The following is a 187,443-nucleotide window of genomic DNA, read 5'->3' as shown; positions in this document are numbered from 1 at the left end:
AGTGGAGCGATAACAATGCGAATGCGACGCGTACTGATTTGAACGTCACGGGGCCGATCAACGTGACGGCGAACTTCGAGCGGGACGTCTACACCGTTCACTATGAGACTAATGGCGGATTACCTGTGCCGCCTGACCAAACCGTGGTCAAAAACAATTTCGCCTCTGGGCCGAACAGTCTACCGCTATTAACGGGTCATACCTTCGGTGGCTGGTACAGCGATCAGGCACTAACTACGCCGTTTATTTTCGCAGGCATGCCAATTACGCAAAATACCACGTTGTATGCCAAGTGGTTTCCTCAACCATTCATGTTGATCTACACGGCGGGAGCGAATGGGACAATCACGGGCGTGTCGCCGCAGACGGTTACTCATGGCAGCAACGGCACTTCGGTTACGGCGGTTGCGGACACGGGCTATCGGTTCGTGCAGTGGAGCGATAACAATGCGAATGCGACGCGTACTGATTTGAACGTCACGGGGCCGATCAACGTGACGGCGAACTTCGAGCGGGACGTCTACACCGTTCACTATGAGACTAATGGCGGATTACCTGTGCCGCCTGACCAAACCGTGGTCAAAAACAATTTCGCCTCTGGGCCGAACAGTCTACCGCTATTAACGGGTCATACCTTCGGTGGCTGGTACAGCGATCAGGCACTAACTACGCCGTTTATTTTCGCAGGCATGCCAATCACGCAAAATACCACGTTGTATGCCAAGTGGATTCCAATTCCGTACACGTTAACCTATACGGCGGGAACGAACGGAACAATCTCGGGTGCGTCCCCGCAAACGGTTAATTATTGCGGCAACGGCAGTCCGGTTACGGCGGTTGCGAATACGGGCTATGCATTCGTCAAGTGGAGTGATGACAATACGAATGCGACGCGTACCGATTCGAACGTCACGGGGCCGATCAACGTGTCCGCGATCTTCGCGGGCAACGTCTATGTCGTAAGCTTCGAAAGCAACGGAGGAGATGCGGTAAGCAACAAGAGTGTTCCGTATAACGGGTATGCGATTGCACCGCAGCCGCCGACTTTAAGCGGCTATGCTTTTGAAGACTGGTACACGGACACGGGGCTGAACAACCGATTTGATTTTGCGGCGATGCCGATCACCGGAAACATAAATCTCTATGCGAAATGGACGATGCTTCCGCCGGGCGCGCCGGCACTTCAATCGGCGATCCCTGGAGACGGGACAGTAACGATTCAATGGACAAGCATTGAGGGAGCCGACGACTATCAAGTATTCATGAGTTCGACATCCGGCCATTATGATCCGCAATCGGCTATCTCCGTGACGAATTCGGTTTACAGCTATCAGGCGGCAGGATTGACGAACGGAATACCCTACTATTTTATCGTCAAGGCGGTCAATGAGGTCGGGGCTATCGCTTCGAATGAAGCGAGCGCGACGCCGAGAACTTTCCCGGCGGCTCCAGCGAACGTAACGGCGACGGCTGGAAACAGCAGCGCGACAATCAGCTTTACAGCTCCGACGAATAACGGAGGAAGCCCAATTACCGAGTACAGAGTCACCGCTTCGCCGGGCAATATTACGGTGACGGGAACCTCTACGTCAATCACCGTGTCGGGCTTGACGAACGGCACGAAGTATACGTTTACCGTCGAGGCGAAGAATGCGGCGGGATACGGTCCATTATCTTTCGTGTCCAATGAAGTAACGCCAACAGCTCCTGCCAATAACGGTGGCGTTGGCGGTGGTGGCGGGGGAGCGCAGAATACGACGAATACTTCGGATGGTAAGCTTACGATCCCAGCAGGCAGCGGCGGAGAGACCAAGCTGGGCGATGAGATTACGGTAACCGTACCGGCTGGGGCAAGCGACAAGGAGCTCAAGCTGACAGTGGAGCAAGTAACGGATACCTCAAAACTGAATCCGAATGGCGAAGTATTGGCCGGTCCTGTGTTCGATCTTAAGGGGAACGTAGAGGATGGCTTCAAGAAACCGATTGAGATCACCCTGAAATACGATCCGGCACTCGTACCTGAGGGACAACACGCTTCAGTCCATTTCTTCGATGAAAAGACCAAAACGTGGGTAGAGATCGGTGGCAAGGCAAGTGGAAGCACGATCACCGCAGATGTGAGCAAGACCGGCAAATATGCCGTATTGGTCGTCGGCAAGGAGCCAACGGTTGTCGACCCGACAAATACCTTCTCCGACATTGCCGGGCACTGGGCGGAAGCTAACATTAAGCAAGCAGTCCAACAAGGCATTGTTCAAGGCTACACGGACGGCACGTTTAAGCCGAATGCGATTGTAACTCGCGCGGAGTTCGCGGTGATGTTGATAAATGCTCTGAAGCCAGTGGGTAACGGAGCTGAGCTAAGCTTCGCCGACAATGCGAAGATTGGGGCTTGGGCACAGAAAGCAGTGGCACAAGCTGTACAAGCTAGCATCATCAAGGGCTTCTCGGACGGAACGTTCCGTCCGGACGCTCCGCTGACCCGTGCTGAGATGGCGTCGATTGTAGCCAACGCTCTGATGCTGGTTGCCGAGAAGGGCATAGCAACAGAATTTTCCGACGACAAGAGCATTCCGAATTGGGCGAAGGGCGCGATCGCGGAGCTGATCAAGCTCGGAGTCATGCAAGGCAAGAACGGCAATAAATTTGATGCGAATGCTACCACGACGAGAGCGGAAGCAGTCACGGTTCTACTCAAGATGCTGGCGCAAGCCAGCAAATAATAAAGTTAGCCAGTCTAGAGGTTATTCCAATGGAGGCATTGCCGCCGGAGGGATACCCTCTTTTTTCTAGTAAACCTTACGCTTCTTACGTCTTCTTGCCGATGCTCGAGCTGGCTTTCGTCGAATACGCAATAGCCATTCATCTGCGCTTTCCCTCAGAAGTGTTTTAAGCCATCGGTAAAGTTCAAGGAGACTGCGCTCCGGCCCTGTCTCCATCTTCACAAGCACCAGCAGGCAAAAAACGATTAGTGCCATCCAAACTTGGTTCGTGACAGCCTGTTTACTAGTACCGTAAATGGATTTAATCCGAACATGCTGCTTCATCCACTTGAAGAACGTCTCAATCGCCCAGCGCTTGGGAACCAAATAGAGAATATTCCCGCATACGAAACATATACCTGAATAATTCCATGCCCACAACGTGCCCACATTTTGCCCACAAACTCTATCCACACATCATACTCACACGGATATATCGAACTAACTTTTGAAGAGAATCGGACAAATAACCCACATAAAGACTCAAAATACACATAAAAATGTATTTGTCTCATGGGCGGCATGATGTAATCAAGCCATTATCGAAGCAATTCGATGATGAGCGACCGCGATTTAACGGTAGACTCGATTGCCGATGGAACTGAAGCTCCATGCGGAAAACTGACCTGAAATCCCTGCCCAGCAAGGAATCTTAAGTTAGAAAGCGTCATTTGACCACATTTTGACCATATTGAATAATAAAAATGCTTCTCGCGAGTTCAAATCGAACTTGCTGAGAAGCATTTTTATTATGCAAACAAACTGGTTCATCACATTAGTTTGTTTGTACGGGTGCCATAGAATTCTAGCAGAACCTGTGCATTTTATATATGAATCAAAGAAGCGAAAATTTAAGCTTAGGAATATAGTAAAAAATAGCAATAAATGTCGAGATACTGTTATAATTTAACTTAGGTCTATAGAAGTCTAGTAGACCTAAACTTTATCAACCTTTCAAATTCGAGGAGAGAAACTTATGAGAAAACGTAGATTGTTTAGTTCTTTCCTTGCGGCAGTTCTGGTCATTTCGCTGCTTCCTTTTACATCACTGCCTGTGAGCGCGACTCCGTCTTCATCCAGCATTGAGCTAGTGACACCCCCTAATTTCCCCTTTGATAACGCAACTGAGGGATATGACACACAAGCTCCATTTTCCGTAACCGTGAACAGTACAGGGACAGAATCGGCAGACGCGCTGACTATTGGACTTAGCGGCAGTAGTCCGTCGGCCTTCTCTCTTTCTACAACCGCCATTTCAAGTATTGCGGCGGGCACTAGCTCTCAGTTTTCTGTAGCGCCAGTAACAGGGCTTTCAGTAGGTACATATGCAGCTACGGTAACGGTTTCGGGCAGTAATGTGACAGCCCAAAGCTTTACTGTAAGTTATACAGTGAACGCCGCAGTAACAACAGCCAGCGGATCACCGCCAATAGAACCTCAATATTCAATTAACAACGCCGTCTATCGGTGGACAGGTAGTAATGAAACGATTGAGTTATCTGGCAGTGATAGTTTAGAGATTCTGTCTGCGCCGTCACATGAGGTTCAAATCGCGATTCTCTCACCAGACAACTCGACGGTCACGGTTAAAGGCAATTCCAGCATAATTAGCAACAACACGTATGTGGTTGCGTACAACGATATCACGTTGAACTTAGATAATCTGAACATCGAAGCTCCGAATGGTCAGTCCGCAATTAAGCTGCTTAAGAATGATACGGATACTAATAAAGCTACAATCCATATTAGTGGTGAAGTTTCATTAAAGGGAGGTCCGAGTCAACACGGTATTCTTTCTGAGTACGGTCAGGATGTTACGATACAAGGTAATGGGGTATTAACCACAATGGGTGGAGATTCCATCGATAATATTACAGTTGCAGGCAAAGGAATCCGATTACTTGCTCAGTCTGTCAGTGCGAGCTTGACAATCAAAGGCGGAGTAAACGTCATTGCAACTGGCGGCAAAGCATTAAATCAATCTGGTGGCGATGCTATTGCTGTAGAGTATGGTAATATCTATATTGATGATGCAACGGTAACAGCAACGAGCGGATACAGTAATGGTACGAATTATAATGCAGGTGAAGGAATAGTGGCTTCCTTCATGGGTAATGACCACAGCAAGGGCGGAAATATTCATATTAATAAGGGTGTAGTTACGGCAAACGGAGGAAATGCGGAGCATTTGATGGGCGGAAATGCCATTTATGCATTTTCGAGTCTGACGATTAAAGATTCGACGATTACTGCTAACGGGGGAGACAGTAACAAACAGAACGGCGGAGTCGGTATCTTTACGTTAGAAGGTGATACAGCAATAACGAATTCAACCATCAATGCTAATGGTGGTAACAGTGTTGAAGCAATCGGTGGAGCAGCGATCTTTAACTATTATGAAGACACAGCAATAACGAACTCGAAAGTCGAGGTTAAGGGCGGTGTCAGTACTAAGGCGAATGGCGGCTTGGGAATTTACATTAGTACGAAGAATCTTATAGTATCCGGCGGCACCATGTCCGTACAAGGCGGACACGGCAAAGTAAACGGAGCGCATGCGGTTTACGCCGGATCGGGGACTATAACGGTTCAGAACGGCGCCAACTTGACTGTTAAGGGCGGTAATGGAGAAACAAATTTAGGTGGTGTTGGGGTGCGCGCGGCCGGAATTGTCGGCTCCACACTGAACGGCAATATCGTCACGATTGCAAAAAGTGCCGGAGATGTATATATCCGGGGAGGGCAGGGAGTCTCAGCGCAAAGAGCTTCTATTATGGGCAAGGATGTCTATATTGCAGTCGGCAATATTAGCTCGGTAGTCATGGAAGGCACGAAACCGAGATCAATTAAGAATATTCCCGCCGGGGATGATCTATTCATGCTTAATATATCTGTTACACCTGTCGTAGCTGTAACCATTCAGTCTGCTGTGGATGGAACTCATGGTGGAAACTACACCTACCATGCAGCTACCCAATCCGATGGAACAGCTGTCATGTGGCTGCCTGCAGGTTCATCCACTCTAACAGCCGCGGGGCATCACGATGAAGCCGTGACGATAAGCTCAGATATAGCACAGACCAATGTGGCTGTATTAAAAAAACAATTGCCGAAGGCGGGTAATGTTACAGCAAACCCTTCAGGTAGAGCAGTCGCATCTGGAACAACCGTAACCTTAAGCGGCGAAACGACCGGAGCCGACATTTATTATACGACGGACGGAAGTACACCGACGTCAGCGAGCACTCTGTATGTCGGGCCCATCACTGTGAACGAAGCTGTAACAATCAAAGCAATTGCGGTGAAAGCAGGATTCGATAACAGTGATGTAATGAGTGAGAGATATACGATTTTATCTAATGTTGCTAATTTGTCAGCACTCTCGGTAAGTAACGGCATTCTCAATCCTGCCTTTAATTCAGGTACAATCTCGTATACGGTAAACGTAGAAAACCAAGTAAGCAGCATTACCGTAAGTCCTACTGCTGCTGACGAGAATGCGACCATCACTGTAAACGGAAACACTGTAACAAGCGGACAGCAATTGGGGTCCATCGGATTGAGCGTGGGAAGTAACACGATTACAGTTGTGGTAACCGCATTAGATAACACGATCAAGACGTATACGATCACGGTGACCAGGGCTGCTAGAAGTAATGGTGGAGGCGGTTCACATACACCTTCCCAACCAAGTCAAGATGCTGTTATCGTCATGGTCAACGGTAAAGCACAGAATGCAGGCAAGCTAACCAATACGACTGAAGACGATAAATCAACCGAAATCGTAGAGGTGGATAACAAAGTCATTGAAAGCAAGATTGATGAAGTATTAAATGACAATGCAAATGCTGTAAGCAAAGTCATCCAAGTGATCATTGCGGATACCAAGTCCGAGGTGGTCAAGGTTGTACTGACCGGTGATATCATCAGGAAATTGGAAACGAACAATTTCAATATTTCTGTCAAGCGTGGCAATGTAGAGTATGTGATTCCGGCTGAAGAACTTACAATAAGCAAGGTTGCAGAAAGCTTGGGTGTCTCAGAAAACAATCTTGTAAATATCAGGATAGAAGTGAGGATCGCCCAGGTAGATAAATCTATGGCTGCCAAATATTCTGAGATTGCACAGTCCAATCGTGCAGAGCTCATATTACTGCCAGTTGAATTCGAGATTGTAGCCAAGGTCACAAAAAAAGATGGCACAACAGAAGAGGTAGTAATCAAAAGATTCAGCAACTACGTAGAAAGGATATTGGAGATTCCGGAAGGTGTTGACCCCAACAAGATTACAACAGGTATTGTGTTCAACTCGGATGGAACATACAGCCATGTGCCTACAGAGGTATTGCAGAAAGATAATAAGTGGCAAGCTAAGCTGAACTCCATGACCAATTCTAGCTACTCTGTCATATGGAATCCAATTATTGTGAAATCCGTAGAAAACCACTGGGCCAAAGACGCGGTTAATGATCTGGCCTCGAGACTCGTTATCTTTAATCCTGAGAAGTTTGAACCCAACAAAGCCATTACCAGGGCGGATTTCGCAGAATATATTGTCAGAGCATTGGGCTTGTACAGAGATGGTTCAACTCATCAAAATTCATTCAAGGATGTCAGCGTAACAGGGGACAGAGCGTTGGCCATCCTCATAGCCAACGAGTATGGTATTGTAACGGGATATTCGGATGGAACCTTCAGGCTCGATCAGCAGATTACAAGAGAAGAAGCTATGGTTATGTACTCTAGAGCGATGAAGATTACAAAATTGATCGGGACAGACCTAGCAATATACAACACCTACACCGACTATGGTAAGGTGAGCAGTTGGGCTGAGCCATCAGTGATAGAGGTGCTTGCTGCACATGTATTTAATGGGACAAGTGTAATGACAATTTCACCTAAGTCGAATCTGACTTATGCAGAAGCGGCAGTGGCGATTCAAAATTTACTGATCAAGTCAAACTTAATTAATTAATCATTTCGACTTTGATTTGTGAAGTAGTCACAGCTATTCATAATAAGTAAGGCAATGACCACTTCCTAAGGAACGATTAGGGAGTGGTTTTTTGTGTTTGCGTGCCAGCAAAGCACGCATCATCTAGCCGGTGAAAGATTTCCTAAGTGTTTGCAAGTGTTATCCCAAGAATATTTATGCGTTTGTAATGCAATCTTGCCTTTCTCTGTCAAAAGGACGCAGGTAATTCTACGATCCTTTGAATCTTTATATACTTCCAAATATCCTCCTTTCTTTAGCCGATCAACAATTCCCGTTATGGCTTTTTCTTTTAACACAATAGTCAATATGTTGATTAGATTAGAGAGACCTTTCATGAGTTCATTGAGCTCATGAAAGGTCTCTCATTATTTTTATTCCTTCAGAAGACTCTTGCTTTAACAGCAAGTCTTTTTAATCATGCATAGGTGGGTATACCTCAATCTACTTCTTTATCAAAAACAAGTTTTACTAAACGACGTACTTCATCTGTTGATGTGGTATCCATTAATTGGTTTCTTAGTTCGCTTGCGCCTTTAAATCCACGAACATAGATTTTGAAAAAGCGAAGAAGTGGTTTAAATGGACGTGGTTCGGTTTCTTTTGAATATTTATCGTGAAGATCCAACTGTAAAAGTAGTAAATTGAGAAAATCCTTCACGCTATGTTCTTTAGGTTCTTTTTCAAAAGCAAATGGATTGGTGAAAATGCCACGGCCGATCATGACACCATCAACGCCGTATTGTTCTACTAATTTTAAGCCTGTTGCGCGGTCAGGAATATCTCCATTAATGGTTAACAACGTATTTGGAGCAATTTCATCTCGTAATTTTTTTATTTCAGGGATGAGTTCCCAGTGTGCATCTACTTTACTCATCTCTTTTTTTGTACGAAGGTGAATGGAAAGATTCGCAATATCTTGTTTTAATAAATGTCCTAACCAATCGCGCCACTCGTCAATATCAAGGTAGCCCAATCTTGTTTTAACACTAACGGGTAGTCCACCTGCTTTTGCTGCTTGAATAATTTCTGCCGCAACTTCAGGATGTTGAATTAATCCAGCACCTTTTCCATTGGATGCGACGTTTTGTACTGGGCATCCCATGTTTAAATCGATACCACGAAAACCAAGTTTTTTCATATCCATACTCATCTGTTCAAAAAAAGCTGGTTTATTGCCCCAAATATGAGCGACAATCGGTTGCTCATCTTCTGTGAACGTTAACCGACCACGTACACTGTGTCTTCCTTCAGGGTGACAATAACTTTCTGTATTTGTGAATTCCGTGAAAAATACGTCGGGTTTTGCAGCTTCACTAATGACGTGACGAAATACAACATCTGTGACATCTTCCATTGGTGCTAATATAAAAAACGGCTTTGGTAAATCAAGCCAAAAATTATGTTCGTTACTCATTGTTTCTGCTCCTTTTGCAACATATAAAATGATTTTAGCTATAGCAAAGTCCTTTACCCATCACAAATAGTATCATTTCTTTACGTTTGATGCACAGAATTAATTGTGTGAGCGAAACGGGTCTCAGTTTAGTGTTGCCAATATAACCATGTTAAGATGATAGAAAAATATCTTTTTGTACATCTACAACTGAGAGGGGTATACATCATGGATTCGATATTGTTTATTGCTGGTTGGGCTATTGTTGGGATTTGTATTGGTGGGGTAATTGTAGTTTTTAAGGCTAAATATAAGAAGTAAGAGGGTTGGATCTCTTAAGGTCCATAATGAAAAAGCAAAAAGGAGCTGCTCAAAAGCGCAAACTTTTGAGCAGCTCCTTTCTTACATCGCATGAAACACAACATGCTCAAAAACTGTAAAATAGCCAAGGCAAACTACAGTTTTGGGCTTGGCCTTACTTATGGACATACGATCCCTTATATGTATGTTTCCCCTCTGTTTTCGAGAGCTACGGACATTCGTTCCGTTATTTACAATAAATCACAGCATTATGGGGCTCTCAACCCTATATAACGGCTTTCATGTCCGCTACACTCCCAAAACCCTATTAAAATCTCAAATAACGGATCTCATGTCCGTTTGACTTTTGGGACATCACCTTTTGTATGTTGAAGCTTGAAAAGGATTAGGATTGGCGATCCGTATGCAATAGCCAGCGATATAAAATCGCGGAGAGCTCTGCTCTTGTCATCCATTCCTGTGGGGCAATTTGTCCATTGCTGCGACCTTGAATGATTCCAGATGAGATTGCTTCTCCAACATCATCATGTGCCCAAGATGAAATTTGACTTGCATCCCTAAAGGAGGTCAGGGCAGAAAGCGCAGCATCTTCTTTAACACGGATACCTGTCAATTTGGCGATACGATTAAGAACGACAATGGCTTGCTCACGAGTGACTAAGCTGTCTCCTTGGAAGCTGCCATCAGCAAAACCTTGAGTCGGATATTTGAACGTTCTACGCATGTTGGAATAGATCACTCGAACCCCGGCATTGCAGGTGGAGATGGAAGTCGGCTCGCCAGAACGGGGGATGCCGGTAGCGTGGATCAATCTATCGAAATGCTCGTGGTGAGAAAGAAGGGTTTGGAGCAACCCGCAATAGATTCCCGTTTGACCCCTATATATTAAGCGAGAGGCTTCTCATGGAGTTCACATTGAACTTAAGGGGAGCGTTTCCAATCTGAGGCGGAGGTTAAAGGCTGCTCAAGTGTTCTAATCGAACCTTGAGCAGTTTTTTATATGCGTGTCGCAATATTATAGTCGCACTGGCATTTAAGCGCATTATAAACGAATAACCAGTTGTGTAATCTAGGGGGGACAAGCAGTTAGCGAAATTTGTAAGTCGTGTTGATAATTAGAAGGAGGTACTAATCATGCTGTTGACGGAATCTAAAATCAAAGCACGTCTAAAAGAATTATCTGAAACTCGTTATCGTGATTCCATAAGCATTGAGCAATTTCGCTGGATGGAAGATGAAGCAGGGGAAATTGGGGCTAAGCCGCCTATACAAGGGGAATGGGCGACAATCCAAACTGGTGACACATGGCTCGGCCGTGATCGGTATGCTTGGTTGTCCCATTCGATTGTTGTTCCTAACGAATGGAACGGACGAAAAATACTTGGGAGGTTTGATTTCGGTAAAACGGGGGGTGGAAACAATTCTGGGTTCGAATCCCTGTTATATTTGAATGGAAATGCCTATCAAGGGGTCGATTCTAACCATAAGGAAGTGTTTTTCTCGCAAGAGGTTGCCGGAAATGAGATCCATCTGGATATTCGCTTGTGGTCGGGGCTAGAAGGTGGAGGACCACCGAAGCCACAAAGGCATATGATTCAGCTAGCGGAAATTTGTTGGCTGGACGAACAGGTTGACGATTACTATTTTACGGCAAAGGCGGCATATGACACGATCGGAGTATTAGACGACAATCATCCGGATCGTGTGCAATTAATTAACGCATTGGAGCGCTCCTTACTTCTGCTAGATTGGTCGAAGCCGAGCTCGGATCTATTTTACACCTCTGTTTATGAAGCGCGTAAACAACTCATAGAGCAGCTTGAAGCGATAGAGAAGCATTCTAGAGTTACGGTTACCTGCATTGGGCATACGCATATCGATGTGGCTTGGCTGTGGCGCCTGAAACATACACGTGAGAAATGTGCGCGTTCGTTCTCAACAGTATTGCGTCTGATGGAGATGTTTCCGGATTATGTGTTTCTGCAAACACAGCCACAGCTCTATGAATATATTAAAAGCGATTATCCCGAAATTTATGCCAAAATTCGTGAGCGTGTGCGTGAAGGACGTTGGGAAGCAGCCGGAGGCATGTGGTTAGAAGCGGATTGTAATCTAACATCGGGTGAGTCACTCGTTCGCCAGTTGCTGTTCGGTACTCGATTGTTTAGAGATGAGTTCGGAGTGGAGTGCAATTATTTATGGTTGCCGGATGTATTCGGATATAGCTGGGCACTGCCGCAAATTCTGAAAAAATCAGGTATTGATACGTTCATGACGACCAAGATTAGCTGGAATCAGTTCAATCGGATGCCTCATGATACTTTCCAGTGGCGTGGAATAGATGGCTCGGAGGTGCTAACGCATTTCATTACGACGCCTGATGGGGATGATGGTTGGTATTACACCTATAATGGGGCAATTGAAGCCAGTAAGGTCAAGGGGATTTGGGATACGTATCGTGATAAAAAAATAAATGAGGAGCTATTGCTTTCGTATGGTTATGGGGATGGTGGTGGTGGAGTTAACCGCGAGATGCTGGAAATGCGTAGGCGGTTAAATGAGATGCCAGGATTGCCTCATGTACAGACGGGAACTGCGAATGACTATTTTCAGCGTCTACAGGAGTCTGTAGCCAATACCGATCAATATGTTCACACTTGGGATGGTGAGTTATACCTAGAGTTTCACCGGGGTACTTATACGAGTCAAGCTTACAACAAACGGATGAACCGTAAGCTGGAGCTTGCCTACCGAGAGACGGAATGGCTAAGCGCTTATGCCAGCTTGCTGAAGGGGAGCTGGTCTTCTTACCGTCAATCAGAGCTGAATGCCGGCTGGAAAATCATTCTTCGTAACCAGTTCCACGACATTATCCCAGGCTCCTCAATTCATGAGGTATATGAGGATAGCACGATTGAATATGCCGAAGCTGAAGCGATTGCTCTTGAGGCATGGCGTCATGCTGCAGACTCGATCGTCCAACCAGATTCAAGGCAGGTGACTGTGTTCAATTCAGCACCTTGGATGAGGCAGGATCTACTCTCAATCGTCCTCAATGACGAGAAATCCACAGGTGTATGGACAACGACCGACGGACAGGAACTGAAGGCACAGAAATCAGAGGATACTTGGTTAGTTGAGGTTCAAGCGCCGTCCTTGGGACATACAACGATTCAATTTTCGCCTAAGGCTGCTGAGGCACCTGCACCCGCTCCTTTTAGACTAACATCGTCTGGAATTGAAACTCCGCATTATCATATCGAGTGGAATGAAGTAGGCCAGCTTGTTAGCCTATGGGATGTTGATCATCAGAAGGAAGTGCTAGCGAAAGGCGAGAAAGGCAATGTGCTGCAGGTGTTTGAAGATAAGCCGCTTATGTACGATGCTTGGGATATTGATATCTACTACCAACAGAAGATGCGCGAGGTAAACGAGCTACTTTCCGTGGAGTTGGTCGATTGTGGGCTGCTGGCTGCCTCCGTTCGCTTCACATGGAAGTTTGGAAGCTCTACCCTTGTACAGCTGATGAGGGTATATGCGAATAACCGACGGATCGACTTCCAGACTGAAGTGGATTGGCATGAACAGCAACAGCTGTTGAAGGTGGCCTTTGCAGTGGATGTTCGTGCGACGGAGGCGACTTACGATATCCAGTTTGGTAACGTTAAACGTCCAACGCATTGGAATACAAGCTGGGATTGGGCGAGATTCGAAACGGTTGGTCATCAATGGGCTGATCTGTCTGAGCGTGGCTATGGCGTTAGCTTACTAAATGACTGTAAGTACGGATATGACATTAAAGATCATACGATGCGGCTGTCCTTGATCAAGTCAGCGATTGAACCAGACCCTGAGGCGGATCAAGGCATGCATCATTTTACTTATTCTTTACTGCCGCATCAAGGAGATTGGTATGCAGGTAGCACAGTTAAAGAAGCGTGGGCGCTTAATAATCCACTCGTATCTAGAGCAGGCTCAGCCGATACAGTAGCATCGTCGTTGTTTGAGTTATCTTCTAATAACGTCATGATTGACGCTGTGAAGAAGGCCGAAGATAGTGACAAGCTTCTCGTTCGTCTTCATGATTATTCTGGCAGCCGAGGAAAGGTTAGGTTGACCAGCGGTATGTCAATCGTCTCCTGGCAGGAATGCGATTTGATGGAGCGGCCAGTTGGGGAAGCGAAGACAAATCCTGTGATCGAGTTCACGATTATGCCGTACGAGATTAAAACCTTCCTTGTGGAGATTGTTTAACCTAACGAATAAGGCTCCTCCCGATACTTTATCGTATCAGGAGGAGCCTTATTCATGTTGTTCGAATTCAATTACTGTCTCTTGAAAATACCGAATGCTAGCAATACGCACGCCGCGATAAACACGTATGGGCCTGTAGAAGCAGCATTAATCGTCGTTCCTAGAAAGTCGGTTGTCTTAGACGAGATATACCATATACCGCAAATAACACCCAGACCCGCGCAAATGTAACCAACCATTTTATTAAGGGGTTTATCTTGCAGCAATTTGATGACCGGGTAAATGAACAGAATCAAGAAAATGATTCCACCCTGACCAAAGCCATTTTCTGAGAAAAATGCGAAAGAGACCCACTTGAAAAAGAGAGAAAGAATAGCTAAACATGTTGATAAAAAGATCGTTTTCCCGCCGATATCCCATTGCTTGAAGTCAATTTTCATCTGGTCCTCCTAATAGGCTGCTTAATTTATGTGTTTTTTCGACACAAACTTTGATAATTATACCAGCAAATAAGTGGAGTGGCATCTCTTTAGGTAAACTTTAGGTGGAGCACTCCTATTAAATTTTTTTCAGCAATTGTTAAGAGTCAAGTGGTAAAATACTGGGGAGCAAATGGGAGGTCGGGAACGAATGAAAAAATGGATCAAAGATAGATTCCTGATAGGTTTTTTCCTCCTGACGGTTATAGTAGGGTTTGCGATGTGGCTGCCTGGGAAGATAGAGCAAGCTGCGCCAAGGGTTAGCATGGGGGAGCTTGATTTGAGTAAATGGGATTCCAAAGAAGACGGCGTCCTTAAGTTAGACGGACAATGGGAGTTTTACCCGAATGTGCTGTTAACTCCGGAGAATCTCGCTGAACAGAAGGCTAAGAAAGGTTTCATCCAAGTGCCGGGGGAGTGGGATGGTTGGCAGGATGACGAAGGCGTTGCGATGAAGGGGATGGGCTTCGGAACCTATCGTCTTCTTATTAAGAATGCGCCAATGAACCAATCATTGGCGCTTACCAAAAATTATGTACGATTCGCGGACAAGCTGTACGTTAATGGGGTTTTAATGGGACAGTCCGGTCGGACGGCGGAATCCGAAGAGGATTATTTGCCGAGGAATGCGCCTTACACGGTATATTTTCATACAACGGGAAGCGAAGTTGAAATATTGCTGCAGGCAACAAATTTCGATTATAAGAGTGGGGGGATATCGAATTCTCTCTTTTTCGGTTTGGCGAAGGATATTGAGGTGAAGAAGAGCATTCAGGTTGGTCTGGAATTGATGGTAACGATCATTGTACTGATGTTCAGTGTGCTGAATATAAGTCTATACATATGGTTTCATAGGAATAGATTGTTAATTTTGCTGGCAGCATTTTTCTTCATCTATGCGATAAGTGTCCTTACAAATGGCGAAAGATTGTTTTTGCAGCTTCTCCCTAATCTCCCGTTTGAGGTCGCTTTCAAAATTAAGACGATATCCGTATTTATGCCACCCGCATTGCAATTTCTAATTTCAAGGAATCTATTAGGAAAATCATTGATACGCAAGTTACTTCTTATCAGCGCTGTATTGCTGTCTACATACTGCGTCGGAATTGCGATACTGCCTTTCCATATCTACTCTCAGGTGCAGGATTTTATTTATTTAGGTATAACGTTAATGTATATCGTGCAATTCATTCATCTCATGAAGTCCTATATGAATGGGCAGTACGGTAGATTAGACAAGCGGCAGTTCCAGATTTATTTTGCGGCGATATGGTCACAATTGTTAACGGGAATTGTTGTCGTTCTGAGTAATCAGATCGTCATTTCAATGATACTAACGAATCTAACCGTACTCTTATTCGTTGTGTTTATTTCCATGCTGCTCATTCACCAATACATTGGGGCCTATTCTTCCATGACCAAGCTAACTAGACAGCTCCAGATGGCGGATCAGATGAAAGATGAATTCCTGCTCATAACCTCTCACGAATTGAATACTCCGTTGCATGGCATCATTAATCTATCACAATCTCTTCTGAAGGAGCCTCTAAGAAGATCAACCGAGAATGATATGAAGAAGAAGCTGAATCTCATACGGAATACGGCTTACCGAATGTCCAATATGGTTAAGGACATCATTGATGTTGCTAGAATTAAGGATGGAAAGCTGGAAGTAGAAGTAAGAAGGGTAGATCTCGTCATCTGCGTGTTGATCGTGTTCGAGGTGTTCGGATTCCTCGCTAAGGGAAAGAATACACAGCTTGTACACGGGATCACTCCCGAGGCCAGATTCGTCCTTGCGGATGAGAATCGCCTCATGCAAGTGTTATATAATGTGATCAATCATAGCTTGATCCATATCCACGATGGAGTCGTTTCTATTAATAGCAGAAGTACGGAGACGGGCGTCATTATTCAAATCGGGAAAACTGCAAACCTGCAAGAAACGAATAATGGAGATAACACGAGAGATGAGGAAGAGGATAACGGGTTTGCAGTAGGGCTTTCGGTTGCCCATGAGCTAGTCGTGCTCATGGGAGGAGAATTCGTTCTAGATGCAGGCGAGGGCAACATGGAAATCTTCTTGCCAGCTGCTCTGGAGGATGGGTTCGAGGAAGTTGCTGCAGGCATGGAAGATGAGCTATTCCCGTTGGAGCAAGAAGCGGGGGTTGAGGTAGAGAAAGTGAAGAAAGTAACCTCCAAAATTCTCATCGCTTCAGCGGATCCAGTAAACGTGGAGCATTTGTATGGCATGCTCATCATGGAAGGCTTTGATGTGATATGCGCAGGGACAGATACGGAGTCTTATGCTGCAATTACTCGCTTAGATCGACCGGATCTTGTGCTACTGGACGTGATGCTTCCAGATACGAATGGCTATGAGCTATGCCGCCGCATTCGACAGCACTTTACACAAGTGGAATTGCCGGTGCTGTTTATTAGCGCGCGCAGCACACCTGCAGACATCGAATTCGGGATTGCGGCGGGTGGCAGTGATTTTATCACGAGGCCGCTAGACGCGGGAGAAATTCGTGTACGAATTAATACGCTCCTATCCATGAAACGATTGGTCAAAGCGGCAGCTGTTAATGAGATGGCTTTCCTTCGTTCGCAGATTAAGCCTCATTTCCTCTACAATGCTTTAGGTACGATTATGTCCCTTTGTTATACAGATGGAGTGCGTGCAGGGGAGTTGCTTGGGACGTTCAGTAGGTATTTACGCATTATTTTCCATTTAGACAATACAGAAGAAACAGTTAGATTAAGCAAAGAAATGGAACTCATACAAGCCTATGCAGATATTGAGAAGGAGCGGTTCGGGGAACGTATCCGTGTAGAGTTCGATGTTGACAAGGAGCTATACGGTATTCAGGTGATGCCGCTTACGATTGAGCCGCTTGTCGAGAATGCAATACGACACGGGGTATCAAAGAAGGTAAGTGGGGGTACAGTTCGATTAACCATCCAAAGGCAAGACGAATTCGTTCAAGTCATCGTGGAGGATGACGGGATCGGTATGACACCGGAACAGATTAAGTCAATATTGGGACCAGGAATGAATGAGCAGGGTGTTGGGTTTAGGAACATTATGCGCCGTGTTGCCCATTTGACCGGTAAGCAGCCCCTAGTGGAGAGCGAGCTGGGCAAGGGCACGAAGGTGACGATCTGGCTTCCTTTAATGTATTCGTAGATTTTATTCTCTATGCGGCTCGTCCATTTGCGTGGACGGGCTATTCGTCGTTGTTGCACGGCTATTTTTAGTATTTGTTAAGTGTTTGTTAAGAGCCTCCTGTTACACTGTTCGACAAGTCTTAATTAGATTTAAGGAGGAGAACAATTTCCAGATGCTAACAGGAATGAGAGTGTTGACGAGCATATCCAGGTGGACGGCGGCGACTCTTGTCGTCGCCTTGTTTGCGGCGCTGTCGCTGCCGCCCCGCGAAGCGTATGCCGAGGTCGGTCCGCTGCAGCTGAAGTCGCCGCAGGAGATCGAATTTCACACGTACAACGGCGTAACGGAGATGTACATCGCAGACACGGGCAATAACCGGGTCATTCGGACGGATATCGATGGAAGGGCGAATTTGATTGTTCCCGTCAACAATCCGACGGCGATTGCCGTCGATGAGGACGGCAACCTCTTCGTAGCCGAATCGGGCTTGACCGCGAGCCTTCACTCGTTCGACCGGAATGGGGAACCGCTTTCGCTGTTGAAGTATAACGGGGAGGCGATGGGTAATCCCATCGATTTGATCGGTCGGATGGTCACCGCCATCCCAAACTATCCGAAGCTTATGAACATCAAGAGTCTTATCGTTCATCGGGTATTTAACCCGAACAATCAAGAAGTTTATAAAGAAGCCAAGTTTCATTTCGAAAGCTACGGGATAACCGGTAATAATTTTCCGACGACCTACGGTATGGTGAATGCAAGAGGCACTTTGAAACTGGATCTGAGCGGATCGAGCCTTTCCGGCGGCTCCGGATCCGGATTCGGACATGGAGAGTCGGGATTTGCGATCCATTTAGACGGTAAAGTGTGGGAATCCGGAGGTTACTACGTCGACCTGGAGGACGTCTTTAACATGTTCCCGGGAAACGGCTACTCGACCGGGGAAATCGCGGTAGATTTCGCCGGAGAAATGTTTTACGTGGTCATGAATGAGACGAAAATTTACCGCGCCTCCTATAGTGGAGCTTCGTACTACAATCGTCCGACGCTTCAGCCCTGGCTTAACCTAACCGACGATTACGGTATCAGCGAGCCGCACGCCATCGTCGTCGGTCCGGATAATAAGCTGTACGTAACGGATGCGGCGCAGGATCGCATCATCGTCCTTAACCTTGACGACACCGGCACCTTTAACCGAGTGCTGGGCTTGACCTACAAGCCGCAGGATCCTCCTGCCGCGGGCTCGTTCGTTAAGCGCGGCAAGCAAGGGCAGGCGCTTGTGCTGAGCGGCTCGGATTTCCTGAACGGCTATTCCGATCCGAAAGGCAGCGCGATGAAGGAGATTCGCGTCGTTACGCTGCCGGATCACGGCACGCTCAGCCTCTCGGGAGTTCCCGTTCAAGACGGGCAATCGATTCCTCTAGCCTCGCTAAACGGCTTGGCATTCACGCCCGATGCGACTTGGGGCGGCACGACCTTCTTCGAATGGCAGGCGATGAATTCCGTCGGGGCGTATTCCGAGAAGGCCGGTAAGGTCGAGATCATGATCCGGCTGAAGGGAGACGCCAATGGGGACGGAGCCGTAACGCCTGCGGACGCGCTGCTCATCACCAAGTATCTGAAAGGGAAAGTCACGCTGACGGCAGACCAGCTCGAAGCGCTCGACATGGATGAAAACGGCGAAGTGACTGAAGCGGATGCTACCTTGATCATGAACATCTATATGGGTAATGCAATCTAAGAAACCTTGAGGTGAATACATTGAACTACTTTCATGCTAACCAATCTGGACTACGTGGCAAGTTCAGCGCTATCCTCGCTTTGTTGCTAGCGCTGGTACTACTGCTGCCGGCACTCCCGAAAGCGTCCGCTGCTCCGTCGGACACGCCCTCCGTGCGTGTCGGCACGGTGGCAGGATCGCCGGGGGCTTATGTCGATGTACCGGTTTTCTTCGACTCGAATAGCTCCGATCTGTATGTTTACCGGTCGGACACTACGATTAACTACGATCCGAACGTGCTGGAACCGGCGGCAGGAGAGGAAGCGGCCATTAGCCGGCCGGTCCAAGCGATCGATTCCGACGCGATTTTACTCGTAGACAAGACAACAACCGGAAGTCTGAAGCTCAAGCTGACGCTTACCGATTTTATTGAGGACTCCAGCGAGCTGTTCACGCTTCGGTTCAAGATCAAGGAAGGCGCACCGGCAGGCGATTCCACCCTTACGATCGTTCAGGGTCAGCTTTACGAGGACGTCGACCCGGTATCCGCCGATCTCGTGAGCGGGAAGGTGACCGTGTCTCCACCAGGAAATGCGGACATTGAAATCGGCTCGGCGTCCATTAAGGCGGGGGAGGAAGGCATCGTCTCCGTGCCGGTGAAGGCGTTGAAGCTTGATAAGGCGGTAGCCTCCTACGGCATACGGATCAAGTTCGATCCAACCGCGATAAGCTACAATGGAATCGTGGGACAAGGCTTGATGTCGAACTATAACAATACCGACGGCTGGTTGATTGTCTCTTGGCTGGATCTAACGGGCGGAGACAACCCGATTCCGGCTTCTCGGGATGCTCAGACCCTGTTCACGATCAAGTTCGCAGTTGAAGATGACGCGCCGATCGGCGATCACGCGCTGACTGTCGAGACGCCGAACGACGTGCGGGAGCTGACGTTTACGGACGTGCATGCCGTGGAGATGAACAAGACTGTTGCAAACGGCAAAGTTTCCGTTGTGATTCCGCCCGCAGCGCCGGCATCGGTCACCGCGATTTCGGGTGATGGCAAGGTCGGGCTGACCTGGCCGGCCGTGCCGATGGCGGAAACGTATAAGGTATACCTTTACCAGGGAGAAACAGCGCCGGACGACGCCGCCGATTGGGTAGAGATCGCCGACGGGGTCGGAACCAATGCGTATACCGCAGTGGGACTGACGAACGGTACGTCCTACGTATTTGCGGTTAAGTCGGTCAACCTTGCCGGCGCATCCGGTCTGAGCCCGGCTTCGGAGGCGGTCGCGCCTGTGCCGGCTCCTGGAGCGCCGACGAATTTCAACGCCACGCCAGGCAACGGAACTGCGGTTATCTCCTTCGCGAAGCCGGTCGGTACGATCGGTGTGCCGATTTTGAAGTACCGAGTCGAAGCGGTGCTGGACGGCGACATCGTTGCAGCGAAGGAAGTGCCGGAAAGCGGTGAGAGTGTGTACAGCGCGAGCTTTGATCACTTGGCTAACGGAAAAACGTATACGATTCGTATCTATGCGGTCAATGTTGTCGGAGATTCGGAGCCGCTGATCGGCACGGTTCGTCCGGTGGCGAAGCCGCTGGCTCCGACTATTCTGTCGGTTGTGCCAGGCAACGGGCAAGTACAAGTCACTCTGGGTGCGCCGGCTAATGTGAACGAGGCGCCAGTAGACCGTTATATTGTAACGTCTAATCCCGGAGACATCTCTGTCACGGTTGGCGGGGACCAACTGTCGGCCGTCATCACTGGGCTGACGAACGGTACGTCCTATACCTTCACGGTTGTTGCTCAGAATGCTACCGGGATGTCCGATCCGTCTGCAGCATCGCAAGCTGCGATACCGACGGCGCCGAGAACGGGAGGCGGCGGAGGCGTTTCGACGCCGACGGAGAAAATAACGGTCGAAGTCAGCGATGGCAGCGGCAAGGGCGGCGTGGTCGCCAGAACGACCATCGAAAGAACGACCCTTGCGGACGGCCGTAAGAAAGACGAAGTAATCCTGACGTTGGCGCAAGCGGAGCAGGCAGTCAAGCAATTAAAGGAAGCCGGCTCATCTACGGCCAAAATCGTTATTCCCGACGCTAAGGACGAGGTATCCGATTTGAATATCAAGCTGTCGGCAGAGGCTGCGAAACAGTTTGCTGCGCAAGGCGTTGATCTGCAGATCTGGACCGACAACGGCGGCATTCTCATACCAAGCCGCTCCTTGCAAGGCATACAGGAGGAAGTGTATTTCCATATCGTACCGATCAAGGCAGCCGTCGAACGCAAGCAGGTGGAAGAGCGCCTCAAAGGCGAGCCAACGCTTCTCCGACTAGCGACGGCGGACGGATTGCAATTGATTGGTCGGCCGATGACGATCGAGACGAACATGAGCAGCCGAGAGGTGACCCTGGAGCTGCCGGTAGGCGAGGATTTGCCGAGGGCGGAGCTGGAGAAGCTGGGCGTTTTCATCGAGCACAGCGACGGTACGAAGGAATGGGTGAAGGGCGAACTGGTTGGCTACAACGGAACGGACAAGCCGGGCATTCGGTTTACGATCACTAAGTTCAGTACCTTCTCCATCGTGAAGTTGAGCGTGGATAGCTCGTCTCATACCTCTTACATTCAAGGGTACAGTGACGGTACGTTCCGTCCGAACCAAGCGGTTCGGCGGGTGGAAATGGCGGCGCTGCTGTCCAGAGCGATGCCGGGCGCTGCTGTGAGAGCGGCAGATGTAGCTTACTCCGATCTGCCGTCCGCCGTATGGGCGAAGCAGGCGATCTCGCAAGCGACGGCGCGGGGCTATATGCAAGGCTCAGACGGCCGCTTCATGCCGGATAAATCGATAACCCGCGCGGAGATGGCAGCGATCGTTGATCGCTTGCTGAAGAACGGAACGGCAGCGGTGGATGCGAAGGCGTCGTTCAAGGATACAGCCGGCCACTGGGCCACTGGAGCAATCGGACGAGTAAGCGCAGCTGGCATCATGACCGGCTCTGGAAGCGGTCTGTTCCGTCCGAACGACTCGCTGACGCGCGCAGAAGCGGTCGTCATTCTGAACCGAGTGCTGGATCGCGGTCCGCTCAAGGGCGAGAAAGCCGCCTGGAAGGACGTTCAGGTAAGTCATTGGGCGTTCGGACACATTCAGGAGGCGTCCACGGATCACCGCTATACCCGGAACTTGGGTGGCGGAGAACAGTCTCTCGGCAATGAATAGAGCAATCGACTTAACCAGAAACGGGTAATCACGGCAAGACGGATTCGGAAATGCCGCCAATGTGGCTAAACCGAATCCGTTTTTTGTTCTCTGGCCTGACTAGCTTCGTTTCAGCGTTTGTTAAGAGGCATTGGCTAAGATGGGATTGAGCAATGTCGCATAGCGTTGAATAATCGCGATTAACGCGAACTAAGGGAGAACTAAGGGAGAACTAAGCAGAATGACTGTAAACAGGTGGAATTACGCGAAACAATTGTCTAAAAAAACGTGGATATGGGCCATGATTTTTGAATACGCAAACAGGTGGCCCAGGTACTGGCCTAGGAGAGTTCAATAGTCCGCAGGCCGTGGCGGTCGATACCGCCGGCAACGTTTATGTTGCGGATACGGACAACAATCGAATTCAAATGTTTGTCGCTTCGGTTGGAATGCATCGGGACGGAAACCTATACGTGGCCGATACGTTTAAACACCGCGTGCTTGGTCGCGAGCTACTGATGAACGCTTCTACCTTATGGACCGACGTTCCTGAGAAACACTGGGCGTACGGGGCGATCCAAGCGGCTACTTTAGATCATTCGGCCGATGAAGGTACTGATTAGACGGCTCAATCGTCTGTGTTCTCGACCCGGTCTAGGTCTCATTGTAAAACAAGTGAAGGAAGAAAGGCTCGTCCATCACCTGGGCGAGTCGTTTGTCGTTACTGTGAGATTTTTAAGTAATTGTTAAGTGTTAGTTTGTAAAATGAAGTTGAAGTATACTTAAATTAAGCTATAGGATTAAATAAATCTCCAATAAACATATTCCTATTAAGTAGGTGGAAAAAGTGATTCAAGCTTTCATTGTCGATGATGAAGAGCATGCGCTTAATATACTTGAGCTCTTTCTTGAACGTATTGGCGGGGTGGAGGTCATCGGTCGGTCCAATAACGGTTTCGATGCTTTACATCAATTACTTGCTCTCAAGCCAGACGTTCTATTCCTAGATATCGAGATGCCGGAGATGAACGGTATAGAGCTCGCGGAAATCATAAGAAACGACAATAGCGATGTACAGATTATTTTCGTTACCGCTTACGATCAATACGCTATTTCTGCTTTCGAACAGGCTGCGATAGATTATATTCTAAAGCCGCTTGAATTGGATAGGCTCTCCAAGACAATCACAAGATTACGGAAAGAAATCGGGAATTTGGGTATGTTTTCTAAGGAACAATCTAAGAAAGAAGATTCCCTAGTGGTGGCAAGGGATGCTGAACCCAAATTGAGTATTCGGTTATTAGGCCAATATTTGGTGGAAGTCGAAGGAGGACCACGACTGAAATGGCGTACCTCTAAGGAGAAAGAGCTCCTTGCTTATCTCGCGATACATGGGGATTCTCGTGTGCATCGCGATCATATCATTGAAGATTTGTGGCCTGATGATAACTACAATAAAGCTAAGGTTTATTTACATACGTGCATCAGTCTTATCAGGAAAAATATCAAACAGCTGGGTCTTAGCGGTATTCTTAGATATGAGAATGAAAGATATTTTCTCGATCCAGATCGAGTTGAGGTAGATGTTAAGGAGTATCAAAAATGGATGAAGAACTTGAAGGGTACGGACAATTTGACTCCCCATGACATCGAGAAGGCATTGACTTATCATCAAGGCATGCTGCTGACAGATGAAGACTATGTTTGGGCGGAGCAAGAAGCGGAGCTACTAGATAACTCGACTGCGCAATGGCAAATTGTGCTTGCGGAATCGTATTTGAAGATGCAGGAATACGATAAAGCGATAGAGATCGCTTTAAGGACGATCGATTATTCTCCCTACAACGAGGAATCCTATCGCTTATTAATGAGAGGCTACCAGAGGCTGGGGAGAAATGATCAGGTTCTACTTGTGTACAGGAGGCTTACACAGAAACTGGATGAATTGCAAATCAAGCCTTCAATGATAACGATCCAGCTTTACGAAGAGATTAGTGCTTAGGGAGTATATGGAGCGAATAACTCGCTTTAGGGTACAGAAAAGACGATGACCGTTGCTAATACAGAGCGGTCATCGTCTTTTTGGTATGGCGCATTGGATTATAGCTTGAAGAAACGTACGGACTCATCCAAGCTTCTTACGATACTTTGCAGCTGATCAGAGGCATGGGAGATGTTCTCTACGAGAGCTAGCTGCTCTTCTGTAGCCGCTGCGACATTCTGAGCTTTACCGGCAATGTCTCTTGCTGAGGAAGAGGACTGTTCCATACTAGCGGATACTTCTTCAGAGCTTGCCGACATTTGCTCTGTTACAGCGGAGGTATCGTGAATTTGTGAAGACACCTGCTTAATGGATTCCACGATGGAATCAAAGCCATTCGCGACATCTACCATAATTTCAGTTCCTTGCTCAAATTGTGCGACTGTCGTTCTCATAAACTCGGATGCTTGATCGATCTCATTCCGAGTGTCCCCGATTAGCTCGTTGATGCCCTGTGCCGATTCAAGGGAATTAGTCGCAAGCTTCCGAATTTCCTGAGCAACAACGGCGAACCCTTTACCATGCTCACCGGCTCTTGCAGCTTCAATGGAAGCATTAAGGGAGAGAATGCCTGTTTGATTAGCGAAGTTCGTAATGTTTTCCGTGATCTCGCCTATTTTCTCCGATTTATCATTAAGAATGGCTACACTACGATCCAATTTGCGTAGGGTTCCCATCATTTGCTCCATTTGAAGCTTCAGATTTTGTAGCATCTCAGCACCTTGGTCCGCCTGCTCATTGGTTTGTTGAGAGTGCTCGGAAATCGTATTTGTACTCTCGGCAATTTTCTGGACGCCAACAGACATTTCATCCATTGCTTTACTCGCTTCATCTGAAATATTGGCTTGTACCTCTACAAGAGAAGTAACCTCCTGAATATTTTCAGCGATATGGCTCGCGGCAGTTGAAGATTCTTGTGCACTATAGGATAGCTCTGATGAAGCGGCTGCGACTTGCTGGGAATTGTCGGCGATACTACCGATCAGCTCGCGCATTTTCCCAATCATACTATCGACAGAGAACAAAATTTGACCAAGCTCATCCTTATCGTATTTGGCCTGAGGCGTATATTTCAGGTCACCTACAGAAACCTGCTTCGTTTTACTCTGAACTAAAGCGACTGTTAGACTCACCTTACGGATTAGAAAAGCTCCAAAAGAGATGAGTATGATCCATTCTATAATCAATATGGTATAAGTCATCGTATTCGTTGAGTCTGTATTTTTATTCAGAAGCGTAACCTCGTCCGTAGCGTATACTTCTAGAATTTCACCGAATTCATTAATATTGCCGCGTGCTTCCTCGAATTCTAAGCGCAAAGCACTCTCCAGCTCAGGGGAAGATGAATCCTTGACCATTTGATCGGCTGCCTTTTGGGCCCATACATTAAAGAGCCGATCCACATCTTGGATGATAGTAGCAATAGATTTATGGCTCGTTTCATGCGTCAATCCCGTTAATTGCTTATCCGTCACAATGCTAAGAGCCTTATCTATCCGCTCGTTGCTCTGTTTAACATTATCATTGAAATCTGTGATGGCTGCTTCTTTATCCGTTGAAGAGACATTGTCCATCTGAGTGCGTTGATAGCTGCTGAAGGCCTGATACATATCACGGTCAGCATTAAGAATGAGTGAACTCGCTTGGTTACTAGTCTCATAAAGTACAGCATTTAATTTGTTAATGTTGGATGAGTTAAGCTGCAGCAGATATACCCCTGTTATCGCAAATAAGATAAGGGGAACAAGAAGTAATACGAGGAGTTTTGTTCGAATGGAAATGTTGTTTAGCATGTGCGTTTCCCCTTTGGGTGAATTATGAATAATTGTATTTATTATATATCTTTATATCGGTCCGAAGGAATGCAAAAGCAGAGATCATATCCAAATTTTGTGTGAATATTACAGGATTCATCTCTTGTTAATTGACATTCCTGAAAAGATCCAAATAAGAACAAATTGTGCCTTCTTACTCACTTACGTTATATGTAAAAAAACGGTCGAGCAAGAGGATTTATCCTCATACTCGACCGTGGGCAATCGATCATTATTGTCATTCCTAATCAAGCTGCCGGAACTCTTCCTTAATCTTATTCAATAGTTGAGCATCCGTCAGAACATCACAGGCTGTAAAGGCTAGCATGGTCGCACCAAACACCATTGCTTCATAGGCCGTATCCGTTTGAGCGGCATCCCGGAACTCCGTCGTATGAAGCTGATGAGGCTCATTAACGACCTTGATGTAAGGATGGATAACCGGACAGCGGAGCGAAACGTTGCCGAGATCCAGAGATCCGTTGTCGTGACCACCTTGAATGTCTTTCTCAGGGACTCCATTGGCGATTAGATTAGCCGTGAATACCTCGGACAAAGTTTTGTTTGTGCGTAACTCGTCATAGGAGTACTCATAATTGCTAACCGTAAGCTTACAACCCGTCGCGATACCGGCTGCTTCTGCGCAGGCGGTTACTTTGCGTGCAAGCTCATCTGTGTAAGAGCGGGTTGCAGATCTGACGTAGAATTGGGCTACAGCATAAGCAGGGATAATATTCGGAGCTTGCCCACCGTTCGAGATGATGCCATGGATTCGGGCATCTTCTTGGGTCTGCTGCCGTAAAGCATTAATCGAGTTAAACAAGAGAATGACTGCATCCAAGGCATTAATTCCTTGATCGGGATTGGCCGCGGCGTGTGCTGCTTTGCCATGGAATTCGAATTGCAAAGCATCCATGGCCATTGAAGCGCCTGATCGCTCATAAACGTGATAAGGATGAGCCATAATCGCAATGTCGCAATCATCGAATAAGTTTGCGTTGGTCATGTCAATTTTGGCACCCTTGGTTTCCTCGGCAGGAGTTCCATAGACACGGATCGTTCCACCTGTCTCGTCAGCGACCGCACGCAAGCCCGCTGCCGCGCCAAGCGCCATCGTACAAATAAGATGATGGCCACAGGCATGGCCCAGCTCTGGAAGAGCGTCATATTCTGCGAGTAGGCCAATGATCGGTCCTGGTTTTTCAGAACAATATTCCGCAATAAATGCAGTCTCTAAGCCTAAAACGCCTCTATCGACTTTATAGTCTAATGCTTCTAATTCCTTGGTCAGTAGAGCAGACGCCAGCTTCTCCTCATGTCCTAATTCTGGATGTGTTCCAATATAGGTAGCGATTTCTATTAAATGAGTCGAGTAATTGTGTATTGTTTCGCGAATGGTTGCTTTTAAATCATTCATGGAGAGAACTCCTTTACAAGTAGAATTTCATTAATCTTATCGTATCCGTTCAGGGGTGGACAATCAAGCAAGGGAAGGGTTTAAGAATGCTGTGTCGTAATTTCGTAGTTTAAATGGCATAAAAACTCATTATCATCGCTTATTAAGTTGTGTAATCTGTATCTGTTGTCGTATATTTTAAGTTGATGAGCCAAGGAGGCTTCTACATGATTCGGATAGGTAAAATCAGTTATTGGCATGTTCATGCAGATGAGTACACGGAACAAGCAGTAAGAAATCCCTCCACAGAACTGACTGCAATATGGGACGAGAATCCGATACGCGGAAAAACAAAAGCTGAGGAATACAAGGTACCTTATTACGAGTCGTTAGATGAGATGCTTGCTCGGGACGATATCGATGCGGTTATCGTCGACGCGCCAACCAATCTTCATCATGAGGTAATGATTAAAGCCGCACGTGCGGGTAAGCATATTTTCACAGAAAAAGTTGTTGCACCTACGAACAAAGAGGTTACGGAAATCATTGCGGCGATCAAGGAAGCAGGAGTGAAGTTTACGGTGTCGCTCCCACGTCTCTATGCGGGGTATACTCGTTCGATTGAGAAAGTGATCCGTGAAGGTTCACTTGGCAAGCTCACATTGGCTAGAGTTCGTCTATCCCACAACGGGGCGACTGCAGATTGGTTGCCACCCCACTTTTATTCCAAAGAACAATGTGGTGGGGGAGCTTTGATCGACCTTGGCTGTCATCCGATGTATCTTGTTCGGCTATTCCTTGGAATGCCGGAGAGCGTAAGTGCGAATTTCGGATATGTAACGCGCAAAGAGGTTGAAGACAATGCCGTAGCTGTTCTTCGTTACCCTGAAGGTGCTCTTGGGATCGTAGAAGCGGGCTTCGTGAACAGTCACTCTCCTTTCTCCATTGAACTACATGGCACAGAAGGTACTTTGTTATTTGGATTCCCGCATGAAGTTCCAGTTATGCGTACGAATAGTGGCAGCAAGAACTGGGTGGAGCTTGAAGTGGATGCACCTCTTCCAGTCGCATTTGATCAATGGGTGGGACATATTCAGAATGGTACGGAAGCTGTTGATAATGTCGCATTGGCGGCAGATCTAACCCGGTTAATGGAAGCGTCGACTCGTTCTGTTGCGGAAGGTCGTCCGATTCGGATCGACGAGCTGGCGTAAGCTTAATGGAGTCATTCAAGGAATAGGAGAAGAGGGGGAAGCGGGCGGTGAACGATAAGGACAAGCGTGATAGGGATTCGAGAAAGCAACAGGATCGGAAATCCGCCGGACATCTCAGTCCTTTTCCCTATGCCCGCATGACCAACAAGCCAGATGCTCTTGATCGCTTAGAATTGCAATTCCGATGGGGGCCTTATGGCATTCGAGTGCTCCGCTGTCATCTGGCTATATTTTCTCCCGGTAGTATTATTAGCTTTCACAAGCATTCCGAGTACGAGTTTCATTTTATTCCTAAGGGCAAAGGGAAAGTCATTCTTATCGATCAGACTTATGATCTCAATGAGGGTTTGTTCTATTTGACCGGCCCGGATTTAATGCATTATCAGGAGTCGGACCCAGACGAATCCATGTACGAGCTCTGCCTGCACTTGGACATCGTTCCATTGGATACACAATCCGAAGGGGAGAGTTGGGGGGATGATCTGGAAGCAAGTGAGGCTAAGGCGTGTATAGCAGCTCTTGATCGAATGCCAGCCATTCCTATTGTCGATCGGTTTCATGCGATGAAAGGATTTCTGGATGCTTACCGAATTTGGGAGGAGCAGCCATCGGGATTCTACACGCTGATGAAACAAGCGATCATCCAAATCCTGCTACGTACGACCCGTGTGTTCGATAACCTGGAGGGGAAGCCTGGAATACCGGAGCGGGACATGAATTTTCACCGCTATCAGCTTGCTACCCAATATATTCAGGATAACGAAAGCTTGCCGATTTCCTTGGAGCAGGTAGCCGAAACGATTCATATTAGTCCACGACAGCTGCAGCGTATTTTCCGTAGCGAAGGACAGACGACATTCAGAGATTACTTGGAGCATATTCGCTTGTCAGGCATTTGTTCGGAGCTAGTCCATACCGATAAGCCGATAGAAGAAATTGCCCTTAATCACGGTTACGCCAATCCAAATTACTTATATCCAGTGTTCAAAAATAAGTACGAGGTTACGCCTAGCGTCTATCGAAGGAAGCATACTGACGAAGCTCGCGGGGCGTTCAATAATCTAACGAGAGAAGGAAGCGGATCATCATGAGTAAAAATATAAGAGTGGGCATTATTGGAAGCGGCGGAATTGCAAGAGCACATGTATCAGCTTACCAAAGGCTGCCTTTCGTAGAAATCGTTGCCGTTGCTGACGTTATTCCTGGCAAGGCGGAACAATTCGTAGATGCAGAGCAGCTCGTCGGAGCTGCGGCTTACGATGGACATCAGAAGCTATTGGAGCAAGAGCTCGATGCAGTAAGTATTTGCACACCAAATGTCTCTCACCATGTGACAACTGTTGATGCGTTGCGGGCGGGAAAACAGGTTTTATTGGAAAAGCCAATGTCAGTTACGCTTCAGGAAGCACTTGAGATGACGCAGGTGGCGCGGGATACGGGCAACATGCTAACGCTTGGCTTTCAACCGCGTTATGACCCCAATATGAAGCTGCTGCAAGATATCGTTCAATCCGGAAGACTTGGCAAAGTGTATTATGCGGAAACTGGGGGCGGACGTCGCCGGGGTATGCCAGGCGGAACCTTCATTAGTAAGAAGCTGGCTGGAGCCGGAGCGATGGCGGATATCGGCTGTTACTCCTTGGATATGGCGCTTAACGCGATGGGTTACCCTCGTCCTTTGACTGTGTCTGCTTTTACATCAAACCACTTTGGGACTAATGCGCTCTATCATTCGGAAGCTAGCAAATTCGAGGTCGAAGATTTCGGAGTGGCCATGGTCCGATTTGAAAATGATCTAGTGTTACAATTCAAGATTTCATGGGCAATGCACATGGATACGCTTGGTGCGACGATGTTCTTAGGTACGGATGCGGGGCTTAAAGTAACTTCTGCAGGTAGCGGACCATGGTCGGGTGTTTGGGATGGCTCCATCGGATCGATGTCATTATTCCATGACGAGTACGGCGGTCACACGCAAACAGCGATTCCTCTCATTGAGCATAAGCTGAATTTGTTCGACGAGAAAGTAAGAGACTTCGCCGAAGCCGTGCGAGACGGACGGCCAGCTCCGATTCCGGGCGAGCAGATTCTGATTCAGCAAGCAATTATCGACGGTGTGCTCAGGTCAGCGGATGCTAAGCGTGAAGTGTCGATTGAATTGCCTTAACATAAATCCTTCTATTATCAAGGCTGTTCCATATGGACCCTAAGGGTCTTATGGGGCAGCTTTTCCTTTTAGGATTAAGACAAGATTCACTCTCCTGGGTGAAGGGAAGGTGTGGACTCCGTGTTGCGGCAGTTTACTTATTGTTTTTACATTGATAATATATGTTATATTATGTGTGAAATTGAAACGAGAGGTGCTTAGATTGCTTCCCATTCAACGTAAGTCCGCCATTATCGAATATCTGTCCAATGAAGGCGGATGTACAATCAAGCATCTTAGTCAAGCCTTGAACGTGTCTGAAATGACGGTTCGTCGGGATTTGAGGCAGTTAGAATCAACAGGCCATGTGATTCTATCACATGGCGGTGCGGTACTCGCTCAGAGTTATGTACAAGAACCCGCAGCGATTGAGAAAGAAACTCGGAACCAAGATGTTAAGGAACGGATAGCTGCATATGCGATTAAGCATTTTGTGAATGAGGGCGATGTGCTTATTCTTGAAGGTGGAACTACGGTTGCCCGAATGGCTCCTTATCTACTTTCATTTTCACAATTAACGGTACTTTCTAATGGACTGAATACGTTGAATTTGCTAAATACGGGGGCCGGACGGAATGTGGTGCTCTGCTGCGGTGGGATGCTAAGGGAACAGTCCAGCACTTTCGTTGGGCCGGTAGCCGAATCGTTCTTTGAACAATTTCATGCGAATACGGTTTTTCTGTCGGGCTTAGGGTTCACTCCGGAAACGGGCTTCACGGATCCTAATCTACTTGATACGCGAGTAAAACAAGCAATGATTCGTTCCGCTGGGCAAACCGTCATGCTGCTTGATTCCTCCAAGTTTGGCGCAAGGTCCTTCACGACGACTGCAATGGCAGCCGAAATATCCGCAGTAATCACGGACAGTGGAATTTCATTGGAAATGAAGGACCATTTCATGCAACAGGGTATACCCCTGCATATCGTATAGATAGTTGACTGTTACCTCTGCGTAGGAAGCACACGCAGAGGTTTTCTTTGTGTTTAGGTGTTATATTTAGTTATTATCTGTTACAATGTGTTATGTATTGATAATATAATTAGATCTCAGGAGGTTTTTCACAAATGATGACTAACGTTAAAAAGAGAAGCAGCTATAATCAGGCACCGACGGTACATATAAAGCAATGTGACGACCAAGCTTGGCAAGGTTATGAACAAATCGCACAAGTGCTCCAATCCCAGATCAGCAGCCTATCGGTAAAGAAATCAGTGCTAGTCATAGAATGTTACCCAACCGTTCGCCAGGATGAGATCATCAAAGCTCTTGAAACACGGCTTGAACCGGTAATGGTCATCCACTCGGAAGAAGCGGCGCTCCCAGGGGATCAAATAAAGCAGGAGATCCAAAGATATTTGACGGATGATCGGGTATTCGGCTATATGTCCCCATGTACGATCGATGAGTTCTATGGCAAGGATCAATTGCAAGAGTTGAAGGACAAAGTGAACGCGGTGCAGGAAGGTCTTGTCGTCATTATCGGATTCGGAGCTTCTTTGGTCACAGAAGGAGATGTGTTAGTCTATGCGGACATGGCTCGCTGGGAAATCCAACAGCGTTATCGCTCCAAGGAGTTCGGTAATTGGCGTATGGACAATCAGGAGGAAGAGACGCTTCGTAAATACAAAGGAGGCTTCTTCTTCGAATGGCGTATGGCAGATCGCTTGAAGCGTCAATTGTTTAATCGAATAGACTTCTACTTGGACACAAACTTGAAAGACGATCCTAAGATGGTCACTTGTGAAGCGCTAATGAATGGTTTGCAGCAGACAGCTTCGCAACCCTTTCGTTTAGTTCCGTATTTCGATCCAGGTGTGTGGGGAGGTACATGGCTAGAATCCCATATTGATCTACCCCCACAAGAGAAGCCTTATGCGTGGGGCTTCGACGGAGTACCTGAGGAGAACAGCCTTTATTTCCAATTTGGTCCTGTGCGCATTGAATTACCTTCAATCAATCTCGTGTTCTTCAAGTCTCGCGAGCTGCTGGGGGATAGAGTATTCGCCCGCTTCGGAGCCGAATTTCCGATTCGTTTCGATTTTCTCGATACGATTGGAGGAGGTAATCTAAGCCTGCAGGTTCATCCAACGACGGATTATATCAAACAAACATTTGGTATGACCTATACGCAGGATGAAAGCTATTATATTTTGGATTCGAAGCCAGGCGCACTCGTCTATCTTGGAGTAAAGGAAGAGGTAGATGCCCAGCAGATGTGGCAGGACTTGGAGCGGGCACAAGCGGGAGAAATCGCATTCCCAGCAGAGCAGTATGTCAATATCTACCCCGCTAACAAGCATGAGCATTTCCTCATTCCGGCTGGCACGATCCATTGCTCAGCGAAGGACTGCATGATCCTGGAGATTAGCGCGACACCTTATATATTCACTTTCAAGCTATGGGATTGGGGTCAGGTTGGACTTGATGGCCAACCACGTCCTGTTCATCTTGAGCATGGTTCGAAGGTAGTGCAGTGGGATCGAAGAACGAAATGGGTTGAAGATGAGCTTATCGATCGTGTGGAGCCTATCGCAGAAGGAACGGGATGGAAAGAGGAGCAGACGGGACTACACGAATTCCAGTTTATCGAAACCCGCCGTCATTGGTTCTCTGAGCCAGTCACGCATGATGGGAACGGAAGTGTTCATATGCTTAATCTTGTAGAGGGCGAAGAAGCTGTGGTGGAAAGCCCTGATGGAGAATTCGATCCGTTTGTTGTAAGGTATGCGGAAACCTTTATAGTCCCAGCATCCATTAAACGTTATACGATTCGTCCAAGCGGACCAAGCGTAGGTCAGACAATCGCCACCATTAAGGCATATGTGCGGGCTTGATCATGTAAGGGGGAGGGTTCATGGAGAATCAGTATCTACTCGCCTTTGATGTAGGCGGAACCTACATTAAAGCGGGAATTATCCATATAGATGGATTGGTATTAGAGCATACACTGACTCAATACGAGGCGTACTCGAATGGATCGGTAGATGAAATAACAGAACATTTCAAGGCTATGGCGAGAGATTTGGCTAGTGCCTTAATTGAAGTGTCGGGAGCGCGTATATACGGAATCGGATACGCTTTTCCGGGCCCTTTTGATTATGAGCGGGGGATTAGCTATATTCAAGGATTGAATAAGTTCGAAGCTATCTATGGCATGAATATCGGTGAGAAGCTCAGAACCGTGTTCCAGGAGGATTCTGTAATCGCGGCATCCCTTGCTCCGAATTGGAGGCTGGCATTCGAGAATGACGCATCCCTATTTGCCTTAGGAGAGGCTGTTTATGGTCAAGCCTCCACCTCTGATCGTGTTGTTTGTATGACGATCGGAACCGGTCTCGGCTCGGGATTCGTAGACAACCGTCGTTTGGTCAAGCAACGTCAGGACGTGCCCGAGAACGGCTGGCTGTATCATCTCCCTTACAGAGATGGCATCGCGGACAATTTTGTTTCCCGTCGAGGTGTGCTGAGTTTGGCTGCACAGCTCGGGTTTGACCTCTCCGATGGACAGGATGTCCGGGAGCTGGCGCAGTTAGCTCTATCAGGTGATGAGCTGGCCGTTCAATTGTTCGAGCAGTTCGGAGAACGTATGGCACAAGTCCTTGCAGAGACTATGCAGAGATTTCAGCCAGACGCTATCGTCATTGGCGGACAAATCGCCAAGAGTGGGGAATTGTTCGTGCCAGCTTTGATACGGGGACTTCATCCGTATGGCATAACCACAAATGTTAAGCGGAGTGAGAATACATTACTGAGTACATTTCGAGGTATTTATCACTTTATGAAGACGGACACCTAGATGAGTCTGTAGGAGAAAGAGCGCTGGGAAAAATAAAATGGTAGCTACAGATATCACAGTTGATCTCATCCGAAACATTACCTTAACAACAAAAGGCCAACCAGTAATCCCTGGTTGACTTAATAATCCGAAGGGGCTGTCCCATAAGGTCGAAAGACCTGAGGGGGAGCTCTTTTTCCAATGCCCTCATCTCCGTAGATAAGCGGAAAAACCGGTTAACTGTTAGGAATAGTGGAACGACAAAGTTACGACTTAGGTATTTTTAGATAGAAGAGTTGGGTTAGTCCTGTCATTGTTGGTTTTTCTGACTATGCGAGGGTAGTGGTTGGTTTTGTCCATGGCCATAGTAGGTTTTTTGTTTCTGCTTAGGATTCCCTAAAATAGGGGGAGTCGTATTCGCGAGGATTCGCAGTATCATTTTCACGCTTTCTAAACAAAAACTCTTCGCTAACTTATGCTCTAAGTGGACCACTCAGCTTCTGATCGACCTAAACAACGACGAACTACTAAATCTCCGAATTCTCCATCACTGGGAGGTATCACAATCAAAATCAAAGAGGCTGATCAAAGTTAAATCCTTTTTAGTCAGCCTCTTTGCATATCTCGATCTATTATCGGAACAAAGAAGGGCTCATTTCATAGGTGGTTCAGCCATTTTCCATCTCGTAATAAGGGAAGTTCCCTGTCCGATGCTAGTCACGACCTCTATTGAGCCGCCAAGCACCTCCACCAATGCTTTGGTTACAGCCATGCCAAGTCCAGATCCCTCTGCGAGACTCTCTGTGTCCGTTCCGCGATAGTATCTCTCGAACAATCTCGCCGCCGTTTCCTCATCCATCCCTTTACCATTATCCGCGAAGGTAAGAGTAATATGGGCGGGCTCCGGGACTTGAACGGAAATGGTTAGAAGCGTGCCATTCTCGTTATGCAGTAAGGCGTTAGCAACCAAGTTGTCTACAATGCGCTGGAACCAAGGCTTGTAAACGAGTATATATACGGGAGTATCTAAAGGAATTAAGCGTATGTTGCCCTCAGGGTACATCGGATGATTTGCTGCTTCCTCGATAGCTAGGGCTGCGTATTCGTTCAACTCCACGAGTTCAACTGAAGGAGCACCATGCCCATTCCTTAGCTTATATGTTAGCGTCAAATCGTTGATCAGCTCGTCCATATAAGAGGATTTGTCTATTATAATTTGAGCAAACGAACGCATTTCTTCTTTCGTCCACTCATACGAATCATTGTCTAATACGTGCGCATAGCCTTTGATGGAGGATAAGGGTGTTTTTAGATCGTGAGACACCCCAGCAATCCATTCCTCTCTCATTCGTTCAGTGTCTTCTCGAAGCTGTTCACTGTGATGAAGGGATTGGGAGAGAGAATTCATGGAATCAATGACGTCTTGATAGACACGATACTTACGTTTTCTCCTGCCTTTTCGATTCTGGCTTCGAGGAACACCACTCGAATCGACTGGCTCCTCATAACGTCCCTCACCTAGTAGCCGCAACCATTTTAAGACATGTACGATCGGGGAACCGAATTGCTGCCCGAACCAATAGGAAACAAGGATGAACACAAGCAGGGCTACAAGTAACAACAGGCCAATACTTTTCACTAATACTTGTTGCTCCGGTGTGATCAGCGGCACTTCCCCAGGCTCCATACCGGACAATGGTGAGCTTACGATCCATGTCATGCTCGTGTCCTGATCATACAAGGATACGAGCTTCGTGCCATACCGATCTGGATAGACGGTGCGAAGCGGTAACTCTTGAACAGAATAGCGATCAAGAGCTCCTGAAGGTTTGTTAAATGCCGCAAGCTCAGAGCCTTGAGCATCTAATAGTTGTACCCATGCCCCGATGCTCCTCAGATTGTCCTGAATATCCTGGGGGAGAACGATATCCGATCCTCTAGCGAATCCTTTTTCTTTTATCTGCTCAAGGAGAAGATCGTCCCTATTTTTCAGGCCATAGAGTAAGGTATGTACGACACCGTCCTTCTCCTGGATCCACAAATATAGCTGGTACGGAAACGGACTCTTCCCAGACCAATACGAGGTTAACTCCCCAGGACCATAAGAGAGAGGGACATCTGCAGGTGTATAAAATGCGTCAGTCACTTGGCCGTTGTCATCGATTCGCTGAAGCCAGCCCCCACTCTCCCGAATTTGCTCTAGAATATCGGCGTCAAACTGGAGCTTATCCTCTCTCGTTTGAATGTTCTGGATCAATTGATGTAAGCCAGCACTGTTGAATTCGCGTGAAGCCTCGACTCGAACCAATTGGTTCATCGTCCAGTTTAGTACGATTCCGGCAAGCACGAACAGGATGACGCCTACAGCAACTAGCCAAGAGATCAGGCGTAGAGTGAGCCGGCTTTTAATATTCATGAGAGAGCTCCCTCTTAACTAGCTTGTACCCTAACCCTCTTACATTGACCAAGTATTCTGGTTGTGCAGGATCCATCTCAATCCGCTCGCGAATGCGATGAATATGAACCATTATTGTATTATCATCGCTTAGGCTATTCTCTCTCCATACTCTCTCGTAAAGTTCGCTTTTCGTGAATACCCGATTCGGATTTTTGCATAAAAAAAGCAAGAGTTGAAAGACGAGCGAAGGGCAAGGAGTAGGGATGCCTTCCACACGAAGCTCTGCGGAAGCTTCATGGACTTGAAATCGGCCGAAATCAAATAAACCGTTGACCGGATTTGCCACCGTCTCAGTCGCTTTGCGCGAACGGCGAAGCTGGGATTTAATACGTGCGACGATTTCAAGTGGATTAAATGGCTTCGTTACATAATCGTCCCCTCCAACCGCAAACCCAGTCAGCTTATCGAAATCCGTTGTTCTCGCGCTCAAGAAGAGGATAGGAGCATCTGTCAGTCTGCGGATAAAAGGACAAGCTTCAACCCCACTCATACCTGGAAGAGTTACGTCTAGTAGGATCAGATCGTAGCTTCTTCTTTCGCAGGCGATGAGCGCATCTTCAGCTGTTTTTACCTTATCGATATGTAGGAATCCTTCTTTGCGAAGCACGGTCTCCAACAACTGGAGAATTGCTTGCTCATCGTCCACGAGAAGGATAGTTGTATTGATCACATTAAGTCGCTCCCCTGCACTTAGCATTACTCCTTATTTTACCACGCTCTAGCAGGTGTGGAACGATGACAACCTTAACGGAATCTTAATTATTGTTCTACTAAATTAAGATAGGCGTAAGCTTCCGTTTCGAATTCTATAAGATGGGTCCCTCATCATTGAGAGATAACAATAAGAGGGTGGAGTGGCATATGAGAATGATATTGATCTTATGGGTGACGAGCGCAGTTCTACTCACAGGTTGCGGGGGCAGCAATAACAAGATTGAGTTAGCTTCAGCGACAGGCATAGGGACAGCAAGTGAAGCCGCACCGGAGGCTGTACCAACACAATCCAAACTGGAGGAGTCCGAATCTATGAATGGGAATGCGGAACAGATCGGTCAGGCATTAAAAAACAGGGCCTACGATGATATCTATAACCAGACGAGCGATATTTTCCGAAAAGAAATATCCTTAGCTCAGTTCCGAGAGGGGATCCTCGGTTACAGTGAAGGGGTTACAGCCTGGAAGTCACATTCGCAGATAAAAATTAACGATGGACAATATAACACTTGGACCGATCAAGAAAGCAAGAAAGGGATTATCGCGATCATAGATACGGAAGGTGTAATTACGGGCTTGCAATTGATGCCATTAGAAAGCTTCCCGCAAACAGATCAGGTTCAGACTAAGCTTGCCTACGGGATTCCATTCAAAGGGGAGTGGTTTGTGTTCTGGGGGGGACAAGATGTTCTTTCAAACTATCACTACGAGGTCCCAAGTCAACGTTATGCTTATGATGTTTTTCAGGTGAAGGCTGGATTCACTTATGATGGCGACGCAACGAAGAACGAAAGCTATTATGCTTTTGGTCAAGAAATTGTTGCGCCGCAGAGTGGCACGGTTGTACAAGCGATAAACGATATTAAGGACAACGAACCTGTAGGTGTCATGAACGAAGATCATCCTGCAGGTAATGTAGTCGTTATTGATCATGGCAATGGGGAGTATAGCTTCTTAGCTCATCTTCAGATGGGGTCTGTCAAAGTTAAGGTTGGAGATCAGGTGTCCAAAGGGGATTCAATCGGATTATGCGGAAACTCTGGAAATTCCAGCGAAGCTCATTTGCATTATCAGGTATCCGATAATAAAGATTTGTTTGAGGGGGAATCGATTCGAGTGCAATGGGAGGGTGGCTTGAACCCAAGACAGGGTGAGGTTATAGCTGCCGATTAGACGCGTAATCAAGCTAAATACGCTATGAAACCTAAAGCAGCAGTCCGACTCGTAAAGAAGCGGACTGCTGCTTTATTTATGTGTTGGGAAGGTGCAGGTGAATAATTAGTTAAATTTTGTATGGAAATTTGTAACTTTTGTAAAATTCTAACGTCTGATATAAGGGAGTAGAGATTAGAAAATTCTCATTTTGTTTTAGAGGATCAGTTGGGGAGGGTATTAGCTTGCAATTGAGGACAAGCATTGACTTTCACGAGCAGCGTTTCCTTATGTTCGTACTGGATCAAATGGCTTATGACTATGAGCAGGATCACAAGGATGTGATCCGTATGACACTAGGGAAGTCGGAGCTTCCGCTCCATCCGCAGATCACTGCAGCAATGGAGGAAGCTCTTGTTGATTTCCAAAAAAGCTCGCAGGTTTTCCCAGCTGGTCTTCCAGAGCTTAGAGAAAAGCTTTCGCAGTATTATCGGCAGAAATATGATGTTAGCATTCCCTCGCGTCAATTTATTATCGGATCGGGGACAAGCTCCATTTTCCGAAATTTGTTTCAGCTGCTGTTAGGACGAGAGGACGAGGTGCTTCTTCCTTCTCCCTATTATTCTCTCTATCATTTTTCTGCTTTGTTAGCTGGGGCAAAGATCAAATACTACCAGATCAACCCGGATACGATGAGGGTGGATTTGCAGTCTTTTCGCGAAAATTTCACTCCGCATACTAAGGTTGTCGTGACGAATTCACCTGGCAACCCGCTAGGGAATATGATTTCCCGGGAGGAAATGCTCGAGATCGATACTCTCGTTAATGGACAAGCCGTCATTATTCATGACGAAATATATGCTAATATGAGTTTTGATTCCGATCCTGTCTCGGCGGTGCAGCTAGGGCAAACAAAATCTACCTTTATTACGACGAATGCCTTTTCCAAAGGGTATCGAATGTATGCGCGACGTGTGGGCTACTGTATTGTTCCGGAGGCATTAATAGAACCGTTAACGGTTATCCAGCATCATACAATGCTAACGCTTGATCCCGTTGTACAGTACGGAGCAATCGCAGCTCTGGATTTACAAAGTGAGATTGAGGATTTAGTTGATCTCTATAGAGATCGCCGTGATTATACGGTTAATAGGCTTGCGCAAGTGATGGACGTGAAGGTAAATCGGTCCAATGGCGGATTTTACATTACATTAGATTGCTCCGCTTATATGAACAAACATGGAATCTTAACAAGCCTAGAGTTGGCCACTCGAATAATGGAGTCCACTTATGTCGCGACAGTACCTGGTTCGGATTTTGGCCTGCCAAGCTCGCTGCGGTTGTCCTTCTCTTCTCTTAAATACAAGGAAGGAATTGAGCGTCTGGTAGACTTCTTTACAGATTAGATGTCATGGTGGTTAAGATCCACTAGGAGGAAGGAGGCCTTCCAATGGCCGGAAATCGAAAGAAGCCTGCGATCAAATTACTTAGAACAAGGTTACTGCTTGATGACGTACATAGCGTGCTTCGTGGGTGGTATTTTCGAATCTCATCGAGAAAGGTTCAATCTACAGCGGAATTTCTCGATGGACATGTGCTGTCGGAAATAAGCATCCAGATGAAGTGGCGTGAGGACCTTAAGGAAATCAACCATAGTCGATTCCACAATATGGGTCTCGGCTGTCAATTAGTTAACCATTCCGTGCTGAGACCAGGTGAAGTGTTCTCGCTTCGGCGATTTTTCGGTGGGACAACGGAGGAACAAGGCTTTCAGAAAGGTCCGATGTTCGTCCGTGGTCGTGTCGATTACATGGCAGGTGGAGGTTCTTGCTTAATTAGTACATTGCTGTTTAATGCGGCTATGAAGTCAAATTTGCGTATACTCGAAAAGCACAATCACAGCACAGACCTTTGGGGAGAGGAGAGGTTTATCGATCTTGGATTGGATGCAACCTACGTTTACGGGAGGAAGGATTTGAAGTTTAAAAACACGCATGAGGCCAACATCTATATTGTCGCTGAGCTACGTATGGATGATTTAACACTGACTTGTCGTTTTATTTCACCTAAACCGCTCTCTTGCGAGGTATCGGTAACGACTGAAGTTCTTGAGGAGCTTGAACCAGCAGTCAATTCTGACCCCGAGTCTCCCACTGAACAACGACCTTATCGTAAAGGCTGGGTAGTGATGACAAGGAGAATGACGAATAGGGAAGAGAACAGGATGGGCAAAATTACGTATAGGAAGAAAGAGCATTACAAGCCATTTTTCTTATCTTGATCGTGAATTCATTCGAATAAGGGACTATTCCACAGTAATTAAGGGGATGGTCTTTTTTGTATGTCATTCTTTACATAATTAGTTTTTTGGTATATAGTTGTTTAGACAACTAATATTCATGACGAAGTTGGAGGATTAAAATCATGACGACAAATGACAATCAGTTAGACCTTTCAATAGGCTTTATGATGGGCAACACTTATCGTAAATTATCTTCGTTATTTCAGAATGGGCTTAAAGAACATGAGATCACACCAGAGCAATGGTCAGTCCTCTACCAGATTGACAGGACGGATGGATTGATTCAGAAGGATATTGCGGAACGCTCAGGCAAGGATAAGCCAACGACAACCCGTATTCTTGATCATTTAGAAGCTAAAGGTCTCATCTATAAGCGAGTAGGTGAGAATGATCGGCGCTCCTTCTTGGTGTATATTTCGGACAAAGGAAAATCTCTAATTAAAGAGACGATTCCAATAGAGGCTCAAATGACCAAGGAAGTGAAGAAGTGTATTTCAGATGACGAGTATAAGCTGCTAATGGAGCTACTTCTAAGAATTAATAATCATGTTAATGAAATAATAAATAAAGAGTAAGAAGGGAATAAATCATGCTTCCACAACAAGAGCCACATACGAGATTATGGACGAAAGCCTTTATTGTTTTAACGGTTTGTTCATTATTTTTATTTCTTAATTTACAGATGCTTCTAGCGTCTTTTCCAGCTTACGTGAAGAGTGAGTTTCATGCGGGTGATTTGATGGTAAGCCTTGTAACTAGTGTGTTCGCATTAACCGCGATTGCGACAAGGTTTATGACCGCATTCCTGATGCGGAAAGTAAAACGGAATGTATTATTATATATTGGGATGGCCATTGCGGCAGCGATAACCGGTATGTATGTCTTTGCGGATTCCATTGGATCATTGTTGCTAATGCGAGTTGGATATGGCATAGGGTTCGGTATGGCTAGCACAATTATACCAACGATAGTCTCTCAAATTATTCCAGTCAAAAGAATGGGAGAAGGAATTGGTTATTTCGGTCTATCGACTAGTCTAGCTATGTCGATAGGTCCTTTAATCGGCTTGAATGTGATGGAGAGCTCGGGTTTCAGTATGCTAACGACAATCGGAATGATAACGATGCTTCTTGCTTTTCCACTACTGCTGTTGTCGCGGTCGATTCCAGCGGAACGAGCAAAACCATCCGTACAAATTTCAAGCCCATCTGAGAAAATTCCGTTTAACACAAAGCTAGTATTACCAGCCGTACTCAATGTTATTTTAGCTGTAACCTACGGGGGATTACTTAGCTTTATCGCCTTGTTCGGCGAATCGGTGCACCTGGAGCAGGTGGGATTGTTCTTCCTGTTTAACGCGATCACGATCATTATTATTAGGCCTATATCCGGCAGGCTGTTCGATAGAAAAGGACCAGCAGCCGTTCTTATTCCAGCAGGGGTTTGTGTCGTCGCAAGCTTAGCTATACTTTCATATACAACATCAATGCCGATGCTTATCCTTTCTGCGCTGCTGTACGGACTTGGCTTTGGTGCGATTCAGCCATCCCTTCAGGCATGGATGCTGCGATCTTCGACACAAGCTCAATATGGCATGGCTAACAGTATGTTTTATAATTCGACTGACTTAGGGGTAGCGACTGGGGCAATCCTACTTGGAGCAATCTCAGCTGCATCGGATTATGCGATTATGTATCGTTATTCGGCTGGATTTATGGTGATGTTCCTTGTAGTGTTTATCGTGGTTCAGTTGAATAAGGTAAGGCACAAGAAGACTGTTCTTAGTCAATAATGAAAATAAGACAAGAAGCCCATCAGGTGGCTTCTTGTCTTATTTTTTTTCGCTTCAGTTTCAGTACACGAAAGGTAACTTTTGCGGCTGAATGAGGCACATTTATGGCCTTCGCACCCGCGGAACTCAATTGCAGTGGTTCAAAGTTGCTTGTTGGGGACACCCGTAAGCATCTGTAGAGCCAGCGCATTATTTTTTCCGCCTCAGCACACGAAAGGAAACAGTGGTTCCTTGACCTAATGTGCTATCTATTTGAAGTCCTTTACCGTACATCTGCTTTAATCGCCTATCGGTATTGAGGAGACCGATTCCGGTTCTCTTTCCAGGTTGCATATCTAATATGTGCTTCAGCTTGACCTCATCCATGCCGACACCATCATCGCTTACGGATATTTCTGCGTAATCGTCATGATCGATTACCCGTATCACGATTTCTCCACCTCGAGATCGCTTCATGATACCGTGCTTAACTGCATTTTCAACCAAGGGTTGGATACTTAGCGGTGGAATGAATAACGGAATACTTTCGTCCAATTCCCACGTTACTTGCAATCGATCTTCGAAACGTTCTTTCTCGATATACACGTAAGAGTGGACAAGCTCAAGCTCGTGCTTAAGTGTAACTAGCTTATCCGCATTCTTGAAATCAAAGCTGGCGCGCAAGTAATTTCCGAATACTTCAAGTAGCTTACGTGTTCTAACTGTATCTATCTCACTCAGTGCAGCTACGGCAGTTAACGTATTGAACAGGAAGTGCGGTTGAATTTGTGCTTGAAGCCATGCACCCTCCATCCGCATCCGTTCGCGCACCGATTGCTTCAGATTTGTAAGGGCACGAACCCTGGTTCTGAGCTCCAAAGCGTCCATCGGTTTGCTTACATAATCGTTAGCACCAGACTGGAATCCAACCTCGATATCCTCTGCTCGGCTGCGTGCAGTGAGTAGTAAGATGGGAAGCTCCGAGATAGAGAAGCTCTCGCGAATGGCTTGCGTTAATTCATAACCGGACATATGAGGCATCATAACGTCACTAATAACCAAGTCCCATTCTCGTGTATTCAAGATGGATAACGCGTCTTTGGCACTCGTTACTGTGACAATGTCGTAATGCTCCTGATAGAGGATATTGACTAATATATTCAGATTGACGGGATCGTCGTCCACAGCCAATATACTAACCTTGTCCTCGATTATGGATTCGAGCGAAGCATCCAAAAGATCCGATTCGGAAGAAGCTGATGCTTCTATGTTTAAGGCAACCAAAGAGGATAATACTGTAAGCTCCGGTGTCACATTATCCTCTTTGGAGACAGATGCGAACGGCATCGTGAAGGTAGTAACTGAGCCTTGACCAGGAGTTGAGATCACTTGGATTTCTCCCCCATGCAATTCTATAAGCTGTTTACTAATGCTTAGTCCGAGACCGAGTCCTCCTCCGATTGCGGTCATACTAGAGTCACCCTGTTCGTAGCGTTGGAATACCCGCTTAAGCGTTTCTTCATCCATTCCGATACCCGTATCTATAATCATAATGTTCGCTACGCCATTTTTGACGGAGGCATTAATTGTGATTGTTCCTTCGTTTGTAAATTTCACGGCATTATGGAGGAGATTGAATATAATCTGGATAAGTCTATTCTCGTCGGCGATGACCGATGGGAAGTTGTCCGGAACATGATTGATTAATCGGATGGGCTTGCCTTCCGTCATGAACCGAAGCATATCGAATACTCCAGAAGCTAGCGTTTGGATTCGAGTTGGTGAAGTCTGAAGTACAATACCGCTTTCTTGGAGCTGGTTAAGCTCGAGAAGATCATTGATTAAGAAAGACATGCGCTTCCCAACGGAAACGAGCACTTCTAAGTTTTTAGTATTAATGTCACCTAAAGTATTTTTCCCTGTGTCTAGCACAGACTGGGCAATATTAATAATTCCGTGAAGCGGGTTACGTAATTCGTGTGAGGTATTCGCCAGGAAATCATCTTTAAGCTTATCCGCTTTTTGCAGTTTCTCTGCAAGCTTCTGAGTCTGAACAGATGATCGGAAATACTGTTTGAACCAATAGGCTGCAAGTGCTAGAAAAGCGATGATGAAATCTAACGGGTAAAAACTCAGTTCGGTCCAAATCGTATTCTTAATGAAGCCCCACAGGGCATTAGTCGTAATTGCAGTAACACCAAGCAGTAGAAATAACACATCTCTATCGCCTTTCATTGCTGAGCGCAACGTGAGTGTTGGAATGATAAGACTAGGGATGAGGATAATTAGAAAATAAAAGAAAAAGGCTTGCTGGTTAAAGGAATAAGGAGCGATTAGCATCATGATCGCAGCTATTACATAGAAGAACATAAGTCGCTGGAATGTTTTTATTTTCGAATATTCGGGCAATAGCTGCATGATATACTTGAACAAGAGCGCTCCTGAGCTTATCAAGGACAATTGCTGAAGCTTGTACATCCATGTGAAGTTAATCGGGAACCAGACGGACAATAATCGGTCATCATCTGTCAAGATTAGAAGAACGGTGCTCATAAGGAGTAGGGCGAACGTAATCATGACCTTCTGGCGCGTTCCAATCATATAGAGAATACAGGCATAGATTGCATGGATGACGAGTAAGAAACAAACCATGAGCTGAGTGTTATTGGAAAACCACTTGTTGGATTGAATGGCTGAACCATCCCCAAACTGGATAGATCGGACGATCCCTCCCATTTTTAAATTGGTGTAATTAGCTACGTGTATGACAATGTCGAGTTCATCCTCATCTGATGTGAAGGATACGGTAGTAGACGTACTTCTTGGCGTATATTGCTCGGCATGGTTGGCGGGTTGGCCAGTTTGAACAATTAAACGATCATTAACGAATAGCTCGTAGGAGTTCGTGATCCAGGTCATTCGAAGACCAAAGCTTTGCTCTATTTGCGGCGTAACTAGAACACGCAATCGGTAGGAGCCATAACCTAGTTGGGAGTTTGACTCCTCAGAAAGATAAGCCCCCCATTTACCGGGAACTTTAATATATTGGTTAGGAGTGTAATTTCCAGATGGATTGTCTTGTTTGATGAATTGGTTAGGATAGAACTCCCATTGCCCATTCAAATTAATCGTAGCATTGCCTTTCAAATCCCAATCTCGTAAATCTAGTACACCATTAACTGCAGAAGGATGCTCTGGAGGGGTTTGGATTGTTATCCATAGCAATCGAATTCCGGTAAGTGTGAGTAGGAAGAGCATAGTAATGAGTAGTGTTTTTCTCTTAGTCATCATAATTCAATAATTTCGACATTATCCGCAGTAGTCCTTCCTATTGGAGTTTATTTAATAGTAGATAGGATGGATTATATGGTACAATTTAACTAATTATTGTCGAATAAGCATGCGAGATTTAGAAATGAAAGAGGAGATTTCTATTAAAACTTGGCTGAGAGTAGCTATATTTCTAACGATTACAGCATTTCTTACTCGCTTTATTCCGTTCTCTGATTTTTTCCGAAATGTCGATACGCTAGTTCATGAGCTTTTCCATGCACTTGTTACTTTATTGCTTTCCGGTAACGTCATGTATATTCATCTGTATGCGGATCAGAGCGGTGTAACGTCTACCGCCTATTCGAATAACTGGATGTCCATTCCAATATCTCTTGCTGGATATATCGGGTCTGCTTTATTTACAGTCCTCTTGTTTTACCTTCACTCACGTAAACGTGAGAAAATGGGTTTAATCATCATAGCGATTATGGCGATATTGGGGCTCGCATTATTCGTCCGCAATGGATACGGGATGTGGTGGTGTGCGGGATTCGCAGCACTCTCCATCTTTATTTGCGTACTACGCCGCCCAGGTTTGCTTAAAGGCTATTATTTACTCATTGCATTCATTTGCTTGGTAGAGTCGGTCATTAGCTCCTTGTTCATTCTGACGAGCGCTATCCAGAACTCGGGATCTGCAGGTGATGCAGCGGACCTAAGTAGCGTGACTTACATACCAACTATATTCTGGGCGCTCTTATTTACGTTAGTCTCGTTATGGTGCTCCAAAATTTCGATCGCGCTCTTCTACAAACGTGGATTTGATTAATTTAATGTATAGCGAGTGGATTTGAATAGAGGGATTCAAGGGTTGCCTAATTAGGCAACCTTTTTTGGTTTCCACGCGAGGTGTGACAGCGAGTGAAGGTTGTTGACCACATAGCAACCCAGAAGATTGCAATAAATTCAAGGGAATGGCAAAACAATCTATTCCTGTATAGAGCTGCAATTGGTACATTTAAGTCGGGTAGCTACCAATTTAATGTTTAGAATACTGTGTTTAGTTGAAAGGGGGAGCAACGTGAATACATGTAAGCGATTCCCACTCACTCTACTTATTATTGTTTTACTCTTCTCCAATACAATGATCGTCTCTAGCGTAAGTGCCGCTGGTGGAGAGCAGAAGTCGGCAAATCTACTTCTTGGGGATTTTGATACCGGATTTGAAAGCGGATACAGTCCGTTTGTGGTTTCGAGCACCACAACTGGAGGGTCACAAGCGATCGTACAAATCAACGGAAATCCGGCACTTGAGCTAAGGGATGCCTCACTAGGTAGTAATGCCACAAGTCTGTTTACAGCCAAATTATCAAGTGGCGCATTATTCAATCGTATTAATGAAATATACAGCATGCCGATAGGGACGGCACCCATTGCATTCGTATATGAATTCAAGCTTGAGCGAAGGGCAGTAAGCAGCAAGCCTGTTGCTAAAGACGTTAACACCAGTATTCAGTTTGGCAACTATGACAACGTGCTGATTCCTCGGTTTCCGACGGTTAACACCCAAATTGCTGGCACAAGTGCATATCTGCATGATGAACCGGAAGGAAGCGAAATCCTTGAGGAGATCAATGATGAGGATTTGCCAGGGTACAGATTTGAGATCATTCCGAACGGCGGAGAAAGAAAGATTTCGAACATTGAGTTTCGGTTTAGTGTCCGCACGGATACGAACGGTACGGATGAGGCATATGCCATCGATGATCTAGCGGTATACGAAATCATACCGGAGGCTATCGTCGATACACAGGAGCCGACGGCGCCGACAAACTTGGCAGTACCCGTGCAAACGGATACGACTGCTAATTTATCTTGGTCCCCTTCTACCGACAATAGCGGGGTGACCGCCTATCGGATTTACCAGAATGGTTCGTATAAAGGAGCGGTTATCGGAAGTATTACGAGCTACAAAATAAAAGGATTAACGCCAAATACAGCCTATTCATTTGAAGTGAAGGCTCGTGATGGAGCGGGCAATGAATCGGCTGCAAGTAATGCGGTTTCCATAACCACGAACGCCTCTGTTGGTAATTTGCCTATGCCCTACGGAAATATGGATATCGGCTCGGTGGGAGTAGCGGGTAACGCTGCTTATGAGCAGAGCAATGGAGTGATAACCATTCGGGCTTCAGGCGCGGATATTTGGGGCAGAGATGATTCCTTCCATTACGTCTATCGACCATGGACGGGAGATGGAGAGATCATTGCCAGGGTTTCCAGCTTTGGGGCAACACATGCCGCTGCTAAGGCAGGCGTCATGATTCGCGAGAGCTTATCTTCCTCTTCCAAACAAGCGTTAATGGCCGTTTCACCAACAAGTGGTTTGTTATTCCAACGTCGGGTTGAGACGGGCGGAGATAGCACGAATACTTCCGGAGTCAATGTCACATCACCATATTGGGTGAAGCTTGTCAGGGAAGATCAGACCATCAGTGCGTATTCCTCGGCTGACGGAATTGTATGGAAGCTAGTCGGACAACAACAAATAGCGATGTCTCAGGACATCTATGTGGGACTGGCGGTGTCGAGTCATGTGAATGCTCAACTGGCTACAGCGACGTTCGACCAGGTTGTCGTCCAACGTATTCAACCGGAACAGGTTGTCATCAAAAAAGCGGAGCTAACCGACCCGACGGGCTTATATGTACTCGATTCGAATGTGCCGGCGGTTCCGACCGTCTCGGTAGCGCTGAAGAATAGGCGCTCGGTTGGAGCAGTTGGGCTGGTGAAAGCTAAGATCTTATCCAGAGAGCAGGATACGGTATGGGAAGAAAGTATTCCGTTTGAAATGAGCGCTTTTGAATTAAAGCAATTGACGATTCCAACGATGGCTCTCACAGAAGCGAATTACTATGTTCTCCATCTGGAAGTGCTGGAGGAGGGAGTGGCTCCTACGGGTCAAATAACGCAGCTCCCATTTGGAATCCTTCATCCCCCACATAAGGGTGTAAAGGAAGACTCGATGTTTGGACTCGGTCTAACCTCTACAGGCGATCAAGCCATTATGAAACAGATTGCTCAGAAGATCGGTGTGAAATGGAGACGAGGCATAATCGCTGTCGATCCCCCTATCGTGAATCCTTCACCAGGGGTGTACTGGGGAGCTACTGAAATTGCCAAGGCTCGACAGGAGGTACTCGATTGGCAATCTTATGGTGTTAGCTTACTAGGAATGATTAATTACAATATGTCGTGGAATGTGTCGCCTGGTCCGAATGGCGAGACGTTATCGCGTCATCAGAATCGCCCGCTGGACATGGCTGCACATGTAGAGATGGTATACAACTCCATCGCTCCGATGCAGGACCTCGTCAAAAACTGGGAGCTGTGGAATGAACCATGGGTTCATGGATGGACGTGGAAGACGGGCGACTCGCAGGATTATCGCGATATGACGAAGATGATTTGGGAACGTGTGAAGCCGGAATATCCGGATGTGAAGCTAATTGGCGGTGGCTCTACATCCTATCAAAGGGATGTCGTGTATGCCAAAGGCTCAACGAATGTAGGATATCTTGATGGCTCTACGAATCATGCCTATGGACTTCCGGATCCTTCGATGTTGGCATACGTCAAGCTTCAGAAGTATATGGATGACAATTGGTCCTTAGGAGCTGGTGAAGGTGAAATCTGGCAAACGGAGCTTGGGAACGCTGAAACGTTGCAACTTGCTTATTTACCGCAGAAGGAGCAGAAATACGGCGTAGCTCGAACGGTAGCTCCTATTTATTTGCTGAATAAGCTGGGAGCCGGAGATACTCCCATTCATACATTCTGGTTTGCTTTGTCTTATGACAAGGGATTCTCGGGTGATACACTCAATATTTACGATGGTAAAGCACCGAAACCAGCAGTTATTGCTTATTCGACAATGAGCCATTTCTTAGAGGACAGCGAATTAGTAGAGGAACTGTATCCACAATCCAAATCGGCTTGGGGCTTCCTGTTCGAACGGGATGATGGTAAAGCAACGGCAGCGCTTTATTCGGATAAGGAATACAAAGGCACGCTGACGTTAAACGATGCACAAAACATTAAAGTTTATGATTATCTCGGCAAGCTGGTTGGCGATGGTAGTAACGGAACAATTACGGTTGCGTTGAACCCTTGGGAGACGCATTATATCGTATCAGACCTTACGCCTCAGGCACTCAAGATGAAGCTTACGACAGCTTCCTTTGACTTTGAGAAGCCTCTGATTATTAGTCCACTAAGCTTTATCGAGCCTGTTCGTGCGAACGGCACGAACATTGATATTCAGGTTGAGAATGCAACCGCTACAGCTCTGAGCGGACAATTGAACATCGTGGCTCCAACCGGTTGGACTTTGCAAACGAATACGGTTCAAGTGGGACCCCTACAGCCTGGTGAGAAAGTTATTGTATCGTTCCCGGCGACTCAGACAGCTGTTAGTGAAATTAACCGCTACCTCATTGATTACAGCTTTGATGTGTATGACTCATCGAGCAATGTTGTACACACTCAGCAAGGTAAACAAACGATTCAGGTAGCTTACGCTCCAAAGAAGACCATAGCTGTGGACGGGGATGTGAACGATTGGAGTGATGTTCTACCCGTAACCATGATCAGCAATGGCAGTAAGGATTACCTTGAGGCGTTACTCGATCCTAGTAAAGCGGATGAAATCATCAACAACCCTCAGTCGTTCGAGAATGTGATCTACAAGGTAAAGACGGCTTGGGATGATGACTACTTCTATTTCCAAGCGGATGTACCGGACGAGAATCAGTCTTCGCCTATGAAGTTCACGGACAATCCGTATGGATTTGCTTTCAACTCGGATAGCGTGCAGCTTTCGTTCGATACGATCGAGAATAACCCAGACGATTTGCTGCTTGGAGATCTGCATTATAACAAAGCGTTAGGTTCCTACATGGATTATCTGTTTGTCGGTACGCTTGCTCAAGGCGGAGTTCCAGAATTACATCGTCAGACGGCACCAGGAACGAACATGCAAACCTATTATCCGACGAACGCGAATTTTACGTCAGTAATGGGCCCGATGGACATCGCGGAGATTGATGGAACAGAAGGTCGGATGAAGGTTGTACGAGATGATGTAGCTCGTAAAACGGTATACGAAATATCCGTGGCGTGGGAGGCCATTCCGGAGCTGAGAGCTGAGCTTGTTCAATTAGCTAACAAGCAGGTACACGAAGGCAACTTCGCTTTCGCCATTAACGACACAGGGACCAATGGGAAAGGCACTTCCTTTTGGACGAAGGAAGTCGGTCAAGTACAATCGGGCGCTTACGCATTTGCTCCTTTCTGGGGGACAGGGGCTAAAGATCGTGGCGGTAGCTTGGTTCCGCGATGGGGCTTTAAGAACGACTCCCCAGCGAACACAATGGACAGCACTTTGTTACAGCTTAATTCGGCCGATGGCGTATATAGTGACAACACAACTTTAACAGCTGTGTTGACTAACGCTGAAGGGAATCCGATTAGTGGTCAAACAGTTACCTACAGCGTAGTAGGTGGATCGGAGCTTGGCTCGGCGGTTACAGATGAGACAGGAATAGCTAGACTGGTCTATCAGGTACTGCTAGCAACGGATGCTGGGCTGGAATCCACTGCGATTCCGATTCAGGTGACGTTCGCCGGGAGTGGTTCGTATCCGTCTGCAGTAGATCAGAACGTGCTGACGGTAACGAAGGAAGCAGCATCGGTTATTTACTCAGGGACAACGTTTGCAACGCAGGGCATGAGCGTAAACCTGGCGGCTAATGTGATTCAGCAGCAGGATAGTGAGCTTGGAGAGCTGCAGGGACTTCCGATGAAGCTTGAATTATTTCGTTTGGATGCTGACGGTAGCCGAGCTTCTGTCTCGCAAGCTGTCTATCAGACGGATGCATCAGGAGCGGTGCAGACGATAACCAATTTGGAAGCTGGACTATACGAGCTTGAAGCCACATTGTTGCCCAACCCGCTGTACCAAATCCATGAGGCGCTGTCTACGATAGCGGTGGCTGGTGCGCCATCACAGATCAAGGTGAATGGCCAAGTCGAGCTTGCTGATCCGTCCTTATTTCGTGGTAACGGAAACGGTCATGGAAACGGCAACGGCAACGGACATGGTAATGGCAATGGCAACAACAAGTTGCAAATCAAAGCCGATCTGAGTACCAACGCCAATGGGACTGTACAAGGGGAACTACGGTTGAAGGCGAATCAAATGGGATTTGAATTGGAGCTACAAGCGTTCGACTGGGTTATCGTGAATGGCCAAAGCGCCTATCTTCAAGGCGCGGCGACTAGACAAGGCGAGACATATACGGTCCTCATTATGCTTCGCGATAATAGCCGGAGCCATGGGCAGCAACAAGGAGCGCTAGTAGACGTAACGGTCTGGAAGCAGACACAGGATCAGCAGGAAGTGTTCTTGCAGTCTGTCGGAGATACATTTAACGGAAGTATTCAATTGAGATCAGGCAGAACTCAGTAACCTAACGGTTTAACTAAGGGAGGATATCAAGTGATTAATCGAATGGGTTTCGCGAAGCGTTCTAGTTCTTTATTTATCGTCGTTCTATCGGCCATTATGCTGCTTACTATCGTACTTGCCGGCTGCTCCAAAAATAATGAAACAGCACCATCCTCATCTCCATCCACGGCGGCTTCTCCATCGGCGGAATCAGAACCGAGTCCATCTGCGGAACAGCCTGCTGAAGAGCCGAAGGTCGAGGAAGGCGCTGTATTAAAAATATGGGGGAACAAAGCTGCTCTGGAAAATGCAGCAATTGGATTCGAGAAAAAATTCGGCGTTAAGGTGGAGATCGAGGAAATCGCTCTTAAGGATGCGGAGCTGAAGCAATTCATGCTCTCCAAGGTTACCGCAAAGCAAACGGCGGACTTAACAACACTCGATCTCGATTATATTCCGTTCTATGACAAGGACATTATCCTTCCTCTTAACGATTTAATTGAGCGGGATGGTATAAAGCAATGGCCTTGGCTTAACAAAGACATCTTTGAACATTTGCCCTACCACGGCAATATCTATTATCTTCCTAGCGGCAGCGCTGTTTACGGTTTGTGGTATAACGTGAATCTAGCGAAACAGTTAGGTATTGAGGATATGTTGCCTAAGTCGTTCGATGATCCTCTATATGAAACATGGACATGGGACAAATATGTTGAAGTATTGAAGAAGGCTACTGTGGATACAGACGGAGATGGCAAAATCGACATTTACGGTACGGATGATAGCTGGGGCTGGGGCAGAACGGATTGGGCTGCGACTGTCGGCGTATATAACACGCTCATTGAGAACGGCAGAGTCATGGCAGATAACTTAAATTATGCTTCGCCTGAGGTTATTGAAGCGATTCAGTTTCTGAATGACTTAGCCCTTAAGTATCAAGTCGCTCCTCCATCCGAGATGGATACAAAGGCAGCGGGCATTAACATTGAGAATGAGAAGGTCGTCATTCGTCGGATGGGCTCATGGGCGTTCGGCTACTTCAAAGACAATGCGAATCCTGAACGGGAGAAGGCAGGGAAGAAGCCGATTGAATACTCCTTCACGATGTATCCTCATAAGGCAGGAATGAAGGATGCTTACAAGGCTCATGGCTTCTCGGCGCCTGGACCACGCATATTTGCCAATACGAAATATCCGAAGGCAGCATGGGAGTTCATCAAATATTATCACTCACCGGAATTTGAAGGCGAGAACTACAATATTTTCGCTGGAGGTAATCTTCCGAAATTCACGAATACGAACGGGTTTAACCTCTTGAAGGAGCAGATTGGTGAGCAATCGGCTACGATCATGGTGCAGCTAGGTGAGCATCTCATTAAGGAAGGCAAGCAGCCTGCTCAGATTGTTCCGACGGAGTATCAGAAGCAGTATCCAGCTGGACAGAAGCCAATCGATAAGCTGAATGCGCTCATACCGGACATTCGCAAAGGTAAAGTGAAGTTTGGCGATGTTATCGGACCTCTATACGAGCAGCAGATTAAGGATTCAACAGAGGCTTGGGCGAAATACGATGCGGAGCAGAAGTAAGTAAATAAAAGTTAATTATTTTATATCTGAGTTTGGGGGGACGGTTGACTCGTTCTACTAAATCCCCCCAAGCCGATATGAAGCTGAAGGAAGGCTCGCCTATGAAATGGAAAATGTCTCGAAAAGAAGCAGCGATCGGCTTCCTGTTCATTATGCCGTGGATACTAGGCTGCTCGATGTTCTTTATTCGCCCCTTCTTCATGTCTATCTATTATTCTTTGACTGAATATGACGTATTGAGTGCACCTAAATGGGTAGGCTTTCAAAACTATAAAAGCTTAATTTTTAATGATCCTGAGACGATCTCTTCGATTGTGGTCACGTTCAAGTTTGCTTTACTTAACGTTCCGGCGACACTGCTGACGGCATTATTCTTCTCCGTGCTGCTAAACCAGAAGCTGAAGGGGTTGTCGCTCTGGCGTACGATGTTTTATTTGCCAGCGGTCATACCGGGTGTAGCAAGTGCTGTGTTATGGCGCCTTGTGTTTTCCGAGGGTGGAATATTAAATCGATTTATTGGAATGTTCGGAGCCGAGCCGTTCCATTGGCTGGAAAACACGTCCACTGTATTGCCCTCCTTCGTCATAATGAACTGCTTTGCAGCGGGAACTGGCATTATTTTGTACCTTGGAGCGCTGCAGGGGATTCCGAGCATCTTGTACGAATCAGCTAAGATCGATGGAGCGGGTTCATGGGTCCGGTTTATTAAAATTACGATTCCGATGATCTCTCCTATCATTTTGTTTAACCTTGTGACGAGTGTTATTGCGAATTTACAAGCCTTCGAACAGGCGTATGTACTGACGAGTAATACGAATGATTTACCGACATGGGGTGGTCCTAACGGTGCAACCTTCTTTATCTTCCTGAAGCTGTATAAATCTGCTTTCGTCGACTATCAATTCGGCTATGCATCAGCGATATCATGGGTACTGTTCATTATCATTGCAATATTCGCTGCATTGGTACTCCGTTCTTCGCGAGCATGGGTCTATTACGAAAACATGAAAGGGCGTTGAAGCATGGCCCAACCCAATATCGGCATAACTGGAATGCTGTTTAAGAACAGGAAGGTGTCACCGAGACTAGCAGTAAACCGCATCGTTCTATATACGATCACGATCGTGTTCTCCTGCGTGTTCATGATTCCATTTCTCTGGATGATCAGCGCTTCCTTACAAAGTGATACATTCACTCTCGCAGGAAAATGGTTTCAACAGTTTCTATGGAAAAATTACTGGGATGCACTAACTCAAGAGGATTTCAAATTTTTGCCGGCGCTAAGCAATACCGTATATTACACCGTAGTCGGGACTGTATTTTTCCTCGTATCGTCAGTTCTAGTTGCGTACGGCTTCTCGTATTTCCGCTTTCCGCTCAGAGATAAGCTGTTCTTCTTCTTGCTAGCTACGATGATGATTCCCTCTACGGTCATGTTCATTCCCAACTACGTTATGTTCGCGAATTGGGGCTGGACCGGAACCTATTGGCCCCTGCTGATCCCTGCTCTAGGTGGAGGTCCAGCGACTGTATTTCTACTCCGCCAATTTATGCTGACCTTGAGTATAAGCCTATTCGAATCAGCTAAGATCGACGGAGCGGGGAGCTTTATGATTTTATGGAAAATCGTGCTGCCGAATATAAGAGCACCTCTTATCCTCATCCTCATTCAACAGGTGAACGGCCATTGGTCTGATTTTTTCGGTCCACTCATGTATGTGGGTAACGATCCATTTAGTCGAACGATATCCGTAGCCATAACTATTTTCTCACATGTATATTATGTGCAATGGTCCTATGTCATGAGTGCTGCGTTCGTGATGGCTATCGTACCGATTATTCTATATTTTGTAAGTCAGAAGTATTTGATGCAGGATTTTGTGCTGTCCTCTAGCGAAAAGTAGTAGAAACGATAACGTTGGGGGATGGAAGCATGAAGCTACTCATCGCAGATGACGAAGCACTCATTCGGGAAGGCATTCGCAATCATATCGATTGGTGCAAATACGGTATCGATGTTGTGGGAGTTGTGGAGAACGGACTTGCCGCACTTCGAATTCTGGAGAATGAACCTGTTGATATTCTTGTCACCGATATCCGTATGCCTAGAATGGATGGAATTGAACTGAGTAGAGCAGCGAGATTGCGATATCCCAACATCAGAATCATTATATTGTCCGGGTATGAAGAATTTGAATTTGCCCAGCAGGCGCTGGAGCTGTCCGTCATGAAATACTTGCTTAAGCCGTTTACCCGCCCAGAGCTAGAAGAGGCGGTTGTACAGGCGAAGGATGAAGTCGACTCGATGCGTCAGGTAGAGCGGCAGATGAATGTTACTTTGGATCGATTACAGCGAAGCTTACCATTGCTAAGAGACCGCTACTTAAACGACTGGGTGTCAGGAAGATTGCTCGGAGATGATATTCTCAGCAAGCTTCAGCTTGTTGATATTGAACCGGCAGAAGGGCAGCATGCGGTCATTATCACGGTGATCGATGAGGTAGAACGGACATTTCCTCAGATGAGCGTAAGTAACCAGACGGATATGTTATCGGTGCTGCTTCTGGAGGAAATGTCGCAGTGGATGAAAGAATCGGGTAACGGAGTCGCATTCCAAGGCAAGACGCGAGAGATCGTAGCTGTTATGTCTGGGGTAGTGGATGCAAACCAGCTATTTGCCTTCGCTGAACGAATTCGGGAGCAAGCACGACAAGCGTTTGAGCTGACCGTATCCGTGTGCCTTGGTGGATTAAAGGAGCAGCTTACTGAAGTTACGCAATCGTATCAAGAAGCGCTTGAAGCGATGGATTACCGCTTCTTAGTCGGTGAGGATAGTATAGTTCCTTATGATTGGATTCATTTGCATACGCAACAATCCTGGGTGGGAGTCCCGGATGAATATACGGATAAGATCATTTCGGCCATTCGAACAGGCCAAGAGGATCTCATTCGCAGCGAGCTTAATCGACTATTTGAATGGTTGAAAGGAATTCAAAGCATAGGACATTCCGACGTTAAGGTGTATATGACAGAATTCCTGGTTAGCGTCTTGACCGCTGCTGTCTCTTCCGGTACACGTCTGAAGGATATTTATGCTAAGGAATATAATCCTTACGCTTTTATTGTCTCGGCGAAGACGATGGATGATCTGAAACGTGAGCTGGAAGCTTTATTCTTAGATCTGTCGAGGTTCATTCTTGATAAGCGTGGTGACAGGAAGAAACGGGTCATCGAGCAGGCGGTGGATTACATTCGTTTGAATTATCATCAAGAGGATTTGTCTATAAATGTACTGAGCGAGCAGATGGATATGAATCCGACTTACTTCAGCAAGCTATTTAAGAAAGAGATCGGCAGCACGTTTACCGATTATGTGACCAAGACGCGTCTGGAACAAGCGAAGCGTGATCTACGCGAAACGGCTTTACGAGTAAATGAGATCGCTTACAGGGTCGGCTACCGGGATCCGTTCTACTTCAGCACCTTGTTCAAAAAGCATACCGGAGTTAATCCATCTGATTTCCGCGACTTTAGGTAGGCGCCGATGATAAGCAGAATAGTAGGAAGGTTGCCCGCCGCTCTGCGAGGATCCAGCTTATATTTTCGAATATTCGTCATTACGGCTACCGTCATGGTGCTAACCTTAATCGTCTCGCTGATCTACTCTCTGAAAATATTTTCCGATACGATGGAGAACAAGGCGAAGCAGGAATTAAACAATATTCTTGAGCAGACGAATAAATTAATTGATCAACGAATCGGGATGTACGTTAATACTTCTCAGCTCATCTTTAATGATCCAACGATTCTCTCCTTGCTGCCCCTTTCCGATCAATGGCAGGGGGATGAGACTTTTCTGGATAATGAAATTAAACCGGTTATTAACAAATACGCACTATCTGATCCAGGGATTCTGTCGGTCATCTTGGTTAACAGTCGGACGAAGCAATTTCTGCCCTCGGCGGATTTCGATTATTATAGCTCGGGCGTGACGGACTACATTGATGAGTATTACAAGTACGCGGAGGAGTTTTTCACACGGGGTATCGTATGGATTCCGACACATCCAATCGACTATGACAGCGTCAAGGATCCTAGCGGTAATGTCCTTAAGCTCGTAAGGGATTTGTATGACGTTAATGTTAATTATTCGTCGACTCTCGTTATTAATGTGAGAGAGCAAACCTTGTATGAGCTGTTTGATAATATCCATACTCCGGCGAATACAGAGTTCTATGTGCTCGACCAAACAGGTAACGTCATCACGGGAACGGATCGCAAAGCAGTAGGGCATCCTGCTGAGGAGGCTTTGTTGGCCGCGGCGAGCAAGGGGAAAGATGGTAGCTTTAACGCGGATTATAAAGGGAACTCCAGCTTGTTCGTATTCCACAGCCTGGACGATGTTGGCTGGACAACGATTGGCATTGTACCCGTGGATGAAATGCTGAAGGATAAGAACCGGATCGTCAAGGGTGTGAGGCTTGTCGTACTGGGGCTTTTATTCGTATCCGTATTAGCCGCTTGGTTGCTAGCATTCTCGATTACGAAACCGATTCGTAAACTTACGACTAAGATGCAGCAGGTCAAAGGCGGAAATCTAGAAGTTCAAATGGATATTCATAGTAAGGACGAGATCGGTCTCTTAAGCCTAACCTTTAACAAAATGATTAGTAGAATTAACGAATTAATGAGCCAGCTCAAGGAAAGCCATCAAAAGGAAAGAGAGTCGGAGATTAAGGCACTCCAAGCAAATATTAATCCTCACTTTCTATACAACACGTTGGAATCGGTTATTTGGCTGGCGGAAAGTCGAGATTACGACGGAGTGACGCACATTATTTCCAGATTAGGACGATATTATCGGCTAAGTTTGTCTCGTGGTATGGACATCGTGAGAGTTCGCGATGAGCTTGCTCATGCGGAAAATTATTTGTCTATCGTTAAGATGCGTTACGGGGAGAAGTTCCGATATGAGTTCGATGTAGATCCGGATATTTATGACGAGCCATGCTTGAAGCTGATTCTCCAGCCCCTAGTAGAAAACTCGCTGCACCATGGTATTTTTCCAAAGGATCATGATGGGATTGTGACTGTTATGGGCAAAAGGGTAGGAGATGGGATACAAATTATCGTGATCGACGATGGTATCGGTATTACCCGTGAGAGACTCGATGAAATTAATGATTATTTCCGGATGGGGCGATCGCTTGAACTGTCCGATTCTTATGGAATCAAAAATGTAAATGAACGAATTCGACTTAAATATGGCGGAGATTACGGGCTGTATTTCGAATCGGAGGAAGGGGTCGGAACGAAGGTGGTTATCAAGCTGCCGGCCCGTAAAAACGGAGGTGAACATCCCTGATTAAGGTAATCGAACAACCACTTAGGATTGAATGGCGAGAAACGCTTGGCTTCGACCATGAGCTGCAAATCGTTGAGATAGAGTTATCAGTTGCGGATCTGACGGCATTTGGATATCTGTTAGATGAGAATAGCGGGAACTCTTATGCGTACCAATCCGCTCATTCAGGAGATCGGATTTACTTAGAGCTTCAGGTGCAGCCTTATGAGGAGTTGAGTCTGATCCCAGCACCAGAAGGATATATTCCACTCTCAGATCAGCGGAATACGATTGAAAAGACAGATGATCGGGCATTGCTCTCCAATGGCAAGCTTTCACTAGAAGTTCCGTTGGGCAAGCATCCCATTAGCGCTAGCGCTCATGTTCCTGGACCCATCTATCGGATGCAGAGGTGTGGTGGCCTATGGAGAGGTTGCACATACTTGGATACTCGCAATGCCCCTACAGGATGCGAAGGAACAATCAGGGAGCATGGACCGCTTCGTACCGTCTATGAATATCGAGCAGAATGGGCTGATGGAGGATCGTATGAGGCTGTAATAACCTTGGATTCTGGGCAAGTATTCGCTCGTATCGAGGAGACATTCGATACGGAGCCTGGAGCCCAGCTTGTATGGGACTTTGCCGGCAGTGATCTGCCAGCCGAAGCTTGGGTTCTAAATTCTGCGGAGGGCTGCACTTCTGTGCCGCTACATAACCGTTTTGATCGAAGGCTAGCGAGATTAGCATCGTGGAATCAATATTCTCAACTGCACGACCTGTCGGACGGTTATGCATTAGGCTTCGAGCAAGGAGATGACACGATCGGGTTCGTTAGCATAAACGGAGGAGCTTGGCACGGCAATCGGCAAAATCATGCGGAGCTATGGATACGTAGATGGGAGCGGAACGATCCGCGAACACGTAAGGATACACCTTGGGATGTTAAGGCAGATTGGACGGACCATCCTGAACGGATTTTGGCTAGAGGGGACAGCATTAGCATTCCTCATGTGAACGTGGAAAGCTGGATCGTGAGCGGCCATCGACGGTCCGCTCTCGTTATTGCGGATAGAGCCTTCGTTCAAAGCGGTGGGCTTCGTCGATTACACACTCGACGGGGAGTCGTCACACTCGAGGAAATAACTCGGATGGAGCTTTCCGCATCTACAGCTTCGGAATTAGGAAAGAGAATGGAAGCTGCCCCTTTCAAATATCCGAATCACGTGCTGGAGTCTCATTTCTTAAACCGTTTCTCAGGAAGCTGCGGCGAGGATCGCATAACTCACATGCTTGACTACACCTTAGATATGACTCAAGGCTTCTGGAACGGGGCCGGTGCATCTCACGTGAATTGTGTGATTGGGAGAATGATAGCCCCTTGTATGTTTCTGCTAGAGCATACCGTAGAAGAAGGCTCGTGGTCGTCGGAGGATCGAGAAAGATGTAGCAGCAGATTACTCTTCCTGGCTTATTTGTTTGCTTCTGATCATTACTATCCAGGCTTGTCGACGATGCGTCCGATCGGGGATATGGATACGGTGGAGCCGACGATGACGGGAATGTCGAATCAAAATTTCTATACGGATATTATTAATGTGTTCGCAACGGCAGCGCAAATATTTCCTGAGCATCCTATGGCTTCTGCATGGAAAGAAAAATTCGTAGACATGTGGCAGCTACAGATGCAATTTCACATGTATCCCGATAGTGGGCTGTGGGAAGAAAGCCATACGTATTACAACCATGTTCTATATACATTGCTGCCGCTGCTACTTCGTAGACGAGATGACGGAGCTGAGGATGAGTTTGCTAATCCCACATTCCACAAGCTGCTGGGGTCTTCTATACGTCAATTTACTCCTCGGTATGCCGAAAATGATAACGCAAGGAATATGGTGGCCTTTGGAGATCATTTTCCTGAAACAACGTTATACCGAACCCAGTATGGGGAATATGCCATGGCCATTAAACCGCACGACTCAGAGCTGGCAGGAAGATTAGCTTGGGCATATCGGGAGATGAACGGAACACGGGAGCTGTGTGTATTGGAGCAAGCATTCCCGTGGATAGATGAATATGTTCAGGGACTGGGCTATATGTTCCGCTCCCAAGATGACAATGACCAGGAGTGCCTGCTTGCACTTCGCAGTGGAAGTGCATGGGGACATCATCATAACGATGAGGGAAGCATTCATTTCTATGCTAAGGGACACGCTCTGATCTTAGACTCGGCGTTCAGTAAAGTACAGAAGGATCCAGAGAAGAAGCTTGGGCATCGCGGACAAAGTCGGTGGACGTTACGCGATATTGAGCCAATGAATTATTTCTTTAGGTTTAACCGAGGATGGATCGCAGCTCATGATCAATCTGCTGTGTTTCCATACGCCACGGCGTATGATCCTATCCACATGTTCTTTATGCCGGCGAATAGGTTAGCTTACCCCATGAGGCGTCCACTAGAGCATGAACGGACGATCATCAGGCTGGCACCAACCTCGTTCATTGTCGTAGATAAGTGTGTTTCGGATATGCCACAAGTTGTTCGCTTTCACGTGGCAGGTGATCATGGGATCGGATCGGATGAATCCGTCGTTAATGCTGTAATCGGACAATGTAGGCTCTCAATCGTCCCCTTAACTTCGGAGAGGCTAATGGTGGAGACGGAAAGGGATGCGGATATGGCATCAGGACAATATTGTACGACTGAGTTTGCCTTTCATTGTGGGTTAAGGCCGATGAACGCATTTTACATTTCTGCGGACGAAATACAATCGTCAGCTCCTCGGGTTATGTTAGGAGATAAAGACGACGATAAAGTTTACGTGACTCATGGTGACCGGAGTTGGCAGCTTAAGTTTAATGAAGACGGTACATTGACGATTACTGATGACTGTAGGGGAGTCAGTCAAACGTTGTAGGTCATAGCTGCAAGTGTAATGAAAAAAACTGTTCCGCAGTTATCCATGAACAAGGATGACTTGCGAGAACAGTTTTTCATTTTGTTTAATTAAGGTTTCTCAGCCATATTATCCGATGGATGAACATCTAGAATGTCCATCAGGAACATGAAGATCGGAATCCCAATAATCAAACCCCATATCCCGAAGTAGTGCTGGGAGAACACGAGAATAACGAAGGTGTAGAACATAGGAAGCTCAGTTTTGGATGCCATAAGACGAGGATTCAGCAAATACGTCTCTACGGCATGGATCACAATAATCATGACGACCGTCCATATCACGAGTGTCCATCCGCCTGTTTGGTAACCGATGAGACTGATAGGGATAAAGCTCAGCATCACGCCCGCCACAGGGATTAGACTGAGAATGAGAACCATCACGCCTAATGCGAACAAGTAAGGGAATCCGAGAATCCACAGTCCAAGCATAGTCAATATGGTGTTGATTACTGCTATAATTAATTGCACTTCAATGACTTTACCGAAAGATGCTACGAACTTCTGACTGAAGTATTCCAATTCGTCGTAGATCCAACTAATCTTGCTTGTCTTGAATTTACGCGTAAACTGGAGTACCTTCGTTTTCTGGAGTAGGAAGAACAAGCTGAGAATAATGACGATTAATATGATCTCCAGCCATTTTCCTAGCTTAGTAATATAGAGCAGAGATTGATCCACATACGTTTTGTACTCTATTTTATTTAAGGCTTCGGATAGCTTGTTGACGACTTCGTCATCTTGATTGGAGTTAAGGAATCGTAAAATGTTGTTAACCATTTCTACGACCTGATTGATGATCTTGGGGACGTAATTTGAGATGCCAACAACCATTGCCGCGATTATGATGACGTAGATCAGAAGAGCGACTGCATTCGGATGTATAGGAAACAGCTTGCTAATCTTTCTCGTCAAATAACCTGTAAGACTACTCATGACATAGGTAACGAGGAATAACAGAAGAATCATATTTAACATATGTCTTAAGCTGAACAGCAATAACACAAACAAGAGTAGGACAACTATTCTTCTAACCATTGGTAAAGCCAAGAAATCACGTATCATCCCCATGAAAAACCCTCTTCTACATAGTTTGTGCCAATCTATTATAGTACGGAAAAGACTAAGAAAGGTTTCTTTGTTCATTATTTTGTATGAATAAGCTGGTAGGCTTTCATATTATAGTACAATTGTTCGGTAATAGAAAATGAACAACCCGCCCATAGCTCTAGGGTTACACCCAATTGATTATGCTGACTCGAATAGAGAGCTAAAATCGGATATACTTGGAATCGTCACATGGTTTAACGTTGTAAACATTGTTAAGATCAGTACACAACGTTGAGGCTTGTTAAATTAAGCGAAGCAGGTATGAATGAGATGACACAAACGGAACAATCCATTTATCGATTCAGCGAAGCCCCGATATGGGAGCTACAGAGATCTTATTATGAAGAGCAGGGAAGCGAAGCGTGGCAATCTGGAGTGGTTCCACAATACATAACGAGTAATCCGATGATTGCGGTCGCGTATGCGGAAATGATATTTGGCTTTCTTCAAGATAGAGCCAGATCAGGCAACCTCTCAGAACCGATTACTATCGTTGAGCTTGGATCAGGTTCGGGCCAATTAGCCTTTCATGTTCTTAAGGAATTGAGTGAGTTAATCCAATTTGCGGGAATCGAGCTCCCGTCTTATCGATATATATTGAGTGACTTGGCAGTCAAAAATATAGCCTTTTGGCAGCAACATCGTAGTTTAATTCCTTTTGTTGAACAGGGAGTACTAGACTTCGCGAAATTTGATGCAGTTCAGGATACCGAGCTGGTATTGACCCATTCGGGCGAAGTTATCCGAACAGGCGACCTGGAGCAGCCACTTATCGTTGTTGCGAATTACTTTTTTGATGGGATTCCGCAAGAGCTGCTCTATGTAGAAGATAATAAAATCTATGAGTGTAAAGTATCTCAACACTATCCGGATGGAGCAACCGGTCTAAGCACATCGGAGATGCTGGAGAAAGCGATTCTTGAGTATCATTATTACCGGGCTGAACAATACGAGCAGGCAACGTATCCCTACCATGACGTTATACAGCTGTATAGAGAGAAGCTTGAGGATTCTCATATCCTATTCCCGGATATCGGATTAGCTTGTTTAGAGCGGCTTAGCCAGCTGTCGAAGAGAGGTTTTCTTCTGCTCACGGCGGATAAAGGCGACCATCGCTTAGAAAGTTGGGAGTTTTCCGAGCCCCCGAAATTAATCGTTCATGGAAGCTTCTCCCTAACGGCGAACTATCATGCGATTCAAGCCTTTTTCGAACAGAAAGGCGCACAAGCTTTCTTTACAACGCATCATCATAATAACCTAAATGTAGGCTGTATTCTCATGCTTGAAAGTCCAATAAGCTATTCGAATACCCGACTGGCTTATCGACGATTTATCGAACGCTTTGGTCCAGACGACTTTTTCAGCATGAAGCAATGGTTTGATGGACAGCTGGAACAAATGGAGCTCCGTCAAATCCTGGCTTTGTGGCGTTTGGGTGGCTATGATGCGCAATGGCTCCAGCAAAGCGGTAAGCGTATTTGGGCGCTTCTTGCGACGGCTAACGAAGCTGAGATGGAGGATATTCGCAATGGCATACAATTCATGTGGAGAAGCTACTATCCTGTGGAGGAGAGGCCTAACTTTGCGTTAGACATTGGCTTATTGCTATTTCAAATGGAGTTTTACCAGGATGCATTGGTGTTCTTTGTAAGGTCACTCCAATATCACGAGACTGATTTCGATGTGATCTATCACCTAGCGGTTTGCTGCTACGAAGTTGGAGATGATGCTGCTTCACTGGAGTACTCGCTTCGAACTCTAGCTATGGAGCCTGAGCACGAAGGTGCGTTGGGGCTTCGAGATCTTCTGAATACAATGTGAGATGTGAATCGAATTTGAATCTGGAGACAGACAGGAAGCTTAGGCTCCCTGTCTGTCTGTTTGTTGTTGTTCATAGGTTATCGAGCTGCAACTAACCTTAGTTACATATCCATGAGCAGTTGCTTCTGAAATTCCTCGAACAAGGTCGCGTTCAGTGTACCTGACACAATTGAGCCTCGCTTTGCGAGAATACCAAGCTGAGGGCCGTTTTCAATATCTTCAACCTCTTTTGCCATTGTGCCATCAAGCAGAGGATGTGAGTCTATGCTAGGAACGAATGTAATCCCTAAGCCTGCCTGAACATAATTTTTAACCGCTGTTATGCTGCCAACTTCGATTTTATTTTTAAAGGAAACTCCGGCCTTACGATCCATCATGGATTCCAATCGTAATCGAAAGGGACAAGATTCAGGAGTTACCAACAGCCTTTCATTATGTAGATCACTAAACTGAATGTTGTTTTGATGCGCAAGCCTGTGTTTACTTGGGATTAACAGTGTAAAGCGTTCAAATTGCAGTGGATGAAATTCAATCTCCATGCTCGGATCTGGTCGCTCACAACGAGCATACAGATCAGGCTCAGGCTGATGACATAATGCGAAATCAATTTGATCGTTCAACACGAGCTGCATCAACTCTTGATTCGTTCCTACCGTAATCGTAATTTGCGCCTTAGGCTTTGTTTCCAGGAATGCAGCTACAATAGATGGAACGAGTCTACTAGCTGAAGGTTCTGCAGATCCAATATGAATAATACCCGTTTCTCCACGGACCATATCCTCTAATGTGCTGCTAAACTCCCAGTATTCTTTCAATAGTGCATCCGCTCGCTCATAGACAAGCTGACCTTCCCTGGTCAGCTTAATCGTCTTGCCTCGTTCTATAAGCTTGATTCCCAATTCAGATTCCAGTTTCTGAAGGTGCACGGTAACTGTGGGTTGGGAATATTTCAAAGCCACAGCGGCGCGATGGAAGCTACCTAATCGTACAATGGTTTGAAAGGTTTGAAGTAAGCGAATCTGCATCGTAATTCCTACCTTCTTTACTAATATTAATTACTTCGATTACATTTATGAATTGTACTTTTGGGCTTAAGTTTTGTATGATATCGTTCATAGCTATTTTAATTCTTACTAATTAGATCGGATTAATGCGGACGATATTGTTATACATACAGGAAAGGCACTGATTTGGAGGACGCAAACATGAATCCCGCTGGAATTGAAGTAAAAAATGTGAGCATGAGCTATCAATCGGAATCGTCGGAAGTATTAGCTGTTAAAGAGGTTAGCTTATCGATCGGCAAGGGGGAATTCGTTTCCCTCCTAGGACCATCGGGCTGTGGTAAAACGACTTTGCTCAGGATGATGGCCGATCTACTGACACCAACGAACGGTAGCATTGAAATCGCAGGGCAATCCACACGTCAAGCTCGACTATCGCAAAAGTATGGAATTGTGTTCCAGAATCCAACCCTTTACGACTGGAGAAAGGTTAAAGACAACATTACGCTTCCGCTGGAATTGAAAAAGGTACCTAAAGCCGAACGTGAGCGCAAAGCGCTTGAACTCTTGGAGCTTGTTGGTCTGGAAAAGTTCAAGGATAAGTATCCATGGCAGCTCAGCGGCGGCATGCAGCAGCGAATCGCCATTGCTAGAGCGCTTGCGATGGAACCAGAAATTTTACTTATGGATGAACCATTTTCCGCCTTGGATGAATTTTCAAGAGAGCGTCTTAACGAAGAGTTGCTAGCAATTTGGAAAAAGACCAACAGCACTGTCGTTTTTGTTACCCATAGTATTTCGGAATCCGTGTTTCTATCCGACCGGGTATTCGTACTGTCGCCGCATCCGGGTAGGCTTTCTGCTGTCGTAGATATCACGCTACCTCGTCCTCGTACGAAAGAGATGCGGAATAGCCCCGAGTTTTACAAGCTGATTACCCAGATCAGGGACAGCTTCGAAGGGAGCTAGCCAATGAAGCGCATTAAAGATCGCTTACTTCCTTCACTAGCATGGCTCTTCTCTTTGTTAGTCATATGGCAGCTCGTTTCTTGGTATTTGCTAGAGGTCAAAGAGACAACGCTTGCTCAATCCAAAGTGCCCTATATTCACGAGGTCGTTCATACGCTTTTCACCTATGGTTTAACGCTTCTCCAAGAGGGCTGGTCTACCTTCATTAATGCCGGTGCAGGTTTACTTCTTGGCACTGCTGTTGGAGCAATCCTGGCCATTTTGATGAGCTTATCGACGTGGGCGGAGAAAACAGTTTTTCCTTATGTAATCCTCTCTCAGATGATTCCAGTGCTTGGCCTTGCGCCAATCATATATGGAATCGTTCATGACGAGAACTGGTCTCGCGTCATTATCGCCGCTTATATTACTTTTTTTCCGGTTAGCTTGAATATGCTCAAAGGAATTCGGAGCGTTAGTCCCGGTTCACTAGAATTGATGCATTCCTATGCAGCAAATCGTTGGAGCATCTACTGGAAGCTGCTCCTACCGAATGGATTGCCCGGATTGTTTAATGGGTTGAAAATCGCGGCTCCACTTGCCGTAACGGCTGCCATCCTAGTGGAAATGATGGGTGCAAGGCATGGTATCGGTGTCATTATGCTGAGGAACCTTTACTATGGACCATCCAACACCTATATGTTTTGGTCTACAGTCGTCGCTTCCGCTCTACTAGGAATCGCCAACTATTTGCTAGTCCAATTAATCGAGCGAATCGTTACGCCATGGCAGCCTGCTTTTCGTACGAAAGGAGGCGATAACTAATGGCTACTATCCGCTATAAGTCAAAACAGTTGGCTATGAGAGCTTTGAAACAGTATATCATGCCGATCTTGGCAGGCGTATTGTTCATCTGGCTATGGCAGCAACAAATTTTTCACAAGCTGTTTAATATCCGGCTTCATCAGCTGCCGCTTCCTTCTAGAATATGGGATACGTTCAAGGATAATATTGAACTGCTGTTAAGCTATACCCGGTATACGATGACTGAAGCGCTGATCGGGATGCTCATCGGCTCCTTAATCGGCTTCGGAGTAGCGACTATTGCCACAGCATGGCCGAAATGGGGTTCCGGCGGGCTTCTGCTGATTGCCGCATTAAACGCTGTACCAATTATCGCCTTAGCACCAATTATGAATCTCTGGTTCAGTGACGGGCTTGGCTCCCGGATCGCTGTTGTAACAGTCACGACGATGGCTGCAATGGCCTTTAATGCTCATAAGGGACTAAATAGCGTTGACCCTAATGCATTGGATCTCATGCATTCTTATGGCTCTAGCTCCTTTCAAGTGTTCCGTTACTTACGGTTGACGAATAGCTTGCCCTACGTGTTTACCGCGCTGAAAATAAATGCGACAGCTAGTATGATCGGCGCTATCGTAAGCGAGTTTTTCTTCTCTTCCGGTGGTTTAGGCTACTTGCTCTCCAACTCTATTAAAGTTGCCAAGATGTCTATGGGCTGGGCGTGTATTCTAATGGCGGCAGTAGCCGGGGTCATCTTCTATATGGTGATTGAAAAAGCGGAAAAATGGTCCGTGAAATGGCACTCTTCCCAACGTAATATGTTATGAGATTAGCTATGGTAGACATCGCGATGAGATTAAGATGAGCTCACGCTATGCTAATCATATATCAAAGCAAGACCAACATTCCCCCATCCAAGAAGGAGCAATCGAAATGATTAAGAAACAACGACATTATCGCAAGTCAGCACTTATTTTAACTCTAATGTTAGTCCTCACAGCCATCTTGTCCGCATGCGGAGGCAATAAGGACAATAACGCGGCATCACCTTCAACTTCCGCGCAAGCCTCTGCGAGTGCGCAATCTTCCGGAGAAGCAGCTTCAAAAGAACCGTCCGGAGAGCTGACGAAGGTTAGACTTCAACTCAAATGGTTACCGCAAACTCAATTTGGTGGTTATTTCGTTGCATTGGACAAAGGTTACTATAAAGAAGAAGGTCTTGATGTAGAAATTTTGCCGGGCGGACCTGATATCATTCCTGAGCAACAAGTTGCGAATGGTGCAGCAGATATCGGTAATACATGGGTTGCTGGGCTTCTTTCCCACCAAGAAGAAGGCTTCCCGCTTATCCAAATTGCACAAATGTCCCAGAAGAGCGGCATGCTTCTCATTTCCAAAAAATCTGCCGGAATCAACACTCCAGCGGATCTGAAAGGCAAAAAGGTAGGCGCATGGATGGGGGGACTTGAATTCGAAATTCTTGCTTTGCTTGAAAAATATAACCTAGATTCCACGAAAGACGTGACTTTAACAAAACAAGGATTTACGATGGACCAATTTTTGAACAATCAGTTGGATGCTGCATCAGCACTGACGCACAATGAGTACCCGCTAGTGTTAGCTGCAGGTGTTAGCGAAAATGATGTGAATGTAATTGATATGAATACAGAGGGTGTTGCCATGCTGCAAGACAATCTGTTCGCTAACTCGGAGTGGCTGGCTGATAACCAAGAGACAGCGGTGAAATTCCTTCGTGCTTCCTTCAAAGGCTGGAAGGATGCGATTGCAAATCCAGAAGAAGCAACGGATATCGTCATGAAGAGTGTAGATCAAGGCAGCACGACGAGAGAGCATCAACTTACAATGATGAAAGCAATCGGTGCGCTTGTCCTTCCTGAAGGTACAGATAACTCTAAGATCGGGTACATCGATGCCGCTGCATTCAAGCAAACCGCGGATATCGCACTTAAGTTTGGTGTTCTAAAGCAAGAGGTAGATTTGTCGAAAGCTTATACGAATGAGGTTTGGGAGCTGGCTACGAAGTAATCTCAAGACCATTCGATCACAATCAAATCTTGAAACGGAGGAGCAACTATGGCTAGAAAAATACTCGTGAGCGCTTGTTTGTTAGGTCACAAGGTCCGCTATGACAATGGGGATGTTCCCTGCTTGGACTCACGTTTTCTGAAATGGTACGAGGAAGGCCGTATGGTGCACATTTGCCCAGAAGTTGTTGGCGGTCTGCCTACACCTCGTCCGGACGCCCAACGTCAAGGTGACCGTGTCGTAACGGGTGCTGGTTCAGATGTTACCGAAGCCTTTGAAAAAGGTGCGCAAGCTTCATTGAAGCTTGCACAAGGCCATGACGTTGCCTTGGCTATATTGAAGCAAGACAGCCCCTCCTGCGGCAGCTTGTTCATTTATGATGGCTCCTTTACAGATGCGAAAAAAGAAGGACAAGGGACGACTGCAGAGCTCCTTCGCAACAATGGCTTCCTCGTATTCGGAGAAGACCAGCTAGACGAAATCGAGCGAGAGCTCGCTCGAATTGACGGATAGTCAGAGGAAGTAAAACAAAAACCAATCGATTCCGAATTATCGGAATGGGATTGGTTTTTGTTGTTAAAGAATTACTGGCTACGCGTATGCATTTTTATCTGTACAATTTCCGAGCGCGATCCGATTCGGATGGGGGGTCCCCAAAAGCCGTAACCGGAGGAGACGATGGAGTGGAAGCTTTCTTTTTGAAGATGCCCCCAATCATTCTCAAACAAGCGCTGTGTGATGAGGTGGGCAGGTGCGATTTGACCCCGATGCGTGTGCCCAGACACCATCAGATCGATGCCAAGCTGCTGCGCAGTATCTAAGCCATAGGGCTGATGATCTAATAATACGATAGCATTGGAATGGTCAACGCCATCCATCAGCTCAGCTACTCCCACACGTTTCTTATCGCTATGGTCCTTACTACCGATGAGCGTAAGCCATCCGTTCAGTGTAACGGACTCATCATACAATACCTTCATGTTGCTTTGTTCAAGTAGAGCAATGAGCTCATCCATTTCACCTTCGAATTTGTCATGATTCCCTAATGAGGCGTATACGCCGTAGGGAGCTTCGATTTGCGCTAAAATCTCTCCAATCCCCTTATTTTGATAAGGAACAATATCATCGTCAATAATGTCGCCAGGAAACAAAACGATATCTGGCTTCAAGGCGTTAATTTCCTCTACCATCCGAATCGCATGCTTCTTACCGGATAAGTAGCCGAAATGCATATCGGATGCCATAACAATGTTGAACTCCCGGCTCTCAGGCCCGACTTTGTCCACGGAGATATCGTAGGTGCGAACAACAGGGCTATAAGCATTGAAGCTGCCGTAGCCAATAAGGAGGAGAAGCGTTACTAGGGTGAAGCTACCCGCCCATTTCTGCACACGATGACGTGGCAATGAAGTAAGCTTGGTCAGCCAAACCGTAAGATGAACGATCGGCAGAAGCATAATGAGCAAGCTGAACATCGTAAGCCAATAAGAGCCGATAATACTCAATATTGTAGAGCCGTTGAACACTCGGGCAAGGATGAAGGAGCTTGCAAGAAAAACCAGAGAAATGATGTAGATTAGGCGAAAACGACGCGAATGCAGCGGCTTCATCCAAGCCCATCCACTCCAACCGATATAAAAGACGACTAGCGCATATACAACGATGAATACGAGACCGATTACAATAAACATAGGGTCCTCCTTATGGATGCGGCGAATGAAGATCTTTCACTTATAGGTGTTCGAATGATAGTACCTAAATAAGCCTGTAAAAACAACCCCGAGCATTAAGAGTTTTCTAATATTCCATCTTATTTGCTTGTCTCTTGGTCAAGCTGGAACTCGTCTGCATAATTGGTCAAGTCCCCTCATAGACATGAACCATGGAATTATTAATGTGCAGAGGGGTGGATCACATGCGTCGTCGGATTTCATGGATCACCGCTATTGCCCTGTTCTCGGTTCTTGTACTGGCCGGTTGTGGGAGCAAAAATGCGGATTCGATCGTAAAGGACCTGGACAAAGTTGTGGGCAAGATGGAGAGTTATGAAGGCAGCGGTACGATGATCTTACATACAGGACAGCAGCCGCTAGAGTACAAGGTAGAGGTATGGTACCAAAAGCCACAGCTGTATCGAATTTCTTTAACCAACGCCAAACGAGACATTACACAAATCGTTCTACGCAACAGCGAAGGAGTATTCGTTCTTACCCCTCAGCTTAACAAGAGCTATCGCTTCCAGAGTGACTGGCCAGACAATCAAGGACAGGTTTACTTGTTCCAAACGCTGGCACAGAGCATTCTCTTAGACAACACAAGACAGTTCACAACGGATAAAGACAACTATGTATTTGATGTCATGGCGGGGAACTACCAGAATGGTTCGTTTGCTCGTCAGAAGATTTGGCTCGATCAGAAAACCTATGCTCCAAATCATGTGGAAGTTTCGGATGCGAATGGGATCAAGATGGTTGAGGTTAACTTCGACTCCTTCGAATTCGGTAAGAAATTCGATAAATCAGCATTCGACATGGATAAGAACATGGGAGTTCTCCCTAACGCCAAGCCTTCGGATTCAGTGGAAGGAAGTGCAAGCCCTGACGCGACAGCGACTGCTGCGCCAGATGCTAGCGCATCCCCTGACGCCAGCTCATCTCCGAGCGCCATCGCTTCGCCGGATAACGAAACGTCCGCGCTGCCTGACCAGGAGGGGACTGCTGGACAAGGGAAGGACACCCCTTCTAAGGAAGCTAGCCTCTCGATTATTGAGCCGGATGTGGATTCATTACCGGTCGGCGTTGAATTACTAGATCAGAGCGATCTGCAACTCGGCGACAACCAAGGGGTCATGCTCCGCTATACAGGTAGCTACGACTTTACAATCGTGGAGATGGTAGCTAAGGATAGAGCGGTTACGTTCGGTGAAGGAATTACGCTGGACTTAGGCTTTACTCTAGGACATTTGACAGAAGGTGCGACCAATACATTGACTTGGACCTACAACGGTATGGACTTCCGCTTAACGACTGAAGATCTGCCGCATGATGACATGATTACCATCGCTCAATCGATGCAGCAAACTTCGGGAAAATAAGGAAGGGTTAGAGGGGCCGATCGTTTCATGATCGGCCCTGTTTATCTCCCGGAAGGAAAAGTTTGTCTGCTTGAATATCGTTGACAGTACCGCCTCCGACCAGTAACATTACTTTATTGTTGTTTTTTAGCTGTAAGGTAGGTGAGTGGTTCGTGAACCATTATTACCGGCCAACCGTGGCCGAAATTTCCTTAGATGCCCTTACTCGTAACATAGGGGCATTCCGTGAGCACTTAACTGCTGGTACGAAGTTGCTGGCGTCCGTTAAGGCTAATGCTTATGGGCATGGAGCAGTAGAAGTTGCAAGAGGAGCAGTAGCGGCTGGAGCCGATTACTTGGGTGTTGCATTCCTGGATGAAGCGTTGCAATTACGTGCTTCGGGAATTGACGCTCCCATTCTGGTGCTAGGATACACGCCTCCAGAGGGCTTCGTCCTCGCAAGAGAGCATAGGATTACCGTGACATTATATCGAGATCAAATGCTTGACGAGGTGGCTAAGCTTCCCGTATCAGGCCCCAAACTAATCGCGCATATTAAAATCGATTCAGGAATGGGTAGACTTGGTTTGCTTCCTGGCAAGGAAACAGAGCAATTTATTGAGCGTGCATTCACACTTCCGCAGTTAGAAGTCGAAGGCATGTACACTCATTATGCTCGCGCGGATGAAGTGGATAAGTCGTATACAGCCCTTCAAGTTGAGCGTTTCGCTAGCGTTGTTGATTATGTGAGACGTTCGGGAATATCGATATCGATCATCCACTCTGGTAACAGCGCAGCTGGGATTGATTTGCCTGAGCATGTCGGGAATATGCTTCGTCTAGGCATTAGCATGTATGGACTATACCCAAGTGCTGAAGTGAATACCAAGCAAGTACAATTGGAACCGGTGCTAGCCTTGAAAACCTCCGTTGTGCATGTCAAAAGCTTGGCAGCAGGTGAAGGAATAAGCTATGGAACGCGTTATTTTACCGAAGGTGAAGAGTCCATCGGTACGTTACCGATCGGTTATGCGGACGGCTTTAGCCGGATGCTAAGCGGAAAAGCGGAAGTACTCGTGCGAGGACGCAGAGTTCCAGTATTGGGTACGATATGCATGGATCAATGTATGATTCGATTAAATGATGCAGAGGCCATCGGACAACCGAAGATTGAACCCGGGGAAGAAGTCGTATTACTTGGTCGGCAAGGAGATGAGATTCTCTCCGTCGAGGAAGTGGCTGCGAAGCTAGGTACCCTTAATTATGAATTGATTTGCATGTTAGCAGCACGTATTCCGAGAGTATATCGGAGTAATGGAGAGATTGTCGCAGTGGTCAATCCATTGCTAGGGTAATATTGGAATATCATTTTTTGCTTGATCTTAGAGGAATGTTATAGCTTAATCTAGAATGTTTACAGTAAAGATACTTTTTTACTTGTCATAATCGTATATTTATCAGTTGACTCATGCATACTGGAAAATAGGGTGCTTGTTGGAAAATCCTTGGGGGTGTCTGTCCGGTGGCCAATCTACACAATACGAAACGGATTATGATCAGTCTTCCGGATCATTTGCTGCGTGAAGTCGATTTTGTCGTCGCTAAGGAAAATACCAATCGTAGCGAGATCATTCGCCAAGCGATGAAGGTCTACTTGGTTGATCGCAAGAAACGGTTGATTCGCGACGCGATGCAGCGCGGATATTTGGAAATGGCTAAGATCAATCTGCATATGGCATCGGAAGCGTTCCATGCTGAAGAGGATGCAGAAAGTATACTCGGTCGCCTCGTAAGCGGGGTGTAAAATTTGATTGTGAAACGCGGGGATGTTTTCTATGCGGATTTGTCGCCCGTCGTAGGTTCGGAACAAGGAGGGGTACGCCCTGTCCTTATTATCCAGAACGATATTGGCAATCGCTTTAGTCCAACGGTTATTGTAGCGGCCATAACGGCGCAGATCCAGAAAGCGAAGCTGCCTACTCACGTCGAAATAGAAGCTAAGACCCATGGGATGGAACGTGATTCGGTCATCCTGCTTGAACAAATCCGTACGATCGATAAACAACGGTTAACGGATAAAATTACACATTTGGACGACGAAACGATGCGTAAAGTGGATGACGCTTTACAAATTAGCGTTGGCTTAATTGATTTCTAATAATGAAGAGACAGGGGCTGCTTACAGCTTCCTGTCGTTTTTGATTGTATACTATTCAATTGGAGCGTGAATGAACATGGTATCATTTAACCAGCAGATAGATAAATACGCAGAACTGATCGTGAAAGTCGGAGTGAACGTACAAGAGGGTCAAGAAGTATACATCACCGGTTCCATCGAGGTGGCTTCACTTGTTCGCCAGGTGGCAGCTAAAGCTTATGAAGCTGGAGCAAGCAATGTACATGTAGATTGGGTTGACGAGGCGTTATCAAGATTGAAATACGAGAAAGCGTCAGATGAACTATTTACAAGCTTCCCAGAATGGGAGACAGCAAAAAGAAATGCATTCTTAGCAAAAGGTGCAGCATTCATCTCCATCATTTCACCAAATCCGGATTTGTTGAAGGGCATTGATTCGACGCGTATTGGTAATTATCAGAAGGCATCGGGGAAAGGGCTAGCTGAATTTAGACGAGCGATTCAAGCGGATAAAGTAAGCTGGACGGTTGTTGCGGCATCAACTAAGGATTGGGCAGTTAAGGTATTCCCAGATAGCGTTTCCGAGCAGTATGCGGTTGATCTGTTGTGGCAGGCGATATTCAAGTCTGTGCGGTTGGATGCTGCAGATCCGGTGCAGGCGTGGGAAGAGCACAACAAGACGCTTCATCTGAAAAGCGATATCCTGAACGAGAAGCATTTCCACAAGCTTCAATATCGGGCTCCTGGAACAGAGCTTACGATCGAGCTGCCAGAGAAGCACTTGTGGGTTGCGGCTAGCAGCACGAATGAGAAAGGGATCCCTTTCATGGCTAATATGCCGACGGAAGAGGTGTTCACTGTACCTCTCAAAACAGGCGTTAACGGATATGTATCGAGCACGAAGCCACTTAGTCATGGAGGAAATATTATCGATGGCTTTAAGCTAACGTTCGAGAATGGACGAATTATCAAAGTTGAGGCTGAGCAGGGCCAAGAGATTTTGCAGCAGCTTGTTGATACGGACGAAGGCTCGCACTTCTTAGGAGAAGTTGCACTCGTGCCTCATGAATCACCGATCTCACAATCCAACGTGCTATTCCTCAATACATTATTCGACGAGAATGCTTCGAATCATTTGGCAATCGGTAGTGGTTATGCCTTTAACGTCGAAGGTGGCAAGCAAATGTCAGCGGAAGCACTCGTGGAAAATGGCGTTAACTCCAGCATTATGCATGTTGATTTCATGATTGGTTCAGCCGACATGGATATCGATGGTGTACTCGCTGATGGAACAGTCGTACCCGTATTCCGCAAAGGCGGCTGGGCGATTTAATGACGGGTAAGCAGGTGGTGGGGAGCAGGAGTAGAGCAATTGTAGACTAATCGCTCCTACTCGGCTTCCGAGAACCAGACCCGAGAGATAGACACTTTGGAAAAAGTGCCTTCTCTCGGTTTTTTTGCGTTTGTCCTTTAGATTTCGGGCTCCAAAAGGTCTGGCGAAGTGGCGCAGCTCTGCGAAACCTAACTGCAGCGCCCACATCTCAGACAACTTCTAATCACGTGAGGAGTAGTCTGTTTGTAACGAAATCATTGGGAAGCTTGCGTAAGCTCCTCAAGAAATTCATAATAATAGGATGCAATTAAGCAACGGGAGGCACTTATCGATGAGCGTTGGAAATGAGACGGCGGTACTAGCTAATAAGCAAGAGAGAATGATTAAGCAAATCGCTGGTGAGCTTGGGATCGGCTTAGGTCAAGTAAGGACTGTCGCTACTTTGCTGGATGACGGGAACACGATTCCTTTTATCGCGAGATATCGTAAAGAAATGACGGGTGAGTTGGATGAGGTGCAGCTTCGTGCCATAGACGATCGTCGCACTTACCTGAAGGGTCTTGAGGATCGCAAGGGTGAGGTTATCCGTTTGATCGAGGAGCAGGGCAAGCTGACTCCTGAGCTGCAGGCGGCTATTGAGAAGTCTACTAAGCTGCAGGAAGTGGAGGATCTCTATCGTCCATACCGCCAGAAGCGGAAAACTCGTGCTAGCGTCGCGAAGGAACGTGGTCTAGAGCCGTTAGCTATATGGCTGCTCTCTCAGCCTAGACAAGGCGATTTACTAGGGGAGGCAGCAAGGTACTTAAACTCCGATAAGGGTGTGAATACGCCTGAGGAAGCGATTCAAGGCGCATCCGATATTGTGGCGGAAGGACTCGCTGATGATGCGGATATTCGCCGCTGGGTTCGTAAATTCACATGGGATCAAGGTGTGCTGCAAAGTAAAGCCAAGGATGCGGAAGCCGAATCCGTCTATGAGATGTACTATAAATATTCAGAGCCGGTTAAGCGGCTGCCACCCCATCGCGTTCTGGCGATGAATCGTGGAGAACGTGAAGAAGTGCTCGGAGTTTCTATCGATATTCCAACAGATCGTATCGTTGAAGAGCTGAATAGAAGAACGTTGAAGGGGCCGTCGATCACTCGTGATACTTTGGCAGCGACTGCTGAGGATGCCTATAAACGTCTGATTGCCCCATCGATTGAACGTGAGCTGCGTGGTGAATTAACAGAACGAGCGGAAGAGCATGCGATCAGTATTTTTTCAGAAAATTTACGTAACCTACTGCTGCAACCTCCGGTCAAAGGACGAGTTGTGCTCGGCGTTGATCCGGCTTACCGGACAGGCTGTAAGCTAGCTGTCGTGGATGATACTGGCAAGCTGATGGAGGTAGCTGTTACTTATCCAACCCCTCCTCACAATAAGATTGCAGAGGCGGAAGTCATTTTCCGACGGATGATCAACCAATATGGCATTCAATTGATTGTTATTGGTAATGGAACAGGCTCAAGGGAGTCGGAGCAATTCGTCGTAAACATCATTCGTGACATGCCTGAGCATAAGCTGCAATACTTAATCGTCAATGAGGCGGGAGCGAGCGTGTATTCTGCTTCCAAGCTTGCTGCAGAAGAGTTCCCGGATTTAGATGTTTCTGAGCGTAGCGCGGTTTCCATCGCTCGTAGATTGCAGGATCCTCTGGCAGAGCTCGTGAAAATTGAACCGAAAGCAATTGGTGTTGGTCAATACCAGCATGATGTCACACAGAAAAAATTAGACGAAAGCTTAACCGGAGTCGTGGAATCGGCGGTTAACCATGTTGGCGTGGACGTTAATACGGCATCTCCTTCACTGCTCTCCTATGTCTCTGGCATTAATGCAACGATGGCGCGTAATATTGTGAAGCTCCGCGAGGAGAAAGGGAAGTTCGTCGAGCGCTCACAAATCCAGAAGGTACCGCGGCTTGGTGCTAAAACGTATGAGCAATGCGCAGGGTTTTTACGGATATCTGATGGGAAGAACCCGCTGGATCGCACTCCGATTCATCCCGAATCTTACGATGTGGTCGGCAAGCTCTTCAAGGATCTTGGATTGAAATTAACAGATATCGGCACGGAAACATTGAAGGATAAGCTGAAGGATATCGAGCTTGAGGAGATATCTGTTCGTCTGGGTGTTGGTGTGCCGACACTTCGGGATATCGTAGATAGCTTGCAACGTCCTGGACGAGATCCGCGTGATGAGCTGCCCCCTCCGATCTTTCATACAGATGTGTTGGATATCGAAGATTTGAAGCCTGGCATGGAACTGAAGGGAACCGTTCGTAATGTAGTCGATTTTGGTGCTTTCGTCGATATCGGGATCAAAAATGATGGTCTAGTGCACATTTCCCAAATCAGCAATAAATTCGTCAAACATCCTACCGAGGTCGTCGCAGTCGGCGATACGGTTACTGTTTGGGTACTTGGATCCGATTTGAAGAAGGGACGCGTCAGCTTAACGATGCGCCAGCCTTGACGTAGTGGTCGCTGTATGATCCTTTGGCTTGCGTATTCAAAGATTACCTCTTGCCCCGGAACTGACTTTTCGGTACAATTCAAGCAACTGGGGGTGATTGCATGAATCCGGAGAAGTGCGTCGGGTCTTATCATTTCAAATGGTTCGGGTTAGCGCTGCAAGCGCTCGTGATCTTGTCCAAAGATAACGTACGAACCTGTCCTAGCGCAGAGCTTGCAATGTTGCTGCAATCGGAAGCGACCTTGTTACGGCGAATTCTGTCCAGCCTAGCTAAGGGCGGCATCCTTGAGACGCGGGAAGGGCGGGACGGTGGGTACCGACTGATCCGCGACCCTTATTCAATAACTCTAGCTGAAGTATTCACAGTACTACAAGTTGCTGATCCGCTATGCTCCGCCATTCGGGAAACAGCGGGAAGCCATGCGTTCGGCATAGAGATGAATACGATATTTGCGGAAATAACAAGCGAGATGGATCGCGCCATGCTGCTTGTTCTTGAGAAAGATACGATCGGTCGAATCGCGGATCGCGCAGGTGGTTATGAGAAATCGGACGATTGCGCGGCCCAATAAAGGGTTATAGTGGACATTTCGTCACTATTGCCAAATGAAAGGACCTGAACCTCCGTTGCCAAGCGGAGGTTCAGGTCCTTTCATTTGTGCAAGTGCGCCAACATTCCATTTTGTCCCAAAATAAGATAAGAAAACGCTTGCAATGCTCAGAATGCTACCCAATACTAGAATGATGAGGGGGAGGAGCCTTGAATCGGTACGCTAGAACATTTAATGACATGAAGCTGCGCAACAAGATGGTGTGGTCCTACATGCTGTTTTTCATTCTGCCGTTTATGATCATCGGTTTCTTCGTTATGCAGGAATTCCGGCAGACTGCATTGGAACGTGCGACAGAGCAGTTAGAGAGCACGGTGGAGCGGGTTGAGAGCCGTGTTCACGAGCATATGGGCGTTCCTGCGCTTCTGGCTAATCAGCTCGTGCTCGACACCGATATGGAGAATGTCGCAACGACCCGTTACAAGAACGTGTTTCAAGTTGTCGATGCCTATCGGAACTACAAGAAATTCAAAACCTTCCTTGATTTCAATACGGAAGTAACCCGGTTCAAAGTATACGTGGACAATCCGACGCTTATCGATAACTGGGAGTTTACGCCGCTCCACGAAGAAACAAGCTCATCGTTCTGGTTCCGCTCGGCGATCGAACAAACTGGACGTTTAGGCTGGTATTATTTCAAAAACGTTTCCCGTTCCTCGGACAGTATGCTAAGCCTCGTTCGTAGCGTCTATTTTCCCGAAAGCAGAGCGATCGGCTTACTGCAAGTCGACGTGAACACAAGCGAATTAAGCGGGATCCTGAAACAGGAAGAGCCGGAAATCGTACTTGTTGACGAGATGGGCGTTGTCGTCTCCTCCAATCTTGAGGGAGTGATCGGCATGGGACTTGCCGAATCGGCATGGGGGGAGCAGGTCGCGAGTTTGGAGCCGGGCAAGTACGAGTTGCCCGTTGGCGGCGTTGTATCCAAAGTAATCGTGAAGCTTGTGCGGCTGGAGAACAGCTACAATGGACTTAAAATTGTGTCTGTTTTTCCTGTTGAGAGCATCATGAAGGAAGCGAATCGGATCACGTCGGTCGGCCTTCAAATTCTTGTTGTCGTCTTTTTGGTGGCGCTTGTCCTCATTTACTCGATTTGCACTGTTCTTACGAATCGACTGCTAAAGTTCAATAAGCAGATGAACAAAGTTGCGATGGGAAACTTCAGCACGGAGTTGGTCGTGGACGGGAACGACGAAATTGGGCAAATAAAGCGTCAATTCAACCAAATGGTCGGCAGCATCCGGGTGCTGATGGAGGAATTGCAAGCATCGTCAGAGCTTACCCGCAACATGGAACGGAAGCAGAATGAGATTAAGCTGAAGATGCTCGCCAGCCAGATCAATCCGCACTTTCTGTACAATGCACTCGAATCGATACGAATGAAGGCTCATCTGCAGGGGGAGAAGGAGATTTCTCAGACGGTGAAGATGCTAGGCAGGCTCATGAGGAAAAATCTGGAGTTGACAGGCAAAGATGTACATTTGCATGAGGAATTCGATATTATCCGTTGTTATCTGGAAATTCAAAAATTCCGTCACGAGGACCGGATCTCGTATGAGCTTCATCTAGATCCTTCCGCGGAGAATACGAAAATCCTGCCGCTGCTGATCCAGCCTCTAGTCGAGAACTCGGTCATACACGGGCTGGAGAAGACGATTGGCGGTGGCACAGTGACGGTTCGGGCTTGGAGGGAGGATGACATGCTGTACGTGACTGTCGAAGACGATGGAATTGGCATGCTGGAAGTGAAGCTACAGGAAGTACTTCGCTCGCTTTCGGATCAGAATCCGGATCGGATAGGGCTGCATAACATTCAGATGAGGCTGTTGATGACTTACGGCGAGGCATCCAGATTACAGATAGAGAGCGAGCCAGACAGGGGAACTCTAATGTCATTCAAAATTCCTGCGGAAGGAGGTTAAAGCTATGTATACCGTATTGATTGTGGATGACGAGCCGTTGATCCGGGAAGGGCTGCGAACGATCATCGATTGGGAGGAACAAGGCTTTCGAGTCGTGGATGTCGCTTCTGATGCGATGGAAGCGCTGCGTAAGGTTCCTCTTCTGAAGCCGCGGCTGATGATCGTAGACATTCGCATGCCCGGGATGGATGGACTCGAGCTGCTGCGGACAATTCAAGAACAGCACCGACCCTGTCCCCGTTTTCTGATTCTTAGTGGGTACGCGGATTTCGAATATGCGCGCACTGCTCTACAGTTGAAAGTAGACGGCTATATGCTTAAACCAATAGACGAGGATGAGCTTATTAAATATTTGAGTCTTCTTAAGGACGCGATCGAAGAGGACGACAGGAAAGTTGTCGAAGGTCCGGATCGGGAAAGCGCGATTATGCGTCTGATGTCCGGGGAAGATCATGTGCTGAATGGCAGGAACAATTGGAACTGGTCCTCCTACGAAGTAGCTCTCGTCAAGCTTCAGAGTCATGAAGAGTTCGATACGGATGTCATTGCCCAGGCCAAAAATCTGCTGTCCGATCGCTTCGAACGTGCCGGCAAGGGAGTCGTGTTCTTCGCGGATCCGTATGTCGGCTTGCTGCTGAAGGATACCGCAGCTTTCCGTACTGCGCACAGCACGGTCTATCGACTGATCTCCGAGGTGTGCGTAGAGTGCAGACTAGATTTTATCGTGGTGGCGGGGGGGGCAGTTCCAGACCAGGCTTCGTTGAAAGCCTCATACGAACGAGCCCGTTCACTAATGAAGCATCGATTTCTGTACGCGGGAGGTAAGCTTTACGTCGAAGAACCGGAACTGCCCGTCAGAGACACGGAAGCGGAAGACAGCTCCGAGGAGGACAAGCTAAGCATTGCCCTGGAAGCTGAGAATCCAGATGCTGCGGAGGCTGCTTTGCGCCGGATGGGCACCAATTGGGTGGCGGCGGGAGCTTCGGAGCAGGACATCAAATCAGGCTTCATCTCAAGAATGTCGGTCGCGTTAACCAAATTATCACAGACCCGGCCGGAGCAACGCGAGCATGTTCGAAAATATAATTCGGAGGTGGCCGCGTTATATAGCGAATATCGGTATGAGCATCTGCTGAGGCATCTGTTCTCCATTTGTACAGAAATTTGCGGCAAGCTTAGCGAGAATGGCGCTGGAGCGGATAACCAAGTCCGCAAAATGGTCGAACTGATCCATCGGAATAGCTCGGACAATCTGAAGCTGGAATCGCTTGCTGAAGCGCTAGGTTATAATAGCTCCTATTTGGGAAAGTTGTTCAAACAGGAAACTGGGGAGAACTTTAACACTTATCTGGACAAAGTCAGAATCGAGAAGGCTAAGGATTTGCTTCGGCAAGGTAGGAAAGTGTATCAAGTTGCGGAACGGGTCGGCTATACGAATGTGGATTATTTTCACGCAAAATTTCGCAAATACGTTGGAGTGTCCCCGATTTCCTTTCGGAAGAATATTGGGAACATCGATACAATGGAATGAGACCCGTTCGTGGCGATCCGTGCGGAGTATTATGCCGTGTCCGTCTGTTCATAGCGGAGACGGTCTTTTTATTTCGTATTAAATGACTAATTTTACTAGTGAAGGAAGGTTTGACCTCTAATTTCTATATGAATTTTGAACGAATTCCATGTGTAGAGTTATGAATACGTTTTCATTAAGATTAATGCATACAGCAAGGAGGGGTTTCATGAAAGCGATACCGGAAAGCAATGCCTCGATGGTGGTGAGATCGGAGTCAAAGCTGGGCAGGTTCGTTAGACGAGCAGTACAAAACCGCTACTTATACTTGATGTCGCTGCCCTTTGTCGCCTGGGCATTCATCTTTACTTACTATCCGTTATGGGGATGGCTAATGGCTTTCCAGAAGTACAATCCACGAGTCTCGGTGTGGGACCGGCAATGGGTCGGGTTCAAAAACTTCCAGTTGCTCTTCCAGGATGAGACGTTTTATCTGGTCATGCGCAATACGCTCGCAATGAGCTTCATGTCTCTGATCGCTGCCTTTACGATTCCGATCGTCTTTGCACTTCTGCTCAACGAAGTAAAGCATATGGTTTTCAAGAAAACAGTGCAGACGATTTCGTATTTGCCCCACTTCGTTTCGTGGGCGGTCGTTGCGGGTATTGTGTCGAAGATGCTGTCCACCGACAACGGTGCGATCAACGACTTGCTAATGTGGGTAGGCATACTGGACGAACCGGTTCAATGGCTGGCGAAAGGCCAGTACTTCTGGGGGATCGTTACGCTTTCAGATATTTGGAAGGAAACGGGTTGGAACGCGATCATATTTTTGGCGGCTATGGCCGGCATCGCGCCGGAGCTATATGAAGCGGCCAAGGTCGACGGCGCGAGCCGACTGCGACAAATGTGGCACATTACGCTACCTAGCATTCGTCCGACGATCATCATCCTAATGATCTTGTCGATCGGCAATCTGATCAACATCGGCTTCGAGAAACAGTTCCTGCTGGGCAACAATCTCGTTGTCGATCACTCGAAGGTGCTGGATCTATATGCACTTGAATACGGCATCAAGCTGAACCGGATTTCGTTCGCGACAGCGATCAACATGTTCAACTCGGTCGTTGCGATTATTCTGCTCTTCACGGCAAATGGACTATTCAAACGTTTTTCAAAAGAAAGCGTATTCTAGGAGGGGACCCACATGTCAGTTCGCAGCGTACGCAGAGGCGTCCCCTTTTCCCAAAGGGTCGTCGACGTTATTATCTACACCGTGCTTGTCGTCGCGGCGATATTCACTCTCTATCCTTTTCTCAACGTGCTCGCCATTTCACTTAACGAATCCACCGACAGTGTACGCGGTGGGATTACGATCTTCCCTCGTAAATTCACGTTGGAGAATTATGAAGCGATCTTTAGGTACGACACGCTATTCACAGGCTTCAAAAATTCAGTATTTCGTACATTGATTGGCTCCTTGCTCGGTTTAATCAGCGCATCGATGATTGCTTATACGCTAGCGAGGCGTGATTTCCAAGGGCGCAAATTCGTATCGACCTATTTGGCTGTAACGATGTACGTGACCGCCGGATTAATTCCGTTCTATATTTTGATCAAAGATTTGCACATGATGAACACCTTTGCGGTCTATGTTCTTCCCGGCATTGTCAGCGCGTTTAACGTGTTTGTCATCCGATCGTTCATGGATGGCATTCCGAACGAGATACAGGAATCTGCGAAGATCGATGGGGCCAACGATTTCACGATTTACTGGCGCATTATCCTGCCGATGACGAAGCCGGCTCTTGCAACGATAGGCTTGTTCTTAGCGGTTGGACAGTGGAATTCTTGGTTTGACACTTATTTGTACAATGGCTCGAGTGAGCATCTGACGACCTTGCAATACGAGCTTGTCAAAGTGCTCCAGAGTACAACGAATAACTCCGGAGACTACCGTTCGCCAAACATCAACCAGGTCGCATCGACCGTCTCCCCGGATTCGGTCAAGATGGCCATTACGATTTTCGTTTCGGTGCCAATACTTTTAGTCTATCCGTTCCTACAGCGTTACTTCGTCAAAGGCTTGACGCTCGGGTCGGTGAAAGGCTGATCGCTTCTTGCGACGCCTCTCCCCTATCCAGCCTAGAATCCGGTATGAACGGGCTTGCTGCCTGTTATACACATATTGCAATCGATTCGTACATTATTGAGGAGGGTACAACATGGCAACAAAGAGAAAATGGTCAAGCCTTGTGCTGAGCGCCGTGCTGCTTTCCAGTTTACTGGCCGCCTGCAGCAGCAATAGCAAAAATGGAGCTTCAAGTTCGAGCGCTGCTCCGAGCGAATCAAGTTCGGCATCCGCATCCCCATCCGAGGAGAAGCTTAAACCGCTTACGCTGAGCTACTACAGCGAAGACGTCAACCCGAACTGGGCCAACATGCAGGACGACATCGGCAAATTCCTTACGGAAAAAACGGGAATTACAATCGATGCTGAATTCGCTGTCGGTGATGCCGTGCAAAAATCGGCGCTGATCGCTTCCAGCGGAGATTTTCCGGATATCATCATGCCGAAAACGAGTATTAACAAATTCGTCGATGCGGGTGCTGTGCTCGACCTGACAGACCTGATCAACGAGCATGCGCCGAACATCAAGAAGGTGTTTGAAGGTCAAATGAACCGTCTGAAATACAGCGAAGCCGACCAGGCGATTTACGTTATTCCGTCCTATGATGGCATCAACCAACAAAATTTAGATACCAATGGTGGATTCCAGCTCCAACACCGTGTTGTCAAGGAACTTGGCTACCCTACGATCCGCACGGTCAAGGATTTTGAAAACGCGATCAAAGGATACCTCGAGAAACATCCGAAAGATGAGAACGGTAATCCGAACATTGGTCTCTCGCTTATCGCCGATGACTGGCGGATGTACATCGGCGTCACGAACCCTGCGTTTGCGGTAACAGGCGGCTCCGATGATGGAGAATACTATGTAGACATCAACACGAATGAAGTGACGTATCACTTCCGCCGTCCGGAAGAGAAAGAATATTTCCGCTGGCTGAATCACATGAACGCGGAAGGACTGCTCGACAAAGAATCTTTTGTTCAGAAGTATGACCAATACAAAGCGAAAATCGCGACAGGCCGCGTGCTTGGCTTGATCGACCAAAAATGGGACTTCGACGATGGTCAAAAAGCGCTGAAATCGGAAGGCAAGTTCGACCAAGCATATGGTCATTATCCGGTTACAATGTCGGAAGAGTATAAGCATACGGCGTTCTGGCCAACAGGCTTCACGGGTGGCTCCGGCATCGCGATCTCTGTCGACAATCCGGATCCAGTTCGTACGATCAAGTTCTTGGACTACCTTGCTTCCGATGAAGGCCAAGTGCTTGTGAACTGGGGAATCGAAGGCAAGCACTATAAAGTCGAGAATGGCAAACGCGTTATTCCTGCTGATGTCAACGATCGCAAAATCAACGATGCGATCAACTTCCAGAAAGAAGCGGGAATCGGAAGCTATAACTTGTTGAGCGCTAAGTATGGCGACGGCGTGGTGGATCCGTCGGGCAACTACTACACGACCAACTTCCCTGAGCAAATCATGGTAGGTTACAGCGACGTGGAGAAAGAAGTGCTCGCTGCGTACAACGGCAAGACCTGGAAAGATTTGTTCCCGAATGAGACTGAATTCAAGGTTAAACCGTGGGGCGCGCTCTGGAACATACCGGTACCGAGCGATAGCGAGCTTGTCGTTCTCGAAGAGAAGATCAAAAATATTACTTGGAAACGGGTTCCTGAAGCGATTCTCGCCAAGCCGGATCAATTCGATGCCATCTGGGACAAATTCTTGAAGGAAATCGAAGCGGCTAACGTTAAGAAAGCAGAAGGGCTGCGTCAGGAGCTGCTCAACCAACGTTTGGTATTGTGGGGCAACTAATCTTAAATGATTGTTGAACCGGATGAACGGACACTGTCTGTTCATCCGGTTTTTTCTTTGTTGGGGCTGTTGGATGTTGACATATTATTTTTACAGCACTATACTGTGCTATATATACAACAGTTAATGCGTGTTTATCGCTTTGATAAAGGGGCGGATGCGATGAATCGTTTTTTGCAAGGTTAACTGTGTGACTAATAACACAGATAAACCGAAGACAGTCGTTGCCGTTTCGCAAAAGCGAATTTTTTAACATCTTTAACTGTGTGAAATTTTGATCAGTTTTCATTTTTTTGATGAATAAGGAGGAAGTTCCCATGACAATAGCTCAAGTTCAAGCTGTGCAATCCCCAAGTTTCTCCGAGGTAGTTCAAGGCCGTCGATCGGTTAGAAGTTATGATCCAACATTCCAAATTTCCAAGGAAGATATGACCGAATTGCTGCAAGAAGCATTGCGCGCCCCCTCATCTTCTAATGTCCAGCCATGGAGATTCCTTGTTATTGATTCACAGGAACTAAAAGAAAAGCTCCTTCCCATTGCGAATAACCAAAAGCAAATAGTTGAAGCTTCTGCGGTAATCGCGGTGCTTGGCGATACAGAGGGCTATAAGCTTGTGGAAACGATTGTTAATCGTTCTTACGAAGCTGGATTCATGCCTGAATCGATGAAGGATACTTTTATGAACAATACGATAAAAATGTATTCTTCACTACCTCCTGAAGTTGCACACCGGATTATTTATACAGACGGTGGTCTTGTGTCCATGCAGCTCATGTTGGCAGCTAAAGCGAGAGGCTACGATACAGTACCTATGGGTGGCTATAACGCGGAGAAATTCGTGGAAGCTTTCGGTATCGGGGAACGCTATCTTCCGATTATGCTCATCGCAGTAGGTAAAGCTGCACAGGAAGGTCGTCAATCGGTTAGATTGACTGTAGATGAAGTAGCCAACTGGAACGAATTCACTCTGTAAGGAAATTCAAAAAGTCAGCTTTTGATCACGAGGCTTAGCAAACAAAAAGAGATCTTCAAGTCCTACCAAGAGGTGACTTGAAGATCTCTTTTTACTTGCTTTATTTAGCTCATTCAAGGGATAATCCCTAGCGCATCTTTGGCTTTTTCAGGTTTGGCGCGGTAATAAAACCAGCAATCGTTCAACAGACGAATTTGCCGGCGATCCTTTTTCTGAAATGCAGACATTAACTGATTACAAAGCCACTGCGGCATCGGAATCGTCCTCCTCCCATCACATGCTGTATAAATAGCATATGGGGTTAGGCGGATGACCGTGCAGGTCCGAGAGTGGATTGGTGAAGCAAAGATTGTGGAGCTTAGACCAATTCTTCTTCCTCTTCGTACCATTGCTCCAGTTGGGCCTGTAATGCACGTATTTCGGTTAGAAGCGAAATAATCGGATAAGAGCCTTCACGAATAGAGGCAAAAGTTTGCTCCAGCTCGTTGATGTAATCTAATCCACCGATTGGAGATTGATTCTCATCTAACAGATCCAAAGCGCGGAATTCAGCTATCGCTCTTGGAAGCTGTGGTACGTTATCCGCGGTTAATTTGGACAATTCTTTATGAAGGCGAAGATTCAAAGCGCTTAATTGATAAGCGTGAGAAGCGGGCATCTCGACAAATTGAAGCTCTCCTTGTTCCTTCTGTAACAGAACATAAGACATTTCGGGCATAGTAAGCGGTCTCCCCTCAACCATTTCTACTTGACAGTGTAGCCCAATCTCAGTCTACAATTCAAGTAGGACAAGCTGATCTTTAAGAGAAATATCAAGGTTAGGCTCGGGGAGGATAGGTTATGGAAGATCAGGAGCTGCAGCAATGGATTGAACGCGTATCATTGACCTTCTTTGGTCGCCCTTTCCTGCATCAAGCATCGTTTAATTCACGGCTGCGAACGACCGGCGGGCGTTATTTTATGAAAAGCCATAATATCGAGATCAGTCCGCATCAATTGGCTGTTAATGGCCCTGAAGAGACGGAAGCTATTATTAAGCATGAGCTATGCCACTATCATTTACATTTACAGCGCAAAGGATTCCAGCATCGCGATGCTGACTTTAAGCAGTTACTTGTCGCAGTGGGTGCCACTCGACATTGCAGGCCGCTACCAGGAGTGGCTAGGAGGCTGCCGGTTAAATATTTGCTCATATGCCAGTCTTGTGGGATGAAATACCCTCGCAAGCGTCGTACAGACCCTCGTAAGTATGCTTGCGGACGCTGTAAAGGCAAGCTCAAGCTGTTTCATGCTAAGCCTGAGAATGCCGGCGAGGGTATGGAATCTTCTCAAAGCTGATACGATTTATATCATGGGCTTAGCGGTTAAAGGTGCTGTGGGATGCGAGGGATCGGCTTTGTTTATTTTTCTTACGAAAATCGCAATTCCTAGGAATGCGACAGCCATCATGACAGCACCAACTGCTAAGCTAGGCACGACATGGACGGAGAAATCATGCGGTGAAGTGATGGCCGACCCAGACTGGAAAATCAAGCCGCTAATCGCGATGCCGAATACGCCTCCTAGCTCTCGCGTAGCGTTACCGATACCAATAGCCTCGCCTGCCGCATCTTCTGGCACGGAGGAAATGAGACCGTGAGAAAGGGGCGTGAAGCTTAATCCCATTCCAGTACCGGCAAGCATCATTGGGGCTAACAAATAGATGAACGGGAAGTCGAAGCCTTTGGCTTGGATGAGCAAAGCAAACCATGTGAGTGCGACAGCTTGAATGAAAAGACCGCTAAGCAACACATTTCGGTTCCCCAATCGACTAATGGCTAATCCAGCTAATGGGGCCGCAATCATAGTCATCGTCGTCCAAGCCATTTCTTTTACTCCTGCACCAAGCGGTGAATTCCCCTGTGCTTGCTGTAGAAACAACGTAAGTAGGAATATAGCCCCGAACACGCCAGCGTTCATCCAGAAGCCTGCAAAGACGTAAAAGGTATACGCCTTGCGGCGGAACAAGTCGAAGCGAACGAACGGATTTTTTCTTGTTTTTTCCCAGAAGTAGAATAGGAGAAGTAGTAAGCCACCAACTGCAAGTGAGGCTATGACAATCGTAGAGCCCCATCCCTCCGAATTTCCTCGCTCCAAGCCGAAGATAATCCCGAACAGTCCCGCAGTTAGTAACAGTACGCCGAGCGGATCCAGTGGTTTACGAATTCCGCGCGATTCTTCGAGCCATTTTAACCCCAGAACAAATGCAATGATCCCAACAGGTACATTCACGTAGAAAATCATCTGCCAAGGTGCGCCTTCCATGATTAGCCCTCCGACTAAAGGTCCGACGCTAAGGCCTAGACCTGATATTCCAGACCATAGTCCGATGGCTGCAGCTCTCTTCTCAGGAGGAAATGCGGAATTCACTAGTGTAAGGCTAAGAGGCACGATTGCGGCTCCCCCAACGCCTTGCAGGGCCCTGGAGAGGATTAATCCGATCGAGCTGTCGCTGAGACCTGAGAATAGAGACCCGATTGTGAAGATGACCACGCCAGCAAGGAAAACCTTCTTCCTTCCTATCGAGTCTCCAAGAACACTAAACGGAATCAAGAGCACGGCGAAGGCTAGAGTGTAGGAATTCATGAACCATTCTAAATCGGATAGCGTAGCGCCCAAATCTGTTTGAATGGAAGGGAGTGCAACTCCAAGCACTAAGTTATCAAGCATTGCCATGAACAAGGCGATACAGGTGACAAACAGCAAACGAACGCGAGCGGGGGTAAACATGGTTGATCTCTCCTTTTAAGTTGGACATGTTTTATTTATTGATAAATAAATGAAGCTCAGAGGAAAACCTCGATCAATCGAGGCCGCACCACGGTGACAATTTCGGCATTTCCAATACTTCCGAGAGCGTAATGATAAGTCCGCAGGAAATAAACATGCTAGCTTCATGGCTTGCATTAGGTACTCCGGCTTTCTCGAAGCGTTCCTTGATTCTGTCGTGGATCAGTGAAAATCGCTCCTTAGTGAACTCGCGTACCCCAGGCTCTGGTGTTGTAAAGCTCTGCATGAGCAACAATATCTCGTTCTTGTGGGTTGCCAGCAGATCGTTAAATGCTTCGCCCAGCTTCTCGCTTAATTGCTCTGGAGGTGCTTCAACGCGAGCAAAGGCATCCTGCATTCGTTGGAAGGCGTGATCCAAAACAGCGAGGTACAATTGTTCTTTAGTTTTAAAGAAATGAAACACATAAGGCTGAGTTACTCCAACGGCTTCTGCGACGAGCGCGGTCGTTGTTTTGTAATAGCCCTGAGAGGCGAACAAGATTGCTGCACTATTCATGATCTGTTGTTTACGACTTGCTACGATTTCCTCCTTGGGGCTCATGGGGGCATCGGCTCCTTTTTATCAGGATTTGTAAATTATTTATTGATTAATAAATAACATTTAAAGGAAAGGGCTGTCAATGGTTATTTACATATATTTCATGTTGTTGGAGATTGAAAAATGGCTCTGAAAAAAGAGTTAAAAAACATTTGGCGAAATGCTTGACTTAGTTTTCGAATCGTGATAAATTATTACTTGTCGCTTTTGAAATTGAAACTTTCCCTGATAGCTCAGTTGGTAGAGCACTCGACTGTTAATCGAGTTGTCACAGGTTCGAGTCCTGTTCGGGGAGCCATGGGGAGATACCCAAGTGGCTATAAGGGGCTCCTCTGCTAAGGGAGTAGACGTGTAATGCGTGCGAGGGTTCGAATCCCTCTCTCCCCGCCATGTAACTTCAATTACAACGACTATATAGAAGAGTCCGATCGGCCTTGTGCCTTCGGGCTCTTTTTGATTAATACAGAAAGCATAAATTTATGTTATTACATAGATGCCCTCAGCTATCCTACATCGCCGACCAAAGCGCCAACTGCTCCTGTAGGCCAAAAAAGTGCCTTCGTGGATCGAGCAGTTGAGTTGGGCTGGTGCGAAGGCCAAAAAAGTGCCTTCGTGGATCGAGCAGTTGAGTTGGGCTGGTGCGAAGGCCAAAAAAGTGCCTTGGCGGATCGAACAGTTGAGTTGGTCTGGTGCGAAGGCCAAAAAAGTGCCTTGGCGGATCGAGCAGTTGAGTTGGTCTGGTGCGAAGGCCAAAAAAGTGCCTTGGCAGATCGAGCAGTTGAGTTAGGCTGGTGCGAAGGCCAAAAAAGTGCCTTGGCGGATCGAACAGTTGAGTTGGTCTGGTGCGAAGGCCAAAAAAGTGCCTTCGTGGATCGAGCAGTTGAGTTGGTCTGGTGCGAAGGCCAAAAAAGTGCCTTCGTGGATCGAGCAGTTGAGTTGGGCTGGTGCGAAGGCCAAAAATGTCCTTGACGGAGAGAGGGAAGCTGAGTTGAGAGTCAGCCGTATAGGCTTGAACTCAAAAATAGGCTGTCACTCAGGTCCGTATGGACCATGAGTGACAGCCTATTTTTATTCGGCGATAAGATAATGAATTCCGGCTTTGTCCATCGCTTCTCGATGCTGTGGTTCCACTTCGCTATCCGTGATAATGGTATCGACTTGATTGAATGTAGCTAGGTAGGCGAAATCCTTCAAACCGAACTTGCTATGATCCGCGAGGAAAATGACTTGTTCGGACACTTCCATCATCTTTCTCTTAACAAGAACCTGAAGCTCACTGGATTCTGTAATTCCGGATTTGAAATGGAGCCCTTTGCAAGAGAGAAACGCTTTATTGACATTGTACATCCCCAATGTTCCTTCCGAGACAGGCCCGATAAACGACATGGAGTTTTTAGACAAGATGCCACCAGTAGAAATGACTTCTGTTTTTTCTTTTTTATTTAGCTCAATGATGACATTGACGGAATTCGTTAGAACGGTAATCGGTAAGTCCATAGGAATGATTTTCGCCAAATAAAAAGATGTACTGCTTGCATCAAGAATAATTCGATCATGAGGCTGGAGCATCGCTAGTGCTTCTTTGGCAATTTGCATCTTTTCCTTCTTGTACATGTTAATACGATGAGGATAAGGGGTAAGCTGTTCTTCGCTCCGAGATTGGTTGTTGTCAGTGTAAGTGACTATAGCAGGTGGTTCATGGTTGCTAAATGTTAAACTGGCGGCGCCGCCGTGTCTACGAATAATTTTACCATCGATTTCAAGCTTGGCTAAATCGCTTCTAATGGTCGCTTCGGTCACTTTGAACCGATTGCTCAATTCAGAGACACGAACTACGCCCTGTTCATCAATCGTCTTCTGAATGCTAAACAAACGTTCAAATGAATGTAGCATGGTAACCCTACTCTCGTTTTACTTAACAACGATATGAAGTTGTTAATGTTGTTATAAATATACATCATTTGTAAATCTGGATAAAGAAATAATCCTTAGTGGTCCAAAAACGAAAAAATGTAAATAGAGATAATGAAGAAAAGCGATCTTCCCACTAAATATACAACAATTCCACTGTTTTTTGAAGTTTTGTTTTTTTGCTTTATTTTCGATTGACTAACAATAAGATAAGGTTTATGATGAAAAAAGAAAATTGGAAGCGCTTAAAAAGATAAAAAACGAAAATAAACGAAAATCGAGTGAGGGTGAATCATGGAACTGCAAACATATAAAGAAACGATAATCGAAATCGGCAAACGCATGTACGACAAAGAGTGGATTGCTGCAAATGATGGGAATATCAGTGTGAGGATTGGTGAAGATCGTGTTCTTATGACTCCAACTCGCATGAGCAAAGGATCTTTAAGGCCTGAAATGCTCACGATCATTGATTTCAATGGAAACGTAATTGAAGGTGAGTATAAGCCAACCTCGGAATATCAGATGCATTTATCCATCTATAATGCGAGACCAGATGTTCATGCTGTTGTGCATGCGCATCCACCAATCTCTACTTCCTTTGCAGTTGCCGGTATTCCATTAGACAAATCTATATTGCCTGAAGCTATTTTGGAGCTTGGTAAGGTACCGATAGCGCCATATGGGACTCCAGGTACGCAGGAATTGTCGGATTCATTCGCCGGGATTATTGAAGATCACGATTGCTTTCTATTAAAGAATCATGGTGCTGTATCAGTGGGTGAGGATTTGATGACGGCTTATTATAAGATGGACTCGCTTGAGCTCCAGGCCAAAATTCTTTTTCACGCCATGATGCTAGGTAACGTCGATGAATTACCGCAGGACAAAGTCGATGTATTGGTCAATAGAAGAAGCGTGTATGGCATTAAAGGACGTCAGCCTACATTATAATTTTTGATAAATGAAAGAGGGATAGCACAATGGCAAAATATTCGGTTATTTTATCAAATGTAGGATCAGTTGCGGATCGCTACGTTCCGACAGGATACGGTCATCCTTTCTCGGTTGAACAGCTTTTTGAAAGGGCTTCCAGCATCCCGCAAGTATCCGGGATCGAGTTAATCGGCGGTGCTCACGTTGATAACAATGTGAAAGAGCTGAAGAAGCTACTAGATGAACATCAACTGCAATTGGCATCTATTATTCCGGATCACTTCGGTCAGATGAAATGGAAGTATGGTAGCTTCTCTTCACGTGATCCAGAAATTCGTCGCCAAGCTATCGCGCATGCGAAAGAAATGATGGATGTAGCGGCTGAGCTTGGAGGAGACCTGATTAGCTTGTGGCCAGGCCAGGACGGCTACGATTATTTGTTCCAAGGGGATTACACTCTGGAGCGTGATTGGATAGCAGAAGGGCTTAAAGAGGTATGTAATTACCGCAAAGACATCAAGGTAGGCTTGGAATATAAAATTAAAGAACCGAGAACGCACAGTTATATTAGTACAGCAGCTGTAACTCTCTTGCTTATTCAAGAGATTGGAGCCGATAACTGTGGAGCTACAATTGATTTCGGACATGCACTAAACGCTTATGAGAATCCAGCTGAGGTGGTAGCGCTTCTGAAGAGATATGGAGATAAACTATTCCATGTCCATATGAACGACAACTATCGTCATTGGGATGACGATATGATTGTTGGAAGCGTTCACACCATTGAAACCTTGGAGTTTTTCTACTGGCTGAAGCGTACGAACTACAACGGCTGGCTCTCGATCGATCAATATCCATATCGCGAGGATGGATTGGAAGCGGTTAGAGAAGGCGTTAATGCAATGGAAAGCTTCGTGCAATTAACTGATCGCTTGAACGTTGAAGAAGTAGAAGCATTACTTAAGAGTGGTAGTGCGGTTCAAGCAACAGCCTTCCTGCGCAAGCTTCTTCTATCTTAGGCAGCTACTATTAATACGCAATTGCAATTGTTGGCTCATCGTCGAAAGACTTTGACATAAAGAAAACAGAGACAACCTAGGAGGGTACAAGAATGAAAAAGGTATTAACAGGTTTGATCGCAGCAATTATGGTTTTTTCTTTGGCAGCATGCGGTGGCAATAACAAGAACAATAGCGCTGATCCATCGAAAGCTCCGGCATCATCAGCTGCTGCAGGCGATGCGCTACCTGGGAAATCCAAGAAGGCAGAGAAAGATTGGAAAATCGCTCTTGTTCCTAAAGACAGCACGAATGCATGGTTCGTTCGTATGGAAGAAGGCGTAAAAGCATATGCAAAAGATACTGGCATTAATGCATTCCAAAAAGGCCCTGCAAAAACGGATGCTGCTGCGCAAGCACAAGTTATCCAAGATCTTATCGCTCAAGGCGTTGATGCCCTTGCAGTTGTTCCTGTAGACCCGGCTGCTCTAGAGCCTGTTCTTGCAGAAGCAATGAAAAAAGGCATCGTAGTTGTTACTCATGAAGCTTCTACACAAGAGAACACGATGTATGATATCGAAGCATTCAATAACGCAGGCTTCGGCGCATTCATCATGGACAATCTTGCTGCAGCGATGGGTGAAGAAGGCGTTTATACAACAATGGTTGCTAGTGTAACGAATGCTTCCCATAACGAGTGGGCAGATGGTGCAATTGCTAGACAAAAAGAAAAATATCCGAAAATGACGTTGCTTGATGCAGAGCCACGCGTTGAATCCGAAGATAATCAAGAGCGTTCTTATGAAAGAGCGAAAGAACTTTTCAAGAAATACCCTGATTTGAAAGGGATCGTAGGAACTTCTTCTAAAGATGCTCCTGGTATCGCGAAAGCGATTGAAGAGCTAGGCCTTAAAGGTAAGAAATTCACAGCGGGTACAGCAATGCCGAACGAATCTAAGCTTTATCTTGAAAGCGGTTCATTAGCAGCTGGAACACTTTGGGATCCAAAGGATGCTGGTTATGCAATGCTGACGCTAGCAGCTAAAATTCTTCGTGGTGAAGAAATTAGCAATGGCGTGAATCTTGGTCTTAAAGGTTACGAGGACTTGCAGTTTGCTGAAGGTTCTAAGAAAGTATTGATCGGTTCTGGATGGGTTGTTATTAACAAAGAAAACGTAAACAGCTTTGGCTTCTAATTTGCAGTAGGTAAGGGGGATAAGGGAGACGCTGTCTCCCTTATCTATGTTCTAACCATGAGATCTGAATGAAAACGGTTCTTGACCGATCATATAGCGAAAGGAAAATCAACGATGTCGGAATATATCCTTAGAGTTGAGAACATCAAGAAGTCGTTTGGCGGAGTAAAGGCGCTTAAAGGCGTAAGCCTTGAAATCAAAAAAGGAGAAATCCATTGCCTTGCGGGTGAGAATGGCTGCGGGAAATCAACGCTGATCAAAATCATTTCCGGTTTCTACAAAGCAGACGAGGGCACCGTTGAATTTAACGGATCCCCGCTCGTGGACATTACTCCAGCGGAAGCGATACGCCAAGGCGTGCAGGTTATCTATCAGGATTTCTCCATCTTTCCTAACCTAACCGTAATGGAGAATCTTGCGCTGAATATGGAACTGATGAACAAACGTAAGCTCGTCAACTACAAGAGATTTAGGAAAATAGCCGAAGAGGCAGTATCCAAAATCAACTTCAAAGTGGACTTGGACGAGATTGTAGAAAATTTGTCTGTTGCTGATAAACAGCTTATCGCGATAAGCCGTGCTTTGTTGTACGATGCGAAGCTTATCATTATGGATGAGCCTACGACTGCATTGACGAAGAAGGAAGTTAAATCGCTGTTCGAAGTCATCAAAAACTTGCAAAAAGAAGGCATCGCCATTCTATTCGTATCGCACAAATTGGATGAGGTGTTTGAAATATCTGAGAGCTACACGATTATGCGTAGCGGGGAACGAGTCATTGCTGGGGATACAAGTGATCTAGATGATGCGAAATTTGCCTTCTATATGACGGGAAGAGAATTTAAGCATGAGTACTATACACCGAAAAAAATGAGTGATAAGCCTGTACTTGAGGTGAAAAATCTGTCACTGGAGAATGGGTTCAAGAATGTATCCTTTGATCTTAAAAAGGGTGAAATTCTTGGGATTACCGGACTACTGGGTTCAGGGCGAACGGAGCTCGTACTTTCACTATTTGGAATCTATGCGGCAGACTCAGGTGAAATCAAGATTGATGGCGAAGCCGTCCGAATCCATAAGGTGAAGGATGCGATTAAACAAGGAATTGGCTACGTTCCTGCCGATCGGCTGACGGAGGGACTCTTCCTTCCACAATCGATTAATTACAATATTGTTGTTTCTAAGCTGGATAAGGTAGTTTCTAAGCTTGGCTTCCTTAAAAAGAAGAAAATAGAGTCCGAGGTTGATAAGTGGATCAGCGATTTGTCGATTCGGACGAATAACGCGACGCGTCCTGTGCAAACGCTGTCAGGGGGTAACCAGCAGAAGGTTATTCTGGCGAGATGGCTAGCAACGGACCTTAAAGTTCTTATCCTTAACGGTCCAACAGTTGGGGTAGATATTGGGGCCAAATTCGATATTTATGCCAGAATACGTGAATTGGCGAATGAGGGCTTAGCGGTCATTATCATATCCGATGATTTACCTGAGGTGCTTACGAACTGTAATCGTGTGCTTGTTATGAGGAACGGAAGTATCGCACGTCAGTTGAATTCTAATGAAACGAATGAAAAACAGCTAGCAGAAATTGCGACTAATATTAACTAGGCTAGGAGTTGTATCGTGTGGGGAATCTGAGGAAAATAACGAAGAAAACAGAGTTCTATATCCTAGTAACGATTATATTGCTAGTAGCAATTATTGAATTACGAAGCGGTCAGTTTATGACGGGTAATAACTTGGTTGATATGGTGCGTTCGTTTATCATCCCGGCGATGTTTGCAATTGGTGCTCATATGGTTCTTGTATCAGGTGGAATTGATGTATCCGCTCCGGCTATTGCATCTCTCTCTATGTATGTCGTCACCAATGAATTCCTGAAGGCTGATTTCCAAGGAAGTGTGTGGGTCATCTACGCGGTAGGTGCAGGCATTGGATTGTTTCTTGGAGCGTTGAATGCGGTGTTGATTGCGAAGTTCAAATTCCCGACGCTTATTGTAACGTTGGGTACATCGAGTATCTTCACTGGCATCATGCTAGGCGTGTTCTCAGCGCATGAGGTCCCTGTCCCTAAGCCTATGTTGGATCATGGAAAAGAAAAGCTATTCTCCGCGACGAACTCCCAATTAGGGATTAGCTCGGATATGCCGGTTACGATCATCCTGTTGATTGTTCTTTTAATTGTAGCTTTTATTATTCTGAAATATACGATGCTTGGACGCGGGATATATGCGGTCGGCGGAGATGAAGTATCCGCAGAACGTTCTGGATTTAATGTGTTTGCTATTCACTTCTTCGTGTATTGCTTCGTTGGCTTGCTAGCTGGTATTACAGGTATTGCTCGCGCATCCATGATGCTTAATGCGAATCCGACTAACATGCTTGGGATGGAGATGATGGCCATTGCAGCCGTCGTACTCGGAGGAGCTCGGGTGACTGGTGGAACAGGTACCTTGACGGGTACGATGCTAGGGGTTGCTCTTATCACTATCATGTCAAATAGCTTGATTCTACTTGGAATCCCTACCTATTGGCAGAGGGTGTTTACAGGAGCAATCATCATTATTGGTACTGGCGCTTCCGCATATCGGTTGTTAAGGTCTAAAAAACGTTTGGCTAATTTACAAAAAGAAGCGTAAGGAAGTGAGTAAGCAATGTCCAATATGGCTAAATCAGCGAATTCGTATAAATTAAATGATTTTATTCGCAAGGATACTAATCTCTTTAGACTTGTTGCTATCTTGGCTTTCGTGTTTGTTCTCATGTCCATCCTAAAGCCAGATCTATTTTTGCAAAGCGGTAATTTCATCTCCATGGCTAAGCAGTTTCCTGAGTTTGGGATACTGGCCATTGCCATCAGCATAACGATGATTACGGGAGGAATTGATCTCTCGGTTGTAGCAACAGCTAACTTGTCGGCGATTGTCGCAGCCAAGTTTCTAATCGCAACGGTTCCGGCGGGCTCTGCCCAATTCTTCACCATTGAAATGATCATTGTAGCGATTGTTATTGCGATCATAACAGGTGTAATTGCTGGTGCAGTTAACGGCTTCTTGATTTCAAAGATAGGCATACCAGCCATACTGGCAACGCTTGGTACGTATCAACTATTTTCCGGGATCGCGATTGTTTTTACGAAGGGTCGTTCTATTAGTGGATTGCCTATGCTCTATTCCCAAACAGGGAACAAAGAGCTCTTCGGATATATTCCTGTACCTCTAGTTATCTTTATTGTTGTTGCTATTATCATTGGGATTTTCCTTGCCAAAACAAAATCAGGTATGCAGCTGTATTTGTTCGGTACGAATGAGAAAGCGTCTCTATTCTCCGGGCTTAACAATACTTGGATTACAATGCGTACGTATATGATTTCTGGTGGATTATCTGCTGTTGCAGGCTTGATTATGATGGCGCGTGCGAACTCCGTAAACCCAGATTACGGTTCTGATTATACGTTACAATGCGTCCTGATCGCGGTGCTCGGAGGCATTAATCCGAAGGGCGGCTTCGGGAACATCCAAGGTGTAACCGTTGCGATTATTATTTTACAAATCTTATCCTCAGGATTAAACATGTTCGAAAACATAAGCAATTTCTATCGGGATATTATTTGGGGCGGTGTGCTTGTCCTTGTATTGGTATTCAACTATTACATTAATAAAAGAGAGCAAAGGAAACTGGCGCAATAGTGGAGCTGGTTAAGGTGAATGTGATGAAAATCTTATTTGTTGGCGAATCGTGGGTCGTGCATATGATCCATACAAAGGGTTATGATAGCTTCACGTCTACGAAGTATGAGGAAGGCGCCACTTATTTACTTGAATGCTTGCGAAGCGGTGGCGTTGAGGTCGATTATATGCCCTCACATGAGGTGCAAATTCGTTTTCCTAAGAGGCTTGAGGATCTCAAAGTCTACGATGCGATTGTGTTAAGCGATATCGGAAGCAACACCTTCCTGCTTCAGAACGAAACATTTTACCAGATGAATATCGTCCCCAACCCACTTGAGTTGATCAAGCAGTTCGTAGCAGAAGGTGGCGGCTTCCTCATGATCGGAGGGTACTTATCCTTTACGGGAATCGATGCGAAGGCAAGGTATAAGATGACGCCAATCGGAGACATACTACCCGTTGAGCTTCTGGATTACGACGATCGGATTGAAGTTCCTCAAGGGGTTAGTCCGACAAGCGTGATCAATCAGCATCCGATCGTTGCAGGTTTGGGTACGGAATGGCCTAGATTTCTCGGGTACAATCGGTTTCAAGTCAAAGCGGGTGCAGAAGAAATTGTTAAAATTGATTCCGATCCTTTCCTCGTTGTTGGCAATTATAAGGAAGGGAAGACAGCCGCGTTCGCCAGTGATTGCTCTCCACATTGGGGGTCTCTTGAGTTTACGGGATGGGAAGGTTACCAGCAATTGTGGGTGAACTTGATCCGGCATATTTGTACGAAGTAATTGATTAGGTACAGATCTAACTCCTCGTTTGGAGGATGCTTCCTTTAGCAAGAAAAGTGATGGTTCAGCGGATTATTTCTGCATCATCACTTTTCAATATTTGGGCAATATACAAATGGTTACAGTGAAGAATACGGCTACTCAAAAAAACTGAAAAAACGTCTAAAAAATGCTTGCGCTCATTGTTCTATTCAGATATAATCATATTTGTCGTCTGAAACGGGAATCGTAAATCACGGTTATCGCAGACCGAGAATGGCCCCTTGGTCAAGCGGTTAAGACACCTCCCTTTCACGGAGGTAACAGGGGTTCGAATCCCCTAGGGGTCACCATTCGAGCCATTAGCTCAGTTGGTAGAGCACCTGACTTTTAATCAGGGTGTCGAAGGTTCGAGTCCTTCATGGCTCACCATTTTATTTACACCGTATGGCGTAAGCCAATCGGACGACGTTTTCTCAATGTGCGGTCGTGGTGGAACGGCAGACACGCTATCTTGAGGGGGTAGTGCCCATCGGGTGTGAGGGTTCAAATCCCTCCGACCGCACCATACCTCAAAATCACAAGAATCCCTACTTTGTAGGGATTCTTTTTTATTTTGTTTTAATTGACGTGGTAAGTAAAGTGTGTAATAAAGCTAACAATCCTCAATTAGTGAGTAAAAGTGAGTAAATCAAAAGAGTGAGGAGCTTCAGAACTCGATCGGCGCATTCGGACCAGGTACGCCGAAGAAGGGGACGCCTCACAAACAGGAAATTCATAAGGACATGTATTGGGTGTTCTATAACCTTTCAGACACAAAAGATCCAATGGCAGAAATTGAGGAAGAGATTATACTTAAATGGTGTGATGATGAACCCCAAAAAAGGTATGCGACAGCGGCCTCATTAATTATTCCCTATAGGGCCAATGGGGACATGAATACCTTTGAGTGGACGGCATTAGCCAAGCAATTTATTCTTCGTGCTCCAGATCCAAAAATGGTGGAAGCTCCGAGTTAGCGTTTCGCTCATATACAGCAATCTCATCGCATTATTTCCCCTCTAAGCCTGGGTTTCTGTTCTCTATTTCGCTTAGTAGCAATATTTCGTAAGCGGTTGCCCTGGTCCATACAGAAAAGCCTCCCAGGAGGGAGGCGAGTGATACTTGAAGGATAATCTATTCGAATTGGATGATCAGTAAATCCCAGAACTGGAGGATCGGCAATTGCACCAGTGCCGTACGGCCACGAACAGTAGTATCCATCCGATAATTCAGTTCCTTCGGCCGACCACCATCCACGTCAGGACTTGCCAATAGGATGGAGGAAATCTGCTGATCGACTGCAATTGTCACTAGTCGCCCCTCTACAGGCTCAGGAAGCTCCTTTCCCTCATTCCAATAGTCATCCTTCACCCCGGTCAGATTCACGAAATGAATCAGCTTACGTTGGGGATGCTCCTGAATGATCGTCCATACCTTGCCAGCTTCCCCATATGTGCTCGTTTCAAAGCTATGAAATTCATATTCGAGATTATCACCAGCAGTATGGGTCATGGATACATCTCTAAGCTTCCGATCTATTGTAATATGTCCATAACGTACACCGAAGTCGCAATAATCTCTTACAGTCCGTCTGAATGCAGTGCTGATTGTGGAATGATCAACATAATATCCTTGCGTTAATACCCCGCCATTCTCACCATGCAGCAAATGATAAGCCCCATGGGCAGTAACAACCGCGTTCAATAAGCGGAATGCATGCTGCGCCCCTTCAACACCTAGTGCGCCAGCTTCACGAAAGGGCTTAAGATAAGCCGCCAGAATAACATTTTTCCCTCCACTTAGATGCTTCGACCAACTGATGATTTCCCGTAAATGGGAATAACGCTCATAAGGCTTCCATACTTCCACGTAAATAGCATCCTGGCTCGCTCGAGCAACGGTATCAACGGGCCAGTTGCCCACATTGTTGAAAATCAGACAAACATCCTCTTTAACCTGTGATAGCTCTGATCTTGTTGCGTTGATCAGCAAGGGAAAATGCTCTTCGAGTCGCTCGAGCCGGGAAGCGCCATTTACGCTTGACCAACCGGTTTTCGGAAACCCATACGTATCCATATGAATGCCGTCGAAATCCAGCTTCTCAACGGCTTGTTTGTATTCGTTGATAATATGAAGACTCCAAGGACTATCCGGCGAAGTGTTCATGATGTTGAATATACCGATAAAATCAAATGGCTCATCTGCGCTCGTATACAGTCTCCAATCCGGATGCTGATCCGCGAAAGCTTTGCTGGCAGCATAAATCGCACCATAGGCAATCGCCTTCATGCCATACTCATGACAGTAGGCAATCTTCTCCTCCACAACCGTCCTGCTTACAGCTCGTCCCATGAGATCGATGTACTCCTCATCGTCACTGACCAGCTCATCATGTCGGTACATCCAATCATAGAACTGCACCATATTCAGATGCAGCTTAGCCATCCATTTCACGTCTTCATGATCGCCAGCTTCACTAGCATCGTAATCGCTCAGAAAGCCATACCGTGTCGCTTTCCGCCAATCAGATACGACATCGAAGGAAGAAGAGAGGCAATGAATAGATTGTTGATCTAAGAGGAGCTCGGCATCAACACCGTAACCTTTAAACGGTGTATTGAACGGTCCTACTGTTAACTGCAGTGTTTGTGAGCTCATCGAGCCGAGCTCGACGGTAAGCTCTTGCCTGTCTACTTCTGTAGCCAGCTCCCGGATCGTACAGCAAATCTGTATTCTTTGATCATATTCAGAATCATTCTGTAATTCAAAAGCAATCTTCACCATTTCGCCGCTGCGATATTGGGCTTTCAATGGATAGATGTCTTTGATTTGGCATGTCGTATCATTCAAGCCTATTCATCCTTTCAGTGCACCAGCCGTGATGCCTTTAATAAAGTATCTTTGGAAGAGCAGGAACGCAACGACCGCAGGGGCTAAGCCGATCAGAGCCGCAGCTGCCATGAGGTTCCATTGGGCGCCATAGGTTTGGAAGAACATCGACACGGCAAGCGGTACCGTTCTCATGTCTTGACCTTGCAGGAAGAATACCGCTTGCCCGTAATTGTTCCATATGCCAAGGCCCGCCAGAATAATGACGGCCGACGTAACCGGTCGGATGAAATGAAAGGTTACACGCCAGAATGCCGTGAAGTACGTACAACCGTCTATGACAGCAGATTCTTCTACCTCCTTCGGTAGAGCCCGGATAAAGCTCGAATACAGGAAAACCGAAAGAGGAAGTGAATTAGCTGCCGTCAATAGAATCATCGCCCAATGGGTATTCATTCCGTTGATGTCTTTCATCAACGTATAGAGGGGTACAGTAATAATGATAGCCGGAATCATCAGGCAGACTAGCAAAATATTGAAGATAGTGACATTGCCCTTATGTCGGAACCGGGCAATAGAATATCCAGCAGAGCTCGATACAAGAACGACAATAAGGATTGCACCCGCTGTAATAATTAACGAGTTGATCATTGCACGACCTAATTTGGATACTTTCCATGCTTCAGGGAAATTACCGAGATGAAAATCAGGAACAAGCAGTAATCCTCCGAATACGTTGCTAGATGGTGTGTTCATCGACAAATAGATAAGGACGTAGAACGGAATAATAGAGATGAGGACCATGAAGGTCGCAATGACGGCTTTTAGGACTACCGATATTCCTCGCATGGCGTTCTCCTTTTCATAGCTCATATTCGGACTTTCTCGTTAATCTGAGGAAGACGAACACGGGAATAATAATAATCAAAAATAGGATAAGCGCGACGGCAGTTGAATAACCGGTAAAGCTGCCATAGAGCATCCTTAAAATATAGATGCTGAGCGATTCCGTGCTGTATCCGGGACCACCATCGGTCAAAGCGACGATGATCTCGAACACGGATAGCGAGCCAATAATATTCGTAACGACATTGATTTTGATGGATGGATACAATAAGGGGAGCGTGATGTACCACAACGAGGAGCGCTTACCCGCTCCATCGATTGTGGCAGCTTCGTACAAATCAGGCGGAATGGATTGAAGACCAGCCAAGTATACGATCATCGTCATCCCTACATATTGCCAAACATTAACGAGTATGAGCACAACCAACGCAGATGAGCTTTCACCTAACCAATTCACATCAAGGTTGCCAAATCCAAGCTTTGTTAACACATGAGGTAGATAGCCGCGCCCAGGCTGCAGGATGAAGTACCAAATATATCCCATAATGAGCGGGCTAATAACGGCCGGCAAATAGACAATCGCACGGATGATCCCTCTGCCTGCCAGCTTGCGATCGAGAAAGAGCGCATATAGCAAGCCGAATAGGTTTAATAGAGGTGCACTTCCCAGAGCGAAATATACCGTAATCATCACATCGTTACGTGCCCGATCATCTTGGAAAAAATCGATAAAGTTTTGCAGACCAATGAAATTGGGCGTTGTAACGCCATTGGAATCCGTCAAGCTGATCCCGATTCCCTGTGTAAGTGGATAGAGGAAGAAGACACCAAACAGCAGAATTGCGGGAACAGCCATGAACAGGTGCAAATTCGCGCCAAGCTTATTGAATATGCGCATGGTTTCTCTCTCCTACATACTTCAGACTACTTATTCGTTGCATTCCAAGCTTTATCCCAGGCCGCTTTGTATTCCGTTGCAAACTCCGTTGAAGTATATTTGCCCGCCAACAGCTCCTGTACCATCCGACCTGAATCGTCGCCAGAGAAGCCAGACGGCGTATCCGTAAACGCGATGTTAACGCCAGACTGAAGTGCTGCTGCGGCCTGATCTTTCAATGGACCCCAATCTGCAGTTACATCCGTAAATGCGGGTGGAGATTTCAAAAATTCGCTGTACGATTTCAAGTTTTCCGGCTTGAATAGGAACGCTAGAAACTTCTTCGCTTCTTCCGGATGCTTAGATTCAGAAGTAATCGCATAGACGGAGTCTTCCGCCGAAAGTGCAACCGGTTTGGTACCTTCTACGATTGCAGGGAAAGGTGAGAAGCCGATATCGCCAGCAATAGCCGGATTCAGCTTGAGCAGGTCACCCAATACCCACATGCCTTGGCTAATGATCGCCGTTTGACCGTTCGCGAATGCTTCCTTCTGGTTGTCATACGTAGCCGTTAGCACATCTTTATTGATTAATTTTCCATTTTTTAGCTCTAGCAATCGTGCTGCGAAAGCTTCAATACCTTCACCAGGAACATCAAATTGCAGCTTATCCGCTTCATTGTTGATGAAAGCCTTACGTGCATCGGTAACTCCGTATTTCTGCTTGATCACACCATGGGCCATGAACTCGATGAGATGACCAAGTGTCCATGATTCCTTGCCTGCCAGAAACATAGGTGTAATATCAGGTTTCTTGTCCTTAATTACCTGCAGATTACTCTTGAATTCCTCCCAGGTATGCGCTTCCTTCAAACCTAGCTCGTCAAAAATTTTCTTGTTGTAAAAAATTCCTGCCATCGTTACATTCGTAGCTGCTCTGAACTGCTTCCCGGTTTTGATGTCTGTATTCAATTCCTTAATGGCCGGCAGCACTCGGGACCAGAAAGCTTCCCCGGACAAGTCTAAATATTTGCCTTGATCCACATAGTCTTGAGCATAGACGGTTGTAATGTCCGGCACATCACCCGAAGCGAACTTCACCTTAATGACATTGCTCGCATCCTTCTGATATTCTTGCTCGACCTTAATATTCGGATTTTCCGACTCGAATGCCTTGATCATCTCGTTAATTAGTTCTACTGTCTCTACCTTGCCTGTGAAAAATTTCAGAGTTACCTTTTCTTGCTTAGCACTTGCAGACGGTTCAGCCGCTGCACTAGGTGACGCACTCGGAGATGTATTCGATGTCGAAGAATTCGATGAGGATTCTGAATCGTTATTACTCCCGCAAGCCGCTAATACCCCGATCATTAATGATAAACATAGCAACAAGGACCATCTCTTAAGTACCATTTTGTTTCCTCCCCCAAAGGCGTAGTATTTGTTTACATCTTCACCATACAGGCTGAAGAACCTATTCCGAAACACCTGAAAATAACGATCAGAGTGCGGATTTATCGAATGTGATTTACAGTTACCCCAAACTAGCCTATATATTAAATAAGAACAAAGAGAGTACCTACAGTAAAAAGAGGGGGCCAACGACGATGTTCCGCATTCAACTGAAGGGATACCGTGAATGGAGCATCAAGCGTAAGCTCCTAACGATGACGGGACTATTGCTGCTCGGCTCTGTTTTTATGGAATCGTACCTCTCCTATACCCAATACACACGAGATTTCGAGAAGCAATCCTCTGATAAGGTACAGCAAATTATTGAACAGGTTTCTCTCAATATCGATACCTACTTAGATGATTTATATCGTTTAACTCTCTTTCCCTATCGGAATGACGCGGTCATGTCCGCTCTTGAGGAGCCTGCTCCAGCAACGGAATTGGCTCAATTGGAAAGAAGGAGGCTGATTGAGAACTTTCTCGACGAAATCATGATCTACCCACGGCAAGACATTCTGCGTGTATCTATCATGACAGATCAAATCTATTCTAGCGCACGTCTTCCTACCAGTCTTGTTCCGGATGACAACGTAGAGTCCTATGACTGGTATAAGCAAGCATTGTCCACTCAAGAATATATTTTCGTGCCGACTCACTTACAGCCTTCTAACAAGGGGAACGTCCCTGTATTTTCTATCGTTAAACAGTTTCGAAGTATTAGCAATACACAGAACATTCTTGGAGTGATTAAAGCGGATGCTAATTACAACGGGATCGTGGATATTATCGGTAAGGCTGAGATGGGTCAGGATGGAGGTCTGTTCATCCTCGATGACAATCACAACTTCATCTATTCTTCTAACGATGAATTCAAAGCGACTATCTTATCCAAGAGTGATACCACAAGCTTGATCCAAAAAGGCTATATGATGAATACGACAGCGATCCCTCAAGTAAAATGGACAATCATTGCTCTAAGCTCAGTGTCGGAGATGAACCAGAAAGCGATCAAAACACGGAATACTGCCTTCTTGTTTGCCATCGGCAGCGCTTTATTCGCCATTCTAGTCCTTATTCTGCTCATCCGTCATTTTCTCAAGCCGCTACTATCTATCGTGAAGCTCATGAAGGAAGTAGAGTTGGGTCGTCTCGATGTCACCTTCCAGAGCAATCGCAAAGACGAGATCGGCTATCTCGGGGCTGCCTTTAACCGCTTAGTTGGGAAGATTGGTGAGATGCTGAGCCAGAACACCGTTCTCGTGAAAGAGGTGTATGAATCAAAGCTATTGCAGCAGGAGGCTCAGATCAATACACTATTCAACCAAATTCGCCCTCATTTTATTTTTAACACACTGAATTTGATAAGCTTGTCCATGCAGTCGGGCAAACAGGACAAGGCCATCGAGCATATTAACCAATTAAGCAGTATTCTGAGGAGCATGACCCTATGGGACAAAGAGATGCCTCTGCATAAAGAAATCGAACTGCTTCATGCGTACCTCGGCATTCAGAGTAGTCGGTACGAAGGACGGTTGTCTTATAGAATCAATATAGATTGTTCTCTGAACGAGCTCTTAGTTCCTGCTCTGCTGCTGCAGCCTATTGTGGAGAATGCTGTACTGCATGGCTGTGAACGTAAGAAGGAAAAAACAACGATCACGATTATTTCTCGATTATCGCCTGGCTTGCTGGAAATTGAAGTTCATGATGATGGATTAGGGATGGACCACGAAACACTTCTGAAGCTTCAAAATAAAGTTGATCAGCTGGAGGAAACGGTTAACCCCAATCCTTCTCATACCGGTATTGGTCTTGTTAATGTAAACAAACGAATTAAAGTCAAATACGGCGAGCGATACGGAATTAGAATAGAAAGCCAGTGGCAGCAAGGAACGACAGCTACCTTGTCATTACCCTACCCTAGAATGGAGGTGGACAGCCCTGTATAAGCTACTGATTGTGGACGACGAGCCGTTGACTCGACAATATATGAGAACGAATTTAACGTTGCTGCATGACCAATGGGAGTGCGCTGGAGAAGCAGCAGATGGTCAAGAAGCACTGGATCTGCTGGATCGCGGACAATCGTTCGATCTGATCATGACAGATATTAAGATGCCCGTCATGAGTGGACTAGAGCTAGCGTGCGAGGTAGCAAAGCGGAAGTTAAATATGAGAATGGTCATCATTTCGGGCTACGACGAGTTTTCACTAGCCAAGGAAGCGATGAAATATGGCGTTCATGATTATTTATTGAAGCCTCTCGTGAAGGAGGAGCTGATCGCCATGCTCGACAACATGTGTAAACATGTTGAAGCAGACCGTGCTGCTCAATTAGCGTATAAAGCGATGGTCTCTCTCTCAGTGGAAACGAAGGAGCAAGTCGCTAAGAACTTCCTCCGTGCACTGGTCTCCGAGAACAATATTGAAATTAAAGAGCTATATCCGATTTTATTCCGTTTGAAGATTAGCTTGATCGAAGGTGAAGGCGTCATTATGCTTGTAGATTTAGATGATGCTCAGCTTCTTCAACGGAATATCTCTCCCAGCGATATCACGCTATTCCGCTATATCGTCCATCAGACGGCGATAGAGCTTGTCATCCCGATACTTGGGGCAATCGTTTTTTTTGATAGTGAGCAGCAGACAACGATACTGGTTACGGGTGATGATGCTGCAGATGTGCTGAGCCGCTGTCAGCATTTGTTCGCTCAGCTCTCGAAGATCATTCTGAACATGACAGGAATCGCGATTTGGGGCGCGGTTGGATCATATGAAATTGACGTTCTGCAATTGAACTCATCCTATCAAAGAGCCAGTCGGATCATTAAAGATCGTCTATTTGTCTGTGAGCCTACCTTATTTTTTGATCATTCATATGACTCTAGCTTCACATCTCTGATTTGCAAATTGGACCATACCATCGCAACCTTGCCCGCCACCTTCGCGGATTCACATCATCTTAATCTCACTGCTGTACTTAAGGCAATCGTCGAATTGATGTATACGGAGACACCTGACCAGAGAAAAGTCATCCAATTGGGCACTTATATACTGAAACGATTATTAGCGCTTATGGAAGCATTCGGACAGCAAACACTACACCAAGCACTGGAAATTCTGAGACAGAATACAGACTCCGCCACCTTTACTTCGGAAGAGGTTGTTCGTCTTTATCTCCTTATGCTTCAACCGTTCCTCCTATCCATCAATCCGCCATCAGCTGCCAATAGTGAACACGAGATCGTAACCAAGGCCAAAAACTATATATACGCCCATTTTGCTGAGCCGCTAAGTCTTGCTCTCATCGCAGATCAATCTGGAGTAACGCCAGGTTATTTAAGCAGTCTATTTCATCAGAATGTGAATGAATCTTACATTAAGTTCCTAACTCGGGTACGCATGGAGCACGCCGCGAAGCTTCTCCAAGCTAAGCCTCCCGAGAAAGTATATGATGTATCAGAAAAAGTCGGATACGTAAGCGTTAAGCACTTCTCTTATGTATTTAAGCAGCATTACGGCATACCACCAGGAGAATATCAGGAAAGAGCGCTTAATTGATCAATAACAGTAGGTTTGTCGGAATTGTTCGAAGCAATGGTTTGGAATACCAGCAACTGAATAATAGCTTGAGTTTTTTTCTTTGTGAAAGGTAAGCGGCAATAAAATCACCGTCCCGTTTAGAGGATAGGTATATCTTGGTTGAATCTAATTTGGCAACGAAGAGGTCTATCTCAAAGTTAGTATTTAAACGTGGTGCAAAGTGGTTTCATACGATAAAACACAAGCGGAGAAATTCGGAAACAGAAGGAAAATGTATCACCCGAAACCCCGCATTGAAGCAAGGTTTCGGACATTATAGGAAACATGAGGAGAGTCAGTCCCCCCTTGGGGGGGAGTGCTCAATGGGTGTGAGGGTTCAAATCCCTCCGACCGCACCATACCTCACAAACCTCGGAACCCTTACATATCAGACAACCATCAGCAAGGTGGAGACAGTACAAACGTTATCGAGAAAACGGACAGTTTGCGCAACAATTAACTCTCAGCGTCTACGGAGATCGGAATCTTGATGAAGCCTACTCCCATTGAATTCACACCGGTTTTGGGATTCGTATCGGAACCTATAGTAACCATAACGATGGAGGTTTCCGATGGTAAAATTGCTTTTCGATCAGAAACTAAATCAATCAATATCGTTCCAGTTCCTCCTCCTGAGGGGTTTCCTGGATAACCTAAACCAACGTCAACTCTATATCTCCATTCTTCAATACCATTAAAATTAGAAGCATTTGGACTTAGAAATGGTTTTTCATTCTCAGGGTAACTACTTATAATATTGGAGATATACCATTTCTTCGGGATGTAAATCGTCAGACCAGCGAAATCTTTTGGATCAATCTCATATGACGCAACAATTCGCATGCGCTCAGGCATTCCTTTGTCGCCCCATACAAAGATAGATCCTTTTACCGATGAGTTTTGATGTGCAGTAGTGGACTTAACGTTGAATTCCTTAGTGACCACAACACCATCATTGACTACTGTGTAATCAGAAGGCTTCTCGTGAAAATAGTAGCGTTGCACGATCAAGACAGTCACTGCAACTAAAACAGCAACCAAGATGTATTTAGCAAACGGCTTCAGATTAATTCCCCCCAGTAAAATGTTACATTTTTACCACTTCTATTATATCAGGAATAATGCTTTAATCTGGAGGTAAATATCGGCCGTCTATATAGATTGCAAGCGAAAGAAACTCTCAAGCGAGTATGCAAGAGGGTTCCTGATAAATCCAATCAGAATTGCTTCGTCACCGCTAATATAATGTTGATAAGCACACCTACATGCATAATATCGAAAATGATCACAACACGACGGATGAGCACACGGGTTGCGTTATCAACACTTGTACCTTTGTCATGAGCAGCCTTGACCTGCTTACCAATACGTCCCATTCGGGGTCCGATGATTAGGAAGAAGGTAAGCAGGATAAGTAAGAAGATGTATTGCTTAATCTCCACTCATGACCAAGATTATTATTACTGAAGTTAAGAAGAACGCTGCCGTACATAACATAAGCTTGATCATGGGTATCTCTAATTCCGTCCCCTTCGCCCTCTTAACACCACCGACAATGAAGAACCGCTCATACATTGCTCCGCCCAACCAACAACAAACAATCTCTTCGATGAACCCTTCAATAATATTGAGTAGGGGCTGGGGCTGTATGGGTTAATGAACAGGCGTGTTTATAATAACTGTTGACAATAAGTTGTAATGAATCTAACATAAAATCATACACGATATATTATAATGAATAGAATGCCGGCAGGAGATATTGTTGGTTATCTTTGTGAGGTTGAAAGGAGGTGCAGGAAATGAGGATCGATGCGCATCAGCATTATTGGAAGCTGTCCCGCGACGACTATGGATGGCTTACGCCAGAGCTGCCTATGCTTTATCGAGATTTTATGCCCAGTGATCTAACAGAACAGTTGCAGAAGCATGGAATTAATAAAACCATCGTTGTTCAAGCAACACCAACCCTTGAGGAGACAGAGTTTCTACTAAGTCTTTGTGACCAACATGATACTTTAGCAGGTGTAGTAGGATGGCTGGATTTTGAAGCGACTACTTTTAAAGATACATTCATCGCATTGCGTGAAAATCCTTATTTCATTGGTATGCGTTTGATGTTACAGGACATCGATGCGTCCGCGTATTTGCTTCGTCCTATAGTAATCGAAAATTTGAAGTTTTTAACGAAGCATGATTTCCCTGTTGACCTCCTCATCAAAGAAAGCCAGTTGCCTACGATCGTGAAACTGCTGGAACTAATCCCTGATTTGAAGGCAGTCATAGATCATATCGGCAAACCGCAAATTGCAAAGCAAGAGAAGGCACCGTGGGAGAAGCTGATATCTAAGGTTGCGGCATATCCGAATGTATACTGTAAGTTATCGGGTATGGCAACAGAAGCGGATTTTTCTATTTGGAACGAATCAGATTTTAGTTTTTATATTAACCATGTCATCGAATCCTTCGGTAAGAAAAGAGTAATGTTTGGTAGTGATTGGCCTGTTTGTTTATTAGCTGCTAGCTACTCACAGGTGATTGATATATTACTTATTAATCTGCCTGAAACAGTAACGGATAATGAAGTTGACGATATTTTTGGCTTTAATGCGAGTCGATTTTACAATTTGAAAATATCACATCATACATGATATATTCGTGGGGAGGAGTGTGAAGTTTTTATGAGTAGTAAAGTAATCCGCATTAATTTGACGGAAGAAATATATCGAATTGTGAAAGAAGATATTATATCGCATAAATTACCATCCGGAGAAAAAATTAATATTGATCAATTAGCACGCTCTTTAGAAGTAAGCAATATTCCCATTCGCGAAGCGCTTTCCAGATTACAATCCGAAGGATATTTGAAAATGGTTCCCTTTAAAGGGATGTTTGTGAATCTGATGAGTCTTCAAGAGTTGAACGAATTATTTGAAATTAGATTACATCTCGAATCTCTTGCTGTAGAAAAGGCTGCGCTGAAAATACCAGATGAAGAACTCTCGAATCTTAGTAAAAACCTGATTTCCCTTCATTCGGATCATTCATCAAGCGCTAGTGATGGACTGGAAACGATAGTAGAAATGAATGCTTCCATTCATGGCACCATCCTTCAGTATTGTGACAATATCAGCTTGAAAAACTTAGTTAAAGGCTACATTGAGCAGATTCAAAGATACTTAACGTTCATTAAACTGAACCTTGATGTAGATAACAGAGAAGTCGAATGGTCAGAGCATAATGCGATTTTACAGCAATTAATTCAAAGAGATGCTAAGGGTGCTTCTGCAGCCATGTCTATACACATTAGCAATTCCCAAAAAAGGACCAACATCCATTTCATGAATGCGGGAGGATAAGGTATGCAATTACAAGGAAAAGTGGCGATTGTTACGGGCGGGGGCTCTGGTATTGGCGAAGCTACAGCCAAACTCTTTGCGAGTCTTGGCGCCAATGTCGTTATTGCCGACTGGAACGAAGCTGAGGCAAACCGTGTTGCTAACGAAATTAATAGGATGCAACCGGCAAATGGTGGCGCTTACGCTGCGAAAGCAGATGTCTCCTCGGAGCAACAAGTTAAACATTTAGTGCAGCAGACGATCACTACCTATGGATTCATAGATATTTTATTCAATAATGCTGCTGTCGTCTTACCCAAAGAATTGGAAGATATAACAGAATTAGAATGGACGCGCACCATAGATATTAACTTGAAAAGTGTTTATTTGATGATTAAGTATTGCATACCTGAGATTAGAAAAAATCGTGGTAACATCGTGAATATGGCTTCGTTAAACGGTTTACTAGGTCAGCGGCAAAATCCTGTCTATTCGGCGACGAAAGGAGCGATTATAGCAATGACTAAGGCATTGGCGCTTGATTACGCGAAGGATGGCGTGCGCGTGAATTGCATCTGTCCCGCGGGTGTCATGACTCCGTTATTAGAAGATTGGATTGGGCAGCAACCAAACCCGACCGAAACGATTCAAGTTTTGGTAGATATGCATCCATTGGGAAGATGTGCGTCAACTGAAGAGATTGCAAGAGCAGTCGTGTATCTGGCGAGTGATTCGTCCGTTTTTATTACTGGAGTTGCACTTCCTGTTGATGGCGGCGCGTCGTTAGGCTACTGAAAACAGTCCATATTTTAAAGTTGATAGTAGCTAAGGTTGAACGTAACCTATGTCTATAATCATACACGATATATTATATTTTATATTCTAAAGGAGGAAATGAAATGAAAATAACAAAAGTTGAAAGTTTTATCCTGCACGTCCCTTTAAATCCACCGATTACGGATGCAATCAACTCTCCTACACACTGGGGATTACCTGGTGTGAGGATTTTTACAGATGAAGGTATTGTCGGCTATGGATATACGGGTACATGTGCGCATGGCGATAAGTTAATCACAGATACGATTGATGGGTATTATGCACCCATTCTTGTAGGCAAAGATCCGTTTATGGTGAAGGAAATATGGGATGAGCTGCGTTTTGGCAAAATGCATTGGATCGGTCGCGCAGGAATTACTCATATGGCGCTTGCAGCTGTTGATATCGCGTTGTGGGATATTATGTCGAAAGCATCGAATAAGCCGCTTTGGCAATATCTTGGTGGACACAAATCGAAAGGAATTAAAGCTTACAATACGAATGGCGGTTGGTTGAACTGGTCACAAGAAAGATTACTTAAGGACATTAGCTCCTATGTAGAGGAAGGCTTTACAGGTGTGAAAATGAAAGTCGGCAAGCCGAATACAAGAGAAGACTATGACCGCGTTAAAGCGGTAAGAGAAGTCATAGGTGAAGATATTATCCTAATGATAGATGTCAATCAGCAATGGAATATTAACACGGCCATGACTTGGGGGAAAAAGCTAGAGGAGTTCGATTTGTTCTGGTTGGAGGAGCCGTTGAACCCTGACGATATTATGGGGCACAAGAAATTGGCGGATGAATTAAACGTACCTATTGCGCTAGGGGAGCATGTATATAATAAGTATGCATTCCGCGATTATATTCACGCTGGAGCAGTAGAGTATGTGCAAGTAGACTGCACTCGCGTTGGAGGAATTACGGAATGGCTTCAAGTTGCAGGTCTTGCGGCCGCTTATGATTTGCCAGTTGTTCCGCATGTCGGAGATATGGGGCAAATTCACCAGCATCTTGTGGGTGCAACGCAAAATGCGATTATGCTAGAATACATTCCTTGGATTCGTGATATATTCGTTGAACCCGCAACGGTGAAAAATGGATTCTATGTCCTACCACAAATGCCGGGCGCTTCAACAGAGGTGATTCCGCAGTATTTTGATAAGTATCGTGTTCAATAATTGATCGGCTAGAACAGAAGATGGACAAACAGAATTGGTAGCAATTCCAATTAGGTTTGTCCACTTTTAAATTTGATTCAGTGAGGGATGACAATGAAAAGATACGGATGGACCATTAAGGTGAAACGGGATAAACTAGCCGAATACAAAGCATTACACGCGGCAGTATGGCCTGAAACCGTGAGGGTTATCTTTTTAGTTACTTGGAGTACACGGGACGAGACTTCGAGATAGATTTGGCTAAGATGGCAGCTGATCCTAATTGGCAGGGCTCCAACCTGAACGTGCTTGCCATCCTTGAAGCCCCTAGCATTCGTGAAGTTTGTGAAGCTTGATCTGTTGAACGTGGATTCCTTGTGGAGCGACAACATCTTTGATTTGTCCGCCTCCCGACCGAAAACCGTCAGTGTTCAAAAGAACAGTCTATCAAAAAATCTAACGCTCGTAGAGTTCAGGGAGCTGCTCACTGTACAAAGCTTGTATACCTACGCTTAACATGGATGTAAAGGAATGAGCAAATATTAGAGGTTGAAAGCATGTGTCAAATCAAAGATCAGCAAATGTTATACAATAAGTTAATCATATTTAATAAAGGAGAAGCTCATTTGTGTGAAAATTTAAGCATTAGGACTTTCATTGGAACACATAGTCAGGACTGGGAAGACGCGGCGATGTTTCAGCATGCAAACCTGGAGCTCACGATGATTTTGGAGGGAAGGGGACTCTTCCGATGGGGAAGTGAGGAGCACACGGTTGAGACTGGGCAGGTTGTGCTAATCCCTGCCAATATCCCGCATTCGTTTCATGCGGTAACTCCAATTCGGTTCGGCGTCCTCTTAATGGAGGGCTTGCCTCCAGAGCCACAGGCAATGTTTGATTGTCTTATACCGGAATCGCATCCCAAGGTCATTACGTTATCCCGTATGGACCAAGAGCAGTTCGAGCTCCTCTTTCATCAATGGATGAGAATGGCTTCATCGAATTTGAAGGACCCACAGAAAAGCTACTCGGCATGGATTCAAGTCATCCTATTATTTTTGTACGAGCATTTCCAGACGGGGCGCATGGCACTTTCCGTCACTCATGTGGCGGACTATATTCGCAAGCATTTACGGGAAAGCCTTCTAATCTCAGATTTGGCGGAGCGGGCGGCATTATCTGAAGAAGGATTTCGCAAACGGTTTTACGGTGTATATGGCATGACGCCCAAGCAATATCAGCAAAATTGCAGGTTGTCAGAGGCAAAGTGGCTGCTGAGCTCAACGAATAAAGATATTCAGACGATCGCGGAATCGATCGGATTTGTACAACAACACTCTTTTTCTTCATGGTTTAAAAAGCTAGAATGCTATTCTCCTAGCGAATGGAGAAAGCAGCAGCGTCTCTTCCACGATTAACAGATTAACGGAAAGTACGGTTTTGCGTAAATTTCAGAAGCTTTTCACTAAAGACTCAACGATGTTCTCTCGATATGATTAGTCTGTTAACAAACGCTAATCAATATAAGGGAGGAAATGAACAAGATGGGATATCAAATGGGACAAAGCATCTTGGAAATGGGAAGTAAATATTTGACGAAGTTGCGTGATTCGAACGATATTATAAATGACTTCGAATCGCTTGCAGCTCGCCTGCAAGAAGATGGCTATTTGTTGCTAAGAGGCTTTCATGACCGGGAGCTTGTGCTTAAGGCAAGAAATGAGTTTTTGACCCAGCTACAGAAAATGGGAAGGCTTGATCCGAATGAGTCGTCCGAACAGGGTGTCATTGGGAACGGGAATAAATCAGCGATGTGGAATAAAGGAGCAGAAGATTTGAGCACGGATTTCCCTCGTTTCTTGGAAGTGGTCAACAATCCCGCGGTTATGTCATTTTTTGATCAATTGCTTGATGGCCCAGCGATGACCTACGATTTCAAATGGCCGCGGGCGATTGCCAAAGGAGGCAATACGGGGGCTCATTATGATATTGTATACATGGGACGAGGAACGAAAAATGTGTATACGATGTGGACACCCTTCGATGACATTTCGTTGGAAAAGGGGACGTTAGCGATGTGCCTCGGATCACAGCATTTCGATAAGATGAAACAGACGTACGGCGAAATGGATGTAGACCGCGACAACGTTGCGACTGGGTGGTTTTCCGAGGATCCGATCGAGATTGTGGATACGTTCGGTGGGCAATGGGCTACAACTGAGTTCAATGCTGGGGATGTCATTATTTTCGGCATGTATATGATGCACGCTTCGCTAAATAATACGACCAATGAATACAGGATTAGCTCGGATACTCGTTATCAACTTGCTTCTGAGCCTGTCGACGAAAGATGGGTTGGTAAGAAGCCGAAAGGGCATTATGCATGGGGGAAAACGAAGGAGAAGTCGGTTGCGCAAGCGCGCAAAGAATGGGGCATATGACAACGATGAATAGAGGGGGTTCCTATATGTGGATTAAGTCGCTTTGGGGCATGGAAGGGTCATTGGAGGAACAGTTTGAACGCATTCATCTAGCTGGTTATCAAGGAATTGAAACTGGTTTGCCGGCCCATGAGGATACGAATCGTTTTAAAGAGCTTCTTTACAAGCATGAAATGATATATATACCTCTTATTGGTACATCTGGTAGCGATCATATATCTTCATTCCGTCATCAAGCGGAGCGGGCTGCACAATTCAAGCCATTGCTAATTAACTGTCACAGCGCTAAGGATTCAATGCCTTTCAAGGAGCAAGTTCTCTTTTTCGAGAATGCGGTCGAGTTCGAATCGGAGCTGGGAGTCGCGGTCGGTCACGAGACGCACCGCGGTCGAGCGCTGTTCAACCCGTGGGTTACATCCTCCATTCTACGGGAAGTTCCAGATTTGAAGCTGACTGCTGATCTCAGTCATTGGTGCTGCGTATGTGAGTCGCTATTAGAGGATCAATCCGAGCATTTGGCTCAAGTTTTTGAACGAACGATATATATACACGGACGTGTCGGTTATGCGCAGGGGCCGCAGGTCCCGCACCCTGGTGCGCCCGAATATGCTCTGGAACTCAGTAGCCACCTATCTTGGTGGAGGCAAATCTATCAGATTCATTCGGCACGCGGCCAACAATCCGTTCCTTTTTGTCCCGAATATGGACCACCGGGTTACATGCACACACTCCCTTTTACGAACATGCCGGTTTCCGATGCTTGGGACGTATGCCGATGGATGATTGAGTATATGAAGAAAGACATTCTGAGCTGAGTATTAAATAGAAGAGCGTTCATGCGGACATCCAATTCGTAGGCAAGGGAAGCTTAATGGAATGAGCAAGCCGATCGTTTATGTATCGGATTGTGCTTTCCAGACACAGCTTCCTTTTTTGGTTTGGCAAGGGGCGTTCGGGACATTTAATGCTTACTTTGATGTCGCCATATTCCCGACACAATGGGAGGTTATATTATGTGTGTAGCAGCTGCACATCATAACGAAGAAGCATAAACACTCTAGGAGGAATTTAATATGAAGAAAAAATTAACAATCGCTGCACTTGTACTCGCTGTATCTGCTGTCGGAGGATCTGCATATGCCGCCAGCGACATCGAAGGTGGTAAAACCATTAAGTCCATAAAATCCAGTATAGCTAATATCTCAGCAACCCTTTCTACGACGAATTCGTCAAAAGCAATCAGTAAAGAGGAAGCAGCAAAATTAGATGACAGCACGAACTTCGCTAAAATGGCTAAAGAAAAAGGCATTACGCTAGAGGAGTTGTTCACTCAGCTTGAAAAGGAAGGTAAGGTGACGAAAACGATTGCTTCAACTGAATCTGGACAAGCTACGAGTACTACCGAGTCAACGATAGCTAGCACAATAACGACAAGCACTCCATCCAGTGAAGCTGTCAGCATAGAAAAAATGGCGAAAGAACAAGGCATCACGGCAGACGAACTGATCGCTCAGCTTAAAGAAGAAGGAAAGCTTATGAAAGCTGAAAAAACAACAAAGTCCTCACAAGCAGAAAAAAGCAATAAATAACCTATAGGGCTCAGCTAGAGCTGTCACAAAAGTAAACTTCTACTCGGGAGAGCTTTTGGGACAGCTCTCTCGTTCATGAGAATAGATATTGGTTAGAATAATACTGTGGTATGGGGTTACGGAAGGATGATGATTTCCTTGAAGCGAGTATTGTTAGTTGAAGATGAGCTACCGATCGCAATTCTACTTCAAGCGTATTTGGAAAAAGAAAATTATGAAGTGAAGTGGAATTCGGGTGAGGGCGAAAGCGATGTGATGGGGCAGTTTCTTAGTTGGAAACCCGATCTCGTATTGTTAGATCTAATGCTTCCGAATGATCAGAACGGAATGGATATTTTGCATCAAATTAGGCGACTCGGAAGCTGTCCCGTCATTATTCTTACGGCACGCGGCACTGTACCAGACCGTCTTCAAGGATTTGATCATGGGGCGGATGACTATATTGCCAAGCCATTTGATCCCCAAGAAGTCATGGCCCGCATTCAAGCAGTACTTCGCCGATCCGTCTACATGATAGATTCAAATATTGTAAGGATAGGCAGCTTGGTTATTGACGCAAGCACTCGGACGGTTAAAGTCGGAACTGAGCACATTTCTTTGCTTCCCCGCGACTATCAGCTGCTTGAATTTCTTGTGGAGCATCCCAATCAATTATTTGAACGCGACCATCTACTTAATGAGGTGTGGGGAATCGACTTTGAAGGTGGTGATCGTTCTGTAGATACCTCTATTAAACGGCTTCGTAAAAGTCTTCAGCATTGGCCTACAATCGAGGGTGAAATCGAAACGATTAGAGGAATGGGGTACAGTTTACGTGTTTACTAAGTCGGTTTCCTTGGTGCGGTATTGGACATGGCGTTATGTGATGATTCTTCTTATTATGCTTACGTGTATTGGATTGTTCGGCATGTATTGGATTCGAATGAGCACGGAGGAGCAGCAGTTTCAGCTACTTGAGGCGAGGTCTGCAATGATGAGCGATTCATTTAGTAAAATTGATGAGCTCTTGCAAATAAAGTCTACCATTTCAACCTCACCTTCAAATCCTTTAGAAAAAACGCCAACAGCCCCCGAGACGCCAGAAAATATCCCATTACAAGAATCTGTCCCTTCTATCCCCTCAGAGCTCGTCCCATCGATTCCAGATGGTTATCAATTTCAAATTTTTAATATTTCAGGCGAGAAGATTTATTTTTTCAGCAATGCTCACGTAGATACAGGAACTTACATCGAATCACCGCCCCGACAAAACGAAGTTCTATCTGGTAAAAAAATTCGCGAGCAGGTCGAAACTCAGTCAGGAAAGTGGCTGCGCGTTGGTGTGCCTTTTTATAAGAATAACCTCATTTCAGGAACACTCTACATGACAGCTCAATTAAATGAGGGGCGTTTGCCTCAAATATATGGGCTCATTGTGCTTGCGTTCGGTCTTATTTCCCTTTGTGGCTGGGCAGTTGTTTTCGTGCTGTCTCGCTCTCTCACAAGACCGCTCATTCAACTGGCTAGTGCTGCCAAGCAAGTTTTTTCAGGCAATTACCAGCCGTACTTGCCTGATCCGGGCCTTGTCAAAGAAGCTGAGATTAGCGGACTGATTCAATCTTTTCACGAAATGACAGAACGTCTAAACCAACTTGAACGTATGCGTACTGATCTACTCGCGGGAGTTTCTCATGAGCTGCGTACGCCGGTAACCTCAATCCGTGGTATGCTCCAGGCGATTCAGGAAGGTGTAGTCACAGGCAACAAAGCTAACGAGTTTATGAATATTGGTTTAAATGAGGCAAAGCGAATGCAAGAAATGGTGAATGACCTGCTTAATTTCTCTTCAATGGAGTCAGGTGAGACTCACACTGAAAAGTCTCAGGTCTTGCTCGGGCCGTTATTAGAGGAAATTATTCAGCAGTTTCATACCATTCCAGAATATAAGTCTGTTCAAGTGGAGTTTGATGTGCAACATTCCGATTTGGTATGTATGTGTGATCGATCGCATTTGAAGCAAATTTTTCTTAACTTGCTAAGCAATAGTGCAGTAGCCGCCGCCACACATATCAAGATTAATGCAAGAACGAATCAATCGTTGATCACCATCGATTTTTCTGACAATGGCAATGGGATTGCTTCTGCGGAGGCTCCATTTATTTTCGAACGCTATTACAGAGGAAACAGTCGCCGTAAGAAAAAGCAAGGACTCGGTCTCGGGTTGCCTATCTGTCGCTTACTGACTCAAGCAAATGGAGGAACAATCGAACTGCAGCAAACGGCATCGACAGGTACCGTATTTCGGATTACATTTCCTAATAAGTAACTTATTTTTGAACGCAAGAGAAGAGTGAAATAAGACTGCGGGAATTGTGATCGTCGTGCAAGCCTTATAAGTGGAGGCTCTCGTTACCATTGGCGCTGCGAGATAACCTCCCCTTATGTTTACCTATTAGCGTAGCCCTCCTCTTCAGACGAGCTCGGTAAGAATTTCGGTGATAATGTCCTCGTAGTCCGCATTCTCAAATGAGAACAGCTCTTCCTTTTTCCTCCTTGCTTTCGGATGAAGCTCATCAATGGATTGCCATAGGAATACCTTCTTCATTTTCTGCTCAATCTTCTCTCTGTCCCCACCCTGACTAACGTATTTATTGATGATTTCGTAGTCGCGGATCCCCTTCTGAAGTAGCTTGTACCTCAATGTGAGCAAGGGCTTGCCATCCTTTCCTGGATAAACAAAATTCGTATCCCCCGCTGGATAGAGCGGATAGTGATAGGAAATTTTATGGAGGGGATCATTCGGCCACACCGTATAATTCCATCTCAAGAAGCCATCCATATTCATATAGTAGGCTAACCAAGGAATAAGTCTGCTTTCTAGCAAATGCGAGGAGATGAAGGTATTAGGAAAATCAGGTCCACAGCAGACATAGTAGGTCATTTTTCCCGAAATCTCACTCTTCAAACGGCTTATCTTCTCAAATTCATCGGCGACACAATGAAGGAATGGCACATAATCCAGTATGCCTTCGATTTTTTGCTCGATGAAGGCGGCATGATTGATGGCAGCTTTATATTTGAAGGAAGGCGCCATCTTCTTAAGCTCGTTAAGACGGTCTGTGAAGATTTCGATATCTGAGGGCTCGTCTGCAATCACTCTGACTTTGTCAATCCATCCCTTATGAATGAAGTTCTGCTCTAAAGCATGAACGTATGACTCCAGATCCTTCTTATGTTTCATATACTTGTAGGTATGACTACTCTCATCCCAATATCTGATTCGAACGGCGTCGTTGTAATCCTGAATGACTCCGCCGAAGCCAACATCTTCAAGCACCCAAATGTTGATCAATCCGAACACTTCGATTTCTTGAGTGATCCCATGCTTCATGCCTAATTCTACATAACGATTCAAGGCATCAAAGTCAAAGGACCAATCTCCATTGTTCAACAGCCTCGTTTGTACCATGTTATATTCAAACATGTTTGCAGGATCAATTCGATCATAGGAGGAGAATTGCCCTGACCAGGGAATTTCGGAAGCAATAACGGTTAGAGCCTTTTGTCCCAAATCAGCCAAAGAGGAAACATAGTTTTCAATAATATCGAAGTGCTCATCGCTCCATAGCGCAACATCGTATTTCCTAGCGATATTAGAATTATGTTGCCATAAATCAAGGTTAAACGTATAATCGCTCGCATCGCTTAATGTTGTATTGAGTACCTTAATCTCGAAGGTTAACTCTCTAATTCGTACCTCGTCCTCGAACATTCGATGGCCAAGCACATTGATCTGCGCGGTATAGATACCAGGCTCAACATCTTTATCTAGTTCGACTTCAATCCACACGGGCTGAGTTCTTCTGCCTTCAACGTAGATGAAGGGCTGTCGCAATAGAATATCAGACTTTAATTGCCGATCGTCATCCTCAACTAGGCCAATCAGATTTGCATGAATGCTCCCTTTCTTCAGACCAGGCACGATAACCTCTACGCGTACGATATCGATAGGGCCTCTTTCATAGAAGGTAGCATCCTCGTTCACGCATACCAGCATCTCGTGTTCGGAATAGACGAGCAGTTGAGCGGCAGCTCTGTCATTTTTCCCGCAAACAAGAGTTATCTGCTTCTTCTCATCAAATGGCAATGTGAATTTGTTAAATACACCATGGACGTACTTATAGCTTTCATTCTCTAAGCCCACCGAGATATTCATGGCTACCCCTCCAACGGATTCATGTTATTATCAATTGAATTATAGATCGCTCAGAGGTTAAACCATATGTATATTCTCCTTATATATATGGATATTTCACGTATTTATCGAAGCTTATGCTAGAATGTTTGCAGGAGGGCGAATGAGATGAAATTTTCTAGTATGTTTCGGATTCCGGACGATGATGACAATGGGAGCAAAGATTTAAGTAGATATCTTCTCGTAAACTCCGCTGGATTTTATGAGTTCGAATCCTATTATAGAATGTCACATCGGAAAGAGGGGCGTAAGGACTTTTACCTTGCGTATAATTACTCAGGGCCAATGACGGTGCGCAGCAAAGGGCGAGATTATATTTTACAGCCTGGAAGCGTCTTCCTCTATCGTCCACTTGAAGAACAGTACTACGGTCACCATGACGAACAGAAATTTCTTTCGTATTGGGTGCATTTTACCGGTTATGGTGCAGAGGAGCTCCTTCTGAATGCCATGCTTTCTGAAGATCGAATCGTGTATACGGGCGTTCATAAGGAAATAGCTAATCTATTCGAAAATATAATGGATGAATTGCGCGACAAGAAAGCCGGATTCGAGCTTGCTTCCGCCTCGCAGCTATCTTATTTGTGTTCTATGATCTCAAGACTGATTCACCAGGGCACGGATAGTCATGCCACAAAAAGCAGGACAGAGATTTATGATTCTATCAAGTACATACACGATCACTATGATCAGGAAATTTACGTGAAGAAGCTAGCTGATATCGCCCACCTTAGTACAGACAGGTATACAACCTTGTTCAAGAGGATAACAGATACGACTCCGCTCCAGTATTTGAACACATTCCGATTGCAGAAAGCATGTGAGCTGATGAAGCATACCCACTTGAATATCCAGCAGATCTCAAGCCTTGTAGGCTTTGAAGATCAGCTATACTTCAGTAGAATGTTCAAAAAGGCTTATCGTATGACCCCTACAGAATTCTTAGATAGGATAGAGTAATGAACGGAATTTAACGATACTGCGGGGAACCAAATATCACTTACGAAGACCACTCCAGGACAATTGACGTATTTCTGTTGCAGTCCTACCGGTAGACTGCTTGAGCAACCTCGCAAAGTGGTGGGAAGTCTTAAACCCGCAGCGGTATGCGATTTCTGAAATGGTCAGCCCGGTACTTGTAAGAAGCTCTACAGCTCGATTGACCCGATATTCCCACAGATAATGGATGGGAGTCGATTGGATGTTCGTTTTGAATAACCGGAGGAGATGTTCGCTCGAAAGTCTTGTCTGCTTGGCAAGCCTTTCGAGCGTGATTTCTTCGGGGTAATGTTCATGGATCCAAGACAAAGCGGTATATACGGCAGGGTGCTTCTCCTTCTGGAGAAGTACCCTTTCCGATTCTCTAGGGTACAGATGAAGAGCGGCAAGACCTAGGCTACGAATGGCGGCATCGTCATAGGGGACGTTGCGCTGAACGATTAACATGAGGTCGGTTAGGCGATTCAGTTCCTCCGTTAGGATAAGGCACTCGGGTAATTTGTATAAAGAATCCCGCGTTTTATCGGAAAGGCTGTTGAGATGGATAGCTATCCATCTGTGCCACGTTTCTTCGGTTTTGGAGAAGGTAAAGGTTTCTTCGTGGCCGGGCTTTAGTAGCATCAGGTGACCGGGTAATAATTGTACATGTCTGCCATCGATGGCAACGTTTAATTCTCCCGTATAAAGCATGACAAGTTGAATGTCTTGTTGAATTCGAGGGCCGAACCGCCCTCCAGGAGGGTAGACGATAGAGCCGGCTACAGCATATTGCAGGGAATCGAAAGGAAAGTTTAAAAGAGTCTGGGACATAAGCATTCATTCCTCCTATCTAAATTGTATTCGTCAGATAGATAAATATCAATTATAGATACAATGATGCAGATTATAGCCATTGCTGAGCAAGTATGCGAGAAGTATTCTTTAGGTATAGCGTAAATCATTAGTGACTAGGAGAATTACAGATGAATGATACCTATATCAAGCCTATAACACCTCTAACGGAGGAACAGATTGCCTTTTTTAGAGAGCAGGGGTATTTCCTATACAAGAAGGGGATGACTGAGGATCTCATTGATGCCTTTAACGGACACATTTACGATATTCGAAATCAAAATCTAATACCAGATTGGGCGGTTTGTGCGAAGGAAAAGAGATATTCCGTACGACTGTTCAATCCCCACAAGCACGATAGCTTCTCCCGTCAGCTAATGAAGCATGCGATCGTACGCGGCGCTCTTGCCCAGTTAATGGGGAAGGAAGCTGTGTGCGTGCAGAGCATGTATTTCTACAAGGAACCGGGCTCCCCGGGACAAGCGTCCCATCAGGATTATTACTATATCAAGAATGATCCGATGACAATGATCGCCGCCTGGACAGCCATGGAAGAGGTAGTGGATATCGAGAATGGTTGTCTATGGGTCATGCCCGGTACTCACAAGCTGGGACTGCTACCACACGGTACGGTTAAAAACTTGGAAGAGCATGAATCACATACGGATGAAACGGAGGGTGTTGATACCAGTCGACAAATTCCAGTAATCATGGAGAAGGGAGACATCCTCTTCTTCAGTGAATTGCTCATCCATTCCTCCAACAAGAATCGGAGTACGAGCCGCTGGCGCCGTTCTTACGTCTGTCACTACATCCGTGAGGATTCCAACGTACTCCATCGGGAGGATCTCCGCCAGAAGTATCCGTTGTACTAAGTAAGAATGAATCTATTACTTGTGCTATTAATTGTAGCGGCTTTCCGTTTAACGGAGAGTCGCATTTTTGTTTGTTTTGGAATTGGGAGTAACTTGTGCTAGAATGGAGTGACACACCCGAAATGTGCACGTAAATACTATTTAATACACAAAAACACTCAAAAATAACATTTTAGGAGTGCAACATATGTTAGCACATGTACGACATGATGCCATTATACAAAAGTTAAATACGGAAAAAAGTGTGAAAGTTTCGGAGCTTATGGAATTGTTCAAGGTGTCCTTTGAAACGATTCGGCGGGATTTGGAGTATTTGGAGAAGGAAGGACACTTGCAAAGAGTACATGGTGGAGCCAAGTTAATTGAATCTTATGATAATAACCAGGAACTTTCATTTACAGTACGTGAGTTGAAGTATAGGGATGAAAAGAGAGAACTGGCTATGCTCGCTACGGAATGGGTTTCGAACGGGCAGTCTCTCATTCTCGACGTCAGTACGACGAACACCACATTTGCTCAGGTGTTAAAAGAGAAATTCGATCAACTGACGATTTTGACCAATTCCTTCCCAATCGCCAATGAGCTTATGGAGAAGCCGGGCTTCACTGTTATTTTTATCGGTGGCGTAGTACGCAATCAAGAAAGATGTACGATCGGTGATTTTGCCGAATCGTTTATTTTACAGTTTAACGCGGACCTTTTTTTTATGAGCGTAAGTGGAATATCGATTGAACAAGGAATTACGGATTATGGGATAGGAGAAGTATTGCTAAAGAAGAAGATGATGGGTTGCGCAAAAGAGACGATCGTATTGGCGGATAGCAGCAAATTTGAGGTCGTATCTTTATTGAATGTTTGTCCGAATGAGAAAGTTAGCCGATTCGTAACGGATTCAAGGATCAGCTCCGACATTGTGAAACAGTACCGAGATCAGGGGATATCCTTGTACTATTAAGAGGCGGGGATATAGGTTTATATTACATACTTTCATCGAATCGTTCACAATATGTGGACGTTTTTTTTGTTGGTTTTAGAACGTTGAAGCTTCTACTTTCACCCTGGTAACGTTTGTTTATGTGTGTTTATAATTATTTTATTGCACTATTATTTACTTTTGTGTTATTGTGAGGGTGCTTGAATGAGAAGGGGGGAGCCTGTTGTGGTAAGACAGGAGGGAACAAATTGTTAGCGCTTTCAATTTTGTTTGTAATTTGTTCGGGATTGACACACGCAGTATGGAATATGCTGGCGAAGCAAAGCGCGAGTAAGCAGTTGTTCCTATGGGTGATTCTTGTACCAACAACTGTTGCACTCCTTCCGCACCTTATATGGGATTTGATGCATTCTTCACTTCCTGCTGAAGCGATTATTCTTATTGGTTTGTCTTTGCTATTACAAAGTGGTTATGCAATTTTACTATCCAAAAGCTACGAAATTGGAGATATGTCGCAAGTGTATCCTATCATGCGGGGAACGAGTACTTTACTCATTCCGCTAATCGGAGTTATTTTTCTAAACGAATCGTTATCGGTGTGGGGATGGGGTGGCTTGTTATTCATTCTAAGCGGTATCTTCCTGATGAGCGCGAGGAAAATAGGGGGCAAATCATCTCCGATTACACTGAAACCGGTCTTACTCGCTCTAGGTGTAGGACTAACGACTACAGCATATATCCTAGTTGATAAAATCAATCTTACTTACCTATCTCCGCTCGCTTTACTAGAAATATCAAATATCGGATTCATGCTAGGTCTGACTCCATTTATTGGATCAGTTGCTCGAGTTAAAGAAATGATACAGAAAAAATGGCGGGTCATCCTAGTCGGTTCAATCCTTTCACCGGGATCTTATCTTTTGTTTTTGGTGGCGATGTATTATGTGCCTGTGGCTCGCATTGCACCTATCCGGGAGGTAGGTACTGTATTCGGAACATTACTAGGTATTTTTATGCTGAAAGAATCTGAAGGCACGCGTAGATTGGTGTCGGCGTGCATCATTGCAACGGGGATTGTTGCGATTGGAATGTGGGGCTGATCTTCCTCCCTGCACGGTGCTTTATGACCAGCAGATAAATTAGAAATTGAGAACAAACCAGCGGCAGAAGTGCTGAAGGAAGTAAAAATCACAGTACTGCGTGAAGTGGACAAATACTTGAAGTGAGAGGATTGACCTGATCTTGAAGACGACATTGCCTGAATATTATTTGCCCATGCTGGATCAAACGTCTCTGAAGGCTGAACGTCTGCAGACCGGAATAACGACAAACTTCGTATTTATTACAGATATGCATCATCATCCTGGAGGCAACCAACTTAACGCTGCTGAAGCGATAAGGAAGCTAGCGGAGACTGTACCCTTGGATTTTGTTGTATCGGGTGGCGATATGAGCTTGAATGGACCGAAAGCATCGGTAGTTCGGGCACAAAAGGAAATCATGGATGGAATTGCGGCCGTTGACGTTCCCATGCTTCCACTCAAAGGTAATCATGATGACAATTCTGTTTATGGATACAATGATAGTCAAGGCGAAACCAAGCATGTGCTGTTTCCGGAAGAGACGTTCGAACTCGTTCTCCACAGGCTAGACAATACAGTAACGTTTGATGGAGACAACCGGAACGGGATGTACTATTACATGGATATTCCGTACAAACAAACGAGGGTAGTTGTACTGAACTCCATTGACATTCCCTATTCGGTGAAGCCGAGTGGTGGGTTGAAATATTCCGGTCAATGGAAATATGCTTTTTCGAACAGACAATTGAACTGGGTTGCTCATCAAGCGTTAGACTTAAGTAACAAACCCGACCGTGAGCATTGGAAGGTGCTATTCTTTTCTCACGTTGCGATTTTACAGGACGGTGTGAAAGGGGCCGATCATGAAGTCGCGAACAGTGAGGCAATGTGGGGAATTATTCAATCTTTCCTCAATGGAACCTCATATTCCGGGAAAGGGTCTGTAGAAGATTTTGAATATGATCTTGCAGTTGATTTCTCTGCCCAGGGTGCCGTTAAGGTTGTTGCCTGCTTGTTCGGGCATGTCCATTGCGATCAGGCATTCAAGAAAGATGATATATGGATGATATCGACCTTGAATGCTGCAAGTTATCAGGAGTTCGAGGATTGTCCTGAAAGAACCTTTGGGACAGCGTCGGAATCGGCTTTTGATTTAATGCAGCTAGACGGTGGGAAGTCTGTCATGCACATACTGAGGATTGGCGCTGGAGAAGATCGAAGTATCGAGTATTGAATGCAAATACGTAGTAGCTCGGAATTGACTAAAATCGAAGGGTTTGGCATTCCCGGTGCATGGTGGGTACAGTATATCGGCGCTTGGCAAGAGAGTAAAATAGTCCTGCTGAATTAGATGATAATTCCACACTTGACAAATATTAGATTCAAGAATATTCTTATTTTGAAAGCGCTTCAATTTTATTTTTTAACTTATGAAACCCGTTACATTTAATGAGTTTATACAATGTAAGTCCAGATACCAACATCCACAGATTTTATGTAACCGGATTCATGAAACGGGTTACACTAATCGATAAAATCTGCAATATACATTGTTCTTGAATGGGGGGGGCTAGCTTATATGCAAAAAGTTGAGTCAATACATTTGTCGAAAGAAGCGGTTCGAATTGATGGGAAGTCAAGCATAATCGTCTCTGCATCAGTCTTCTACTTTCGGATTCCACGGGAACTATGGAAAGACAGATTAACCCGTCTAAAAATAGCTGGCTACAATTGTGTGGATGTTTATTTCCCTTGGAACTACCATGAATTGTCCGAAGGGCAGTGGAACTTCGAAGAAGAGCGGGATGTGGAGGAGTTCCTGCGTTTGGTTAAGGAGGCAGGGTTGTGGACGATCGCAAGACCCGGACCGTACATTTGCTCGGAGTGGGATGGAGGAGCTCTCCCAGCATACTTGCTCACGAAGGACGGCCTTACGTTCAGGGATAACGATCCCACTTACCTATTGCATGTGTCTTTATGGTTTCACAAGATTTTACCCATCCTTTACCGACAACAGGTTAGCGAAGGCGGTTCTGTCATATTTGTTCAGCTTGAGAATGAATTGGATTTCTATGGGTGCAAAGATCCGCATGGCTATATCGCTGCACTTTGCGAAATGGCACTCCAGTATCGCATTGAGGTTCCATTAATCGCTTGCGCAGGGCAAGGAGGATTATTCGCGGCTTCAGGATTTGCAGAAGGAGTCATTCCTACTTGCAACTTCTATCCAGACGATAAGGATCCTGAATTCGAAGAGAAGGTGCATCAATACGGGATGCTGATCGGAGAACTTGATCAACCGCTCATGGTAACCGAGACGAATCGCACTCATTTTCTGCTTCGGAGATTATTATCTGCCGGCGCTAAGCTGCTTGGACCTTATCTTCAAGTATCTGGAAACAATTTTGGATTCACGAACGGAACGAATAACTGGGGAGAGCCGCTGGCGTTCATGACTTCCGATTATGACTTCCATGGGATGATCTCGCCAGAAGGCCTGCTAAGACCGGAAGTTTACGAAGGCAGGCTCCTAAATCGGTTAATTCAAGCTTATGGAGCTTCTCTCGCGGAGGCTTTACCGATCGTTGAAGATAGCCCAATTAGCTTGGACAACAGCGTCACGAGCGGATGGATTGGACCAACAACACTTCAACTTAGTCAGGGTGGATATTTAGTATTTTTGCATAATACAACGGACGAAAGCGTTTCGTCGGTTTTGAATAGAAGGGGCTCCGAAGAGGCTATATCGTTAACGCTGTCGGGGAATAGCACGATAGCGGTTCCACTAGATATTCCATTAACGGATTGGAGCTTCTCGGGGAAATTGCTCTACTCAACCGCTGAACTATTTTTGCTAAATTCAAATTCAAATGTAACGATCGCTGCTTTCCATGCGGATGCGGAAGGAGAAATTGTATTCCAATTCGAAGAAGAGATTGAATTGGAGATGAATGCTGGGGAAGCGAAGATAGAAGGCAATCGGGTTTGCATCACATTCGGTTTGCACAGCAGCCCTTTATTAATTAAATGCAATGCTACCGATGGACGACAACTTATCCTAGTTATCATGGATCGGAACACTGCGCTAACGTTAGAAAATATCGAATGGTCTGGACAGATTCAAACAGAGCCTATTCCTGTATATGACAATGAGCCTGTATCCTTCCCGATTTCATGGTCCGACTCTTCCATTGATCCTGTTGTTCCGGTAGGTCCTGCCAAGACTAGAACGATTGAGCATGCGGATTACATGGAGAAGTTCGACATCTACCGCGGATATGCCTGGTATCAAGCTAAGGATACAATGCCAGCGAACCTGCGCCGTGAAGGAATTCTCGTACGTCAAGCGAGTGACGTCATCTCCGTGTATTCGGATAACGACTATGTAGGCACTGCTGTTCCTGGCGGCTCAAGCTGTTTTCTATCAAGTGTCGGTGAGCAAGCTGGACAATTCACAGTGAGAAGCGAAATCTGGGGGCATACCAACTTCGACGATGTAAGAAGACCCGCTCTGCGCCTCAACTCCTTGAAAGGGATTCGCGGACTCGTCGCTGTTAGCAAAATCAAAGACCTTAGCGGGAATTGGAAAAGGCAGCTCGTTAAGGAAGAACTAGCAGATCGGGCAAAGGTTGCGGTTGCGGAGTACGATGACCGACTATGGCCGATCACGGGCTTCGGCGGATGGCTACAAATGGAGCGTCCGATGGTGGAATGCTTCCGCAAATCATTCGTAGGTTCACATGATGCTAATTCCTGGACGTTACATTTCGACGGTTTGCAAGGAGTCGCCGAGGTATATGTGAATGGAGTCGCCATAGCCTTCATTACGCCATTCGATCCTTTCGTTGACATTTCTACTAGTGTCATTCCGGGGGGGAGAGCTCAGTTAGCGGTGTTCCTTGAACGTACACTCGAAGCAACTGCCGGAAGCGTTGTCTTATATGAGGGGTATGCAGCACAGGATTGGCGGTTGACGGAATGCGGCGAGAGCGAACTTGCACAACATGCCGTGAGTACGTCCATCGAGGCTAGGGAGATCGGACTGCCGATCTCGATGAAAGCAGGGGAAACAGGGTGGTTGTTTGGAAAGGTACCTCTTCCACTAAGTGAGGGTGGATGGCGTGTAAAGATAATTGGCTCCGGAATGAAGCTAACTGTGTTATTTCAAGATCGGCTCGTTTCCCGGATTTGGTTACCTGGAGGAGATGCTCGTCCTACGATGAGTGGCGGAAGTCCGGATTCGTTCTGGCTACCGGCTCCTTGGTTTACTGGAACGGCAGGGGAGTTAGCCATATATCTTGAAGCGGTAGATCCGAATGGCCCCTGCATGATCGATCGATTCGCTTTCATTAAAGCATGATAGGAAGGAGCGTATTCAATGCAAGAAATCGAAACCATTAGGGTGAAGCAAGGAACACCCTACGCAGGGATATCCCGTACGAAACGGCTTTGGAACAACCGAACGCTACTGCTCATGAGTGCTCCAGCAATCCTATTTTTCCTCATCTTCGCCTATTTACCAATGCCCGGATTGTATCTAGCCTTCATTAAGTACAATTACTCGGACGGCATATTCAAAAGCGCGTTCGTAGGATTCGAGAACTTTCGATTCCTGATCATTAACGGTGACTTATGGCGCCTGACAGTGAACACGATTCTCTATAACTTAGCCTTCATTCTACTGGGTAACGTTCTGCAGATTTTCGTCGCAATTCTTCTGAACGAGCTACGTAGCAAGTTGTTCAAGAAAATCGCCCAGACGCTCATGTTTCTACCTTATTTCATATCCGCAGTCCTGATCGGGCTCCTGGCGTACAACTTTCTAAGCTACGATTACGGAGTATTAAACAGCGTGCTCGTGTCCATGGGTTTTGATCCAGTGAAAACCTATTCTAATCCGCAAATATGGCCGTTCATTATCGTCCTTGTCTACTTATGGCAGATGACAGGGTACGGCTCCATTATTTATTTTGCGGCGATCATGGGATTGGACAACGAGATTATCGAAGCTGCAGAGATTGACGGTGCCAACGCGTATCGGCGGATCATCCACATCATTTTACCGTGGCTTAAACCAACATTTATTATTTTGCTGCTGTTCTCGCTCGGTGGCGTCCTTAAAGGAAACTTCGGATTGTTCTATAACTTGGTTGGCGCGAGCAATTCAATCCTGTATCCTACGACGGATATTATCGAAACCTACGTATTCCGCGCATTGATGAATAACTTTAACTTCTCGACGGGGAGTGCTGTCAGCTTGTATCAATCGTTATTTGGCTTCTTCATTGTTATTACATGTAATTGGTTCGTCAAAAAAACATCGCCAGAAAATTCATTGTTCTAGGAGGCGGCACGATTGGAAAATACCTCGAGAAGCATTCGAAATCAAACAACGGAAAAAGCCGTTAGAGTCATTAGTTATGGATTTATCGGCTTATTCTCCTTATGCTGCCTGCTGCCCTTCTTACTCGTGCTTGGCACTTCGTTCAGTACAGAGAATGCGATTCAGAGGTATGGCTTCAGTTTCTGGCCTCGGGAAATGACCACATTTGCTTACAGGATAGTGTTCGAGAATCCCGATTATATTGTTGGAGCTTATATAGTAACGTTTGCGCTCACGATCGTAGGAACGGCTGTCGGATTATTCATAGTGGCGATGACAGGTTATGTGTTGCAACGGCCTGATTATCAATATCGAAACAAAATCTCCTTCCTAATCTACTTTACAACGTTGTTCTCTGGCGGGCTCGTCCCCTTCTACTTGCTGATGACACAATATTTAGACTTGAAGGACAACTACTTGGCTGTGCTGCTACCCGGATTATTAAGCCCATTTCTAATTATTATGATGAAGTCTTTCGTTGCCTCGATGCCGCATGCGATTACAGAATCCGCGAAGATTGACGGTGCAGGAGATTTCACCATATTCATGCGGCTGATCCTGCCGATGACCACGCCAGCGTTAGCAACGATCGGACTGTTCATCGCGCTCGGATATTGGAACGAATGGTATAATTCAATGCTATTTCTCTCTCCGGACATAAAAAGTCGTCCGTTGCAGCTGTACTTATACAATGTGATTACGAGTGCAGAGGCTATCAAAACTTCTGCTGCTGCTTCTAACGTTCCACTGCGAGATACTCCACTAGAGTCAATGAAGATGGCGATAGCAATAGTGGCGACTGGACCTATAATCTTGCTTTTCCCGTTCATTCAACGCTTTTTTATTAAAGGGATAACGGTTGGCGCAGTTAAAGGCTAATGATGTTTGTTGTGCCGGGAGGGCTCGTTAATAGACTCCATCACATAGAATTGAAATCGTCTACAGACTGATTTCAAAGATCAATTAAACTTAGGGGAGGAATTAGAATGTTAAGCAGAAAAAGTTGGGTAGCACTAGTCATGTCCATTGTACTGGTATTCGTTATGGCGGCATGTAGCAATAACAACAAAAGTAGCTCGAGCAGTAGCCCGAGCAGCAGCCCGAGCAGCAGTGACGCGGGTGATAAAGGATCAGAAGGTGCGGATAGCGGAGCAATCGACACCTCGAAATTTGTTAAGGTCAGTTATGTTGTGCTTGGTGACAAGCCTAAGAATGGGCAATTTGAGAAGGTGTTAGAGAAAGTCAACAAGCTGATGAAAGAAAAAATTAATGCAGAGCTGGAATGGAAATGGGTAGAATGGGCGGATTGGTCTACGAAGTATAACCTACTGCTTGCGTCGGGAGAACCGATCGATCTGGTCACCATTGCAACGGACTGGTTGGATACATGGAACAATGCGCAGCGGGGAGCATTCATGCCACTCGACGACCTTCTACCGAAGTATGCGCCGCAAACATGGGAATCTATCCCACAAGAAGATTGGGCGGAATCGAAGTTAGATGGTAAAATTGTGCTTATCCCTGAGAACGACTATACGCAATGGGTTAATCATGGGCTGATGTATCGTGGAGACTGGGCCAAGGAAGCTGGGATTACTGGCCCGATTACAGACTTCGAAACAGTGGGCAAGTATTTCCAATACGTCAAAGACAATAAAGAGGGTGTCTTCCCTTGGGATGCTCAATCCGGCACTTCTGCACCTTTTACAGGGTTCACAAATTCACTTACGGACATGATTGAATTACCAATTGGAACCGGCTATATGGCTGCATTCTTTGCGAAGTCATTCGAGGAGAAGTACACAGTCACTAGCCCGATCTTCGATGAATCATTCATGACATTGGCGAAGACGATGAAGGACTGGGGCGATAAGGGCTACTGGCGCGAAGACGTAATGAATTATAAAGGTGACACTCGTACTTTGCTTAAAGCGGGATTGAGTGGAGCAGATTCGCATCATACGGTAACCTTTTCGACAGAGAGGGTTAAGATGGACAAGGAGCAGCCAGGTTCCGAGCTTTCGTTCTTCCCTTTCTCAGCGACTCGCAAAAATTTGATCGAGTTGTCGATCACACACGGTGGTACCTCGCTGGGCGCGCATAGCAAAAACCCAGAACGTGCGATGATGGCCTATGATCTGATGAGAAACGACAAAGAAATTTACCAGCTGATCAATTTCGGTATGGAAGGCGTTCAATATGTGATCAAAGACGGTAAACGCGTGCTTCCTGATGGTTATGATCAAGCAAGAGATGAGTTCTATTCCGACTTCTGGGGCGGACGCGTCGATAAATTAGAGATCCCTTCCGATACGGTCTGGGACGGTGTTAGCGACTACATCAAGGAATACGACACTTACAAAAAGCCTTATCCTTACGGTCAGTTCGTCTTTGTGAAAGACGGCATCGATGCGGAGCTGACAGCGATCACCCAAGTCATTGGCGAGATGGCTCCCGCGATCTTATGGGGTAAAGCGGGCGAACCGGCTAAGGCAGTCGAAGCCTTCCGTGCTAAGCTTAAGACTGCAGGCTACGATAAAGTGATAGCGGAGCTGCAGAAGCAAATGGATGCTTACAAAATACTAATAGAAGGTTAGTAACCTTCGTACCCTTTCTATAGTAGATCAGCATAGTAGAGTGGGGTTGTCCTCTGGGCCAGCCCCCTTTTTTTCACCCATAATTAGGATACTGATAACAGGAGATCGCTCCTATCTGATATAATTGAGAGCAATTGATTGCAGGAAGGATAATGGTCGCTTGAAACAGATAACTATATACGATATAGCCGATGAAGCTAAAGTGTCCGTTGCTACTGTATCCAGGGTATTGAATGGAACTGCCCCGGTAAAGGTGTCTACAAGAGCAAAAATTGAAGCACTCATTCATAAGTATCAGTTTCAACCGAATGCGCTGGCAAGAAGCCTACTTTCGAAAGAGACGGGTATCATAGGCTTCATTCAGCCCGACATCACTAATCCCTTCTTTCCTGAAGTGTTTACTGGTGCGGAGCAGGAGGCCCGGGAGTCAGGACATACCTTCTTTCTAAGCAATACAATTGGCGATTATTCGAAAGAGTCCGAATATTTAAATATTATGCAGGAAAAACGAGTTGACGGAATTATTTTTCTCGGTGGTCGGATTAACTTGAAGGATTGCGATCCGTGCCTTGTGCAGGAAGTCGTCGAGCATGCCAAAAAAATTCCGATTGTATTAGTTAACGGCAATCTGAGGAATACCGATCTGCCCCGTGTGGTTACGGATGAATATGCGGGAACTGTGCTCGCCGTGCGTCATTTGATCGAATTGGGTCATACGCAGATTGGCTTTATAGGTGGACAATGCCAAACGACGACTACATCCATTAAAATACGAGCTTTTCGCAAGACATTGCGAGATGAGGGTCTCCAAGTCAAAGAAGACTGGATTTTACCGGATCATTTTTCAATGGATTCGGGAAGGCAACAGATGCAAAAGCTGCTGGCAATGAGTGAGAAACCTACCGCTGTGTGCTGTGTGAATGACTATACAGCAATAGGAGCGATTAAGGCAGTCGTCGAGAACGGGTTGAAAGTTCCGGATGACATTTCTATCGTCGGCTTCGATGATATTCAACTCGCACATCATGTTATTCCCGAGCTGACTACAGTATCCCAACAAGCCTATGAGCTTGGTCGAACAGCTGTTAAAGTTCTCCGACAATTGATGAACAAAGGGAAAGTGAAGAAGTTAACAACTCTTGAGCCACAGCTTGTGATCAGGCAAAGTACAGCAGCACCAAGGAGATAAAAATTGCATTCTTCTGAATGAATGGCCAATCTGGGTCTAGCCCTCGGTGATAAAGTAAGAGTCGGCTATATTCCCTGGTGTAACCAATAGTTTGCCAGAGGTGGGATTGTTGCCTTAGAGATCTTAGAGACCGGAAATAGCGATCAGTAACAAAGCCTTATCAAACCCAATCCGGGAATGATAAGGCTTTTTGTCTAACTCTGCTAGGTAGTGCAACCTGTCGGGGGTGGACTTCGAGCCGTAAAATAGGTCGGATTCGGGATAACGATTGGTCGTAATTGCAGGGGGGTACCTGTTCTAAAATAATACTATAGGTGTGTTCTCAAAACTAAAAATGGATACATTGGGAGGCTGGCTGACATGGCATGGATCGATCTTGTACAAAGCTTAACGACGGAATCTCAGCATCAACCGCTGGGGATTGACATTATGAAGCCTTCTTTGAGCTGGAAAATCAATTCCGAGAGACGAGGGGCGAAACAGACAGCCTATCAAATCTTCGTAACCGAAAATAAGGAAGACGCGGAGAATGAAGTCAATCCGGTCTGGGATTCAGGTGTCGTCCTCACAGATCGTTCCATTCATATTGTTTACGAAGGTTCGGAGCTACAATCCAGGCAGCGTTATTATTGGAAAGTTAAGGTATGGAATGAACTTGAGCAGTCTTCACCATGGAGCGAGATTTCGTATTGGGAGATGGGGCTGCTCGCAAAAGCAGATTGGATAGCGGAATGGATTGAGCCACTGCAGGAAGAAGCGATTCAAGAAGAGCCAGTTAACATGATGGAGATGTTTAGAGGTAAATACAACGATACGCCAGATAACGTAACCCGTCTTCTGCCGTCGCAATATGTTCGATGCGAATTCAACGCAGAAAGCGAAATCAAGAAAGCACGTGCCTACGTAACGGCTCACGGCGTTTACCGTCTGGAAATTAACGGAACGCGAGTCGGAGATCGGGAGCTCGCACCGGAGTTTACCTCGTACGCTGAGTATCTTCAATATCAAACCTATGATGTAACGGACGATATCGTCGCAGGGGAGAATGCGATCGGAGCGGTGCTTGCGGACGGTTGGTATGCGGGGAGAATCAGTATTACCGGGGATAGCTGCCAATATGGTAACCGCCTTGGATTACTGCTGCAATTGGAGATCGAATACGAGAACGGGGATACCCAGACAATCGTATCTGATGCTAACTTCCGTTCTTCCACGGGTCCACTTCTCTATTCGGATCTATTTATTGGAGAGAAGTACGACTCTAGAGAAGAATTATCCGGTTGGAGCCTAGCGGGCTTCGACGAGACGAATTGGAAGGCGGTTGAAGTAGCGGATTATGGATATAGCAATCTCGTTGCCTCTTATGGCGAACCGGTTCGTGTCGTTCAAGAGATTCCGGCGACGCGCTTATTTTGTACTCCCGAGGGTGATACGGTCGTCGATGTGGGTCAGGTTATCGCGGGTCGCGCACGGATTCGATTGCGTGGAACGGCAGGGACTGAAGTGGTGTTCGAGCATTGTGAAGTGCTGGATGAGCACGGGAACTTCATGCGTAACATCAACGGGAGAAACAAAGACCAGAAGGATATTTACATTCTGCATGGGGAAGAGGAGGAGGTTTATGAACCGCAATTCACCTTCCATGGATTTAGATATGTAAAAATCAGCGGACATGCCGGAACAATATCTGTCGATGATGTGACTGCTGTGGTTCTGTCTTCTGATCTACGGCAGACGGGGAGCTTCGTATGTTCAGATGCGCGGATTAACAGACTACAGCAAAATATCGTGTGGAGCCAGAGGGCTAATTTCCTGGCTATTCCGACGGATTGCCCGCAACGTGAACGTGCAGGCTGGACGGGTGATATTCAAGTGTTCGCTCCGACCGCGGCATTTAATATGGATGTCCAATCTTTTCTTACGAAATGGCTGCGGAATCTGACGATCGAACAGCGGGAAGACGGACAAGTGCCTAATATCGTACCCTGGGATCGGACAGCGAGAGAACGGGATGAGGCAAACGGTAACGTTTCTTCCGCAGGTTGGGGAGATGCATGCATTATCGTGCCTTGGAGCCTTTACCGAGCATATGGAGATAAGCGCGTATTGGAAGAACATTACGATACGATGGTCAAATGGATGGAATATGTGATACGAACGGCTGAGCAGGGGGTACCCGAAGGGTTTGACACCACTACGGACTTCCTTGCAACCGAACGCCAGAAATGGCTATGGAACACGGGGTTCCATTTCGGCGATTGGCTGACTCCGAGCCTAAGCCTCAGTCTTGACGGTAAAAATGTAAATATGATGAACAGCGCAATCCAGACAAAAGAATTGGTAGCGACTTGCTTCTATGCCTATTCTACTCAGTTGATGGCGCAAATCGCGAGTACGCTTGGACGGTATGATGAAGCGGCGCGGTATTCGGAATGCAATAGCAAAGTCCGTCAAGCGTTCGCTGAGCAATATTTGCAACAAGATGGAAATCTAGGCAAGCCTTATCAAGGTGTATACGTCCTCGCTCTTCAATTCGGGATGATCCCGGAATCCATGCATCGGAACGTATTCGATCAATTGATCAAGCTAATTGAAGCCAACGATTGGAAGCTGGACACGGGGTTCATGTCGATCCCATTCCTAATGGATGTATTATGCGCAAACGGCAGAAGCGATGTTGCATACCGGTTACTCTTCCAAACCGATTGTCCATCTTGGCTATACGAAGTCGAGAAGGGAGCAACGACGATCTGGGAATCTTGGGCAGCCATATTGCCGGGTGGGCAGGTGAATCGCGTTTCCTATAACCACTACGCTTTCGGATGTGTAGGTGACTGGCTCTATCGCCGCATTGCCGGATTGAATAAGTCCGAGCATGGGTACAAACATATTCTGATTCAGCCGGATTTGGAATGCGGCCTACAATTTGCAGAGGCTAGCCATGAATCCCTGTATGGCACAATTTCTACCCGTTGGGAGATAAAGACCGACAGATATACCCTTCAGGTGAATATTCCGGTCAATACGACCGCGACGGTCATTCTTCCGAATGCCGCTGAAAGTAAAGTTCTCGAATCAGGAATTGCAGTGGAGGAAGCGGATGGCATTGCTGAGGTGAAGAAGGAGAGGGGAAATCTTCGGGTTCTATTAGGAAGCGGCAAGTATTCATTTCATTACTCTCGAATCTAACCGTATTATCCATAAGCTTTCGAGATTACTGTAAGTGGGAATGTCTATTATAACTAGGTGCCAACTTAAAGTATAATGTAGAAAATGAAAGCGCTATCAAATATTGTTGCTAAGAAGGAGTGTTTCAATGACTTATCAACTGAGCACGATACTACCCCATTCTAAATCTCCATATATGATTCCCACCGGGGAAGGAGATCGATATGTATTTGGCACGCAAGTAGCGAGCGTCTTGGCGACAATTCAAAGTACTGGAGATCTCGTTGAAGTTGTCCAGCTATCAGGGGGGAGAGGGGATGAATTCCCTTCGCATGTTCACAATCAAGCCAACGAAGGAATCTATGTATTAGATGGGAGATTGGAGCTTGATATCGGTACACAAACCAGGTTGTTAACGGCGGGTGATTTTGCACATATTCCAGCGGGTACAGCACATGGCTATCGGATGCGTAGTCATCGGACTCGATTCCTGTCGGTTACGATCGGTGGAGCAGTTGCGTCCATTTATTCTACAATTGGGGATGCTTACGCCCAATACGAGCGCCCTCCTGAATCGGCTTGTGAAGCACGCTGGAGTTCAGTTGATGATACCGTTGATATTAAATTCTTAAATAATGAAGCGTCAGGTGGAATTTCTTCGCAAATATACGAAGGTAAGGATGTCCCAGAATCCGTTCAACCTTATGTTCTAGAAGCGGGTGAGGGAGTGCACCTGATCAGTGGGGAACAAGTACATACACTGATTTCTACACAAGCTGCTACTGATGGTAAAAATATCTTTGTTATTTCTGAGGGACCCAAAGGTGTTCCGATTGGAGAGCACTATCATAACATTACGAATGAAATCTTTTATTGTGTGCAAGGCCAGATGACTTTATGGGTTGATGGAGAGGAATTACACTTGCATCCGGGGGACTTCGCCTACGTACCTGCTGGAGTCAGACATCGTTTCAGCATGGATTCTCATTATACCAAGTTTTTAGGTGTGCTAACACCTGGTAGCTTTGAAGAGTTTTTTAGGACGTTAGGAGACCCGTATCCGCACCCTATTTTCCCACGCGAGCCTGTGCCGTATCGCTTTGACCGTGTGATAAAACGTATAACAGAGCTTGATCTCGTCGTTACTGGCAAACCACCAGTCATAACCGGTTCAGTACCGGGTCACCCGTAGCCATTATGATGCAGGTGATGATTGTTCAGGATTTGGTCTATGCTTCACCACATGGAAAGCCGCTGCTTGCAGACTTATATGTCCCTCAAGGAGTGAAGTATCCGATCCCCGTCATCCTGTGGCTACACGGAGGAGGATGGAAGATCGGAGATCGGAAGCTGGGACCTGATCTATCTCGTTACTTCGCCGAACGTGGCTTCGCAATGGCAAGTATTGATTACCGGTTAAGTGGAGAAGCACGCTTTCCCGCCCAGATTGAGGATGTAAAAACAGCCGTTCGTTGGTTGCGAGCGGTTGCTGATCAATATGGATTGGATCCGGAGCATATCGGTCTATGGGGTTCTTCTGCAGGTGGACATCTGGCCGCTCTAGCGGGAACAACAGGTTCCGGAATGCTCACAGGAGATACATTAGAGCATTCTGAATATTCAAGTGATGTTCAGGCAGTGGTAGATGGGTATGGTCCTACTGATTTTCTTCAGATGGATGATCATCGGCTGACGACGGAACAAGCGTCCGATGATCCTGAATCCGTACGTCTACATCCGGGCAAACGAAGCGCGGATGTAGACTCGCCTGAATCGTTGCTGCTGGGAGCTCCGATTGGCGATTGCCCAGAACGCGTTCGGGAGGCTAACCCCATTACTTATGTGAAGAAAGACCTGCCACCCTTCTTAATCCTGCACGGCCTCAGCGATCTGGCGGTTCCTGCTCATCAGAGTGAGCTACTGTATGAGGCGCTGACGGCATGTGGAAATGATGCAACATTATGCTTCATTCCGGGGCTCGGACACGGATTTTTTAATCGTAATGACTTGGGTCAAGACGAACCTCTGTCGATGAGTGTTCAAAGCTCAAGCGATTCGCTCCCAGAATGGTTAGCACCAGGTCAGACTCTCACTCATGATTTAATCGAGTCTTTTTTTCGATATTACTTAAGAGCGTAATCCAAATGGCGCTTCGTAGAACTGGATTTATGTTCTACGGGCGTTATTTTATTTTTGCTAAATGGAGGAATACACCATGCCTAAACTTGAGCTTAACTTCGCCTGTGCGGATTATGACCGTACGCAAGCACTAGCCGACGGTTCTGTAAAAGCGAATGGAATTGAACTAAATGTGCTAAAGCTACCACCGGATGAAATTTTCTTTCGGATGATGCAGAACGAAGAATTTGATATGTCCGAGTTATCTGTCTCGTCCTATCTCATTGCTAAAGATCGCGGAACTCCTAGATTTACGGCACTTCCCGTCTTCCTATCACGAACCTTCCGTCATTCTTCTATTTACGTACATCGAGATGGAGGTATCCTCAGCCCTGAGCAGCTCCGAGGGAAGAGAATCGGAGTGCCAGAATATCATGTGACGGCTCTCGTGTGGGTACGCGGATTATTGCAGTATGAATACGGAATTCATCCCTCAGAATTGGACTGGTACTGGGGCGGAGTTGACACCCCTCGTCGAAAGCCTGAGAGAGTAAGCATAGAGCTGCCTAACGATATAAGACTCACTGCGATTGCTCCAGAGCAAACTTTAAATCAAATGCTGCAGGATGGGCAAATCGACGCGATTATTTCTCCTCGCGCTCCAGCTGGATTTCTCCAGCCATCTGGAAAAATAGTAAGGCTTTTCGAAGACTACGCCGCGATAGAGAAACAATACTTCCAAAAAACCGGGATTTTTCCTATTATGCATGTCGTTGTTGTGAAGGATGAAATCTTGCAGAGAAATCCTTGGGCAGCATTAAGCCTATATCACGCATTCGTCCAGGCCAAAGAGAAAGCTTATGATAATCTGCATCAAATCGGTTCTTTGAGAGTTACACTCCCCTGGCTGGCGGAGGAAGTGGCGTCAACGGAGCAGCTCATGGGAAGGGATTTCTGGCCATATGGGATTGAGAGAAATAGAACGGCCTTGGATGCTTTGATAAGTTATTCTCACGAACAAGGATTAATCCACAGAAAGCACCCACTGGAGGAGCTCTTCGCTAAGTCTACTTTGGACAGTTAGATAACTTAGCTAGATATGCTTCATAAGCAAAAGCGATTTCTCAAATTGAAACTGTGTGTTTCAAATCAAAAATTCAGTCGCTTATCATAGAACTCACAAGGTATCGAAGCGGAAACCATTCGTTTCCGTCCAACGAGAGGAGAAATGAATTTTGAAAACTGTAACTTACTCCGTCCAAGGAAATCCATTCCGGCTTGGCATCCTTCTAGATGACCAGACCCTTCTAGATCCGCAGAAAGCATATGTAGAAAAGTTGAATTCGCAAGGTCAACAGAGGGCTGAAGAAATCGCTAATGCCGTGCTGCCTTCTGATCCGACGGCTTTCCTTACTAACGGGGAAATCGCCTTGAATGCTGCTAAAGAAGCAATTGAATTCGTAAAAAATAATGATACAACCCGTGCTGTCTATAACAAAGCTGACGTTCATATCGGTCCCCCAATCGTGAAGCCGAATAAAATTATTTGTGTTGGGCTGAATTACAAGGATCACATTATGGAAATGAAACGGGATTTTCCAGCGCACCCCGTTATTTTCGCTAAATTTGCAATTGCAATTGCTGAACCCTACGGTACCTTCCCTTTGAATTCCAAGCTTACCCAGAAGCTAGACTACGAAGCCGAATTGGCGTTCGTCATCGGCAAAAAAGGCAAAAACATTACCCAAGCCGATGCGCTGGATTATGTTGCGGGCTATACCGTCGTTAATGATATTACTGCACGTGACATGCAGAAGAGGACCATTCAATGGCTACAGGGGAAGACGCTGGACAAGAGCCTTCCGATGGGTCCTTGCCTGGTAACGAAGGATGAGATTCCTGATCCGCATGCATTGGACATTTCCTTGACTGTCAACGGTGAGATTAGGCAAAAGTCGAATACGGAGCAGCTGTTGTTTAACATCAACTATCTTGTAGAATTTCTCTCCGGCATTATGACCCTTGAGCCTGGTGATGTTGTTTGCACGGGGACTCCGGGCGGAGTGGGTGAAGCACAAGGCCTATTCTTGAAAGACGGTGATGTCGTTCGCATAGAGATCGGTGGTATTGGCTCTATCGAAACTAGAATCGTAGAGGAGGCTGTAAGATGAAACCCATCCTAGAGCCCGTCAGAGACTTAGCACATCTAGCCCATGTGGAACTCTTGACGCCTAAACCGGAAGAGAGCCTCGTTTTTTTTCGGGACATCCTCGGACTTACCGAGGTTTCCCGCCACGGACAATCGGTATTTCTGCGTGGTTGGGGCGATCAGCAGCTATATAGCCTAAAGTTAACGGAATCCAAGCAAGCGGGTCTTGGGCATGCAGCGTTTCGTACAATCTCACAAGGTGCCCTCGAGCGTCGGGCGAATGCTATCACGAATAGTGGATATGGAGACGGTTGGATCGATGGAGATTATGGACACGGGAAAGCGTTCCGTTTTACTAGCCCTGATGGGCATCCGTTGGAAATTTTCTATGAAGCGGATCCATATAAAGTATCTTCAGATCTTAAGCCTTCTCTCAAAAATCAACCCCAAAAGTACGCAGCAAAAGGTGCATCCGTAACCGGTTTGGATCATATCAACCTATTCAGCTCGAACGTGGATGCGGACAGTTCATTCTTACAAAATCAGCTTGGATTTCGACTGAGCGAGGTAGCCGTAACGGATGAAGGAAAGCAGACAACCGCATGGCTGCATGTGACTAATAAATCATACGATCTAGCCATCTCACTAGATAAAACAGGAGCCAAAGGACGGTTTCACCATCTCGCTTATAAAGTGGAAAGCTTGGAGATGGTGCTGCGTGCGGCTGATGTATTTATTGATAATGAAATATTCATTGAAGCTTCGCCAAGTAAGCACGTGGCTGGACAGACAATGTTCGTATATGTCTATGAGCCAGGTGGCAACCGGGTTGAGGTTTGCGCAGGAGGCTTCCTGATCCTCTCTCCGGATTGGGAGACGATTACTTGGACTCAGGCTGAACGGTCCAGAGGATTAGCTTGGACGAATCCGCTTCCGTCCACCTTCCATACTTACGGAACACCGGAACTTGACTAAGGGAGGAATTGGTATGCAAGAAGTCGTTAATCAATTAACCCATGAGGAAGCTGTATCTCAAGCCAAATCACTATTTGCAAATATTAGGTCTCGAGCTCGGCTGGCAGAAGAGTCTCGTCACCAACCGCTAGAAACGATAGAGGAGATTAGGTCTACAGGTTTGATTCGTTCACTCGTTCCCGAACGGTGGGGTGGACATGAATTGGGCTGGAGCACATTGTCGGCTACGGCAATTGAGGTCGCTAAAGCCGACCCGTCAGCTGGCTGGTGTTATTCTCTGCTCCTCCTTCATAACTGGATGGTCGCATTTCTGCCGGATCAAGCTCAGGCTGACGTATGGCAGAATAATCCGGACGCCTGTGTCGCAACTTCAATCAATCCGGCTTCTGGCTCTGAAGTTACCCGAGTTGAAGGTGGATATCGCCTTAACGGCAAATGGGGGTTTTCTTCAGGCATTAATCACTGTGATTGGGCAATGATTACGATCCCGGTTCCACAGCAGGCTTCTTCGGAGGAGAAGAAAGTTCTCTGGTTCTTAGTCCCGAAAAGTGAGATGAAAATCATCGACGTATGGCACGTGATCGGTATGAGAGGCACAGGCAGTAATGTACTAGAGCTTACGAATACCTTCGTACCTGATCACCGCACGATGGAGCTTGAGCCTTGGAATTTCCATGGCATTTCGCCGGGGATGCAAGTGAATACCGCACCGTTATACCGAATTCAATTGTCTGCGGTCATGCCGGTCACCCTGCTGTCGGTCATCCTCGGTTCTACCAAGGGCGCATATGAGCTGTGGCGGGATACGGTGATCGGTAAGGGCAAGACGAGATCGGGATCACGGGTTGCCGAGCAGACGCATCAGCAGATTCGGCTAGCTCGTATTGCAACGAAAATTGAAGCTGCCGACGCCCTGCTCAAAAAATCACTCGAGGTTGTGGAATCTGGAAAGGTTCTGGAATATGCCGAACGAGTTCGCCTTCGCTGTAATTATGCCTATTGCGTCGAATTGTGCCAAGAAGTAATAGAAACGATTTATACGAGTAGCGGTGCTGCTGCTGCGTCCGAGAGTAACCCGCTTCAGCTATTCTGGCGAGATATTCATGCCGGTGCTGCTCATACAGCCTTTAACTTCGATTGGTTAGGTGAAATTCTCGGGAAATTGGAGCTTGGTATACCTGTAAAAATGGAGTATTAGGGGTGTTACGAGTGACGAAACTCGCAGATCGGTTAAGCGATGAATTGGTTGCCTCCTTGCAGGGGGAGAAAATTGTAGCTTTAGTTACGATCAACAAGGAAATCCACTATCCAAATGTGAGTGCGGTGTCCTGGCTGTTAGCGGACTCGTCGGGCAAGAGCATTAAGATCGCGATGGGGCCGAAAGCTACCAGTGTAGACAACATCAGGAGCAATCCGAATGTTGTTCTGGGTTTCATTGGTGCGGGGAGTTACTATACCGTACGGGGGACCGCCTCCATATCGGAAGCGGTCGAATTGACCATGAAGCTTTGCGTTGTGAGCGTAGAAGTCGAGGCCGTTGAAGACGCAATCTTCTACGGGGGTAAAATCACCGTGGAGCCAGCTTATGAAAAAACCTACAACCCTGATTTGGTTAAAAAGCTAGATGAGGAAGTGTATACCCTATTACGTCAATGATCCGGTTGGGATGACAGGTCAGGCTTTATCGAATCTAGCTCCTTGAGGAAGATAGGGATCGAAGGGTTCATATTCGATTTTTTCCAAGAGACAGCGAGCTCGAATGAGCTGTTATCCACTTCCACTTCCTCTATCTCGATAAAGTGTATGGCCGGATTTGAGCGGGGCTCGAAATCTTTGGGCAGGATGGCGATTCCGAGCTCCGCCTCTACCAAAATCAGTACAGTATCCACAAAACGGGGTTGGCTGACGATTTTGGGTGTAAAACCACTTTTCTCACACAATTGCACAATAAAATGAAACGATCCGACGTGGGAATCGTGCCTGTTATGAATGATGAACGGTTCCTCCGCTAGATCTGCTAGTTGAATCTTCTGTTTTTCAGCTAGAGGGTGACCACGGGGAACTACGATACAGTATGGTGCTTTATGTATCAATTTTGTTTGAATCGTATCTATTCTACTTAGACCGGAAGGTGCAGTGAAACCGATGTCGAGCTCGTCATTCTCCAACGCTTCCTTCAGCATTCGGATGGGGAAATGATTGAATTGAAGCTCAATATTCGGATATTGGCTATGAAACCGCTTAATTAATTGAGGCATAAAGGCTTTGACATGGGGCGCCAGGAAGCCGACGGATAAGCTACCTATAATGCCAGACTCGGCTTGACGAGCTTTATCGATGGCCTCTATCGATTTAGCTACAAGTTGAACAGCTTCTTTCAGAAACACTGCTCCGGCAGGAGTTAGCTGCACGGAACGTTTACTCCGCTGAAAAAGCTTAACACCTACCTTATCCTCTAGATCAGCAATTTGCTGGCTGATCGCAGACTGAGCAACGAATAGCTGATTGGCTGCTTCCGTGAAGCTTAAATGCTCCGCTACTTTAATGAAATAACGCAATTGACGAAGATCCAAATCCATATCTGTTCCCTCATCTCATATAGCCTAAGCTTTGTGAAATATCCTTAGCGGCTCGGATTATCTTGTTGCTGCACGTGGCAATTGCACTTCCAGTTATTCTGCTTAGGGGTCCAACTAAAGAAACGGCAGCAATAACCTTTCCATGGTAATTGCGAATTGGAGCAGAGAAGGAGATAACACCATCTAAATATTCGTTCACACTCATACAGAACTCTTTGCTCTTGATTTCCTTGAGCTGATTCAATAATAAAATCGGATCCGTAATCGTGTTCGAAGTGTATTTTACTAACTTGCTGTTTAATAAGTCTTTAATCCGCTCTTCTTTCTGAAAAGCAAGAAGAACCTTTCCCGAGCTGGTGCAATGAATGGGATTTCTGCGCCCCACGTAGGAAAGAATTCTTACCGGATGGGGGCACTCGATTTGTTCGACATATACAACGTCATTTTCCTCTAGCAAGGCAATATGGGCGGCTTCAGAAGTTTCCTTAACTAGATTTTTGAGAAACGGACGTGCTTCCCTGTTGACCTCCAAATTCGAAACCACAACGCTATTTAAGGTTAGGATTCGTAATCCGAGTCTGAATTTCTGGGACTCCGGATCCTTCTGCACATAGCCATCTTCAGCTAGCGTCGAAAGTAGCCGACTGACCGTACTTTTTCCCAAACCTAATTCCTGGGCGAGATCAGTGACCCTCTTCTCGGGCTCTTCTACGGTAAAACGACCTAGGATGCGCAATGCATTATTAACTGAAGAAAGAAGCGGCTCTGAGGCAGATGTTTCCTTCGAAACCATGACCTAATGTCCCCCTTTGTAAAGAAGTCCATGTGATAAAAAAAACGACTTGTTGCATATAGAGGAACAGTGGTGTTGAGGATGGAACGAAATGATTATAACATGGAACCAAATCCAATGTAAGTGCTACCAACTAAGGAGGGATTCCATGTCACTTGAAATGGCTTTGCTCGTCGCGCACGCACCAAGTATGTGTCATGAAGAGAAGGTTCCCGATTTCCAACTGGACCTGCTCAATGGATTGAAGTTAATGCGAGATAGAATCGAACAAGCGAATGCTGATGTCATCGTTCTGATGTCTACCCACTTTGCCGCTACCTGGCAGCATTATGTGGATGCCACTCCCCGGCATACTGGGATTCTGACAGCGATGGAATGTCCAGATTTGATCTCTGATGTTCCTTATGATTTCCCTGGAGACGATGAGCTTGCTCGGAAGCTAGTGTTTGCAGGTAAACAAGCGGGGATTGCAGCTTTTGAAGTCAATGACCCTACCTATGTGTGGGATTACGGGACTTTGGTGCCCCTTCGTTATTTGGTACCGAAACAGGATGTTGCCATCATCAGCCTATCTGTTTGTTTATCCTCTCCTCTAGAAGAAACCTATCGATGGGGCGTTGAAATCGGCAAGACTCTTAGACAAAGCAATAAGAAAGCGGTGTTCGTCAGCAGTGGGGCTCTATCCCATAACCTCGTTCGTGGACGGGAGAATAAGCCCTCCCGGTCGGAAAGAGCGATGGACACGCAGTTTATTGATTATTTGAAGAGCGGTGAGTACACCGATGCCCGCGAAATGCTTAACCAATATGCTCGAATAGCGGGTGTTGAATCTGGCGGAAGGCATTTGGCTGCGCTACTTGGAGTCGTTGATCCATCCCAACAGGTTGAATTGTGGGGTGAGGGTCAATCTTCCGGAAGCTGGAACGCCATTATTTCGTTTACCTCTTAAATAAATCAATTGATCAAGGAGTGAGACTCGCAAATGCAGACAACAACAGTAACCATGGATTGCCTCCATTTCATAGATGGTCAATTTGTTCCATCCCTGAACGGGACAACATTCGATAATATTAATCCGGCCACTGAAGAGAAGCTCGGAATAGTAGCGGAAGGCGGAGCACCGGAGGTAGATCTCGCTGTTAAGGCTGCTCGTAGAGCGCTTAGTGGTCCGTGGAAAACAATGACCGCTAATGATCGGATAACCATCCTACGTCGAATCGGGGATCTGATCATACAACGTAATGATGAATTAGCGAGATTAGAATCGCTCGACACGGGCAAACCAAGCTGGCTATCAGGGAGTATCGATATTCCACGTTCCGCATATAACTTCCATTTCTTCTCTGACTATATTCGAACGATCACAACGGAAGCAACGCAAATGGACAATGTCGCTTTGAACTATGCAATTAGGGTTCCTGTAGGTGTCGTGGGTCTGATCAATCCATGGAATTTACCCCTACTGCTCCTTACCTGGAAGCTAGCGCCAGCGTTAGCTGCTGGTAACACAGTCGTGATCAAGCCGGCGGAGCTGACTCCGATGACGGCTACCGTATTGGCGGAGATTTGCCGAGATGCTGGACTTCCTAATGGTGTTCTCAATGTTGTTCATGGCTTCGGACCTGATTCCGCAGGAGCTGCATTGGTGGAGCATCCAGACGTGAATGCGATCAGTTTCACAGGAGAGACCACTACCGGTAAGGTTATCATGGCATCCGCAGCCAAGACGCTGAAGCGTTTGTCGTATGAGCTTGGTGGGAAAAATCCAAATGTCATTTTCGCTGATTCAAACTTGGACGAAGTCATTGAAACGACAATGAAATCAAGCTTCATTAATCAAGGTGAGGTTTGCTTGTGTGGATCGAGAATTTATGTCGAGCGGTCGGCGTATGAGGACTTTATAAATAAATTCGTTGCCAAAACGAAGGAATTGATTGTTGGGGATCCGTTCGACCCCAAGACGAAGGTTGGATCATTAATCAGTCAAGAGCATTATGAACGCGTAACTAGCTACATCTCGCTTGCGCTTGAGGAAGGCGGAACGATCGAGAGCGGTGGTAAACGGCCAGAAGGGTTGAATAAGGGCTACTTCCTGGAGCCGACGATTATTACGGGGTTAACTCGTGACTGCCGAGTCGTTAAGGAAGAGATATTTGGTCCGGTTGTGACGGTCATTCCGTTTGATACAGAAGAGGAAGTGCTGGAGCAGGTTAACGATACACACTATGGTCTGAGTGCATCGGTATGGACGAACGATTTACGCAGAGCTCATCGAGTGGCTGCAGAAATCGAAGCGGGAATTGTATGGGTCAACACGTGGTTCCTCCGTGATCTGCGGACGCCATTCGGCGGAATGAAGCAGAGCGGAATAGGCCGTGAAGGTGGATTGCATAGCTTCGAATTTTACTCAGAGCTCAAAAATATTTGCATTAAGCTATAGGCTGAAAAACTGATCAAATCAACAGAGGGAGGTTCAAATTCACATGAGTGATTTAGAAACCAAATTCGCAGAGCATTTGGAGCAAGCGGTGGCTACGGGCCGAGGTGTTGCACCTATAACGGAGATGAAGCCAGATATTACGATTCAGGAAGCTTACGGCATTCAGTTAGTTACCATCGGTAACAAAGTGACTGCAGGCAGCCGGATCGTCGGTAAGAAGATTGGGCTAACCTCTCTTGCCATGCAGCAACTGCTGAAGGTTGATCAACCGGATTACGGTCATCTCCTAGACGATATGGTTGTGGAAAATGGTGGCGTCATCTCCTTCAGTAGTGTTCTACAGCCAAGAGTAGAGGCAGAAATCGCTTTCGTTCTTAAGAAAGAGCTCATTGGTCCCCACGTTACGGCAGCAGAAGTACTACTTGCAACCGATTATGTGCTTCCGGCACTGGAAATCGTCGACAGTCGTATTGCTGACTGGAAGATCAAGCTGCAGGATACGGTTGCGGACAATGCATCCTCAGGTCTATACGTGTTAGGTGGAAAGCCAGTGAAGCCGGATGCTGTAGACTTAACGCTCGCCGGCATGGCGTTCTATAAGAATGGTGAGCTCATGAACACTGGAGTGGGTGCAGCGGCTCTAGGCAATCCGGCTGCTTGTGTGGCATGGCTTGCTAACAAATTGTTCGAATTCGGAATTGGGCTGAAAGCTGGGGAAGTCATTCTGTCGGGCGCTTTATCGGCAGCTGTGAACGCCGTTCCAGGCGATCATTTTAGGGCGCGGATTGCCCACTTGGGTGAAGTGTCCGTTAGCTTTCAAGAATAAGAGCGGCAGGAAATACTCGATTGAGGAGAGGATGAGACTCCCATGTCTAAAGTGAAAGTAGCTGTATTAGGCTCAGGCAACATTGGCACGGACTTGATGTATAAGCTTCAGCGCTCTGACGTGCTGGAAATGACGACGATGATCGGGATCGATCCGTCATCGGAAGGCCTTGCTCGTGCTGCAAAGCTTGGTTATAAAACGATTGATTCTGGTATTCAGGGATTTCTAGAGCAGTCCGAACTAGCGGATATCGTCTTCGATGCGACATCAGCCAAGTCGCACATCCGTCACGCTAAAGCATTGAGAAATGCAGGGAAAATCGCAATGGATTTGACACCGGCCGCGATTGGAGCCCTAGTTGTTCCTTCGGTCAATTTACAGGAGCACTTAGACCAAGACAATGTCAATCTTATTACTTGCGGGGGCCAAGCAACGATTCCTATCGTGCATGCAATCGGGCGTGTTTGCCCCGTTGAATATGCGGAAATCGTAGCTACGATTTCCAGCTTGAGCGCAGGACCTGGCACACGGGCGAATATCGACGAATTTACGGAAACGACTGCCCGCGGCATCGAGAATATCGGGGGTGCAAAGAAGGGGAAAGCGATCATCATTTTGAATCCGGCTGAGCCTCCTATCTTAATGCGAGATACCGTGTACGCGCTGGTGGATCAGGAACGGATGGATGAGGAAGCAATTCGAAGGTCCATCGGGGATACGGTTTCCTATATTCAGTCCTATGTACCTGGGTATCGGTTGCGTAGCGAGCCGTTATTCGATGGAAACAAAGTGACGGTGTTCCTTGAAGTGGAAGGTGCTGGGGATTACTTACCCAAATACTCCGGAAACTTAGACATCATGACAGCTTCCGCAGTGAAGGTAGCTGAAGAGATCGCTCGGCACCGACTGATGCAGGTGGTAAGTAAGGGAGTGAGCAACCAATGACGATTGAACGCGATATTTTGATTACTGAAGTTGCTTTGCGTGATGGAAGTCATGCGATTGCGCACCAGTATACGGTGGAGCATGTGACCCAGGTTGCGCAAGCGCTTGGCGAAGCGGGAGTACCTTACATTGAAGTGTCCCATGGAGATGGTCTAGGCGGATCAACATTGCAATATGGCTTGTCGCATACCGATGAAATGAAGCTGATTGAAGCAGCCGTATCCGTCAGTGGCGATTCTAAAATTGCGGTACTGGTGCTTCCGGGGATTGGTACGGTTTCCGAGCTCAAGCAAGCGGTTAGCCTAGGGGTTAAGATGGCTCGGATTGGCACTCATGTCACTGAGGCTGATGTATCTGCGCAGCATCTATACAAGGCGAAGGAGCTCGGGCTTGAGACGGTCGGTTTCCTAATGATGTCGCATATGGCTTCAATAGATAAGCTTGTAGAGCAAGCTAAGCTGATGGAAAGCTATGGAGCGGATGCCGTGTATATGTTCGATTCCGCAGGAGCGCTTCTGCCCAATCAGGTTAGGGAGCGGATTCGTGCATTGCGGGCAAATGTGGGCATTGACGTCGGGTTTCACGGACATAACAATTTATCGCTTGCTATGGCGAACACACTTGCAGCAATCGAAGAAGGTGCCCAGAGAATTGATGGAAGCATTCGTTGCCTCGGCGCCGGTGCTGGTAACACCCAGACAGAGGTATTAGTTGCCGTATTGGAGCAGTTAGGGATCAAGACAGGAATCGATTTATATAAAATCATGGATGTTGCAGAAAACGTCATTGCTCCGATCCTTCAGGTACCGCAGGAAATTACCAGAGATAATCTTGTTCTCGGATACGCAGGCGTTTATTCTAGCTTTTTGCTTCATGCACGGCGTGCAGCACAACATTTCGGTATTGATTCACGAGATATTCTCATTGAGCTTGGCCGTCGTAAAGTTGTAGGCGGGCAGGAGGACATGATCATTGATGTGGCCGCAGAGCTTGCAGGTGCAAGAGGAATATAAGTTAGGGGAGGATACCATGAATAAAGAGATCATCGAAAAGCTTGGTCGTCATCTACTAGACGCACAAGAGAATAGAAGGGAAGTCTCAAAAATTACGACTGAGCATCCCGAATTAACAGTCGAACAGGCTTATGATATTCAGGAGCAAATTGTCCGATCAAAGCTGGAGCAAGGACTACGGATCATCGGTCCGAAGATGGGTTTGACCAGTCAAGCGAAGATGAAGCAAATGAACGTGGATGATCCGATTTACGGTTATGTTTTCGATAATATGGTTGTTACTGGCCAAGACATTTCGCTCAGCGATTACATTCATCCAAAGGTTGAAGCGGAGATTGCCTTCGTGCTTGGTCAGGATATTCAAGGCCCTGGTATAACGGGAGCTCAAGTATTGGCTGCAACGGAATATGTTATCCCTGCGCTTGAGATTATTGATAGTCGTTACGAGAACTTTCAATTTACGTTGCCGGATGTCATTGCGGATAACGCATCTTCTTCGGGCGTGATTTTCGGGAACGTGATTAAGCGTCCAGAACAATTAGAGCTTGATCTATTAGGTGTAACTCTAAGTATTAACGGCAAGATCAAAGATCTTGGCGCAGGAGCGGCCGTTGTCGGCCATCCCGCTCATTCCGTCGCGATGCTTGCAAACATGCTCGCTCGCAAAGGCTTGAAGCTTCGTGCCGGTGAGATTATTCTAACAGGCGGCATTACCGGAGCTATTCTGCTGAGCGAAGGTGACTCTGTATCTGCCCGATTCGATGGGCTTGGATCAGTAGATTTTACAGTCGGAGCTTAGGTCATTACGAGAAAGGTGGAAAAAACGGAATGCCGATCATTAACATTCAACTGATGGAAGGGCGATCCCCGGAGAAAATCAGATCATTGATTGAGACCGTTACCGACGCAGTCGCGGAGGAATTAAATTCTCCTAAAGAACGTATTCGCGTGCTCGTGACGGAAGTTCCGAAGACCCATTGGGGTATCGGTGGTGTCCCGGCGTCCGAGATTCAGAATAGATAAATTAAACATAACGGTACGCACCGTATCCTACTAAACGGAGGTAGAGTGGCATCATGCTGTACGACGTTCATACACACGCGATTCCTCCGCAAGTGATGCGGTGGCTACAGGATAACCATCACAAGGTCAACGCACAATGGAAGAAGAAGGACCCGCTTAAAGCAGAATTTCTAAGTGTGAACGGGAAATGGGAATTTGAACTGAAGGAAGTTTTTACGAATCAGGAGTTGTATTTGCAGGAACAAGCAAAGGCGGGCATCTCGTTCTCGCTCGTCTCTGCCATTCCTCAATTGTTCCTTTACGAGTGTGAACCGGAGCTGACAAAGGAACTGGCATCCGTCTATAATGACGGACTAATCGATTGGAGTGGACAAAATCCGGAGCGGTTGTCAGCCCTTGCGACACTGCCGCTGAATGATCCGAGTGCTGCTGCCTTAGAGCTGGAACGAGTGATGAAGTGCGGTGCTAAGGGAGCAATTGTTGCTTCCTCATGGGCGGGAAGAGGATTGACTGAATCTGATTTGACGCCAATGTGGGAAGTGGCAAATGCTTATAGCGCTATTATTTTCGTTCATCCACTGCTATGTGAGGATCAACGCCTCCGGAAAACAATGATGGCGAACCTGATCGGTGTCCCGTGGGAGACTACGATTTGCGCGACGGATTTGCTGCTCAGTGGGATAATGGAACGTTATCCGAAGGTGAAAGTATTGCTCGCGCACGGAGGCGGCTTTTTCCCTTATCAAATAGGTAGAATACAAACAGGGTATGAGAAGTGGACTGCCGTTTCCTCGAATATAACCGAATCGCCGCGACAAGCGTTGTGCAAATTCTGGTACGATTCGGTCCTATGGAATGCGGATAGTCTGCAATATTTGGTTGAGCTTGTAGGGAGGGACCGGGTCGTTCCGGGAACGGACTATCCATTCGATCTTTGTGAATGGCCACCCGCTCATGTAGGCTCTGATGGCTTTCGATCTTTGATGAATAATAATTAGAGCTTACTTAAGAAGGGAGATTTGCCTGTGAAGACACAAGTCGGCATTATCGGAGCCGGTCCTGCGGGTTTGATGCTATCGCATCTGCTGTATTTGCAGGGCATCGAATCGGTTATTCTGGAAAGTCGGTCACGGGAAGAGATCGAAGGTACCATTCGCGCCGGGGTGTTGGAGCAAGGGACTGTCGATTTGCTCAATGAAATGGGTGTAGGCGAGCGAATGATGCGGGAGGGTCATTTTCACAAAGGCTTCGAATTTCGATTCAACCGTCAAGGACATCGCATTGATGTACATGAGTTGACCGGAGGGAAGTACATTACCGTCTATGCCCAGCATGAGGTTATTAAGGATCTCGTGGCGGCCAGACTTCAAGCCGGGGGAACGATCCTCTTCAATGTTGGAGACGTTAGCTTGCATGATGTAGATACATCCACTCCCAAAATCCGTTATCGCCCGGATAAAGACGGAGAATTACAGGAAATCGTCTGTGATTATATCGGCGGCTGTGATGGGTTCCATGGACCAAGCCGCCCGATGATTCCGCAGGCTAACCGTACAGAATACCAGAAGGTATATCCTCATGGTTGGCTCGGGATATTAGTGAAAGCGCCTTCATCTGTTTCTGAGCTTGTTTACGCTAATCATGAGCGAGGGTTTGCTCTGCTGAGCACAAGATCTCCTGAGGTTCAGCGGTTCTATCTGCAAGTAAATCCGAAGGATGACATTAAGGAATGGTCGGACGATCGAATCTGGTCAGAGCTGCATGCCAGGTTGGAGACAAGGGACGGTTTCCAGTTGCTTGAGGGACCCATTTTCCAGAAGAGCATTGTTTCAATGAGAAGCTTCGTGTGCGATCCGATGCAGTATGGTCGCTTATTTCTAGCAGGGGACTCGGCTCATATCGTTCCACCAACAGGAGCAAAGGGGCTAAATCTTGCCGCGGCCGACGTAAAAGTGCTGGCTGAAGGATTAAAGAGTTTCTATGCGACTGGCGATTCCGAAATGCTGAATCGATACACGGAGATCTGCCTGCGGCGAGTATGGCTAGCTGAACGATTCTCTTATCGGATGACAAATATGCTTCACCGCAACCCGGAGCATACGCCATTCGAGCATCAAATCCAACTCGCTGAGCTGGATTACATCACATCATCAAGAGCGGCTTCTATGAGCATTGCTGAGAATTACGTTGGCTTGCCGATGGGTTTCGGCTCGTAAGATCCCTTACTTTGAGAAAGGTGTGGATGAGGAATGGTGAAGGAAAAGAAAGGCCTGTGGCTGTACGAGAATCGTCTCGTTCTCATGATGTTCGTTGTGTTTGGGCTTGTTTTCTTTGAACGGCTAAACATTCTCTACTTGTTTCCGTATATGGCCCCAGATTTGGGTATGAATAATACTCAGATTGGTCTGACAGTAGGTGTACTTGGCATCGCTTGGGGCGTGTCGACGATGATTTTCTCAAGCTTATCCGATTTTCTCGGCTCTAAGAAAGGAATGCTCATTGCCTTCATCCTATTATTCGCTGTCGCTACATTTTTAGGTGGACTCGTCGGCTCCATTGGTTCACTTCTTCTCGTTAGGGTTATTATGGGAATCGCCGAAGGCCCGGTCATTCCGATCATTCATTCCATCGTTATTGCAGAATCGACTCCTAGCCGCAGAGGATTTAATATGGGGCTCATCCAAAGCTCATCTAACTTATTCGGTAGCGCGCTTGCTCCCGTGATCGCCATCGCGCTGGCTACCACCATTGGCTGGCGTAGTACGTTCTATATTACCGCCTTACCAGCCTTGGCTATGGCGTTCATTCTCATGAAATATTTGAGGAAGCCGGCAGCCCCAAAGAAACAAGAAACGCAATCATCCACAGAGCAGGAGCAGCTTAAACCGACTAGGAAGCAATTTTTTCAAATGTTCAGAATCCGCAATATATGGCTTGGCATGATTATGGCTATAAGTAATATTTTGTTCATCCTCGGGCTCGCCACCTTCTTACCTACGATTCTCTCTGATTTATCTGGATTTGGTGAAGGAAAGAGAAGTTTACTGCTTGGCCTTCTCGGGCTTATGTTCTTCGTGGGACAAGCATTTGCACCAGCCTTATCTGACCGAATCGGTCGGAGACCAACGCTTATCGCGTTCTCCTTCCTCTCTATTTTCTTGCCTATAGCCGTGTGGCTCTATTACGATAACTTTCTAGTGCTGCTAATCTGTATTGTGTTATTTGCATTAGGTAACGGGTATCAACCCTTAATCGTGGCCATTATTCCCGCTGAATCTGTGCCGCGGGTACTAGCCGCATCGGCCATAGCGAGTTGCTTGCTCGCAGCTGAATTGATTGGAGGTAGCGCTGGTCCGATTGTTGCAGGTATACTTGCCGATAAGTATGGTTTGACGACGTCCCTCTGGGTACCGATTACTGGTGCGGTCATTGCCTTCCTGTGTTCTTTCTTCATCAAAGAAACTGCTCCGGCAATTGTTAACAAGAAGAATAATCAAGCGATTGCACCAAGTGTGAGCACTTGAGATAAATGCTAGACTAGCGCCTAGCGAAATGAACGGGGCAGTGCTGTGTCAAACCTGAAGAAGAGTCGCTAAAACGTTAACAGAGAGTCGGATTAACGGTAAATCGGATACGGTGAGGTCATCTATAATGAAAGGATTCACCTTACTTAAGGAGGCGCTTCATTTGTCTGCTATACCCCAGCATTACTCCAATCCTGTAATATCAGGCTTCCATCCGGATCCTAGCATCTGCCGAGTCGGCTCCGACTATTATCTGGTAACGAGCTCATTCGAATATTTTCCCGGAGTGCCGATCTTTCATAGTCGGGATCTTGTCAATTGGAGACAAGTGGGACATTGTTTAACGCGTCAGAGTCAATTGAATCTGGAAGAGTGCAAAAGCTCGTTGGGAATCTTTGCTCCTACGATTCGTTACCACAAGAGCCGCTTTTATATGATCACCACCAATACCAACAGCTTTCGTAATTTTTATGTGTGGGCAGATCAACCGGAGGGACCATGGTCTGAACCGATTTGGTTGGATTGGCCGGGTATTGATCCGTCCTTGTTCTTCGATGAAGACGGGCACGTGTATTTAACAGGAACAGGTGGATTCTTGGGCGATGAACCACTGGGTATCTATCAAGCGGAGATTGACATTGAAACGGGCCTCCTCTTAACAGAACGCCGATTGATCTGGAGCGGAACCGGCGCCAAGGCACCGGAAGGACCACATTTATATCGAATACAAGGGATGTACTACCTACTCATTGCAGAGGGAGGTACCGAGTACGGTCATCTTGTTTCGATAGCTCGCAGTGACAACCCTTATGGACCCTTTGAAAGTAACCCGGGAAATCCAATTCTTACCCATAGGAGTACCAACAGTACGATACAGGCTACCGGGCATGCAGATTTTGTGCAGATTGAGGATGGCAGCTGGTGGGCGGTATTTCTGGGAATTCGTCCGGCTCCCGTTTTATTCGGAGGACAACATCATCATTTGGGTCGCGAGACATTCTTAGCACCTGTCACATGGACTTCGGAAGGCTGGCCGGTTATCGGAGACGAAGGCAGGGTATCCGATAAAATGGATGCTGGAACGCTACCGCTTGAAATACAGACACCTTGGGTGGACAAGGATGATTTCGAAACTAATCACCTATCGTCATGCTGGAATTTCCTGCGCAATCCGAGAGAAGGGGATTGGTCTGTTGAAGAACGGCCCGGATGGCTTACGTTAAGAGGCACGGAAACGACCTTGAATGATGTTGGCTCACCTGCATTCGTGGGTCGGAGACAGCAACATTTTCGATGTGCCGTGTCTACGCTACTGTCCTTTGAGCCCCTTCAGGAAGCGGAGGAGGCTGGGCTTACGGTTTACATGAATGAGCGGTTCCACTATGAGATCGCACTATCCTATCTATCTGGAAAACGTAAAGTGATTTTGCGACGGCGCATTGGTTCCTTATGGAAGGTTGAGCTCGAAGAGGAATATGAAGGCTCTGACATCATTCTCGGTGTGGATGCCGACCTTTCGCAGTACTCCTTTTTCTATTCCAGTCCGAACGGGGAACGGAAGCCTTTTGGCTCCGGAGAATGCTCTCTGTTATCGACGGAGGTGGCCGGTGGGTTTACTGGTGTATACTTTGGGCTCTATTCAACGGGAAATGGAAGACCCTGCAACATCCCTGCAGCATTTGACTGGTTTGAATATATCCCCGAATGTTAATGGAGACAAGGGATGGAATCTAGCTCCTACAAGGACGAGTTACATTCATCCATAAGTAATCATGATTTCAGAAATTAGAACTGAATATTATCCCTTAATGATATGAGATTGTATGATTGGAACAGGGATGAAAGCGTTTGCTTTACCGACAAAAAGTCGGAAAAGCAGAAGCAGAAGTCGTCTTACGTGTTAGCGGCCATGGTATAGGTATAGTAAAGTGTTCATATCCGCTAAGGATGCAAGACAACCCAATGAATTGAACGACAAGTAGACTAGGGGGAAATTACAATGGCAGGAAAAAGAAAGTGGAGTTTCACGGCATTGGCCATGATGACGTCTTTGTCGTTAATGCTCGGGGCTTGCAGCAAGTCTAATAGTAATGCGGAGGTATCCTCGGAGGGGACGTCGCCTAGCGGTAGTCAGGCCGCAAGCAACGCCAAACCGGAAGAGACATACGAATTGACAATGTCTTACATACTGTTCGGCGGTAGCGCGAGCGATGCCGATCTCGTCGCGAAAGAAGTAAGTAAGATTACGAAAGAAAAAATCAATACAACGGTAAAGCTACTGCCGATTAGTGTTGCAGCTTACACACAGCAAGTCAATCTGATGCTAACGGGCAATGAGAAGCTTGATATTGTGGGACTGTTCCCTCCAATGAATTATCCTGGATTGGTCAGCAAAGAGTCGCTTATTCCGATGGACGAGCTGTTGGAGAAATACGGACAAGGAATTAAGGAAGCGATGGGATCTGAAATTCTAAAGGCTTCACAAATTAACGGCCAAACGTATGCGATCGCCAGCTCGAGACCTTATTCGCAAAATTATGGAATTACGATGCGCAAAGATTTGGTGGAGAAGTACCAATTCGATCTAACGAAGATCAAAACCTGGACCGATTTGGAGCCGATTTTCCAAACAATCAAGGACAAAGAGCCGGGCGTATATCCGCTCGTTAAACCAGGTCCGTTTGGTATTGTCGATGCGATTATGTTCTCTAAATTCGACTACCTTGGCGGAAATGGCATAGGCGGATTGGTATCGGCTAATAACGATAACCAGCTCGTTGACTTGTACGGAACAAAAGACTATTCGGATACGGCCGCTATGGTACGCAAATGGTATCAAGCTGGTTATATGCAGAAGGATATCGCTACATCGCAGGATACAGGCGGAAGCTTGCTCAAGGCGGGAAAAGCGTTCTCGATGATAACGAACTTGACGGATGATACGGGTCCGAATCAAAGAGAAGCGGGACAACCGATGGTTAACGTCATCTTGACCGAGCCGATTACGAACGTACTGGACGTCACGGTGTTCATGGACGGCATCGCCAAAAATAGCAAAAACCCGGAAAAGGCGATGCAATTCCTCAATTTGATGTATACGGACAAAGACGTTCAGAACATGATGAAATTCGGAATCGAAGGTAAGCATTATGTCAAGAAAGGCGATTTCATCGCCAAACCTGAAGGCGTTCAGGACGTAGGGTATATGGGTCCTCCATATAGCGGCAATGCTTATCTGGAAAGCCAATGGGAAGGAAGCGATCCTCAATTACTGGAGAAATCCAAAAAGCGGGATGAATCCTCTTATAAGTCGAAAGGTTTAGGCTTCATGTTTGACGAAAGCGCAGTGAAAAGCGAATCTGCTGCTGTTACGAACGTAATTAATCAATATGGTCCTGCGTTGAACGTAGGGGCGATTGATCCGGAGAAGGCTTTGCCGGAAATGCTTGCCAAGCTGAAGGATGCTGGAGCAGATAAAGTCATTACGGAGAAACAAAATCAATTTGATGCTTTCCAGCAAGCGAACCCGTAAAATTTCATAAGAGACAGGGAAGCATTGACGGTTGCTGTCGACTGCTTCCTTGTTCTTTACGTTTAGGGTATGTCATAGTAAAGATCATCAATGTTCGGAGCGAGGGGACCGCATGCAGTCTATTCAGTCATTTATCCAATCTTTGCGGTTTAAGCTGCTTATCGGTATTTCTATCGTCGTCATTCCGCTCGTCGCGATTCTTATTTTCAACAATATGTATTCCATTGACGTCGTTCGTAACCAAGTTGCGCAATCTAACAAAAACTTGCTTTCATTGTATATGCAGCAAATCGATCGCAATTTGGTAGAAGCGGACAACTATTTGTCGAATCTATCTTTGCAAAATACGGACCTACCATTATTGGAAAAAGAGAAGGATATCGATTCCTTTCAATATACGAAAGCAATTCTCCGATTGTTCAACCAGATTAATATAGACATTGAATACTATAAAACGATGGATAATTTCTTTATCTATTCGGCCGTAAACGATGAGTTGATTATGACGCCAAGCGCGGAGAGCAGCTTTGATAAACGCGAAGCTGAGAAAAACGGCATTCTGTCCCTTCTTAGCGAATATAGCGGATCTAAGAGTAAGTCGGATAACATGAGATGGCATGTGAAGAAGATCGATCAAGACTATTACTTATACCGCATCGTCAAAGTCGGGAACGAATATGTCGGAGCATGGGTAAATGCGAAAAAATTAATGGTGCCGCTAGAATACATCGATCTGGGAAGCACGGGAGCCGCGCTGCTTGTCACGAACGATTGGCAACCGATGAACAATGACGACTTAATCCTAAGAGAGAATGTCCAGCTAAGGACCGATCAGGCATCGTATTATTTGACGGGGAACCGCAATCAGTACTTGACGATGTCCGAGGCTTCCTCCAAGGGAGAATTCGGACTTGTCGTCCTCATCGCCGATCATACGATTCTGGAAAGGCTTCCGGATCTTAAGTGGCTAATTGCCGTCATATCTGGAGTAGCAATCGCTTTCTTAGCTGTTTTCCTCCTATTCATGAGAAAGGAATTTCTCAGTCCAATCAATCGGATCATCTTTGCGATGCGAAAGCTGAAGGACGGGAACATAAATCCGATCGCGAATGTGTCGGGAACGTCGTCCGAATTCCAAATCATGAATCAATCCTTCAATAGCATGATGCAGGAAATTCAGGATCTAAAAATCCATGTATACGAAGAAAAGCTGAACTTGCAGAAGGCCGAGCTTAAGCAGCTGCAGCTGCAAATCAATCCGCATTTTTTTCTAAACTCACTAAATATGATCTATAACTTAGCGATGTCGAAAAACTTTGAAGTCATACAGGAAATGGCCAAGTGTTTGGTCCATTATTTCCGATTTATGTTTAGAAGCAAAGCCGACTTCCTGAAACTGCATGACGAGATAAGTCATACCCGCAATTATCTTCGCATTCAGCAGCTTCGGTTTCCTGAAGGATTGACCTATAAAGTCGACTGCCCAGAACGATGGAGAAACTGCGCGGTTCCTCCATTAATCGTGCAATCATTGGTTGAAAATGCGATAAAACATTCTGTCACGATGGATGAGACAATTGCAATCTCCGTAGAAGTGACGGAAAGTCCAGAAGAGGGCTGGATTGACATTCGGATTGCCGATACAGGCAATGGGTTCTCGGAGGAGGTGCTGGATTCGCTTCGTAAAGGGGATCTTGTAAGCGAAGACGATGAAAAAATCGGCATATGGAATCTGACGAGAAGAATGAGTCTCCTGTACGATCGGGACGATCTCGTACACTTCTCGAACGATGCCGATGGAGGAGCCGTCGTACATATTCACGTTCCCATTCATTATTTGCCGGAAGGAGTCTAAACGTATGTATGAAGTGTTGATCGTCGATGATGAAGCCCATGCCGTTCTCGGCGTACAAACCGGTGTGAAATGGGAGCGGTTTCCCGTATCTCGTATTCACGTTGCTTACAATATCCGGCAAGCGAAGGAAATCATCGAGGCTTCTCCGATCCAGCTTATGATATGCGATATTGAGATGCCGCAAGGAACAGGTTTGGATTTGTTGAATTGGGTGAAAGCGCAACAGTTGCAGATCGAGACGATCTTCCTGACTTGCCATGCGGATTTTTCTTATGCACAGAAAGCGTTAAGCTTGGGCAGCTTCCACTATTTGTTGAAACCTGTGGACTTTGGTGAGCTGGAAAGCTCGCTTGAGAAAGCTTTGGATAAAATTCATAAGGAAAGACAATTGGAGAGCTTCGAAAATACGCATAAGCACTATCTCCGCTTGTGGGAATCACGTAAGCCCATGGTGATGGAAACGTTCTGGCGGGATTTAATTCGTGAAGTCATCCCCTCTTCTCCCGAGCATATCAGTCCTATGTTTCAAAAATATGATATTTCTCTCGAAGCTTCAACGAAGTTTCTCCCTGTCTATATTCGAGTGCAAACCTGGCACCAACCCTTTACTACGCGGGATGAACGAATTCTCGAGTATGCCCTTCAGAATGCAGCGCAAGAGTTTCTAGTCGGAGAAAACGCCGATGCTCTCGTAATCTCGCTGGATAACCACAAATTGCTGTCCATTTTACCGCAAACAGGCAAAAATACGAATTCCGAAGACGAGTTGTTTGAAATATTCAAGAAATTTATCTCATATTGCAATCATTATTTCTATTGCGATGTGAATTGCTTCATTGGAAATGAAGTGTTCGCCCATGAGATGCGTAATTCCGTTAGCAAGCTGAAAAATATCGACGAAAACTACATCGCAGAAGCAAACAAAGTATTTGTGATCGCACGGATGAAGAGAAGCCACTCACCGATCCAGCTTCCTCCCGTCCGCGATTGGTCAGATTTGTTGAAGCAGGGAGCCAAAGATCGGTTGATCGTAAAATTAAAGGAATACTTGGATAAGGTTCGCCACGAACTGAACACCGGCGGCGCGCAATGGATGGAATTCTTTTATCAGGATTTTATCCAAATGATCTTTTTCGTTCTTCACGTCAAAGGGCTGCAAGCCCATCAAGTCTTCTCGCAAAGTTTGTTAACGGATAGACCGACTGCGGCCTTTCGCTCCTTAAAGGCGATGGAAGAATGGCTTGTATACGTCACAGAAGTAACCGCCAATTATATCAGTTCATCGGAGCAAAACGAATCCATCGTTCAGAAAGTCATGAAGTACGTTCATGAAAATATCGAACAACAGCACTTATCGCGGGACGATATCGCCCAGTATGTGTACCTTAATCCGGATTACTTGACGAGGGTGTTCAAAAAAGAAACAGGACTATCGATCACCGATTTTCTCCAGCAGCAAAAAATCGAATACGCGAAACGTCTGCTGATCCAAACCGACTTGACGGTCAACGAGGTGGCCATGACGGTGGGCTATTCGAATCTATCGTATTTCTCTACGTTATTCAAAAAAATCGCCTTCATGAATCCAGCAGATTTCCGGAAACAATATAAAGGCAATTTTGCTTGAACGATCTAAGCCGATGAGGAATAATCCAATAATTTAGAAGGAAGGTACTAAAATGAAGGAATATAAAGACTGTCGGAACCCCGTGTTGCCAGCAAATCTATACATCCCCGATCCGGAGGCGCACGTTATGCCGGATGGAAGAGTATATGTATATGGATCTTGGGATCAAGAGGACAATATATACTGTAGTAAAGAGTACCGTGTATTCTCATCTGGCAATATGGTGGACTGGACAGATCATGGATTATCCTTCGATGCCAGTAGAGTTCCTTGGGTATATGATAACAATGCGCCCAAATATCCAGGTGTGGATTGGTCAAAGCCGACTCCTTTTCTAAAAAAAATGATTGAGAAAGACACAAAGGATGGAAAGTTAGAGTTTCCTAAATTCCCGGATGACTTTCTGTTCGCACCAGATGCCATAAGTAAGAATGGCAAATATTATTTGTATTTTTGCACGGCAAGCTCCACTGAGGGGGTAGCCATTGCCGATCATCCAGAGGGCCCATTCGATCATTCGGTTCAATTACCGTGCGGGGGAATCGATCCGGCAGTTTTTATCGATGACGATGGACAGGCCTATTATTACTGGGGACAGTTCTATGCGCATGCTGCAAAATTGAAGGATAATATGGTGGAGTTTGAAGAAGGATCTATCGTAAATAACATTGTAACCGAAGAAGATCACTTTTTTCACGAAGGCAGTTCACTGAGAAAACGCGGAGATACTTACTATTTTGTTTACTCAAGCATGGTCCGCGGCAAACCTACGTCTCTGGCATATGCAACGAGTAAGTCACCCATAGGACCGTTTCTTTATCGAGGGGTTATCGTTGATAATGACGGATGCGATCCGCAAAGCTGGAATAACCATGGTTCTATTGAAGAGGTTAACGGTCAGTGGTATGTCTTCTATCATCGAAGCTCGCAGAACAAACAGCAGAAACGCAGACTTTGCATCGAACCGATTTTCTTTCATGAGGATGGTACCATTCAAGAAGTTCCAATGACCTCACAAGGTGCCGGCAGACCCTTTGTAATTAATGAAAGAATTGAAGCTTTTCGAGCTTGCCAGCTCTCAGGAAGTGTATACAGTGCCCCTTCAACAGATGGTTATGAAGTTTTAACTGGCATCCAAGACGGGGATCAAGCTGCTTATCGCTATGTGGAGTGGGAAGGGCCTGTAAATGAGGTCTGTATAGAAGCCCTGGGCAGTGGTGAAATACATATTATTCTAGACGATGAAGAAGAAGCAACGGGAATTGTCGTCATGGAGGATGGGCAAATCATTTCGTCCTCATTTGCAGGGTCACTAGGTAAGCATGAAGTGAAATTACGCTTTAGTAAGGTTTATCATTTGGAAATTCAAGCATTAAGCTTTAGATAGTGGTGTAGAGGTAGGGATTAAAAAAGAAGCCTTTCTTTATTCAAATGGTTGCTCGGAGCTGCCATATGACCAAAGGATGGTTTCTTTTTTTGCGTCTTTAACGAAGTCGGAAAAACGTTATGAACAGGTCGCCAAACCTGGTAGCGGACGAAGTCTTACGTTTCTTACAATAGAACTATCAGATCAGAAATGAGGAGCCGTCATGAAGCAGCACAATTTTCGAACAAGCTTAAGAAGACTGAAACGTTACCAGATGCTCTTTCTTTTGATGGTACCGGGAATGGCGTATCTTATCATTAACAATTATATCCCCATGATCGGAATCTTGATTGCGTTCAAAGATTACGGAAGCGCCACATGGTTGTTTGGCGGAGATTGGGTCGGCTTTAAAAATTTCGAATTTTTGTTCAAAACGTCTGATGCCTGGGTCATTACGCGAAATACGCTGCTTTACAACGGAGCGTTTATCGTTCTGAATACCGTCTTGGGTATTGCCTTTGCGATTTTTTTGAACGAAGTGAGACATCGTTTTTTCTCGCGTTTTTATCAAGGTGTTATTTTAATGCCTTTCTTGATTTCAATGGTCATCGTGGCATACATTGTCATGGCCTTTCTGAACGTAGAGAACGGATATCTGAACAAGCATATATTGCCCATGCTCGGAATGGAAACGATTAACTGGTACGGAGAGCCGAAATATTGGCCGTATATCTTAATGATCGTGAACACGTGGAAATCGATCGGTTATGGCTCGGTACTGTTTCTAGCCGCCATTATTGGAATCGATTCGGAGTATTACGAGGCGGCGGTACTCGACGGAGCGACCAAATGGCAGCAAATTCGGAAAATAACAATACCGCTCATTATGCCTACAATTACGATTCTGACGATATTGTCCGTTGGACGAATTTTCTACTCCGATTTCGGATTGTTCTACCAAGTGCCATTGAATTCAGGTCCGCTGCAGCCGACTACGGACGTTATCGACACCTACGTCTACCGTAGCTTGATTACGCTTGGAGATGTCGGAATGTCCTCCGCCGCAGGGCTTTATCAGTCAGTGGTCGGATTAGTGCTTGTTCTGTTCACCAACTACATCGTTCGTAAAAAAGATAAAGATCAGGCGATATTCTGACAGAGGAGGCAACGCAGTGAAATCGAACCAAATGAACCAGAAGGTTCTCCATCTTCTTTTTATCCTTATGACATGCGCAAGCCTTGTTCCGCTTCTACTCGTATTCTCGGCATCATTTACGGATGAAAAAAGTCTCGTCACGAACGGCTACACGTTCTGGCCGTCCGAATGGAGTCTAGGCGCCTATCGATATTTGTTTCACTCGTCAACGTCCATTTTGCATTCCTATAGCATTTCATTGTTCGTTACGATAGTCGGAACAGCAGTGGGCGTGCTCATTTCCTCCATGCTGGCATATCCGTTGTCCCGCAAGGATATGCCGCTTAGAAACTTATTTTCGTTTCTCGTATTTTTCACGATGCTGTTTAACGGTGGATTGGTTACCACCTATCTCGTATATACGAATTTGTTGGAAATCAAGAACACGATTTGGGCGCTTATGATCCCGGGGTTGCTTACGAATGGCTTCTTCATTCTCATCTTCCGGACCTTCTTTACGATGGGAATCCCGAAGGAAGTCGTAGAATCAGCTTATATGGATGGCGCATCGGAAGTGAAAATCTTTTTTCGGATTGTTCTGCCTTTGTCATTGCCGGTCATTGCAACTATCGGCCTTATGCAATCTATCAATTATTGGAATGATTGGTTCAACGGATTGATCTACGTAACGAAGCCGAATTTGTTTACTCTCCAGAACTTGCTGAATCGGATGATGAGTGATATCCAGTTTCTACAGACGACGAATCTGGGCACGAGCTCGGCGCTCAGCGGCATCCAGTTCCCAACCGGAACATTAAGAATGGCGATGGCTGTCGTCGGGCTTCTTCCGATTATGCTCGCGTATCCCTTTTTCCAGCGTTATCTCGTGAAGGGGCTTACGCTCGGGGCAGTGAAAGGTTGAGCGGAAAATCAAAACGAAAAATGAGGGATTTCTGTGACTTGTCGAGTAACCGAACTTTCTTGTGAGACCAGATCGATCTGGAGGTGGTCATCCCCCCTAATACGACGGCGGAAGTGATTCTATCCGGCGCGATCGTCGAGTCGATTTGGCAATCTTAAGAGGCTGCCGGACGTGCAAATGTCCGAGGGAAATTTAATCGCTATAATAGAAGAGCTTAACCGATAGTCAATTCACTTGGGAGGTTATTAATATGAAATCATTATTTCCAGATCAATTTATGTGGGGCTCCGCTACGGCAGCTCACCAGGTAGAGGGTAATAACCTAAATTCCGACGTTTGGGTGGAGGAACACGCTGAGGGTTCTCCGTATAAGGACAAGTCCGGAGACGCTATCGATCATTACCAGCGTTACCGGGAAGATATTGCGCTGCTAGCAGGAATGGGTCTGAATACGTACCGTTTCTCCATTGAATGGGCTAGGGTGGAGCCAGAACCCGGTGATTATTCCTATGCGGTAATCGAACACTATCGGGATGTGCTGAAAGCATGTTATGAGCATGGGCTGACTCCTGTCGTTACTTTACATCATTTTACGTCCCCACGCTGGTTAATGAGGTTTGGTGGTTGGGCAAGCTCTGAAACCCCTGCTCGGTTTGCAAATTATTGCAAGTTCGTATTCGAGGAGATAGGAGAATTGATCCCGTACGTTCAGACAATGAACGAAGTGAACTTGCCAGTCCTGCTCAAGGGACTATTTACTAAGATGAATATCGTTCCTCCTGTCGGTATAGATGCCAGCTATTGGACAGCTCCGAAGTGGAGAGAAGTGTCGGCTGAGCAGTGTGGCACTACGATGGACCGATATTTCACGTTCCATATGGCTTCGGATGACAATTCCATTCGTATCGTGAACGAAGCGCATATCCTGGCACGCGCAGCGATCAAAGCGATCCGTCCAGATGCGAAGGTAGGCCTTTCCATGGCGCTGTCAGACATGCAGTCGATTCCCGGAGGAGAAGAGAACGCACAAGAGGCATGGGATGCGATCTTCCAACCTTACTTAGCGGCGATTCAAGAGGATGACTTTTTCGGACTACAGAACTATACGAGAGAAGTGTACGGTGCTGAAGGACAACTTCCTCCAGCTATGGATGCGGAGTTAACGCAGATGGGTTACGAATATTATCCGGAGGCGCTAGAGAATGTCATTCGCAGAGTTGCTAGTGTATTGAAGCTTCCAATTCTTATTTCCGAGAATGGAATAGCTACGGACAATGATGCTCGGCGAATCGAATTTATTAGAAGCGCGCTAAGCGGAGTACAGTCTTGTATCGCGGATGGGATCGATATTCGGGGTTATCTGTATTGGTCAGCTTTCGACAACTTCGAATGGCAATTCGGCTACTCTAAAACATTCGGAATCATTGGTGTTAACCGCGCAACTCAGGAAAGAACGATTAAAGAGAGCGGTAACTTTCTTGGAAGAATCGCAAAGAACAATGAGATAGATTTAACGATTTCATAGGATAAATATCTCTGCGAGGAGTGTTGGCAATGACGGTTTTTTTATCTGATTTTCTATGGGGAGCAGCCAGTTCAGCTCATCAAGTAGAGGGCAATAATATCAATAGTGATGTATGGGTGCAGGAACATATTAAGGGGACGTTTCATCCGATTCCGTCCGGTGATGCGGTTGATCATTACCACCGATATCGAGAGGACATTGCTATGATGGCGGAGCTGGGGTTAAAAACCTACAGATTCTCTATCGAGTGGGCAAGAATCGAACCCGAATACGGACATTTCTCCCTAGCGGAGTTGGCTCATTACCGCGATGTACTGGAAGTCTGTCATCATTTTGGGATTACTCCGATGGTTACGATGCATCATTTCAGCTCCCCTCGGTGGCTAATGCGTTTCGGTGGATGGTTAGGGGAGGAAACTCCGAAGCTGTTTGCGCAATATTGCCAAACTGTCTTCGAATATATGGGAGAGCTGATTCCTTACGTATCCACAATGAACGAGGTAAATTTACCGCTGCTGTTGAGCAGATTCGGGGCTCTAAGGGAAGAAACGGAAATTCCCGAATGGAAGAAGGAGGCCGCTGCTCTGTGCGGTGCAAAACCGGAGCAATTCGTCCCTTTTCTGACCGGATATAAAGCTGAGCACATTGGCATTATGATGGAAGCTCATCGGTTGGGAAGGCAAGCGATCAAAAAGATTCGTCCTGACACACAGATAGGACTCACTCTAGCCCTCCCCGATTTTCAAGCAATTGCAGGTGGAGAAGAATTAGCGGAAACGCTTTGGCAGGAGCATCTATTCCAGTTTGCAGACCACATCCGAGAAGATGATTATATCGGTTTGCAAAATTATGGTCGTGAGATATGCGGCCCTGAAGGCATCATCCCATGGGACAAACGCAAGGAACCTGAGCAACCGGAGGCTGAAATGTATCCGGAAGGTGTAGCCGGTGTAATCCGCAAAGCGGCTAAGCTTGGTATTCCGATCATTATCACGGAGAACGGGTATATCACGACGGACGATGAGCTTCGTGTCGAGTTTATTCAAAGGGTGGTTAAGGGGATCAAAGCTTGCGTGCAGGACGGAATTGACGTTAGGGGATACATCGTGTGGTCCTTGTTCGATTCCTATGAGTGGCATGTGGGCTATACCAGCGAGATGGGTCTTGTTGCAGTTGACCGGAAAACGCAGCAGAGAACGCCCAAGGGAAGTGCTAGAATACTGGGAAAGATCGCGAAAAATAACGGCTAATGATCGGCTGCCTGGAGCATAATTGCTCCAGGCAGCCCTATTTTATTTTGAAATACAAAGAACTTCCTATGCCTAAAATAAATCTTGACAGACAAGGATGAAGTTGTATACATTTGTATACAACGAGCTGTATACAAATGTATACACAGTAAAAGAGGAGGAAATAAGATGCGCGACGGACATGAACATAAAGGCAGGCACGGTCATAGAGACCATTCGGAACACCGAGGTCATGGGCATTTTAAAAAAGAGGGTATGAAGGAGTTTTCGGATCAGCATCCCAAAAGCGCACAAACGTTTCGCCGCGGCAGGGCTCTTGCTTTCTTGGATAAGCTTATTGTAAATCGTTCGACTTTGCAGCGGCAGATCAATGAGCCGGAATTCGAATCTATCAAACAAGTCATTAGCGGTGAATTAAAAGCAACAGAAGCAATCATGGAAGAGTTTATCCATATGTTTCAGCTTCATGAGATCATTTCAGAAGATAATAAAAACGAGGGGAATGATCCAAAAGATGAAAATCCTTGACGTTATTAAAACCCGTAGAAATTAAGGAGGAAGTGATAGCACTTGAAGCCTAACGGCATATTGAAACCTTACTTCCGTGATACATGGCACATCTATCTCTCATCGATTACATTGCATGCGGTCGCAAGCATCGTATTCGCATACTTCCCGAAGGTGCTGGGTGACTTCACGGATCGACTCCAGAACGGACATTTGGTAACGCACGATGTCGTGCGCTATAGTCTGTTACTTCTAGTGATTGGTGTAGGGCACGCTCTAATTGGGGGATACGGTCAATATCTCATCATGTATGTCGGCCGATTGTTTGAACATGTAACTCGTCGGAAATTATTTTCGCACTTCTCGGGGCTAAGCGAGCACTATTATTCAAGAAACGGTGCGGGTAAGATGCTAAGTTACTTTATGAATGACGTAACTGGCGTAAGGGAATCGATCTCCATGGGCGCTAATCAGATGACGATGGCGACGATGCTTTTATTTTCTTGTATAGGCGCTATGGTTCTGAGTGATATCCCGTTCTACCTAATCGCAGCATCTGTAGGGCCATTGTTCCTGATTCCCTGGATTGTGACGCGTTTCGGTCCGGCTATTCGTGAACGATCGCTAAAGGTACAGGAGGCGCTGGGTGCAATGACTGAGTCAGCCGAGGAGCAATTCGGCGGGATACGGGTCACGAAGAAATTTGCGGTCGAGTCAATCATGATCGAGCGATTCGGTTCCGATATCGACCGGATACGTGACAATCAGCTATCGCTTGTTCGGATGTCCTCGCTCTTCCAGGCACTCGTGCCGTTTCTAGGATCAATATCCTTGATCATGGCGTTGGCGCTCGGCGGTTACCTGACCACTACTGGACGAATCACGCTCGGCAATTTCGTCGCGCTAACGCTTTACATACGAATGCTAATGACTCCGTTACAACAGATCGGTAATGTCATTAATACCGTACAGCGATCACGCGCATCGTTGCAACGATTGAACGAATTAGTTGCTGTTCAGCCGGACATCGTTGAAGCCGAAGATGCTGTAACGGTAGAGCTTGACCAAGCAGCAGTATGCATACAAGGGCTGACTTTTTCATACCCAGAAGCCTCTCAACCTGCTTTGCAGCAGATCGATCTGGTCATCGAGCCTGGTATGACTCTTGGTATCGTTGGACGTACAGGCAGCGGCAAGACAACGCTTGTCAAGTTACTATTGCGAACGTATGAATCGCCAGAAGGGTCAATCCAGATCGGTGGAACGGACATCCGCACGATTACACTTGAGAGCTTGCGCAGCCAGATCGGCTATGTTCCACAGGACGGCTTCCTCTTCAGCACGACGATTCGAGAGAACATCGCCTTCGCCAAACGGCAAGCCGGACAGGAAGAGATCGAAATGGCTGCTAAGCAAGCTCAGATCTACGACAATATCATCGCGTTCCCTGATCGTTTCGAGACGAAGCTGGGAGAGAGGGGCGTCACCTTGTCTGGGGGACAACGCCAGCGAACAAGTCTGGCGCGTGGCCTCATCAAGCAGGCTCCGATCTTGATTCTGGATGATAGCGTTAGCGCCGTAGATGCAGTTACCGAGACTGAGATTTTAAAGACAATTCAGGAAGAGCGATGTGGCAAGACTACCATTATCATTGCGCACCGAATTAGTGCCTTGAAGCACGCAGACCTCATCATTGTCATGGATGGCGGGCGAATCGTCCAGCGCGGTAAGCATGAAGAACTGCTCGCGGAGACGGGACAGTACGCCGTGCTTCATGCGATTCAAGAGGAGGGAAGTCAGCATGCCCAATCCCAATAGCAATAGCAATCGGAATTTGGAACAGAAGGCGGGACTTGGCAAGCAGCCTAAGCCCCAATATCGATCGGCATTTCGGATCCTGAGTTCCTATGTGAAACCCCATCGAATTACCTTTGCCTTGGTCGTGATTTGTACAATTATCGCTAGTGTGTCTGAGCTGTTTCAACCTTACTTGGTCAAAGTCGCCATCGATGACAATCTGATGGCAGGTAAGAATGAATTTGGCGGTATTCTTGTGATCTGCATGATCTACTTCGGACTGTCGTTAACCGGATTATTGTTCACATACCTGCAGAACAATTTACTACAATACGCTGGACAAAGTATCGTGGCAAAGATACGAAAGCAGCTATTCGAGCATATTACGAAGCTCTCCATGTCTTATTTCGACAAGAAGCCGATCGGCAGTCTGATCACACATATCTCTAGTGATACCGAAGCAGTAAACCAATTTTTCAACCAAGTGCTGCTCACGCTGCTCCGCGATGGCTTAATGTTAATTTCCATCCTTGTCATTATGTTTCAGCTCGATGCAACGCTTGGCATGTATTGTCTTGTGTTGCTTCCAATCATTGCAGTTATAGCGATCTCGTTCCGTTCCTTCATGCGCAATACTTACCAGATGGCACGTACCCGACTGTCTCGTCTCATTGCGTTCGTAGCTGAGAATCTGTCGGGAATGAACCTGATTCAGGTATTCCAACAGCAGAAGGCACAGACGGAGCAATTCAAGGAACGGAATGATGCGTATTATAAGGCTAATATTCGTGAGATCCGTACACTCGTCCTATTTAATCGTTCGTTCGATCTTTTGAGTAGCCTTACGATCGCGTTCGTGATAGGGGTTGGTGGCAAGGCTGTACTAGGTCAAACGCTCGAATTCGGTGTCCTCTATGCGTTCATTACGTATATTCGCCAGTTCTTCCAGCCGATTAATGCCATCACGCAGCAATGGAACATGCTGCAATCCGCTACCGTCGCTGTGAATCGAATCTGGGGAGTATTAGATATTCGGCCAGATGTCATGGATAATCCGCAGCCTCTCCGAATAAATTCGGAATCCGTGCATGGTCGTATAGATTTCAACCATATTACGTTTAGCTATGAAAGCGGCTCGCCGATCTTTCGCGGACTTGATCTGCATATCCACTCAGGAGAGATGATCGGCATCGTCGGTACAACTGGGGCAGGTAAAAGCTCTCTTGTTAGTCTGCTTTGCCGGTTCTATGACGTGCAGGAGGGTAGCATCCTCATCGATGGCAATGATATTCGTGATTTGTCGCAGGCCCAACTGCATCGAATCGTCGGTTTGGTCCAGCAAGAGCCCTATCTATATGCGGGTAGCATCATTGACAATGTCCGGATGTTCGACAAGACCATTTCCCGCGAAGCAGTCATTCAAGCATGCGAATTCGTAGGCGCAGGTTCACTGGTAAGACGTATGAAGGACGGCTACGATACGAGATTGTCCGAGCACGGAAGTAGTTTGTCGGCAGGTGAGCGACAGCTGTTGTCCTTTGCACGTATCATCGTCTTCCGTCCGAGGATTCTCATTCTGGACGAAGCGACCGCAAATCTGGATTCCCAGACGGAGCAGTTAATTCAGCAAGCGTTGCAGGTTGTGTCCGAAGGGCGAACAACGATCATCATCGCACATCGCTTGTCGACCATTATGCAAGCCGATCGAATTATTGTCCTGCGTCTTGGTGAGATTCTTGAAGCGGGGACACATAAGGAGCTGCTAGAGATGAAAGGCTTTTACGAGGAGCTGTATCATCATTCGCAAGGTAAAACGAAAAAGCAGGGAGTTCAGACTACTCCTAAAGGGTTGATTGGTATTGTATAATGTGAATGTTAAGTTACGGTTACTAGATCTTACTAGATAACAGGCCTCTTAAATAGCAATAGAAAGAAAATGCCAATTTTATATTGGCGTTTTCTTTCTATTGCTATGTTATCGTAACAATTTCAGACGAGTTGATCGTTCTAGAGAATTGAATAAAATGTAAAAATAGAACGATTTGATGTTTTTATTCGTGCGGAATGCTACATATTTGCGCATTTTGTTTACTTCCATTATATGTCGTTGCGTAGGTGATATAATGGGGGGCACTAGGAACCGAGGGGGACATACATGATGCGAAATTGGCTGGGATACTTGGTTCCCCATAAGTTGAAATATAGATTATTTACCGTGTTTGTCCTTGTCATCTTACTTCCATTTAGCGCGCTTAATGTATACAATTACACGAAAATTGAAACGCTCGTTCAGAAAAAAATAAGCGAGCAAAGTCACGAGCAGTTGAACTACCTTCATCGATCTCTTGAAGACCAGCTTAGCATTGCGTTCAAGACGCTGATTTTCCTGGAGCAGGATTCGGATGTCCGATACATTTTGCAAAATCCGGACAAGCGCTCTGTGCTCGAAAACAAGGAATTAATGGAGGGCAAATTCAAGGGACTTAATAATAGTTTCTTTCTCTACAATCCTTCGGTGTATTTCACCCTGCTGGACGATTATGGTCACGTATACACGTCGTATCAACCTAAGGATTCACTCGATTATGAACTCATTTCGACCAATCCGTCCTTTGTTACAATGAAGGAAACTCAGTCGACCAGCTTGTGGGTTCCCGACGACGACAATTATGTTTCTCGTGATATTACCCGTAGCCCGACGCTGGTGTCGCTCTATACCGAGCTACGGGATCGGAACAATCGGACATACGGCAAGGCGAGAATCAGCATTGATTTTTCCTTCTGGTTTCAATCTGTCCTAAAGAAGTCTGAGAGGGAACAAGCTTATTTTATCCTGACGAGGAAGGGAGAACTCATTGCGCGGTCTATTCCGGATACCGAGCTTTCGCCGGAAGCGATTAAGCAAGTGGCTGATTTGCCGAGCAACGGCTTCTGGACTGACAAGAGGAGCGATACACTCGTTAACTTTAGCTACCTGTCCTCCCTGGATTGGTATATGGTGGATCGAATTCCCCTACATATTTTGTTTAAAGAGATTGAGAGCCTTAAGAAGCAATATTTTGTTACCTTTTATATGATTACGGCTGTTTTCGTCGCTATCGCCTTTATGATTGCTTACACGTTCACAAGACCCCTGTCTCGTATGCAGATCAAGATGAAGGAAGCCGTTCGCAAGGATCTGAGAATCCGACTTCATGAGGATGTCTACAAAGGAGAGATTCTGGAGCTGGCACGAACATTCAACACGATGATGGTGGACATGAACGGGCTGATTCAGCGCTTGAAGGCAGAGGAACGTCAGAAGGATGCCGTTCATTTTCAAATGTTGCTCGCTCAGATGAATCCTCATTTCCTGCTGAATACGTTAAACACAATGAAGTGGATTGGTCTCCGCAATCAGAATGAAGAGATCGTTGAAATTTGCTTATCACTCGGGAAGCTATTGGAAACGAGTCTGAATTCTGATGTCGATCTCATTCACCTTAAGGACGAGATCGAACTGACGAAAGCGTTCGTCTATATTCAGCAGGTCAGGTATGGCAACCGTTTCGAGGTTGAATTCAGTTATGATGAAGAGCTTGTGTACACCCTCGTTCCCAAATTAAGCTTGCAACCACTCGTGGATAACGCGATCCGGCATGGGTTTGGCAATATGGAGGAGGGAGGAAAAATCCAGATTCGGATGAGTGTTAGCGGAGTAGCAAGAGAGAGATTGACGCTTGAGGTTGAAGACAATGGAATGGGTATTGTGCACTCTAAATTGAACCAAGAGCAGGGCCGCAAGCGTCCCGGAATTGGCCTTACGAACGTTAGAGAAAGATTGAGACTATTGTTCAAAGACAAGGGCGAGCTGGAAATGGTCGAGTTACCGCAAGGCATGTTGTTCCGAATGCATCTGCCGCTCTTATTGTCCGAGCCATTCGAGAGCGCTCCGCATTCCATAACTTGAGACGGGCAAGGGGGGGGATTTTCATGTGGAAGGTGCTACTGGTCGAAGACGAGATTTTTGTTCGTGAATCTGTCAAAGAGATTATTCGCTGGGAGGATATGGGCTTTATACTCGTCGGGGAAGCGGGCAATGGAATGGAGGCACTTGAGAAGATTCGGCAAGACCCACCGGACCTCGTGCTCTGCGACATCGTAATGCCGCAGATGGATGGGATCGAGCTGTTGAAGGAAACACGCAAAGCCGGAATTGCCTCCAAATTTGTCATGTTGACCTGCATGGGCGACTTCGAATCGATGCGACAGGCTATGGAGTTCGGTGCGTCAAATTATATCTTGAAGCTGTCCATGAGCGTGAAGGATTTACGCGAGACGCTGACGAAGATCAGCGCCGAGCTATCCGCTGTCTCCGATTCTTCAACAGTTACTGTGCAGGAGCGTTCTTCTCGGGGAAGTGGATCTGTCCTAGACAGGATTACGCATCCTGAAGTGAATATGATCATTAAGTATATCGAGCAGAACTATGATCAGGACATCACGCTCAAGTCGTTGTCGCGATATGTGATGATGGGAGAAAACTACGTTAGTGCACTGTTCAAGAAGAAGACCGGAGAGACGTTGATTCACTACCTGCACCGCATCCGGGTGGCTAAGGCAATCGATTACTTAATGAGCACGGACCTACCCGTGAACCGGATCGGACAAAACGTTGGCTTCATGAACGATAACTATTTTATTAAAATTTTCAAAAGAGTGACGGGCACAACCCCTAGCCAATATCGGATCACAAGATAGAACGATTTGTTACGCGGTAGCGCATAAGCAAAGGAATTGCGTATATCTGTTCCATGTTCTTCATAATTTTGTTACTTATGGACTTCCCTTCCGTCTTGCTATCCTTGAGATGCAATATTATTCCTAGATTGTACAGGGAGGTCGTCGTTTGTGAAGAAAAAAAGTTGGATCGCTGGTATGACAACGCTTGTACTCGCAATGGGTGTGATGGCTGGATGTTCAGGTAACGGGAATAACGTCAAGAGCAGTTCATCCGCTGGAGGAAGCGATGCGGGAGCATCTCCCTCGGCTAGCACACCAGTGAAGTCAGGCGATACGATTAAATTGAAGATGTGGGGGGGCGTCCCTCCAGAAGCGGGACCACAAACGGTAATCGATGCATGGAACAAGGATCATTCAGACATCCAGATTGAATACGTTCGCTACGTCAATGACGACGAGGGGAATCTGAAGCTCGACACTGCAATGATGACTGGACAGGATGTTGATTTGTACGTTAACTACACGATGTCTCATGCATCGAAACGGGTGGAATCAGGCTTTGCGGTCGATCTGAGTCAGTTCTCGGATTACAATATCGATGAGAAGATGGGTGCTGACGCGGCAAGCTGGAAGATCAACGACAAGTATTATGGCATGCCGACAACGAAGAGTGCGTTCTTCGTGGCACTGAACAAAGATGCACTCGACGCGGCGAGCTTACCGGTGCCGAAGGAATGGACTTGGGACGAGCTACGCGAATACGCTAAGAAGCTCAAGTCCGGAGATGACTACGGATTCATCCAGAACACCGAGCCTTACGTAGATCCGCTCGATTCAGTGCTGTCACAGCAAGGCTATACGAAAGCGGACGGAACATCCAACTTGGACGACCCAGGGGTCAAGAAGTGGTTGGAAACATTGAATGCGATGATGACGGTGGATAAGACAACGCCGCCGCTCGGTGAGCAGCTGACGTCGAAAATGCCGGTTGAACAGATGTTCTTGAGCGGTGAAGCACCGATGCTGAACATCGGTGCATGGCTGTTGAGAAGCTCAAACAATTTCACAGATTACCCACGCGATTTCAAAATTGCATTTGCTCCTGTTCCTCGTCTTACGGACAATGCAGCAGATTATGTGACTCGAGGTGGACTTGGTGATTACACTTCAATAAACGCGAAGTCGAAAAACCAACAAGCTGCATGGGAATTTCTGAAGTGGTATGCGGACGGTGGAATGGCACCAATGGCAGCCGGTGGCAGAATTCCAGCATCGAAGGATGCGGATGAGGAAGCGGCACTCGAAAGCTTGCTCGGTGACAAAGGTGATACTTACGATCGGGATTCCTTGATGTACGTCATGTTTGATAATAAGACACCAACCTTTGTACGTTCGGTTCCACAGGAAGTCGTGGATTTACGTTCGCAGGAATACGAGAAATATTTCCTTGGTGCACAATCACTTGACCAGACGCTTGCAGCCATGACGAGCCGACATAACGAGTTTTTGAAGAAAAAGTAGACTGAAGTAGATAAACAGGGGAATGCCGGTTGTGACGGCATTCCCCTGTTATACGTTTGACTGTTGGCGGATTCACTGTTGGATAGAACAATTTGATGCGTATGAAGTAGAAGTCGCCATATGGCGGCTTTTTTTGTATGGATTTGTTTTATGAAGTCGATGGTTTTGTTCCTTATGGGAGAACCGTTCGGTTGATAGACTGAAACTATCTCATGAATAAGCGAGGCTGAAGCACATGAACAACAATTGGATGAAAAGGCAGAGACTGCTGGGCTACGTGTTCATCGGTCCGAGCATGCTCGGTGTACTACTATTCTTCTTGATCCCGGCTGCCTATTCGTTTTATCTCATGTTTACGAACTACAAGTTCATGAATCCGACGGTTAGATTCGTAGGTTTCGACAACATCACTCGTCTGCTGCACGACCCCATGTTTTACCTTTCGCTACGCAAAACGATGTTGTTTCTCATGGCTGTGCCAGTATCGATTGCCTTTGGTTTCGTGACGGCAGTCATTCTGAACCAACGCCTATATTTGAAGAAGCTGCTGCGCGGACTTTATTTCATGCCCTACATTACTAGCGGTGTAGCTGTGGCTTTCGTATGGATGCTAATGTTCCAACCAAGACAAGGACCCATTAACGGTTTGTTGAGGAGTATCGGCATCGATAATCCTCCCGGCTGGCTGTCGACAACGACGACCTCGATGTACGCGATCGATATTATTTGGGTGTGGTTCCTTCTAGGCTACAACATGATTATATACCTCGCTGCACTGCAGGAGGTATCGACAGAGCTGTTGGAAGCCGCCAAAATCGACGGAGCTAAAAGAGGACAGGTATTGCGGAAAATCATCTGGCCGTTAGTCAGCCCGACTACCTTCCTCCTACTCATTACCGGCCTGATTATGACGATTAAGTCGTTCGGGATTATACAGGCAATGACTCAGGGAGGTCCGGGAAATAGTACGACAATTCTATCCCTTTACGTCTATCAGAATGCTTTCCGCTATTATGAGATGGGCTATGCGTCTACGATCTCCTGGGCACTGTTCCTAATTATCCTTGTCATTACGGTTCTGCAGTGGATAGGACAGAAAAAATGGGTTCACTATTAAGAAAAGAGAGGAAGTCAACGACGATGGAAATGAAACGACGCCTGTCCACCGATGTTCCGATGAGGTTAGTTGGGACGATCGTCATGCTCGCGCTTGCGATCGTCATGATCATGCCTTTTCTATGGATGATTAGTACCTCCTTGAAAACTCCGGCGGAGGTATTCCAATATCCGATCAAGTGGTTTCCGTCCAATCCGACCTGGGAGCATCATATTAAGGTATGGTCTGGATCCAAAAGCTTCGGCACTTATTACCTGAATTCTCTTAAAATTTCTATCATCGGCATGCTGGGGGCAACCTTCCTATCTGCCTTCGCCGCATATGGCTTCGCCCGTATCGAATTCAAGGGGAGGGGCGCCTTGTTCATGGTGTATTTGTCGATGATGATGATTCCTCCGCAGGTGCTGTTCGTTCCGAAGTTCATCATGTTCGAGTGGGCAGGCATCTATAATACGCATCTTGCGCTCATTTTGCCGGGGCTGTTCACGATTTTCGGAGTATTCATGCTACGTCAGTTTTTTATGACCATACCGAATGAGATTTCCGAATCGGCCTTTATCGACGGAGCGGGACACTTCCGGATATTCTTCCGACTAATTTTACCCTTAGCTAAGCCTGCTCTAGCGACACTAGCGATTATCGATTTTTCTTGGCAATGGAACGATTACGAGAATGCGCTCGTGTTCCTAATCGACGAAAGCCTGTATACCGTCCCGCTCGGCTTGCAGAACTTTATTCTTGAAAACATGATCGATTACAACGGTATGATGGCGGCTGCTTCTGCAGGAATCTTGCCGATGATCGTCGTGTTCGTGCTCGGTCAGCGGTTTATTATTCAGGGCTTAACGAACTCCGCTGTAAAAGGGTGAGATAGTTCCGAGTAGAAACACGCAACAAGTGGGTTATCATTCTGTGCTTGACCAAATTTGCGATAAAAGGGTGAGGATAGATGCGAATGGAAACGATACAATCGGACGTTACGGTCATCGGAGGAGGACTTTCAGGGATATGTGCTGCGGTGGCGGCTGCACGGCTTGGCAAGAAAGTCGCACTTGTCCATAACCGTCCCGTGCTCGGTGGTAATTCCAGCAGCGAAGTCAGAGTCTGGGTTTGCGGTGCGACCGCTCACGGAACAAACCGTTATGCTCGGGAGACTGGCATTATGGGCGAATTGTTCGTGGAGAACCAATATCGTAATCCAGAAGGGAACCCCTACCTATGGGATCTGGTGCTCCTAGAGACAGTTCTAGCGGAGCCGACCTTGCAATTGTTCCTGAATACGGATGTGCACGAGGTCGAGGCCGAAGGAAGCGAAGACAATCGTTATATACACTCCGTTACGGGCTGGATGATGGGATCGGAAAGGAAAATCCGCTATGAGAGTCCAATTTTTCTTGACTGCACAGGGGATGGGCTGGTCGGCTTCCTTGCCGGAGCTCGTTACCGACTCGGAAGGGAAGCTGCACATGAATACGGTGAAGCTTGGGCGCCTGATATTGCTGACGATATTACGCTAGGTAGTACTTTACTGTTCTATACGAAGGAAGCAGGCCGTCCGGTGAAGTTCGTACCTCCGAGCTTTGCTAAGGATATTACACAGACACCGATTCCGATCAAAAGAGTCATCCGAAGCGGTGACTCGGGCTGTCATTATTGGTGGATTGAGTGGGGCGGTGAGTTGGATACAACACATGACAACGAGCGCATCCGGGACGAGCTATGGTCCGTTATTTATGGAATCTGGGATTATATCAAGAACTCCGGTCAATTCGCGGCGGAGACGATGACGTTGGAGTGGGTCGGATCAATTCCGGGCAAAAGGGAATATAGGCGTTTCGTGGGCGACTATGTCCTGAACCAGAACGATGTGCTCGGACAAGTACCTTTTGTGGATAGAATCGCCTTTGGCGGCTGGTCGATCGACCTGCATCCGCCCCAAGGAATGTACGCGGATGAGAGTGGATCGAAGCATATGCACGCGGACGGCATCTATCATATTCCTTACCGCTCCTTGTATTCGACCAACGTCGCGAACCTGCTTTTCGCTGGGCGAAATGTCAGCGCGTCTCATGTGGCGTTCGGTACGACACGGGTGATGGCGACTTGTGCGCTTATGGGTGAAGCGGCGGGAACAGCTGCTGCATTATGCGCGCAAAAGGGGGTTTCTCCTCGCAAGCTTTACGAAACGGGATTGGAGGAGCTTCAGCAAACCATGCTGAAGCAGGACGCCTCTATTATAGGCCTCGCAAACAAGGACATGAACGACATTGCACGCCAGGCTAAGGTCCGAGCCTCGTCTACGAGGACACGGATCGCCATAGAGAATGGGACGGCGAAAGTTCCACTGGAACGGGATGCTGCATTGCTTTTCCCGGTCGATCCTAGCTTGAGCGGATTAGAGCTGTTGCTTGACGCGGAAGAGGACACGGAGGTAATCGTGGAGCTATGGGCGACCGGGCGATTGGAAAATTACGTGCCTGCTGAGAGAATCGCGGAAGTGTCCATGAAAGTAGATAAGGGCGAGGGGCAATGGCTACCGTTCGAGTTGGAGTGGGAGCCGGAGCAGCGACAGAACGCTTTCGTTATCATTAGGAACAACGATAAGATCCGACTTTATCAGTCTTCCGAGCCATTTACGGGTGTACTGGCGTTCGAGAGAGGGGCTCTTCCACTCGCGGCAGTTGAACTAGAGGACCACGATCCTACCCAACCGATCGTGGAATGGAGTATGAAGTCGCTAATTCGACGACCGTTCTGCTTCCGCGTTTCGTCGGACACTGCAGCGTATGCACCACAGCAGGTGATTGGCGGCTATAAGCGTCCCTATGGGGGTCCAAATCTTTGGGTATCCGAGCCTCTGCGGGAAGATGGAGAGGAATGGCTGGAACTGGATTGGGGTAAGGTCGTCCCTATTGGTGAAATTCTCATGACGTGGAACGACGACGTTAACGAGGACCTCATTAATCTCCATCATCACCGAACTCCATTCGATGTCATACCAGAGTTGGCCAAAGCTTATCGAATCGAGGCAAGAATCGAGGGCGTATGGAGTAGGGTCGTCACCGTTACCGATAATCGTCGCCGTAGTGTTCGACAGAAGCTAGAGACGCCGGTACTCACGGACGCTCTTCGGATAGTTATAGAGGAAACGAATGGCGCACCTTGCGCAGAGCTGATCGAAGTCCGGGTTTATTCCTGATGGTAGTATGTAGTGTTAGAGGGGTCAGATTCTTCAGTTGAGTTAAGATGTAAGATTAGATTGGACACCAAGGTGTCCGGTCTTTTTTTTATCAATTTTTACTCTGATAAAATCTTCATTTGACTTTAAGTCGAATTCTTACCATTATTAAATACTTAAAAACCATCTAATTCGGGTTAATAATACGTTAGACCACAGTAGGAGACAGCAATGAGAGAACAGAATGTACATACGCAACAGGGAAAAACACACAGAGACTCTAAATTGTCGGTCCGCTCCGGCTTATATACATTAATGAAACGATTTCGGATTCTGATCATCGTAATCCTTCTGGGGCTTACGACGGTTGTCGCTTTCGGAGCCTATTGGATCAAATCTCTTAATATTGAGAAGCTGGTTGTTCCCATATTAGCTCCCACTCAATTAATAGATAAGAATGGCGAGCCAAGCTCCCAGATGGTTTCCGTCAAAATAGAACACGTATCGCTCGACCAAATTCCGCTACATATGCAGCAAGCGATCGTCGCGGTCGAGGATAAACGATATTACGATCATACCGGAGTGGACGTCTTTGGCATTATTCGTGCGGCGTTCCGTAATGTGAAGGAAGGTGGAGCAGCGCAGGGAGGAAGCACGATTACCCAGCAGCTCGCCAAAAATGTATTTTTGACCGGTGAAAAAACATTCTCACGCAAGCTGACGGAAGCAGCTTATGCCCTCAAGATCGAGTCTTCTTATAATAAAGACGAGATCCTCGAAATGTATTTGAATCAAATTTACTTCGGTGAAGGGCAATGGGGAATACAAAGAGCAGCCAAGCGGTATTTCGGCAAGGACACGAAGGATTTGACGTTGGCCGAAGCTGCCTTACTGGCGGCTCTACCGAAAGCTCCGAGTCGTTATTCTCCGCTTAAGAATAAGGAGCTCGCGCTGGAGCGAAGAAATCTTGTGCTGAGCTTGATGCGGGATGAACAATTCATTTCGCAAACAGATTATAACCAAGCTATTACTGAGCCTATTCAAGTACTCAAGAAGGTTCCCTCGGAACAGCAAAATCATCTGCTAGGTCAATATGCTTCGTATACCGATGAAGTGATTGATGAGGCTATTGAATTATATGGATTCACCGAGCGCCAGCTGTTAGCTGGAAATCTTCTTATCTACACAGAGCTAGATCCAGTTGTTCAAAGTGCGATGGAACAAACGTACCGTAATGATTCCCTGTTTCCCAATAGCGCGCCTGATCAACTCGTGCAGAGTGGAGCGGTTATTATGGACCCGTCAACTGGAGGCGTTCGTGGAATCGTGGG

146 protein-coding genes, 5 tRNA genes and 1 pseudogene (1 of these 152 running past the window's edge) are annotated in these 187,443 nt (G+C 46.2%); 125 read left to right on the top strand and 27 right to left on the bottom strand.

The window, feature by feature from the left end:
• On the top strand, positions 1-2,723 hold a 2,723-nt coding region (locus tag M1K58_RS27345; RefSeq protein WP_256762071.1), incomplete at its 5' end, for an InlB B-repeat-containing protein.
• A gap of 66 nt (positions 2,724-2,789) precedes the next feature.
• Here M1K58_RS27345 and M1K58_RS27340 read toward each other — a convergent pair.
• Positions 2,790-3,176 carry a transposase gene (locus M1K58_RS27340; RefSeq protein WP_256762070.1) on the bottom strand — a complete coding sequence of 129 codons (387 nt, stop codon included), beginning with the start codon at positions 3,174-3,176 and terminating at the stop codon, positions 2,790-2,792.
• A gap of 562 nt (positions 3,177-3,738) precedes the next feature.
• Between M1K58_RS27340 and M1K58_RS27335 the strand changes: the two genes are divergently transcribed.
• Positions 3,739-7,737: an S-layer homology domain-containing protein gene (locus M1K58_RS27335; protein ID WP_256762069.1), complete on the top strand. Its 3,999-nt coding sequence runs from the start codon at positions 3,739-3,741 to the stop codon at positions 7,735-7,737.
• Positions 7,738-8,194: 457 nt separating this feature from the next.
• Here the strand turns inward: M1K58_RS27335 and M1K58_RS27330 are convergent, their stop codons facing one another.
• Both M1K58_RS27330 and M1K58_RS27325 read right to left on the bottom strand, forming a co-directional pair.
• Positions 8,195-9,172 (bottom strand): tRNA dihydrouridine synthase, encoded by a 978-nt coding sequence (locus M1K58_RS27330; RefSeq protein ID WP_256762067.1) that lies wholly within the window; start codon positions 9,170-9,172, stop codon positions 8,195-8,197.
• Between the two features lie 685 nt (positions 9,173-9,857).
• Positions 9,858-10,283: an S-layer homology domain-containing protein gene (locus M1K58_RS27325; protein ID WP_256762066.1), complete on the bottom strand. Its 426-nt coding sequence runs from the start codon at positions 10,281-10,283 to the stop codon at positions 9,858-9,860.
• Positions 10,284-10,606: 323 nt separating this feature from the next.
• On the opposite strand from M1K58_RS27325, the gene M1K58_RS27320 reads away from it, so the two are divergent.
• The gene (locus M1K58_RS27320) at positions 10,607-13,726 is read left to right on the top strand and encodes an alpha-mannosidase (protein WP_256762065.1); all 3,120 of its coding nucleotides are present in this window, start codon (positions 10,607-10,609) and stop codon (positions 13,724-13,726) included.
• Between the two features lie 71 nt (positions 13,727-13,797).
• Here M1K58_RS27320 and M1K58_RS27315 read toward each other — a convergent pair whose 3' ends face one another.
• Positions 13,798-14,166 carry a hypothetical protein gene (locus M1K58_RS27315; protein ID WP_256762064.1) on the bottom strand — a complete coding sequence of 123 codons (369 nt, stop codon included), beginning with the start codon at positions 14,164-14,166 and terminating at the stop codon, positions 13,798-13,800.
• Between the two features lie 190 nt (positions 14,167-14,356).
• Between M1K58_RS27315 and M1K58_RS27310 the strand changes: the two genes are divergently transcribed.
• From M1K58_RS27310 to M1K58_RS27285, 6 genes and pseudogenes are all read left to right on the top strand, one after another.
• Positions 14,357-17,395 carry a hybrid sensor histidine kinase/response regulator gene (locus tag M1K58_RS27310; protein WP_256762063.1) on the top strand — a complete coding sequence of 1,013 codons (3,039 nt, stop codon included), beginning with the start codon at positions 14,357-14,359 and terminating at the stop codon, positions 17,393-17,395.
• 154 nt (positions 17,396-17,549) lie between these two features.
• Positions 17,550-19,118, top strand: a complete 1,569-nt coding sequence (locus tag M1K58_RS27305) for a dockerin type I domain-containing protein (protein ID WP_256762062.1) — start codon at positions 17,550-17,552, stop codon at positions 19,116-19,118.
• A gap of 11 nt (positions 19,119-19,129) precedes the next feature.
• Positions 19,130-20,095 (top strand): annotated as a pseudogene (locus M1K58_RS29780) (cohesin domain-containing protein); the annotation flags it as partial.
• 300 nt (positions 20,096-20,395) lie between these two features.
• Positions 20,396-22,315, top strand: coding sequence for an S-layer homology domain-containing protein (locus M1K58_RS27295; protein WP_256762060.1), 1,920 nt, complete (start codon positions 20,396-20,398; stop codon positions 22,313-22,315).
• 287 nt (positions 22,316-22,602) lie between these two features.
• A complete protein-coding gene (locus M1K58_RS29560; RefSeq protein ID WP_306220734.1) occupies positions 22,603-22,917 on the top strand; it encodes an NHL repeat-containing protein in 315 nt (104 codons plus the stop codon).
• Positions 22,918-23,141: 224 nt separating this feature from the next.
• Complete coding sequence (locus M1K58_RS27285) at positions 23,142-24,296, top strand: response regulator (RefSeq protein WP_256762059.1); 1,155 nt, start codon at positions 23,142-23,144, stop codon at positions 24,294-24,296.
• A 98-nt stretch (positions 24,297-24,394) separates the two neighbouring features.
• On the opposite strand, the gene M1K58_RS27280 is transcribed toward M1K58_RS27285, so the two are convergent.
• Together M1K58_RS27280 and M1K58_RS27275 are read right to left on the bottom strand one after the other, a co-directional pair.
• Positions 24,395-26,128 (bottom strand): methyl-accepting chemotaxis protein, encoded by a 1,734-nt coding sequence (locus M1K58_RS27280; protein ID WP_256762058.1) that lies wholly within the window; start codon positions 26,126-26,128, stop codon positions 24,395-24,397.
• A 265-nt stretch (positions 26,129-26,393) separates the two neighbouring features.
• Positions 26,394-27,566: a M20 family metallopeptidase gene (locus M1K58_RS27275; protein WP_256762057.1), complete on the bottom strand. Its 1,173-nt coding sequence runs from the start codon at positions 27,564-27,566 to the stop codon at positions 26,394-26,396.
• 206 nt (positions 27,567-27,772) lie between these two features.
• Here M1K58_RS27275 and M1K58_RS27270 point away from each other — a divergent pair, with 206 nt between their 5' ends.
• The 6 genes from M1K58_RS27270 to M1K58_RS27245 all read left to right on the top strand — a co-directional run bounded on the left by M1K58_RS27270 (position 27,773) and on the right by M1K58_RS27245 (position 34,762).
• The gene (locus tag M1K58_RS27270; protein WP_256762056.1) at positions 27,773-28,759 is read left to right on the top strand and encodes a Gfo/Idh/MocA family protein; all 987 of its coding nucleotides are present in this window, start codon (positions 27,773-27,775) and stop codon (positions 28,757-28,759) included.
• A 47-nt stretch (positions 28,760-28,806) separates the two neighbouring features.
• Positions 28,807-29,850 carry an AraC family transcriptional regulator gene (locus M1K58_RS27265; RefSeq protein WP_256762054.1) on the top strand — a complete coding sequence of 348 codons (1,044 nt, stop codon included), beginning with the start codon at positions 28,807-28,809 and terminating at the stop codon, positions 29,848-29,850.
• Positions 29,847-30,926 carry a Gfo/Idh/MocA family protein gene (locus M1K58_RS27260; RefSeq protein WP_256762053.1) on the top strand — a complete coding sequence of 360 codons (1,080 nt, stop codon included), beginning with the start codon at positions 29,847-29,849 and terminating at the stop codon, positions 30,924-30,926. Before M1K58_RS27265 ends, M1K58_RS27260 begins: the two co-directional genes overlap by 4 nt.
• A 202-nt stretch (positions 30,927-31,128) precedes the next feature.
• The gene (locus M1K58_RS27255) at positions 31,129-31,896 is read left to right on the top strand and encodes a DeoR/GlpR family DNA-binding transcription regulator (RefSeq protein ID WP_256762051.1); all 768 of its coding nucleotides are present in this window, start codon (positions 31,129-31,131) and stop codon (positions 31,894-31,896) included.
• A gap of 134 nt (positions 31,897-32,030) precedes the next feature.
• Positions 32,031-33,800, top strand: coding sequence for a class I mannose-6-phosphate isomerase (locus tag M1K58_RS27250; protein ID WP_372339215.1), 1,770 nt, complete (start codon positions 32,031-32,033; stop codon positions 33,798-33,800).
• Between the two features lie 20 nt (positions 33,801-33,820).
• Entirely contained in the window at positions 33,821-34,762 is a 942-nt protein-coding gene (locus M1K58_RS27245) for an ROK family protein (protein WP_256762050.1), read from the top strand.
• 631 nt (positions 34,763-35,393) lie between these two features.
• Here M1K58_RS27245 and M1K58_RS27240 read toward each other — a convergent pair.
• Both M1K58_RS27240 and M1K58_RS27235 read right to left on the bottom strand, forming a co-directional pair.
• Positions 35,394-37,157, bottom strand: a complete 1,764-nt coding sequence (locus tag M1K58_RS27240; protein WP_256762049.1) for a sensor histidine kinase — start codon at positions 37,155-37,157, stop codon at positions 35,394-35,396.
• The gene (locus M1K58_RS27235; RefSeq protein WP_256762048.1) at positions 37,147-37,869 is read right to left on the bottom strand and encodes a response regulator transcription factor; all 723 of its coding nucleotides are present in this window, start codon (positions 37,867-37,869) and stop codon (positions 37,147-37,149) included. Before M1K58_RS27235 ends, M1K58_RS27240 begins: the two co-directional genes overlap by 11 nt.
• A gap of 191 nt (positions 37,870-38,060) precedes the next feature.
• Between M1K58_RS27235 and M1K58_RS27230 the strand changes: the two genes are divergently transcribed.
• From M1K58_RS27230 to M1K58_RS27210, 5 genes are all read left to right on the top strand, one after another.
• Positions 38,061-39,086, top strand: a complete 1,026-nt coding sequence (locus tag M1K58_RS27230; protein ID WP_256762047.1) for a M23 family metallopeptidase — start codon at positions 38,061-38,063, stop codon at positions 39,084-39,086.
• A 224-nt stretch (positions 39,087-39,310) separates the two neighbouring features.
• Positions 39,311-40,471 (top strand): pyridoxal phosphate-dependent aminotransferase, encoded by a 1,161-nt coding sequence (locus M1K58_RS27225; RefSeq protein WP_256762046.1) that lies wholly within the window; start codon positions 39,311-39,313, stop codon positions 40,469-40,471.
• A 44-nt stretch (positions 40,472-40,515) separates the two neighbouring features.
• Complete coding sequence (locus tag M1K58_RS27220) at positions 40,516-41,346, top strand: VanW family protein (RefSeq protein ID WP_256762045.1); 831 nt, start codon at positions 40,516-40,518, stop codon at positions 41,344-41,346.
• A gap of 143 nt (positions 41,347-41,489) precedes the next feature.
• Positions 41,490-41,942, top strand: coding sequence for a MarR family winged helix-turn-helix transcriptional regulator (locus tag M1K58_RS27215; RefSeq protein ID WP_256762044.1), 453 nt, complete (start codon positions 41,490-41,492; stop codon positions 41,940-41,942).
• A gap of 14 nt (positions 41,943-41,956) precedes the next feature.
• Positions 41,957-43,159 carry an MFS transporter gene (locus M1K58_RS27210; protein ID WP_256762043.1) on the top strand — a complete coding sequence of 401 codons (1,203 nt, stop codon included), beginning with the start codon at positions 41,957-41,959 and terminating at the stop codon, positions 43,157-43,159.
• Between the two features lie 189 nt (positions 43,160-43,348).
• Here the strand turns inward: M1K58_RS27210 and M1K58_RS27205 are convergent, their stop codons facing one another.
• Positions 43,349-46,429 carry a hybrid sensor histidine kinase/response regulator gene (locus tag M1K58_RS27205; protein WP_256762042.1) on the bottom strand — a complete coding sequence of 1,027 codons (3,081 nt, stop codon included), beginning with the start codon at positions 46,427-46,429 and terminating at the stop codon, positions 43,349-43,351.
• A 124-nt stretch (positions 46,430-46,553) separates the two neighbouring features.
• Here M1K58_RS27205 and M1K58_RS27200 point away from each other — a divergent pair, with 124 nt between their 5' ends.
• The 8 genes from M1K58_RS27200 (at position 46,554) to M1K58_RS27165 (ending at position 62,771) form a co-directional block, all read left to right on the top strand.
• Entirely contained in the window at positions 46,554-47,240 is a 687-nt protein-coding gene (locus M1K58_RS27200; protein WP_256762041.1) for a M50 family metallopeptidase, read from the top strand.
• 252 nt (positions 47,241-47,492) lie between these two features.
• Complete coding sequence (locus M1K58_RS27195; protein ID WP_256762040.1) at positions 47,493-52,940, top strand: fibronectin type III domain-containing protein; 5,448 nt, start codon at positions 47,493-47,495, stop codon at positions 52,938-52,940.
• Positions 52,941-52,970: 30 nt separating this feature from the next.
• On the top strand, positions 52,971-54,506 hold the full coding sequence (locus M1K58_RS27190; protein WP_256762039.1) for an ABC transporter substrate-binding protein: 1,536 nt from the start codon (positions 52,971-52,973) through the stop codon (positions 54,504-54,506).
• 44 nt (positions 54,507-54,550) lie between these two features.
• Positions 54,551-55,525 (top strand): carbohydrate ABC transporter permease, encoded by a 975-nt coding sequence (locus M1K58_RS27185; protein WP_256762038.1) that lies wholly within the window; start codon positions 54,551-54,553, stop codon positions 55,523-55,525.
• A 3-nt stretch (positions 55,526-55,528) separates the two neighbouring features.
• Complete coding sequence (locus tag M1K58_RS27180) at positions 55,529-56,410, top strand: carbohydrate ABC transporter permease (RefSeq protein WP_256762037.1); 882 nt, start codon at positions 55,529-55,531, stop codon at positions 56,408-56,410.
• Between the two features lie 29 nt (positions 56,411-56,439).
• Positions 56,440-58,044 (top strand): response regulator, encoded by a 1,605-nt coding sequence (locus M1K58_RS27175; protein WP_256762035.1) that lies wholly within the window; start codon positions 56,440-56,442, stop codon positions 58,042-58,044.
• A 6-nt stretch (positions 58,045-58,050) separates the two neighbouring features.
• Positions 58,051-59,871: a cache domain-containing sensor histidine kinase gene (locus tag M1K58_RS27170; RefSeq protein ID WP_256762034.1), complete on the top strand. Its 1,821-nt coding sequence runs from the start codon at positions 58,051-58,053 to the stop codon at positions 59,869-59,871.
• A 194-nt stretch (positions 59,872-60,065) separates the two neighbouring features.
• Positions 60,066-62,771: a hypothetical protein gene (locus tag M1K58_RS27165; protein ID WP_256762033.1), complete on the top strand. Its 2,706-nt coding sequence runs from the start codon at positions 60,066-60,068 to the stop codon at positions 62,769-62,771.
• An 89-nt stretch (positions 62,772-62,860) separates the two neighbouring features.
• Here M1K58_RS27165 and M1K58_RS27160 read toward each other — a convergent pair whose 3' ends face one another.
• Entirely contained in the window at positions 62,861-63,880 is a 1,020-nt protein-coding gene (locus M1K58_RS27160) for an AI-2E family transporter (protein WP_256762032.1), read from the bottom strand.
• A 309-nt stretch (positions 63,881-64,189) separates the two neighbouring features.
• Here M1K58_RS27160 and M1K58_RS27155 point away from each other — a divergent pair, with 309 nt between their 5' ends.
• Positions 64,190-65,740: an SAM-dependent methyltransferase gene (locus M1K58_RS27155; protein WP_256762031.1), complete on the top strand. Its 1,551-nt coding sequence runs from the start codon at positions 64,190-64,192 to the stop codon at positions 65,738-65,740.
• A gap of 101 nt (positions 65,741-65,841) precedes the next feature.
• Here the strand turns inward: M1K58_RS27155 and M1K58_RS27150 are convergent, their stop codons facing one another.
• A complete protein-coding gene (locus M1K58_RS27150; RefSeq protein WP_256762030.1) occupies positions 65,842-66,765 on the bottom strand; it encodes a LysR family transcriptional regulator in 924 nt (307 codons plus the stop codon).
• A 180-nt stretch (positions 66,766-66,945) separates the two neighbouring features.
• Between M1K58_RS27150 and M1K58_RS27145 the strand changes: the two genes are divergently transcribed.
• From M1K58_RS27145 to M1K58_RS27125, 5 genes are all read left to right on the top strand, one after another.
• The gene (locus tag M1K58_RS27145; RefSeq protein WP_256762029.1) at positions 66,946-67,713 is read left to right on the top strand and encodes an ABC transporter ATP-binding protein; all 768 of its coding nucleotides are present in this window, start codon (positions 66,946-66,948) and stop codon (positions 67,711-67,713) included.
• Positions 67,714-67,716: 3 nt separating this feature from the next.
• Positions 67,717-68,517 carry an ABC transporter permease gene (locus tag M1K58_RS27140; RefSeq protein ID WP_256762028.1) on the top strand — a complete coding sequence of 267 codons (801 nt, stop codon included), beginning with the start codon at positions 67,717-67,719 and terminating at the stop codon, positions 68,515-68,517.
• Entirely contained in the window at positions 68,517-69,323 is an 807-nt protein-coding gene (locus M1K58_RS27135; protein ID WP_256762027.1) for an ABC transporter permease, read from the top strand. The genes M1K58_RS27140 and M1K58_RS27135 overlap by 1 nt, the downstream gene beginning before the upstream one ends.
• A gap of 106 nt (positions 69,324-69,429) precedes the next feature.
• Entirely contained in the window at positions 69,430-70,542 is a 1,113-nt protein-coding gene (locus M1K58_RS27130; RefSeq protein ID WP_256762026.1) for an ABC transporter substrate-binding protein, read from the top strand.
• Positions 70,543-70,590: 48 nt separating this feature from the next.
• Complete coding sequence (locus M1K58_RS27125) at positions 70,591-71,055, top strand: 2-thiouracil desulfurase family protein (protein WP_256762025.1); 465 nt, start codon at positions 70,591-70,593, stop codon at positions 71,053-71,055.
• 71 nt (positions 71,056-71,126) lie between these two features.
• Here the strand turns inward: M1K58_RS27125 and M1K58_RS27120 are convergent, their stop codons facing one another.
• Positions 71,127-72,233 carry a metallophosphoesterase gene (locus M1K58_RS27120; protein WP_256762024.1) on the bottom strand — a complete coding sequence of 369 codons (1,107 nt, stop codon included), beginning with the start codon at positions 72,231-72,233 and terminating at the stop codon, positions 71,127-71,129.
• Positions 72,234-72,457: 224 nt separating this feature from the next.
• On the opposite strand from M1K58_RS27120, the gene M1K58_RS27115 reads away from it, so the two are divergent.
• From M1K58_RS27115 to M1K58_RS27050, 14 genes are all read left to right on the top strand, one after another.
• Positions 72,458-73,636, top strand: coding sequence for a LolA family protein (locus M1K58_RS27115; RefSeq protein ID WP_256762023.1), 1,179 nt, complete (start codon positions 72,458-72,460; stop codon positions 73,634-73,636).
• Between the two features lie 152 nt (positions 73,637-73,788).
• Positions 73,789-74,970: an alanine racemase gene (gene alr, locus M1K58_RS27110; RefSeq protein ID WP_256762022.1), complete on the top strand. Its 1,182-nt coding sequence runs from the start codon at positions 73,789-73,791 to the stop codon at positions 74,968-74,970.
• Positions 74,971-75,137: 167 nt separating this feature from the next.
• Positions 75,138-75,419: a CopG family ribbon-helix-helix protein gene (locus M1K58_RS27105; protein ID WP_256762021.1), complete on the top strand. Its 282-nt coding sequence runs from the start codon at positions 75,138-75,140 to the stop codon at positions 75,417-75,419.
• Between the two features lie 3 nt (positions 75,420-75,422).
• The gene (locus tag M1K58_RS27100) at positions 75,423-75,773 is read left to right on the top strand and encodes a type II toxin-antitoxin system PemK/MazF family toxin (RefSeq protein WP_256762020.1); all 351 of its coding nucleotides are present in this window, start codon (positions 75,423-75,425) and stop codon (positions 75,771-75,773) included.
• Between the two features lie 76 nt (positions 75,774-75,849).
• Positions 75,850-77,085, top strand: a complete 1,236-nt coding sequence (locus tag M1K58_RS27095) for an aminopeptidase (protein WP_256762019.1) — start codon at positions 75,850-75,852, stop codon at positions 77,083-77,085.
• Between the two features lie 331 nt (positions 77,086-77,416).
• On the top strand, positions 77,417-79,600 hold the full coding sequence (locus M1K58_RS27090; protein WP_256762018.1) for a Tex family protein: 2,184 nt from the start codon (positions 77,417-77,419) through the stop codon (positions 79,598-79,600).
• Between the two features lie 101 nt (positions 79,601-79,701).
• Entirely contained in the window at positions 79,702-80,172 is a 471-nt protein-coding gene (locus M1K58_RS27085; RefSeq protein ID WP_256762017.1) for an Rrf2 family transcriptional regulator, read from the top strand.
• A 188-nt stretch (positions 80,173-80,360) separates the two neighbouring features.
• A complete protein-coding gene (locus M1K58_RS27080; RefSeq protein ID WP_256762016.1) occupies positions 80,361-82,133 on the top strand; it encodes a sensor histidine kinase in 1,773 nt (590 codons plus the stop codon).
• A 4-nt stretch (positions 82,134-82,137) separates the two neighbouring features.
• Positions 82,138-83,664 carry a response regulator transcription factor gene (locus tag M1K58_RS27075; protein WP_256762015.1) on the top strand — a complete coding sequence of 509 codons (1,527 nt, stop codon included), beginning with the start codon at positions 82,138-82,140 and terminating at the stop codon, positions 83,662-83,664.
• Between the two features lie 208 nt (positions 83,665-83,872).
• Positions 83,873-84,838 carry an ABC transporter permease gene (locus M1K58_RS27070; RefSeq protein WP_372339214.1) on the top strand — a complete coding sequence of 322 codons (966 nt, stop codon included), beginning with the start codon at positions 83,873-83,875 and terminating at the stop codon, positions 84,836-84,838.
• Between the two features lie 12 nt (positions 84,839-84,850).
• Positions 84,851-85,756 carry a carbohydrate ABC transporter permease gene (locus M1K58_RS27065; RefSeq protein ID WP_256762014.1) on the top strand — a complete coding sequence of 302 codons (906 nt, stop codon included), beginning with the start codon at positions 84,851-84,853 and terminating at the stop codon, positions 85,754-85,756.
• A 112-nt stretch (positions 85,757-85,868) separates the two neighbouring features.
• The gene (locus M1K58_RS27060) at positions 85,869-87,593 is read left to right on the top strand and encodes an ABC transporter substrate-binding protein (protein ID WP_256762013.1); all 1,725 of its coding nucleotides are present in this window, start codon (positions 85,869-85,871) and stop codon (positions 87,591-87,593) included.
• A 6-nt stretch (positions 87,594-87,599) separates the two neighbouring features.
• On the top strand, positions 87,600-87,779 hold the full coding sequence (locus tag M1K58_RS27055; protein WP_256762012.1) for a hypothetical protein: 180 nt from the start codon (positions 87,600-87,602) through the stop codon (positions 87,777-87,779).
• Between the two features lie 131 nt (positions 87,780-87,910).
• Positions 87,911-88,567: a nitroreductase family protein gene (locus M1K58_RS27050; protein WP_256762011.1), complete on the top strand. Its 657-nt coding sequence runs from the start codon at positions 87,911-87,913 to the stop codon at positions 88,565-88,567.
• A 113-nt stretch (positions 88,568-88,680) separates the two neighbouring features.
• On the opposite strand, the gene cmpA is transcribed toward M1K58_RS27050, so the two are convergent.
• Together cmpA and M1K58_RS27040 are read right to left on the bottom strand one after the other, a co-directional pair.
• On the bottom strand, positions 88,681-88,821 hold the full coding sequence (cmpA, locus tag M1K58_RS27045; RefSeq protein WP_256762010.1) for a cortex morphogenetic protein CmpA: 141 nt from the start codon (positions 88,819-88,821) through the stop codon (positions 88,681-88,683).
• 104 nt (positions 88,822-88,925) lie between these two features.
• Positions 88,926-89,285: a hydrolase/acyltransferase gene (locus M1K58_RS27040; protein WP_256762009.1), complete on the bottom strand. Its 360-nt coding sequence runs from the start codon at positions 89,283-89,285 to the stop codon at positions 88,926-88,928.
• 122 nt (positions 89,286-89,407) lie between these two features.
• Here M1K58_RS27040 and M1K58_RS27035 point away from each other — a divergent pair, with 122 nt between their 5' ends.
• On the top strand, positions 89,408-89,905 hold the full coding sequence (locus M1K58_RS27035) for a SprT family protein (protein WP_256762008.1): 498 nt from the start codon (positions 89,408-89,410) through the stop codon (positions 89,903-89,905).
• A 6-nt stretch (positions 89,906-89,911) separates the two neighbouring features.
• On the opposite strand, the gene M1K58_RS27030 is transcribed toward M1K58_RS27035, so the two are convergent.
• Both M1K58_RS27030 and M1K58_RS27025 read right to left on the bottom strand, forming a co-directional pair.
• On the bottom strand, positions 89,912-91,336 hold the full coding sequence (locus M1K58_RS27030; RefSeq protein ID WP_256762007.1) for an MFS transporter: 1,425 nt from the start codon (positions 91,334-91,336) through the stop codon (positions 89,912-89,914).
• A 73-nt stretch (positions 91,337-91,409) separates the two neighbouring features.
• A complete protein-coding gene (locus M1K58_RS27025) occupies positions 91,410-91,937 on the bottom strand; it encodes a TetR/AcrR family transcriptional regulator (protein WP_256762006.1) in 528 nt (175 codons plus the stop codon).
• Between the two features lie 219 nt (positions 91,938-92,156).
• Between M1K58_RS27025 and M1K58_RS27020 the strand changes: the two genes are divergently transcribed.
• The 4 genes from M1K58_RS27020 (at position 92,157) to M1K58_RS27005 (ending at position 92,988) form a co-directional block, all read left to right on the top strand.
• Positions 92,157-92,232 (top strand) — tRNA-Asn (locus M1K58_RS27020).
• A 1-nt stretch (position 92,233) separates the two neighbouring features.
• Positions 92,234-92,324, top strand: a tRNA-Ser gene (locus tag M1K58_RS27015).
• A 163-nt stretch (positions 92,325-92,487) separates the two neighbouring features.
• Positions 92,488-92,721: a hypothetical protein gene (locus tag M1K58_RS27010; RefSeq protein WP_256762005.1), complete on the top strand. Its 234-nt coding sequence runs from the start codon at positions 92,488-92,490 to the stop codon at positions 92,719-92,721.
• A 21-nt stretch (positions 92,722-92,742) separates the two neighbouring features.
• Positions 92,743-92,988: a hypothetical protein gene (locus M1K58_RS27005; protein ID WP_256762004.1), complete on the top strand. Its 246-nt coding sequence runs from the start codon at positions 92,743-92,745 to the stop codon at positions 92,986-92,988.
• Between the two features lie 14 nt (positions 92,989-93,002).
• Here the strand turns inward: M1K58_RS27005 and M1K58_RS27000 are convergent, their stop codons facing one another.
• Positions 93,003-93,827, bottom strand: coding sequence for a DeoR/GlpR family DNA-binding transcription regulator (locus M1K58_RS27000; RefSeq protein ID WP_256762003.1), 825 nt, complete (start codon positions 93,825-93,827; stop codon positions 93,003-93,005).
• Between the two features lie 312 nt (positions 93,828-94,139).
• Here M1K58_RS27000 and M1K58_RS26995 point away from each other — a divergent pair, with 312 nt between their 5' ends.
• The 11 genes from M1K58_RS26995 (at position 94,140) to M1K58_RS26945 (ending at position 102,429) form a co-directional block, all read left to right on the top strand.
• Positions 94,140-94,799 (top strand): class II aldolase/adducin family protein, encoded by a 660-nt coding sequence (locus M1K58_RS26995; protein ID WP_256762002.1) that lies wholly within the window; start codon positions 94,140-94,142, stop codon positions 94,797-94,799.
• Between the two features lie 29 nt (positions 94,800-94,828).
• Complete coding sequence (locus tag M1K58_RS26990) at positions 94,829-95,800, top strand: sugar phosphate isomerase/epimerase family protein (protein WP_256762001.1); 972 nt, start codon at positions 94,829-94,831, stop codon at positions 95,798-95,800.
• 92 nt (positions 95,801-95,892) lie between these two features.
• A complete protein-coding gene (locus tag M1K58_RS26985; protein WP_256762000.1) occupies positions 95,893-96,975 on the top strand; it encodes an autoinducer 2 ABC transporter substrate-binding protein in 1,083 nt (360 codons plus the stop codon).
• Positions 96,976-97,089: 114 nt separating this feature from the next.
• Entirely contained in the window at positions 97,090-98,583 is a 1,494-nt protein-coding gene (locus tag M1K58_RS26980) for a sugar ABC transporter ATP-binding protein (protein ID WP_256761999.1), read from the top strand.
• 17 nt (positions 98,584-98,600) lie between these two features.
• On the top strand, positions 98,601-99,614 hold the full coding sequence (locus M1K58_RS26975) for an ABC transporter permease (protein WP_256761998.1): 1,014 nt from the start codon (positions 98,601-98,603) through the stop codon (positions 99,612-99,614).
• 15 nt (positions 99,615-99,629) lie between these two features.
• Positions 99,630-100,664 (top strand): ABC transporter permease, encoded by a 1,035-nt coding sequence (locus M1K58_RS26970; protein ID WP_256761997.1) that lies wholly within the window; start codon positions 99,630-99,632, stop codon positions 100,662-100,664.
• Between the two features lie 23 nt (positions 100,665-100,687).
• The gene (locus M1K58_RS26965; protein ID WP_256762077.1) at positions 100,688-101,431 is read left to right on the top strand and encodes a glutamine amidotransferase; all 744 of its coding nucleotides are present in this window, start codon (positions 100,688-100,690) and stop codon (positions 101,429-101,431) included.
• Positions 101,432-101,688: 257 nt separating this feature from the next.
• Positions 101,689-101,763 (top strand) — tRNA-Glu (locus M1K58_RS26960).
• 3 nt (positions 101,764-101,766) lie between these two features.
• A tRNA-Lys gene (locus M1K58_RS26955) sits at positions 101,767-101,842 on the top strand.
• A gap of 51 nt (positions 101,843-101,893) precedes the next feature.
• A tRNA-Leu gene (locus M1K58_RS26950) sits at positions 101,894-101,978 on the top strand.
• 217 nt (positions 101,979-102,195) lie between these two features.
• Entirely contained in the window at positions 102,196-102,429 is a 234-nt protein-coding gene (locus M1K58_RS26945) for a hypothetical protein (protein WP_256761996.1), read from the top strand.
• A gap of 157 nt (positions 102,430-102,586) precedes the next feature.
• Here M1K58_RS26945 and M1K58_RS26940 read toward each other — a convergent pair whose 3' ends face one another.
• Genes M1K58_RS26940 through M1K58_RS26925 form a run of 4 tightly spaced genes read right to left on the bottom strand, consistent with a single transcriptional unit; the run spans position 102,587 to position 107,416 of the window.
• A complete protein-coding gene (locus M1K58_RS26940) occupies positions 102,587-104,302 on the bottom strand; it encodes a glycoside hydrolase family 66 protein (RefSeq protein WP_256761995.1) in 1,716 nt (571 codons plus the stop codon).
• A 6-nt stretch (positions 104,303-104,308) separates the two neighbouring features.
• Positions 104,309-105,154 carry a carbohydrate ABC transporter permease gene (locus M1K58_RS26935; protein ID WP_256761994.1) on the bottom strand — a complete coding sequence of 282 codons (846 nt, stop codon included), beginning with the start codon at positions 105,152-105,154 and terminating at the stop codon, positions 104,309-104,311.
• On the bottom strand, positions 105,144-106,025 hold the full coding sequence (locus tag M1K58_RS26930) for a carbohydrate ABC transporter permease (RefSeq protein WP_256761993.1): 882 nt from the start codon (positions 106,023-106,025) through the stop codon (positions 105,144-105,146). The genes M1K58_RS26935 and M1K58_RS26930 overlap by 11 nt, the downstream gene beginning before the upstream one ends.
• A 26-nt stretch (positions 106,026-106,051) precedes the next feature.
• Positions 106,052-107,416 carry an ABC transporter substrate-binding protein gene (locus M1K58_RS26925; protein ID WP_256761992.1) on the bottom strand — a complete coding sequence of 455 codons (1,365 nt, stop codon included), beginning with the start codon at positions 107,414-107,416 and terminating at the stop codon, positions 106,052-106,054.
• Positions 107,417-107,610: 194 nt separating this feature from the next.
• Here M1K58_RS26925 and M1K58_RS26920 point away from each other — a divergent pair, with 194 nt between their 5' ends.
• Together M1K58_RS26920 and M1K58_RS26915 are read left to right on the top strand one after the other, a co-directional pair.
• Entirely contained in the window at positions 107,611-109,407 is a 1,797-nt protein-coding gene (locus M1K58_RS26920) for a cache domain-containing sensor histidine kinase (RefSeq protein ID WP_256761991.1), read from the top strand.
• Positions 109,408-109,417: 10 nt separating this feature from the next.
• Positions 109,418-111,019: a response regulator gene (locus M1K58_RS26915; RefSeq protein ID WP_256761990.1), complete on the top strand. Its 1,602-nt coding sequence runs from the start codon at positions 109,418-109,420 to the stop codon at positions 111,017-111,019.
• A 477-nt stretch (positions 111,020-111,496) separates the two neighbouring features.
• Here the strand turns inward: M1K58_RS26915 and M1K58_RS26910 are convergent, their stop codons facing one another.
• The gene (locus tag M1K58_RS26910) at positions 111,497-112,051 is read right to left on the bottom strand and encodes a hypothetical protein (RefSeq protein ID WP_256761989.1); all 555 of its coding nucleotides are present in this window, start codon (positions 112,049-112,051) and stop codon (positions 111,497-111,499) included.
• 206 nt (positions 112,052-112,257) lie between these two features.
• A complete protein-coding gene (locus M1K58_RS26905) occupies positions 112,258-112,482 on the bottom strand; it encodes a hypothetical protein (RefSeq protein WP_256761988.1) in 225 nt (74 codons plus the stop codon).
• 357 nt (positions 112,483-112,839) lie between these two features.
• Between M1K58_RS26905 and M1K58_RS26900 the strand changes: the two genes are divergently transcribed.
• From M1K58_RS26900 to M1K58_RS26855, 12 genes are all read left to right on the top strand, one after another.
• On the top strand, positions 112,840-113,688 hold the full coding sequence (locus M1K58_RS26900) for an amidohydrolase family protein (RefSeq protein WP_256761987.1): 849 nt from the start codon (positions 112,840-112,842) through the stop codon (positions 113,686-113,688).
• A 30-nt stretch (positions 113,689-113,718) separates the two neighbouring features.
• The gene (locus M1K58_RS26895; RefSeq protein WP_256761986.1) at positions 113,719-114,396 is read left to right on the top strand and encodes a GntR family transcriptional regulator; all 678 of its coding nucleotides are present in this window, start codon (positions 113,719-113,721) and stop codon (positions 114,394-114,396) included.
• Between the two features lie 3 nt (positions 114,397-114,399).
• Positions 114,400-115,170, top strand: a complete 771-nt coding sequence (locus M1K58_RS26890) for an SDR family NAD(P)-dependent oxidoreductase (protein ID WP_256761985.1) — start codon at positions 114,400-114,402, stop codon at positions 115,168-115,170.
• A gap of 104 nt (positions 115,171-115,274) precedes the next feature.
• Positions 115,275-116,372, top strand: coding sequence for a mandelate racemase/muconate lactonizing enzyme family protein (locus M1K58_RS26885; RefSeq protein ID WP_256761984.1), 1,098 nt, complete (start codon positions 115,275-115,277; stop codon positions 116,370-116,372).
• An 87-nt stretch (positions 116,373-116,459) separates the two neighbouring features.
• A complete protein-coding gene (locus M1K58_RS29775; RefSeq protein WP_372339213.1) occupies positions 116,460-116,606 on the top strand; it encodes an L-rhamnose mutarotase in 147 nt (48 codons plus the stop codon).
• Between the two features lie 81 nt (positions 116,607-116,687).
• Entirely contained in the window at positions 116,688-116,867 is a 180-nt protein-coding gene (locus M1K58_RS29770) for a glycoside hydrolase family 2 protein (protein ID WP_372339212.1), read from the top strand.
• Positions 116,868-117,043: 176 nt separating this feature from the next.
• Positions 117,044-117,769, top strand: coding sequence for a helix-turn-helix domain-containing protein (locus M1K58_RS26880; protein ID WP_256761982.1), 726 nt, complete (start codon positions 117,044-117,046; stop codon positions 117,767-117,769).
• A gap of 126 nt (positions 117,770-117,895) precedes the next feature.
• On the top strand, positions 117,896-118,792 hold the full coding sequence (locus tag M1K58_RS26875) for a phytanoyl-CoA dioxygenase family protein (protein ID WP_256761981.1): 897 nt from the start codon (positions 117,896-117,898) through the stop codon (positions 118,790-118,792).
• Between the two features lie 26 nt (positions 118,793-118,818).
• Positions 118,819-119,607 carry a sugar phosphate isomerase/epimerase family protein gene (locus M1K58_RS26870; RefSeq protein ID WP_256761980.1) on the top strand — a complete coding sequence of 263 codons (789 nt, stop codon included), beginning with the start codon at positions 118,819-118,821 and terminating at the stop codon, positions 119,605-119,607.
• Positions 119,608-119,865: 258 nt separating this feature from the next.
• Positions 119,866-120,381, top strand: a complete 516-nt coding sequence (locus M1K58_RS26865) for a hypothetical protein (RefSeq protein WP_256761979.1) — start codon at positions 119,866-119,868, stop codon at positions 120,379-120,381.
• Positions 120,382-120,519: 138 nt separating this feature from the next.
• Positions 120,520-121,206: a response regulator transcription factor gene (locus M1K58_RS26860; protein WP_256762076.1), complete on the top strand. Its 687-nt coding sequence runs from the start codon at positions 120,520-120,522 to the stop codon at positions 121,204-121,206.
• Positions 121,207-121,351: 145 nt separating this feature from the next.
• The gene (locus tag M1K58_RS26855) at positions 121,352-122,686 is read left to right on the top strand and encodes a sensor histidine kinase (protein ID WP_256761978.1); all 1,335 of its coding nucleotides are present in this window, start codon (positions 121,352-121,354) and stop codon (positions 122,684-122,686) included.
• Between the two features lie 144 nt (positions 122,687-122,830).
• Here the strand turns inward: M1K58_RS26855 and M1K58_RS26850 are convergent, their stop codons facing one another.
• The gene (locus tag M1K58_RS26850; protein WP_256761977.1) at positions 122,831-124,576 is read right to left on the bottom strand and encodes a DUF4091 domain-containing protein; all 1,746 of its coding nucleotides are present in this window, start codon (positions 124,574-124,576) and stop codon (positions 122,831-122,833) included.
• A gap of 147 nt (positions 124,577-124,723) precedes the next feature.
• Here M1K58_RS26850 and M1K58_RS26845 point away from each other — a divergent pair, with 147 nt between their 5' ends.
• Positions 124,724-125,575 (top strand): AraC family transcriptional regulator, encoded by an 852-nt coding sequence (locus M1K58_RS26845; protein WP_256761976.1) that lies wholly within the window; start codon positions 124,724-124,726, stop codon positions 125,573-125,575.
• A gap of 36 nt (positions 125,576-125,611) precedes the next feature.
• On the opposite strand, the gene M1K58_RS26840 is transcribed toward M1K58_RS26845, so the two are convergent.
• Positions 125,612-126,424, bottom strand: a complete 813-nt coding sequence (locus M1K58_RS26840; RefSeq protein WP_256761975.1) for a helix-turn-helix domain-containing protein — start codon at positions 126,422-126,424, stop codon at positions 125,612-125,614.
• A gap of 152 nt (positions 126,425-126,576) precedes the next feature.
• Here M1K58_RS26840 and M1K58_RS26835 point away from each other — a divergent pair, with 152 nt between their 5' ends.
• From M1K58_RS26835 to M1K58_RS26755, 17 genes are all read left to right on the top strand, one after another.
• The gene (locus M1K58_RS26835) at positions 126,577-127,320 is read left to right on the top strand and encodes a phytanoyl-CoA dioxygenase family protein (protein WP_256761974.1); all 744 of its coding nucleotides are present in this window, start codon (positions 126,577-126,579) and stop codon (positions 127,318-127,320) included.
• A 187-nt stretch (positions 127,321-127,507) separates the two neighbouring features.
• Positions 127,508-128,275, top strand: a complete 768-nt coding sequence (locus M1K58_RS26830; protein ID WP_256761973.1) for a DeoR/GlpR family DNA-binding transcription regulator — start codon at positions 127,508-127,510, stop codon at positions 128,273-128,275.
• Between the two features lie 227 nt (positions 128,276-128,502).
• Positions 128,503-129,354 (top strand): EamA family transporter, encoded by an 852-nt coding sequence (locus tag M1K58_RS26825; RefSeq protein ID WP_256761972.1) that lies wholly within the window; start codon positions 128,503-128,505, stop codon positions 129,352-129,354.
• Positions 129,355-129,496: 142 nt separating this feature from the next.
• Positions 129,497-130,570 (top strand): metallophosphoesterase family protein, encoded by a 1,074-nt coding sequence (locus tag M1K58_RS26820; RefSeq protein ID WP_256761971.1) that lies wholly within the window; start codon positions 129,497-129,499, stop codon positions 130,568-130,570.
• A 345-nt stretch (positions 130,571-130,915) separates the two neighbouring features.
• Positions 130,916-133,696: a beta-galactosidase gene (locus M1K58_RS26815; RefSeq protein WP_256761970.1), complete on the top strand. Its 2,781-nt coding sequence runs from the start codon at positions 130,916-130,918 to the stop codon at positions 133,694-133,696.
• An 18-nt stretch (positions 133,697-133,714) separates the two neighbouring features.
• Entirely contained in the window at positions 133,715-134,680 is a 966-nt protein-coding gene (locus M1K58_RS26810; protein WP_372339211.1) for an ABC transporter permease, read from the top strand.
• A 12-nt stretch (positions 134,681-134,692) separates the two neighbouring features.
• On the top strand, positions 134,693-135,598 hold the full coding sequence (locus M1K58_RS26805; RefSeq protein WP_256761968.1) for a carbohydrate ABC transporter permease: 906 nt from the start codon (positions 134,693-134,695) through the stop codon (positions 135,596-135,598).
• 107 nt (positions 135,599-135,705) lie between these two features.
• The gene (locus M1K58_RS26800) at positions 135,706-137,316 is read left to right on the top strand and encodes a DUF3502 domain-containing protein (protein WP_256761967.1); all 1,611 of its coding nucleotides are present in this window, start codon (positions 135,706-135,708) and stop codon (positions 137,314-137,316) included.
• A gap of 160 nt (positions 137,317-137,476) precedes the next feature.
• On the top strand, positions 137,477-138,505 hold the full coding sequence (locus tag M1K58_RS26795) for a LacI family DNA-binding transcriptional regulator (protein ID WP_256761966.1): 1,029 nt from the start codon (positions 137,477-137,479) through the stop codon (positions 138,503-138,505).
• 360 nt (positions 138,506-138,865) lie between these two features.
• On the top strand, positions 138,866-141,694 hold the full coding sequence (locus tag M1K58_RS26790; RefSeq protein ID WP_256761965.1) for a glycoside hydrolase family 78 protein: 2,829 nt from the start codon (positions 138,866-138,868) through the stop codon (positions 141,692-141,694).
• 127 nt (positions 141,695-141,821) lie between these two features.
• A complete protein-coding gene (locus tag M1K58_RS26785) occupies positions 141,822-142,865 on the top strand; it encodes a quercetin 2,3-dioxygenase (protein WP_256761964.1) in 1,044 nt (347 codons plus the stop codon).
• 17 nt (positions 142,866-142,882) lie between these two features.
• Positions 142,883-143,812: an alpha/beta hydrolase gene (locus tag M1K58_RS26780; RefSeq protein WP_256761963.1), complete on the top strand. Its 930-nt coding sequence runs from the start codon at positions 142,883-142,885 to the stop codon at positions 143,810-143,812.
• A gap of 76 nt (positions 143,813-143,888) precedes the next feature.
• Positions 143,889-144,875, top strand: coding sequence for an ABC transporter substrate-binding protein (locus M1K58_RS26775; RefSeq protein ID WP_256761962.1), 987 nt, complete (start codon positions 143,889-143,891; stop codon positions 144,873-144,875).
• Between the two features lie 151 nt (positions 144,876-145,026).
• On the top strand, positions 145,027-145,962 hold the full coding sequence (locus tag M1K58_RS26770) for a fumarylacetoacetate hydrolase family protein (protein WP_256761961.1): 936 nt from the start codon (positions 145,027-145,029) through the stop codon (positions 145,960-145,962).
• Positions 145,959-146,915, top strand: a complete 957-nt coding sequence (locus M1K58_RS26765; RefSeq protein WP_256761960.1) for a VOC family protein — start codon at positions 145,959-145,961, stop codon at positions 146,913-146,915. The genes M1K58_RS26770 and M1K58_RS26765 overlap by 4 nt, the downstream gene beginning before the upstream one ends.
• 13 nt (positions 146,916-146,928) lie before the next feature.
• Positions 146,929-148,113 (top strand): acyl-CoA dehydrogenase family protein, encoded by a 1,185-nt coding sequence (locus tag M1K58_RS26760; protein WP_256761959.1) that lies wholly within the window; start codon positions 146,929-146,931, stop codon positions 148,111-148,113.
• An 11-nt stretch (positions 148,114-148,124) separates the two neighbouring features.
• Positions 148,125-148,571 (top strand): pyridoxamine 5'-phosphate oxidase family protein, encoded by a 447-nt coding sequence (locus M1K58_RS26755; protein WP_256761958.1) that lies wholly within the window; start codon positions 148,125-148,127, stop codon positions 148,569-148,571.
• On the opposite strand, the gene M1K58_RS26750 is transcribed toward M1K58_RS26755, so the two are convergent.
• Together M1K58_RS26750 and M1K58_RS26745 are read right to left on the bottom strand one after the other, a co-directional pair.
• Entirely contained in the window at positions 148,565-149,494 is a 930-nt protein-coding gene (locus M1K58_RS26750; protein ID WP_256761957.1) for a LysR family transcriptional regulator, read from the bottom strand. The two genes, M1K58_RS26755 and M1K58_RS26750, sit on opposite strands and share 7 nt — an antisense overlap.
• 10 nt (positions 149,495-149,504) lie before the next feature.
• On the bottom strand, positions 149,505-150,287 hold the full coding sequence (locus tag M1K58_RS26745) for an IclR family transcriptional regulator (protein ID WP_256761956.1): 783 nt from the start codon (positions 150,285-150,287) through the stop codon (positions 149,505-149,507).
• Positions 150,288-150,435: 148 nt separating this feature from the next.
• On the opposite strand from M1K58_RS26745, the gene M1K58_RS26740 reads away from it, so the two are divergent.
• The 29 genes from M1K58_RS26740 to M1K58_RS26600 all read left to right on the top strand — a co-directional run.
• Positions 150,436-151,236 carry a DODA-type extradiol aromatic ring-opening family dioxygenase gene (locus M1K58_RS26740; protein WP_256761954.1) on the top strand — a complete coding sequence of 267 codons (801 nt, stop codon included), beginning with the start codon at positions 150,436-150,438 and terminating at the stop codon, positions 151,234-151,236.
• Positions 151,237-151,269: 33 nt separating this feature from the next.
• Positions 151,270-152,727 carry an aldehyde dehydrogenase gene (locus tag M1K58_RS26735; RefSeq protein WP_256761953.1) on the top strand — a complete coding sequence of 486 codons (1,458 nt, stop codon included), beginning with the start codon at positions 151,270-151,272 and terminating at the stop codon, positions 152,725-152,727.
• A 43-nt stretch (positions 152,728-152,770) separates the two neighbouring features.
• Positions 152,771-153,553 carry a 2-keto-4-pentenoate hydratase gene (locus M1K58_RS26730; protein WP_256761952.1) on the top strand — a complete coding sequence of 261 codons (783 nt, stop codon included), beginning with the start codon at positions 152,771-152,773 and terminating at the stop codon, positions 153,551-153,553.
• Positions 153,554-153,595: 42 nt separating this feature from the next.
• Positions 153,596-154,498, top strand: a complete 903-nt coding sequence (locus M1K58_RS26725) for an acetaldehyde dehydrogenase (acetylating) (protein ID WP_256761951.1) — start codon at positions 153,596-153,598, stop codon at positions 154,496-154,498.
• Positions 154,495-155,511: a 4-hydroxy-2-oxovalerate aldolase gene (gene dmpG, locus M1K58_RS26720; RefSeq protein ID WP_256761950.1), complete on the top strand. Its 1,017-nt coding sequence runs from the start codon at positions 154,495-154,497 to the stop codon at positions 155,509-155,511. The genes M1K58_RS26725 and dmpG overlap by 4 nt, the downstream gene beginning before the upstream one ends.
• Positions 155,512-155,527: 16 nt before the next feature.
• Positions 155,528-156,310, top strand: a complete 783-nt coding sequence (locus M1K58_RS26715) for a 2-keto-4-pentenoate hydratase (protein WP_256762074.1) — start codon at positions 155,528-155,530, stop codon at positions 156,308-156,310.
• A 29-nt stretch (positions 156,311-156,339) separates the two neighbouring features.
• On the top strand, positions 156,340-156,534 hold the full coding sequence (locus M1K58_RS26710; RefSeq protein ID WP_256761949.1) for a 4-oxalocrotonate tautomerase: 195 nt from the start codon (positions 156,340-156,342) through the stop codon (positions 156,532-156,534).
• A gap of 56 nt (positions 156,535-156,590) precedes the next feature.
• The gene (locus M1K58_RS26705; protein ID WP_256762073.1) at positions 156,591-157,532 is read left to right on the top strand and encodes an amidohydrolase family protein; all 942 of its coding nucleotides are present in this window, start codon (positions 156,591-156,593) and stop codon (positions 157,530-157,532) included.
• 27 nt (positions 157,533-157,559) lie between these two features.
• Positions 157,560-158,750, top strand: coding sequence for a 4-hydroxybenzoate 3-monooxygenase (locus M1K58_RS26700; protein WP_256761948.1), 1,191 nt, complete (start codon positions 157,560-157,562; stop codon positions 158,748-158,750).
• Positions 158,751-158,783: 33 nt separating this feature from the next.
• Entirely contained in the window at positions 158,784-160,058 is a 1,275-nt protein-coding gene (locus M1K58_RS26695; RefSeq protein ID WP_256761947.1) for an MFS transporter, read from the top strand.
• 172 nt (positions 160,059-160,230) lie between these two features.
• Complete coding sequence (locus M1K58_RS26690; protein WP_372339217.1) at positions 160,231-161,769, top strand: glycoside hydrolase family 43 protein; 1,539 nt, start codon at positions 160,231-160,233, stop codon at positions 161,767-161,769.
• 288 nt (positions 161,770-162,057) lie between these two features.
• On the top strand, positions 162,058-163,590 hold the full coding sequence (locus tag M1K58_RS26685; RefSeq protein WP_256761945.1) for an ABC transporter substrate-binding protein: 1,533 nt from the start codon (positions 162,058-162,060) through the stop codon (positions 163,588-163,590).
• 112 nt (positions 163,591-163,702) lie between these two features.
• Complete coding sequence (locus tag M1K58_RS26680; RefSeq protein WP_256761944.1) at positions 163,703-165,445, top strand: sensor histidine kinase; 1,743 nt, start codon at positions 163,703-163,705, stop codon at positions 165,443-165,445.
• Between the two features lie 4 nt (positions 165,446-165,449).
• Complete coding sequence (locus tag M1K58_RS26675; protein ID WP_256761943.1) at positions 165,450-167,072, top strand: response regulator transcription factor; 1,623 nt, start codon at positions 165,450-165,452, stop codon at positions 167,070-167,072.
• A 52-nt stretch (positions 167,073-167,124) separates the two neighbouring features.
• Complete coding sequence (locus tag M1K58_RS26670; protein ID WP_256761942.1) at positions 167,125-168,459, top strand: family 43 glycosylhydrolase; 1,335 nt, start codon at positions 167,125-167,127, stop codon at positions 168,457-168,459.
• Between the two features lie 202 nt (positions 168,460-168,661).
• Positions 168,662-169,594, top strand: coding sequence for an ABC transporter permease (locus tag M1K58_RS26665; RefSeq protein ID WP_256761941.1), 933 nt, complete (start codon positions 168,662-168,664; stop codon positions 169,592-169,594).
• 16 nt (positions 169,595-169,610) lie between these two features.
• Entirely contained in the window at positions 169,611-170,495 is an 885-nt protein-coding gene (locus M1K58_RS26660) for a carbohydrate ABC transporter permease (RefSeq protein WP_256761940.1), read from the top strand.
• A gap of 250 nt (positions 170,496-170,745) precedes the next feature.
• Entirely contained in the window at positions 170,746-172,020 is a 1,275-nt protein-coding gene (locus M1K58_RS26655; protein WP_256761939.1) for a glycoside hydrolase family 1 protein, read from the top strand.
• Between the two features lie 29 nt (positions 172,021-172,049).
• Complete coding sequence (locus tag M1K58_RS26650) at positions 172,050-173,270, top strand: glycoside hydrolase family 1 protein (RefSeq protein ID WP_256761938.1); 1,221 nt, start codon at positions 172,050-172,052, stop codon at positions 173,268-173,270.
• A 168-nt stretch (positions 173,271-173,438) separates the two neighbouring features.
• Complete coding sequence (locus tag M1K58_RS26645) at positions 173,439-173,798, top strand: hypothetical protein (RefSeq protein WP_256761937.1); 360 nt, start codon at positions 173,439-173,441, stop codon at positions 173,796-173,798.
• A gap of 42 nt (positions 173,799-173,840) precedes the next feature.
• Positions 173,841-175,595 carry an ABC transporter ATP-binding protein gene (locus M1K58_RS26640; protein WP_256761936.1) on the top strand — a complete coding sequence of 585 codons (1,755 nt, stop codon included), beginning with the start codon at positions 173,841-173,843 and terminating at the stop codon, positions 175,593-175,595.
• Positions 175,579-177,441 (top strand): ABC transporter ATP-binding protein, encoded by a 1,863-nt coding sequence (locus M1K58_RS26635; protein ID WP_256761935.1) that lies wholly within the window; start codon positions 175,579-175,581, stop codon positions 177,439-177,441. Before M1K58_RS26640 ends, M1K58_RS26635 begins: the two co-directional genes overlap by 17 nt.
• A 288-nt stretch (positions 177,442-177,729) precedes the next feature.
• Positions 177,730-179,523, top strand: a complete 1,794-nt coding sequence (locus tag M1K58_RS26630; protein WP_256761934.1) for a cache domain-containing sensor histidine kinase — start codon at positions 177,730-177,732, stop codon at positions 179,521-179,523.
• 23 nt (positions 179,524-179,546) lie between these two features.
• Positions 179,547-180,314 carry a response regulator gene (locus M1K58_RS26625; protein WP_256761933.1) on the top strand — a complete coding sequence of 256 codons (768 nt, stop codon included), beginning with the start codon at positions 179,547-179,549 and terminating at the stop codon, positions 180,312-180,314.
• A 150-nt stretch (positions 180,315-180,464) separates the two neighbouring features.
• Positions 180,465-181,817, top strand: a complete 1,353-nt coding sequence (locus M1K58_RS26620) for an ABC transporter substrate-binding protein (RefSeq protein ID WP_256761932.1) — start codon at positions 180,465-180,467, stop codon at positions 181,815-181,817.
• 235 nt (positions 181,818-182,052) lie between these two features.
• Complete coding sequence (locus tag M1K58_RS26615; protein WP_256761931.1) at positions 182,053-182,934, top strand: carbohydrate ABC transporter permease; 882 nt, start codon at positions 182,053-182,055, stop codon at positions 182,932-182,934.
• A gap of 59 nt (positions 182,935-182,993) precedes the next feature.
• Positions 182,994-183,803, top strand: coding sequence for a carbohydrate ABC transporter permease (locus tag M1K58_RS26610; protein WP_372339216.1), 810 nt, complete (start codon positions 182,994-182,996; stop codon positions 183,801-183,803).
• Positions 183,804-183,883: 80 nt separating this feature from the next.
• Positions 183,884-186,133: an FAD-dependent oxidoreductase gene (locus M1K58_RS26605; protein WP_256761929.1), complete on the top strand. Its 2,250-nt coding sequence runs from the start codon at positions 183,884-183,886 to the stop codon at positions 186,131-186,133.
• Between the two features lie 210 nt (positions 186,134-186,343).
• Positions 186,344-187,443: the 5' portion of a transglycosylase domain-containing protein gene (locus M1K58_RS26600; RefSeq protein ID WP_256761928.1), read on the top strand. Its footprint extends 1,042 nt past the window's final position; the window shows 1,100 of its 2,142 coding nt (coding positions 1-1,100); its start codon is at positions 186,344-186,346; the stop codon falls past the right edge of the window.

The organism is Cohnella sp. WQ 127256, from assembly GCF_024519285.1.
Classification (GTDB): Bacteria; Bacillota; Bacilli; order Paenibacillales; family Paenibacillaceae; genus Cohnella.
Note: the sequence above shows the minus strand (reverse complement) of the source record. Positions and strands in the feature narration are given on the sequence as shown.

Coding starts and splice junctions, on each gene's coding strand:
- M1K58_RS26935 (WP_256761994.1), bottom strand. CDS start 105,154: ATGAGCTATGAAAAGGAGAACGCCATGCGAGGAATATCGGTAGTCCTA.
- M1K58_RS27250 (WP_372339215.1), top strand. CDS start 32,031: ATGATGACTAACGTTAAAAAGAGAAGCAGCTATAATCAGGCACCGACG.
- M1K58_RS27240 (WP_256762049.1), bottom strand. CDS start 37,157: ATGAATATTAAAAGCCGGCTCACTCTACGCCTGATCTCTTGGCTAGTT.
- M1K58_RS27140 (WP_256762028.1), top strand. CDS start 67,717: ATGAAGCGCATTAAAGATCGCTTACTTCCTTCACTAGCATGGCTCTTC.
- M1K58_RS26925 (WP_256761992.1), bottom strand. CDS start 107,416: ATGGTACTTAAGAGATGGTCCTTGTTGCTATGTTTATCATTAATGATC.
- M1K58_RS27205 (WP_256762042.1), bottom strand. CDS start 46,429: ATGATGACTAAGAGAAAAACACTACTCATTACTATGCTCTTCCTACTC.
- M1K58_RS27130 (WP_256762026.1), top strand. CDS start 69,430: ATGATTAAGAAACAACGACATTATCGCAAGTCAGCACTTATTTTAACT.
- M1K58_RS26900 (WP_256761987.1), top strand. CDS start 112,840: ATGAGGATCGATGCGCATCAGCATTATTGGAAGCTGTCCCGCGACGAC.
- M1K58_RS26685 (WP_256761945.1), top strand. CDS start 162,058: ATGGCAGGAAAAAGAAAGTGGAGTTTCACGGCATTGGCCATGATGACG.
- M1K58_RS26725 (WP_256761951.1), top strand. CDS start 153,596: ATGTCTAAAGTGAAAGTAGCTGTATTAGGCTCAGGCAACATTGGCACG.
- M1K58_RS26880 (WP_256761982.1), top strand. CDS start 117,044: ATGTTTCAGCATGCAAACCTGGAGCTCACGATGATTTTGGAGGGAAGG.
- M1K58_RS26990 (WP_256762001.1), top strand. CDS start 94,829: ATGGCAAAATATTCGGTTATTTTATCAAATGTAGGATCAGTTGCGGAT.
- M1K58_RS26980 (WP_256761999.1), top strand. CDS start 97,090: ATGTCGGAATATATCCTTAGAGTTGAGAACATCAAGAAGTCGTTTGGC.
- M1K58_RS26895 (WP_256761986.1), top strand. CDS start 113,719: ATGAGTAGTAAAGTAATCCGCATTAATTTGACGGAAGAAATATATCGA.
- M1K58_RS26715 (WP_256762074.1), top strand. CDS start 155,528: ATGAATAAAGAGATCATCGAAAAGCTTGGTCGTCATCTACTAGACGCA.
- M1K58_RS26615 (WP_256761931.1), top strand. CDS start 182,053: ATGAACAACAATTGGATGAAAAGGCAGAGACTGCTGGGCTACGTGTTC.
- M1K58_RS26610 (WP_372339216.1), top strand. CDS start 182,994: ATGAGGTTAGTTGGGACGATCGTCATGCTCGCGCTTGCGATCGTCATG.
- M1K58_RS27055 (WP_256762012.1), top strand. CDS start 87,600: ATGATTGTTGAACCGGATGAACGGACACTGTCTGTTCATCCGGTTTTT.
- M1K58_RS27260 (WP_256762053.1), top strand. CDS start 29,847: ATGAGTAAAAATATAAGAGTGGGCATTATTGGAAGCGGCGGAATTGCA.
- M1K58_RS27125 (WP_256762025.1), top strand. CDS start 70,591: ATGGCTAGAAAAATACTCGTGAGCGCTTGTTTGTTAGGTCACAAGGTC.
- dmpG (WP_256761950.1), top strand. CDS start 154,495: ATGACGATTGAACGCGATATTTTGATTACTGAAGTTGCTTTGCGTGAT.
- M1K58_RS27230 (WP_256762047.1), top strand. CDS start 38,061: ATGAGAATGATATTGATCTTATGGGTGACGAGCGCAGTTCTACTCACA.
- M1K58_RS26710 (WP_256761949.1), top strand. CDS start 156,340: ATGCCGATCATTAACATTCAACTGATGGAAGGGCGATCCCCGGAGAAA.
- M1K58_RS27060 (WP_256762013.1), top strand. CDS start 85,869: ATGGCAACAAAGAGAAAATGGTCAAGCCTTGTGCTGAGCGCCGTGCTG.
- M1K58_RS26890 (WP_256761985.1), top strand. CDS start 114,400: ATGCAATTACAAGGAAAAGTGGCGATTGTTACGGGCGGGGGCTCTGGT.
- M1K58_RS26650 (WP_256761938.1), top strand. CDS start 172,050: ATGACGGTTTTTTTATCTGATTTTCTATGGGGAGCAGCCAGTTCAGCT.
- M1K58_RS27095 (WP_256762019.1), top strand. CDS start 75,850: ATGGTATCATTTAACCAGCAGATAGATAAATACGCAGAACTGATCGTG.
- M1K58_RS26695 (WP_256761947.1), top strand. CDS start 158,784: ATGGTGAAGGAAAAGAAAGGCCTGTGGCTGTACGAGAATCGTCTCGTT.
- M1K58_RS26945 (WP_256761996.1), top strand. CDS start 102,196: ATGTATTGGGTGTTCTATAACCTTTCAGACACAAAAGATCCAATGGCA.
- M1K58_RS27155 (WP_256762031.1), top strand. CDS start 64,190: ATGACACAAACGGAACAATCCATTTATCGATTCAGCGAAGCCCCGATA.
- M1K58_RS26920 (WP_256761991.1), top strand. CDS start 107,611: ATGTTCCGCATTCAACTGAAGGGATACCGTGAATGGAGCATCAAGCGT.
- M1K58_RS29775 (WP_372339213.1), top strand. CDS start 116,460: ATGACAATGAAAAGATACGGATGGACCATTAAGGTGAAACGGGATAAA.
- M1K58_RS26750 (WP_256761957.1), bottom strand. CDS start 149,494: ATGGATTTGGATCTTCGTCAATTGCGTTATTTCATTAAAGTAGCGGAG.
- M1K58_RS27075 (WP_256762015.1), top strand. CDS start 82,138: ATGTATACCGTATTGATTGTGGATGACGAGCCGTTGATCCGGGAAGGG.
- M1K58_RS27335 (WP_256762069.1), top strand. CDS start 3,739: ATGAGAAAACGTAGATTGTTTAGTTCTTTCCTTGCGGCAGTTCTGGTC.
- M1K58_RS27040 (WP_256762009.1), bottom strand. CDS start 89,285: ATGCCCGAAATGTCTTATGTTCTGTTACAGAAGGAACAAGGAGAGCTT.
- M1K58_RS26645 (WP_256761937.1), top strand. CDS start 173,439: ATGCGCGACGGACATGAACATAAAGGCAGGCACGGTCATAGAGACCAT.
- M1K58_RS27050 (WP_256762011.1), top strand. CDS start 87,911: ATGACAATAGCTCAAGTTCAAGCTGTGCAATCCCCAAGTTTCTCCGAG.
- M1K58_RS26680 (WP_256761944.1), top strand. CDS start 163,703: ATGCAGTCTATTCAGTCATTTATCCAATCTTTGCGGTTTAAGCTGCTT.
- M1K58_RS27025 (WP_256762006.1), bottom strand. CDS start 91,937: ATGAGCCCCAAGGAGGAAATCGTAGCAAGTCGTAAACAACAGATCATG.
- M1K58_RS27120 (WP_256762024.1), bottom strand. CDS start 72,233: ATGTTTATTGTAATCGGTCTCGTATTCATCGTTGTATATGCGCTAGTC.
- M1K58_RS26730 (WP_256761952.1), top strand. CDS start 152,771: ATGAGTGATTTAGAAACCAAATTCGCAGAGCATTTGGAGCAAGCGGTG.
- M1K58_RS27160 (WP_256762032.1), bottom strand. CDS start 63,880: ATGGGGATGATACGTGATTTCTTGGCTTTACCAATGGTTAGAAGAATA.
- M1K58_RS26765 (WP_256761960.1), top strand. CDS start 145,959: ATGAAACCCATCCTAGAGCCCGTCAGAGACTTAGCACATCTAGCCCAT.
- M1K58_RS26630 (WP_256761934.1), top strand. CDS start 177,730: ATGATGCGAAATTGGCTGGGATACTTGGTTCCCCATAAGTTGAAATAT.
- M1K58_RS27220 (WP_256762045.1), top strand. CDS start 40,516: ATGGCCGGAAATCGAAAGAAGCCTGCGATCAAATTACTTAGAACAAGG.
- M1K58_RS26835 (WP_256761974.1), top strand. CDS start 126,577: ATGAATGATACCTATATCAAGCCTATAACACCTCTAACGGAGGAACAG.
- M1K58_RS26675 (WP_256761943.1), top strand. CDS start 165,450: ATGTATGAAGTGTTGATCGTCGATGATGAAGCCCATGCCGTTCTCGGC.
- M1K58_RS27145 (WP_256762029.1), top strand. CDS start 66,946: ATGAATCCCGCTGGAATTGAAGTAAAAAATGTGAGCATGAGCTATCAA.
- M1K58_RS27275 (WP_256762057.1), bottom strand. CDS start 27,566: ATGAATGATTTAAAAGCAACCATTCGCGAAACAATACACAATTACTCG.
- M1K58_RS26985 (WP_256762000.1), top strand. CDS start 95,893: ATGAAAAAGGTATTAACAGGTTTGATCGCAGCAATTATGGTTTTTTCT.
- M1K58_RS26850 (WP_256761977.1), bottom strand. CDS start 124,576: ATGAATATCTCGGTGGGCTTAGAGAATGAAAGCTATAAGTACGTCCAT.
- M1K58_RS27215 (WP_256762044.1), top strand. CDS start 41,490: ATGACGACAAATGACAATCAGTTAGACCTTTCAATAGGCTTTATGATG.
- M1K58_RS27315 (WP_256762064.1), bottom strand. CDS start 14,166: ATGAAAATTGACTTCAAGCAATGGGATATCGGCGGGAAAACGATCTTT.
- M1K58_RS26800 (WP_256761967.1), top strand. CDS start 135,706: ATGTTAAGCAGAAAAAGTTGGGTAGCACTAGTCATGTCCATTGTACTG.
- M1K58_RS26870 (WP_256761980.1), top strand. CDS start 118,819: ATGTGGATTAAGTCGCTTTGGGGCATGGAAGGGTCATTGGAGGAACAG.
- M1K58_RS26830 (WP_256761973.1), top strand. CDS start 127,508: ATGTTAGCACATGTACGACATGATGCCATTATACAAAAGTTAAATACG.
- M1K58_RS27030 (WP_256762007.1), bottom strand. CDS start 91,336: ATGTTTACCCCCGCTCGCGTTCGTTTGCTGTTTGTCACCTGTATCGCC.
- M1K58_RS26785 (WP_256761964.1), top strand. CDS start 141,822: ATGACTTATCAACTGAGCACGATACTACCCCATTCTAAATCTCCATAT.
- M1K58_RS26655 (WP_256761939.1), top strand. CDS start 170,746: ATGAAATCATTATTTCCAGATCAATTTATGTGGGGCTCCGCTACGGCA.
- M1K58_RS26970 (WP_256761997.1), top strand. CDS start 99,630: ATGTCCAATATGGCTAAATCAGCGAATTCGTATAAATTAAATGATTTT.
- M1K58_RS26855 (WP_256761978.1), top strand. CDS start 121,352: ATGATGAGCGATTCATTTAGTAAAATTGATGAGCTCTTGCAAATAAAG.
- M1K58_RS27175 (WP_256762035.1), top strand. CDS start 56,440: ATGAAGCTACTCATCGCAGATGACGAAGCACTCATTCGGGAAGGCATT.
- M1K58_RS27000 (WP_256762003.1), bottom strand. CDS start 93,827: ATGCTACATTCATTTGAACGTTTGTTTAGCATTCAGAAGACGATTGAT.
- M1K58_RS26815 (WP_256761970.1), top strand. CDS start 130,916: ATGCAAAAAGTTGAGTCAATACATTTGTCGAAAGAAGCGGTTCGAATT.
- M1K58_RS26670 (WP_256761942.1), top strand. CDS start 167,125: ATGAAGGAATATAAAGACTGTCGGAACCCCGTGTTGCCAGCAAATCTA.
- M1K58_RS26790 (WP_256761965.1), top strand. CDS start 138,866: ATGGCATGGATCGATCTTGTACAAAGCTTAACGACGGAATCTCAGCAT.
- M1K58_RS26775 (WP_256761962.1), top strand. CDS start 143,889: ATGCCTAAACTTGAGCTTAACTTCGCCTGTGCGGATTATGACCGTACG.
- M1K58_RS27280 (WP_256762058.1), bottom strand. CDS start 26,128: ATGCTAAACAACATTTCCATTCGAACAAAACTCCTCGTATTACTTCTT.
- M1K58_RS26735 (WP_256761953.1), top strand. CDS start 151,270: ATGCAGACAACAACAGTAACCATGGATTGCCTCCATTTCATAGATGGT.
- M1K58_RS26740 (WP_256761954.1), top strand. CDS start 150,436: ATGTCACTTGAAATGGCTTTGCTCGTCGCGCACGCACCAAGTATGTGT.
- M1K58_RS26665 (WP_256761941.1), top strand. CDS start 168,662: ATGAAGCAGCACAATTTTCGAACAAGCTTAAGAAGACTGAAACGTTAC.
- M1K58_RS26885 (WP_256761984.1), top strand. CDS start 115,275: ATGAAAATAACAAAAGTTGAAAGTTTTATCCTGCACGTCCCTTTAAAT.
- M1K58_RS26845 (WP_256761976.1), top strand. CDS start 124,724: ATGAAATTTTCTAGTATGTTTCGGATTCCGGACGATGATGACAATGGG.
- M1K58_RS27065 (WP_256762014.1), top strand. CDS start 84,851: ATGTCAGTTCGCAGCGTACGCAGAGGCGTCCCCTTTTCCCAAAGGGTC.
- M1K58_RS27245 (WP_256762050.1), top strand. CDS start 33,821: ATGGAGAATCAGTATCTACTCGCCTTTGATGTAGGCGGAACCTACATT.
- M1K58_RS27210 (WP_256762043.1), top strand. CDS start 41,957: ATGCTTCCACAACAAGAGCCACATACGAGATTATGGACGAAAGCCTTT.
- M1K58_RS26965 (WP_256762077.1), top strand. CDS start 100,688: ATGAAAATCTTATTTGTTGGCGAATCGTGGGTCGTGCATATGATCCAT.
- M1K58_RS27180 (WP_256762037.1), top strand. CDS start 55,529: ATGGCCCAACCCAATATCGGCATAACTGGAATGCTGTTTAAGAACAGG.
- M1K58_RS26625 (WP_256761933.1), top strand. CDS start 179,547: ATGTGGAAGGTGCTACTGGTCGAAGACGAGATTTTTGTTCGTGAATCT.
- M1K58_RS26605 (WP_256761929.1), top strand. CDS start 183,884: ATGCGAATGGAAACGATACAATCGGACGTTACGGTCATCGGAGGAGGA.
- M1K58_RS26930 (WP_256761993.1), bottom strand. CDS start 106,025: ATGCGCATATTCAATAAGCTTGGCGCGAATTTGCACCTGTTCATGGCT.
- M1K58_RS27200 (WP_256762041.1), top strand. CDS start 46,554: ATGAAAGAGGAGATTTCTATTAAAACTTGGCTGAGAGTAGCTATATTT.
- M1K58_RS26875 (WP_256761981.1), top strand. CDS start 117,896: ATGGGATATCAAATGGGACAAAGCATCTTGGAAATGGGAAGTAAATAT.
- M1K58_RS27135 (WP_256762027.1), top strand. CDS start 68,517: ATGGCTACTATCCGCTATAAGTCAAAACAGTTGGCTATGAGAGCTTTG.
- M1K58_RS27270 (WP_256762056.1), top strand. CDS start 27,773: ATGATTCGGATAGGTAAAATCAGTTATTGGCATGTTCATGCAGATGAG.
- M1K58_RS27170 (WP_256762034.1), top strand. CDS start 58,051: ATGATAAGCAGAATAGTAGGAAGGTTGCCCGCCGCTCTGCGAGGATCC.
- M1K58_RS27320 (WP_256762065.1), top strand. CDS start 10,607: ATGCTGTTGACGGAATCTAAAATCAAAGCACGTCTAAAAGAATTATCT.
- M1K58_RS26840 (WP_256761975.1), bottom strand. CDS start 126,424: ATGTCCCAGACTCTTTTAAACTTTCCTTTCGATTCCCTGCAATATGCT.
- M1K58_RS26635 (WP_256761935.1), top strand. CDS start 175,579: ATGCCCAATCCCAATAGCAATAGCAATCGGAATTTGGAACAGAAGGCG.
- M1K58_RS26780 (WP_256761963.1), top strand. CDS start 142,883: ATGATTGTTCAGGATTTGGTCTATGCTTCACCACATGGAAAGCCGCTG.
- M1K58_RS27070 (WP_372339214.1), top strand. CDS start 83,873: ATGAAAGCGATACCGGAAAGCAATGCCTCGATGGTGGTGAGATCGGAG.
- M1K58_RS27305 (WP_256762062.1), top strand. CDS start 17,550: ATGCTAACAGGAATGAGAGTGTTGACGAGCATATCCAGGTGGACGGCG.
- M1K58_RS26745 (WP_256761956.1), bottom strand. CDS start 150,287: ATGGTTTCGAAGGAAACATCTGCCTCAGAGCCGCTTCTTTCTTCAGTT.
- M1K58_RS26995 (WP_256762002.1), top strand. CDS start 94,140: ATGGAACTGCAAACATATAAAGAAACGATAATCGAAATCGGCAAACGC.
- M1K58_RS26865 (WP_256761979.1), top strand. CDS start 119,866: ATGAAGAAAAAATTAACAATCGCTGCACTTGTACTCGCTGTATCTGCT.
- M1K58_RS27310 (WP_256762063.1), top strand. CDS start 14,357: ATGAAAAAATGGATCAAAGATAGATTCCTGATAGGTTTTTTCCTCCTG.
- M1K58_RS27090 (WP_256762018.1), top strand. CDS start 77,417: ATGAGCGTTGGAAATGAGACGGCGGTACTAGCTAATAAGCAAGAGAGA.
- M1K58_RS27115 (WP_256762023.1), top strand. CDS start 72,458: ATGCGTCGTCGGATTTCATGGATCACCGCTATTGCCCTGTTCTCGGTT.
- cmpA (WP_256762010.1), bottom strand. CDS start 88,821: ATGCCGCAGTGGCTTTGTAATCAGTTAATGTCTGCATTTCAGAAAAAG.
- M1K58_RS27150 (WP_256762030.1), bottom strand. CDS start 66,765: ATGCAGATTCGCTTACTTCAAACCTTTCAAACCATTGTACGATTAGGT.
- M1K58_RS27085 (WP_256762017.1), top strand. CDS start 79,702: ATGAATCCGGAGAAGTGCGTCGGGTCTTATCATTTCAAATGGTTCGGG.
- M1K58_RS26810 (WP_372339211.1), top strand. CDS start 133,715: ATGCAAGAAATCGAAACCATTAGGGTGAAGCAAGGAACACCCTACGCA.
- M1K58_RS27330 (WP_256762067.1), bottom strand. CDS start 9,172: ATGAGTAACGAACATAATTTTTGGCTTGATTTACCAAAGCCGTTTTTT.
- M1K58_RS27035 (WP_256762008.1), top strand. CDS start 89,408: ATGGAAGATCAGGAGCTGCAGCAATGGATTGAACGCGTATCATTGACC.
- M1K58_RS26760 (WP_256761959.1), top strand. CDS start 146,929: ATGCAAGAAGTCGTTAATCAATTAACCCATGAGGAAGCTGTATCTCAA.